This window comes from Pseudomonas sp. Cab53 (genome assembly GCF_018325965.1).
Lineage (GTDB): Bacteria > Pseudomonadota > Gammaproteobacteria > Pseudomonadales > Pseudomonadaceae > Aquipseudomonas > Aquipseudomonas chlororaphis_E.
The window spans coordinates 3,012,152-3,242,837 of the sequence record NZ_AP021902.1 but is presented as its reverse complement, the minus strand read 5'-3'; the positions used below and the strand labels follow the sequence as shown (position 1 = coordinate 3,242,837).

At 61.6% G+C, this 230,686-nt stretch carries 187 protein-coding genes and 4 pseudogenes (2 of these 191 cut by a window edge); 91 read left to right on the top strand and 100 right to left on the bottom strand.

Going from position 1 to position 230,686, the window contains the following annotated elements; all coding sequences use genetic code 11:
- Nucleotides 1–200, top strand: the end of a protein-coding gene (gene zapE / locus KI241_RS14100; RefSeq protein WP_212802610.1) for a cell division protein ZapE. It extends 919 nt beyond the left edge of the window; the window shows 200 of its 1,119 coding nt (coding positions 920–1,119); its start codon lies beyond the left edge, outside the window; it ends in the stop codon at nt 198–200.
- 93 nt (nt 201–293) lie between these two features.
- Here the strand turns inward: zapE and KI241_RS14095 are convergent, their stop codons facing one another.
- Complete coding sequence (locus KI241_RS14095; protein WP_042730459.1) at nt 294–2,033, bottom strand: phosphoethanolamine transferase CptA; 1,740 nt, start codon at nt 2,031–2,033, stop codon at nt 294–296.
- Between the two features lie 416 nt (nt 2,034–2,449).
- A complete protein-coding gene (locus KI241_RS14090) occupies nt 2,450–2,623 on the bottom strand; it encodes a DUF6026 family protein (protein WP_172679699.1) in 174 nt (57 codons plus the stop codon).
- Nucleotides 2,624–2,898: 275 nt separating this feature from the next.
- Here KI241_RS14090 and gnd point away from each other — a divergent pair, with 275 nt between their 5' ends.
- The 3 genes from gnd to KI241_RS14075 are packed head-to-tail and all read left to right on the top strand — an operon-like array spanning nt 2,899 to nt 6,214.
- Entirely contained in the window at nt 2,899–3,879 is a 981-nt protein-coding gene (gnd, locus tag KI241_RS14085; RefSeq protein WP_212802609.1) for a phosphogluconate dehydrogenase (NAD(+)-dependent, decarboxylating), read from the top strand.
- On the top strand, nt 3,876–5,396 hold the full coding sequence (gene zwf, locus KI241_RS14080; protein ID WP_042730461.1) for a glucose-6-phosphate dehydrogenase: 1,521 nt from the start codon (nt 3,876–3,878) through the stop codon (nt 5,394–5,396). The genes gnd and zwf overlap by 4 nt, the downstream gene beginning before the upstream one ends.
- On the top strand, nt 5,393–6,214 hold the full coding sequence (locus KI241_RS14075; RefSeq protein ID WP_123579098.1) for a Cof-type HAD-IIB family hydrolase: 822 nt from the start codon (nt 5,393–5,395) through the stop codon (nt 6,212–6,214). Before zwf ends, KI241_RS14075 begins: the two co-directional genes overlap by 4 nt.
- 111 nt (nt 6,215–6,325) lie before the next feature.
- On the opposite strand, the gene nhaB is transcribed toward KI241_RS14075, so the two are convergent.
- From nhaB to KI241_RS14060, 3 genes are all read right to left on the bottom strand, one after another.
- A complete protein-coding gene (gene nhaB / locus KI241_RS14070; protein ID WP_212802608.1) occupies nt 6,326–7,828 on the bottom strand; it encodes a sodium/proton antiporter NhaB in 1,503 nt (500 codons plus the stop codon).
- Between the two features lie 92 nt (nt 7,829–7,920).
- On the bottom strand, nt 7,921–9,210 hold the full coding sequence (locus tag KI241_RS14065; protein ID WP_212802607.1) for a delta-60 repeat domain-containing protein: 1,290 nt from the start codon (nt 9,208–9,210) through the stop codon (nt 7,921–7,923).
- 183 nt (nt 9,211–9,393) lie between these two features.
- Nucleotides 9,394–9,660, bottom strand: coding sequence for a hypothetical protein (locus KI241_RS14060; RefSeq protein WP_003181216.1), 267 nt, complete (start codon nt 9,658–9,660; stop codon nt 9,394–9,396).
- A gap of 342 nt (nt 9,661–10,002) precedes the next feature.
- Here KI241_RS14060 and KI241_RS14055 point away from each other — a divergent pair, with 342 nt between their 5' ends.
- Nucleotides 10,003–11,328, top strand: a complete 1,326-nt coding sequence (locus KI241_RS14055; RefSeq protein WP_042730465.1) for a sigma-54 dependent transcriptional regulator — start codon at nt 10,003–10,005, stop codon at nt 11,326–11,328.
- Between the two features lie 67 nt (nt 11,329–11,395).
- On the opposite strand, the gene KI241_RS14050 is transcribed toward KI241_RS14055, so the two are convergent.
- The 9 genes from KI241_RS14050 to KI241_RS14010 form a co-directional block, all read right to left on the bottom strand.
- A complete protein-coding gene (locus KI241_RS14050) occupies nt 11,396–12,679 on the bottom strand; it encodes a transporter (protein ID WP_042730466.1) in 1,284 nt (427 codons plus the stop codon).
- 45 nt (nt 12,680–12,724) lie between these two features.
- Complete coding sequence (locus KI241_RS14045) at nt 12,725–13,471, bottom strand: hypothetical protein (protein ID WP_212802606.1); 747 nt, start codon at nt 13,469–13,471, stop codon at nt 12,725–12,727.
- A 57-nt stretch (nt 13,472–13,528) separates the two neighbouring features.
- Nucleotides 13,529–14,209 carry a C39 family peptidase gene (locus KI241_RS14040; protein ID WP_042730468.1) on the bottom strand — a complete coding sequence of 227 codons (681 nt, stop codon included), beginning with the start codon at nt 14,207–14,209 and terminating at the stop codon, nt 13,529–13,531.
- A gap of 172 nt (nt 14,210–14,381) precedes the next feature.
- Nucleotides 14,382–15,380 carry a hypothetical protein gene (locus tag KI241_RS14035; protein ID WP_047738745.1) on the bottom strand — a complete coding sequence of 333 codons (999 nt, stop codon included), beginning with the start codon at nt 15,378–15,380 and terminating at the stop codon, nt 14,382–14,384.
- Nucleotides 15,381–15,442: 62 nt separating this feature from the next.
- Nucleotides 15,443–16,021: a hypothetical protein gene (locus tag KI241_RS14030; RefSeq protein WP_047738743.1), complete on the bottom strand. Its 579-nt coding sequence runs from the start codon at nt 16,019–16,021 to the stop codon at nt 15,443–15,445.
- A gap of 1 nt (nt 16,022) precedes the next feature.
- The gene (locus tag KI241_RS14025) at nt 16,023–16,469 is read right to left on the bottom strand and encodes a hypothetical protein (RefSeq protein WP_047738741.1); all 447 of its coding nucleotides are present in this window, start codon (nt 16,467–16,469) and stop codon (nt 16,023–16,025) included.
- Nucleotides 16,470–16,764: 295 nt separating this feature from the next.
- Complete coding sequence (locus KI241_RS14020) at nt 16,765–17,304, bottom strand: AAA family ATPase (RefSeq protein WP_042732648.1); 540 nt, start codon at nt 17,302–17,304, stop codon at nt 16,765–16,767.
- Nucleotides 17,301–17,864 (bottom strand): nicotinamide riboside transporter PnuC, encoded by a 564-nt coding sequence (gene pnuC, locus KI241_RS14015; RefSeq protein ID WP_042732649.1) that lies wholly within the window; start codon nt 17,862–17,864, stop codon nt 17,301–17,303. Before pnuC ends, KI241_RS14020 begins: the two co-directional genes overlap by 4 nt.
- A gap of 187 nt (nt 17,865–18,051) precedes the next feature.
- Nucleotides 18,052–19,686 (bottom strand): methyl-accepting chemotaxis protein, encoded by a 1,635-nt coding sequence (locus tag KI241_RS14010; protein WP_047738740.1) that lies wholly within the window; start codon nt 19,684–19,686, stop codon nt 18,052–18,054.
- A 274-nt stretch (nt 19,687–19,960) separates the two neighbouring features.
- On the opposite strand from KI241_RS14010, the gene KI241_RS14005 reads away from it, so the two are divergent.
- Both KI241_RS14005 and KI241_RS14000 read left to right on the top strand, forming a co-directional pair.
- Nucleotides 19,961–20,791, top strand: a complete 831-nt coding sequence (locus KI241_RS14005) for an undecaprenyl-diphosphate phosphatase (RefSeq protein WP_042732651.1) — start codon at nt 19,961–19,963, stop codon at nt 20,789–20,791.
- The gene (locus tag KI241_RS14000; RefSeq protein ID WP_212802605.1) at nt 20,788–21,204 is read left to right on the top strand and encodes a DUF1294 domain-containing protein; all 417 of its coding nucleotides are present in this window, start codon (nt 20,788–20,790) and stop codon (nt 21,202–21,204) included. Before KI241_RS14005 ends, KI241_RS14000 begins: the two co-directional genes overlap by 4 nt.
- Before the next feature lie 3 nt (nt 21,205–21,207).
- On the opposite strand, the gene KI241_RS13995 is transcribed toward KI241_RS14000, so the two are convergent.
- Complete coding sequence (locus KI241_RS13995; protein ID WP_053145102.1) at nt 21,208–21,561, bottom strand: MmcQ/YjbR family DNA-binding protein; 354 nt, start codon at nt 21,559–21,561, stop codon at nt 21,208–21,210.
- Nucleotides 21,558–22,466, bottom strand: a complete 909-nt coding sequence (locus KI241_RS13990) for a LysR substrate-binding domain-containing protein (protein ID WP_053145100.1) — start codon at nt 22,464–22,466, stop codon at nt 21,558–21,560. The genes KI241_RS13995 and KI241_RS13990 overlap by 4 nt, the downstream gene beginning before the upstream one ends.
- 131 nt (nt 22,467–22,597) lie before the next feature.
- Between KI241_RS13990 and KI241_RS13985 the strand changes: the two genes are divergently transcribed.
- Entirely contained in the window at nt 22,598–23,206 is a 609-nt protein-coding gene (locus tag KI241_RS13985) for an FMN-dependent NADH-azoreductase (protein ID WP_053145097.1), read from the top strand.
- Between the two features lie 178 nt (nt 23,207–23,384).
- Entirely contained in the window at nt 23,385–24,422 is a 1,038-nt protein-coding gene (locus KI241_RS13980; RefSeq protein ID WP_042731137.1) for a dienelactone hydrolase, read from the top strand.
- Here KI241_RS13980 and KI241_RS13975 read toward each other — a convergent pair.
- On the bottom strand, nt 24,416–25,609 hold the full coding sequence (locus KI241_RS13975; protein ID WP_042731138.1) for an MFS transporter: 1,194 nt from the start codon (nt 25,607–25,609) through the stop codon (nt 24,416–24,418). The genes KI241_RS13980 and KI241_RS13975 overlap by 7 nt on opposite strands.
- 275 nt (nt 25,610–25,884) lie before the next feature.
- Nucleotides 25,885–27,471 (bottom strand): ABC-F family ATPase, encoded by a 1,587-nt coding sequence (locus KI241_RS13970; protein ID WP_080922119.1) that lies wholly within the window; start codon nt 27,469–27,471, stop codon nt 25,885–25,887.
- 400 nt (nt 27,472–27,871) lie between these two features.
- Here KI241_RS13970 and lpxO point away from each other — a divergent pair, with 400 nt between their 5' ends.
- Nucleotides 27,872–28,771 (top strand): lipid A hydroxylase LpxO, encoded by a 900-nt coding sequence (gene lpxO, locus KI241_RS13965; RefSeq protein WP_042731140.1) that lies wholly within the window; start codon nt 27,872–27,874, stop codon nt 28,769–28,771.
- Between the two features lie 21 nt (nt 28,772–28,792).
- Here lpxO and ligD (KI241_RS13960) read toward each other — a convergent pair whose 3' ends face one another.
- Nucleotides 28,793–30,754 carry a DNA ligase D gene (ligD, locus tag KI241_RS13960; RefSeq protein WP_212802604.1) on the bottom strand — a complete coding sequence of 654 codons (1,962 nt, stop codon included), beginning with the start codon at nt 30,752–30,754 and terminating at the stop codon, nt 28,793–28,795.
- A 41-nt stretch (nt 30,755–30,795) separates the two neighbouring features.
- Nucleotides 30,796–31,686: pseudogene (locus tag KI241_RS13955) on the bottom strand (Ku protein); the annotation flags it as partial.
- Between the two features lie 213 nt (nt 31,687–31,899).
- Between KI241_RS13955 and KI241_RS13950 the strand changes: the two are divergent.
- The 4 genes from KI241_RS13950 (at nt 31,900) to KI241_RS13935 (ending at nt 35,385) form a co-directional block, all read left to right on the top strand.
- Nucleotides 31,900–32,244 carry a hypothetical protein gene (locus KI241_RS13950; protein ID WP_042731142.1) on the top strand — a complete coding sequence of 115 codons (345 nt, stop codon included), beginning with the start codon at nt 31,900–31,902 and terminating at the stop codon, nt 32,242–32,244.
- Nucleotides 32,245–32,289: 45 nt separating this feature from the next.
- Complete coding sequence (locus KI241_RS13945; protein ID WP_042731143.1) at nt 32,290–33,438, top strand: PQQ-dependent sugar dehydrogenase; 1,149 nt, start codon at nt 32,290–32,292, stop codon at nt 33,436–33,438.
- A 265-nt stretch (nt 33,439–33,703) separates the two neighbouring features.
- Nucleotides 33,704–34,711: a threonine ammonia-lyase, biosynthetic gene (gene ilvA, locus KI241_RS13940; protein ID WP_042732139.1), complete on the top strand. Its 1,008-nt coding sequence runs from the start codon at nt 33,704–33,706 to the stop codon at nt 34,709–34,711.
- A gap of 395 nt (nt 34,712–35,106) precedes the next feature.
- Complete coding sequence (locus KI241_RS13935) at nt 35,107–35,385, top strand: DUF1652 domain-containing protein (RefSeq protein WP_042732138.1); 279 nt, start codon at nt 35,107–35,109, stop codon at nt 35,383–35,385.
- 83 nt (nt 35,386–35,468) lie between these two features.
- Here KI241_RS13935 and KI241_RS13930 read toward each other — a convergent pair whose 3' ends face one another.
- From KI241_RS13930 to KI241_RS13880, 11 genes are all read right to left on the bottom strand, one after another.
- Nucleotides 35,469–35,729: a DUF2790 domain-containing protein gene (locus KI241_RS13930; protein WP_042732137.1), complete on the bottom strand. Its 261-nt coding sequence runs from the start codon at nt 35,727–35,729 to the stop codon at nt 35,469–35,471.
- Nucleotides 35,730–35,922: 193 nt separating this feature from the next.
- Nucleotides 35,923–36,861, bottom strand: coding sequence for a carbohydrate kinase (locus tag KI241_RS13925; RefSeq protein WP_123579090.1), 939 nt, complete (start codon nt 36,859–36,861; stop codon nt 35,923–35,925).
- 12 nt (nt 36,862–36,873) lie between these two features.
- Complete coding sequence (xylB, locus tag KI241_RS13920) at nt 36,874–38,361, bottom strand: xylulokinase (protein WP_123579089.1); 1,488 nt, start codon at nt 38,359–38,361, stop codon at nt 36,874–36,876.
- Nucleotides 38,362–38,476: 115 nt separating this feature from the next.
- On the bottom strand, nt 38,477–39,958 hold the full coding sequence (locus KI241_RS13915) for a mannitol dehydrogenase family protein (protein WP_212802603.1): 1,482 nt from the start codon (nt 39,956–39,958) through the stop codon (nt 38,477–38,479).
- A 15-nt stretch (nt 39,959–39,973) separates the two neighbouring features.
- Complete coding sequence (ugpC, locus tag KI241_RS13910; protein WP_047738724.1) at nt 39,974–41,077, bottom strand: sn-glycerol-3-phosphate ABC transporter ATP-binding protein UgpC; 1,104 nt, start codon at nt 41,075–41,077, stop codon at nt 39,974–39,976.
- A gap of 39 nt (nt 41,078–41,116) precedes the next feature.
- The gene (locus KI241_RS13905; protein WP_042732678.1) at nt 41,117–41,947 is read right to left on the bottom strand and encodes a carbohydrate ABC transporter permease; all 831 of its coding nucleotides are present in this window, start codon (nt 41,945–41,947) and stop codon (nt 41,117–41,119) included.
- A 10-nt stretch (nt 41,948–41,957) separates the two neighbouring features.
- Nucleotides 41,958–42,890, bottom strand: a complete 933-nt coding sequence (locus tag KI241_RS13900) for a sugar ABC transporter permease (RefSeq protein WP_042732677.1) — start codon at nt 42,888–42,890, stop codon at nt 41,958–41,960.
- Nucleotides 42,891–43,070: 180 nt separating this feature from the next.
- Nucleotides 43,071–44,381, bottom strand: coding sequence for a sugar ABC transporter substrate-binding protein (locus KI241_RS13895; RefSeq protein WP_042732676.1), 1,311 nt, complete (start codon nt 44,379–44,381; stop codon nt 43,071–43,073).
- Between the two features lie 334 nt (nt 44,382–44,715).
- Nucleotides 44,716–45,621: an AraC family transcriptional regulator gene (locus KI241_RS13890; protein WP_047738721.1), complete on the bottom strand. Its 906-nt coding sequence runs from the start codon at nt 45,619–45,621 to the stop codon at nt 44,716–44,718.
- An 82-nt stretch (nt 45,622–45,703) separates the two neighbouring features.
- The gene (locus KI241_RS13885) at nt 45,704–46,996 is read right to left on the bottom strand and encodes a glycosyltransferase (RefSeq protein ID WP_053145062.1); all 1,293 of its coding nucleotides are present in this window, start codon (nt 46,994–46,996) and stop codon (nt 45,704–45,706) included.
- A 77-nt stretch (nt 46,997–47,073) separates the two neighbouring features.
- The gene (locus tag KI241_RS13880; RefSeq protein WP_042730901.1) at nt 47,074–47,445 is read right to left on the bottom strand and encodes a response regulator; all 372 of its coding nucleotides are present in this window, start codon (nt 47,443–47,445) and stop codon (nt 47,074–47,076) included.
- A 259-nt stretch (nt 47,446–47,704) separates the two neighbouring features.
- On the opposite strand from KI241_RS13880, the gene KI241_RS13875 reads away from it, so the two are divergent.
- Genes KI241_RS13875 through KI241_RS13855 form a run of 5 tightly spaced genes read left to right on the top strand, consistent with a single transcriptional unit; the run spans nt 47,705 to nt 54,221 of the window.
- Nucleotides 47,705–51,181 (top strand): response regulator, encoded by a 3,477-nt coding sequence (locus tag KI241_RS13875; protein ID WP_212802602.1) that lies wholly within the window; start codon nt 47,705–47,707, stop codon nt 51,179–51,181.
- Nucleotides 51,181–51,996, top strand: a complete 816-nt coding sequence (locus tag KI241_RS13870) for a protein-glutamate O-methyltransferase CheR (protein ID WP_042730899.1) — start codon at nt 51,181–51,183, stop codon at nt 51,994–51,996. Before KI241_RS13875 ends, KI241_RS13870 begins: the two co-directional genes overlap by 1 nt.
- Complete coding sequence (locus KI241_RS13865; protein ID WP_042730898.1) at nt 51,993–52,580, top strand: chemotaxis protein CheB; 588 nt, start codon at nt 51,993–51,995, stop codon at nt 52,578–52,580. The genes KI241_RS13870 and KI241_RS13865 overlap by 4 nt, the downstream gene beginning before the upstream one ends.
- Nucleotides 52,581–52,585: 5 nt before the next feature.
- Nucleotides 52,586–53,851 carry a hybrid sensor histidine kinase/response regulator gene (locus tag KI241_RS13860; RefSeq protein ID WP_047738714.1) on the top strand — a complete coding sequence of 422 codons (1,266 nt, stop codon included), beginning with the start codon at nt 52,586–52,588 and terminating at the stop codon, nt 53,849–53,851.
- Nucleotides 53,844–54,221, top strand: coding sequence for a response regulator (locus KI241_RS13855; RefSeq protein WP_042730896.1), 378 nt, complete (start codon nt 53,844–53,846; stop codon nt 54,219–54,221). The genes KI241_RS13860 and KI241_RS13855 overlap by 8 nt, the downstream gene beginning before the upstream one ends.
- A 125-nt stretch (nt 54,222–54,346) precedes the next feature.
- Here the strand turns inward: KI241_RS13855 and KI241_RS13850 are convergent, their stop codons facing one another.
- From KI241_RS13850 to KI241_RS13820, 7 genes are all read right to left on the bottom strand, one after another.
- Nucleotides 54,347–56,017 carry an ATP-binding protein gene (locus tag KI241_RS13850; RefSeq protein ID WP_212802601.1) on the bottom strand — a complete coding sequence of 557 codons (1,671 nt, stop codon included), beginning with the start codon at nt 56,015–56,017 and terminating at the stop codon, nt 54,347–54,349.
- The gene (locus tag KI241_RS13845; protein WP_042730894.1) at nt 56,014–57,516 is read right to left on the bottom strand and encodes an ATPase domain-containing protein; all 1,503 of its coding nucleotides are present in this window, start codon (nt 57,514–57,516) and stop codon (nt 56,014–56,016) included. The genes KI241_RS13850 and KI241_RS13845 overlap by 4 nt, the downstream gene beginning before the upstream one ends.
- Before the next feature lie 165 nt (nt 57,517–57,681).
- Entirely contained in the window at nt 57,682–58,737 is a 1,056-nt protein-coding gene (locus KI241_RS13840; protein WP_042730893.1) for a tetratricopeptide repeat protein, read from the bottom strand.
- Nucleotides 58,738–58,949: 212 nt separating this feature from the next.
- A complete protein-coding gene (locus KI241_RS13835) occupies nt 58,950–60,371 on the bottom strand; it encodes a TolC family protein (protein WP_042730130.1) in 1,422 nt (473 codons plus the stop codon).
- Entirely contained in the window at nt 60,368–63,547 is a 3,180-nt protein-coding gene (locus KI241_RS13830; protein WP_047738711.1) for an efflux RND transporter permease subunit, read from the bottom strand. The genes KI241_RS13835 and KI241_RS13830 overlap by 4 nt, the downstream gene beginning before the upstream one ends.
- 14 nt (nt 63,548–63,561) lie before the next feature.
- On the bottom strand, nt 63,562–64,815 hold the full coding sequence (gene mexE, locus KI241_RS13825) for a multidrug efflux RND transporter periplasmic adaptor subunit MexE (protein WP_042730128.1): 1,254 nt from the start codon (nt 64,813–64,815) through the stop codon (nt 63,562–63,564).
- A 198-nt stretch (nt 64,816–65,013) separates the two neighbouring features.
- Nucleotides 65,014–65,778, bottom strand: coding sequence for a transporter substrate-binding domain-containing protein (locus KI241_RS13820; RefSeq protein WP_042730127.1), 765 nt, complete (start codon nt 65,776–65,778; stop codon nt 65,014–65,016).
- 2,152 nt (nt 65,779–67,930) lie between these two features.
- Here KI241_RS13820 and KI241_RS13815 point away from each other — a divergent pair.
- The 8 genes from KI241_RS13815 (at nt 67,931) to KI241_RS13780 (ending at nt 85,863) form a co-directional block, all read left to right on the top strand.
- Nucleotides 67,931–69,340 (top strand): TolC family outer membrane protein, encoded by a 1,410-nt coding sequence (locus KI241_RS13815; RefSeq protein WP_042730126.1) that lies wholly within the window; start codon nt 67,931–67,933, stop codon nt 69,338–69,340.
- A gap of 105 nt (nt 69,341–69,445) precedes the next feature.
- Nucleotides 69,446–71,608, top strand: a complete 2,163-nt coding sequence (locus tag KI241_RS13810) for a type I secretion system permease/ATPase (protein WP_042730125.1) — start codon at nt 69,446–69,448, stop codon at nt 71,606–71,608.
- Complete coding sequence (locus KI241_RS13805; RefSeq protein WP_042730124.1) at nt 71,601–73,022, top strand: HlyD family type I secretion periplasmic adaptor subunit; 1,422 nt, start codon at nt 71,601–71,603, stop codon at nt 73,020–73,022. The genes KI241_RS13810 and KI241_RS13805 overlap by 8 nt, the downstream gene beginning before the upstream one ends.
- A 377-nt stretch (nt 73,023–73,399) precedes the next feature.
- Complete coding sequence (locus KI241_RS13800) at nt 73,400–73,672, top strand: hypothetical protein (RefSeq protein WP_212802600.1); 273 nt, start codon at nt 73,400–73,402, stop codon at nt 73,670–73,672.
- An 8-nt stretch (nt 73,673–73,680) separates the two neighbouring features.
- On the top strand, nt 73,681–81,798 hold the full coding sequence (locus tag KI241_RS13795) for a calcium-binding protein (protein ID WP_212802599.1): 8,118 nt from the start codon (nt 73,681–73,683) through the stop codon (nt 81,796–81,798).
- 1,118 nt (nt 81,799–82,916) lie between these two features.
- Nucleotides 82,917–83,537: a TetR/AcrR family transcriptional regulator gene (locus KI241_RS13790; RefSeq protein WP_042730455.1), complete on the top strand. Its 621-nt coding sequence runs from the start codon at nt 82,917–82,919 to the stop codon at nt 83,535–83,537.
- A 223-nt stretch (nt 83,538–83,760) separates the two neighbouring features.
- Nucleotides 83,761–84,540, top strand: coding sequence for a thioesterase family protein (locus tag KI241_RS13785; RefSeq protein WP_042730454.1), 780 nt, complete (start codon nt 83,761–83,763; stop codon nt 84,538–84,540).
- 51 nt (nt 84,541–84,591) lie between these two features.
- A complete protein-coding gene (locus KI241_RS13780) occupies nt 84,592–85,863 on the top strand; it encodes an outer membrane protein transport protein (protein WP_047738706.1) in 1,272 nt (423 codons plus the stop codon).
- 52 nt (nt 85,864–85,915) lie between these two features.
- Here the strand turns inward: KI241_RS13780 and KI241_RS13775 are convergent, their stop codons facing one another.
- Nucleotides 85,916–86,701, bottom strand: coding sequence for an SDR family oxidoreductase (locus KI241_RS13775; protein ID WP_123579083.1), 786 nt, complete (start codon nt 86,699–86,701; stop codon nt 85,916–85,918).
- 47 nt (nt 86,702–86,748) lie between these two features.
- Nucleotides 86,749–88,209, bottom strand: a complete 1,461-nt coding sequence (locus KI241_RS13770) for an efflux transporter outer membrane subunit (RefSeq protein WP_212802598.1) — start codon at nt 88,207–88,209, stop codon at nt 86,749–86,751.
- Between the two features lie 220 nt (nt 88,210–88,429).
- On the opposite strand from KI241_RS13770, the gene KI241_RS13765 reads away from it, so the two are divergent.
- The 3 genes from KI241_RS13765 (at nt 88,430) to fabF (ending at nt 93,949) form a co-directional block, all read left to right on the top strand.
- Nucleotides 88,430–89,539 (top strand): efflux RND transporter periplasmic adaptor subunit, encoded by a 1,110-nt coding sequence (locus KI241_RS13765; protein WP_047738700.1) that lies wholly within the window; start codon nt 88,430–88,432, stop codon nt 89,537–89,539.
- Nucleotides 89,536–92,595, top strand: a complete 3,060-nt coding sequence (locus KI241_RS13760; RefSeq protein WP_047738699.1) for an efflux RND transporter permease subunit — start codon at nt 89,536–89,538, stop codon at nt 92,593–92,595. Before KI241_RS13765 ends, KI241_RS13760 begins: the two co-directional genes overlap by 4 nt.
- Nucleotides 92,596–92,662: 67 nt before the next feature.
- Nucleotides 92,663–93,949, top strand: a complete 1,287-nt coding sequence (gene fabF / locus KI241_RS13755) for a beta-ketoacyl-ACP synthase II (protein WP_042730448.1) — start codon at nt 92,663–92,665, stop codon at nt 93,947–93,949.
- A 331-nt stretch (nt 93,950–94,280) separates the two neighbouring features.
- Here the strand turns inward: fabF and KI241_RS13750 are convergent, their stop codons facing one another.
- A complete protein-coding gene (locus tag KI241_RS13750; RefSeq protein ID WP_148049554.1) occupies nt 94,281–94,565 on the bottom strand; it encodes a hypothetical protein in 285 nt (94 codons plus the stop codon).
- 290 nt (nt 94,566–94,855) lie between these two features.
- Here KI241_RS13750 and KI241_RS13745 point away from each other — a divergent pair, with 290 nt between their 5' ends.
- Complete coding sequence (locus KI241_RS13745) at nt 94,856–95,266, top strand: NUDIX domain-containing protein (protein ID WP_123579082.1); 411 nt, start codon at nt 94,856–94,858, stop codon at nt 95,264–95,266.
- Between the two features lie 314 nt (nt 95,267–95,580).
- Here the strand turns inward: KI241_RS13745 and KI241_RS27820 are convergent.
- Nucleotides 95,581–95,803: pseudogene (locus KI241_RS27820) on the bottom strand (hypothetical protein).
- 230 nt (nt 95,804–96,033) lie between these two features.
- Between KI241_RS27820 and KI241_RS13740 the strand changes: the two are divergent.
- A complete protein-coding gene (locus KI241_RS13740; protein ID WP_212802597.1) occupies nt 96,034–96,420 on the top strand; it encodes a hypothetical protein in 387 nt (128 codons plus the stop codon).
- 681 nt (nt 96,421–97,101) lie between these two features.
- Here KI241_RS13740 and KI241_RS13735 read toward each other — a convergent pair.
- Both KI241_RS13735 and KI241_RS13730 read right to left on the bottom strand, forming a co-directional pair.
- Entirely contained in the window at nt 97,102–97,803 is a 702-nt protein-coding gene (locus KI241_RS13735) for an SDR family oxidoreductase (protein ID WP_042730447.1), read from the bottom strand.
- Between the two features lie 39 nt (nt 97,804–97,842).
- The gene (locus KI241_RS13730) at nt 97,843–99,066 is read right to left on the bottom strand and encodes a multidrug effflux MFS transporter (protein WP_212802596.1); all 1,224 of its coding nucleotides are present in this window, start codon (nt 99,064–99,066) and stop codon (nt 97,843–97,845) included.
- 152 nt (nt 99,067–99,218) lie between these two features.
- Between KI241_RS13730 and KI241_RS13725 the strand changes: the two genes are divergently transcribed.
- Nucleotides 99,219–100,304, top strand: coding sequence for a MarR family transcriptional regulator (locus KI241_RS13725; protein ID WP_080964348.1), 1,086 nt, complete (start codon nt 99,219–99,221; stop codon nt 100,302–100,304).
- 48 nt (nt 100,305–100,352) lie between these two features.
- On the opposite strand, the pseudogene KI241_RS13720 reads toward KI241_RS13725, so the two are convergent.
- The 13 genes and pseudogenes from KI241_RS13720 to KI241_RS13660 all read right to left on the bottom strand — a co-directional run bounded on the left by KI241_RS13720 (nt 100,353) and on the right by KI241_RS13660 (nt 113,905).
- Nucleotides 100,353–102,208: pseudogene (locus KI241_RS13720) on the bottom strand (ABC transporter ATP-binding protein).
- A 178-nt stretch (nt 102,209–102,386) separates the two neighbouring features.
- Entirely contained in the window at nt 102,387–103,757 is a 1,371-nt protein-coding gene (locus KI241_RS13715; protein ID WP_047738695.1) for an ATP-binding protein, read from the bottom strand.
- Entirely contained in the window at nt 103,754–104,416 is a 663-nt protein-coding gene (locus tag KI241_RS13710) for a response regulator (RefSeq protein WP_042732275.1), read from the bottom strand. Before KI241_RS13710 ends, KI241_RS13715 begins: the two co-directional genes overlap by 4 nt.
- Before the next feature lie 11 nt (nt 104,417–104,427).
- Nucleotides 104,428–105,072, bottom strand: coding sequence for a tetratricopeptide repeat protein (locus tag KI241_RS13705; protein WP_053144681.1), 645 nt, complete (start codon nt 105,070–105,072; stop codon nt 104,428–104,430).
- Complete coding sequence (locus tag KI241_RS13700; RefSeq protein WP_212802595.1) at nt 105,069–105,878, bottom strand: SDR family oxidoreductase; 810 nt, start codon at nt 105,876–105,878, stop codon at nt 105,069–105,071. Before KI241_RS13700 ends, KI241_RS13705 begins: the two co-directional genes overlap by 4 nt.
- Nucleotides 105,865–106,539: an iron-containing redox enzyme family protein gene (locus KI241_RS13695; protein WP_212802594.1), complete on the bottom strand. Its 675-nt coding sequence runs from the start codon at nt 106,537–106,539 to the stop codon at nt 105,865–105,867. Before KI241_RS13695 ends, KI241_RS13700 begins: the two co-directional genes overlap by 14 nt.
- On the bottom strand, nt 106,536–108,017 hold the full coding sequence (locus tag KI241_RS13690) for an AMP-binding protein (protein ID WP_123579081.1): 1,482 nt from the start codon (nt 108,015–108,017) through the stop codon (nt 106,536–106,538). The genes KI241_RS13695 and KI241_RS13690 overlap by 4 nt, the downstream gene beginning before the upstream one ends.
- Nucleotides 108,007–108,684 (bottom strand): thermostable hemolysin, encoded by a 678-nt coding sequence (locus tag KI241_RS13685; protein WP_042730652.1) that lies wholly within the window; start codon nt 108,682–108,684, stop codon nt 108,007–108,009. The genes KI241_RS13690 and KI241_RS13685 overlap by 11 nt, the downstream gene beginning before the upstream one ends.
- 169 nt (nt 108,685–108,853) lie before the next feature.
- The gene (locus KI241_RS13680; protein ID WP_042730651.1) at nt 108,854–109,213 is read right to left on the bottom strand and encodes a cupin domain-containing protein; all 360 of its coding nucleotides are present in this window, start codon (nt 109,211–109,213) and stop codon (nt 108,854–108,856) included.
- Nucleotides 109,210–109,803, bottom strand: coding sequence for a GNAT family N-acetyltransferase (locus KI241_RS13675; protein ID WP_199925069.1), 594 nt, complete (start codon nt 109,801–109,803; stop codon nt 109,210–109,212). Before KI241_RS13675 ends, KI241_RS13680 begins: the two co-directional genes overlap by 4 nt.
- A 407-nt stretch (nt 109,804–110,210) precedes the next feature.
- Nucleotides 110,211–111,626 carry an amino acid permease gene (locus KI241_RS13670; RefSeq protein ID WP_047738685.1) on the bottom strand — a complete coding sequence of 472 codons (1,416 nt, stop codon included), beginning with the start codon at nt 111,624–111,626 and terminating at the stop codon, nt 110,211–110,213.
- Between the two features lie 142 nt (nt 111,627–111,768).
- Nucleotides 111,769–112,821 carry an ornithine cyclodeaminase gene (locus KI241_RS13665; RefSeq protein ID WP_212803877.1) on the bottom strand — a complete coding sequence of 351 codons (1,053 nt, stop codon included), beginning with the start codon at nt 112,819–112,821 and terminating at the stop codon, nt 111,769–111,771.
- 49 nt (nt 112,822–112,870) lie between these two features.
- On the bottom strand, nt 112,871–113,905 hold the full coding sequence (locus KI241_RS13660; protein WP_042730647.1) for a histone deacetylase family protein: 1,035 nt from the start codon (nt 113,903–113,905) through the stop codon (nt 112,871–112,873).
- A gap of 119 nt (nt 113,906–114,024) precedes the next feature.
- Between KI241_RS13660 and KI241_RS13655 the strand changes: the two genes are divergently transcribed.
- Nucleotides 114,025–114,525 carry an Lrp/AsnC family transcriptional regulator gene (locus KI241_RS13655; protein WP_024778535.1) on the top strand — a complete coding sequence of 167 codons (501 nt, stop codon included), beginning with the start codon at nt 114,025–114,027 and terminating at the stop codon, nt 114,523–114,525.
- A 400-nt stretch (nt 114,526–114,925) separates the two neighbouring features.
- Nucleotides 114,926–115,474 carry a hypothetical protein gene (locus KI241_RS13650; RefSeq protein WP_212803851.1) on the top strand — a complete coding sequence of 183 codons (549 nt, stop codon included), beginning with the start codon at nt 114,926–114,928 and terminating at the stop codon, nt 115,472–115,474.
- Nucleotides 115,475–115,686: 212 nt separating this feature from the next.
- Here the strand turns inward: KI241_RS13650 and KI241_RS13645 are convergent, their stop codons facing one another.
- Nucleotides 115,687–116,601 carry a LysR family transcriptional regulator gene (locus KI241_RS13645; RefSeq protein ID WP_042730644.1) on the bottom strand — a complete coding sequence of 305 codons (915 nt, stop codon included), beginning with the start codon at nt 116,599–116,601 and terminating at the stop codon, nt 115,687–115,689.
- Nucleotides 116,602–116,858: 257 nt separating this feature from the next.
- Between KI241_RS13645 and KI241_RS13640 the strand changes: the two genes are divergently transcribed.
- From KI241_RS13640 to KI241_RS13620, 5 genes are all read left to right on the top strand, one after another.
- Nucleotides 116,859–117,884, top strand: coding sequence for a zinc-dependent alcohol dehydrogenase family protein (locus KI241_RS13640; protein WP_042730643.1), 1,026 nt, complete (start codon nt 116,859–116,861; stop codon nt 117,882–117,884).
- Nucleotides 117,885–118,549: 665 nt separating this feature from the next.
- Nucleotides 118,550–120,040 carry a hypothetical protein gene (locus tag KI241_RS13635; RefSeq protein WP_053144667.1) on the top strand — a complete coding sequence of 497 codons (1,491 nt, stop codon included), beginning with the start codon at nt 118,550–118,552 and terminating at the stop codon, nt 120,038–120,040.
- Nucleotides 120,041–120,136: 96 nt separating this feature from the next.
- The gene (locus KI241_RS13630; RefSeq protein ID WP_042730641.1) at nt 120,137–121,534 is read left to right on the top strand and encodes a PLP-dependent aminotransferase family protein; all 1,398 of its coding nucleotides are present in this window, start codon (nt 120,137–120,139) and stop codon (nt 121,532–121,534) included.
- Nucleotides 121,535–121,625: 91 nt separating this feature from the next.
- Complete coding sequence (gene pgm / locus KI241_RS13625) at nt 121,626–123,272, top strand: phosphoglucomutase (alpha-D-glucose-1,6-bisphosphate-dependent) (protein ID WP_042732663.1); 1,647 nt, start codon at nt 121,626–121,628, stop codon at nt 123,270–123,272.
- 278 nt (nt 123,273–123,550) lie between these two features.
- Nucleotides 123,551–126,007, top strand: a complete 2,457-nt coding sequence (locus KI241_RS13620) for a UvrD-helicase domain-containing protein (protein WP_212803850.1) — start codon at nt 123,551–123,553, stop codon at nt 126,005–126,007.
- A gap of 204 nt (nt 126,008–126,211) precedes the next feature.
- Here the strand turns inward: KI241_RS13620 and KI241_RS13615 are convergent, their stop codons facing one another.
- Nucleotides 126,212–126,490 (bottom strand): DUF1652 domain-containing protein, encoded by a 279-nt coding sequence (locus tag KI241_RS13615; protein ID WP_003201764.1) that lies wholly within the window; start codon nt 126,488–126,490, stop codon nt 126,212–126,214.
- A gap of 193 nt (nt 126,491–126,683) precedes the next feature.
- Nucleotides 126,684–128,126 carry an MFS transporter gene (locus KI241_RS13610; protein ID WP_212803849.1) on the bottom strand — a complete coding sequence of 481 codons (1,443 nt, stop codon included), beginning with the start codon at nt 128,124–128,126 and terminating at the stop codon, nt 126,684–126,686.
- A 132-nt stretch (nt 128,127–128,258) separates the two neighbouring features.
- Between KI241_RS13610 and KI241_RS13605 the strand changes: the two genes are divergently transcribed.
- The 8 genes from KI241_RS13605 to KI241_RS13570 all read left to right on the top strand — a co-directional run bounded on the left by KI241_RS13605 (nt 128,259) and on the right by KI241_RS13570 (nt 141,262).
- Nucleotides 128,259–129,164, top strand: coding sequence for a LysR family transcriptional regulator (locus KI241_RS13605; RefSeq protein ID WP_212803848.1), 906 nt, complete (start codon nt 128,259–128,261; stop codon nt 129,162–129,164).
- Between the two features lie 332 nt (nt 129,165–129,496).
- A complete protein-coding gene (locus KI241_RS13600) occupies nt 129,497–130,954 on the top strand; it encodes a serralysin family metalloprotease (protein ID WP_212803847.1) in 1,458 nt (485 codons plus the stop codon).
- 76 nt (nt 130,955–131,030) lie between these two features.
- Nucleotides 131,031–131,453, top strand: a complete 423-nt coding sequence (locus tag KI241_RS13595) for an AprI/Inh family metalloprotease inhibitor (protein ID WP_212803846.1) — start codon at nt 131,031–131,033, stop codon at nt 131,451–131,453.
- A gap of 75 nt (nt 131,454–131,528) precedes the next feature.
- Nucleotides 131,529–133,304: a type I secretion system permease/ATPase gene (locus KI241_RS13590; protein ID WP_053144654.1), complete on the top strand. Its 1,776-nt coding sequence runs from the start codon at nt 131,529–131,531 to the stop codon at nt 133,302–133,304.
- Nucleotides 133,301–134,635, top strand: a complete 1,335-nt coding sequence (locus tag KI241_RS13585) for an HlyD family type I secretion periplasmic adaptor subunit (protein WP_042728841.1) — start codon at nt 133,301–133,303, stop codon at nt 134,633–134,635. The genes KI241_RS13590 and KI241_RS13585 overlap by 4 nt, the downstream gene beginning before the upstream one ends.
- Nucleotides 134,636–134,648: 13 nt before the next feature.
- The gene (locus KI241_RS13580) at nt 134,649–135,986 is read left to right on the top strand and encodes a TolC family outer membrane protein (RefSeq protein WP_042728840.1); all 1,338 of its coding nucleotides are present in this window, start codon (nt 134,649–134,651) and stop codon (nt 135,984–135,986) included.
- Nucleotides 135,987–136,225: 239 nt separating this feature from the next.
- Complete coding sequence (locus tag KI241_RS13575; protein WP_244868293.1) at nt 136,226–139,246, top strand: autotransporter serine protease; 3,021 nt, start codon at nt 136,226–136,228, stop codon at nt 139,244–139,246.
- A 162-nt stretch (nt 139,247–139,408) separates the two neighbouring features.
- The gene (locus tag KI241_RS13570; RefSeq protein WP_212803844.1) at nt 139,409–141,262 is read left to right on the top strand and encodes a polyurethanase; all 1,854 of its coding nucleotides are present in this window, start codon (nt 139,409–139,411) and stop codon (nt 141,260–141,262) included.
- 85 nt (nt 141,263–141,347) lie between these two features.
- Here KI241_RS13570 and KI241_RS13565 read toward each other — a convergent pair whose 3' ends face one another.
- The gene (locus KI241_RS13565; protein WP_042728837.1) at nt 141,348–141,572 is read right to left on the bottom strand and encodes a YgdI/YgdR family lipoprotein; all 225 of its coding nucleotides are present in this window, start codon (nt 141,570–141,572) and stop codon (nt 141,348–141,350) included.
- A 222-nt stretch (nt 141,573–141,794) separates the two neighbouring features.
- Here KI241_RS13565 and KI241_RS13560 point away from each other — a divergent pair, with 222 nt between their 5' ends.
- The 4 genes from KI241_RS13560 (at nt 141,795) to KI241_RS13545 (ending at nt 148,452) form a co-directional block, all read left to right on the top strand.
- The gene (locus KI241_RS13560; protein WP_212803843.1) at nt 141,795–143,459 is read left to right on the top strand and encodes a VRR-NUC domain-containing protein; all 1,665 of its coding nucleotides are present in this window, start codon (nt 141,795–141,797) and stop codon (nt 143,457–143,459) included.
- Nucleotides 143,456–145,762 carry an ATP-dependent DNA helicase gene (locus KI241_RS13555; RefSeq protein WP_212803842.1) on the top strand — a complete coding sequence of 769 codons (2,307 nt, stop codon included), beginning with the start codon at nt 143,456–143,458 and terminating at the stop codon, nt 145,760–145,762. The genes KI241_RS13560 and KI241_RS13555 overlap by 4 nt, the downstream gene beginning before the upstream one ends.
- A gap of 102 nt (nt 145,763–145,864) precedes the next feature.
- Complete coding sequence (locus KI241_RS13550; RefSeq protein ID WP_047738658.1) at nt 145,865–147,796, top strand: PAS domain-containing sensor histidine kinase; 1,932 nt, start codon at nt 145,865–145,867, stop codon at nt 147,794–147,796.
- A gap of 119 nt (nt 147,797–147,915) precedes the next feature.
- A complete protein-coding gene (locus KI241_RS13545) occupies nt 147,916–148,452 on the top strand; it encodes a hypothetical protein (protein WP_042728833.1) in 537 nt (178 codons plus the stop codon).
- Nucleotides 148,453–148,455: 3 nt separating this feature from the next.
- On the opposite strand, the gene KI241_RS13540 is transcribed toward KI241_RS13545, so the two are convergent.
- Nucleotides 148,456–149,790 carry a cation:proton antiporter gene (locus tag KI241_RS13540; RefSeq protein ID WP_042728832.1) on the bottom strand — a complete coding sequence of 445 codons (1,335 nt, stop codon included), beginning with the start codon at nt 149,788–149,790 and terminating at the stop codon, nt 148,456–148,458.
- Nucleotides 149,791–150,138: 348 nt separating this feature from the next.
- Here KI241_RS13540 and KI241_RS13535 point away from each other — a divergent pair, with 348 nt between their 5' ends.
- Genes KI241_RS13535 through ligD (KI241_RS13520) form a run of 4 tightly spaced genes read left to right on the top strand, consistent with a single transcriptional unit; the run spans nt 150,139 to nt 156,304 of the window.
- A complete protein-coding gene (locus KI241_RS13535) occupies nt 150,139–151,524 on the top strand; it encodes an iron-containing redox enzyme family protein (protein WP_212803841.1) in 1,386 nt (461 codons plus the stop codon).
- Between the two features lie 10 nt (nt 151,525–151,534).
- Nucleotides 151,535–152,536 (top strand): class I SAM-dependent methyltransferase, encoded by a 1,002-nt coding sequence (locus tag KI241_RS13530; RefSeq protein ID WP_212803840.1) that lies wholly within the window; start codon nt 151,535–151,537, stop codon nt 152,534–152,536.
- Nucleotides 152,508–153,671 carry a carboxylate-amine ligase gene (locus KI241_RS13525; protein ID WP_212803839.1) on the top strand — a complete coding sequence of 388 codons (1,164 nt, stop codon included), beginning with the start codon at nt 152,508–152,510 and terminating at the stop codon, nt 153,669–153,671. Before KI241_RS13530 ends, KI241_RS13525 begins: the two co-directional genes overlap by 29 nt.
- Nucleotides 153,668–156,304 (top strand): DNA ligase D, encoded by a 2,637-nt coding sequence (ligD, locus tag KI241_RS13520; RefSeq protein WP_212803838.1) that lies wholly within the window; start codon nt 153,668–153,670, stop codon nt 156,302–156,304. Before KI241_RS13525 ends, ligD (KI241_RS13520) begins: the two co-directional genes overlap by 4 nt.
- A gap of 173 nt (nt 156,305–156,477) precedes the next feature.
- Here the strand turns inward: ligD (KI241_RS13520) and KI241_RS13515 are convergent, their stop codons facing one another.
- Complete coding sequence (locus tag KI241_RS13515) at nt 156,478–157,089, bottom strand: Yip1 family protein (RefSeq protein ID WP_212803837.1); 612 nt, start codon at nt 157,087–157,089, stop codon at nt 156,478–156,480.
- Between the two features lie 166 nt (nt 157,090–157,255).
- On the opposite strand from KI241_RS13515, the gene KI241_RS13510 reads away from it, so the two are divergent.
- The 3 genes from KI241_RS13510 to KI241_RS13500 are packed head-to-tail and all read left to right on the top strand — an operon-like array spanning nt 157,256 to nt 158,741.
- Entirely contained in the window at nt 157,256–157,756 is a 501-nt protein-coding gene (locus KI241_RS13510) for a CinA family protein (RefSeq protein ID WP_212803836.1), read from the top strand.
- A 9-nt stretch (nt 157,757–157,765) separates the two neighbouring features.
- The gene (locus KI241_RS13505) at nt 157,766–158,284 is read left to right on the top strand and encodes a hypothetical protein (protein WP_212803835.1); all 519 of its coding nucleotides are present in this window, start codon (nt 157,766–157,768) and stop codon (nt 158,282–158,284) included.
- Nucleotides 158,285–158,291: 7 nt separating this feature from the next.
- Nucleotides 158,292–158,741 (top strand): YetF domain-containing protein, encoded by a 450-nt coding sequence (locus tag KI241_RS13500; RefSeq protein ID WP_042732055.1) that lies wholly within the window; start codon nt 158,292–158,294, stop codon nt 158,739–158,741.
- Nucleotides 158,742–158,806: 65 nt separating this feature from the next.
- On the opposite strand, the gene KI241_RS13495 is transcribed toward KI241_RS13500, so the two are convergent.
- On the bottom strand, nt 158,807–159,664 hold the full coding sequence (locus KI241_RS13495; protein ID WP_212803834.1) for an SDR family oxidoreductase: 858 nt from the start codon (nt 159,662–159,664) through the stop codon (nt 158,807–158,809).
- Nucleotides 159,665–159,788: 124 nt separating this feature from the next.
- Here KI241_RS13495 and KI241_RS13490 point away from each other — a divergent pair, with 124 nt between their 5' ends.
- Complete coding sequence (locus tag KI241_RS13490; protein ID WP_047739559.1) at nt 159,789–160,193, top strand: VOC family protein; 405 nt, start codon at nt 159,789–159,791, stop codon at nt 160,191–160,193.
- A 186-nt stretch (nt 160,194–160,379) separates the two neighbouring features.
- On the opposite strand, the gene KI241_RS13485 is transcribed toward KI241_RS13490, so the two are convergent.
- The 6 genes from KI241_RS13485 to KI241_RS13460 all read right to left on the bottom strand — a co-directional run bounded on the left by KI241_RS13485 (nt 160,380) and on the right by KI241_RS13460 (nt 166,330).
- Complete coding sequence (locus KI241_RS13485) at nt 160,380–161,537, bottom strand: PatB family C-S lyase (protein WP_042732053.1); 1,158 nt, start codon at nt 161,535–161,537, stop codon at nt 160,380–160,382.
- 94 nt (nt 161,538–161,631) lie between these two features.
- Entirely contained in the window at nt 161,632–162,069 is a 438-nt protein-coding gene (locus KI241_RS13480) for a hypothetical protein (RefSeq protein ID WP_212803833.1), read from the bottom strand.
- Nucleotides 162,070–162,090: 21 nt separating this feature from the next.
- Entirely contained in the window at nt 162,091–162,816 is a 726-nt protein-coding gene (locus tag KI241_RS13475; protein WP_042732051.1) for a nitroreductase family protein, read from the bottom strand.
- Nucleotides 162,813–163,736: an alpha/beta fold hydrolase gene (locus KI241_RS13470; protein ID WP_080964346.1), complete on the bottom strand. Its 924-nt coding sequence runs from the start codon at nt 163,734–163,736 to the stop codon at nt 162,813–162,815. The genes KI241_RS13475 and KI241_RS13470 overlap by 4 nt, the downstream gene beginning before the upstream one ends.
- Entirely contained in the window at nt 163,733–165,421 is a 1,689-nt protein-coding gene (locus KI241_RS13465) for an AMP-binding protein (RefSeq protein ID WP_212803832.1), read from the bottom strand. The genes KI241_RS13470 and KI241_RS13465 overlap by 4 nt, the downstream gene beginning before the upstream one ends.
- Nucleotides 165,422–165,532: 111 nt before the next feature.
- A complete protein-coding gene (locus tag KI241_RS13460) occupies nt 165,533–166,330 on the bottom strand; it encodes a crotonase/enoyl-CoA hydratase family protein (protein WP_123579067.1) in 798 nt (265 codons plus the stop codon).
- Between the two features lie 139 nt (nt 166,331–166,469).
- On the opposite strand from KI241_RS13460, the gene KI241_RS13455 reads away from it, so the two are divergent.
- Nucleotides 166,470–167,045 (top strand): TetR/AcrR family transcriptional regulator, encoded by a 576-nt coding sequence (locus tag KI241_RS13455; RefSeq protein WP_212803831.1) that lies wholly within the window; start codon nt 166,470–166,472, stop codon nt 167,043–167,045.
- On the opposite strand, the gene KI241_RS13450 is transcribed toward KI241_RS13455, so the two are convergent.
- Nucleotides 167,042–167,656: a TetR/AcrR family transcriptional regulator gene (locus KI241_RS13450; protein WP_244868278.1), complete on the bottom strand. Its 615-nt coding sequence runs from the start codon at nt 167,654–167,656 to the stop codon at nt 167,042–167,044. The two genes, KI241_RS13455 and KI241_RS13450, sit on opposite strands and share 4 nt — an antisense overlap.
- 99 nt (nt 167,657–167,755) lie before the next feature.
- On the opposite strand from KI241_RS13450, the gene KI241_RS13445 reads away from it, so the two are divergent.
- The gene (locus tag KI241_RS13445; protein ID WP_042729159.1) at nt 167,756–168,151 is read left to right on the top strand and encodes a cupin domain-containing protein; all 396 of its coding nucleotides are present in this window, start codon (nt 167,756–167,758) and stop codon (nt 168,149–168,151) included.
- Nucleotides 168,152–168,223: 72 nt separating this feature from the next.
- On the opposite strand, the gene KI241_RS13440 is transcribed toward KI241_RS13445, so the two are convergent.
- Nucleotides 168,224–168,643: a YeeE/YedE family protein gene (locus tag KI241_RS13440; RefSeq protein WP_042729158.1), complete on the bottom strand. Its 420-nt coding sequence runs from the start codon at nt 168,641–168,643 to the stop codon at nt 168,224–168,226.
- Nucleotide 168,644: 1 nt separating this feature from the next.
- Nucleotides 168,645–169,079: a YeeE/YedE family protein gene (locus KI241_RS13435; RefSeq protein ID WP_047738635.1), complete on the bottom strand. Its 435-nt coding sequence runs from the start codon at nt 169,077–169,079 to the stop codon at nt 168,645–168,647.
- A gap of 173 nt (nt 169,080–169,252) precedes the next feature.
- On the opposite strand from KI241_RS13435, the gene KI241_RS13430 reads away from it, so the two are divergent.
- The gene (locus tag KI241_RS13430) at nt 169,253–170,659 is read left to right on the top strand and encodes a hypothetical protein (protein WP_212803830.1); all 1,407 of its coding nucleotides are present in this window, start codon (nt 169,253–169,255) and stop codon (nt 170,657–170,659) included.
- A gap of 164 nt (nt 170,660–170,823) precedes the next feature.
- Entirely contained in the window at nt 170,824–171,342 is a 519-nt protein-coding gene (locus KI241_RS13425) for a hypothetical protein (RefSeq protein WP_042729155.1), read from the top strand.
- Between the two features lie 12 nt (nt 171,343–171,354).
- Here the strand turns inward: KI241_RS13425 and KI241_RS13420 are convergent, their stop codons facing one another.
- Nucleotides 171,355–172,224 (bottom strand): AraC family transcriptional regulator, encoded by an 870-nt coding sequence (locus KI241_RS13420; RefSeq protein WP_042729154.1) that lies wholly within the window; start codon nt 172,222–172,224, stop codon nt 171,355–171,357.
- A gap of 196 nt (nt 172,225–172,420) precedes the next feature.
- On the opposite strand from KI241_RS13420, the gene KI241_RS13415 reads away from it, so the two are divergent.
- The 3 genes from KI241_RS13415 (at nt 172,421) to KI241_RS13405 (ending at nt 174,817) form a co-directional block, all read left to right on the top strand.
- Nucleotides 172,421–173,869 carry an MBL fold metallo-hydrolase gene (locus KI241_RS13415; protein WP_080922042.1) on the top strand — a complete coding sequence of 483 codons (1,449 nt, stop codon included), beginning with the start codon at nt 172,421–172,423 and terminating at the stop codon, nt 173,867–173,869.
- Nucleotides 173,870–173,987: 118 nt separating this feature from the next.
- A complete protein-coding gene (locus tag KI241_RS13410; RefSeq protein WP_123579063.1) occupies nt 173,988–174,683 on the top strand; it encodes a tRNA (adenine(22)-N(1))-methyltransferase TrmK in 696 nt (231 codons plus the stop codon).
- Nucleotides 174,680–174,817 carry a hypothetical protein gene (locus KI241_RS13405; RefSeq protein WP_160310728.1) on the top strand — a complete coding sequence of 46 codons (138 nt, stop codon included), beginning with the start codon at nt 174,680–174,682 and terminating at the stop codon, nt 174,815–174,817. Before KI241_RS13410 ends, KI241_RS13405 begins: the two co-directional genes overlap by 4 nt.
- Nucleotides 174,818–174,879: 62 nt before the next feature.
- Here the strand turns inward: KI241_RS13405 and KI241_RS13400 are convergent, their stop codons facing one another.
- Nucleotides 174,880–175,773, bottom strand: coding sequence for a LysR family transcriptional regulator (locus tag KI241_RS13400; RefSeq protein WP_212803829.1), 894 nt, complete (start codon nt 175,771–175,773; stop codon nt 174,880–174,882).
- Between the two features lie 126 nt (nt 175,774–175,899).
- On the opposite strand from KI241_RS13400, the gene KI241_RS13395 reads away from it, so the two are divergent.
- The 8 genes from KI241_RS13395 (at nt 175,900) to KI241_RS13360 (ending at nt 183,349) form a co-directional block, all read left to right on the top strand.
- Complete coding sequence (locus tag KI241_RS13395) at nt 175,900–177,048, top strand: muconate cycloisomerase family protein (protein ID WP_161796104.1); 1,149 nt, start codon at nt 175,900–175,902, stop codon at nt 177,046–177,048.
- Between the two features lie 10 nt (nt 177,049–177,058).
- The gene (catC, locus tag KI241_RS13390) at nt 177,059–177,349 is read left to right on the top strand and encodes a muconolactone Delta-isomerase (RefSeq protein WP_042729150.1); all 291 of its coding nucleotides are present in this window, start codon (nt 177,059–177,061) and stop codon (nt 177,347–177,349) included.
- A 54-nt stretch (nt 177,350–177,403) separates the two neighbouring features.
- The gene (catA, locus tag KI241_RS13385; RefSeq protein ID WP_042729149.1) at nt 177,404–178,333 is read left to right on the top strand and encodes a catechol 1,2-dioxygenase; all 930 of its coding nucleotides are present in this window, start codon (nt 177,404–177,406) and stop codon (nt 178,331–178,333) included.
- A 106-nt stretch (nt 178,334–178,439) separates the two neighbouring features.
- A complete protein-coding gene (locus KI241_RS13380) occupies nt 178,440–179,399 on the top strand; it encodes an AraC family transcriptional regulator (protein WP_042729148.1) in 960 nt (319 codons plus the stop codon).
- A gap of 295 nt (nt 179,400–179,694) precedes the next feature.
- Entirely contained in the window at nt 179,695–181,059 is a 1,365-nt protein-coding gene (gene benA, locus KI241_RS13375) for a benzoate 1,2-dioxygenase large subunit (RefSeq protein ID WP_042729165.1), read from the top strand.
- The gene (gene benB / locus KI241_RS13370) at nt 181,056–181,544 is read left to right on the top strand and encodes a benzoate 1,2-dioxygenase small subunit (RefSeq protein ID WP_042729147.1); all 489 of its coding nucleotides are present in this window, start codon (nt 181,056–181,058) and stop codon (nt 181,542–181,544) included. Before benA ends, benB begins: the two co-directional genes overlap by 4 nt.
- Nucleotides 181,545–181,554: 10 nt before the next feature.
- The gene (benC, locus tag KI241_RS13365; protein WP_042729146.1) at nt 181,555–182,568 is read left to right on the top strand and encodes a benzoate 1,2-dioxygenase electron transfer component BenC; all 1,014 of its coding nucleotides are present in this window, start codon (nt 181,555–181,557) and stop codon (nt 182,566–182,568) included.
- Between the two features lie 7 nt (nt 182,569–182,575).
- Nucleotides 182,576–183,349, top strand: coding sequence for a 1,6-dihydroxycyclohexa-2,4-diene-1-carboxylate dehydrogenase (locus KI241_RS13360; RefSeq protein WP_212803828.1), 774 nt, complete (start codon nt 182,576–182,578; stop codon nt 183,347–183,349).
- A gap of 8 nt (nt 183,350–183,357) precedes the next feature.
- On the opposite strand, the gene KI241_RS13355 is transcribed toward KI241_RS13360, so the two are convergent.
- Nucleotides 183,358–184,227 (bottom strand): LysR substrate-binding domain-containing protein, encoded by an 870-nt coding sequence (locus KI241_RS13355; RefSeq protein WP_042729144.1) that lies wholly within the window; start codon nt 184,225–184,227, stop codon nt 183,358–183,360.
- 129 nt (nt 184,228–184,356) lie between these two features.
- On the opposite strand from KI241_RS13355, the gene KI241_RS13350 reads away from it, so the two are divergent.
- Both KI241_RS13350 and KI241_RS13345 read left to right on the top strand, forming a co-directional pair.
- Complete coding sequence (locus tag KI241_RS13350) at nt 184,357–184,971, top strand: urea carboxylase-associated family protein (RefSeq protein ID WP_042729143.1); 615 nt, start codon at nt 184,357–184,359, stop codon at nt 184,969–184,971.
- Between the two features lie 87 nt (nt 184,972–185,058).
- Complete coding sequence (locus tag KI241_RS13345; RefSeq protein WP_042729142.1) at nt 185,059–185,997, top strand: LysR substrate-binding domain-containing protein; 939 nt, start codon at nt 185,059–185,061, stop codon at nt 185,995–185,997.
- Here the strand turns inward: KI241_RS13345 and KI241_RS13340 are convergent.
- Together KI241_RS13340 and KI241_RS13335 are read right to left on the bottom strand one after the other, a co-directional pair.
- Nucleotides 185,987–187,342, bottom strand: a complete 1,356-nt coding sequence (locus tag KI241_RS13340; RefSeq protein ID WP_042729141.1) for an amidase — start codon at nt 187,340–187,342, stop codon at nt 185,987–185,989. The two genes, KI241_RS13345 and KI241_RS13340, sit on opposite strands and share 11 nt — an antisense overlap.
- 32 nt (nt 187,343–187,374) lie before the next feature.
- Nucleotides 187,375–188,043 (bottom strand): NAD(P)H-dependent oxidoreductase, encoded by a 669-nt coding sequence (locus KI241_RS13335; RefSeq protein WP_042729140.1) that lies wholly within the window; start codon nt 188,041–188,043, stop codon nt 187,375–187,377.
- Nucleotides 188,044–188,373: 330 nt separating this feature from the next.
- Between KI241_RS13335 and KI241_RS13330 the strand changes: the two genes are divergently transcribed.
- The 3 genes from KI241_RS13330 (at nt 188,374) to KI241_RS13320 (ending at nt 191,237) form a co-directional block, all read left to right on the top strand.
- Nucleotides 188,374–189,795 carry a cytosine permease gene (locus KI241_RS13330; RefSeq protein ID WP_042729139.1) on the top strand — a complete coding sequence of 474 codons (1,422 nt, stop codon included), beginning with the start codon at nt 188,374–188,376 and terminating at the stop codon, nt 189,793–189,795.
- 47 nt (nt 189,796–189,842) lie between these two features.
- Nucleotides 189,843–190,394 carry a VOC family protein gene (locus tag KI241_RS13325; protein WP_042729138.1) on the top strand — a complete coding sequence of 184 codons (552 nt, stop codon included), beginning with the start codon at nt 189,843–189,845 and terminating at the stop codon, nt 190,392–190,394.
- Between the two features lie 69 nt (nt 190,395–190,463).
- Complete coding sequence (locus tag KI241_RS13320; protein WP_212803827.1) at nt 190,464–191,237, top strand: creatininase; 774 nt, start codon at nt 190,464–190,466, stop codon at nt 191,235–191,237.
- Between the two features lie 73 nt (nt 191,238–191,310).
- Here KI241_RS13320 and KI241_RS13315 read toward each other — a convergent pair whose 3' ends face one another.
- From KI241_RS13315 to KI241_RS13275, 9 genes are all read right to left on the bottom strand, one after another.
- Entirely contained in the window at nt 191,311–192,264 is a 954-nt protein-coding gene (locus KI241_RS13315) for a sensor domain-containing diguanylate cyclase (protein WP_047738615.1), read from the bottom strand.
- Nucleotides 192,265–192,267: 3 nt separating this feature from the next.
- A complete protein-coding gene (locus KI241_RS13310) occupies nt 192,268–193,311 on the bottom strand; it encodes a response regulator (RefSeq protein ID WP_212803876.1) in 1,044 nt (347 codons plus the stop codon).
- 281 nt (nt 193,312–193,592) lie between these two features.
- Entirely contained in the window at nt 193,593–195,899 is a 2,307-nt protein-coding gene (locus tag KI241_RS13305; protein ID WP_042732493.1) for an Orn/Lys/Arg decarboxylase N-terminal domain-containing protein, read from the bottom strand.
- Nucleotides 195,896–197,305 (bottom strand): putrescine-ornithine antiporter, encoded by a 1,410-nt coding sequence (gene potE / locus KI241_RS13300; protein ID WP_212803826.1) that lies wholly within the window; start codon nt 197,303–197,305, stop codon nt 195,896–195,898. Before potE ends, KI241_RS13305 begins: the two co-directional genes overlap by 4 nt.
- Before the next feature lie 598 nt (nt 197,306–197,903).
- A complete protein-coding gene (locus tag KI241_RS13295; protein ID WP_047738608.1) occupies nt 197,904–199,109 on the bottom strand; it encodes a monovalent cation:proton antiporter-2 (CPA2) family protein in 1,206 nt (401 codons plus the stop codon).
- A 63-nt stretch (nt 199,110–199,172) separates the two neighbouring features.
- Nucleotides 199,173–200,195, bottom strand: a complete 1,023-nt coding sequence (locus KI241_RS13290) for a DUF2955 domain-containing protein (protein ID WP_042731703.1) — start codon at nt 200,193–200,195, stop codon at nt 199,173–199,175.
- On the bottom strand, nt 200,185–201,306 hold the full coding sequence (locus KI241_RS13285; RefSeq protein ID WP_123579057.1) for an HlyD family secretion protein: 1,122 nt from the start codon (nt 201,304–201,306) through the stop codon (nt 200,185–200,187). Before KI241_RS13285 ends, KI241_RS13290 begins: the two co-directional genes overlap by 11 nt.
- Nucleotides 201,299–202,840 carry a TolC family protein gene (locus tag KI241_RS13280; protein WP_212803825.1) on the bottom strand — a complete coding sequence of 514 codons (1,542 nt, stop codon included), beginning with the start codon at nt 202,838–202,840 and terminating at the stop codon, nt 201,299–201,301. Before KI241_RS13280 ends, KI241_RS13285 begins: the two co-directional genes overlap by 8 nt.
- 7 nt (nt 202,841–202,847) lie before the next feature.
- Entirely contained in the window at nt 202,848–203,960 is a 1,113-nt protein-coding gene (locus KI241_RS13275) for an AI-2E family transporter (protein ID WP_047738606.1), read from the bottom strand.
- Nucleotides 203,961–204,265: 305 nt separating this feature from the next.
- Between KI241_RS13275 and KI241_RS13270 the strand changes: the two genes are divergently transcribed.
- From KI241_RS13270 to KI241_RS13250, 5 genes are all read left to right on the top strand, one after another.
- On the top strand, nt 204,266–204,934 hold the full coding sequence (locus KI241_RS13270; protein WP_042731706.1) for a GntR family transcriptional regulator: 669 nt from the start codon (nt 204,266–204,268) through the stop codon (nt 204,932–204,934).
- Nucleotides 204,935–205,008: 74 nt separating this feature from the next.
- On the top strand, nt 205,009–205,815 hold the full coding sequence (locus tag KI241_RS13265; RefSeq protein ID WP_042731707.1) for an ABC transporter substrate-binding protein: 807 nt from the start codon (nt 205,009–205,011) through the stop codon (nt 205,813–205,815).
- 12 nt (nt 205,816–205,827) lie between these two features.
- Nucleotides 205,828–206,604, top strand: a complete 777-nt coding sequence (locus tag KI241_RS13260; RefSeq protein ID WP_047738600.1) for an amino acid ABC transporter permease — start codon at nt 205,828–205,830, stop codon at nt 206,602–206,604.
- Between the two features lie 2 nt (nt 206,605–206,606).
- The gene (locus KI241_RS13255; RefSeq protein WP_042731709.1) at nt 206,607–207,386 is read left to right on the top strand and encodes an amino acid ABC transporter ATP-binding protein; all 780 of its coding nucleotides are present in this window, start codon (nt 206,607–206,609) and stop codon (nt 207,384–207,386) included.
- Between the two features lie 28 nt (nt 207,387–207,414).
- Nucleotides 207,415–209,025, top strand: a complete 1,611-nt coding sequence (locus KI241_RS13250; RefSeq protein WP_212803824.1) for a gamma-glutamyltransferase family protein — start codon at nt 207,415–207,417, stop codon at nt 209,023–209,025.
- Between the two features lie 11 nt (nt 209,026–209,036).
- Here the strand turns inward: KI241_RS13250 and KI241_RS13245 are convergent.
- Nucleotides 209,037–210,802, bottom strand: a pseudogene (locus KI241_RS13245) (S8/S53 family peptidase).
- A 591-nt stretch (nt 210,803–211,393) separates the two neighbouring features.
- On the opposite strand from KI241_RS13245, the gene KI241_RS13240 reads away from it, so the two are divergent.
- Both KI241_RS13240 and KI241_RS13235 read left to right on the top strand, forming a co-directional pair.
- A complete protein-coding gene (locus tag KI241_RS13240) occupies nt 211,394–212,614 on the top strand; it encodes an MFS transporter (protein ID WP_212803823.1) in 1,221 nt (406 codons plus the stop codon).
- An 82-nt stretch (nt 212,615–212,696) separates the two neighbouring features.
- Complete coding sequence (locus KI241_RS13235) at nt 212,697–213,599, top strand: LysR family transcriptional regulator (protein ID WP_212803822.1); 903 nt, start codon at nt 212,697–212,699, stop codon at nt 213,597–213,599.
- Nucleotides 213,600–213,628: 29 nt separating this feature from the next.
- On the opposite strand, the gene KI241_RS13230 is transcribed toward KI241_RS13235, so the two are convergent.
- The 7 genes from KI241_RS13230 to tssI all read right to left on the bottom strand — a co-directional run bounded on the left by KI241_RS13230 (nt 213,629) and on the right by tssI (nt 221,579).
- Nucleotides 213,629–214,867, bottom strand: a complete 1,239-nt coding sequence (locus tag KI241_RS13230; protein ID WP_212803821.1) for a TIGR02270 family protein — start codon at nt 214,865–214,867, stop codon at nt 213,629–213,631.
- Between the two features lie 63 nt (nt 214,868–214,930).
- Nucleotides 214,931–215,797, bottom strand: coding sequence for a hypothetical protein (locus tag KI241_RS13225; RefSeq protein WP_212803820.1), 867 nt, complete (start codon nt 215,795–215,797; stop codon nt 214,931–214,933).
- Nucleotides 215,797–216,711 carry a DUF4150 domain-containing protein gene (locus tag KI241_RS28005; protein WP_042728586.1) on the bottom strand — a complete coding sequence of 305 codons (915 nt, stop codon included), beginning with the start codon at nt 216,709–216,711 and terminating at the stop codon, nt 215,797–215,799. The genes KI241_RS13225 and KI241_RS28005 overlap by 1 nt, the downstream gene beginning before the upstream one ends.
- Complete coding sequence (locus KI241_RS13215) at nt 216,708–217,760, bottom strand: 3-oxoacyl-ACP synthase (RefSeq protein WP_042728587.1); 1,053 nt, start codon at nt 217,758–217,760, stop codon at nt 216,708–216,710. Before KI241_RS13215 ends, KI241_RS28005 begins: the two co-directional genes overlap by 4 nt.
- The gene (locus tag KI241_RS13210) at nt 217,757–218,899 is read right to left on the bottom strand and encodes a DUF2169 domain-containing protein (protein WP_042728588.1); all 1,143 of its coding nucleotides are present in this window, start codon (nt 218,897–218,899) and stop codon (nt 217,757–217,759) included. The genes KI241_RS13215 and KI241_RS13210 overlap by 4 nt, the downstream gene beginning before the upstream one ends.
- 12 nt (nt 218,900–218,911) lie before the next feature.
- Nucleotides 218,912–219,361, bottom strand: a complete 450-nt coding sequence (locus KI241_RS13205) for a DUF6484 domain-containing protein (RefSeq protein ID WP_042728589.1) — start codon at nt 219,359–219,361, stop codon at nt 218,912–218,914.
- A 16-nt stretch (nt 219,362–219,377) separates the two neighbouring features.
- Entirely contained in the window at nt 219,378–221,579 is a 2,202-nt protein-coding gene (gene tssI / locus KI241_RS13200; RefSeq protein ID WP_042728590.1) for a type VI secretion system tip protein TssI/VgrG, read from the bottom strand.
- A gap of 178 nt (nt 221,580–221,757) precedes the next feature.
- Here tssI and KI241_RS13195 point away from each other — a divergent pair, with 178 nt between their 5' ends.
- A complete protein-coding gene (locus tag KI241_RS13195) occupies nt 221,758–222,831 on the top strand; it encodes a LirA/MavJ family T4SS effector (RefSeq protein WP_047738578.1) in 1,074 nt (357 codons plus the stop codon).
- A 32-nt stretch (nt 222,832–222,863) separates the two neighbouring features.
- Here the strand turns inward: KI241_RS13195 and KI241_RS13190 are convergent, their stop codons facing one another.
- From KI241_RS13190 to KI241_RS13175, 4 genes are all read right to left on the bottom strand, one after another.
- Nucleotides 222,864–223,670, bottom strand: coding sequence for a hypothetical protein (locus KI241_RS13190; RefSeq protein WP_042728592.1), 807 nt, complete (start codon nt 223,668–223,670; stop codon nt 222,864–222,866).
- Entirely contained in the window at nt 223,663–225,870 is a 2,208-nt protein-coding gene (locus tag KI241_RS13185) for an AAA family ATPase (protein WP_212803819.1), read from the bottom strand. The genes KI241_RS13190 and KI241_RS13185 overlap by 8 nt, the downstream gene beginning before the upstream one ends.
- A gap of 144 nt (nt 225,871–226,014) precedes the next feature.
- On the bottom strand, nt 226,015–226,689 hold the full coding sequence (locus KI241_RS13180; protein ID WP_212803818.1) for a TetR/AcrR family transcriptional regulator: 675 nt from the start codon (nt 226,687–226,689) through the stop codon (nt 226,015–226,017).
- A gap of 17 nt (nt 226,690–226,706) precedes the next feature.
- Nucleotides 226,707–228,233, bottom strand: coding sequence for an FAD-dependent oxidoreductase (locus tag KI241_RS13175; RefSeq protein WP_212803817.1), 1,527 nt, complete (start codon nt 228,231–228,233; stop codon nt 226,707–226,709).
- A gap of 230 nt (nt 228,234–228,463) precedes the next feature.
- On the opposite strand from KI241_RS13175, the gene KI241_RS13170 reads away from it, so the two are divergent.
- On the top strand, nt 228,464–228,982 hold the full coding sequence (locus KI241_RS13170) for a hypothetical protein (protein WP_047738574.1): 519 nt from the start codon (nt 228,464–228,466) through the stop codon (nt 228,980–228,982).
- Nucleotides 228,983–229,011: 29 nt separating this feature from the next.
- On the opposite strand, the gene KI241_RS13165 is transcribed toward KI241_RS13170, so the two are convergent.
- Nucleotides 229,012–229,806, bottom strand: coding sequence for a helix-turn-helix transcriptional regulator (locus KI241_RS13165; RefSeq protein WP_042728597.1), 795 nt, complete (start codon nt 229,804–229,806; stop codon nt 229,012–229,014).
- A 127-nt stretch (nt 229,807–229,933) separates the two neighbouring features.
- Here KI241_RS13165 and KI241_RS13160 point away from each other — a divergent pair, with 127 nt between their 5' ends.
- Together KI241_RS13160 and KI241_RS13155 are read left to right on the top strand one after the other, a co-directional pair.
- Entirely contained in the window at nt 229,934–230,122 is a 189-nt protein-coding gene (locus KI241_RS13160) for a DUF1656 domain-containing protein (RefSeq protein WP_047739556.1), read from the top strand.
- 10 nt (nt 230,123–230,132) lie between these two features.
- On the top strand, nt 230,133–230,686 hold the 5' portion of the coding sequence (locus KI241_RS13155; protein WP_212803816.1) for an HlyD family secretion protein. The gene runs 355 nt beyond the window's last position; 554 of the gene's 909 nt are visible here — the first part of the coding sequence; it begins with the start codon at nt 230,133–230,135; its stop codon lies beyond the right edge, outside the window.

Genomic DNA, 230,686 nt, shown 5'->3' with positions numbered 1-230,686 from the left:
AATTGTCAGTCCATGACGATGGCGTGCGGCGTTTCATTGCCCTGGTCGACGAGTGCTACGACCGCAAGGTGCCGCTGTACCTGTGCGCCGAGGTGCCGATGGAAGACTTGTACACCGAAGGTTATCTGCAATTCCCGTTTCGCCGCACGCTCAGTCGGCTCCAGGAAATGCAGATGCAACGTTTTGGTCAACCCGCCTGACCGGGCCCTCGCCGTCGGCCCCACGCCGTCGGTACTACCGATGTGAAATGGAAATGGTCATGGCAGAAGCCAGGGGCATTCTGCCGTTTTCGATCATTTCTGGACGATTTCAGCCACAGGCGCCTTGGGTTTGATCAGGCTGAAATCGATCAGGCCCTTGTGCTGGCTTTCATACGGGTTGCCGATCATCAGTGGTCGCGCTTTGAACTGGTCGCTGACCAGGCTCTTGCTGTGATCCAGCTCGTCGAAGCTCAGGCCCGCCAGGTCTGCCCAGGTGTGGATCAGGTGCGAGCTGCTGTAGGGCCGCGACAGGTCGCCGGCAAAGCTCCAGTCATGGCTTTCGCGCCACTTGGGCGAGGCCCAGGCCATGAACGGGATGGTGTACATCGGCGCGGTCGGCTTGGCTTCGTTGCGGCCCAGGGTGTCATGGCCCTGGGAGTCGAAGACGTCTTCACCGTGGTCCGAGAGGTACAGCAGGAAGCCGTTGGGATCGCTCTTGGCGTAGTCCTTGATGAGGCTGGAAACCACGAAGTCGTTGTACAGCACCGCGTTGTCGTAGCTGTTGTAGGTGGGCAGTTGGTCGTCACGCACACCTGCCGGCACGCCCTGGCGGTCGGTGAACTTATCGAACGTCGGCGGATAGCGGTACTGGTAGCTCATGTGGGTGCCTAGCAGATGCACCACGATCAACTTGCGCGGGGCACTGTCGGCCAGGGCCTTGTTGAAGGGCTCGATCACGTCGCCGTCGTACTGGGCGGCGTTCTGGTTGCGGTTGTTGTTGAGGTACACCTGCTCATCGGCCTGCTGTGAGAAGGTCGTGAGCATGGTGTTGCGCTTGGTCATGGTCTGCTGGTTGGTGATCCAGAAGGTCTTGTAGCCGGCCTGCTTCATCATGCTCACCAGCGAAGGCGTGCTCAGGTACAGCTCCGGGTTTTCCTCGTCGGCGAAGGTCAGCACCTGCTGCAGCGCTTCGATGGTGTAGGGGCGCGGGGTGATCACGTTGTCGAACACCGCGAGCTGGTCCTTGAGCTTGTCCAGTTCCGGCGTGGTTTCGCGCGGGTAGCCATAGAGGCTCATGCGTTGACGGTTGGTCGACTCACCGATCACCAGCACCAGGGTCGCCGGCTGGTCGGCCATGGCGTCCTTGAGGTGATTCAGCGGCGCGATCTTGCTGGCGCTGTGCAACATGCCTTGCATGTTTTCCAGTTGTTCGCCGTAGCGTCGGTAGGCCACGACCATCTGCCAAGGCACGGCGGGCTCGATGCGGTCTTCGAATTTTTCCAGGCCACCGGCGAAGCTGCCGGTGCGCTGGGTCTGCTTGATCAATGGATAGCCGACCACGGCGACCACGATGGCCGCCGCCGCGACAATGGCCTGCCCACGCGGCAGGTAGACCGGGCGCAGGCGGGTCCAGAGCAGATAGCCCACGACGGTGTGGGCGAGGAACGCCGGCACCATCCACCAGGCAAAATACTGCGTCATGTATTCGCCGGCTTCCGCCACGTTCGACTCGAACATGATGAAGATGACGCTCTGGGAAAATTCCTGCTGGTAAATGAAGAAATACCCCAGGCTCGCCATGGAACAGGCCCACAGCACGATCCCGATCAGGGCCGCGAGCAGGCGGGTGCGGGCGGGGAAGAGCAGCATGGGCGCCAGCCACAGGGCACTCATCACGAATGCCTGGCGAAACCCGGTGAAGCCGGACGTGTCGCTGAGCAGAATGAGCAGTTGGGTTATGCCCGAAAAATACCAGAAGAACAGAAACAGCCAGCCAAGCCCGGCCCAGTCAAAACCTTTCGCAGTCGTTGTGCTGCGTTTGAACAAACTCATCAAGCGCTCCAGCCTGTTATCGACGCGCCTGGCGGTACCGGATTGGTGACCGCAGGCACACGCCGAGCAACCCTAAAGGTCGGCAGTATCGCGAGCCGCTTGTGAAAACTTCGTGAGTTTTTTGGTTACAAAATGCTGACTTAGGTGCGCAAGGAGGGCGCCTTCCCGTGAAGACGGGCCTGCTCGCGAAGGTGTTGGTTCAGCCGCCACTGAGTTTCACGCGAACGCGGTTTCCGCAGGCTGGCTCGCTCCCGCGGTGGCGGATATCGGAGGGAAGGGGACGAGGATCAGGCTTGTGGGAGCAGGCTCCCACAAGGTGGCTTCACAAAGCCCTGCCACACGAGGGAGGGCTGTTTTTCATGGGAAGGACACCGGGTTGCCCAATGTCCCTTCCTGATGCCGTGCCTCTGGGACGCTTACCGCGCCACAGCCTGGTTCTGGTGGGACAGCTGTGCGTGCTGCAACTGCATGCGCAACTGCGTCACTTCATCTAGCAGCAGATCACGCTCTTCCTTGAGAAGGCGCAATTCATCGCGACGAATGGTCACATAAAGGGTTTGGGGAGGACGTGCGGTAACGACTGGGCCCATTGCTCACCTCGCAAATGGCGTACATCAACTATAGAGATGTCGCCAGCATTTTGGTCGACACCTCTACTATCGGCGCCGATTCTGATTTCTTTTGCTTGTGATTGGAACTTTTTTATTTTTCATGGTCGCTGTGTCTTTGGCCGGGATTGGAGCGTTATCCCTTGTGATCGCTCAAATTACCCGGAAACTATGCAGCAATGCTCTGGACTAACCCCCAACTGTCTTTTGAGCTAAACCTTTGACTTACCTTTATTTGTAGTAGGGAGCATCAGCACATGCAACTCGGGATTATTGGACTGGGCCGCATGGGCGGCAATATTGCGCGGCGCCTGATGCTCAATGGGCACACCACCGTGGTCTACGACCGCAACGCTGCGTTCGTCGAAAATCTCAGCCAGGAAGGCGCCACTGGCGTCGCGGACCTGCCAGCGCTGGTGGCCGCCCTTGAGGCGCCAAGGGCGGTCTGGGTCATGCTGCCGGCCGGTGCGCCGACCGAAGACACCATTACCGTGCTCAGCGGCCTGCTGGAGCCGGGCGACGTGATCATCGACGGCGGTAACACGTACTACAAGGACGACATCCGCCGGGCCCACGCCCTGCTGGAGAAGGGCCTGAACTACATCGACGTCGGCACCTCCGGCGGCGTGTGGGGCCTGGAGCGCGGCTACTGCATGATGATCGGCGGTGACGCCGAAGTGGTGAAGCGCCTGGACCCGCTGTTCGACAGCCTGGCGCCGGGCATGGGCGATATCCCACGGACTCGCGACCGCAAGTCCGACGACGACCGTGCCGAACGCGGCTACATCCACGCGGGCCCCGCGGGCGCCGGGCATTTCGTCAAGATGATCCACAACGGCATCGAGTACGGCATGATGCAGGCCTTTGCCGAAGGGTTTGACATCCTCAAGACCAAATCCAGCGAAAGCCTGCCTCCAGAGCAGCGTTTCGACTTGAACGTCTCCGATATCGCCGAGGTCTGGCGTCGCGGCAGCGTGGTGTCGTCCTGGTTGCTGGACCTGACCGCCGACGCCCTGGCCAGCGATCCGAAACTCGATGGCTTCTCCGGCGAGGTCGCCGACAGCGGCGAAGGGCGCTGGACCATCGAGGCCGCCATCGAGCAGGCGGTGCCGGTGCCGGTGCTCTCCAGCTCGTTGTTCGCCCGTTTCCGCTCGCGCCAGCAGAGCACCTATGGCGACAAGATGCTCTCGGCCATGCGCTTCGGCTTTGGCGGCCACGTGGAGACACCGAAAAAATGACCGCGATCGGCAGCAAATCCAAGGCAGAACCTGCACCGCCGACCACGTTGTTCCTGTTCGGCGCCCATGGCGATCTGGTCAAGCGCCTGCTGATGCCGGCGCTGTACCACTTGAGTCGTGACGGCCTGCTGGGAGATGGGCTGCGGATCGTTGGAGTTGACCATAACGCCATCAGCGATGCGGACTTCGCCAGCAAGCTGGAGGCGTTCATTCGCAGCGAAGCGGCGAGCAAAGGCGGCGACGCCGAACACGCGCTCGACCCGCAGCGCTGGGCCAGCCTGGCGCAAGGCATCAGCTACGTGCAGGGTGACTTTCTCGATGACAGCACCTATGACGCGCTGGCGGCGAAAATCGCCGCCAGCGGCACCGGCAACGCGGTCTTCTACCTGGCGACCGCGCCGCGCTTCTTCAGCGAGGTGGTCAGCCGCCTCGGTGCGGCCGGGCTGCTTCAGGAGCAGCCGGATGCGTTCCGGCGCGTGGTGATCGAAAAGCCGTTCGGCTCCGACCTGCGCACCGCTGAATCGCTGAATGCCTGCCTGCTCAAGGTCATGAGCGAAAAACAGATCTACCGGATCGACCATTACCTGGGCAAGGAAACGGTGCAGAACATTCTGGTCAGCCGTTTCTCCAACAGCCTGTTCGAGGCGTTCTGGAACAACCACTACATCGACCACGTCCAGATCACCGCGGCCGAAACCGTCGGCGTGGAAACCCGTGGCAGTTTCTATGAACGCACCGGCGCCCTGCGGGACATGGTGCCCAACCACCTGTTCCAACTGCTGGCGATGGTGGCCATGGAGCCGCCGGCGGCCTTCGGCGCGGATGCGGTGCGGGGCGAGAAGGCCAAGGTCGTGGGTGCGATCCGGCCGTGGTCGGTGGAGCAGGCCCGCGCCAACTCGGTGCGCGGCCAGTACACCGCCGGTGAACTGGGCGGTAAGGCGGTCAACGGCTATCGCGAAGAAGCCAACGTGGCGGCCGACAGCACCACCGAAACCTACGTCGCCCTCAAGGTGATGATCGATAACTGGCGTTGGGTGGGCGTGCCGTTCTACCTGCGCACCGGCAAGCGCATGAGCGTGCGTGACACGGAAATCGTCATTTGCTTCAAGCCGGCGCCTTATGCGCAGTTTCGCGACACCGACGTCGACGAATTGCAACCTACGTACCTGAGAATCCAGATTCAGCCCAACGAAGGCATGTGGTTCGACCTGTTGGCCAAGCGGCCCGGCCCGGCCCTCGACATGGCAAACATAGAATTGGGCTTTGCCTACAAGGACTTCTTCGAAATGCAGCCGTCCACGGGTTACGAAACCCTGATCTACGATTGCCTGACGGGCGATCAAACGCTGTTCCAGCGTGCCGACAATATTGAAAATGGTTGGCGCGCGGTGCAGCCGTTCCTCGACGCCTGGCAGCAGGACGCGACGTTCCAGCCGTACAAGGCCGGGGAAGACGGGCCGGCCGCGGCCGATGACCTGCTGACACGCGATGGTCGCGTCTGGCACGGCCTCGGATGAGCGAGCCGTTGAAACGCCCCATCCGCTTCCTGCTCAGTGACATGGACGGCACTCTGTTGCTGCCCGACCACAGCCTCAACCAACGTACCATCGAAGCCGTGCGTTCTTTGCGCGAGGCCGGCGTGTTGTTCAGCCTCGCCACCGGTCGGCCGCCCCGGGCGATGCTGCAATACATCGAGGCCCTGGGTGTCGACCTGCCCACCGCGGCGTTCAATGGCGGCACGCTGGTGCATCCGGACGGCAGTTTCCTCGCGGTGCACTACCTGCCGCCCGAGGTAGCGCGGACCACCCTGGCGTTGTACGCCGATCAGCCTGGCATTGAGGCCTGGGTATTTGCCGACGGCGATTGGCTGGTGCGCGATGCCCACGGGCCGATGGTCCCGGTGGAAACCCGCGGCCTGGGCTATCCGCCGGTGCAGGTCGAGAGCTTCGAGCCTTACCTGGAACGCATCGACAAGATCGTCGCCACCAGCGCCAACACTGATTTGCTGGTGGAGCTGGAGGCGCGCCTGCACCCGCTGCTCAACGGCCAGGCCCAGGTGTCGCGTTCGCAGCCGATCTACCTGGACGTCACGGCGCTCAAGGCCAACAAGGGTGAAGCGTTGGCGACACTGGCCGATTTCCTCGGCGTGCCGCTGGAGCAGACCGCCGCCATGGGCGATGGAGGCAACGACCCGGCGATGTTCCATCGTGCAGGCTTGTCGATTGCCATGGGGCAAGCGGAAGAAGCGATCCGGCGCCAGGCCGATGTCGTCACCGCCGCCAACACCGAAGACGGTGCGGCCTTGGCAATCGAACGCTACATCCTGCCCCGATAACCCCAAGCACACTTGTGCGAGCTTGCTCGCGAAAAGGGTGGGGCAGTCGATGAAGGTGTCGACTGGCCCACCGCCTTCGCGGGCAAGCCCGCTCCCACAGTCTTTCTTCAGTTACAGCCAGTAGGTCACTGCATACCAACCCAGCCCGCCCATTACCACGGTATAGGGCAGTGCCATCCAGACCATGCGGCCATAGGACAGGCGAATCAGCGGGGCAATCGCCGAGGTCAGCAGGAACAGGAACGCGGCCTGGCCGTTGGGGGTGGCGACGCTGGGCAGGTTGGTGCCAGTGTTGATGGCCACCGCCAGGGTTTCGAACTGTTCGCGGCTCATGTGGCCAGATATGAAGGCCTGCTTCACTTCGGTGATGTAGATGGTTGCGACGAACACGTTGTCGCTGATGGCCGATAGCAGGCCGTTGGCGATGAACAGCATGCCCGGTTGCTGGTCGGCGGGCAGGGCCAGCACCCATTGGATCAAGGGCGTGAACAGTTGCTGGTCATGAATGACCGCCACCACCGCAAAAAACACCACCAGCAGTGCAGTGAACGGCATGGCGTCCTTGAATGCATTGCCAAGACGGTGCTCGTCGGTGATGCCGGTGAACGCAGTGATCAGCACGATCACCATCAGGCCGATCAGGCCGACTTCAGCGATGTGCAGCGCCAGTCCTACGATCAGGATCAGCGCGGCGATGCCCTGGACGATCAGCGCCGCCCTTTGGCGTGAGGTGCGCTCGCGGTTGTCCTGCTCGGCGTAGTCGGCCAGCACCGCCCGCACGTTATCCGGCAGCAATGTGCCGTAGCCGAACCGGCGCAGCTTTTCCAGCGCCACGCAGGTCACCAGCCCGGCAACCAGCACCGGCAGCGAGACCGGCGCGACCTTCACGAAAAACTCGACAAAATGCCAACCCATCTCATGGCCGATCAACAGGTTCTGCGGCTCGCCCACCAGGGTGCAGACGCCGCCCAGCGCGGTGCCGACGGCGCCATGCATCAGCAGGCTGCGCAAGAAGGCCCGGAACTGCTCGAGGTCTTCGTGGTGCAAGGTAGGCAGGGCGTGGTCTTCATCGACGCTGCTGTCCTGGCGCGGATCGTTGCCCGAGGCCACGCGGTGATACACCGAATAAAAGCCCACCGCGGCGCTGATGATCACAGCGGTGACGGTCAGGGCATCGAGAAAGGCCGACAGGAACGCCGAGAGAAAGCAGAACATCAGCGCCAGCAGCGCCTTGGAACGCACGCCCAGGAGCAGGCGTGAGAACAGGAACAGCAGCAGGTCTTTCATGAAATAGATGCCGGCCACCATGAACATCAGCAGCAGGATGACCGGAAAGTTGTGCAGCAGTTCGTCGTACAGCGCCTTGGGCGTGGTCATGCCCAGCAGCAGGGCCTCGACCAGCAGCAGGCCACCGGGCATCAGCGGGTAGCACTTGAGGGCCATGGCGAGGGTGAAGATGAATTCCACCACCAACATCCAGCCGGCAACGACCGGGCCCAGCGTCCACAGCACCACGGCGTTGAGAATCAGGAAGGTGATGATGCACGCCTTGTACCAGCGTGGGGAATGCCCCAGAAAATTGTGCGCGAAAGCCTGAGCCATTGGACCGGACATCGGCTGCTCCTTTTAATTAGAAGCGCGCAACTTGCCGTAACACATGCGCAATATCAAGCGCAGAAGCAAATGTCCTTCAAATGCGACGGGGCTCAGGCCCAATACCGGGCCACCACCGCACGGTAGCTGCCGTTGAGTGAATAGCCGCCCACCAGGATTTTTCCGTCGGGTTGCACCGCCAACCCGGTCGCGGTGTCCAGGCTGTAGCCCAAGCGCGTGCGAACCCAGCCGTTGCCTTCGCCGAAATCCGGGTCGAGGCTGGCGTCCGGCAAATGCCGGGCCAGTACGAAGTCGGCTTCGATACCGCCGAGGGTGGCGCCGGCGGTCAACAGTTTTCCATCCGCCTGGACCTGGGCAGCCGTCCATTGGCTGGCGCCGCGACCGATTTCCAACAGTCGGCATTGGCCCTGGTTGCTGTGGTGATCCGGTACGCCATCGCGGCACACTTTCAGGGACAGGCTGTGCATCGGGTCGCGACTGCTGCCAAACGCCTGCAGGTCGCCGTTTGCATGTTCGACGATCTGGCTGACCATCACGCTGTGGTCCTGGGCCAGGATGGACAGGAAGCCTGCGTCGCCAAAGCCGCTGTCGAGGTTGCCGTGGGTGTCGTAGCGCGCGATCAGGCCATGCTGGGGCAGGTCGATGGCCCCGCCGACGAGGATGTGGCCATCGGCCTGGAGCGTCAGGCAGCCCAACCAGGTGTTTTTCAGCAGGCGGCGGACCATCACAAAGCCGCGTCCGTTGAAGGTATTGTCCAGTTCGCCATCCGGTAGGAGTCGGATCAGCACGCCGACATGGTCGGACAGTTGGAAGTGATGATTGGCCAGCAGGAGTATCCGGCCATCGGCCTGCACTTGCATGTCACAGGCTTCAAGGCCGGGCACCCCCGGCGGTAGCCAAGGGTCGCGCAGGCCTTGGGAAAGGTTGCCGCACAGCCGGACGATCCGTCGGCCGGCGTTGCCGAATCCAGGCACGGCGCGGCCTTGCCGATCGAACAACGCCAGGGCGGGGAGGGTGTGGTCGTTACTTTCGTAGTGCAGGCCGCAGAGCAGGATCTGTCCGTCGGGCAACTCGATCACTTTGCCTGCGGTGGCGTCGAAGCCGTTCTCGAACGAGCCGATCACGCTGCCGCCCGTCCCGAAGCCCGGATCGGTGGAGCCGTCCTGGTTGAGGCGGGCGAGCCCGAACCGGGTGCCCTGGGCGGTCTCGACCCGGGCGGCTACCAAGGCCCGACCGGCGCGGTCCAGGGTCAGCCCGGTGAGCAGGCTCGACGTACTGCCCTCGAAATGAACCCAGGCTTTGCCGTTGTCGGCAAAGCCTGGGTCAAGTTGCCCTGCGTGAGCCGCAGCCTTGGAAAACGCCAATGCGGATTGATCGGGCATGCATGCCTCTCCTTGTGCGTCGAACGCCCCGAAAGGGCGACGACGGCATGAAGGCAACATTCAAACCCTGAATGTGAAAGTGCACAACTGTCAGGTCCAGCAGATGCAGGGGCGTTTCGTGCCATAACGATGGCTTTCTGATCCAGTGCCAAGCCTGCCACCATAAATAGCGCTGGCTGCGAGTTATTCCGGCATGGACCAGGACTGCAACTTATAGCCTTCCTGGCTCAATTCGGCGCGGGCTTGTTTCAACAAGTTGGCCAGTTGGGCCGGGTCGGTATAGGCACTGCTTGGAATCTGGGTGCGACCGATGTGGGTATTGGTGCGGTCGATGACGGTCAGGCTGAGTTCGCCGTTACCGTCTTGTGGGGCCCAGGCCACGCACTGGAAGGGACGGAATGCGCGGTCGGCAATCAAAAGAGCTTCGTTGATACGGAGCGGGGCGTTCATGGCGTCTTCTCTTAAAAGGTGCCCAATCAAATGATGTGCCGGCGGTTGGGCGTACCGTGCGGCTGGATACTTGTACTGATGTTCCGAACCCGGGGGCGGGTCACACAATTGTTGAATAAATTTCGATTTTCTTTCAGACCCGGCGTTATGGCTTTTGTTTGAAAGCGTGGTGAAAGAATTAATGACGGATTCGTTAATTAGAATCGCGCTTATAACCAGTTTTGTGCGGTTTCGATAATCAATTGATACAAGGGTGTGTCAACTTCTTGCTACTGTTACATGCAGGTTTGCCAAACGACTGTTTCTAATCACATTTCCTTATTTTGGCGCCAAGGATCAGTCATGCTCGAAGCCAGTACGTCGCGTCGTCTGCTCGTGGTTGATCCCTGCGACGATTGTCATCGTCTATTGCCCGGCCTTCGGTCCATCGGCTGGGACGTGGACAGCTGTGCCCTCGAACACGCCGGCGATCGCACCTGTGATGTCGGCCTGTTGCGATTGCAGCCGTTTCACTTGGAGCGCCCGGAAGCGGTCAAGGAATTGATCAGCCGCAGCGGGGCCGAATGGATCGCCGTGCTCAACCAGGAAGTGTTGCGCCTGCAGAACGTCGGTGACTTTGTCTGCGAATGGTTTTTTGACTTCCACACCTTGCCCTTCGACGTCTCCCGCGTGCAGGTCACCCTGGGGCGGGCGTTCGGCATGGCGCGGTTGCGTGGGCAAGGTTCGATACACATCGACCAGCCTGAACATGAATTGCTGGGTGATAGCAAACCGATCCGGGAACTGCGCAAGTTGTTGGGCAAGCTGGCGCCCACCGAGTCTCCAGTGCTGATTCGCGGCGAGAGCGGCACCGGCAAGGAGTTGGTCGCGCGCACCCTGCATTTCCAATCCCACCGACGCAACAAGCCCTTCATTGCGATCAACTGCGGGGCCATTGCGGAACACCTGATCCAGTCCGAGTTGTTCGGCCATGAGAAGGGCGCTTTCACCGGTGCGCACCAGCGCAAGATTGGGCGAATCGAGGCGGCCCATGGCGGCACCTTGTTTCTCGATGAAATTGGCGACCTGCCGCTGGAGTTGCAGGCCAACTTGCTGCGCTTCTTGCAGGAGCGGCACATCGAGCGGGTCGGTGGCAGCCAGCCCATCGCGGTGGACGTGCGGATCCTGGCGGCCACCCATGTGGACCTTGAAGCGGCCATCGGGCTCAAGCGGTTTCGCGAGGACTTGTACTATCGCTTGAACGTGTTGCAGGTGGTCATGGCACCGCTACGCGAGCGCCATGGCGACCTGGCGATGCTGGCCAGTCATTTTTCCCATTTCTATAGCCAGGAAACCGGGCGCCGGCCCCGCAGCTTCAGCGAGGATGCGTTGGTGGCGATGGGCATGCATGACTGGCCCGGCAACGTGCGGGAGTTGGCCAACCGGGTCCGGCGCGGGCTGGTGCTGGCCGAAGGGCGACAGATCGAGGCCCATGACCTCGGCCTGGCCAGCCCCCAGGGGGTGGTCGCCCCCATGGGCACCCTCGAAGACTACAAGACCCGTGCCGAGCGCCAGGCATTGAGTGACGTGCTCAATCGCCACAGCGACAACCTCAGCGTCGCGGCCAGGGTACTGGGCGTGTCCCGGCCAACGTTCTATCGGTTGCTGCACAAGCATCAGATCCGCTGAACCCTCCCGGAACCTATAGGCGATAGGCAGTGGGAGCGCGCCTGCTCGCTTCCACTGGGGACACTACCTAGAAGTAATACGGAAATTTCAGGCTGAAGGTGAAGTCCGGCGCGTCGTCGGTGAGCCCGATGGACAGGTTCGGCACGATGGTCAGGTTGTCGGTGGCGGCGACGGTCATGCCGATGTTGAAGTAGCCGGCGTTGGCGTCACTGGAGACCACCGATTGCCAGTCCCCGCCGTCCTCCTTGAGCTTGCTTTTCTTCTGGATCAGGTCCGAGACCGAGAACGACATGCTCATCTTCTCGTTCAGGGCAAAGGCGATGCCGGCGCCGATCTGGAAGCTGTCGCCGATGCGCACCTTGCCCGGGGTCTTCTGGTTGACGGTGGAGCTGATGTCGTCGAACGATTCTTCAAGGTTGTGCGTATAGGACAGGCTGCCGAACAGCACCGCCGGGTCGTAGGTCTTGACCAGCGAGAGGCCCGGGGTGATCGACCAGACGCCGTTGCCGGTGGGCAGGTCTTCAGGCACGAACAGGTTGGTGTTGGCCTGGGACTGGCGCAGCTTGATGCCGAACGGATCCTTGCCGGTGGGCGCCTTGACCCGCAGGGTGACCACGGCGTCGGGGCTGTTGACCGACTCGTCCATGAACTTGTAGGCGATGCCGAAGTTGACGTCACCGATAGTGGGGTCGCGGGTCACGGTTTCTTCGCTGGTCACACCGGCCGCGCCTTGATTGGCCCCACCCGACTGGTAGGTGGACTCGCGGTAGATCACCGGTACATTGAGGTCGAACTGCCAGCGATTGTCGAAGTTGTAGCGCCCGGTGAGGTCCAGCGTCCAGGTGTCGGCCTTGATCCGGTCGAGGTTGATGTTGCCCAGGAATATCGAATCCAGTGCCAGGAAACCATTGAGAATCAGTTGCCGGGTGTCGTAGCGCGAGTAAGTCACGCCGGTCTCGAAACTGAACTTGCCGCCGCCGAAGAAGCCGCTGGCCTCGTCATAGAGGTTGGAGACGCTTTGCGCCGGTTGCGAGTCATCGGCCAGGGATTGACCGTAGCCACTGCCGCCGGCGGTCGTCGCACCGTTGCCGGCCACGCTCTGATTGCCCTTCATGTCGGCCGGCGACTTGGCCAGGCGCTTGGGTTGTGGGGCGGCGGGCTGGTCCTCCACCTGGCGCACCCGCTGTTCGAGCACCGCCAGGGCCTTTTGCTGGACCTCGTACCGTTGCTTGAGCTCGAGAAGTTCCTGTTTCAGGGCCTCGATGTCCGCATCCGGCGCCGCGTGTAGCAAGGTTGCCGGGAACAACGTGCTCAAACACATCACAGCGCGCAACGATACGGATCGATACATGAAAATGTCGTCCCTATTTGCCCAGTGGTTGAAAGGCAGCGTAGTTCAATAACCGAGGTTACGCAGGCCACGCAATTGGGTCAGGTTGCAGTCCAGCGCTCCGGCGCTGGGGCCGTTGTTGTTCAGCACCACGTTGAGCTGGGTCATGTTGCTGACCAGGTTGCTGTTGCCCAGCAGGCGGGTGTTCTGCAACAGCCCGCCCTGGGCGACTTGTTGCAGGCTGCTGCCCTGGTTGTGACTGGCCTGGATCGCCATCTGCACGCCACTGCTGGTGGCCGTGACCGCGACGCTGCCGGCGGCGTTGCTGCCGCTGATGGTCTGGCCGCGCGTCAGCAACTGGCCCTGGGCGGGTGCCAGGGCAGGTGCCTGGCTGCTCTCCTTCACATTGATGTCGACGTTGTTGTACGCGGTGTTGCCGTCGCCGGCAGCGCGTACGCTCTGGGTCACGCCCTGGCCCGTGCCAAGGCCTGCGCCACCGGTGATGTTGCCGCCGCCCTGGTCCGGGACGCTGCCGTTGCCGGTCTGCTTGATGGTGGAGACGTAGAATTCGGGCTTGATGGTGGCGGCCTGGATCTGCATCGAACTGCTGGCGCCGATCAGGTCGCCACTGGCGTTGCGCCAGGTGCTGCTCATGACGATGCCAAAGCTGATGATCCGGCCGGGCATGACATACCGGCCGCGCAGTTCGGCAAGCTCCTGATCCTTGACTTCGATGGGTTTGAATCCGGCATAGGCATGGGCCGGGACTGACGCGGCCAGGCAGGCCAGCGTCAGCCAATGTGACGTTTTCATGTACTGCTCCCGGAGCGTCCTGCTCCTTATTGTCGTTATGTTGGCGTTGGTCGGCGATTAAAAGAAGTCGCTCTGTATGAAGCCGAAATCCATCAGTTCTGCATCCCTGACCGGGTTGAACCCGTCCAGCTTGTTACGTGCCGTCAGCGGTTGCGGAGGGCTGCGCAACGCATTGGTCTTGTCGTAGCCTGGCCCGACGATGGCAAAGACGATGCCGTTCCAGCCCTTGACGAAATCTTCCTGGGCGTAGCGTTTATGGCCCAGCACCGGGTCGGCGATATAGACCCATTGCTTGTCGGCGCGCTGCAATACCACGAAGTGCTTGTAGCCGCGTATTTCCATCAGCACCACCACCGGAATGGTCACCGCTTCGAGTTTTTCGGGCGGTATCCGGTAGCCTCGGGCGCGCATCCCGATGGTTTCCACGTAGCGTTTCATGTCGAGCATGGAAAACCCCTGGGTGCGGACCAGGTTCTGGTCGGCATTGACCAGCATGCCCTTGATGACGTGTTCTTCATCGACATCCAGCCAATAGGCCTGGCGCAGTACCGTGGCCAGCGCGGCGGCACCGCAGCTGAAATCGGTTTTCTGCTCGACGATGTCGCTGAATTTGCGCTCGCGCACGCTTTGCACCGGCTTGAAGACCAACATGCCGCCAGGCAGGGCGGCCACCGGCATCTGCGCGGCCTCAGCCACGCAAGCCATGCAAAGCAGCAGGGAAAGGGCCATTGCACGCATGATCGATACGCCTGGGGAGTCGTGGAAAAAAAGCCCCGTTCGTGGACAACGCTATTGGCTCAAGGTCTTTGTGAACCCTGTGGCCAGGGAGCAAGCTCCCTCGCCACGGGCCCATTTCAAATCCCGTGAATGGCTAGCACGACCGGTTCCGGGGGCTTCATTTCATGCGCATCTACATGCAAGCCTTGCAGCCGGCGGCAATGGACAGCGAGTTGCTCTGCTGGTTACCCACGCCGGCCGACACGTTGGCGCCACCGTTACCGGAGAAGCCGTTCATGGAGTTGCTCATGGTGGCGTTGTTGATCACAGGGTTTTTCCAGCCATCGCGGGTCAACACCTGCTGGGTGTTGCTGCCGGCCAGGTCGAAGGTGCCCACGGCGCTGAACTTGAACTTGTCGTCGTCGTGGCCGCCGCCATAACCGCCGCCCTTGTTGTCCCAGCCGCCATGATTGTCGTCTTCGGCGGTGCCGCTGCCTTTTGCCTTGAACGTACCGGAGGCGCTGTAGGTGCTGGTGAGGGTGTCGGTCTTGTAGGTCCGCACGCCTTTGTTGTCCACTTCCAGGCCGGTGGAGGTCTGGTCGGCCGACGCCGAGGCTTGGGCGACGCGACCGCCGGAAACGGCGATGGCCAGGTTGTTTTTCTGTTGGTTGAAGTTGCCGGCGGTTACGTTGATGCCGATGTTGCCGGAGCCGTTGTTGCCCGCGTTGGTGAGCGAGGCATTGTTTTGGGTGGAGTTGTTCTTGACGTAGTTGTTGTTATTGACCTGGGTAGCACTGGACATGGCGACGGCCGAGCCAAAGATGAAGCTTTCGTCAGCGGTGGCCAGGGCGGCGGCATTGTCCTGCTGGTTACCGTCGCCACCTGCGACGTTGGCGCCCATGTTGCCGTTGCTGCCATTGAGCGAGTCCTTGGCGTCAGCGGTGTTGCGGGTGGCCTGGTTGGTCACCACGTTGCCGTCGCTGTTCTGCTCGTCCAGCACCGTAGCCCCAGCGCCGGCACTGATGGAGAGCATTTGATCCAGCGTCGGACCTTGTTGGCCATGGTTGCCATGGCCGTGCCCATTGCCATGTCCATTGCCGTGATTGTTATCGTTACCGCCAGCCTGCGCGGCCATGGCCATGACAGCGGCGAGAGCGAAAACCAATGGTTTGAGTGCCATTGTAGGTTTCATAGTGTTTCTCCTTGCGTGTCGTTGGTTAAGTGTCGGTACTTTCTTATGCACACTGCGCCGGGTCAGTCAGCGACCCGGATGCTCAGGGTGTTGGCCATGTGGTTCCCCACCCCGGCACTCTGGTTCACCTGAATCACCCCTCGGCTGCCGGTGAAGGCCTGGTCGCTGGTTACGACCTGGCGACTGCCGGTTGGGGCGCCAGTTGCTCCTGAGTTCGGTAGCAACGCCACGTTCTGTTGGGAAAGGGCGCTGTCATCAATGCTCTGCGGGTGGGCACTGATGCCCACTCGCATGACATTGGCCATCTGGTTGTTGGCCCCGGCGGACTGGTTGACGCCCAGCACGCCGTCGCCATGGGTGAATGCGTTGCCGCCGATACGGGCGGTGGCGTTCATGTTCGGGTTGGCCGGCGTGTCGAGACGCTGGCGTACGGTGGTGGTGGCCTGGGCGTCGGTGCCAATGGCAATGGCCCGGGTATTGGTCTGCTGGGTCTGGTCGCCGGCCGCCTGGTTGATGTTGAGGTTGCCGGTGTAGCGACTGCCGGAGTCCTGCAGATTGGCGCTGTTGACCACCGCCACGCCTGGGTCGGCAAGGGCGATGGAGGAGCCGAGCAAGGCCAGCAGGCAAAGGACGGGCTTCATCTCATTGGCCTCCCGCCAGCCGACCCAATGGGGCCAGGCCGGAGCTGAGCGAGCGGTTGATGGTGCCGGAGATCGCGCCGCCGCTGCCGCCGCCGTGACCGGCACTCATGCCGGGCATGCCGTTGGGGTTGGTCACCACGTTCAGGCCCTGCATGCCGGTGTTCGGGGTGACGGTGCCGCGGATCGACGAGCCGCTGGCGACGCTGGCGAACTCGCCATCGCTCAGCTCGGTGCTGGTGGTCACCTGATGGATTCGTTCGGATGGGTTGGCATTGACGGTGGTCGGGTAGGGGTCTTTGCCGCCATTGCGACCGATGGGAATGGGTTGCACGTCACGGCTGAGCACAATGACGCCGTTGCCTTCGGCCTGCACCGGCGGGCTGAGGGTTGCGCTGGTGGCGCAGCCGATCAACAGCAGACAGGTCAAACTTCTTTCGAAAGTCCCCACGACGGCGATTCCTTCTTCGGTGGGCTGGCCCTGGTCCAGCGTTGCGAAGTGGTGCAGAGCAGGTGTTGTGCCGTGTTTTGAAACGGCTTTGGATTCAATGGGTTGTCGTCAGCGAAGCGGCACGGCGGAGGGCAGCTGTTTCAGCGCTGAGACAATGCCCGTGTCCATCAGGCTGCGTCCCGCTGTCCCAGGGCTCTGGATCCAGCCTTTCAGCGGGGTGTTTCAGCGGCTTTACAACCCTGATGACCGTTGGATGAAGCGGCTTTGCAGGCGGGGTTGGCGTGGGGGAGGTGTTTCAGGGATGCAACACATCCGGGTGGAGCAACTGGGTTACGACGGCGAAAACCCGTTCCTGGCGTTGCGCCCAGTTGCCTTCGATCAACTGGTAGGGCTGCCCATGGCGAACCAGCCAATGCTCGATCGCCTCGAAAAAGGCCATGCGTTCGGCGAGTTCCGGCTGGCAGCGCAAGCCGTCGCCGGTCCATTCGACCTGCTCGGGGCTCAGCAGCAGGTGCAGGTCGTAATGGCGGCTCAGCAACGCCGGTTCGAGCCAGGTCGGGCAATCTCCGAACAGGGTCTGGCTCCAGAGGATGTTGCTCAGCAGGTGCGTGTCGAGGATCAGCAGCGCCGGCTGGCGGGCTCGGGCGGCGTCCTCCCAGGCCAGTTGCCCGGTGGCGATCTCGGGGATGTCGGCCAGGCAGGTGTCGCGTGGGTTCTGCTCCATGAAATGGCGGACATACTCGTCCACCCGCAGGCCGCCGAAGTGCGTCTGCAACTGCTCGGCCAGCCAGCTCTTGCCGCTGGATTCCGGGCCCGTCAGCACGACCACTTTCATGCGCGCAGCGCCGGGTCGGCACGCCATTCCCGCCAGCCTTGCACGGCCAGGAGGGTGAACAGCGCGTACAAGGCGGCGGTCAGGTACAGGCCCTTGTAGATGAACAGGGCGACGAAAATGCAGTCCAGGGCGATCCACAGCGGCCAGCATTGCACGCGTTTCTGCGCCATCCACCACTGGGCCACCAGGCTGAAACCGGTCAATGCGGCGTCGAGCCAGGGCTGCGCGGCGTCGGTCCAGTGGGCCATGGCCGCGCCCAATACCAGGCTTCCCGCCGCACCGATGCCCAGGCCTAGCCACACCGACGGCGCTTGCAGGCGCGTGACCTGACGGCCTTCATGGGCCTGCCCGGCGCGGGTCCATTGCCACCAGCCGTAGAGCTGCAGCACGGCGTAGATCACCTGCAGCAACATGTCGGAATACAACTTCACGTCGTAGAAAATCCAGCTGTACAGCAACACCATGACCAGGCCGATCGGCCAGCACCAGGGGTTCTGCTTGACGGTCAACCAGACAGCGATCACACCGAGGGCCGCGGCAAACAGTTCGAGCCCGGACATGGTGGTTCCTTGGGGAAGTGGAAGAGGGCGGCGATTGTAAACGGTATGGCGGGGGCAGCTCCAACTTCAATGCTGGAGCGTTCGCGAGCAAGCCCGCTCCCACAGGTTGATCCTTGGCGGACACAGGATTTGTGCTCACCGTAGATCCCTTGTGGGAGCGAGCTTGCTCGCGAAGACGGTCTACCGGTTAAACGCGGAACTGCGTGAGCAATCCGTTCAATTGCTCACTCAACGCCTTGAGCCGGGTGCTCGCCAGGCTCGACTGTTCGGCGGCCACGGCGGTGCTGTGGGACAGGCCGGCAGCCTGGGTGACGTTCTGGTTGATGTCTTCCACCACATGGGCCTGTTGCAAGGTCGCGCTGGCGATGGAGGCGTTCAGGCTGTTGAGGTTGCGCAGGGCCTGGCCGATCGCGTTGAGGCTGGCGCCCGCCAGGCCGGCCTGTTCGATGGTCAGTTGCGAGGCCCGGCTGCTGTCGCTGATGACCTTGACCGCGGCTTCGGAATGGTTCTGCAAGCGCTCGATCATCGCCTGGATCTCGGCCGTGGATTTCTGCGTGCGTTGCGCCAGCAGCCGCACTTCATCGGCCACCACCGCAAAACCGCGGCCCTGTTCGCCGGCGCGGGCGGCCTCGATCGCGGCGTTGAGGGCCAGCAGGTTGGTTTGCTCGGCAATCGAACGGATCACCTCCAGGACGCTGCCAATCTGGGTGCTTTCGCTGGCCAGGGTGCGGATCACCTCCACCGCCTGGTCGATGGTCTGGGACAGTCGATCGATCTGCTGCAAGCTGCCGTCGATGTTCACCTGGCCCTGCTGCGCCTGGGATTCGGCGTCGCGCATTTCGCTGGCGGCATGTTCGGCGTTCTTCGCCACGTCCTGCACGCCATAGGTGACCTGGTTGATCGCCGTGGCCACCAGTTCCATTTGCTGCGACTGCTGCTGGCTGCGTTCCTGGGCCTGTGCGGCGTCGCTGCCCAACTCGTTGGAGGATTGCCCCAGGGCACTGGCCGAGGCCTGCAACTGGCTCACCACCTGGCGCAGCTTGGCGGTAAAGGCGTTGAAGTGCCGGGCCAGTTGCGTGACTTCGTCCTGGCCGTGGGTGTCGAGGGTGCGGGTCAGGTCGCTTTCGCCGCTGGCGATGTTCGCCATGGCGTTCACCGTCTCCTGCAAGGGCCGCACGATGCTGCGCACGATCAGCGTCAACAGCACGGCCATGATCAGGGTGATCCCCAGGCCGACCAGCGACGCCTTGATCAACTGGGCGCGGAATTCCGCGGCCACGTCGTCCACGTATACCCCCGAGCCGATCACCCAGCCCCAAGGCTCGAACAGTTTGACGTAGGAAGTCTTGCCCACCGGGGCATCGGCGCCCGGCTTCGGCCAGAGGTAATCCACCATGCCCGCGCCCTTGGACTTGGCGATGGCGACCATTTCGTTGAACAGGGCAAAACCGTTCGGGTCGCGGATCGCCGAGAGGTTCTGGCCTTCGAGTTTCGGGTTGGTCGGGTGCATGACCATGACCGGCGTCAGGTCATTGATCCAGAAATAATCGGTGTCGTTGTAGCGCAGGCCGCGCACGGCGCTGAGCGCCTGTTTCTGTGCCGCTTCGCGGGTCAGCGTGCCGGCGGTTTCCAGGCCATGGTAATAGCTCAGCACGCCACTGGCGGTCTGCACCACGTGCTGGGTCTTCTGTACCTTGGCCTGGTACAGATCGTAATGGATCTGTTTGAGCATCAAGGCGCCCAACGTGAACAGCATCACGATGGCCACGACCAGGATGAGCCATAAGCGTCGGCTGATCGACACATTGCGCAAGCTATTCATACGCTGTCACTCCAGTTTTCTTATTCTTGTCAGCAACGACCGGCGGGGCTCGAGCATCCGTCGGTATCGCCTGACTTTTCTAACCCCATAACGCGGCAGCGTTATTCGGGCTTGTCTGATAGGATTTCGGCCCCGCGGCGCAAAACCTGAGCCTGAGTTGATGTTTCATTGGTTTTTTTTGAGCGGTCGCAGTTATCGTGCACCCGCTGCGGGCACCTGCCTGACACTTTAATTTTGATGAGACCCTGGCAGACAGGGCTTTTTTGGGGGATGAATGGATTTGTGGACCGCCTTTTCGGCACTGATTCTTGGCGTGGTAGAAGGCTTGACGGAGTTCCTGCCGATTTCCAGCACCGGGCACCAGATCGTGGTCGCCGACTTGCTGGACTTTGGTGGCGAGCGCTCCATGGCGTTCAACATCATCATCCAGCTCGGCGCGATCCTGGCGGTGGTCTGGGAATTCCGGCAAAAAATCTTTGACGTCGTGCTGGGCTTGCCGACCCAGCCGAGTGCGCGTCGGTTTACCGCCAACCTGCTGATCGCCTTCTTGCCGGCGGTGGTGCTGGGCGTGTTGCTGGCCGACTGGATTCACCATTACCTGTTCAACCCGATCACGGTCGCCGCGGCGTTGGTGGTGGGCGGCCTGGTGATGCTCTGGGCCGAGAAGCGTCAGCATCGGGTGCACGCCGAAACGGTAGACGACATCACCTGGAAGGACGCCTTGAAGGTTGGCCTGGCCCAGTGCATCGCGATGATTCCCGGCACCTCCCGTTCCGGCGCCACCATCATTGGCGGGTTGCTGTTCGGCCTCTCGCGCAAGACCGCGACCGAGTTCTCGTTCTTCCTGGCAATGCCCACCATGGTCGGCGCCGCCGTCTATTCGGGCTACAAGTACCGTGAATTGTTCGTCCCGGCGGATTTCCCGGTGTTTGCCATCGGCTTCGTCACCGCGTTCATCTTCGCCATGATCGCCGTCAAGGCCTTGCTGCGTTTCATCGCCAGCCACAGCTACGCGGTGTTCGCCTGGTACCGGATTGCCTTCGGCCTGTTGATCCTGGCCACCTGGCAGTTCGGTTGGGTGGACTGGTCTGCCGCCCAGCCATGAACGATTCAGGCACCCGCAAGCGCACCACCAATGGCGCGGTCCAGCACTGGCGGCTCAAACTGGTGGTGTTCGCGTTGCTGTGTGCCTTGCCGCTGTTCGGCTCGCTAACGCTGGCGCTGCGGGCGGAGTCGTGGGTGCCCCTGGTGGCCTATGGCGTCGTCAGCGCAGTGGCGTTCGTGCTGTATTGGCGCGACAAGCGCAAGGCTCGCGCCGATGCCTGGCGTACCCCGGAAAACGTGCTGCACGCCGTGGAACTGGCGGGCGGTTGGCCCGGTGCCCTGTTGGCCCAGCAGGTGTTCCGCCACAAGACCCGTAAGGTCTCGTTCCAGTTGGTGTTCTGGTGCATCGTGCTGTTGCACCAGGTGTTCTGGGTCGACCAGTTGTTCCTGGGCGGCCTGTTGCGGCGGTTCTGAGCGTCAGTCCATCAGCAGGCCAACCTGGACGCGCTTGGGCAATTTACTCACCACCAGTTGATGGGAGCGCCGGATCAGACTGCGCAGTTCGTCGTCGCCCAGTGGGTAGGGCACCTCCATGATGATCCACTGGGCCCGCGCCAGGTACGGAGCGGGGTGGATGCCCGGCCGATCGCAATGGCCGAGGAACAAATCCTTGTCGACCTTGAACGCCAGAGAATCGCTGCGCAGGCCTTGCAGGGCGAACATTTTGTTGCCGGCGATGGAAAACACCCGCACGCCGCCCCATTTGTAATCTTCTCGCGCACCGGGCAAGCCCAGGCAGAACGCCGCGACATCCTCTTCGCTCAAACTCATATCATTCGTTCCCCACAAAGCTCGAAGGCTTCCACCAGATGATCGATCCACGCGCGCACTGCCGGTAGCATGCCGCGCCGATGAGGGTAGACCGCCTGGAGCCAGCCGTCCGGCGACGACCAGCCAGGCAACAGTTCGACCAGTCTGCCGTCCAGCAACTCCTGCTCGCAATACATGCTGGGCAATAAAGTGAAGCCCAGGCCGGCGAGGGTGCAGGCGCGCCGCACGATGAAATCGTCGATGCCCAGGCGCGCCTCCAGGGTCAGCTCGGCGCTTTGGCCATCGGCCTTGAGCAGGCGCATGTGCACCAGGCGATCGGCTTCCAGTGCCCCAAGCACCGGCAGCTGCTTGAGGTCCTCCGGGGTGTTGACCCGGCGTCCTTCGATCAGCGCAGGGCTGGCGACCATCAGCAGCCGCGCCTGGCGCAGTCGGCGGGTCATCAGCAGCGGGTCTTCGTCGCCGATGTCGCGCACCCGCAGCGCCACATCGATGCCCTCGCTGACCAGGTCGACCCGGCGGTTGACCAGGATCATTTCCAACTGGACCTGGGGGAATTTCGCCAGGAAGGCGCTGATCACCCCCGGCAGGATCTGGTGGGCCAGGCCGACCGGGCTCGACACCCGCAAGCGTCCACGGGGTTCGCTCGACATGCTCGCCACCGCCTCGTCGGCCATTTCAGCTTCCAGCAACATGGCCTGGCAATGGCGCAGGTAGCGTTCGCCGACCGCCGTCAGCTTTAGCTGTCGGGTGGTGCGCTGCAGCAGGCGGGCGTCGAGGCGTTCTTCCAGCTCGGCAATGCGCCGCGACAGGCGTGACTTGGGGATACCCAGGGTGCGGCCGGCGGCAGCAAAGCCGCCAGCTTCGACAACTTTGGCGAAATAGTACAAATCATTGAGGTCTTGCATGTTCGGCGCTCTATTGTCCTGCCAGTAGGACGAACTATCGCATCAATGCAGTCTTATCGACTATTGGTTTCGTCGATAGGATTGTCCTCAATTGATCGCCTGGTTGCGATCCTCACTTGGAGAGCATTCACATGAAACTGCTGCACATCGATTCGAGCATCCTGGGCGACAACTCCGCTTCCCGCCAATTGAGCCGCGAAGTGGTGCAGGCCTGGCAGGCCGCCGAGCCCGGCATTGTGGTGACCTATCGTGACCTGGCCGCCGACGCCATCAGCCATTTCTCGGCCCAGACTTTGGTTGCCGCCGGCACCAGCGCTGAACTGCGCGACGCCGCCTTGCAGCACGAAGCCGAGCTCAGTGCCACCACGCTGGCCGAATTCCAGGCCGCTGACGCGGTCGTCATCGCGGCACCGATGTACAACTTCACCATTCCGACCCAGCTCAAGGCCTGGATCGACCGCATTGCCGTGGCCGGCCAGACCTTCAGCTACAGCGAAGCCGGTCCTGTGGGCCTGTGCGGTGGCAAGAAGCTGGTGATCGTGTCCACCGCAGGCGGCTTGCACGCCGGTCAACCCAGCGGCCTGGCCCATGAGGACTACCTCAAGCACATGTTCGGCTTCCTGGGCATCACCGACATCGAAGTGATCCGTGCCGAAGGCCTGGCCTACGGTGAGGAGATGCACGCCAAGGCCATGACTGCCGCCAAGGCCCAGATCGGCGAGCAGTTCGCCGCTGCGTAAAGCTTGGGTAAAAAAGCCAAGCGTTTCGGGCAACTTCGGTAAAACTCTGTACTCTGATCGTCATGGACGGCCAGGGTGCAGAGTTTTCCTGCATCTGGCGAAGGCTTTTGGCGCAGGTTATGCACGCCAAGCTGCGAGCCACCGGGTATCTGGCCGGGTGGTGAAAGTGGAAGATGCGATGATACGTCTTGGTGCGCAATTACTGTTTTGCCTGCTCGGCAGCCTGGGTTCAGTGCAGGCCGCCCCGGCGCCGCATCCGCATTGGAGCGCCGGATTCCATGAGCTGAGCTTTCTCGATCCGCTGGACCGCCAGCCGATGCACGCCATTGCCTTCTACCCGTCTACCGCCAGGGACCAGTCCAGCCAACTGGGTGGCTACCAGATCGATGCCGCCCCGGAAGCCCAGATCGCCATTGGCCGTTTCCCTCTGCTGATGCTGTCCCACGGCAATACCGGTACGCCGTTGGCCCTGCACGACCTGGCCACCTCATTGGCGCGCAAGGGCTTCGTGGTGGTGGCGGTGATTCATCCCGGGGATAACGCCCAGGACCATAGCCGGCTCGGCACCTTGAGCAACCTGTACGGGCGGCCGATCCAGATTTCCGCCGCCATTACCGCGACGCTGAACGATTCGATGCTCTCGCCGTTCGTCAATGCCGGGCAAGTGGGGGTCATCGGTTATTCGGCCGGGGGCGAGACCGCGTTGATCCTGTCCGGTGCCACGCCCGACCTTAATCGCCTGCGCCGCTATTGCCAGGAGCGGCCTGACGACCGTGACGCCTGCAACACCCAGGGCGAGTTGATCGCCGACCGGGATGACCTGCAACCCGAGGCCGACCCCAGGGTTCGGGCGCTGTTGCTCATGGCGCCGTTGAGCCTGAAGTTTGGCCGGCACACCCTGGCGGACGTCCATGTGCCGGTGCTGCTCTACAGCGGTGACGGCGACAAGCTCGTGGCCTTCGACAAGAATGCCGCCGCGCTGGCGCGCAAGCTGCCTATCGCACCGGACTTCAAGACACTGGCGGGCGCTGGGCATTTCGTCTTTTTGGCGCCGTGCACCGAAGAGCAGATTGCCGCAATGCCGGCCCTGTGCACCGATGCCGATGGCGTTGACCGTAAAGACATCCACCGGACGATGATTTCCGAGGCCGGGCGCTTTTTCAGCGACGCCTTGGGCAAGCCGAGCCGAGCGGGCTTGAATACTGCCGATCAATAGCCTTTCTGTTCGGCCCGCCGACGTAGGAGCAGAGTCAGGCCGAGGCCGGTGATGGACAGCAGCGCCGCGCAGAAAAAGATCGACGAATAGCCCAGGTTCAGCGCCACCGCCCCCATCAGCGGGCCGGCAATCGCCAGCGCCAGGTCAAAGAACACCGCGTAAGCGCTCAACCCTGCGCCGCGACTGGTGTTGGGCACTTGTTTGATCGCTTCCACGCCCAGCGCCGGGTACACCAACGACAGCCCGAACCCCGCCAGCCCGGCACCTACCAAGGCGAATGCGGTGGACGGCGCCAGCCAAAGCAGCGCCAGCCCCACGGTTTCGATGCTCATGCAGGCGATGGCCGAGCTGAAGCCGCCGAAGCGGGCAATGCTGGAAATGAACAGCAACCGCGCCAGGATGAAGCAGATGCCGAAGACCGTCAGGCACCAGGCAGCGCCGGTCCAGCCGCGGCTGACATAGAACAGCGTGATGAACGTGGTGAGGGTGCCATAGCCGATCGAGGCCAGGCTCAGGCTCGCGCCGTATGGCGCAATGCGCCCGAACACCGCCCAGAAGGGCAGGCGTTCGCCGCGGATGACCGGCACAGAAGGTTTGTGGCGAATCATCAGCAGCGCCAAGCCGGCCAGCAACGACAACGCGAGCCCCAGGCTGGTGAACCCCAGCGCATCGACCATCACCACCCCCAGCGGAGCACCGATGGCGATGGCCCCGTACGAGGCGATGCCGTTCCAGGAAATCGAGCGGGCGGTATGCTCCACGCCCACCTGGCCCATGCACCAACTGATAGTGCCCACGCCAATCAGGCCCTGGGCGATGCCGAGCAGCAAGCGGGCAACAATCAGGATCACCAGGCTCACCAGCGGCAGGCTTTGCAGCAGCGTCGAGAGCAAGGTCAGCACGCCACTGAGCACAATCCCCGACAAGCCGTAGACGATCGCACGCTTGGTGCCGACGCTGTCCGACACCCGCCCGGCCATGGGCCGGCTGAGCAGGGTGGCCAGGTACTGGGAGCCGATGGTCAACCCCGCCACCACCGCGCTGAAGCCCAGCTGTTCGTGCACATACCCCGGCAACACGGCAATCGGCAGGCCGATGCAGAGGAAGGCAATGAAGGTATAGAAAACGATCGAGACGATCTGCAGGGTGATCGACAGGGAACTGGGCGAAGAAGAGGGTGTGGACATGGGGCTCGTTCGCGGGCGGCGGTAAGAGTGCTTCATCATGGCTCGGGGAACGGATAAAAGAAAGCAGGCTAACTAAATGTGCACATTGAAGGTCACCACAGATCCCTTGTGGGAGCGGGCTTGCTCGCGAAGACGGTGTGTCATTGATAAGAGTGTTGGCAGGCAGGCCGCTTTCGCGAGCAAGCCCGCTCCCACAGGGGATGTGCGGCTGAAATGAAAAAGCCCTGTCACATCGGACAGGGCTTTTCACGTGTAGCTTGCAGTTCGAGGCTGACTTAGAACATCACACCCTGGCTGCGCAGGTAGTCGTCGTAGGTGCCGCTGAAGTCGACCACGCCGTCCGCGCTCAGCTCGATGATGCGGGTGGCCAGGGACGAGACGAACTCACGGTCGTGGCTGACGAAGATCAGCGTGCCCGGGTAGTTCTCCAGCGCCAGGTTCAACGCCTCGATGGATTCCATGTCCAGGTGGTTGGTCGGTTCGTCCATCACCAGCACGTTGGGCTTTTGCAGGATCAGCTTGCCGAACAGCATGCGACCCTGTTCACCACCGGAGATGACCTTGACCGACTTGAGGATCTCGTCGTTGGAAAACAGCATGCGACCCAGGGTGCCACGGATCATCTGCTCGCCCTGGGTCCATTGGCCCATCCAGTCGAACAGGCTGACATCGTCGGCGAAGTCATGGGCATGGTCCTGGGCGTAGTAGCCCAGTTCCGCGCTTTCAGTCCACTTCACCGAGCCGGCATCCGGCGCCAGCTCGCCCATCAGGGTGCGCAGCAGGGTGGTCTTGCCGATGCCGTTGGGGCCGATGATCGCCACGCGCTCGCCGGCTTCGACGGTGAAGCTGAAGTTCTTGAACAGGGTCTTGCCGTCGAAACCCTTGGACATGCGCTCGATGGTCACCGCCTGGCGGTGCAGTTTCTTGGTCTGTTCGAAGCGGATGAACGGGCTCACGCGGCTCGATGGCTTGACCTCGGCGAGCTGGATCTTGTCGATCTGCTTGGCGCGGGAGGTGGCCTGCTTGGCTTTCGAGGCGTTGGCCGAGAAGCGGCTGACGAAGGTCTGCAGCTCGGCGATCTGGGCTTTCTTCTTGGCGTTGTCCGACAGCAGCTGCTCGCGGGACTGGGTGGCCGCGATCATGTACTCGTCGTAGTTGCCCGGGAACAGGCGCAGCTCGCCGTAGTCCAGGTCGGCCATGTGGGTGCAGACGCTGTTGAGGAAGTGCCGGTCGTGGGAAATGATGATCATGGTGCTGTTACGCGCCGTGAGAATGTTTTCCAGCCAGCGAATGGTGTTGATGTCCAGGTGGTTGGTCGGTTCGTCGAGCAACAGCACTTCCGGATCGGAGAACAGCGCCTGGGCGAGCAGCACGCGCAGCTTCCAGCCCGGCGCGACTTCGGTCATCGGGCCGAAGTGTTGCTCCAATGGAATGCCCAGGCCCAGCAGCAGTTCGCCGGCACGGGATTCGGCGGTGTAGCCGTCCATTTCGGCGAACTCGGTTTCCAGCTCGGCCACGGCCATGCCGTCTTCTTCGGTCATTTCCGGCAGGGAATAGATGCGATCGCGCTCGGCCTTGACCTTCCACAGCTCTTCGTGACCCATGATCACGGTATCGATCACGGTGAATTGTTCGTAGGCGAACTGGTCCTGGCGCAGTTTACCCAGGCGCACGTTCGGCTCGAGCATGACCTGGCCGCCGGACGGCTCGAGGTCGCCACCGAGGATTTTCATGAAAGTCGACTTGCCGCAACCGTTGGCACCGATCAGGCCGTAGCGGTTGCCCGCGCCGAATTTGACAGAGACGTTTTCGAACAGCGGCTTGGCGCCGAACTGCATCGTGATGTTAGCTGTAGAGATCAAAGGTTTATCCTGCGGAACATTCAGAGTAGCTAAGGGTGCGGCAGTACCTGTTCAGTACCTGTTTGCGCCGATCGGGAGCGCACTAAAGGCGTCGCGGCGAGCGCAAGGGTCCATCCGGCATAAGAGGACAGCAGCATACGGAGCGCCTGGCCCGGTCGACGTGCGCCGAAGCCGGGGTCGCGGTATCGGCCAAAAAAGGGGGCGCTGAAGTTTGGCGGCGATTGTACTGGTCTGGCCGCATTAACGATAGGGTATTGCTCGGGCAAGACAGTTTTTCACAAATGAGGATAACTTTCAGTTACAAACTCTGGCTAGAATGCCATCTCACTCATGCCACCTCCCGTGTCGTCTGATCGAGCGGGATAAGCAGCCTGTTCACTTCAGTATTGCGACGGACTTCGTGAAACTCATTCTCGCTGCGATCTACATCCTGTCCATCGGCTACGTACACCTGCGGGGGCGCGTGCGGCACAAGTTCGGGCGGCAACTGAGCGACCATTCGTCTTTCCTCGCGCCTATCAATTGCCTGCTTTATCTGTGCTCGAAGCTGCCCAACCGGCCGTACCTGAGCCCCGCCGACTTTCCAGACCTGAGCCCGTTGCAGACCCATTGGCAAGAGATCCGCGCCGAAGGCCTGAGCCTGCTGCAGGCCGGGGAGATCAAACGTTCCAATCAGTACGATGACGTAGGCTTCAACTCGTTCTTCAAGACCGGTTGGAAGCGCTTCTACCTCAAGTGGTACGGCGACAGCCACCCGTCGGCCATGAAGCTGTGCCCGCGCACCACCGAACTGGTGCAAGGCATCGGCTCGATCAAGGCGGCGATGTTCGCCGAGCTGCCGCCGGGCTCCAAGCTGGTTCGCCACCGCGACCCGTATGCCGGCTCCTATCGGTATCACCTGGGCCTGGAAACGCCGAACGATGCCGGTTGCTACATCAATGTCGATGGCGAGCCCTACCATTGGCGCGATGGCGAGGCGGTGGTGTTCGACGAGACGTTCATCCATTACGCCGAAAACACCACGCCCCATAACCGCATCATCCTGTTCTGCGACGTGGAACGGCCGATGAGGTTTCGCTGGGCCACGGCGTTCAACCGCTGGTTCAGCCGCACCGTGATGGCCGCCGCCGGTGCCCCCAACGACGCCGGTGACAAGACCGGCGGCTTGAACCGGGCGTTTTCCAGGCTGTACAAGATCCGACTGCAAGGCAAGGCGCTGAAGAAGCGCAACCGCAAGCTGTATTACTTGCAGAAATGGGCCTTCTTCGGCGCTCTGCTGGCGATTTTCGTCTGGATCTGAAGGCGCGCCTGGCCTAGGTGATCATTGCACGGGCTTCTTCGCGCCCAATTGCTCCCACATCCTGGCGCCGATCCGTTGGCGATGGGCATAGCCTTCCCACGGATCGGCCCCCAGGCCCCGGGCCCGTTCCAGTGCGGTGTTGATGTCCCATTGCTGGGCGTTGCGCAGGCCATCCAGCTCGGCGCGGGCAATCGGCACCGAGACCGGCAACCCCGGCCGCGCCCGAACCGAGTAGGCGCTCACCGTGCTGGCGCCGCGGGCGTTGCGTAGGTAATCGACGAATATCTTGCCGACCCGATTCTTCGGGCCCAGGGTGGCGGTGATCTTTTGCGGCACCTCCCGCGCCAGGAACTGGGAGATTGCCTTGGCGAATGCCTTGGTGGTGTCCCACCCTTCGCTGCGCGCCAACGGCACGATGACGTGCATGCCCTTGCCGCCACTGGTCTTGAGGAACGCCTGCAAGCCCAGCTCATCGAGCACCGACAAGGTCAGGCGGGTGGTTTCCAGCATGGCGCTCCAGGGCAACGACGGATCGGGGTCCAGGTCCAGGACAAACAGGTCAGGCGTTTCGATCCGCTCGTGGGTGGCGGTCCAGGTATGCAATTCCACGGTGCCCATCTGTGCGGCGCTGACCAGCGACTGGACGCTGTCGATTTCCATCAGGGCCGCGTGGCCCGGGTCCAGCGCCTGGTCCAGTTGCCTGATGTGGGGGATCTCCAGGCGATCGGCATGCTTCTGGAAGAACTGTTCCTCGCCGATCCCGTCGGGCGCGCGCAGCAACGCGACGGGCCGTTGTTTCAAGTGCGGCAGGATCCACGGGGCGATGTCGGCGTAGTACTGAGCCAGCTCGGCTTTCTGCACGCCGCTGAGGCTGTCGATGACCCGGTCAGGGTGGGTGATGCTCACACCCGCCACCTCCACCGTACGCTGCTTGCGGCCGCGTTGCGGGGGTGAGGCTTGGTGCTTGAGCGGCAACGGGTGCTCGCGGACGATCTTGCCCGCCGGCATGTCGGCCAGCAGTTCGACGAAGGCCGGGCGGTGCACCAGGCCATTGGCGGTCCACTCGGTGAATTCGACTTCACCCACCGAATCGGGTTCGACCCACTGCACACCACGCGCCTGCACGGGGCTGACCGGTTTGGCCAAGGGCGAAGTGTCGCGTTCCCGCGCGGACAAGGCCGCTTGCAGTTGCTCCCTCTGCGCCCGGGTAAACCCCGTGGCAACTCGCCCGGCATACACCAGTCCGGCACCGTTGTTGACCGCAAGCAGCAGCGCGCCGAAGCCGTCGGGCCGGTCTTGGGGGCGGGTGAAGCCGACAATCACGAAGGCTTGGCGCAATCGGCATTTGAGGTTGACCCAATCGCTGCTGCGCCGCGACACATAGGGGCTGCCCAGGCGTTTGCCGACCACTCGGTCCAGTGACAGGGCGCTCGCGCTTTCGAGTATTTCGTCCTCGCTGGCGGAAAAAGCCTCGGAAAACCGCAAGCGCTTGCCGGCGTGGCCCCTCAGGACCTGCTTCAGCGCGGCGCGGCGCTCTTCCACCGGCGTTTGCCGCAGATCCTCGCCATTGAGGAAGGGCGCGTCGAACAGCACGTACACCAGGTCCACGGTGCGGCCAATATCGAGGGCGTTGCGCAGGGCGGCGAGGTCCGATTGACCGTCGTCGTCCAGCAGGATCAGGTCACCGTCCAGCCAGCTGTCCCCCAGGTTCAATTCGGCCAGGGCGTCGACGTGCAACTTGAGCCGCGCGGTCCAGTCCTCATGATTGCCGCTGAGCAGGCGAATGTTGCCGTTCTCGATGCGGGTCATCAGCCGGTAGCCATCGAATTTGACTTCATAGCGCCATTCGCCCGAGGGCGGCTGTTCCACGGGTGTTGCCAATTGTGGTAACAGCCGTTCGGGCAGCGGGTGGCGGTTGGGGCGGGTGGTTTTGTCCCGATGGGTAGCGGACACACGGGCAGATTCGCGCTTGGCCTTGGCCATGACAGGTTCCCTTGTATAGCTGGCAGCCGGGGCTTAGCCCCGGAGGCCTTGGTGGCTTTTTTTGCGGGGGCGGACTTGCTGGTTTTCGCTGTTTTTGCAGAGGGTTTTGCCGCGGTTTTTGTCGGTTTGTCCGGCGCCTTGCCTTTGCTGCCCAGGCTGCGCTTGAGCAGTTCGGTAAGGTCGATGACGTCGGCGCTCTTGCGTTGTTCTTCGCCCGGGTCGGTCTCTACCGCTTCGAGCCGGCCCTCGTTGGCTTTCTTCTCGACCAGTTCCATGATCCTGTCCTGGAAGCTGTCGCGGTACTCTTCCGGCGTCCAGTCGGCTCTCATGTCTTCCACCAGGCGCCTGGCCATGTCCAGTTCACCCTTGACCAGCTGGGGCTTGGTGACCTCATCACCCAGTTCGAGAATGTCCAGCTCGCGCACCTCCGCCGGCCAACGCAGCATCACCAGCACCAGCGCCGACTCCAGCGGCATCAGCGCGGCCAAGTGCTGGCGTGTGTGCAGCACGACATGGGCCAGGGCCACTTTGTGGGTCTTGACCAGGGTTTCGCGCAGCAGCGCATAGACTTTGCCGCCGCGCTTGTCGGGTGCCAGGAAATACGGGGTGTCGATGTTTTGCAGCGGGATCTTCTCGCTGTCGACAAAGGAAAAAATGTCGATGGTCTGGGTGGATTTGGGGTGCGCCGAGCGGATTTCCTCTTCGTCGAGCAGGACATACTGGCCTTTCTGGTATTGGACGCCTTTGACGATGTTCTCCTTGGTCACTTCCTTGCCCGTGACCTTGTTGACCCGTTTGTAGCCCACCGGGTCCATGCTGCGCTTGTCCAGCCAATCGAAATCGACGCCTTGGGACGAGGTCGCCGACACCAGCGCGACAGGAATGTGGACCAGTCCGAAACTGATTGCGCCTTTCCAGATTGCCCTGGCCATGGTGGTGATGTCCTTGTCGATGGATGTCTCTCTGGTGACCGTCGGGCCTTTGGAAAAGTTTCCACCGTGCGCTGGCTGGCAAGCGTCGTCAGTGCGACGCAGGGGCCGTCTTAGAGATGCCTGGTTACATCTTCGCGGGGATATTTCGCTTAACAACGGCGAACCTGCGGCGTAGCGTGCTTTCGATATGGCTGAATCCAGGAGGTGTCCGAAATGAACCGGCTGATGCTCGCCCTCATGGCGCTACTCATGGCCCCGCTGGCCCAGGCCGCCGCGCCATCGCCCAGCCCGGCGTTCGTCGTCGCCCAGAACCTGCCGGGCAACAGCAACCCCTATAACAGCCCGACACGGCGGGCCAATCCCAATAGCATGCAGGGCACCCGGTCGAATGTGCCGACGATCCAGAACAACCCGACGGTGCCGGTGCCTCGGCCACCCACCCTGGACAATGGCGGGATCGGCAACGGCTACCCACGCTCCGGCCCGCCAACGGGCTCGCCACGGCCCACCATCGAATCCCCGACACCCCCCAGAGGAACCCAGGACAGCCATCGCTAGGCGTGGAGCCTGGCTGACTTATTTCCATTACAGAAGGACGTGTGCATGTTGCCTAAAACACTCCTGGCGATCTTTTGCGCCAGCGCGGTTCTCACCCTGGTCACGCCGGTTTCAGCCGCGCAGACCCAACAGTTCAAGAGCGAGGAAGGCACCCTGGAGGTGACCACGTTGACCAAGGGGCTGCAACATCCCTGGTCTGTGGCGTTCCTGCCCGGCCAGCAGGGCATGCTGGTCACCGAGCGCACGGGCAATCTGCGCGTGGTAAGCCCTGATGGCCAGCTCTCTGCGCCATTGAGCGGCGTGCCCGAGGTGTGGGCCGAGGGGCAGGGCGGCTTGCTCGACGTCGTACTGTCACCGGACTTCCTGCAGGATCGCACCGTCTACCTGTCTTATGCCGAAGCGGGAGCCGATGGCAAGGCGGGCACTGCCGTGGGCCGGGGACAACTGTCCGAAGACCGCAAGCGCCTGGAAAATTTCAATGTGATCTTCCGCCAGCAACCCAAGCTGTCGACGGGCAATCACTTCGGCTCACGGCTGGTGTTCGACCGGGACGGCTACCTGTTCATTACCTTGGGGGAGAACAATGACCGGCCTACCGCCCAGGACCTGGACAAGCTGCAGGGCAAGGTCGTACGTATCTACCCGGACGGCAAGGTCCCGGACGACAACCCTTTTGTCGGGCAGAAAAACGTCCGTCCCGAGATCTGGTCCTATGGCATGCGCAATCCCCAGGGCGCAGCCCTGAACCCCTGGAATGGCACCTTGTGGGAGAACGAACATGGGCCCAAGGGCGGCGATGAGCTGAACGTCATCGAGCGAGGCCAGAATTATGGCTGGCCGCTGGCGACCCACGGCATCAACTATTCGGGTGCCCCGATTCCCGAAGCCCAGGGCAAGACCGTCGAAGGCACCCTTGGCCCGCTGCATGTCTGGCAAGTGTCGCCAGGGCTCAGCGGCATGGCGTTCTACGACAATGACCGCTTCAAGGCCTGGCAGCGCAACGTGTTCATCGGGGCGTTGGCGTCCAAGGAGCTGATCCGCCTGGAATTCGAAGGCGACAAGGTGGTTCATGAGGAACGCCTGCTGGGTGAACTCGGCGAGCGCGTGCGCGACGTGCGCCAGGGGCCGGATGGCTACCTGTATGTGCTGACGGATGAGGCCAGCGGGGCGTTGTATAAGGTCGGGCTGAAATAGATAAGGTCGCGCCCACGAGGCTGTTGGGAGTCGGGTTGCCGTGGCCAGGCTCCCACAAGCAGACCTCATGGGCGCAAATTGCAATTGACTTGCCTCCAACGCCCGGCTAGTTTCCAGGCATGACTTTCACCGTACTGCGCAGCCAGCCAAGCATTATTACCGCCATTCCTTATTTGGCGGGTTAGCTGTCGGCTGCACCCAACCCGCCCTGGAGGCGGGTTTTTTCTTTCTGTCTCCCGGGTTCTGTCCAAACCAGGAGACCGCCATGACCGCTACCCCCGCCGAGCAAACCCTGCTGGAACACTACGTCAAGAAGATCCTCGCCGCGCCGGTGTACGAGCTGGCGGTGCGCACGCCGCTGCAAGCGGCCCCGGCATTGTCTGAAACCTTGGGCAACCGGATCCTGCTCAAGCGCGAGGATTTGCAACCGACGTTTTCTTTCAAGATCCGCGGTGCCTACAACAAACTCGTGCAACTGACCCCGGAGCAGCGCGCCCGGGGTGTCATCACCGCCTCGGCGGGCAACCATGCCCAGGGCGTGGCACTGGCGGCCCGGGAGCTGGGGATTTCGGCCAGCATCGTGATGCCCCTCACGACCCCGGAGCTGAAAGTGCTGGGCGTGCGCAACCGCGGCGCCGAGGCGTTGTTGCACGGCGAGAGCTTTCCATTCGCCCTGGCCTATGCGCTGGAACTGGCCCGGCAGACGGGGCGCGAGTTCGTGTCGCCGTTCGATGACCCGCAAGTGATTGCCGGGCAGGGCACCGTCGCCATGGAAATCCTGCGCCAGCACCCTGGCCAACTGGATGCGGTCTTTGTTCCGGTGGGCGGTGGCGGATTGATCGCCGGGATCGCTGCCTACATCAAGTACCTGCGGCCAGACGTGCGGATCATCGGGGTCGAGTCTGAGCATTCTGCGTGCCTTGCCGCCGCGTTGAGCGCAGCAGAGCGAGTCATCCTGGCCGAAGTGGGCACTTTCGCCGACGGCGTCGCCGTGGCGCAGATAGGCGTCCACAGCTTCGAGGTTTGCCGGTTCTGCGTCGATGAAGTGATCACCGTGAGTAACGACCAACTGTGCGCGGCGATCAAGGACATCTATGACGACACCCGTTCTATCACCGAGCCCTCGGGTGCGCTGGCGGTGGCGGGCATCAAGCAGTACGCCGCCCGCACCGGTCTGCGAGGCCAGACCTGGGTGGCGATCAACTCGGGGGCCAACATCAATTTCGACAGCTTGCGCCATGTGGCGGAGCGCGCGGCGGTAGACGCCGTTTGAATTTTTACGCCACGTCACACTTTTTTTGAACGAGGCGACGGACGCCCACTTGCGCGAGCCGAATTGGGGCTACTCTGGCTTCGACAGGATGAATGCAATTGCAGTTTGCATGAAGAAAGCGCCGTTTCCTTGCATTCTGCACGGGCGGTGCGCCAGGCAACGTCGCTAAGTCATTGATTGATATCAATCTCTGTTTTCGGCATTGCAGGCATATTTTTTGCGAGAGTGTTCAGGAGCGAGAGTGTTCAGGAGTCCGCTGGTTGGACTCATTGAATCACAACGCCAAAAGACGAACGAACGGCTCGGCATTCGTAGTCCCAGTCCGCAGGGAAGAAACGGACGAAAATACCGCCGTCGTATACATAAGTTGGCCGCCTCAACAGGAGAGAGTCGCCATGTTTTTATCTGCCCTCGAAATGCGAAACATCATTGAAAGCAGCTTGTTGCCCAAGCGCTCCCAATGCAGCTTGTCACCCGATCTGACAATGACGGTCAAGATTTATGACGATCATGAGACCGATCGCGTGGCGTTGATCAAATCCGATATCGATGCCAAGAAGCTCACCGGTTGCCGGGCGATCAACGACCTGATTGCCGAGTTGCGTACCGAACTCGATCACGGCCACCACATGGGCAGCCATGTTCATCAGCAACACCGAATGACCGGGCGCTAACGGCGGCCTTTTCCCGGTAAGCCTGACGCCTGGGTCCGGTCAACGTCCGAACCCGGCGTCCAGTTTTTTCAGGGCGTTGGCGTTCAGTCCGCGCTCGTGCAAGCCTGCGACAGCTTGTTGTACGAGATATCTCGGGTTTGCCCCGCTTTGTCGATGTACACCATCTGGGCAGTGACCACTTCGCAATAAGGTGTGGACGGTTCCGTCAACGACAGCACCTTCTTGATTTCCAACGGCATGCCATAGCGATAGGGCGTGGGCTGTAGGTCGTCGGCCTGGGCCAGACCGGCGAAGCCGGCCAGGCTGAGCAACGACACAGCGGCGATTAACGCACGAATATTCATGATCAGAACTCCGCAGCAGAGAGGACGACCGGGTGCCTGGGCACCGAGGTCTGCCGCGCAGGGCCTTGGGGTGAGGAGGGCGCGGTCCGGGTCAGTGTCGGATCGCGGGATTAAAAGGCGGTTAAGCGCTGCGCTTGGCTGCGGTGCACCCAGGCAACTGCCAGGCCCGAACGGGTGGCAGCCGCTGGGGGGATCAGTTCAACTGGTGCCGGTAGGGCAGGTCCGGCCCGGTCTTGCCGCAGGTCAGGGCGGCGGCACGCATGGCGAACTCGAGCATGGCGCCAATCTGTTCGCGGCTCAGGCTGTGCAGCCCTTCGATCGAATCCAGTCGCTGTTCCGTCAGCCAGGCAATCAACGCCGCCTGGAACGTGTCGCCGGCCCCGACGGTGTCTGCCATCTTCACCGGGCAGGCGGGCATCGACCAAGAGCCGTACTGACGGCTGAACACCGTGGCGCCCTGGCCGCCACGGGTCAGGAAGACCAACTGGCAACGGTGTTGCAGCCACCCTTCGATGACCGCCTGGGGATCGAGTTCGGGGTAGAGCAGGCTCAAGTCTTCGTCGCTGACCTTGATGAGGTCGGCGTACTCCACCAGCATCGCCATCCGTGAGCGCCACAGTTCGATGTCCGGTTGCGGGTTGAGTCGTACGTTGGGGTCCAGGGTGATCAGGCGCCGGCCGCTTTCGCGCAGCACCAGGGCCAGGAGCGTATCGCCCACCGGCTGGACCACCAGGGAAAACGAGCCCACGTGCAAACCACGTACTTCGGGGCCCAGCGCCGGCAGGTGCTCCAGGTGCAACTGGCGGTCGGCACAGCCTTCCCCTCGAAAGCTGTAATGGGGGGAGCCATTGGCGCCCACGGCGACCATCGCCAGGGTCGTCGGCGCATCGACCTCCCGCAGGTAATGGGTGCAGACGCCTTCATCCACCAGGACCTGGTGCAAGCGTCGACCGAGGTAGTCGGTGGACAGGCCGGTGAACAGCGCGGCCTCGATCCCCAGGCGGCGCAGCCCCACGGCCACGTTGAACGGCGAGCCACCGGCCAGGGCCTTGAAGTTCACCTGCGAGGCAGGGGTCTGCGCCTCGGTCCCGCTGAAAAAATCAAACAGTGCTTCACCACACACCAGATACATAGTTGCCCGCTCTCAAAGGGTTGCGACGTGTTGTCGGTATCGTTCATAAGCTTGTTGCGACGCCGCGACATGCGCGGCGACAGGCTGGGTTTCGCTGGCCGGGTCGAGCTTGACGCAACGCTCGCACAGCTCGGCCAGGCCATGTTGCGCACCTGACTGGCACCAGGCAGCCTGGATGGCCGCACCGAGGGCGGCCGCTTCGCTCTGTTCGGTGCAGATGACCGTGGTGTCCATGATATCGGCGACGATCTGCCGCCACACCGGGCTTTTCGAGCCGCCGCCGATCAGCCGGATGCTCTGGGCCTGGAGCCCGTTGGCCCGCAGCAGGTCCAGGCCATAGCGCAAGCCGAAGGTGGTGCCTTCGACCACGGCGCGGCACAGGTTGGCCCGGGTCAGGTTGGTGGTGGTCAGGCCCAGCAGGCTGCCAGTGGCGTGGGGCAGGGCCGGGACCCGCTCGCCGTTGAGGAACGGCAGCATGCACACGCCCTCGGCGCCGATCGGGGCTTCGGTCACCAGGGTGTTGAAGGCGTCGATGTCCAGCGCCAAAAGCTCACGGACGGCCCCGGTGGCGTTGGTCAGGTTCATGGTGCAGATCAGCGGCAGCCAGCCACCGCTGGAGGAACAGAATGTCGCCACCGACGGTTGCGGGCTGACCACCGGCTCAGCGGCATAGGCGTATACCGTGCCGGAGGAACCGAGGCTCATGGTGATCACGCCGGGCTGGATATTGCCGGTGCCGATGGCGCCCATCATGTTGTCGCCGCCACCGCTGGCCACCACGGCGTCAGGGTTGATGCCCAGGTGCGCGGCGATGGCCGGCAGGATGCGCCCGACCGGTTGGTGCGCCTCGATCAGTTCTGGTAGCGCCGATTGCAGGCGTCCGCTGGGGTCGATGTGGCTCAGCAATGATTCATCCCATTGACGGGTGCGGACATTGAAATAGCCGGTGCCCGAGGCGTCGCCATATTCGGTGCAGTGGCGGCCGGTGAGCCAGTGGTTGAGAAAGTCGTGGGGCAACAGGATGCGGGCGATACGGTTGAACACCTGCGGATGCTGCTCCCGGGTCCACAGCAGTTTCGACACGGTGTAGCCGGGGGCGATGACCACGCCGAGGCGCGCCAGGGAGCCGCTTTCGCCGCCCAGGTGGGCCAGCAACCGGTCGTTTTCCGGCGTGGTTTCGGTGTCGCACCAGAGCTTGGCCGGGCGCAGCACCTGGTCTTGCTCGTCGAGTAGCACCAGCCCGTGTTGCTGACCAGACACACCGATGCCGAGAATGGCCTGACCATCCACACCGGCGTTGGCCAGCGCTTGCCGGGTCGCTTGGGTGAAGGCTTCGAGCCATTCCCCGGTGTCTTGTTCACGGCAGCCGTTGGGGCCGCTGATCATGGAGTGGGCCGCCGCACCGAGGCCCAGGACCTGGCCACTGGTGGCGTCCAGAACCAGCGCCTTGGTGCCTTGGGTGCCGCAGTCGATGCCCAGGAACAGTTGTTGGTTTGCCATAGAAATCCTTGATATCAATGAACCGTCAGCACAGAACTGTTTGGACCGGGACATGGTGGAACCTGTGGCGGGGGAATTTATCCTCTCGCCACAAAAAGCCGCCGGATCCGCAGGCTTATTCCGTGTCAGCCAATACTCGCTCAAGTGTTCGCTTTACCCCGTGTTCGCGCAAGCTGTTGCAGCACCATTCGAAGGCTGCCACGAACTCCGGCGAGCGGGGGATGGCCGTGCCAAAGATCTCTTCCACCTCCAGCAATCGCTGGGTCACCAGCGCATCGTCGGCCACCAGCGCCTGGCAGAACGCTGCCCGTGGGTCTGGAATCGTATAGGCCAGGCCATTTTCGTCCACGCCCTTGAGGTACACGGCCCACGCTGCCACCACCAGGGCCGCACGACGTGTCTCGCGCCCGTCGGCGATCAGGCGATTGATCGTCGGTACGGTGAACTTGGGAAACTTCGACGAGCCGTCCGAGCACACCCGCTCCAGCTGGTCGGCAATCGCCTGGTTGGAAAAGCGCTCCACCAGGGTGTCCTTGTAGTCGGCCAGGTCGATGCCCGGCACCGGCGCCAGTTGCGGCGTGACGTCCAGGTCCATGTAGGCGCGCATGTAGCGCACGAACAGCGGGTCGTTCATGGTCTCGTGGACAAAGCGATAGCCCTTGAGAAAGCCCAGGTAGGTCAACGCCAGGTGGCTGCCGTTGAGCAGCTTGATCTTCATTTCTTCATAGGGGGTGACGTCGTCGGTGAACTGCACGCCGACCTTTTCCCAGGCCGGACGACCGTTGACGAACTTGTCTTCCAATACCCATTGCACGAACGGCTCGCAGACCACCGGCCAGGCGTCGTCGATGCCGTGTTCGTCGTGCAGTTGCAGGCGGTGGGCGACGCTGGTCATGGGTGTGATGCGGTCGACCATGGCGTTGGGGAAGCTGACGTTCCGGTCGATCCACTGGCCCAGCTCGGCGTCCCGCAGCGCGGCGAAGGCCAGCAGCGCCTTGCGGGTCACGGCGCCGTTGTGGGGCAGGTTATCGCAGGACATCAGGGTAAACGCCGGGGTGCCGGCGGCGCGACGCTTGGCGAGCGCGGCGCAGAGGAAACCAAACACGGTCTTCGGCGCGTCGGGATGGGCCAGGTCGTGCTGGATCTGTGGCAGGTGGGCCATGAACTCGCCATTGCTGTCGTCGATGCAGTAGCCGCCTTCGGTGATGGTCAGCGAGACGATGCGGATCTGCGGGTCGGCGAGCTTGTCGATCAACGCCTGGGCGCCGTCCTCGGCCAGCAGCATGGCGTTGATGGCGCCGATCACCCGGACTTCGGTGTCGTCGGTGTCACCCAGCTCGTACAGGGTGAACAGGTAGTCCTGGCCGGCCAGGTCGTCCCGGGCGCGGCGATCCTCGGCCCGCAGGCCGACGCCACAGATGGCCCAGTCCAGGTCGGTGCCAGTGTTCATCAGGGCGTCGGTGTAGTACGCCTGGTGGGCCCGGTGAAAGCCGCCGACGCCGATGTGGGCGATGCCTTGGCGGACGTCGCTCAAAGAGTAGGCGGGCAGGGCGACCGCCGGGTTGAGGTTGTGCAGGTTCTGTCGGTTGAGTTTCATCGCGGTTCTCGACAATCAGGCGGCGGCGCGCAGCGCACGGGGGACCGCTACGCCATCGGCATCGAATAGGTGGCAGTGTTCAGCGTCCAGGTGCAGGTTCAGTTGCTCGCCAAAGCGGCTGGCCAGGTCGCCACGCACTCGCATGGTCAGGGCCTCGCCCGAGGCCGTGACGACGTGGCAGAACGTGTCGCTGCCCAGTCGCTCGCTGACGTCGGCGGTGACCGCCAGCGTGCAATCGCCCGCTTGGGCCAGGTTCAGATGTTCCGGGCGAATCCCCAGGGTGACCTCTGCGCCGACGCTCAGGCGGGCGCCGCTCAAGGGCAGGTGGATCCGGGTGCCGGCGTCCAGCAGCACTTCACAGCCTAGGCTGTCGAGCCCACTGACCTTGCCCTTGAGAAAACCCATCTTGGGCGTGCCGAGGAACCCGGCGACAAACAGGTTGGCCGGCTGGTGATACAGCTCCAGGGGCGAGCCGACCTGTTCGATGCGCCCGCCGTTAAGTACCACCACCTTGTCGGCCAGGGTCATGGCCTCGACCTGGTCGTGGGTCACGTAGATCATGGTCGCTTGCAGTTCCTTGTGCAGCCGCGCCAGCTCCAGGCGCATCTGCACCCGCAGTGCGGCGTCGAGGTTGGACAAGGGCTCGTCGAAGAGGAAAATCTTCGGGTTGCGCACGATGGCCCGGCCGATGGCCACGCGCTGGCGCTGGCCGCCGGACAGCTGCTTGGGCTTGCGTTCGAGCATTGGCCCCAGTTCGAGGATGCGCGCGGCTTCGTTGACCTTTTTCTCGACCTCGGCCTTGGGCACGCCGGCCAGGTCCAGGGCGAAGGACATGTTCTTGCGTACGCTCATGTGCGGGTACAGGGCATAGGTCTGGAAGACCATCGCCAGGTCGCGCTTGGCCGGGCTGACTTCGGTGATGTCCCGCCCGTCCAGTTCGATGGTGCCGTCGCTGACTTCCTCCAGTCCGGCAATCAGCCGCAGCAGCGTGGACTTGCCGCAGCCCGAGGGGCCGACGAACACCACGAACTCGCGGTCGTTCACTTCAAGGTCGATGCCCTTGATGATGGAAAAGCCTTCGAAGCCTTTTTGCAGATTCTTGATTTTCAGGTTGGCCATGAGGATGGGCCTCCACTTCTTATAAGGGTGTAGGGCGCGTTATTTCACGGCGCCGAAAGACAAACCGCGCACCAGCTGTTTCTGGCTGATCCAGCCGAAAATCAGGATCGGCGCGCAGGCGAGGGTCGAGACGGCGGACAATTTGGCCCAGAACAGCCCTTCGGGACTGGAGTACGAGGCGATCAGCGCCGTCAGCGGCGCGGCTTTGGACGATGTCAGGTTCAGTGACCAGAACGCCTCGTTCCAGCACAGGATCAGCGAGAGCAGCACGGTGGACGCCAGGCCACCCTTGGCGATCGGCAACAGCACGCGCACCATCTCCTGCCACAGCGTGGCCCCGTCCAGGCGGGCGGCTTCGAGGATGTCGCGGGGAATGTCCTTGAAGTAGGTGTAGATCATCCAGACCACGATCGGCAGGTTGATCAGCGTGTAGATGGCGATCAGCGCGATCCGCGTGTCCAGCAGGCCAAAGCTCTTGGCCAGCAGGTAGATGGGCATCAGCACGCCCACCGGAGGCAGCATCTTGGTGGATAGCATCCACAGCAACGTGCCTTTGGTGCGTTGGGTTTCGTAGAACGCCATGGAGTAGGCCGCCGGCACCGCGATCAGCAGGCACAGAGCGGTGGCGCTGAAGGAAATGACCACCGAGTTCCAGGCGAAGCTGATGTAGTTGCTGCGCTCGTTGATGTGCAGGTAGTTCTCCAGCGTCGGCGTAAAGATGAACTGCGGCGGCGTGGCGAACGCATCGATTTCGGTCTTGAAGCTTGTCAGCACCATCCAGAAGATCGGAAAGAAGATCACGATGGCGATGGCCCACGCCAGCGTACCCAGCAGCAGGCTTTGCAGGCGGCGCGATTGTTGAAGTGTCATGGTGGCGGCCTCAATGCTTGTCGGTGAGGTTTTTGCCAATCATCCGCACCAGGATGATGGCGGCGATGTTGGCGATGACCACGGCAATCAGGCCACCGGCCGACGCCATGCCGACGTCGAACTGCACCAGCGCCTGGTTGTAGATCAGGTAGGCGAGGTTGGTGGAGGCGTAGCCCGGGCCACCGTTGGTGGTGGTAAAGATCTCGGCGAACACCGACAGCAGGAAAATCGTCTCGATCATCAGCACCACGGCGATCGGCCGGGCCAGGTGCGGCAGGGTCAGGTGCCAGAAAATCGCGATCGGGCCGGCACCGTCCAGCCGTGCAGCTTCTTTCTGTTCCTGGTCGAGGGACTGCATGGCGGTCATCAGGATCAGGATCGCGAAGGGCAGCCATTGCCAGCTCACAATGATGATGATCGACAACAACGGGTAGTGGGCGAGCCAGTCCACCGGTTGTGCGCCGAACAGTTTCCACACGGCGGCGAGAATTCCCGAAACCGGGTGGAAAATCAGGTTCTTCCAGATCAGCGCGCCGACGGTGGGCATGATGAAGAATGGTGAGATCAGCAGCACGCGCACGATGCCGCGACCGAAAAACTCGCTGGCCTCCAGCAACGCGCTGATCAATACCCCGAGCACGATACTGATCAGCAGCACGCTGCCCACCAGCAACAGGGTATTGGTGGCGCCGGGCATGAACCCCGAGTCGGTCAGGAAGTAAGTGAAGTTCTCCAGCCCGACGAACTCGTTCTCGCCGGGATAGAGCAGGTTGTAGCGGATCATCGAGAAGTAGACGGTCATGCCCAGCGGCACGATCATCCACAGCAGCAACAGGGCCACCGATGGGCTGACCAGGAACCAGCCAGGGTTCGCCAGGCGGATCTTGCGCGCCGGCGGGGCAACCCCGATGGGCGCCTTGGTGGTTGTCGTCGAAGTATTCATGGCATTGGACCGATGTGTGCAGGCGAATGAATATCCCTGAATGTGGGGGCCGTCCCGTGTGGGAGCGAGCTTGCTCGCGATAGCGTCCTGACAGTCGATATCAAGGTGGCTGTCACACCGCCATCGCGAGCAAGCTCGCTCCCACACGGGAACTCCTACAAAACAATGAAAGCAGCGTGGTTACTTGGGATAACCGGCGCGTTTCATCTCGCGTTCGGTGGTCGATTGCGCGGCGGTCAGCGCCTGGTCCACGCTCTGCTGGCCGGTCAGCGCGCCAGAGAAGAATTTGCCCACCTGGGTGCCGATCGCCTGGAACTCAGGAATGGTCACCAACTGGATGCCGATGTAAGGCACCGGTTTGAGAGTTGGCGCTTTCGGGTCGGCGACTTTCAGCGATTCCAGCGTTACCTTGGCAAACGGCGCCGCCTTCATGTACTCGTCGCTGTAGGTCGAAGTACGAGTGCCTGGCGGAACGTTGGCGATGCCGTCGGTCTTGGCGACGAGTTGGCTGTATTGCTTGGAAGTTGCCCAGGTGGTGAAGACCTTGGCCGCGTCCTTGGCCTTGGAACTGGTGGGGATCGCCAGCGACCAGGAGTACATCCACGAGGTGCCCTTGTCGGTTTTTTCGTGGGGAGCGAAGGTGAAGCCGACGTGATCGGCGACCTTGCTCTGGGTCTTGTCGGTCACGAACGAGCCGGCGACGCTGGCGTCGACCCAGATCGCGCACTTGCCGCTGTTGAACAGCGCCAGGTTTTCGTTGAAACCGTTGCTGGACGCGCCCGGCGGGCCGGATTTCTTCATGTTGCTGACGTAGAAGTTCAGCGCATCCTTCCATTCGGGGCCATTGAATTCAGGTTGCCACTTTTCGTCGAACCAGCGCGCGCCGAAACCATTGGCCAGGGTGGTGATCAGGGCCATGTTCTCGCCCCAACCGGCTTTGCCCCGTAGGCACAGGCCGTACTGTTCCTTGGATTTGTCAGTGAGCTTTTCGGCGAATTCACCGATCTGGGTCCAGGTCGGGTGTTCGGGCATGGTCAGCCCGGCGTCCTTGAACAGGTCGGTGCGGTAATAGGTGATCGAGCTCTCGGCATAGAACGGCAGGGCGTACAGCGAGCCTTTGACGGACAAACCGTCACGCACGGAAGGGAAGACGTCGTCCAGATCGTAGGATGCCGGCAGGTCCTTCATCGGCTCCAGCCAGCCCTTGGCGCCCCAGAGTGCGGCTTCGTACATGCCGATGGTCAGCACGTCGAACTGGCCGCCCTGGGTGGCGATGTCGGTGGTCAGGCGCTGGCGCAGGACGTTTTCTTCGAGCACCACCCAATTCAACTGGATATCCGGGTGCTCGGCCTCGAAGGTCTTCGAGAGCTTCTGCATGCGGATCATGTCGCTGTTGTTGACGGTGGCAATGGTGAGGGTCTGTGCGCCGAAACTGACGCTGCTGAGGGTCATGCAGGTGGAGACAAGCAGAGCTTTTACCGAAGGTTTCATCGCGCACTCCTTTTCCGCGCCAGGGGCTGCAGAAGGACAGTTATTGTTTTTGTGTCTTCCGGATGAAGGGAAGAATGTGCGCTGATTACAGCCCGCCCTGCACGGCGTGACAAATCATCCGTCGCACTTGTGCTGATACTTTTTTGCACTGTAAAGAAAAAGCCAAGTGAGAAGGTTTACCTGTGGCGAGGGGATTTATCCCCGTTGGGTCGCGCAGCGGCCCCAGGGTGTTTGCCGTTGCGGCGTATCAGTTGGAATGAGAGAGGGCCGCTTCGCAGCCCAGCGGGGATAAATCCCCTCGCCACAGAAGGAAGGGGGCGATGCAAAAAAAGTCTCAGCCCAGGTTCTGCTCGGTCAAACGTTGCACCGCCAGGCGCCGGTAATGGGACGGGGTCATGCCCTTGAGCTGCTGGAAGCGCCGGTTGAAGTTGGAAATGTTGTTGAAGCCCGATTCAAAGCATACGTCTGTGACCGGTTTGTCGCCGTCGGCCAGTAGTTCACAGGATTTACTGATGCGCAGGCGATTGACGAATTCGATGAAACACCGGCCCGTAGCCTGCTTGAACACGCGACTGAAGTAAGTCGGCTTCATGCCCAGGTGCTCGGCGACTTCTTCCAGGGACAGTTCCCGGGCGTAGTGGGCAAAGATGTAGTCGACCGCGCGGTTGGTGCGGTCGATGCTGTGCTCGTCTGCCGGTTGCGAGGCGGTGGAGCCGGAAAGCAACTGGTAGTCGTCGGTGCCTGCCAGCAGCTCCATCAGGATGAAGAAATGCCCCAGGCGGCTCATGCCCTGGGCGTCGGCGATGCGCTGCATCAGGATCATGGCCTGGCGAATGGTGCGCTTGCAGCGGAACTCGATGCCGTACTGGGCTCGCTCCAACAGCGGCGCGACGGTCTTGAGCTCGGCAAAGACCTGGTGGCCGCTTTCGAACAGCTCGTCGGTGAAATTCACCAGCATGTCGCGCTTGGGCACCACTTCGTCCTCGGCCACCTGGCTGATCCAGTTGTGGGGCAGGTTAGGGCCGGTGAGAAACAGCGACTGCGGGTAGAAGTTGCCGATGTAGTCGCCGATGAACACCTTGCCGGAACTGGCGACGATCAGGTGCAGCTCGTATTCCTTGTGGAAATGCCAGCGCACCAGCGGGCACGGGAAACCGTGCTGGCGGTAGATGATGGACAGCCCGTTATGGTCATCCATCAACTCATAGGAAGGGTCGGTGACTCTCGCTGTTCGGGTCATGGGCCTGGCGCTTTTGTTGTTATCGCCGCTGGATAATGCCCCCTTCGTACGGCGGGTGCCAGCCCGGAGCCGATGTTGCGCCTCAGCCGTTGCGATTTTTTTCCTCGATCCACTGGGCCATGTACTGAGTGCTCTTGTGCTGGTGATGGCGCAGCATGCTGCCGGTAAAATTGTCGCGGCGTCGTTGCGCCAACTGCGCTCGGCAGGCCTCGATGCTTTCGATCAGCGCCGGGCCGTGCACCTGTTTGCGGTAGCGGTCCTGCAACAGGGCGAAGCCGGCGTCCCGGGCCTGGGTCCAGCGTGCCTGGTCGCGGTACAACTGCACCGCCGCATTGGCGATGGCCTCGGCGCTGTGGGCGATCACGCCGGGCCAGGGGTTCTCGCCCTGCATGGCCTCGGCGCCGATGGGGGTGGTGACATTCGGCGTGCCGCAGAGCATGGCGTCGATCAATTTGCCCTTGATGCCCGCGCCGAAGCGCAGGGGGGCCAGGCAGATGCGGGCGGCAGACATGACCTGCAAGGCATCTTCGGCCCAGTTCATGATGTGAAAGCCTTGCGCCGGGTTGTGCAGCGCGGCGGCCTTGGGCGGGGTGTAGGCACCGTACAAGTGCAGTTGCGCCGTCGGCAGTTGTTGGCGGATCAACGGCCAGATGGCGTTTTTCATCCACAGCACCGCATCCCAGTTCGGCGCATGGCGGAAGTTGCCGATGCTGAGAAAGTGCGCCCGGTCTTCGAACGGCACGGGCACCTCACTGGACAGGTCGAGCATCAGCGGGCACCAATGCAGCAGGCTGCGAGGCAGCTTGAAGTGTTCCACCAACAGTTCGATTTCGACCTCGGACACCATCAGGTTGAGGTCACAGCGGTACAGGGCGGCGATTTCTCGCTTGGCCAGGTCGGTGTCGGCCATCCGTTCGAACTCCTCACGCAGGGCCGGGGCGAACAGATCGCTGAAGTCCTGGGCGGTGTCGTCGACTTTCAGGCGATCCTTGAGGCGTTGATGACGGGCGTGGCGCAGGCTTTGCAGATCGGACGTCTCCAGCACGCGTACGGCGGTGGGGCAGTGCTTCTCCACCCGCCAGCCGAACTGCTCTTCCATCAGGAACTGGTCGAACAGGACGATATCGGGCGCCAGTTCGCGGATGAAGGTATCGAAACTGCTGCTATTGAGTTCGATCGGCTCCTCGCGGATGCCCAGGGCGGCGAGGTCGGCGCGGTGTTCGCCAAAACCGGCGGGGCTGCTGAAGGTGATGTCCCAGCCCTGGCCGAGGAAGGTTTCCAGGATCTGCATGACGTGCCCGCTGGCAGCCGATGAGCGTGGCTCTGGCCAGACATAGCCGATAACCAGGACTTTGGTGGCGGTGGGGTGACGCATGGGCGGGCGCTTCCTTGGATCGAATCAGGCGCCGTCGGCGCGCGGGGCGCCGATAGTGACCAAGATTACGCCCGGGCTCAAGAAAGAATGCCTTGGACCTTGTCGCGCAACTGATCGATGGAAAACGGCTTGCCGATCACCGCCATGCCCTCGGGTACGTCGATGCTCTCGGCATAGCCGCTGGCAAACAGGATCGCCAGCCCGGGGCGCACCAGCCTGGCCTGCTTGGCCAGTTCCCGGCCGTCCATCACCGGCAGGCCCACGTCGGTCATCATCAGCGCGATGGGCTGCTGCTCGTTGCGCAAAAATTCCAGCGCCTGGTCACAGCCATCTGCCTCCAGCACCCGGTACTCCAGCTCTTCCAGCACATCGACGATCAGCATCCGTACAATGTCATCGTCCTCGACGACCAGAATGGTGGGTGGGGTGGCGGGAACAGGGGTGGACATATCGGCATTCTCGAAAAAAGGGACGGGTGGGGCATCAATATGATTCGCCTCATGCATCAGTAAGTGGCGAGGTGGCACAAGTTCCCGGAGTTGTACAAGAAAGGATCTATAGTACAAGAGCTGACAAGGATAGTCGCTTCTTCGCTGCAAGGCAGACTGCCTGTGGGAATTGCGCCTTTGACTTGTCGGAAAATGTGGAATCAGCCGGTATTTTTCGGGCAAACTCCACGCTTTTCAACTGTCCACCAAGGCCTATTCCATGACCCTTCCGTCTTCGGTCGACGAGCAGAGTTTTCGTAAACTCCTGAGCCGCAACATCAGCCTGCCACTGGGCATCGGCGCCCTCAGCGCGGTGTTTTTCGTCGTGCTGATCACCTACCTGCTGTCGGTGATCCAGTGGGTCGGCCACACTGACCGGGTGATCAACAATGCCAACGAAGCCATCAAACTGAGCGTGGACCTGGAAACCGGCATGCGCGGTTACCTGTTGAGCGGCGACGAGCATTTCCTCGACCCCTATGAAGTGGCCAAGCCACAGATTTCAGCGGCACTCGATACATTGCTGGAATTGACAGCCGACAACCCGATCCAGACTGACCGCCTGCACCGGGTCCAGGCACTCCAGACGGAATGGGCCGGCTACGCCCAGAGCATGATCGACCTGCAACGCAGCAGCGGCGATTACCGCGGCGCAGTCAAGGCCGGGCGCGGCAAGCGCTTGACGGACGAAATCCGCAAGACCTTCGAGGACATCGTCGAGACCGAACAGCAGTTGCGCGCCGAACGCAACGAGCGGGTACGGGCCACCACCGTCTGGAGCATCGCCCTGTACCTGGTGTTCGTCGCGCTGGTCAGCGGCCTGCTGGCGTACATCGGCCGTCGGGACCTGCTGGGGCTGTCCAACAGCTACAGTGCCAGCCTGAAAGTCCAGCAACAAAGCGCCGCGCACCTGGAAAAACTCGCCTGGCTGCGCAACGGCCAGACTCAGTTGGCCGAGCAGGTCCTGGGACAACTGACGCTCAACCTGCTGGGGCGCAACATCCTGCAGTTCTTTGCCCAGTACCTGGACACGGCCGTGGCGGCGATCTACGTGCGCGAAGAAAGCGGCCTCCTGAGGCGCGTCTCGACCTATGGCATGTCCCAGGATGAAGAACAGCAGCGCCAGGTCATCGAGGCCGGTGAAGGCATCGCCGGCCAGGCGGTGCAGCAAGGACGCCTGATCCGCCTGGATGAAGTGCCCGATGACTACCTGAAGGTCAGCTCCGGCTTGGGCCAGGGGTTGCCCAACAGTGTGCTGGTGGTCCCGACCAGCGACGATGGACGGATCAACGGCGTCATCGAGCTGGGCTTCCTGCGCCCGCTCGGCGAACGCGACATCGAGTTGCTGGAGCGAGTGGCCGGCAATGTCGGCACGTCCATCGAGGCCGCGCGTTATCGCCAGCGCTTGCAGGAAGTGCTGGCCGAAACCCAACAGTTGAACGAAGAGTTGCAAGTCCAGCAGGAAGAACTCAAGACCGCCAACGAAGAACTGGAGGAGCAGTCGCGCATCCTCAAGGAATCCCAGGCGCATCTGGAGGCCCAGCAACAGGAGCTGGAGCAGACCAACGAGCAGTTGGCCGAGCAACGCGACGCCATGGACCAGAAGAACAACGAGCTGAACCAGGCCCAGGTCCAGTTGCAGGAGCGCGCCGAAGAGTTGCAGCGTTCGAGCAAGTACAAGTCCGAGTTCCTTGCCAACATGTCCCACGAGCTGCGTACGCCGCTCAACAGCTCGCTGATTCTGTCCAAGCTGCTGGCGGAAAACCCGCAGCACAACCTCACCGAGGAACAGGTCAAGTTCGCCGAGTCGATCTATTCCGCCGGCAATGATCTGCTGAACCTGATCAACGACATTCTCGACATCTCCAAGGTCGAGGCCGGCAAGCTCGAAGTGCGTCCGGAAAACACCAGCGTGCCGCGCCTGGTCGAAGGGCTGCGGGAAATGTTCAAGCCCCTGGCGGCGGACAAGGGCCTGGCGTTCGAGGTGCAGTTGCTGCCGGACGCACCGCCGATGCTGTACACCGACCGCCAGCGCCTGGAGCAAGTGATCAAGAACCTGTTGTCCAACGCGGTGAAATTCACCGAGCACGGCGAAGTCTCGCTCACTGTGGCCGGTCAACCGGGCTCCGGCATTGCCTTCATCGTGCGCGATTCCGGCATCGGCATTGCGGCTGACCAGCAGCAGATCATCTTCGAGGCCTTCCGCCAGGCGGACGGCACCACCAATCGGCGCTATGGCGGCACCGGCCTGGGCTTGTCGATTTCCCGGGACCTGGCGGCCATGCTGGGCGGTTCGATTTCGGTTTCCAGCGAGCCGGGGCAGGGCAGCGTGTTTACCCTGGTACTGCCGGAGCGCTATGTCGAGGCTGGCGAGCAACCGGTCGCGCCGCGCACATTCACCCCGACGACCACGGCACCCGTGGTGCCCAAGCCGGCGCCGGCTGCGCTGATTGCCGACGTGGAGACGCCCATTGCCCAGTTCGCCGATGATCGGGACAATGCGCCGTTCGACAGCCGTTGCATCCTGGTGATCGAGGACGAGCCCAAGTTCGCCCGGATCCTGTTCGACCTCGCCCACGAACTCGGTTATCAGTGCCTGGTGGCCCACGGTGCCGACGAAGGGTTCGACCTGGCGTCACGGCTGAGCCCCGACGCGATCCTGCTGGACATGCGTCTGCCGGATCATTCCGGGTTGACGGTGTTGCAGCGCCTCAAGGAACAGGCCGGCACCCGGCACATCCCGGTGCACGTGATTTCCGTCGAGGACCGCGTCGAGGCCGCGATGCACATGGGCGCCATCGGCTATGCGGTCAAGCCGACCACGCGCGAAGAGCTCAAGGACGTGTTCGCCCGCCTGGAAGCCAAGCTCACGCAGAAGGTCAAGCGGGTCTTGCTGGTGGAAGACGACGACCTGCAACGCGACAGCATTACCCGCCTGATCGGCGACGATGACATTGAGATCACCGCCGTTGGCCTGGCCCAGCAAGCCCTGGACCTGCTGCGCGACAACGTCTATGACTGCATGATCATCGACCTCAAGTTGCCGGACATGCTCGGCAACGACCTGCTCAAGCGCATGTCCACCGAGGACATCTGTTCATTCCCGCCAGTGATCGTCTACACCGGTCGCAACCTGACCCGCGACGAAGAGGCCGAGCTGCGCAAGTATTCGCGCTCGATCATCATCAAGGGCGCCCGTTCGCCGGAGCGGCTGCTGGATGAGGTCACACTTTTTCTGCACAAAGTCGAATCCCGGTTGTCCCATGAACGGCAGCGGATGCTCCAGACCGCCCGCAGCCGTGACAAGGTATTCGAGGGCCGCAAGGTGCTGCTGGTGGACGACGATGTGCGCAACATTTTCGCCCTGACCAGCGCCCTGGAGGCCAAGGGAGCGATCGTGGTCATCGGCCGCAACGGTCTTGAGGCGATCGAGCGACTGAACGAAGTCGACGACATCGACCTGGTGTTGATGGACGTGATGATGCCGGAAATGGACGGATTCGAAGCCACCGCGCTGATCCGCAAGGACCCCCGCTGGCGCAAGTTGCCGATCATTGCCGTGACGGCCAAGGCCATGAAGGATGATCAGGAGCGCTGCCTGGCGGCGGGCTCCAACGATTACCTGGCCAAACCGATCGATCTGGATCGTCTGTTCTCGCTGATTCGCGTGTGGTTGCCGAATATGGAAAGAATTTAGTGGAACGAGACTCAGACATTGAATTGCGCTTGTTGATCGACGCGATCTACTTCAAGTACAGCTACGATTTCCGCGATTATTCCGGCGCTTCCATCAAGCGCCGGGTCCTCCACGCGCTGACCCAATTCGAATGCAAGACCATCTCGGCGTTGCAGGAGCGCGTGCTGCACGACCCGGGGGCGTTCATGCAGTTGCTGCAGCTGCTGACGATCCCTGTCAGCGAGATGTTTCGCGACCCGACGCATTTCCTGGCGATCCGCGAGGAAGTCGTGCCCCTGCTTCGGACGTACCCCTCGATCAAGATCTGGATCGCCGGGTGCAGCACGGGGGAGGAGGTCTATTCCATGGCGATCCTGCTGCGCGAGGAAGGCCTGCTGGATCGCACGCTCATCTACGCCACCGACATCAACCCGCGTTCGCTGGAAAAGGCCAAGCAGGGCATCTTTTCATTGGAAAACGTGCGCAGCTATACCCAGAATTACCAGCGGGCCGGGGGACGCTGCTCGTTTGCCGATTACTACACCGCGGCCTACGATTACGCGATGTTCGACAAGACCCTGTGCCAGAACGTGACCTTTGCCGATCACAGCCTGGCGACCGACAGTGTTTTTTCAGAAACTCAATTAATTTCTTGTCGTAACGTATTGATATATTTCAATAAAAAATTGCAAGATCGCGCATTTGGACTGTTTCACGAATCCCTGTGCCACCGTGGTTTCCTGGTCTTGGGCAGTAAGGAAACGCTGGATTTCTCGACCTACGGCAACGCATTCGAGCCGTTGGTCAAACCGGAACGGATCTATCGCAAGTTATGAACGAGACGATGGACAGACCCAAGTTTCCCATCGAGGCGATTGTCGTTGGCGCCTCCGCCGGTGGTGTCGAAGCGTTGCTCAAGGTGTTCGGACACCTGCGCAAGGGCTTCGGCTTGCCGATCCTGGTGGTGCTGCATTTGCCCGATGAGCGCGACAGCCAGTTGGCCCAGGTATTCGGCCACCGTCTCGCGGTTCCGGTCGAGGAGGCCCGGGACAAGCAGGACATCGTGCCCGGCACCCTCTATGTCGCCACGCCCGGTTATCACTTGTCGGTCGAGGCCGACCGCAGCCTGTCGTTGAGCCTCGAAGCGCCGGTGCACCATTCCCGACCGTCCATTGACGTGTTGTTCGAGTCGGCCGCCGATGTCTACGGCCGGCATCTGCTGGCGGTGGTCCTGACCGGTGCCAACAGCGACGGCGCCAAGGGCCTGGCGAAGGTTCGCGAGCTGGGAGGCTACACGGTGGTGCAGGATCCCCGCGAAGCCCAGGTCGCGACCATGCCCGAAGCGGCGCTGGCCCTGCACGAGCCCGATCATATTCTTACTTTGCAAGCCATCGGCCAGTTGCTGGCCGGGCTGGAATGAACCACATGCCAAGAGATATTCAAGCCAAACTGCTGATCGTCGACGATCTGCCGGAGAATCTGTTGGCCCTGGAAGCGTTGATCAAGGGCGACGACCGCGAGGTCTTCAAGGCTCTCTCGGCGGACGGCGCGCTGTCCCTGCTGCTGCAGCATGACTTTGCCCTGGCCATCATCGACGTACAAATGCCGGACATGAACGGTTTCGAACTGGCCGAGCTGATGCGCGGCACGGAAAAGACCCGCAGCATCCCGATCATCTTCGTCAGCGCCGCCGGTCGTGAACGCAACTATGCGTTCACCGGCTACGAGAACGGTGCCGTCGACTTCCTGCACAAGCCGCTGGACACCCATGCCGTCAAAAGCAAGGTCAGTGTGTTCGTCGAGCTCTACCGCCAGCGCAAGGCCATGAAGGAGCAGGTGATCGCCCTTGAGCAGAGCCGCCGGGAGCAGGAGGCGTTGCTGCAGCAGCTGCAGGTCACCCGCGGCGAGCTGGAGCAGGCGGTGCGCATGCGTGACGATTTCATGTCCATCGTTGCCCACGAGGTTCGCACGCCCCTCAATGGGCTGATCCTGGAGACCCAACTGCGCAAGATGCACCTGGCCCGGGACAATGCCGCAGCCTTCACCCTGGACAAGGTGCGCGCCATGGTCGAGCGCGACGAGCGCCAGATCAAGAGCCTGATCCGGTTGATCGAAGACATGCTGGACGTGTCACGGATTCGCACCGGCAAGTTGTCGATCCGACCTTCGCGCATGAACCTCACGGCGCTGGTGGAAAACCTGGTGCGCAACTTCCAGCCGCAGATCGCGATTGCCGAGTGCTCGCTGATTTGCACGGCTGACCCGGCGGTGGAAGGGTTCTGGGATGAGTTCCGGATCGAGCAGGTGGTGTCGAACCTGCTGACCAATGCGCTGCGCTACGGCGGCAAGGGCCCGATCGAAGTGCGGGTCTACCAGACCCCCGAGCACGCGTGTGTCGAGGTCCAGGACCATGGCATTGGCATCAGCGAGGAAAACCAGCGGCGCATCTTCCAGCAATTCGAGCGGGTCTCTTCGAAGGCGGTCACCGCCGGCCTGGGACTGGGGCTGTTCATTTCCGAGCAGATTGTGACGGCCCATGGGGGTACCATTACGGTCAATAGTCGCCTCAATGAAGGGGCGTTGTTTCGTGTTTCCCTGCCTCTTCAGAAAGTTGTCGGACAAACGCAACCTCTGAGTGACCCCAGGGTCGTATCAGCAGCTATTGATCGAACAAAGGCTTCTCATGAGTGAAGATGCGCAAGATGTTGTACTGATCGTCGAAGACGACCCGTCGATCCTGATGGTGCTGTCGGCTTACCTGTCGGGCGAGGGATACCGCGTGCTGGAGGCCGAGGACGGTGCGCGGGCGTTCGAGATCCTGGCGAGCAAGCCGCACCTGGACATGATGATCACCGATTTCCGCCTGCCGGGCGGGATCTCCGGGGTGCAGATTGCCGAGCCGGCCGTCAAGCTGCGCCCGGAACTGAAGGTCATTTTCATCAGCGGCTACGCCCAGGAAGTACGCGACACCGACAGCCCCATCACCCGCAAGGCACCGATCCTGGAAAAACCCTTCGACCTGGACGTGTTGCAAGACATGATGCAGTCGATGCTGTCCTGAGAAACCGGGGACAGGGCGGTTGACCGTAAGCCCATCCGCGAAGGATGGGCTGCCTTTGCGGTCTCGCAAGCGCAGCCCAGCGGGAGCAAGCTCCCTCGCCACGAGTCGCCACGAAGCCGTTGGGCTCAGCCTCCGATCATTTCCTGCACCTTTGCCGTCAACAGGTCGAACGTGAACGGCTTGGTGATCATCTGCATGCCGGGATCGAGGAAGCCGCCCCGTACCGCTGCGTGTTCGGCGTAGCCGGTGATGAACAGCACGCGCAGGTCGGGGCGGATCTGCCGGCCGATTTCCGCAAGTTGCCGGCCGTTCATGCCGGGCAGGCCGACGTCGCTGATCAGCAGGTCGATGCGCTGGCCTGACTGCAGGATCGGCACCGCCTCATTGGCGTCTGCCGCTTCGACGAAGGCATAGCCCAGTTCGCTGAGCACGGTACTGACCAGCACCCGCACCGCGGAATCGTCCTCGACGATCAGTACGGTTTCGCCATCCTGTGCGTACGGCGGATGCTGGGCGGCGACCTGGGGTTCGTGGATTTCTTCGCCGACAAAACGCGGCAGGTACAGGGTCACGGTGGTGCCTTCGCCCACCGTGCTGTCGATGGCCACGTGACCGCGCGACTGCTTGCTGAAGCCATAGATCATCGACAGCCCGAGCCCGGTGCCCTGGCCGATCGGCTTGGTGGTGAAGAACGGATCGAACGCGCGGTTCATCACTGCTTCAGGCATGCCGCAGCCGGTGTCCTGCACACTCAGCACCACGTAGTCGCCAGGTTTGAGGTTGCTGTAGGCGTCGGTAAAGGTCGTGTCCAGGTGCTGATTGGAGGTCCGCACCACCAGGTTGCCGCCATCCGGCATTGCGTCCCGGGCGTTGAGCACGAGGTTGAGCAGGGCGCTTTCCAGTTGGTTGGGGTCCGCCTCGGCGACCCAGAGCTGGTCGTCCAGTTGCATGTCCAGGCGAATGCTCTCGTTGAGGCTACGTTGCAGCAGCTCCCCCATGGACAGCACCAGGGTGTTCATCTGCACGGCCTTGGAGTCCAGCGACTGGCGGCGTGAGAAGGCCAGCAGTCGGTGGGTCAGGCCGGCGGCGCGGTTGGCCGATGTCACCCCCAGGTCGATCAGGCTGTCCAGGTCTTCGGTGCGCCCCCGGGCCAGGCGTCGGCGCAACAGTTCCAGGCTGCCGATGATACCGGTCAGCATGTTGTTGAAGTCGTGGGCGATGCCCCCCGTCAACTGGCCGACGGCCTCCATTTTCTGGGATTGGCGCAAGGCCTCTTCATTGTGGCGAAGCTGCGCGGTACGTTCTTCCACCTGTTGTTCGAGGGTTTCGAGGGTGGTCTGGAGCCGCTGTTCGCTGTTGCTCAGGTCGATCAGGCGGTCCCGGGCGTCATATTGCCTTCGGCGGCCACGCAGGGTCGTGGTCACCAGGCTGACCAGGGTCACCGGATGGAACGGCCGTTCGAGGAAGGTCACGTTGCCCAGTTGCGCGCCAATGCGCGCCGCCGGGTTCTGTTCGGGGCCTCCGTGATGGGTCAGCAGGACGATGGGCAGGTCGGACCAGGCCGGTTGCTGCTCGATGTGCAGGAACAATGCCTCCAGGTCAGGCCCCATCAGGGCTTCCGAGGAAATCACCAGCAGCCCGGCGCCATGCGCCAGTTCTTCGCACAGGTGGCCCAGGTGCCGACAGATGAGGCCGCCAAAACCGGCTTCATTGAGAATCATCAGGGCGATCTGGCTGTCCCGTCCCAGCGGAGCGAGAATCAACGCCCGCTCCGACACGGGCTCGACTGACGTCACTGTGATTCATCCTTGAGCAACGGATTATCCGCTCCCATGTAGGTCGGTACCCCACGCAATACGCCCTGGAACGCTTCCAGCGGCTCGCCGATGGTCATGCCCCTGCTGCTGATGCGGTATTCGCGGATGGTCGACTCATGGGTGCCAGTGCGCTTCTTGATGATGGAAATGGCCCGGCGGACCTTGCCCAGGGCTTCGAAATAACGCAACAGAATCACCGTGTCGGCCAGGTAAGTGATGTCCACCGGGGCCTGCATGTCACCGACCAGGCCATGTTGGGCCACGGTCATGAACGTAGCGGCGCCCTTGCGGTTGAGGTAGAGCAACAGCTCGTGCATGTGCAGCACCAGGGCGTTCTCTTCCGGCATCGCGGCCTGGTAGCCGTTGATGCTGTCGATGACCACGGTCTTGATGTCGCCGGCATCGACGCAACGTCGTACCCGGTGGGAGAACTCGCCGGGAGACAGTTCGGCGGCGTCGACCTGCTCGATCAGCAGGTTGCCAGTGTCCTGAAGGGCCTGCAGATCAATGCCAAGGTTTCTCATGCGCTCGAACAACAGGCCGAGTTCTTCGTCGAAAATGAACAGCGCAGCCTTTTCCCCTCGTTGTACGGCCGCGGCGGCGAAGATCAGCGCGATCAACGACTTGCCCGTACCGGCAGGGCCCAGTATCAGCGTACTCGAACCGGTTTCGATGCCACCGCCCAGTAGTGCGTCCATTTCGTCGATGCCGCTGGACAACTGCAGGCGCTGGTAGGCACCCCGGTGCTCGGCGGCCACCAGGCGCGGGAACACATGCACGCCATCGCCCATGATGGTGAAGTCATGGAACCCGCCGCGGTATTTCTGCCCACGATACTTCACGATCCGGATGCGCCGACGTTCGGCGCCGTAGGTGGGCGTCAACTCTTCCAGGCGAATCACCCCATGGGCAACGCTGTGCACGGTCTTGTCCAGCGATTCGGTGGTGAGGTCGTCGAGCAACAGCACGGTGGCGTCGTAGCGCACGAAATAATGCTTGATGGCCAGGATCTGGCGGCGATAACGCAGCGAGCTCTGCGCCAGCAGGCGGATCTCCGACAGGCTGTCGAGCACCACGCGGCTGGGTTTGACCCGCTCGACCACTTCGAAGATTTGCCGGGTCGCTTCCCCCAGTTCGAGGTCAGAGGAATACAGCAGGCTTTGCTGGTGCTCGGCGTTAAGCAGGCTTTCAGGGGGCGTCAGCTCGAAGATGTGCACGTTTTCATCGATCGTCCACCCGTGGGACGCCGCGCCTTGGCGCAATTCACGCTCGGTTTCTGACAGCGTGATGTACAGCGAGCGCTCGCCGGCTTGGGCGCCAGCCAGCAAAAATTGCAACGCGACCGTGGTCTTGCCGGTTCCCGGTTCCCCCTCCAGCAGGAACACGTGACTGCGGGACAAGCCACCGGAAAGGATGTCGTCCAGCCCTTCGATACCGGTGGCGGCTTTGGCACTGATCAACTCGTTGGATGTAGACAAAAAATGCCCTCTCATGACTAGGGATGTGGCAGCAGGCCTCGCGGGGCCTGAAAATGAGCTGCCTGAATACTTGACCTTGGGGGGTGATGGCGGTTCCGCTTCCTTTGACAAAACGAGCGTTGCTGCACAACTTCGCAGGTAACGTCCGCACCGCCGTTGCGATGGCTAGAGCCCTTGCTGCAAGGCCGGGTCGTCCGGGTTGAGCTGTTCGAGTTTGGCCAGCAGGATCTGCACGTTCTGCAGTTGTCCGCTCTCTTTCCAGTAATTGATCAGCAATACCCGCGCCTTGCGATTGGCCGGGTGGCGCTGGACGATCTCCTGGAGCTGTTTCTGCGCGGCCTCCAGTTCCTGCTCGGCATGCAACGTGGTCGCCAGGTCATAACGGTAAGTGCTGTTGTCAGGCTCAAGCTCCACGGCTTTCGAGAGGCCGAGCACCGCGTATTCGCTTTGGCCGTGATGCAACAGCCACAGGCCCAAGGCATGTTGCAGATAAGCCGAGTCCGGCTGGGTTTGCAACTGGCGAGCCAGCAGTTGTCGCGCCGCTTCGCCCTGGCCTTGCTTGTCCAGCACTTCGATCTGCATGACCAGCGCCGGCAAATTGTCCGGTTGCAGCTTTAACGCCTGTTCCAGCGCTTGCTGGGCCTTTTTCAACTCGGCGTTGTGCAGGTGCAGGCGGGCGAGCTGGTAGTGGGATTCGGCGCTTGGCGGGCCGTCTTCGAGCACCTGTTCCCAGGTGTCGATCGCCAGTTGCATGGCGCCGAAGTACAAGCCCAGCTCGTCGGGCGACAAGCCCAGGAGGGCGTTCACGGCGGCAAAGCGCACTTGCTGGTCATTGTCATCGAGCAGGGGGCCCAGCAGCAGGCTGCGTTGGCCGGTCGGCACCAGGCCGACGATGCTGCCGATGGCGGCGCGGCGCACTGGCGGCGATTCGCTGTGCAGGTCTGCATCGGCGAGCTTCAGGGCTTGGGGGCTGGGGTAGTTCGGCAGCTCGGCGTGCAGCCAGACCCGACGCTTGGGCGAAAGGTCCGGGCGGCCCAGTTGCTGGTAAAGCATCCGCGCCGCCCCCGGTTGCCCGTTGCGCGCCTGTTCCAGGGCTTCGCTGTAACCGCGCTTGACGGCTTCGGGAATCTGGGGGGTGGTGCTACGGAGCCAGATCGCGACCAGACCGATCACGAGCAGGGCGGACAGGCTCAGAAGCCAATAGCGGCGAGACGGGGACATGCAGGTAATCCATAACCGTGAAACATGAAATGTCGCAAGCTTCGGTCAGGCCGGGCTTTGAGTCAAACCTTGTAATGGTTTCTGTAGGGAAGCCTGCTTGCGAAGGCGGCCTCTCCAATCCCCGAGCAAAAAAAGCCCCGCGTCCGAATGAGAGGCGGGGCAAAGCAATTGGTTGGTTGCGGCCAACCAAAGGAGCTCGGTTACAAAGGGGCTCAGTTGCTGGCGACGGTCTCCGGTTGCCAGCCACCACCGAGGGCCTTGTAGATCGCGACGATGCCGCGGTACAGGTCGACTTCGGCCTGGGCCTGGGTGTCTTCGGCGGCCAGGCGTTCGCGCTGGGCGTCGAGCAGCACGAGGAAGTCCACGGTGCCTTCGCGGTAGCGGATTTCGGCCAGGTCGGCGGCGGCACGGCTCGATTCACTCTGGCGGATCAGCGAGATCAGCCGTTGCTGGCGCTTGCCGTAGTCGCTGAAGGCGTTTTCCGATTCTTCCAGGGCCAGCAGCACTTGCTGCTCGTAGGTCGCCAGGGCGCCGTCAGCTTCGGCGTTGGCACCGCGCAGGCGTGCCCGTACGCTGCCCAGGTCGAAGGCTGCCCAGGTAATGCTCGGGCCCAGTGCCCAAGCGTTGGCGGCCGAGGAGCCGATCTGCGAGCCGCGCCCGGCGGTAAAGCCGAGGAAGCCGCTCAGGCTGACCCGTGGGAACAAGTCGGCCTTGGCCACCCCGATGCGCGCCGTGGCAGCGGCCAACTGGCGTTCGGCACTGAGAATGTCCGGACGTCGTTGCAGCAGCTCACCCGGATCGCCGATCGGCAAGGCCTTGGCAATCGCCGGCAACTGCTTGGGACTCAGGTCCACGCTCAGCCTGTCCGGGCGCTCGCCCAGCAACGTGGCGATGCGGTTGCGCTGGCGCACCTGTTCGGCCTGCAGTTGCGGCACGCTGGCTTCCACCGAGGCCAGGCGCGCATCGGCGCGCACCACATCCAGTTGGTCGCCAACGCCGGCATCGCGCAGGCTTTCAGTGATCTTGCGCGAGTCCTGCTGGTTCTTCAGGTTCGCCAGGGCGATTTTTTCCCGCAGTTGCGCACCCCGCAGTTGACCGTAGGCGTCCACCAGCTCGGCGATCATCGTCACCTGCAATTGGTAGAGGTCAGCCTCGGCCGCCTGCTGGTCGGCGTCGGTGGCTTCCAGGTTACGCTGGATGCGCCCGAACAGGTCCAGTTCCCAGGCCATGTCCAGGCCCAGGTCGTAGCGCTCGGTGTTGACCCGGTCGGTGGTCTGTCCGGGAATCTGGCCCTTGCCCAGGTCGCTGCTGGCGCGACTGGTGATGGTCGGCATGGCGTCATTGCTGGCGTCGTCGCGGATCGCCCGCGCGGCCCGCAGACGGGCGAAGGCCACGCGCAACTCGCGGTTGCCTTCCAGCGAACGAGTGACCAGCGCATTGAGCGTCGGGTCTTCGAACTGCTGCCACCAGACGCCTTCGAAACGGGCGCGGTCGAAGTTTTTCTGGCCGGCGGCACCGTCGGTGGCGGTGGTGATGTTTGCCGCCTCCGTGTGCGGGGCCTGGTAGTCCGGGCCCACGGCACAGGCACTGAGTGCCAGGACCAGCAAGCTCGGCACGAATGCTTTCAAACTCATTGTTGCGCCTCCAGTTTCAAGGCCCGGGCGGCCTTGCGGGCCTCGCTGCGCTCGACGAAGTTACGGATCAGTACATAGAACACTGGGGTCAGCAGCAGGCCGAAGAAGGTCACGCCGAGCATCCCCGAGAACACCGCGACACCCATGGCATGGCGCATTTCCGCACCGGCGCCGCTGGAGAACACCAGGGGCACCACGCCCATGACGAAGGCGAAGGAGGTCATCAGGATCGGCCGCAGACGCAGGCGGCACGCTTCCAGGACCGCTGCCAGCGGGTTCATGCCTTCGAGCTGTTTATCCTTGGCGAACTCGACGATCAGGATCGCGTTCTTGCAGGCAAGCCCCACCAGTACGATCAAGCCGATCTGGGTAAAGATGTTGTTGTCGCCGCCGGAGACGATCACCCCGGTGATGGCCGACAGCAGGGTCATCGGTACGATCAGGATCACCGCCAGCGGCAGGCTCCAGCTTTCGTACTGCGCCGCGAGCACCAGGAACGCCAGCAGTACGCAGAGCGGGAACACGAACAGCGCGGTGTTGCCCGAGAGGATCTGCTGGTACGTCAGGTCGGTCCACTCGTAGGTCATGCCGTTGGGCAGTTCGTCCTTGAGCAGCTTCTCGATGGCTTTCTCGGCCTGGCCGGAGCTGTAGCCCGGGGCGGCGGCACCGTTGATTTCAGCGGTGATGAAGCCGTTGTAGTGCATCACGCGGTCAGGGCCCGAGGTGTCGCTGACCTTGATGAAGGTCGCCAGCGGGATCATCTCGCCACGGTTGTTGCGCACCTTGAGCTGGCCGATCTGGTCGGCTTCGAGGCGGAACTGCTGCTCGGCCTGGACGTTGACCTGGTAGGTGCGGCCGAAGCGGTTGAAGTCGTTGGCATACAGCGAACCCAGGTAAATCTGCAGGGTGTCGAAGATGTCGCTGACGGCCACGCCGTGGGTCTTGGCCTTTTCACGGTCGATGGCGGCATCGACTTGGGGCACGTTCACCGTGTAGCTGGTGAACAGGCCGGCCAGTTCCGGCACGCTGCGGCTCTTGGTGATGATGTTCATGGTCTCTTTGTATAGCTCGTCGTAGCCCAGGTTGCCCCGGTCTTCGATTTGCAGGCGGAAACCACCGATCGTCCCCAGGCCTTGTACCGGTGGCGGCGGGAAGATCGCCATGTAGGCTTCCTGGATCCCGGCGAACTGGCCGTTCAAGGCCCCGGCGATGGCACCGGCCGATTGGCTCGGGTCCTTGCGCTCGTCGAAGGGCTTGAGGGTCACGAACACGATGCCGGCGTTCGGACTGTTGGTGAAGCCGTTGATCGACAGGCCAGGGAAGGCCACCGCGCTTTCCACGCCCGGTTGCTTGAGGGCCAGGTCGGACATGCGCTTGATCACGTCTTCGGTACGGTCCAGGCTCGCGGCGTCAGGCAATTGGGCAAAGGCCACCAGGTATTGCTTGTCCTGGCCGGGCACGAAGCCGGTCGGCGTGTTGGAGAAGCCGAAGAAGGTCAGCACCATCAGGCCGGCGTAGAGCAGAAGGGCGATGCCACTGCTGCGGATCACACGGGCGACGGTGCCCACGTAACCGTGGCTGGCACGCTCGAAGAAGCGGTTGAACGGTCGGAACAGCCAGCCACCGAAAAGCTTGTCCAGGAACCGCGAGAAACGGTCCTTGGGCGCGTCGTGGCCTTTGAGCAACACAGCGGCCAGGGCAGGGGACAGGGTCAGGGAGTTGATCGCCGAGATCACCGTGGAAATCGCGATGGTCAACGCAAACTGCTTATAGAACTGCCCGGTCAAGCCACTGATGAATGCCGCCGGTACGAATACCGCGCACAGCACCAGGGCAGTGGCGATGATTGGCCCGGTCACTTCGCCCATCGCCTTTTTGGTCGCTTCTACAGGGGCCAGGCCCAACTCGATGTTCCGCTCGACGTTCTCCACCACCACGATGGCGTCGTCCACCACGATACCGATGGCCAATACCAGACCGAACAGCGAGAGGGCGTTCAGCGAGAAGCCGAATAGATGCATCACGGCGAACGTACCGATCAGCGAGACCGGCACCGCCACCAACGGAATGATCGAGGCGCGCCAGGTTTGCAGGAACAGGATCACCACCAGCACTACAAGGATCAGTGCTTCGAACAGGGTGTGGACCACCGCTTCGATGGAGCCGCGAACGAAGATCGTCGGGTCATAGACGATGCTGTAGTCCATGCCGGCCGGGAAGCCCTTCTTCAGTTCGTCCATCTTGGCGCGAACGTCGTTGGAGATCTGGATGGCGTTGGAACCGGGACGTTGGAAGATCGGGATCGCCACCGCCGGCTGGTTGTCCAGCAGCGAACGCAGGGCGTATTGGCTGGAGCCCAACTCGACCCGGGCGATGTCCTTCAGGCGCGTGATCTCGCCGTTGGCGCCGGAACGAATGATGATGTTCTCGAACTCTTCCTCACTTACCAGGCGACCCTGGGTGTTGATCGAGAGCTGGAAGGCCTGGGCATTCGGCGCCGGTGGCGCACCCAGGGCACCGGCGGCCACTTGGCGGTTCTGTTCACGGATCGCGGTGACCACATCGGTGGCGGTCAGGTTGCGCGAGGCGGTCTTGTTCGGGTCCAGCCAGACTCGCAGGGAGTAGTCGCCCATGCCGAACAACTGCACATCACCCACGCCACCCAGGCGCGCCAGCTCGTCCTTGATGTTGAGCAGGGCGTAGTTGGACAGGTAGAGCATGTCGTAGCGTTTGTCCGGCGAGGTCAAGTGCACGACCATGGTCAAGTCGGGCGAGGCCTTGTCCACCGTGATGCCGATCCGGGTCACTTCTTCCGGCAGCTTGGGCTCGGTCCGGGTGACGCGGTTCTGCACCTGCACCTGGGCGTTGTCCAGGTCGGTGCCCAGGGCGAAGGTGATGGTCAGGGTGATCTTGCCGTCAGCGGTCGATTGCGAGGACATGTACAGCATGTTCTCGACACCGGTGATGGCTTGTTCCAGGGGCGCGGCCACGGTTTCGCCGATGACCTTGGGGTTGGCGCCGGGGAAGTTGGCGCGGACCACGACGGTCGGCGGCACCACTTCGGGGTATTCGCTGATCGGCAATTGGAACAGCGAGATGGCGCCGGCGATCAGGATCAGCAGCGAGAGCACCGCTGCGAAGATCGGCCGCGAAATGAAGAACTGGGAAAATTTCATCTGGATTCAGTCCCTTAACCGCGTGGGGTCGTCGCGGCCAGTTTGCCCGCCGCTCCGGACGCTGCCTTGGAAGGCGCGACTTGAGGCAGGTTGCTGGCTTCGAGCGCTTTACGTTGTTGTGCCAGGGCCGCGAGGGTGTCGTCGCTGGCCATCGGTACTGTTTCAGGCGTAACCGGTGAACCCGGACGTGCCCGTTGCAGCCCCTTGACGATGATGGTGTCGTTCTTGCTCAGGCCGTTGCGCACGATGCGCAGGCCTTCGATCTTCGGCCCCAGCTCGACGGCGCGGTAGGCCGGCTTGTTGTCGGCGTCCATCACCAGCACGAATTTCTTGCCCAGGTCGGTGCCGACGGCTTCGTCGTTGATCAGCACGGCGGAGTAGGTGCCGCTGCCCACCAGTTTCAGGCGGGCATACAGCCCTGGGGTGTACTCGCCGTCCTTGTTGTCGAACACGGCGCGACCGCGGATGGTGCCGGTCTGCGGGTTGACCTGGTTGTCGACGAAGTTCATCTGGCCCAGGTGCGGGTTGCCGTCCTCGTTGGACAGGCCCATGTAGACCGGCGTAGCCTGGCCGCGCTGGCCCTGGCGGGCGAGCTGGGTGTACTTGAGGAAGACCCGCTCGTCCGCGTCGAAGTAAGCGTAGACCTTGTCGGTGGACACCACGCTGGTGAGCGGCGTGACGTCGGCGGTCACCAGGTTGCCGGCGGTGATCTGCGCGCGGCTGACGCGTCCGCTGATGGGCGAGGTGACGCGGGTGAAGCTCAAGTTCAGCTTGGCCAGGTCCAGTTGTGCCTGGATGGCCGCGACGACGGCACGGGCTTCCTGGGCGGCGGTGGTGCGCGAGTCTGCCAGTTCGGCGGAGATGGCGTTGCTCTGGCGCAGGCGGTCGCCGCGCTGGGCTTCGTTCTCGCTGCGGGTCGCCGTGGCGCGGGCCTGGGCCAGTTGGGCTTCGAGCCGACGGACCTCAGCCTGGAACGGGCGTGGGTCGATCTGGAACAGCAGGTCGCCTTTCTTGACCAGCGCACCTTCGGTGAAGGCTACGTCGTCGATCTGCCCCGAGACCCGTGGACGGATCTCGACGGTTTCCGGTGCTTCGAGGCGCCCGGTGAATTCATCCCATTCGTTGACGGGTTGTTCCAGGACCTTGGCGACGCTGACTTTGGCCGGTGGCATGGAGGCCGCCGTGTCCGGGGTCTTGCCGCAGGCGCTCATCACCAGCACCGCCAGCAGGGCGAGGGGAAAACGCAGTTTTGAAAGTGAATGTTCCATGGATAGCATCCGCCAATGTATTGAGAATGGGCGGATGATGCGTGGCGTGCGTCAAGGGAACGAATCGAATGAAATAAAGGTAACTATCATTCGGAATGATATAAGCCATCGATAACGCCTCTAGTCCGGGGCTTTCGTTAGGCTGCTATCAATAAAACTAATGATGGCTGGCTGACGAGGGGCGACCTCGCCAGCTGTCTACCTCGGCAGGTAGACGTCATGGATTCGCTTGATCGCGCCCTCCGCGCGAAGGGCGTCCACGGCTTTGCGCAGGTCGTCGACCATCTTCGGGGAACATTGCTTCGAGCAGGCCAGGTAGAGATCGGCATTGCTGCCCACCGGGCTCATGAGCAATTTGCGCTTGGACACCTTGGGCCAGATGTAGCGGCTCTCGGGCACGCCGTTGAACCAGGCATCGATGCGCCCCATCAGCAGCAGTTGAGCCGGGTTCTCGCCAATGGCCAAGGGGTAGATCTGGTCATCGCGAAAGCCTTCGGTGCGCAGGATCTCTTCTTGCGCGCTGCCCAGGCCGACGCCGATCTTGTGGAAAGTGTCCCGCGCCTGGGCGAAGCTGTCGACCCGCTGTTCCAGGCTGAAGAATGCCCGCTCCATGGGCATGATCGACGCGATCCAGGTGAAGCGGTTCTCGCGGCCCGGTATGCGCGACAGCGGGGTGATCAGGTGATCGTGTTCCTCGCTCACGTGTTTCTGCGCCCTGGCCCAGGGCAGCACGTGGATTTTCACCGGATAGCCGGCCTTGGCCATGGCCGCCACGGCGACATCGCCGACGATTCCGTAGCCCCTGGGATCGTCGACGAACGTCAGCGGCGGTGCATCGAGGATGTGCAGTTCAATGACGGGAGGCTCAGCGCTCGCCGCGCGGGCAGCCAGCAGCGCCAGCAATAGGCAAACTCGGTACAGCGCTTTGCTGGGGGCATTCAAAACGCGTTGGGTCGGACTCATGGACGATACTTCAGGCATTGAAAGTGGTGCGCCAATCCAGGCGTGCGGGGCGCCGGTTACAACGTCTACAGGCCGGCTTCTTTATAGGAGGCAGCGATTCGGATACGCCACGATCGTTCCATCCGGTCACGTCCGTAGTGCCACCTTGGCCTGATTGCGTGTTTCTGAAGGTATAGATCATTTACTTGGCGCAAGCCTCGGATTTGGATGAGCAGCGGCTCGATGGATAGCCGGTACAAGATCACGTCGTAACAGCCCGCCGTCGATGAGTCTCGAACTCGCTCTCACAAGAGTTTTGGCAGATTGCATCGATTCAGGCTTCGTCTGGGGCCCACGTCGGTGTGCCTGCTCGTGGTGATGGACTTATTATCAGCTTCTCCTGACATGTCTGCTGCCGCCTGATACGTCAGCGCATCCCTCGCTTAGGTTCGGTCTGTAGGTCTTTTTAACCGTCTTTTGTGGGGCGATTCCCTTTATGCGAATCGAGGCGCGCTCACCCTATCCCATCCTGCATTTTGTCCCCTACATTGGGTCCGGTTATTCGCAGTTGCAGTAGGCAGAGCATTGTTAATGACCAGCGGTAAGAACGACCAGCGTAGACATTCGCTTTCACGCTCCCGACGGGCCAGTGGGCAACGTTTGAGGGCCACGCTAGGAGAGCACTACATCTCTTTCGCTAGTTCTTCGGAGCTGCTTAGCATCAGCCCGCAGTGTCTGACGAATTGGCTCGCTAAATGCGTATAGAGCAGTTGGCGCGTTTGCTCAGCGTGAGTGAAGAGTGGCTGGCAACGGGGGAGGGAAGGCGAGCCTTGTCACTCGATGATCATCTCTTCCTGAGCGACAGAGCTTCCCGAGACAGACAGGAGATACTCGGCTGCTCTTTGGCAGAGCCTTGGGTGCGATGAGCGGATTACCAACCTCAGTGGCATGAGTGAGACGGGATCAATGTCCAAGCGCTGTCCCGATGAACCGCGAAGCGACAAAGTCAGTTCTGTCCATTGATGATCATCTGGGCCAGCGCAATCACCGTCTGTATCGACATCACATCCTCGCCCCCATAGATGTTCAGCGATGCTATAGAAAGTCGGTAGGGAACCCTGCGGCGTGATTGAATGGAGTAATGAGTCTTCATGATTCGTTGTTTCGCCTATCACGACGGAAGGGGCTCGATATTTGATGTATAGCGAACAGAGTCAACACCATGGCCATGTCGCCAAGTATAACGGGTGTTCGTGGTCAGCTTCGGAGCTTTCGAATAGCTTGGAGCGCAGGCGCTGGAGTTATTTTTTTGCGTTTGTATCTACTGAACGAACGTCGCGAGCTGCTTGCGCTGGCTGTCGATATCGGTCGTACATGCGGGCGGTGCCCGGAATCGTTCACCCATCATCTTTCTTACGGCTTGCTGAGTAGTCATTAGGAGGAGCAGGCCAATAGCCCATTCCTCAGCATTCCGCCTGACTATCTAGGACATGCGAGTGATGGTAGTTCTGGCCACTCCTTGCGTGCCCATTTAACACTGTTCGGAATTTCATCGTTTAGACCCAAACCCTGCCGTTGGTCGAAAATCGATTAGCCTTACATGCCGTCTCATGGGAATAGAAGCAGGAAGCGAACTCAGCTTATCCTTACTAAAGATCATTACAATCAATGACTTATAAAAAAGATGTGAGTGCAACTGGCTGACCTGACCTGAAAGTCGATTTGCATTGGAAGCTCACAATTAGGAAGCACATGGATTGGGTGATGGCTTTTTGATATCTTTCAAGAAAAGCTGCCATACCAACCATAAACACATATTCGTAAATTCGGATAAGCGCTGTGCCGTGTTTGGTTATAAGGCGTGGTGCTATATATAGTTTTCGAGAATCCAATCAATCTGACGAATGGGCGTTGCGTTTTGGCGGGAGTTTGGTATGGCAGGTCGAAGGTATTTAGAATTATTTGTTATTTGGTATATAGCGAAAGTCGAGTGTGTGTGATTTTTATAGCATTTATAAGCGTTTAATGCTGCCGAAAAAAATTAGACTCTTTGGTATTGGGCACATCCTGGAACGAAAAATCTTTTCTACAGGTAGGAAGGAGTAAAGTTTTTAGGCGTTGAGCCGAGCTAATGGAATGGATTTTTAAGTGATCGCTTCCTGGATAAGCAGTAATGAATCTCATTGACTCGGTTTGCCGATGTGTACTTATTGCGGGCTGCGCATCGAGCCCTTTAGCTTTTTCTTTTGATCGTTCGTCTTCAGATCACGCCGATCTTATTGGTGTGTACCAGTCTGCATTTAAAAACGATGCACAACTGGCTGCGGCTCGCCACGCCTATCTGGCTCAGCGCGAAGCGGTACCCCAAGCTCGCTCCGGTCTGCTGCCCAATTTGACGGCTGGTGCAACCTCAGAAACAGTTCGTTTGGAGCGCGACGAACCCTCGCTCAGTCGAGAGCGCAGCGGGACCACGTTTCGAGCCAATCTCAGTCAGCCCCTTTTTCGCGTCGACCGATGGTTTCAATTGAAGGCGGCAGAGTCGAGTGTCGCTCAAGCGGAGTTGGAGCTTTCGGTTAAGGTGCAATCGTTGGCGTTGACTGCCGCTGAGGCATACTTTGAGACGTTGCGTCAGCTTGATGCTCTGGCAGCGGTCCAGGCTGAAGAAGCCGCTTTGCTCCATCAGCGCGATCAGGCGCAAGGCAGGTTGGAAGACGGAGCATCGAGCATCACTGACGTGTACGACGCTCAAGCGGCCTATGACAACGTGCAAGCGAATCGGCAAGTGGTGCAGCGAAAGGTTGACGATGCGTATGAAGCATTGGGTCGTTTGACCAACCGATCCTACAGCACCATTTCTGGAATCGGACATCAGCTCCCCGTCGAATCCCCGATCCCTAACGAGGCACAGTCCTGGGTCGACACAGCGGTTCGTCAGAACCTGCAGTTCCAAGCCAGTGAGCAAGCCGAGCAAGCTGCTGCCCAAACCCTCAAGCAGCATAAGGCTGGCCATTTACCCACGATCGATGCGGTAGCCTCTTACCGTAAGGGTGACAACGATAGTTTCGGTTACAGCAACCCTACCGACTTTGGCCGCAACGGCTATCGTGACGATGTTTCGCAGAGCAGCATCGGCATTGAGCTGAATATTCCAATCTATTCAGGCGGAATGACCCGCTCCAAAGTTAAAGAGTCAGCCGAGCGGCTTTTGGAAAGTCAGGACCAAAAGGAAGATCGACGTCGTGAGATTGTGCTGAACACTCGAAATGCGTTCAGAAGTGTCAATACTGATATCGCGCAAATTGCTTCCCGCCGCCAAGGCATTGTCTCTGCCAGAAAATCCGTCGAGGCCAATCAGGTCGGAGTTGATATCGGCTCGCGAAATATCGCGGATGTACTGACTGCGCAAAGGCAACTGTATGCAGTGGTTCGCGACTATAACAACGCACGCTATGACTACATTATCGACAACCTGAAGCTGAAGCAGGCCGCAGGGACTTTAAGTGTTGATGACCTCAAATCCTTATCTGTCTATTTGAAGCAGGATTACGTGCCGGAGCGAGATTTCCTTCCTCCGGGAGTTTGAATGGATTTTGTTTGATGCTTCCCCAGGCATCAAAGTTTTCTTAATCGTGATTTTTATCGTGCCAGAGGCTCGGGCTGTCGCCTGCGCAAGGAATCTGTAACCGCAATGATCGAAAGCGAAGCGGGCGAATCGACGCCTGAAAATGCGCCCCTATTTGACACCGGATTAGCTTCTCTTGTGATGCTCGCTCGGTTTCATCAAGTTGCGGCTTCCGCTGAGCAACTCGCTCATGAGTTCGGCAGTGTCGACCGCCCCTTTTGTCAGGCGGACATGCTGTTAGCGGCACGTAAGCTTGGTCTCAAAGCTAAGGCCGCGAGCACGACCATCGACCGACTTCATCGCACACCGTTGCCAGCCATCGCTACGGATGTGAATGGCGCATTCTTCATCATCGCGCGCCTGGACCAAGGCAAGGTGCTGATCCACAACCCAGCCGTGCAGCGGCCCGAAGTGATTACTTTTGAGGCGCTTGAGTCTCGCTGGACGGGCCAGGTGCTACTGATTCGCTCGGAGGCAAATACGTCTGGTGAATCATCTCGATTCGACTTCACCTGGTTTATTCCCGCCATCGTCAAATACAGAAAGCTGCTGGGCGAAATCATGCTGGTTTCGTTCGTGTTGCAGATATTCTCGCTGGTGACCCCGCTCTTCTTTCAAGTGGTGATGGACAAGGTGTTGGTGCACCACGGTCTGACTACCCTTGACGTCATTGCGGTGGGGTTGGCCGTGGTGATGCTGTTCGAATCGGGTCTGACGGGACTGCGCAGCTATGTATTTGCCCATACGGCCAGTCGCATTGATGTGGAGTTGGGCTCCAAGCTGTTCCGGCACTTGATCACGTTGCCGCTGGCCTATTTCCAGGCCCGGCGTGTTGGTGACTCCGTAGCGCGGGTCAGGGAGTTGGAAAACATCCGCAGCTTCCTCACCGGTAACGCGATCACCTTGGTCCTCGACGTACTGTTCTCGGTCGTGTTCCTGGCGGTGATGTTCTACTACAGCGGTTGGTTGACCCTCATCGTCCTGGCGTCGTTGCCGCTTTATATTCTGGTGTCGGTGCTGATTACACCCGTACTGCGCTCACGGTTGAACGACAGCTTCGCCAGAGGCGCTGAGAACCAGGCGTTTCTGGTCGAGACCGTTAATGGTATCGACACCCTCAAATCGATGGCCGTCGAGCCCCAGGCCATCCGTAAATGGGACAACCAACTGGCCGGTTACGTGGCGGCCGGTTTCAAAACCCAGACGCTGTCTACCATCGCTAACGAAAGCGTGTCACTGATTGGCAAATTGGTCACGGTGGCGACCCTATGGGTGGGGGCTCGTTTGGTCATCGATGGGCAGTTGTCTGTAGGTCAACTGATTGCCTTTAACATGCTGGCCGGTCGTGTAGCGCAACCGATCATGCGCCTTGCGCAGCTATGGACCAACTTCCAACAGACCGGCGTCTCCGTGCAGCGCCTGGGTGACATCCTCAATACGCGCACCGAGATGGCTCAGGCGACGCGCAGTTCGCTGCCGCCGATTCGCGGACATGTCGAGTTCGATCAGGTGCACTTCCGCTATCGCCCTGATGGGGCGGAGATCCTGCGGGGGGTAAGCCTTCGCATTGAAGCGGGACAGGTAATCGGCGTTGTCGGACGCTCAGGCTCTGGCAAGAGCACTTTGACCCGCTTGCTTCAGAGGTTGCACGTCCCGGAGCGAGGGCGGGTATTGGTGGACGGAATGGATCTTGCGCTGGCAGACGTCTCTTCGTTGCGCCGACAGATTGGTGTAGTGCTGCAGGACAACATGCTGTTCGCTCGCAGCATCCGTGAAAACATCGCGCTTGCCGATCCCGGCGTACCGCTGGAGAAGGTTATTCAGGTAGCCAAGCTCGCAGGCGCCCACGAGTTCATTCTGGAGCTTCCAGAAGGCTATGACACCGTAGTGGGTGAGCATGGTGCCTCGCTGTCCGGTGGTCAGCGGCAGCGGGTCGCTATTGCTCGCGCACTGATGGGTAACCCCAGGATCCTGATCTTTGATGAAGCTACCAGCGCACTCGACTATGAGTCGGAGCGCGTTGTGCAGCAGAACATGAAGGACATCTGCAAGGGGCGCACGGTCATCATCATTGCCCACCGGCTCTCAGCCGTGCGCGATGCCAATCGTATTGTGGTGGTAGACCGCGGCCAGATTGTGGAGCAGGGCAGTCATGCCGAACTCTTGAACCATCAGGCTGGGCATTACTCACGTTTGTATCGTTTGCAGCAAGGAGCCAGCAATGTCTAACGCTGAAACGACAGGCTTACTGCGACGGTACCGGCACGTCTTGCGCGAATCCTGGAGAGCCCGCCGAAGCATGGATGCGCCGAAGCGCCTGGCGCATGAAATACAGTTTTTGCCAGCTTCTCTTGAACTACAGGAGCGTCCGACACATCCGGCACCTCGGGTGTTCATGTGGGCGATCATGAGTTTCGCGGCATTAGCCTTGGCCTGGGCGTGTATTGGCAAGATCGATGTCGTGGCGACCGCCACCGGCAAGATCATCCCCAGTGGCAAGAGCAAGGTTATTCAATCCAGTGAAACGGCAGTGGTCAAAGCCATTCATGTCCACGATGGTCAGACTGTAAAAGCCGGTGAGTTGTTGTTGGAGCTGGACTCTACTGCCGCAGAGGCTGACGTGGGCCGCGTGCAAAGCGACCTGTTAGCCGCTCGAATCGACAGCGCTCGGGCAAGTGCCATGCTTGATGCCATTGATCAACAGCGAGCGCCCAAAACTCTGAATGGCGCGATTCCGGGCGCCGATCCCGAGCATGTGTTGGCTGCGGAGCGTTGGCTGCAAGGCCAGTACCAAGAGTACCGCAGCGGCTTGGAGACCGCTGAGGCCGAGATCGCTCAGCGCCAAGCCGACATACAGTCGGCCCGGGGCCAGGTCGCCAGTTTGCAGAAGACCCTACCTATCGTCGCGAAGCTCGCGGATGACTACCGGCATCTTTTGGAGAAGCAGTACATCGCTCGCCATGCCTACCTGGAAAAAGAACAGGCTCGGTTGGACATTGAACGGCAGTTGAGCGTGCAACAAGCCAGTTTGTTGCAGTCCTCAGCGGCGCGGCAGGAGGCTGAACGCAGAAGAGCTGGCGTGGTGGCCCAAACCCGACGGTCTATGCTGGATTTGTTACAGCAGGCAGATCAGAAGGTGGCGTCCTTGAAGCAGGATTTTGCCAAAGCTGAATATCAGGATGGGTTGACGACACTGGAGGCACCAGTGGATGGGACGGTGCAGCAGGTGAATGTACATACGGTGGGAGGGGTGGTGACGCCGGCACTGCCGCTGTTGACGATCGTACCCACCGGGCAGCCGGTTGAGGTTGAAGCTGTGTTTGAAAATAAAGATGTTGGGTTTGTGCATCCGGGGCAGGCCGTCACTGTAAAAGTCGAAACATTTACATTTACCAAATACGGAGCGGTTGGCGGTGAAGTTATAAGTATTTCTGATGACGCCGTTGAGGACGAGAAACGTGGTTTGATTTACAGCGGTAAGATACGGCTTGAGTCGGATCATTTAACGGTGAAAGGACAAAATATAAGGTTGTTGCCTGGCATGGCGGTCACCGCGGAAGTCAAAACGGATCAGCGTAGGATAATCGAGTACTTTCTAAGTCCGTTGCAAATTGCAGTTAATGAAAGTTTGCGAGAGCGATAGTGGGAGGAGCATGGTTGCTAAAAACTATGTGTTTATTCCGCAAATTAGGTTGGGGGGTGGTCGTCACGTCGTTCCAGGTGGGGTTGTTCTTATGAGTTCTAGTGATGTATGGATTAGGGGTGGGCAAAGATGCAAATAAGAAAATATTACAAGCTGGTTGTCCTGTCGATTGTTTCAATTCTATTTCTTTTTGCCACGGTAAATATACGGGCGGAAGGGCAGCGCGTTGAACTCAGACTTGAGGGCTCTAGCAGTGTTTCGGAGAAGCTAGTCGATGTGCCGCGAGACAGTCGTTATTCAATTCGCGTGGATTATTATTATGATGCGCACAATCTGGCTAGTCGGGCAGATTTGTGGAGGGCGGTGGGGGCTTGCATATGGAGGCGCCTGGTAAGGCCGTTGAGTCGGGAGCTCCTTTTGATGTGCAAGTTCAGCTTATAGAGGAATCATCTGGTCGCCAAGTATATAAAGCAACCAAAAAAAATCCAAAGTTATCCTCTTGGGGTGAGGGTGTTTTGCATGCTGAAGTTGCTGATTTATTTCTTAAGTCGGGACGTTATCGTTTGATTGTTCGGCGCGATGGCTCCGCGGAAAGCATAAGGCCAAATAGCGCCACAGTTACTTTTATCAAAGCGTTTTACGGTAAATAGAGGAATTTATGCCTAAGTTAATGGTCAACGTCGCTAGTCGTGGCACCCCTTTATCGGATGGAGGTGCGTCTCAAACTGGGCATCTATGGTTTGAGTTGGTTTCAGATGATGGAAGCGCTCTAAGCTTCGGTTTTGCTCCCATCGAAGACGGAAGTCCCTACGGGCCTGGCGAAGTTAAGCGTCATGACGATGAACATTACTTAGGAACTGAATATAGTCAACAGATAAATATAACTGACTATCAATATCAAACCCTGCTCGATTTTGCGCAGAGTCCAGAGGCATATAATTTCAGTCTACAGTATTCAGGGATCAATAATAGTTGCATTGATTTTGTGTGGAAAGCACTAAGTCTTGTGGATCTTAACTCTGAAGGGTACGAGGGTGCAATCTGGCCGACAAGTAATATTGAGGCATTAAGGGCGCATCTTATTATGCCGTGGACTCAAGAACTTAATAATAAGTTGATCTTGGATATGAAACGGGCATTCGGTACTGCAGAGATAACGAGAAGTCCGATCATTTTGGATCTAGATGGAGATGGTGTCGAAACACTTGGCCTATCTGCTGGCATCCATTTTGATCACGATGGTAATCAGTTTTCCGAAGCGTCAGGCTGGGTGGCTCCAGATGACGGGTTATTGGTTCTCGACAGAAACGGAAACGGTACGATTGATGCCGGCAGCGAGTTGTTTGGTAATAACTCGATGGGAGCAAAAGGAAATAAGGCTGCAAATGGTTTTCTATCATTAAGCGCGCTTGATGAAAATGGAGATGGCGTATTTGATGTGCGCGATTCCGCTTTTTCGCAAGTGCGGGTCTGGGTAGATGATAATTCTGATGGTGTCAGCCAGTCTGGTGAGCTTTATTCTCTTGAAAGTGTGGGAGTCGCCGCTATCAATACCGGGTACGAAGAACCTGGCGCTGTTGATGCTAATGGTGATGTTTCAGCGTCGGTTATAGATGCTAGTGGCAATCAACATCGTCAGGTGGGAACTTTTTTGCGCACGGACGGAAGTATTGGTATTGCGGAAGACGTCTGGTTCATAGCGGACGGTGCGGACACGATTGACCTAGCTGAAACGACTATACCTAGCGCTATCAGTATACTCCCTAATTTGGATGGATTTGGGAATGTACATAATTTGCATACCGCAATGGCGCTTGATGCTTCGGGGGAGTTGAAGTCGCTTCTTGAGCAGTTTGTCAATGCCAATGATTCAACTACGCGCCAAAACTTGGTCATTGACATCCTATATCATTGGGCCGGGGTCGAAGATATCGATCCTGAAAGCCGTGCAGCAACTCAGATCTATGGAAACGTAATCGGGGATGCGAGGAAACTTGCGGTATTAGAAGCGTTTCTGGGTGAGAATTACTTGGGGACTTGGTGTTGGGGAACTCGTGATCCCAATCCCCATGGCCCGGCGGCAGCAATCTTGCTCCAGTCTTTTGATAATCTTATGGCGGCCGTTTACGGCAAGCTAATGCTGCAAACTCATTTCTCATCAATGTTTGATGGTGTGGAAATTGAATTGACCGAAACTGGCAGCGTTTGGAATGTGTCCTCTATAATTTCTAAGCTGAAGGTGCAGTTCGACAATGATCATGAAGCTGGAGCTGTGTCTATAACTGAGTTTGGAAGGAGTCTTTCTGAGCTTGGAGATTTCGGGCGTGGTTTGATCGAACGGCTCCAGCTTGCCCCTGCGACCGAAGACGGACTTTTCGATAGCTTGTTAAAGAATATCGGAAAAGATAGTTCTTTTGGTGGGTTTGGGAACGATGTCCTCAATGGTACGGGCCTGGATGACTCTTTGTATGGATTCAGTGGCAATGATCGTATATACGGAGGTCTAGGCGATGATCTGTTGTCGGGCGGTGTGGGGGAAGATTATCTTGCCGGTGGAGATGGTGCTGATGTCTACGAATTCGGTAGGGGCGATGGAAAGGATACCATTTTTAATGCCGATCAAGACGTAAGTGGTTCTAAAATTGACAAGCTGCTATTTGGTCCAAGCATAACCGCAGCGGATATTATAGTTCGACGCAACTACTATGATCTGATTTTGGAAATAAAGGGTACGTCGGATTCAGTTACGATACAGAGTTATTTTGACGAGGATACTGTTGCTAATCATGGTTACGCGGTCGATCACGTCGTATTTGATGACGGCAGCTTTTGGACAATTGACCAAATAAAGATGGTCGTACAACGTCCAACCGACGGGAATGATGTCATTTGGGGTGATGCCTCTATCAATACCCTCAAGGGGGGCTTGGGCGATGATAGGTTATATGGTCTTGCTAATGATGACCTTCTTGATGGGGATGAGGGGAAAGATTTAGTCAACGGTGGTGATGGAAATGATGTGCTTGCAGGTGGCGAGGGTGATGATAGCCTCTACGGAAGCACTGGCAATGACGTCTTGATAGGCGGATTTGGGAACGATTTCCTAGAGGGTGGCGAAGGTTCAGATACTTATCAATTCGGCAAGGGTTGGGGGCAGGATACAATTAATAATCCTCAATTAGGCGTCGCCGAATTCGATGCCATTACATTTGCCGATGGTATTACTTCTGAGGATGTTATACTCAGCCAATCTGGCACAGACTTAGTCATTTCCTTGAGGGGCACAACAGATCGTCTGACGATAAAATATTATTTTGAACCGTCGGGTGGTCTCTCTTACCGAGTTCAGCAAGTTAACTTCGCTGATGGAACTGTGTGGACGTCAGATTTCATTAGCACCATGGCCCAGAATGGATTTGAGGGGGACGACCTTCTGCCAGGAACCGATGCTGCTGACTCGTTGGTAGGGGGATTGGGTAATGACACTTTGCACGGCCAAGGTAGTAACGATAGCTTGAGAGGGGACGACGGCAGCGACACTCTCTATGGTGGCGGCGGTGACGACATCATCCATGGTGGTAGTGGAAACGATATTCTTGATGGTGGAACTGGTAAGAATCAGCTTTTTGGTGAGGCGGGCGAAGATGTAATCCAGGTCGCCTACAACTCAACGGACAATACTTTAGCCGGAGGAACCGGTAACGATACGTTGACCGGCAGCTACTTTTCAGACACTTATTTGTTTAATTTAGGTGACGGTCAGGACACAATCTCGGAATATGATCCCGGTTATAGCGCTACGGATGTTCTTCGTTTCGGCGAAGACATACTCGCCAGCGATATCTTGATGCGTAGGACTGGTTCCGATTTGGTGTTCATGCATCGTAATGGTATCGATCAGGTAACCCTAAAAGCAGTGTTCGATCGAAATACTTCTGATAGTAGCGCTCTTGCTTCGGCCCTTATTGAGCGTATTGAGTTTGCAGATGGCACAACCTGGACATGGTCGGATATGGTTGCAGCGGGTCTGAGCCAGACGGGGACCGCGGGGGCGGACAACTTGGTTGGTTTCAATGGCAACGACATCATCCATGGAGGAAGTGGAAACGATACCTTGGATGGTGGAGCCGGTACCAACCAACTGTTCGGGGATGCCGGCGATGATGTAATCCAAGTCGCCTATAACTCGAGGGATAACACATTGGTCGGTGGGACCGGTAACGACACATTGACCGGTGGCTACTTTTCGGACACTTACGTATTCAACCTGGGTGATGGCCAGGACACTATCACGGAGTACGACGCCGGCCACTCGGCGATGGACACCCTGCGTTTTGGCAGCGGTATTCTCGCCAGCGACATTGTGATGCGTCGGACTGGTTCTGACTTAATGTTCCTGCACCGTAATGGCTCGGACCAAGTGACGGTTAAGGGGGTGTTTGACCGCAATGGTAGCGATGCGAGCGCTATCACCTCGACCCTCATTGAGCGTGTTGAGTTCGCCGACGGCACGTTCTGGACATGGTCGGACATGGTTGCGGCGGGTCTGAACCAGACGGGCACGGCGGGCGCCGATGCCTTGGTCGGTTTCAATGGCAACGACAACATTCACGCTGGCGCTGGAAACGATACCTTGGATGCCGGGACCGGTACCAACCAGCTGTTTGGAGATGCCGGAGATGATGTAATCCAGGTCGCCTATAACTCAAGGGACAACATATTGGCCGGTGGGACCGGTAACGATACGTTGACCGGAGGTTACTTCTCAGACACCTATCTGTTCAACTTGGGAGATGGGCAGGACACGATCTCGGAATACGACGCTGGTTTTAGTGGCATCGATACCTTGCGGTTCGGGGCGGGGATTCTGGCTAGCGACATTCAAGCCTACAAGTCAGGCGCTGACGTCGTTTTCATGCACAACAATGGCACTGACCAAGTCAGAATCAAAGGCTGGTTTGACGGGACGACGTCTAGTGCTTCTGTAGTGACGCAGAGCGTTCTTGAGCGTATCGAGTTCGCCGACGGCACAGTGTGGTCATTTTCAGATATTTCCTCCATCAGCTTGGGCCAAGTTGGCACGGAGCTGGGGGATGTGTTGGCTGGCGGTTCGGGGAACGACAACATTCGGGGTGGGGACGGGGATGACATTATCGACGGCGGAGCGGGAGTCAATCGGCTGTACGGCGATGCAGGGGACGACAGTATTCAAGTCGCTTCTAGCTCTAGAGATAACATTTTGGCTGGCGGTACTGGAAAGGACACGCTGAAAGGTGGCTACTTTTCGGACACTTACGTGTTCAATCTGGGTGATGGTCAGGACACGATCACCGAGTACGACGCCGGCAACTCGGCGACTGACACCCTGCGTTTTGGCAGCGGTATTCTCGCCAGTGACATTGTGATGCGTCGTGTTGGCTCTGACTTGGTACTCCTGCACCGTAACGGCTCGGACCAAGTGACGGTCAAAGAAGTCTTTGACCGCGATACTTCCGCTGCCAGTGCCGTAACCTCGACTCTCATCGAGCGTATTGAGTTTGCAGATGGCACAACTTGGACATGGTCGGATATGGTTGCAGCGGGTCTGAGCCAGACGGGGACCGCGGGGGCGGACAACTTGGTTGGTTTCAATGGCAACGACATCATCCATGGAGGAAGTGGAAACGATACCTTGGATGGCGGAGCCGGTACCAACCAACTGTTCGGGGATGCCGGCGATGATGTAATCCAAGTCGCCTATAACTCGAGGGATAACACCTTGGCCGGTGGGACCGGTAACGACACATTGACCGGTGGCTACTTTTCGGACACTTACGTATTCAACCTGGGTGATGGCCAGGACACTATCACGGAGTACGACGCCGGCCACTCGGCGATGGACACCCTGCGTTTTGGCAGCGGTATTCTCGCCAGCGACATTGTGATGCGTCGGACTGGTTCTGACTTAATGTTCCTGCACCGTAATGGCTCGGACCAAGTGACGGTTAAGGGGGTGTTTGACCGCAATGGTAGCGATGCGAGCGCTATCACCTCGACCCTCATTGAGCGTGTTGAGTTCGCCGACGGCACGTTCTGGACATGGTCGGACATGGTTGCGGCGGGTCTGAACCAGACGGGCACGGCGGGCGCCGATGCCTTGGTCGGTTTCAATGGCAACGACAACATTCACGCTGGCGCTGGAAACGATACCTTGGATGCCGGGACCGGTACCAACCAGCTGTTTGGAGATGCCGGAGATGATGTAATCCAGGTCGCCTATAACTCAAGGGACAACATATTGGCCGGTGGGACCGGTAACGATACGTTGACCGGAGGTTACTTCTCAGACACCTATCTGTTCAACTTGGGAGATGGGCAGGACACGATCTCGGAATACGACGCTGGTTTTAGTGGCATCGATACCTTGCGGTTCGGGGCGGGGATTCTGGCTAGCGACATTCAAGCCTACAAGTCAGGCGCTGACGTCGTTTTCATGCACAACAATGGCACCGACCAAGTCAGAATCAAAGGCTGGTTTGATGGAACGAGCTCCAGTGCGGCTGCCGTGACTCAGAGTGTACTCGAACGTGTAGAGTTCGCTGATGGAACCTCATGGTCTCTGGCTGATATCGCAACTAAGGGCTTTCGCCAAGTCGGTACAGCCGGGAACGATAGCCTATCGGGGTCGAGCGGTAACGACAGCATCAATGGTGGAGACGGTGATGACCTACTGGATGGCGGATCCGGTACGAATCAGCTATTCGGTGATGCAGGCAATGATGTTATTCAAGTCGCTTACAATTCAAGGAACAACACACTGGCCGGCGGCTCGGGTAACGATGTCTTGACTGGTGGTTATTTCTCGGACACATACGTGTTCAACCTAGGTGATGGTCAGGACACTATCAGCGAGTATGACGGCGGTAACGTAGCGACGGATACTCTACGTTTTGGCAGCGATATTGTCGCCAGCGACATTGTGATACGTCGGACTGGTGCTGACTTAATGTTTCTGCACCGTAACGGCTCGGACCAGCTAATGGTTAAGGGGGTGTTCGACCGCAATGGTAGCGATGCGAGCGCCGTCACCTCGACCCTCATTGAGCGCGTTGAATTCGCAGACGGCACATTCTGGACATGGTCGGATATGGTTGCAGCGGGTCTGAGCCAGACGGGGAACGCGGGGGCGGACAACCTGGTTGGTTTTAATGGCAACGACATCATCCATGGAGGAAGTGGAAACGATACCTTGGATGGCGGAGCCGGTACCAACCAACTGTTCGGGGATGCCGGCGATGATGTAATCCAAGTCGCCTATAACTCGAGGGATAACACCTTGGCCGGTGGGACCGGTAACGATACGTTGTCCGGTGGTTATTTCTCAGACACCTATCTGTTCAACTTGGGTGATGGCCAGGACACGATCTCCGAATACGATCCGGGTTACGGCGGCCTCGACACCTTGCGGTTTGGTTCCGGAGTCCAAGCCAGCGATATCCTCATGCGCAGAACCGGTTTCGACTTGACCTTTCTTCATCGAAACGGGACTGATCAGATAACAGTCAAAGGCTTGTTCGATGGCGTGACCTCGAATACAAGCTCTGTAAGTCAAAGCGTCATCGAACGTGTCGAGTTTGCCGATGGCACGTATTGGACTTGGTCCGACATGGTTGCAACAGGATTGAATCAAACGGGCACGGACAATGCCGACACCATGCTCGGTTGGAATGGTAACGATATTATCCACGGCGGAAGTGGAGACGACACACTAGACGCGGCAGGCGGAACTAACCAACTGTTCGGTGATGCTGGCAACGATTTGATCCAGGTTGCTACGAACTCAAGGGACAACCTCCTGGTTGGCGGCACTGGTAACGATACTCTGACGGGCGGCTACTTCTCAGACACTTATGTGTTCAACCTGGGAGACGGTCAGGACACGATCTCCGAGTACGACCCTGGTTATGGTGGCATCGATACCTTGAGGTTTGGGACAGGGATCCTGGCTAGCGACATCCAAGCTTACAAGTCAGGGGCGGACGTCGTGTTCATGCACAGCAACGGTATAGACCAGGTCAAAGTTAAAGGCTGGTTTGACGGGGCGACGTCGAGTGCTTCTGGGGTGACACAGAGCGTGCTTGAGCGTGTCGAGTTCGCCGACGGTACGTCATGGGCTCTGGCGGATATCGCAGCTAAGGGCCTGCGGCAGGTAGGCACAGCAGGAGCCGATAGCCTGTCGGGCTCCAACGGCAATGACAATATCTATGGCGGTGCTGGTAACGACGTGCTTGACGGCGGAGCCGGTACTAACCGGTTATTCGGTGAGGCTGGGAACGACGTGATTCAGGTGTCTAGCAACTCAAGAGACAATACGTTGTCGGGAGGGGCAGGGGACGACACATTGACCGGCGGATACTTCGCGGATACCTATCTGTTTAACCGCGGCGATGGCCAGGACACTGTCAATGAGTATGATCCAGGCTATGGAATGAGCGATACCTTAGCGCTTGGGACGGATCTTAGCCCTCAAGACCTTTGGTTCCGCAGGAGTGGGTCTGATTTGGAAATAAGCGTCGTTGGCGGAGACGAGAAGCTGACAGTCAGTAACTGGTATCAAGGGGGTGTTTATCACATTGAGGCCATGAAATTGTCTGACGGAAAGACGTTGCTTGATAGTCAAGTTCAGAGTCTGGTCGACACGATGGCTTCGTTTGGTGTGGCTCCAGGTGCTGAAACGACCATTACCACGGATCAGCGAGCTCAGCTTGACTCGGTACTGGCAGCAAACTGGAAGTAAGTTGCCGTAAACGTTCCTTTCACATTGAGCGGTATCTAAATAAGCTGCCCCCGCGCAGGCACGTTGGCGGGGGCAGTTTTTTTGTCCATCGCAAACGTAGCGAGCAGGGTTTCTTCGCTTATGCCAGGACGATGACCGTGGAAAGCGACTAGGGCGTCGATCACTGACGTCAGCGACTCGAAGGATGAGTATCGATTCCCTGATGGCGTCTGCCCCAATATCAGCGTCAACATACCTGCGATGATGTTGAGGTGGGCCGTTTGGGTTCGGCCTCTTAACGTTTCCTCCCGGAAGCTGGGATTCAGGGCACGTTGGGGCGATACGGAAAATCGTAGAGAACCATGAGCTATTCCATAGAGTGCAATGTCCTTATATGGAACTGCACTGTCATAGGCTAGTGAAACAATAAATGCGTTACAGCCGCTACCCCTTTACTCGACCGCTTTCCAGCATGAATTGGGCGACTGATTGAGATCGATAAAATGGCGACATCTGTTTGATCAGTCCGATCGGTAAGCCAGCCCATACGCCTTTCATATGGATATGAGGCGCTCTACCGTGAAATCTGCTGCGCAGCAGCTGACCTCAAAAAAAGTGAGAAACAAAATTTCAAATTGATGCCGTGGCTTAATCGGAAAGCTTCAGATTTTTGTAGTAAAAATCGTAGAGGAGGCCTAAAGCAGGGCGGGCTGGAGGAGCCGCGAAGGCTAGGTGTTACAGGCTCTTTCCCTGAGAGGAAGTCGTCATTGACTTCAAGTATTTGGTATTCCTTACCATATATTGCCGTAGCGCGCGAAGTGGTGTCCCAGCGGCGTCTAATGTGTTGCGTGTGTAATATTTAGTCAATTGTCTGGAAAGAATCAATTGCGAGCTACGCTTTAAATTGATGCGGCTTATTGCGAATTAATTTTTATTTGCGCCAATCTCGATCCGATCGACGGCCGCAGACTTAGTTGGGTCGCTAGGTGGCCGGGCAGACTTAACAGCAGGGTGTGCGGTCGAGCGCAGGGCAACCACTCACCGCATCCCTTATGCAACTGACGAATGGTTACCTTGTGACGGTATTCGTAAGTGGTCACAAGTTGTCATCGCTCGCTGGGATGCGTAAGCTGCTTTCTATGAACCAGTCTCCAGCACCTTCGCCCAGCACTCGCGGCCCTGCCGATCATGACATTCGCGACCAGATTGTCGCGGCGGCCAACGAGCATTTCAGTCAATACGGTTACGCCAAGACCACTGTGTCCGACTTGGCCAAGGCCATCGGCTTTTCCAAGGCGTACATCTATAAGTTCTTCGATTCCAAGCAGGCGATTGGCGAGGCCATTTGCTCCAGTTGTCTTGCGAAGATCGTCGAGGCCGTGGAGGAGGCCATCAACGAGCAAGGGCTCTCTTCGACAGAGCGCTTTCGCCGTCTGGTCAAGACCTTGATCACCACCGGAATCGACCTGTTCTTCAATGATCGCAAGCTCTACGACATTGCCGCATTCTCCGCGTCGGAGCGCTGGCCCAGCTCCCAGGTGTATGACGCACGGATCAAGCAATTCGTGGTGCAGGTGGTGCGCGAAGGGCGTGAAAGCGGTGAGTTCGAGCGCAAGACTCCCCTGGACGAAACCGTTGAAGCGATCCACCTGACCCTCCGACCTTTCGTCAATCCTCTGTTGCTGCAGTACAGCCTCGACCACGTCGAGGTTGCGCCGACGCTGACCGCGAACCTCATCCTGCGCAGCCTGATGCCCTGAACGGAGGGCTGCCGCGCGCAGCCGTCCCAAACCACACCACGTTCCTCGCTTTCGGTAGGTGCCTGACCGAGAAGTCGCTTTTTGTCTGCATGGTGACTATTGACACAATTAGTCACTTGAATAAGTATGGCTTCAACGATCCAGAGATCCCCTCGATACAGCTTCGGCATGTGTTTGCGACGCTCGTGCGGGTTCTCGTTCAGCTCCGTAGGAGAACGTCGATATGACCCGCTTCGCTGAGGTTTTGGCGCAATTTGATCCGGGCGTGCCATTTGTGGCTCCGGCCAATTGGCAGCAAGGTCGAACGATCTTCGGTGGCTTGTCGGCGGCATTGTCGTTGGAGACGGTTTTGCGCGAGCGGCCTGAAGGCTTCCCGCCGTTCAAGTCTGCGCAGGTGTCATTCATTGGGCCCGTCACGCAACCCCAGACATTCCACACAAGCGTGTTGCGCGAAGGGCGATCCGTGACTTCAGTGTCGGTCGACTGCACGTCCGGTGATGAGCTGGCGTTGCGCACGACCTTGCTGTTTGCGCAGCCACGGGCCAGCCGGATTACCCATGAGGCGTGGGGTTGCCCGCCGGTGGAAGGCCCGTCGCGATACCCCACGCTGGAGCTGGACCGCGCCATTGCGCCGGCCTGCGCCTTCAACTTCGAGATGCGTCCCGCAGGCGGCTCGTTGCCGGTGTCCGGTGCGCAAAATCCCGAGCTATTGATGTGGGTCCGTCACCTGGATGCCCAAGGGGTGGACCCGGCGGTGGCCCTGATCGCCCTCGCGGACAGTCTGCCGCCAGCCGCCATGACCTGCTTCACGGAGCCGGCCGCCATCAGCTCGGCGTCCTGGACAATCGATCTGCCGCAGCCCGCCGTGGCCGGCGAATGGTTTCTTATCGGTTCCTTCAGTCGCCAGGCCTTCGAAGGCTATTCGTTACAGGACATGGAGGTCTGGGACGAGAGCGGGCGGCGAGTGCTTTGGGCACGTCAGACCGTGGCCATTTTCACCTGATAGAAAAGCAAACCGTTACACCCCTCAGCCAGTGTTCCTAGAGTTCTAATAATGAAAAAAATCTTGCTCAAGGCCCCCTTGGGGCTCGCCGTCACCCTTGCCACTTCCCAGGTGTTTGCAAGCGGCTTCGCCCTTAACGAACAGAGCATCAGCGGGATGGGGACGGGATTCGCCGGGCGTTCTTCTTCAGCGGAAGATGCCAGCACGGTCTTCGGTAACCCGGCGGGCATGTCGCGCTTGAAGCACGAGCAGGTCAGCCTCGGCGCAGCGACGCTGTTTGCCAAGAGCGATATCAGCCAGACCCGCAGCACATTCGGCGGCCAGCAAGACGGTGACATGGTGCCAACCACCACGGTGCCGATGGGTTACTACGTCAAGCCGCTGGACGAGCACTGGGCCGTCGGCGTGGGTTTCTACGTGCCGTTTGGCTTGATCACCGATTACGGCAGCGACTTTGCCGGGCGTTACTACGCCAACAAAAGCGAAGTGACGACGCTGACCTTCCAGCCCACTGTCAGCTATGCCTTCAACGACAAGGTGTCGATCGGGTTCGGGCCGACCATCAACCGGATCAGCGGTGAGATCTCCGGAATGGTCCCCAATCCTCTGAGCCCCGGCAGCAACGATGGGAAGCTGAAAAGCAACGGCGACGACACCGCACTCGGCTTCAATGCCGGTCTCCTGGTGCAGGCCACCGACCGGACCCGCCTGGGGCTGACGTATCACTCCAAGGTCAGTTATCACCTGGACGCGAAGTCCAAGCTCACCGGCGGGATTTTCAGCGTCGTCGGGGTCAGCGGGCGTAGTTATGACGCGTCACTGGATGTGGACCTCCCGGAGTCAGTCGATCTCTCGCTCACTCATCAGCTCAATGACGACTGGACCCTTTATCTGGGCAGTACCTGGACACGCTGGAGTCGCTTCAAGGAACTGACCATCGAGAACTCAGGCTTGCCTGCGCTGTTGAGCGGCGCGCTGGGCACTGTCAGCGAAGAACAGAACTGGCATGACACCTGGGCCCATGCAATCGGCGCGGCATACCGGTTGAACGACCAGTGGGTGCTGCGCGCCGGCATGTCGGTGGATCAGTCGCCGGCCAACAACACCAACCGCGGGCCGCGGATTCCAACCGGTGATCGCACCGTGCTCAGCTTCGGTGCCGGCTGGACGCCGGTGCAGGATGTGACAATCGACCTGGCGTATTCCTATCTCCAGGAAGAGAGCGTGCGGGTCAACGAAACCTCTGCGACCCGTGGCGCGTACAGTGCCAAATACCGCAACAGCGCCAGCGGTTTCGGTACTTCGATCAGCTATCGCTTCTGACGCGACATGCCGTGTGCCGGGCGCCTATGCGGCGCCCGGCACACGGCGACCTTCATACACCCATGACATTGGCCATCAGGCGCTGGTGGAGCCAGCGCGGCGTGGCCCAGGTCAACACCGTGAGCGCCTTGTTGCCGAAACCGGGTACGACACTCATGCGCCCGGCTTGCAGCGCGCGGATGCCGGCGCGAACCACCGGTTGAGGTTGCATCATCACCTTCCTCAGCACCGGCGTGAGTTTCTGGCTGGCGCTTTGGGCAAACCCGGTATCGGACATGCCCGGGCACAGTGCGGTCACGACCACACCATCGGCCTTGAGCTCCTGGTGCAGCGCCTCGGAGAAGCGGAGTACGTAGGCCTTTGCCGCTGAATAGACCGCAAAGTTTTTCACCCCCTGGTAGGACAGCAGGCTGGCGATATGCAGAATGTGCCCGCGACGCCGGGCGCGCATGTCCGCGGCAAAGAGCCGAGTCAGCAGGGTCAGGCTGGCGATGTCGAGGTTGATCATCGCCTGGGACTGGTCGACGGAGTGGTCCAGAAAGGGGCCCTGCAATCCATGGCCGGCGTTGTTGATGAGTACATCGACCACAATACCCTGTTGACCCAGCCGCTTGTGCAGCTCGATGATCGCCGGGACCGAAGACAGGTCGACCTGCTCGACGAGGATCTCGATGCCGAAGCGCTCGCGCAACTGGGCCGACAGCGCTTCAAGCTTGTCCAGCCTGCGGGCTACCAGAACCAGGGATTTTCCCTGGGCTGCGTATTGCCGGGCGAACTCCTCGCCGAAGCCGCTGGAAGCACCCGTGATGAGCACCCAGGAATTGTCGTTGCTTTTCATGTGGCTGGACTCCGGTGGTAAAGAAAGATTGAAAACAACATGTCAGATCATCGACTCGCCACGGGCTGCGGCTGAGGCGCTTGCCAGCCGCCACCGAGGGCCTTGAACGCCGCGACTGCCGCGCGCGCCGCCTCGGTTCGTGCCTGTGCCCGTGCATCGGATGCCTGGAGCAGCGTCTGGTCGGCGTTGAGGACGTCGATCAGGCTGGCCGCACCTTTCTGATAGGCAATAAAGGACGACTGGCGAGCCTCGCTCAGTGACGCTTCGCCTGAAATGAGGGTGGTCGCCTGGGACTCTCGGTTCACCAGGGCGGAGAGCGCGTTCTCGACATCCTCCGTGGCCCGAAGCGCGGATTGGCGGTAGGCCGCCAGTTCTTCAGCTTCCTGCCCCTTGGCCTGGTCGATCTGCGCGTTGATCCGGCCAAAGTCGAACAGCCGCCAGCGCAGACCCAGTGCGCCAGAAGCCTGGCTGGCGCCGCCGGAGAACAGGTGCCCGGCCGACACGCTGGTGGCACTGCCGAGCAACGCACTGAGGGAAAATTTCGGGTAGTACTCGGCGATGGCTTCCCCGATGCGGGCATTGGAAGCGGCGAGCCGGCGCTCGGCGACGATGAGGTCCGGCCGCCGGCGCAGCAGATCAGCCGGCGTCCCCATTTCGTTGATTTGAGGGGGCAGGGGAATGCTGCCTGTTTCGGCCAGTTGCTGGCGATGGGTGCCTGGCGGTGTGCCGAGCATGACATCCAGTGCATTCAGCGTGGCATCCAGGCCAGTCTGCAGCACAGGCACCGTGGCCTGCACTTGAGCGAGCGCGCCCTCGGTCTGGCGGATCTGATAGTGGGCGGCGAGGCCTTTGCTGTAGAGCAGTTGGACTTTCTCGAGCAAGTCCTGCTGGGTCTTGACCTGGCGGTTCGCGATGTCGAGTCGCGCTTGCAGGCCGCGCAGGGTGATGTAGATGTCAGCGGTCTGCGCGGCGACGGCAAGTCTTGTGGCGGCGACACCGGCCTCGGAGGCCTGGTAGTCGGCCAATGCGGCTTCGCGTCCGCGTCGCAGGCCACCAAAGAGATCCAGCTCCCAGCTCGCGCTCAGGTCCAGCTCATAGGCATTGCCGTACCGGTCAAAGCCAGGCGTCGAATCGAGCACCCGGCCCAACGGGGTCTCGACCGATTGATAGGCGCGTGCGGCCTGGCCGCTGATGTTTCCCGAGGGCAGCAGGGCGGCATTGGCGGCGCCAAGGCCGGCACGCGCCTGGGCAACGCGCGCCGATGCCTGGGCAAGGTCAAGGTTCTGCTCCAGCGCTTTGGCGATGAAATCACTCAGTACCGGGTCGCCAAATCCCTCCCACCAGGTGGTGAGGCTGGTGGGCGCTGCACCGCGCCTTTGTTCGACAGAGGACTGGCCCAGGAAGCGATCCGAGAGCGCAGTGTCCGGACGCTGGTAATCCGGACCGACCGCGCAGCCGGCCATCAGGCTGGCGCCTACCAACAGAGCAAGGGGGCGGAAGGGAGGCATTGAAGTATCCTTAGGATCAATATTTGTGACCATATTATAGAGTGGTCACAGGCTGTCAATGGATGAGCAACGCGCTCGAACGGATCCAAGACTCCCTGTTTACTTAGGATTACCTAGATGTGAGGTGAATTGAAAATAAAACCTGAAATGGTGACCATTGACAGAATTGGTCACGAGAGCAAGAATGAGCTCCCCGTCCTCTGCTCAATAAAGGGAACCTATGCTCCGGCTCCGACCTGTCACCCTGGCCGCTTGCGTATTGCCTCTCGTCCTCACGGCGTGTGGCGATTCATCCACTGCCACCGATCCCCGCACGCTTGCTCCTCTGGTGAGGGTGGTGCAAGTGCAGGGGGCCTCTACCAGTGCGCGTTCTTTCACCGGCGTCGTGGCCGCCCGGGTTCAGAGTGACCTGGGCTTTCGTGTTTCCGGTAAGGTGCTGGAGCGATTGGTGGATGCGGGCCAGACCGTTAAAAAGGGTCAACCTTTGATGCGCCTGGACCCGATCGACTTGGGCTTGCAGGCGCGGGCCCAGCAAGAAGCGGTCACGGCCGCACGCGCTCGGGCCAAGCAAACCGCGGATGATGAAGCGCGGTATCGTGAGTTGGTGGCCGCCGGCGCGATTTCGGCGTCGGGCTACGACCAGATCAAAGCCGCCGCCGACACCGCCAAGGCCCAGCTCAGCGCTGCCGAGGCGCAGGCCGACGTGGCCCGCAATGCTTCCGGCTACGCGGTGCTCGTCGCCGACGCCGACGGTGTGGTGATGGAAACGCTGGCCGAGCCGGGGCAGGTCGTCAGCCCTGGGCAACCGGTGGTCCGGCTGGCGCGAGCCGGGCAACGCGAAGCCGTCGTGCAGTTGCCGGAAACCCTGCGGCCCGCCGTCGGCTCGAGTGCGCAAGCGACGCTTTATGGCCGCTCCAGCGCAGCTGTCACCGCGAAACTCAGGTTGCTGTCCGATTCGGCAGACCGAGTGACCCGCACCTTCGAAGCGCGCTATGTGCTCGAAGGCGCACTGGCCAACGCACCGCTGGGTTCGACGGTGACGCTGCGCATCGCCGAAGGCGCGGCCCAGGGGCCGGTGATGCAAGTGCCGATCGCGGCGTTGTACGACCCGGGCAATGGCGTAGGCGTGTGGGCCATCGACGGTGAGTCGGCCAAAGTCACCTGGCGAGCGGTGCAGGTCCTGGGCTTGAGCGATGACGCGGCACGCGTCACCGGCCGTCTCAACGTCGGCGAACAGATCATCGGCCTGGGCGCCCATCTGTTGCGTGAGGGTGAGTCCGTCAGGCTGCTGCCACAAAACGATGTGAAGGTCGCCGGGAGCCACCAATGAGCCTCAACCTTTCGGCTCTCGCGGTGCGCGAGCGCTCCATCACGGTCTTTCTGATTTTTCTGATTGCTGTCGCCGGAACCCTGGCCTTCTTCACGCTGGGCCGCGCGGAGGATCCGCCCTTTACCGTCAAGCAACTGACCGTGATCACGGCCTGGCCGGGCGCGACGGCGCAGGAGATGCAGGACCAGGTGGCCGAGCCCCTGGAAAAACGCCTGCAGGAATTGAAATGGTACGACCGCTCGGAAACGTACACCCGTCCCGGCCTGGCGTTCACCATGGTGTCGCTGCTGGACCGCACGCCGCCTTCACAGGTGCAGGAGGAGTTTTATCAGGCGCGCAAGAAACTCGACGACGAAGCCACCAGGTTGCCGGCGGGGGTGATCGGGCCGTTGGTCAACGACGAGTATTCGGACGTGACGTTTGCGTTGTTCGCCCTCAAGGCCAAGGGCGAGCCGCAGCGCCTGCTGGCGCGTGATGCCGAGGTTCTGCGCCAGCGTCTGTTGCACGTGGCAGGGGTGAAGAAGGTCAACATTATCGGCGAGCAGGCCGAGCGTATTTTCGTTTCCTTTTCTCACGATCGGCTGGCGACCCTGGGGGTGTCTCCCCAGGATATCTTCGCCGCCCTGAACAGCCAGAACGTGCTGACCCCCGCCGGTTCCATCGAAACCCATGGGCCACAGGTCTTTTTGCGGGTGGATGGCGCCTTCGACAAGTTGGAAAAAATCCGCGACACGCCGTTGGCTATCCAAGGCCGGACCTTGAAACTCTCGGACGTGGCGACGGTGGAACGCGGTTATGAAGATCCGGCGACCTTCCTGGTGCGCAACAATGGCGAAGAAGCGCTGTTGCTGGGCGTGATCATGCGCGAAGGCTGGAACGGCCTGGACCTGGGCAAGGCGCTCGACGCCGAGACCAGCAAGATCAATGAAGGTATGCCGCTGGGCATGACGCTGACCAAGGTCACCGACCAGGCGGTCAACATCAGCTCGGCGGTCGACGAGTTCATGGTCAAGTTCTTCGTCGCCTTGCTGGTGGTGATGGTCGTGTGCTTTATCAGCATGGGTTGGCACGTCGGGATCGTGGTCGCGGCGGCTGTGCCCCTGACCCTGGCCATCGTGTTTGTGGTGATGGCGGCCACCGGCAAGAACTTCGACCGGATCACCCTGGGCTCGCTGATCCTGGCCCTAGGGTTGCTGGTGGACGACGCCATCATCGCCATCGAAATGATGGTGGTGAAAATGGAGGAGGGCTACGACCGGATCAAGGCCTCCGCGTATGCCTGGAGCCACACGGCCGCGCCAATGCTCTCCGGTACGCTGGTGACGGCGATCGGCTTCATGCCCAACGGCTTTGCCCAGTCCACTGCCGGCGAATACACCAGCAACATGTTCTGGATCGTCGGCATCGCGCTGATCGCCTCCTGGGTCGTCGCGGTGGCGTTCACTCCTTACCTGGGGGTGAAAATGTTGCCGGACATCAAAAAGGTCGAAGGCGGGCACGCAGCCATCTACGACACGCCACGCTACAACCGCTTCCGTCGCATCCTGGCGCGGGTGATCGCGCGTAAATGGCTGGTGGCCGGCACGGTCATCACCCTGTTTGCCGTGTCCATCCTGGGCATGGGCCAGGTGAAGAAACAGTTCTTCCCGACCTCGGACCGCCCCGAGGTGATGATCGAAGTGCAGATGCCCTATGGCACTTCCATCGAGCAGACCAGCGCCACCACCGCCAAGGTCGAGGCGTGGCTGCAGAAGCAGGCGGAAGCCAAGATCATCACCGCCTACGTCGGGCAGGGGGCGCCGCGTTTCTTCCTGGCGATCGCGCCGGAGCTGCCGGATCCATCGTTCGCCAAGATCGTGGTGCTGACAGACGATCAGCAAGCCCGGGAAACCCTCAAGTTCCGGCTGCGCGAAGCGGTGGCCGAAGGGCTCGCTCCAGAGGCGCGGGTCAGGGCCACGCAGATCGTCTTCGGTCCGTACTCACCGTTCCCGGTGGCGTACCGGGTGATGGGGCCTGACCCGTCGAAACTGCGGGAGATCGCCAGTCGCGTCCAGGACGTCATGCAAACCAGCCCGCTGATGAGGACCGTCAACACCGACTGGGGACCGCTGACGCCGACGCTGCACTTCAACCTGGACCAGGACCGTTTGCAGGCGGTCGGGCTGACCTCCAGCGCCGTTGCCCAGCAACTGCAATTCCTGCTGGCGGGCGTGCCGATCACGGCGGTGCGCGAGGACATCCGCTCGGTGCAGGTGGTCGGTCGGGCCGCGGGGGACATCCGCCTCGATCCGGCCAGGATCGAAGGCTTTACCCTGGTAGGGGCCACGGGCCAACGCATTCCCCTGTCCCAGGTCGGCGAGGTCGATGTACGCATGGAAGACCCGATCCTGCGACGGCGTGACCGCACGCCCACCATCACCGTGCGCGGCGACATCGCCGAAGGCTTGCAGCCGCCGGACGTGTCGAGCGCGATCATCAAGCAATTGCAGCCGATCATCGACACGCTGCCCCAGGGTTACCGGATCGAGCAGGCCGGGGCCATCGAGGAATCGGGCAAGGCCGGCAAGGCGATCGTGCCGCTGGTGCCGATCATGATTGCCCTGACGCTGCTGATCATCATCATCCAGGTGCGTTCGATCTCGGCGATGATCATGGTGTTTTTCACAGCGCCCCTGGGGTTGATTGGCGTGGTGCCGACCTTGCTGATTTTCCATCAGCCGTTCGGCATCAACGCGCTGGTCGGGCTGATCGCGCTGTCGGGCATCCTGATGCGCAACACGCTGATCCTGATCGGGCAGATCCACCACAACGCGCAGGAAGGGCTGGATCCGTTCAACGCCGTCATCGAGGCCACGGTCCAGCGTGCACGCCCGGTGTTGTTGACGGCCCTGGCGGCGATCCTGGCGTTCATTCCGCTGACGCACTCGGTCTTCTGGGGCACGTTGGCCTACACGCTGATCGGCGGTACGTTCGTCGGCACCATCATGACGCTGGTGTTCCTGCCGGCGATGTATTCCATCTGGTTCAAGATCCGTCCCGGTCATCCGGCGCAATGAAGCAGGCTGCGGCCAGTGTGCGTCAGGCTGGTGAAGGGCGGGTCGATTGAAAAACGAAGAGGTGCTTATGTTGAGTCCCACAGGTCAGAAGCGAATCGTCGTCACCGGTGTCGGCCTCGTCAGCCCATTGGGTTGTGGGGTGGAGGAGGCCTGGCGACGGTTGTTGGCCGGCCAGTCCGGCATCCGTCGGCTGGCTGACGCCATCACCGAAGGCACGGGAGTTGCCGTGGGCGGCCAAGTGCCGTCGCTGGAAGATGATGCCGTCGCCGGCTATGCCCCGGAACGAGTGATTTCGGCCAAGGATCGCAAGAAGATGGACCGCTTCATCGAGTTCGCCCTGGTGGCCGCCGATGAAGCGCTGGCGCAAGCGGGCTGGCACCCGACTAGCAGTGAGCAGCAGGAGCGCACCGCGACGATCATCGCGTCGGGTGTGGGTGGCTTCGGCGCCATTGCCGACGCCGTCCGCACCACGGATGCCCGCGGGCCGCGTCGCTTGTCACCGTTCACCGCGCCGGCGTTCCTGGCCAACATGGCCGCCGGGCACGTGTCCATCCGGCACGGTTTCAAAGGCCCGCTCGGCGCACCTGTCACGGCGTGTGCGGCCGGCGTGCAGGCAATCGGCGACGCGGCGCGGCTGATCCGCAGCGGTGAGGCGGACGTCGCCCTGTGCGGCGGCACCGAGGCGGCGATCGATCGTGTGACCCTGGGGTGCTTTGCGGCGGCCCGGGCGCTGTCCACCGGCTTCGCCGAGCATCCGCAGCAAGCGTCGCGGCCCTTTGATCGGGATCGGGATGGGTTCGTCATGGCCGAAGGGGCCGGGGTGCTGGTGATCGAATCCCTGGAGCATGCCCTGGCCCGTGGGGCCACGCCGTTGGCGGAACTGGTCGGCTATGGCACCAGCGCCGATGCCTACCACCTGACGGCCGGCCCGGAAGACGGCAACGGCGCCCGGCGCGCCATGGAACAGGCGCTGCGTCAGGCGGCTGTCAGCCCTGCGGACGTGCAGCACATCAACGCCCACGCCACGTCCACTCAAGTCGGCGACAGCGGCGAACTCGCGGCGATTAGCGCGGTGTTCGGGCGCGATCGCGGCGTGGCGATCACCTCCACCAAATCCGCGACCGGGCATTTGCTGGGCGCGGCCGGGGGGATCGAAGCGGTTTTCACGGTGCTGGCCCTGCGCGACCAGATCGTGCCGCCCACGCTGAACCTGCATCACCCCGACGAAGCGGCCGAGGGGCTGGACCTGGTCGGCCTGAGCGCGCGAAAAATGCCGATCACTCATGCGCTGTCCAACGGCTTCGGCTTTGGCGGCGTCAACGCCAGCTTGTTGCTGCGGCGCTGGGATGCTTGATGTTCCAGTGAGCTGTTAGCGTGGGAACGTTTGCCGGGGGGAAAGTGGACTTTCCCCCCCCGGCAGCCCGCATTCGCGCCCTTAAGCAATCGGCCTAAGGTAGACGCCGTTGCTCAGGTTCTGCTTGAGTTGGTTGCTCGTCTCATCGGCCAATACCTCTGGCTGATCATTGATGACGCCCTCCAGCACGCGCTGGACGACATCGTGGGCCGAGGCCTCGTGTCATGTCCGTGTCCACGAAGGCGACATGCACGCCGACCACCAGCGGTAAAGGGACGGATTTATTTACCGAGGCAGCGGACAATATGAATCTGTCCCTCTGTTTTGCTTCTTAGGTTTTGGAGCCGTGAAGAAGAAAAACACGGCTACCCAACGGTATATCTGTCTTCTGAATGTCACCCGCTATGCTAAACGGGTCGTGAAGACGTTGCTTGCCCCCACGAACCCACATCAGATTTTGTAGGGTGGTTTCGATTCTGGCCCCCATTGGTGTTTCAATAACAAGTGCCACGCTTGAACGTACCGGGTGCGGAAAGTCATGAGGGATGCCAGGGCAAATCACGCAACCGATACCATTGACTTCGAAGATTTCTTCAACTTCGCAGATCAAATGCATGTAATGAAGACCTACGTGAGGGGACTCCATATCCTAACCTATCGTTCGCCTGGCCGATTCAGGGGTTTTGAGGTCGTCAGCTTTCGGCCAGAAGCGAACAGTGAAGTCCCTAACCTAATGCACCTGCCATCTTGACTCGCGGATAAACAGGAATAGCCACGTTATGAAAATTGTTGGTAAGCGGACGGTAAACACACCTTGCGAATCTTTCGTCCTCTCCGGTTTCGATGACAGCTTGCTTCGCTTATGCTTCCCGGCTCACGCGTAAGGATTGGGGTAGGTGTGACGGCATGGAAGCAGATAAATCTTGTCCTGTAGTTCTGCGAGTCCGCGAAACGCTTGAAATCTTAGCGTTCGAGCATCCATTAGCAGGCTTTCAGCTGGTCAAAGGCAGTGTCGAGCCAGGTGAGTCAGCCGACCTGGCTGCGGTTCGAGAGCTGAAAGAAGAAGCAGGGATTCATTCGACAGTTGGGCGACATTTGGGGGAGCGGCGCTCCATCGTAACTGGACAAACATGGGCATTTCATGAATGTCATGTTGCCCAAGACCTTCCAGATACTTGGGTGCATTTTGCAGAAGATGATGGAGGCCATGAATTCAGATTCTTTTGGCATCCTCTCGTGAGCGAGCCCTCTGAGAGTTGGCATCAGGTTTTCAGGGATGCTTTGAGCTTTCTTCGGAAAAGGCTCACTGAAGCCTAAGTGCGCTTACAGCTTTTCCTGGGGTGGTCAGGCCGGCATCCACTACTGTGGTTCCAGCTCTGACCATAAAGGACTGCGTCTGATACCGGCCATCAACGTTCCGTAGTCTTCAAACTTGCTGACGTTTACTTCAACCTGACTCTTCCACGTCGCCTCACATTCTTCGCACACCCAAAGTGAGATTTTTCTAGAGCGGATAAGCATTGCTCGTATGTATCCTTGGTGGCATCTTTGGCGTTCGACCAGCATGTTAATAATCTCTAGTAGAACTCGGTGCAATCCAATCCCACCGGTTGTTCTTGGCCGGTCGTCGGCTACTGCCTGATGTTGAACATTCGGGAGATCAAGGCTGTAGCTTTTTGACCGCCAGCGTCATATAGACCAGTCAGCAATCTCTGATCCGTGAGCTTATGAAGGTTGAAAAAAATTGTAGAAGGCTTGACCGAGCCTCTGTTGTTGGAAGGCGTCTTGATTCCATTGGATCAGAAACTCATCGTAAGCAGCTTTTTCGATTTCCAATGCTGCATGGCTTTCCATATGCACCTCCCGTGGCTATAAGCGATTTCAGAGCGTACCCAGCCGGTTTGGTTGGTGCAAGGAATGACGGCTGCTAACCCGAAACGGACATTGCCTGGATTTGAAGTTGACCGTCAATGAAACCGTATTGCAGCATGGCATTGAACATGTGGCCGCTGTGCGGCCACTCTGTTGGATAGAGAGCTTATGAGTGTTGCAAGCATACCTTCGTACCTAACCGGAAGAAGCTCATGATCAGGATGTTACCGAAGAATGAACTCGAGAAACTTTCGATGAAAGCTGGCGCAGAGGGTTTAACCCTGAGTGATATTGCCGCCACTTTTGAGGAATTTGATGTCACACCGCAAGATGTGCTGAACGAGCTGTCCGTTGCGGTTGCAGAAGGTTATCTACAGGGATCTTTGATCTACGATTTTTGCGATGACGTCATGAACGGGATCGTGAATGCCGTGGTTGAGGTGGGTATGACCAACGAAATGCCTCAGCCTGCTTTCTCGCTTTATCAAGCGTTCGATCAAGGCGAGTGGATCCGTAGTAGCGACCCGCCTGAGACTGACCCCAGTGAAAAAAACACGAAGCCGTTGGTCCGAGAAATATTACGTGCCCTTAGAGGCTAGCTCTCACAAATTGAGAGTTTTCGCTCTTTGGCTGGAAGCAGGTGCGGATCGGGCGGCCGTTTTCAGCCTGCCTTGACTGATAGCGCTCGCCAGGCAGTCATTCGAACAACTCTCTCTCTGATCTGTAAGAGGTATCGACCGAGGTTATGACACTTGTGAAAGGGAATTTTATAAAGTTGACTCACGTCGATTCTACAAAGGCTTTGTACGTCGATTGGATAAATGTTCGTGATGCAGTGCCAGGAGATATTGCAGTCGTCAAAGAAACATTTAACACGGACTCCGGAATCATCGTCCGCCTATCATGCGAGCCTCGATCGGGCTTTCAAGAGTGGTGCGCCACCTTTCATGAAGCAGATCTGACCTACGAGTTATTGCTCATAAAATCAGGCCCAGATGATTAAGTTTAAAAGGCCGCTTGGGTTGCAGGCGGTCGTTCATAAACGTTTGTCTCTGACCGGTTTCTGCCGTCATGGCTGATAAATGCGCTGGCCAATCCGCCGTGTTTGGTCGATTGTTGGACCAGTTCTCATACGAGGTATTCGCGCTTTGCAGGTAGTCAGATGGTGATTCGCGATTTGTTCCATCCCCGGGGAGGCTTTCGATTTCCTCAAAAAGCCAGACTGATAGAGTGTTTACCAGGGGGAGGTGGGCTCCCCCCGGCAGCCCGCATTCGCGCCCTTAAGCAATCGGCCTAAGGTAGACGCCGTTGCTCAGGTTCTGCTTGAGTTGGTTGCTCGTCTCATCGGCCAATACCTCTGGCTGATCATTGATGACGCCCTCCAGCACACGCTGGACGACGTCGTGGGGCGAGGCCTTTGGCACGCCTTCGAGGCCTCGTGTCATGTCGGTGTCGACGAACGCGACATGCACGCCGACCACCAGGGTGCCCTGGCTCGCCAGTTGCAAACGCAAGCCGTTGGTCAATGACCACACGGCGGCCTTGCTCGCCGAATACGTGACCGTGTTGGGCAGGTTGACCCAGCTCAGGGCCGAATGCATGTTGACGATCGCACCGCCACCGTTCGCGGCCAGGATCGGTGCGAAGGCCAGGCTGGTGGCCAGCGGCGCGACGGCGTTGGTCTCGAACTCCTGGCGAAGGTTCTCCAGGCTGATGTTAGCTTTCGATTGGTTGCCGTGGATGCCAGCGTTGTTGATCAGCAGCGTCAGGTCTTGCACGCTCTCGACCGCCGCGGCGATGTCTTCAGGGCGCGTGACGTCGAGTTTCAGTGGCACCACGTTCGGTTGGGCTTCGACGGTGGCGGGGTCGCGGACCGCGGCATACACCTTGGTGGCGCCTGCTGCGAGAAGGGCCTGCACGAACGCCTTGCCCAAGCCACGATTGGCGCCGGTGACCAGGGCCACACTGCCTTTGATTTGCATGTTGAATCTCCAGGTGTTGACGAAAGAGAAAGCGAGGCATCAGCCCCGCAGGGGTTGTTTGACGAGGCTGCCTCGCAGGACGAACAGGACCAGGGCAATCAGGCACGCCGTGACCTGAATGCCTCCCAGTGCCGTGACCGGCGCAAAAGGCAGGACCGAGGCCAGCCAGGTGGTCAGTGCGGCGGCGGCCATGGAGACAAAGCCCAGCAGTGCCGACGCCATTCCGGCCTCCTTGCCGAAAGGCCCCATGGCGATGGCCGTGCCCAGCGGATTGGCCAGCCCCATGCCCCAAAGAAAGGTGATCATGGACAGGGCGTAGCCACCCAGGCTTGGATTGGCCGGGCCCACCAGCAGCAAGGCCCCGCCAGCCATGGCGCAGATGATTCCCAGCAATGCGATGATCGCCGCGCCATGGCGGTGAGCCAGGCGCGGCGCTGCCATGCCCGCCGCGAACACCACGAACACCGTGGAGGCGAAGTACAGGCCGGTCTGCAGCGACGTCAGGCCCAGGCCTTTCATCAGGATGGCCGGGGCCGCGGCGAACGAGGCGAACAGGCCGCTCATCAAAAGGCTCATGGAAACGGCCGGCAGGATGAAGCGCTTGTCCAGGGCCAGGCGCCGATAGGCGAGCAGCACGCTCCTGGCCGAATGCGGTGCCCGGCGGTCAGCGGGGTGGGTTTCGCCAAGGCCGCGGACATAGAAGAGGGCGAGGGCGATGCCTGCCAGCCCCACCAGGATGAAAATGGCGCGCCAGCCGAGGGTGTCGGTCAGCACACTGCCCGCCAGCGGCGAAAACCCCGGTGCGGCAGCCGTGGCGACCATGGTCAACGACAGCGCGCGGGCGAGGGTCTCGCCCTCGAACAGGTCGCGTGCAATCGCCCTGGACAGGACCGAGGTGGCGCACACGCCCAGCGCCTGGACCACGCGCCCGGCGATCATGACCTCCAGGGTCGGCGCGAAACCTGCGATGACGGTGCCGACGACAAAGACGCACAGCCCGCCCAACACCAGCTTCTGGCGCCCGTAACGGTCGGCGAGCGGGCCGACGATCAACTGGCCGAGCGCGAACGTGATGAAGAAGCTGGAGAGGGTCAGCCCCAGCTCGCGGGTGGTCACCCCGAGTTCGTCGCCGATGGCTGGAAATGCCGGCAGAATGATGTTGGTGGAGAGCATGCCGATGGCGGCCAGGCCTGCCAGCAGCGCCACGGTCCGCCCGGTCAGGGGTTGAAGTGCCTGGGTGGAGTCGCTTACGGAAGTCGTCATCCCTTTAAGCCTGTTGATCGAAGCGGTTGTGGTGAGCGACCAGGAGACAAAAATCAGCCAACAAGGTCGTTGTTATGTATGATGATCATCATATTTAGCGGCAAGCATGATGATCATCATGTAATCCGTCAAGCACAAAAACGGAGGTTTCCATGAGGTATTCCTCGGACCAGACAGCAGAGCGCTACGAGAGCATTGTTGAAGAAGCGTCTCGGCTGTTTCGTGCCAAGGGTGTTGCCGGGGCGAGCATTGCCGAGGTGATGAAGGCGTCAGGGCTGACCCATGGTGCGTTTTATGCGCACTTCGACTCGAAGGAAGTGTTGGCGTGCGCCAGCCTCGAACGGGCGATGGATCAGTTGGCGCAAAAGCTGCGCGAGACCTTGTCGAACAGTGACGTGCCCAAGCAAGCGTTCCTGGCCATGTACCTTGCCGAGTCGCACCGGGACCACCCGGAAACCGGCTGCGCCATGCCCGCGCTGGCGATTGACGTGGCGCGTGAGCCCGGCATGCGCCGCTCCTTTACTCAGCGGGTGGCGCGCATGGTCGAGACGTTGAAGTCCGGCCTGCCATGGCGGCCTGGTCGCTCGAGGGAAGACCAGGCCACCAGCTTTGTCGCCTCGATAGTGGGGGCGATGGTGCTGGCCCGAGCGGTCGACGATCAGGCATTTTCCGCACGCATCCTGCGGGCGACCCATGAAGAACTGCTCGCCGCTGATCGGCAGGCGCAGGAGCCCACAACATCGGCGCCAGTCGAGGAAAGCAGTGATGCTTACAAGCAACCTGTCGCAACAATATCTAGCAAGCTAGATAATGTTGAGCGACAGGCGTCAGCAACCGGACTCGACGCCCATCTGTCGTTCGCCTTGTACAGCGCTTCGAATCGGATGATGCGCCTTCACAAGCCCTTGCTGGATCCCTTGGGCCTGACGTTCCCGCAGTACCTGGCGATGCTGGAGCTGTTCAATGACGCCCCCAGGACCGTGGGCGACCTCGGCGCCAGGCTCGGCATGGACACCGGAACCATCACCCCCTTGCTCAAGCGCTTGGAGACGTCGGGCAGGGTGACACGCACGCGGGACAAGGACGATGAGCGTCGAGTGCTGATTGCGCTGACCGATGCCGGCGAGGCCTTGCGCGAAGAGCTCCTGGCGGTCGGCCAGGCGATCGAGGCGGCTTGCCCGCTCAACCGGGAGGCGCGGCAGGCGCTGGCGGCGTTTGCGCGAGGGGCGGGCGAATAGCATCCCTGGCTATAGGGCCGGGCGCCGTGAAGGGCGCCCGGCCCGTGATTACATCGCCTCGGCCTCGGTCAGCCCCTGGTCTTCACCGAGGAACCCGCCACTCTGGTGCTGCCACAGCCGGGCGTAGGTGCCGTTCCTGGCGAGCAGTTCGGCATGGGTGCCTTGCTCGATGATGCGTCCGTCATCCATGACGATGAGGCGGTCCATGGCCGCGATTGTCGAGAGGCGGTGAGCGATGGCGATGACGGTCTTGCCTTCCATCATTTCATCGAGACTTTCCTGGATGGCGACTTCGACTTCCGAGTCGAGGGCGCTGGTGGCTTCGTCCAGCAACAGGATCGGCGCGTTCTTGAGCATCACCCGGGCGATGGCAATGCGTTGGCGCTGGCCACCGGAAAGCTTGATGCCACGTTCGCCCACCAAGGTGTCGTAGCCGGTGTGGCCCTGGCGGTCGCTCAGTTGTTGGATGAACCCGTCGGCCTGGGCGTTCACCGCGGCCTGGTGGATCTGTTCGTCGGTCGCGTCCGGGCGGCCATAGGCGATGTTGTCACGGATGGAGCGGTGCAGCAGGGACGTGTCCTGGGTGACCATGCCGATGGCGCTGCGCAGGCTGTCCTGGGTCACCTTGGCGATGTTTTGCCCGTCGATGCGAATCTCGCCGCTGTCCACGTCGTAGAAGCGCAGCAGCAGGTTGATCAGCGTCGACTTGCCGGCACCGGAGCGGCCCACCAGACCGATCTTCTCGCCCGGGCGGATACTCAGACTCAAGCCATCGAGCACCTGACGCTCGCCGCTGTAGTTGAAGCTCACGTTGTCGAACGTGACCGCGCCGCCAGCAGGGACCAGCACGCTGGCGTCAGGCGCGTCCTGGACCTTGGGCCCCGGGTGAGGGTTTCCATGCCGTCCTGCACGGTGCCGATGCTTTCGAACAGAGAGGTCATCTGCCACATGATCCAATGCGACATGCCATTGATCCGCAGTGCCATGGCCGTGATCGCCGCCACCGCGCCGGTGCCGACTTCACCTTGGTGCCACAGCCACAAGGCATAGCCGCCCGCGCCGATGATCAGCGCCACCACCAGGGCCTGGTTGACGATCTCGAACTGGCTGACCAGGCGCATCTGGCGAAAGCCCGTCTGCTTGAAATCTTCCATCGCCGCCCGCGCGAAGTGCGCCTCACGCTTGGAGTGGGAGAACAGCTTCACGGTGGTGATGTTGGTGTAGGCGTCCGAGATGCGCCCGGTCATCGACGAACGTGCGTGAGCCTGTTCCTGGCCGACCTGTCCCAGGCGCGGCACGAAATACAGCATGGCGAGCCCGAACAGCACGATCCAGGCAATGAACGGCAGCATCAGTTTCAGGGCGAAACCGCCGGCCAGGGCAATGATCGCAATGAAGTACACGCCAATCCCGGGGGCGATCTCGATGACGGTGAACAACACTTCGCGCACCGCCAGCGCTGTCTGCATCACCTTGGTCGTGACCCGGCCGGAGAACTCATCGGAAAAGAACGAAAGGCTTTGCCGCAGCATCAGCCGGTGAAAGTCCCAGCGCAACCGCAGCGGCAGATTGATCGCCAGCACCTGGTGCTGGACCATGGTCCGCAACGCCACCAGCCCGATGCTGGTGACCAGTACGATGCCGATCCCCCATAGCACACGGCTCTCCTGGCCCTGTGCATCGCCGCCGGCCTGCCAGGTCGAAAGCAGGTCCACGACCTGCCCGAGAAACGAGAACAGCCAGGCTTCGTAAATCGACACGCCGGCGCTCAACAGCGCGAACACAAGGATGTAACCGCGGGCACCCCGCGTGCAGGCCCACAGGAAACGGGTCAGGCCGACCGGGGGCGGGGGCGCTTCATCAGGTGGGAAAGGGTCGAGTCTTCGTTCGAACACACGAAGCATTGTGGCCTCCGAAAGGATCAAGTCGGGGGTGATTGTCCCATGTTACGTCTGCCTTGAGGGGCGTACGGCCCGATGTTCTGTGAGCCGGGCAGGCCGCGCCCATGTCCAGCCGCTTGAACGCCCCCTGCAAGTCATCTCTGACAACAGCATCGCGAGGAAGTCAGGCGCGCTTGCACGATTATTCTCTGACAGGGATCGACAACGTAGCCCGAAGGCCGCCCTCTGGCCGGTTGAGCAGTTCGATCCGTCCGCCCAAACGCGTTGCGATGGTGGCGACGATGGTCAGGCCAAGGCCCGCGCCTTGTGGACTGCCGCGGCTGTAGAACCGCTCGAACAATCGTGCTCGATCCGCCTCGTCGATGCCCGGTCCCTGGTCGTCGACGTTCAGTTGGTAGAAGTTGTCGACCCGGGTCAGTTGTACGGTGATCACGCCGTGTTCCGGGGAGAAATTGGCGGCGTTGGTGATCAGGTTGTTGAGGGCGATGTCGACAGTGGCCGCGTCGGCCAGGACATGGAACGGTTGGTCGCTGACGTCGAAGGCCAGTTCCAGGTGCTTGCTCAACAGCCACGGGGTGAGCTGCACCAGGCTGTTGCGCACGGTCTCGCTGAGGTCGATGTGCTCCAGCACGGGTGCGCCGGCCTTGGGTTCGAGGCGGGCCATGGTCAACAACTGGCTGACCAGGCGACTGGTGCGATCGACCCCGGCGATGAGGAACGCCAGGGACTCCCGTCGCTCCTGTTCGGTGCCGGCCTCCTGCAGGTTTTGCGCGTGCACCCGGAGCACCGCCAGCGGGGTGCGCATCTCGTGGGCGGCGTCGGCGATAAAGCGCCGCTCGCGCCCGAGCACTTCCTGTATCTGCGCGAGCATGCGGTTGAGCGCCGCCTGCATGGGTTCGAGCTCGCTGGGCAGCGGCGTCAGTTGCAGGGGTTCGAGGGAGCCGCTGTGGCGTGCGCGCAGGGTCGCCGCCATGTTCGCCAGCGGCTTGAGGCCCCAGCCGATGGCGAGCCAGACCATCGCTGCGAGCAGCAGGCTACCGATCGCGTTCGGCCACAGCGTGTGACGCACGATCCGGTCGACCAGATCCGCGCGCACGTCACCCCGTTCGCCGACCCAGATGCGCAGGCCGTTCTGTGGGTCTTCGAGGATGAAGGCGCGCCAGTGACGGCTGTTCAGGTCCACCACGTCGCTGAACCCAGGCTGGGTCGGCGGCGAGCGGAAGGAGGGCGCGCTAGCGGTGTGCACCAGGACGTCGCCTGCACGGTTCCATACCTGGAAGGCGATCTTGCGCTCGTAGGGATGGCCGTCGCCGCGCAACGGCGCGTCGGCCAATGCGTCGTTGAACGCCCGGTACAGGTCGGCATGCTGCTGCGCCGCCAACGGCATGCGCATCACCCCTTGCAGCAGCCGCGCGTTTTGCGCCAACTGCGCGTCATAGACTTCCGCGATTTCGTGGTTGCTGTCGTGCAGGTTGAACGCGCTGAGTACCGCGAGCCCTGCGAGCAGCAGGCCGATGATCAAGGTGAGGGTGCGGCGGCGGATCGACGTCATCGGCGTTCTTCCACCAGGTAGCCCACGCCACGGATGGTGCGGATCAGATCGGCCGAGAATTTCTTGCGCAGGTGATGGATGTGCACCTCCAGCGTGTTGCTTTCGGCTTCTTCACTCCAGCCGTAGAGCAGTTGCATCAGTTGGTCGCGGGTGATGACCCGGCCCGGCGGTGACAGCAATTCGTGCAGGAGCTGGTATTCCTTGGGCGTCAGGGCGACGGGCTGGCCGTGGTAGCTGGCTTGCTGCGTACTGGGGTTGAGGCTGATGCCGGCGTGCTCGATCAACGCCTGGGCCCGCCCGGCACTGCGTCGCAACAAGGCCCGCAAGCGGGCCTTGAGTTCGTTGAGGTCGAAAGGTTTGACCAGGTAATCGTCCGCGCCGGCATCCAGCCCGGCGATGCGATCCTCGGTGGCGTCGCGAGCGGTGAGGATCAACACCGGCAGGTTCGAGCCGGTATTGCGCAAGCGGCGCAACACGTCGAGGCCGTCCATGCGCGGCAACCCGAGGTCGAGCACGGCCAGGTCGAAGGTTTCGCTGAGCAATGAGTGCAGGGCGCTACCGCCATCCTTGAGCCAGTCCACGGTGTAGCCCTCGCGCCCCAGTGCCTGCTGAATGCCCTCGCCGAGGGCCACGTCATCCTCTATCAGTAATAAACGCACCTGGACTCCCATCAGTCGAGTTTTTTGTCCACGTCCACCATCAGCGCGGCAATCTCTTTGCGCCGCCCGGCATCGGCGCTTTCCCGGCCCGGACGGGGCGCGGCTTGCAGGGCTTTTTGCAGCGCCGCCCTGGCTTCAGCGTAGTGCTTTTGACGGTAAAGGTGATCGCCCCAGAAGTACAGGCTGTCGATTCCATCGGGGTTCAGTTGCAGCGATTGCTTGAGCAGTTGCTCGGCCTTGTCGCTGTCGCCAAAGCCGATCGGCCAGCCTGGGACCCGGTCATACAGCGCGGCGAGGCTGGTGTAGGCTGAGCCTTGCAGGGCCTTGGGGTCCAGGCTCAGGGATTTTTCCAGGTCGGCTCTGGCGTCCTTGGCCTTGCCCAACGCTCCGAGGCCGCCCTCGGCGCCGGCCCAACTGCTGGTGACGATGCCTTTCCAGATCCAGGCCTCAGCGACCGCCGGACGTTCGGCAGTGAAGCGTGTGGCTTGCGCCGCCAACTGCTCGAATGCGGCGGCGCGCTGTTTTTCCGGCATTTCGTATTGGATGTGCGCCCAGCTCTGCTGGATGCCATCGAGGCGTTGCTGATCGGCGGTGTCCATTGCCCAGGCACCTTGGCTGAGGGCGCCTAGCAACAGGCATGCGAGGATGTTTTTCATGGTTTTGGTGGCTCGTTCTCGGGTTTTTCACTGAGGCGGCGGATCAGCGGCAGTTGCTTGCGCAGGCCGCGGTCCACCAGGTTTGGCAGCAGGCTGTTGAGGCGCACGAAGAAGCGCTCCGGCCAGCCCAGGTACACATCGCGGCGCTCCCCGGCGATGGCATGGGCCACCGCCGACGCCACGGCTTGTGGGTCGTCGACGCTGGCCTTGAGCGCATCGTTCAAGGCTTGCGCGGCGGCGCTGTTCATCGAGGTGCGGGTGGCGCGGGGCGCGACGTACAGGACACTGACCCGGGTATCCGCCAGTTCCCGGCGCAAGGCTTCGGAAAAACCGCGCAGGGCAAACTTGGTCGCGCAGTAGCTGGCATAACCGGGGTAGCCGATCGAGCCGTAAGTGGAGCCGACATTGACCACCATTGCGCTGTCCGCCTGCTTGAGCATGGGCAGCAGCCGTTTGGTCAGACAGATCGGCGCACCGACGTTCACCGCCAGCATCCCCTGGATGTCACTGTCGTCGAGCTGTTCGAGCATGGCGAAGTGGTTGACCCCGGCCGCATTGATCAGCAGGTTGATGCCGCCCACGCTCTCGGCGGCAGCCAGCACCTTGCCCTGGTCGGCCGCCAGCGTCAGGTCGGCGGCCACCCAACTGAGGTTCTGCGGATAGCGCTTGAGCAAGGCCTGCAGCGCGTCTTGGTGCCGCGCCACCGCCAGTACCCGCGCACCGGCTGCGCACAAGGTCTCGGTGATCGCCAGGCCGATGCCGCCGCTGGCGCCGGTCAGCACGACTCGCGCCTCATGCAGCTGCATGGTGTGCCTGCGCTTCACGGGGCAGGCCCCGGAACATGTCGGTGTAGAGTCGATAGACAACCTTCGAGGCATGAATCACCGCGGCCTGATCTTCCGGGTCTTCAAGCTTGTTCATCAGTCGGCGGTAGGTCTGCATGTGCTCGATGTCGAGCGAGCCGTGGGAGCTGAGGTAGCTGAAAGCGGTTTCCGGCAAGGCCAGGCGTTCGCGGATGCTGCCGGCGGCGTGGGTGGCCAGGGCGATGCTGGTGCCTTCGAGCACATTGACCATGCCGAACAACCCTACCGGGTTGCCTCGGGCGATGGTGTCATAGGGGAAGCTGGTCATCAGTTCGATCGACAGCGAAGGCTGGCCGTCTCGCACGGCGTCACGGTCCCCGCCACATGCGGCGATATCGTTGAGCACCCACTGTTCGTGGCCATATTCATCCTCGATGTACTCGCACACCGCCTTGCGCAGCCATTCCAGGCGTGTCGGCAGGCGCGCGCCACACGCCATCATCAGCGGCACCGTGTGGCGCACGTGGTAGTAGGCCTGGGCCAGGAACGCGCGATAACTGTCCAGGCTGACCCGGCCTTGCAACGCATCGACGATGATCGGCAGGTTGAACAACTCGTGGCGTTCCTGTTGCGTGGCTTCTTGCAGGGTGTCGAAAAAACTCATGATGCAGGTTCCTCGGAAAGGGCGGATTCGGTCAGTTGGTTACGATACAAAGCGACGATGGCGTCACGACGGGGACGCCCATTGGCGGTGAGCAAACCGTTGGCGGCGCTGAAGGGCTGGGGCAGGCGGGTCCAGCGGTGCACCTGGGCGTAGCCGGGAAGTGCCTGGTTGGCTTCGGCGACGGCGGCGGCCAGTTGCTCGTCGCTGCAATCAGGGCGATGGGGCCAGAGCAAGGCATGGTTGAGTGGCTGGGCCTCGCCGTACACGAAGGCTTGGGCGATGTGGTGGCGCTGGGTCAGTTCGGACTCGATCCACTCTGGATTGACGTTGCGCCCGAAACTGGTGACGAACTGATGCTTCTTGCGACCCTTGAGGTAAAGAAACCCTTCGGCGTCGAATTCACCCAGGTCGCCGCTCGGCCACCATTGTTCGGTGTGCAGCGGTTCGCCCAGGTAACCCAACAGGGTCGAGCCCTTGATCAGCACTTCACCGTCCTCGGCCAGGCGTACTTCAACATGGGGCAGGGGTTTGCCAACGCTGCCAGGCCGGTGAGCGCCGGGGCGGTTGAGGCACACGACCGAAGCGCATTCGGACAAGCCGTAGCCTTCGTAGACCGGCAGGCCGAGCCGTTGCGCGCGGTGCAGCAGGTCTCGCGCCACCCGAGCACCGCCCACCGCGATAAAGCGCAGGTGACGCGGGTCGAACGCCTGTTGTTCGGCGGCGCTGACCAGCATCAACAGCAACTGGGGCACCAGGATCAGGCTCTGCGCCTTGCGGTCGGCGAGGTTGCTCAGCAGGCGCGGCACGTCCACGCCGCTGGCGCCCTGGATGCCCAGGGTTTTCTGGCTTGGCAGGCTCAACGTGGCTCCGGCGTAGAGGGCGGCGTAGCAGCCGAGATTCTCCAGCAGGATCGCCAGCGGCAGCAGTGCCACATGGTGCTGCGGCGCGCTGGGCAGGCTGGCCTGCTCCAGTTCCCTGGCCACTCGTAGCAGGCTGTCGGCGCTCAGGCAGACGCCTTTGGGCGTGCCGGTGGTGCCGGATGTAAAGGTCAACTTGGCGGTGCCGGCCGGCAGGCGCTGCCCACCCTCGAAGGTGCGACACCAGAATTCACCGCGCCGGGTGTAGCCAGCGGCGATTAATTCGTCCGCAAGCTCCGGCTCGGCAACGACCCGTGTCGCCTGGCTCTGCATCAAGCAATGGGCCCGCTGGGCCGGGCTGAAAAACGGCGGTAGCGTCACGCAGGCCACGCCTTCCCACAGCGCAGCCAGGTCCCACAGCATCGCCTCGATGCCATTGTCCAGCGCCAGGGCGATGACGTGCGCCTGTTCTTCGCGCAAGCGCTCCTGGCGATACAGCACCTGGGCGTACAGGGTCACGTAGTCGATCTTCTGGGTGTCGCCCCACAGCGCTACGGTGCCGTCGTTTCGTCCGGCATGGCTGCGCAAGGTTTCCTGGAAACGCTGCAGTTCAAGCGACATGGCAGGCACCTTCAATCGACGTGGGCAAACCGAGGCGAGTGAACAAGCCGATGTTGCGTAAATGAATGAACCCGGCGCGGATGTTCCCCACGTGCACCCAGGGCTTGCTTTCGTAATAGCTGCCCCAGTGATGGCGCTCCTCGCCCAGGCGTTCGGGGTCGGCGGCGCACAGCGTCACCGGCTTGAGGCCCAGGCGGTGGAAGCTGTTGACCAGGCCGATGTTGCCGGTGAAAGTCACCCACTCCAGCCCACCCATGGCCAGCAGGTAGGTAATGGCGATGATGCACAGACGGGCGCTGCCGGTGTCACTGGCCGCGAGATTGCCGACCTCGACGATCGCGCGACGGTCCACCGTACGGTCGGCGGCTGCGCTGACCAGCAGCTCGATCGGCGCTTGCAGGTAACGTTCGAGAAACAGCGGCTCAAGGTGCGCGCGGCGCAGGCCGGCCACCGCGCAGAGCTCGCCAGTGCCGTTGTGCACGCCCAACAACTGGGGCATGAACTGACGGATGTCGGCACCGTGGGCCTTGCGGAAACGCTGTTGGATAAACGCTTCGAATACGGCTCGCTGAGCGTCACCGTGCTCTGCACCGGACAGGCTCATCAGGGGTGTTTCAGCCTGGCCAAAGTGCAGGGGCAGGGGGATGTTCCAATCGGACTCGGGCATGGGCAGAACGCCTCCCTCAATGGATTTGAGCGAAGTATCCGTGCCGTTTCTTAACGAAGTCTGAAGGTGAAGAAGGGTTAATGACGGGTGGGGTCGTGGACGCCCAGGAAGAAGGGATGTGCTGGCCAGTCGTATCGGTGGTTTTCGATACGACCGTGAACACAGGGCTCTATTGCGCGGGCAAGAGGATCACGAAGTTCTTTTTCATGTCTTCCAGCACGGTCCATGTCCCCTTGGCGCCCGGTTCGATAATGAACGTGTCGCCAGCGGCCAGTGTGAGCGGGGCGCAACCTTCAAGCTCGATGACGCAGCGTCCACTCAGGACATGGCAGAACTCCCAAACCTTGTAGTCGATGCGCCACGCTCCGGTACTGGCTTCCCATTCTCCGGAAATGCGACCTTGCTGTTCATCGTGATAGTACTTGGACGTCAGCGTGTGAGGGGTGCCTTCCAGGACTTCTTCAAAAAAGGGAAGGTCGCGCACCGGTTGGATATCCAGTTCGCGGAATACGGTCAGTTTCTTGTTCATGGTTTTTTCTCGAGCACGTTTTGGGTAGGGCGATACATCAAGTAGGCTTCACCGGTTACGCCCAGCATCGGGTGCGGAACGATCTGGCAGGTTTTAACAATTTGAAAACCATGCCGTTCGTAGAATCGGCGGGCACCGTGGTTTTCTGCATAATCGATCAGGCATAGCCCCTCCAACCCAGAGTCTTCGGCGCGCTGCTGGGCGTGGCGAAGAAACTTGACGCCCAGCCCCTGGTTGCGCCAGGCCTCGTCCAGAGCCAGGCTGGATATGTACAAGGTATCGGGTATTTCCATGTCGGAATAAGGCGCGAGGACCGGGTCGGTCTCGACAGGCCCGTCAGGGGCCGCGCGCAAGGCATAGCTATGCATCATGCCGATGACACGCCCTTCGAAAGTGGCCATCAGGCAGTTCTTGTAGGAAAAGTCGCCGTGTTCCCTGGAATAGCGAGACGCACCGACACTCAGCAACGCTTCTCCCGGTGCGGCAAGCTTGCTCCATATGTAATCGGCCATGCCCTCCGATGTCAGTTGAAAGAAGCGCGCAATATCGTGCGCGTCCGAGGCTTGAGCGGGTCTGAAGTCGATAGGCATGTAGGGTGCTTCCATGGGATCGGGTGGTTAGTTTTTAAGGATTACGCCTTTAACAGGGGTGGCAGGGTAGGCGGTTTGAGCGGTTCCCATCATGCTCTGGGCGAACACCATCAGCACGGCGTGCGACGCCGCCCCATGCTCAAATACACGTGGCCGTAAAATGGATGCTTCAATCGCCAATCTTGGAGGGGGATTTGCCGACCTTGCTCGATGCCCTGACTTCCAAGCATAGATCAGGGACTTCGCCGTCAGCGTGTTTGCTGGGTTCGGTTGGTGACGCTCGATTACAGGCTGTTGGGGGCGCCGAAGAACATTTTGACTAGGCTCTAGGACGACTTCTCAGCGATTCAAATAGAGGGCTGTCTCTTTGTTACAGCCCTCCAGCGCAGAGGGTTCGTTAGAGCAGCTCAACCGAATTGGTTTGCCGATTCAACTGCGGTTTCAGGCTTCCACCTACGTGTTAACTGATAAGCAATTGCCAGCCATATGAACCACCCCGGCATGACCAACAGGGCAACGCGGGTGTCAGGTCTTAATGCCAGCAGGCAGAGAACGAAGCCCAGAAAAGCCATTGAGAACCATGCCATTGGAACGCCGCCGGGCATCTTGTAAGCAGATTTGGCATGAAGCTCGGGACGCTTTTTGCGGTAGGCAATGTAAGACGCGAGAATGGTTGACCAAGTGAAGATCACCAGGATCGCAGACACGGTGGAAACGATGGTGAATGCCGTCATGACTTCCGGAACGATGAACAGCACGAGCACACCCAGCAGCATCAATAGTGTTGTGAAGGCCAGGCTCAGCAGAGGCACGCTGTTGCCTGATAGACGCCGAAAAATACCCGGAGCGTTGTCTTGATTCGCCAACCCGAACAGCATGCGGCTCGATGAAAATACACCGCTGTTGGCCGATGAGGCCGCCGAGGTCAGGACCACGAAGTTGACGATACCGGCCGCTGCGGGAAACCCGGCGACGAGGAACAGTTCGACAAAAGGGCTTTTGACGGGGGAAACCTGTTGCCACGATGTCACGGCAATAATGCAGCTCAGCGCGAGGACGTAGAACAGGATGATCCGCAGCGGAATAGAGTTGATGGCTTTGGGCAGGGTCTTCTCCGGCGAGCGGGTTTCAGCGGCGGCGGTGCCGATCAGCTCGGTGCCGGCGAAGGAGAAGATCGCCATTTGAAATCCGGCGAAGAAGCCAAGCAATCCGTTAGGGAAAGCCGCCTGTTTGTCCACCAGGTGACTCAGGGATGCGGTGACACCACTGGGGGAGACGAAGGAGCTGGCAATCAGCACGGTGCTGACGCCGATCAGGGTCACGACGGCAATGATCTTGATGATCGCGAACCAGAACTCCACCTCACCGAACAGTCTGACCGTGAGCACATTCAACGCGAACAGTGTCGCCAGCATGCCGACGGCGGGTATCCACGCCGGCATATCCGGAAACCAGTACTGGAAGAATCCGCCGACCACGACGGCGTCGCCGATCACCGCTACGCTCCAGCTCAGCCAGTACGACCAGCCGAGAAAGAACGCTGCGCGCGGGCCGAGGTAGGCGCCGGCGAAGTCAGCAAAGGTTTTGAAGTTGAGGTTGGACAGGAGCATTTCGCCCATGGCGCGCATGACGAAAAACACGAACAGACCGATGATCATGTAGATGAGGATGATCGACGTCCCGGAGAGGGCGATAATTTTCCCAGAGCCCATGAACAGGCCGGTCCCGATGGCACCGCCCATGGCCATTAACTGGATGTGACGATTGCTGAGCGTGCGCTGCAACGCGGGCTGTTCAAGCAGCCCGGAAGGGTTCGATTTCATTGCAAAACCTCTTGATTTTATGTTTTTGAGTTTTGGCAGAAAGTAGGTGTCGAGCGTTTTTGTTAGAGAGCAGCGGCTAATCAAGACGATGCTTGGAGGGTGAGTGGCCCCTCGCCAAGTGGCGAAGGGCGGTCATCACCGATCAACTGACGGTGCGTAGACGCGAGGCTTTGGCCGGTGGTGGATCCAGCAGTTGGAATAGATTTTTGCTGTTGGCCGGCGTCGGGACCAGGTGGACACGCTGGCCGATTTGCTGTGCCTGAGCCAGGTCGTTGAGATAGCGCAGTGACGAAAAGTCTTCCAAGGCAAAGCCCACCGAATCAAACACCGTCACTTGCATATCGTTTTCGCGTCCGGCCACTTCGCCCTGCACAATCTGGAAAAACTCTATCACCGGGGAGTCGGCTTCCAGTTGCTGGATGTCGCCCTCAATGCGAGTTTGCGGTTCGAACTCGACGATGACCCGGGCGTTGCGCAGGATGTCGGCGTGCAGTTCGGTTTTACCAGGGCAGTCACCACCGACCGCATTGATGTGCATGCCGGGCTCGATCATCTCGGGCGTCAGAATGGTTGCGTAGGCTTTGTCGGCGGTGACTGTGGTGACGATGTCCGCGCCCTTGACCGCGTCCTTCACCGAGCTGGCCAGAATCACTTCGATGTCCGGGAACGCCGCGAGGTTGTGCTTCAGTTTGAGGGACGCTTCTTGATCGATATCGAAAATACGGATTTCGTTGACGCCCAACATTTCATGAAAGGCCAGCGCCTGAAATTCACTTTGGGCACCGTTGCCGATCAGGGCCATCGAGGTCGCACCGGGGCGAGCCAGCGATTGCGCGACCAACGCGGAGGTGGCTGCTGTGCGCACGGCGGTGGTCAGGGTGAGTTCGCTGAGCAGGGTAGGATAGCCACTCTGCACATCCGCCAAAAGTCCGAAGGCCATGACCGTCAGTAAATTCTGCTGGCCGTTGTTGGGGTGGCCGTTGACGTATTTGAACGAGTACTGCTGGCCATCGTCGGTCGGCATCAACTCGATCACGCCGTCTGTTGAGTGGTTGGCCGTGCGCGGTGATTTATCAAACTGCGCCCAGCGTGCGTAGTCGGCTTCGATGTAGCCCGCCATTTCGCGGATGGCGCGGCGGATACCGACTTGGGTGAACAAGCGTGCAGCATCATCGACATCTATAAAAAGCGTCATGTTCTTATTCTCCGATCCAGGCATTGAAAGGTTGTAGAGCGTGGGGGGCTCAGCTGCGTTTGCTCTCGAAACCGTGCAGTACGTTGACGGCATTGATGCCGATCTCATCGACCATGTAGCCGCCCTCCATCACGAACAGGGTCGGGCAGCCGACGCTCGCGATCAGTTCACCGATGCCAATGAAGTCTTCACTTTCCAGTAGGAAGTGACTGATGGGATCGTCCTTGAACGTGTCGACTCCCAAGGAAATCACCAGCACTTGCGGCGAGAACTGCTGGAGTTTTTTGCAGGCATGGAGCAGGGCGTTGCGATAGCTCTCCCAGGTGGTGTTTTTCGGCAGGGGATAGTTGACGTTGTAACCCTCGCCGGCACCTGCGCCGACTTCGTGGCCGTAACCCGAGAAATACGGGTAGGACACCGCCGGTTCGCCGTGCAGCGACACGAACATGACGTCGCTGCGCTGATAAAAAATGTTCTGCGTGCCGTTGCCGTGATGGAAGTCGACGTCCAGCACCGCGACACGTTTGGCGCCTTGGGTGATGGCCTGCTGCGCGGCAATGGCGGCGTTGTTGAGGTAGCAATAACCGCCCATGTATTCGCGTGCGGCGTGATGACCAGGTGGACGGCATAGGGCGAAGGTACTGTCGTGGCCTTCATCGAGCAGGGCCAGGCCGGTGAGGGCGATATCGGCGCTGGTTTTCACGGCTTGCCAGGTCGTTGCGGTAATGGGTGAGCCAGCGTCCATGGCATAAAAGCCAAGCTTGCCATCGATGAACGTTGGCACCTCTTCGCCGGCCAGATCGCGCACCGGCCATACCAGCGGCAAGGCATCGTGAGTGCGACCGGTTGCGCACCATTCGCTCCAGGCATTTTCCAGAAAACTGACGTAGCGCTCGCTGTGCGCGTTGACGTAGCACGAGCGATCAAAAGCGCGCGGTTCGATGATCTGACCAAGTCCAACCTGTTTGACGCGGTTGTGCACCGTGTCGGCCCGACTCGGCTGTTCGAAAGACGGTTTGAGCGCGCCGTCTTTCAATTCGGTGCCGTGGTGCAACCGGTGGGAATCACTGAAAACTGTAAACATTCTGCGCATCCGTTAATGTGAGCCAGTGCAAATATTCTGTTCCGGCATGGCTGCGCTTTCTTTGCTTTCTTTCCACGATTCGGCGGATTATTCGGAAGTTTTTACTCAGGAGTGGTTTCATGCAGAAAAAAATATCCAAACGCATCAGTCTCGATGAAACCGATCTGGCTATTCTTGAGTTGTTGCAGGAGGACGCGAACATTTCCAATGCCGAACTCAGTGAACGGCTGTCGTTGAGCCTTACTCCGTGCTGGCGGCGGCGCAAGCGAATGGAAGAGGCGGGTGTCATCAAGGGCTATCAAGCCAACCTTGATCGGCGAATGCTCGGGCTGGATATCATGGCATTCGTGCACATTCGCTTTTCCACCCATGCCGATCACGCTCCGGACGCCTTCGAGGCAGTGATTGCGCAATTGCCAGAGGTATTGGCTTGCCACAAGATCACCGGAGATGCCGACTATGTACTTCAAGTGTTGGCCGAGGATCTTGATAGCTATAGCGACTTTATCGAGCAAGTGCTGAGGCGCCAGGTCGGCATCGCGTCTATTCAGTCGAGTCTGGCTTTGCGCGAAATCAAAGCGGGTAGCCGTATGGCCATACCCAAATTGAGCAAGGATTGAAGATCGGACGTTCTGGGCTGAACAAGGCTCTAAAACCTTCCCGCCACGTCCGTCGTCATAAGTATCTGCTGAAAGCGCTTCCATATGCGCCAGTTAGCTGAGACGAAGCGCAAGCTGAGCGTTAGATAAAAGCTCCACATTACGTGATCCCTGGCTTAATACACCTGCTCCCGCGAATGGCAGCTTTCGGCCCAGGCTGCGTGAAAACGCACTCAATACGTCGAGGGTTGAGAACTACGGGCGCTCCTCGCGAAGGGTATCAACCCCATGTTGGCCGCAAATATAAGCGACACGCTGCGGCTGTGAACAACATCACTGGACAAGTGAGCACGCAAGTAAGCTAGGCTGTTCGCGCGACAGGTCATCGGCATTCGACGGCCTGAAAAATAAGGCGCTATCAATGTCGAAGCATTTGCTGTTGGGCTGGACCCTTTCCTTGTGCGTGCTTACTGCCTTGAGCGGCTCGGCCACCATGGCAGTTGCTGCCTCGTCTAACGCTACGGCGGTATCGGACACGCAATCGGTGTCCCTGGCAGGCGGCAAGCTGAACTTCGTGCTGGAAGGCGTCGAGGCCCGTATCTTGAACAGCGAGAACGGCGGCACGATGTACTTCGATCCGAAAAGCGAGCGGGCCATCATTGTTACCGAAGGTCCGGCGCCGACTGCGGGTACCACCCCGGACGCTGCGTTTCGCATTGCCGTGGATACCTTGAAGGATAAGCAGCAGGCCGCCTCACCCAACTTTCGCATGACGAGCGAGAAGACCATCCAGGTGAACGGCTTGAGGATGTACCGCCTGGACGGCACCGACGATTTCAACGGCCTGAAACTGCTGATGGCCTCGCTGATGACGATGAGCGATCAGAAGATCACCATCATCGAAGTGATGTCCAGCGAAAACGACCCGACCGGCCATACCGCTGCGTTGAAGAACATTCTGGGCAAGTAAACCGCAGGTTTCCGGATAGTAGGCTGTCGGCTCCCGACGGTCTGTCTATCACCAGGAACCCACATGATCTCGTGCGCAAAGCTTGCCCAAATCGGTGTCGCGCTCCCCGAACCGCTCGCGCCGCGCGGCTACCCTGTACCCGACGTGGTGCACCGCGGGGTGGTCTACGTCAGTGGCCAGCTATGTTTTTATGGAATTCACTGGAACTCCATTTACAAGCTATCGGGGTCGCCGAAGAACATCTGAATCCGCGACCGCAACCAACGCTCCCCTGGGTCGTTGTCCTGGGAGCCGCGCCAGGCCATGTGCAGTTCGAAGCTGCGCACCGGTATCGGTGGGTCTTCGGCGCGCACGCCGCCGGCGGCGGTGAGGGCGTCGGCGGTGTAGTCGGGCACGGTGGCGATGATGTCGGTGCCTGCCAGCAAGGTGCTCAAGCCGTTGAACTGCGGTACGGCCAGTACCACGTGGCGCTTGCGCTCGAGTTTTTCCAGTTCTTCGTCGATAAAGCCGCTGAGGTCGCCGGCGAAGGACACCAGCGCATGGGGGCGGGCGCAGAACTCGTCCAGGGTCAGGCGTCCCGGCGCGGTGTCGGCCCGCAGGACCTTGGGCATGCTGCGCCGCAAGACCTTGCGCTTGGCGTTGGCCGGCAGGTCGTCGGTGTAGCTGACACCGATGGAGATTTCCCCAGAGGCCAGCAGTCCGGGCATCAGGATGTAGTTGACGCGGCGTACCACCAGCACGATGCCGGGGGCTTCGGCCCGCAGGCGCTTGAGCAGCATCGGCAGCAGGGCGAATTCGGCGTCGTCCGACAGGCCGATCCGAAACACCGAGGTGCTGGTGGCCGGGTCGAATTCCGCGGCGCGGCTGACCGCCGTGGAAATCGAATCCAGGGCTGGGGAGAGCAGAGCGAATATCTCCACCGCCCGGGCCGAAGGCTCCATGCTGCGGCCGGTGCGCACGAACAGGGGGTCATCGAACAGGCTGCGCAGGCGTGACAGCGCGGCGCTGATGGCCGGCTGGCCGAGGAACAATTTCTCGGCCGCACGGGTCACACTGCGCTCATGCATCAGTGTTTCGAACACGATCAACAGGTTCAAGTCGACACGCCGCAGGTCATTACGATTCATCTGGGGTCCTGGCTGATTCGGTAAGCTTGACGTGGGCGGCCATATGGCAACAATGGCCGGCATGAATCTTACGGGGAAAGGCTGGTACTCTGCACTGGCTAATTCGGGTTTCCCAGGGATAAAGCCGACAGGAACGGTTCATTTTCTTGCTGCGGAATCAATGACAGGCATGTCGACTATTAATAGCCACTGATGGTCTTGGGTACAAAGCCCGGATAGAGTTCATGGCATTAGAGGTTACTTTGACGAGGTTTGCGATGTCCCGCACGATCCGTTTTCACAAGTTTGGTGGTGCCGAGGTGCTCAAATGCGAAGAGCATGCGGCGGCTCTTCCTGCGCCAGGAGAAGTGCAGGTCCGTGTCGAAGCGATCGGCATCAGTTGGTACGACACCTTGTGGCGCCAGAACCTGGCTTCGTCCCAGGCCCGCCTGCCTTCCGGGTTGGGCCATGAGATGGCCGGTGTGGTCACGGCCGTGGGCGAGGGTGTCGACGACCTGGTCGTGGGTGACAAGGTCGCCAGCTTCCCGGCCGAGAGCCCTAACGATTATCCGGTGTACGGTGAAGTCATCGTGCTGCCGCGCACCGCGCTGACCCGTTACCCTGATGTGCTCAGCCCGATCGAGGCGGCCGTGCACTACACGCCGTTGCTGATCGCCTATTTCGCTTACGTCGACCTGGCGCGGGTCAAGCCGGGGCAGTTCGCCCTGGTCACCGATGCCAGCCACTGCGCCGGCCCGTCCTTCGTGCAACTGGGCAAGGCCCTGGGCGTGCGGGTGATCGCGGCGACCAAGACGGCCGACGAGCGTGAATACCTGTTGTCCCTGGGGGCCGAGAAGGTCATCGTCACCGAGGAGCAGGACTTGCTGATGCAAATCAACAAGCTGACCGACAACCGTGGCGTCGACGTGGTCTTCGACGGCCTCGGCGGGCCGCAGATGTCGCTGCTCGGCGATGTGCTGGCACCGCGTGGCAGCCTGGTGCTGTATGGCCTGCAGGGCGGCAACCAGACGCCGTTCCCGGCGTGTGCGGCGTTCCAGAAGAACATCCAGTTCTTCGTGCATTGCATCGGCAACTTTACCGGCAAGCCGGAACTGGGCATCGTCCAGGACCAAGTGGCTTTGCAACGGGCCCTGCGCGACATCAACCAACTGACAGCAGACCGCGTGGTGGTGCCCCTCAAGACCCGGATCTTCCCATTCACCGAGTTTGTCGAAGCTCATCGCTACATGGACGAATGTCCTTGCCGCGAACGTGTTGCCCTCCAAGTCGTCGATCCTGCCTGATCGACGCCTCGCGCAAGAGTCAGTGTCCCGGCTCTTGCGCTGCCTACGGCCTGAGCGCCTGCCTTTCCTTCCTGTGCTGCCGGTCTCGTTGCCGGGTACCTGCCTGCCCAAGTGCCCTGGCTGGGGCCGTCTCTTTCTGATCTGTTTGCCCGCCCGCATCTGAACTGGTTTTTGTCCTTAATCTGTATCTTCCAATCATTGTTTAAGTCCTGATAATTGAACGCTTGTTTTCGTCTCAAGGAAGAAGTCGTGGCGTGGTATAACTTTTCCGAAGGGGGTTGCCCTTCAAATTATAATCAAGGTGCATTGAGCCTTACTTGGTGTAAGCCTATCTACCGATCGTCAATCGCGCCGGTTGTAGTGGGGCGTCGATTCAAGTTCGGCAAGTTCCTTATTTCATGTGCTCATTGTCTGTGGGACGTTGTCGGAAATCTCCTAGGACGTGCTAGGGGATCAACCAGGCCCAGTGCCCATGCGGCTTTCAGGGGTGGGTTGAAGGCGGCGAGCGAATCCGCAAACGTATGTATCAAATAATGACAGCAAGCAAGGCTTGAATGTACTGCTAATACTCTTTGCAGCACTAGAACAATCTATCCAGATCAATACGTCGCTCGGCCCGTGGGTGCGAAGGCGACGCCGACCGTTGAATTTCCAGGTAAATGGCTATGAGTGCAATCCATGAGCAAGCAATGACTCACGTGTATCAACAAGTATTGCAGCGACTGTTGGGTTTTTATTCCCGGGCAGAACGAACCGCATTGCAGTTGTTGATCCAGCGTTTAATTGTCGCCGCCGGAGGCATCGATCGGATGGGTGATTATCGCGTGTTGACAGTGCAGAACGGCAGCCGGGATGGCTTCTATGTGCTGACGGCACTGCGAGCCGCACAGTTGAGCATCGCAGGCCGGCATCCAGCGACCTTCGCCTTGCGCGTGGCCACGCCTCGCCTGAGCCAGACCACCCAGGCCACCCTGGAAAACATCCATCGCTGCTACAGCGCGCTGTTCGTCTATGACGACCCTCGGGTCGAGCTGCTGATGGCCGATAATCGCGAGGTGGTGCCGTTCAATCACACGCAGCCGCTGTCGGTGGCGGGACACGAAGCCAATCGCATGGACATGCTGGTGCTGGGGCACCTGCGTTCGGTGGACAGCCCCCTGGAGGTCGGGGACGAGGGTTACCTGGCCATGGCGGAGTTCTATCGGCACATGGCGCGCTGGGAAGCGGGGGTGGACTCACTGGTCAGCAGTGATACGCCGCGCCAGCAGAAAAACTTCATGTCGGGGCTTCGGCGCGCGGCCGGCAAGATCGGCCTGGTGGCCGACAGCGGCAACGGTTTCGACAGCCTCTTTGCCCAGTTGGATACCCTTGGCAGCGAGCTCTATGGGCAGGTCTACGGTCCCGAGCACTTGGTCCCGTGGCAGCCGGAAGGTCACTTCGAGGCCTGTCGGCGGGTGGGGCACATCGGTATCGATGACTTGACCGTCGATCGTCTGGAAGGCACCAATTGGCCTTTGTTCAATGAATTCCTGCGGGTGCAGACCGAGAACCTCATTCCGTCGACGTCCGAGAACGAATACCTCAGCCCGCTGCTGTCGGCGCACTTGCATGGCTTGCAGGCCTGCTACCTGCATGGGCGCAGCTATGAAGCCGGGTATGGGGACTACGCGCAGCGCGCGGTGATGATCATGCACCGCAAGCAACTGCCGGAATACGCCTGCGAGCAGGCGCAGGCGATGTTCGGTTCGCCCCTGCAAATCCCGCAGCGCCGTGTCCAGGCCGCCCAGGAGGCGCAGAAAATCATGGGGCTCAGCGAAACGCAGTTGGTGTGCATGCTGTTTGCGCCGTTCGTGGAAGAGGGGGCGGGCCTGGAGCATTTCCTGCGCTGCTGCCACCCGGGCATGCTGGTGGCGATGCCGGACCTGCACAAGGCGATGCAGGGCGCGGCCATTGCCGACCAGGTGGCACATTGGATGGTCGATGTCAGCGGTTTGCCCATGGACGTGCTCGGTACGTTGTATCGGTCGAGCGTCACGCGCTCGGAACGGCTGGAAAACCAGCCCGAACATGACCTGCAACAGGCCTTGGACGGTGCCGACGCGGCACAAGCCGAGCAGGGCGATGATGACCTGTGCGAACGCTCGGCCCGGCATTGAGGAGCGAGGCTTGATGGTTTCCTGCACCCTGCTTCCCGTCATGCCGCCGGGCGCTGCGGCACGGCCGGGCAGGGCTCGCCGCCTGGGCCTGATGCCATGAAGGGCTGCCGGGAGACAGACTTCGCCTACCAGGCGGTTTATCGGTACCTGACCACGCTGATCAACGAGATGGGGGTCGATGCCCGGGTGCGCCTGCCGTCATTGCGGCAATTGTCCGAGCGCCTGAACGTGTCGATTTCCACCATCCAGTACGCGTATTCATTGCTGGAGAAGGAGGGCCGGGTCTACTCGATCGCCAAATCCGGCTATTACGCGTTGCCGGTGCCTTGCGTAGCAAGCCTCGAGGGCGGTGACGACCTGCTGGAGCGCCTATACGTCAATGTGCGACGGCCGGGCATGCGGGTGCTCAGTGCCGATGAGCCGGCGTCCATGCAACCGCTGGACAGTCCGCTGTTGCTGCTCGAACGCGAGTTGCTGCGCCAGTACCCGCGTTCCCCGCAAATGCCCTCGCAGCCCTGGGGTGAGCTGGAGTTACGCACGGCGCTGGCGGCCCGCTACACCTCTTCGCCGGCCCGATGCTGGAATGCCGACGACGTCTATCTGGGCGCTGACCTGCGGGGCGTCCTGGAGATCCTGATCGCTGCGCTGGCGCTCCGGGACGCCACTGTATTGATCGAATCACCCTGCGACTGGACGGTCCTGCGCCTGCTGCAGGCGGCCGGGGTCAACGTCATCGAACTGCCGCTTCAGGCCACCGGGGGGTTCGATCTTGAACAGCTCGAACACTTGCTGGTGAACGAAACGGTGTGCCTGGTGATGCTGTCTTCGATCCTGAACATGCCCAGGGGGACCCTCGTGCCTGACGAGAACCGCCGTGCCGTCGCCCGGCTGCTGGAGCGGCACGGGACCTGGGTGCTGGAGAACGACAGCTATACCGACCTGGCGTTCGAAGCCGGCACCGTGCCGTTTCGCGACTTGCTCGACCCCGATCGGCTGATCGTCTATTCCACTTTCGAGAAAACCATCGGCCCGGAAGCACCGTATGGCTACGTGCTGTCGCGCCAGCTGACCCTGCATCTGCAGCGCCATTTCCTGTTACGGGCTTTTCGCCTGTCACCCATTCGCCAGAAAGCCATCGCCCGTTTGTACAGTAATGGCAGGGTCGACCAGCACTTGCTGGTGTTGCGGCGCCTGTTGCGCGACAGCGCCGTGTCGGCAAACCAGCTGTTGCGCGAGCGGCTTGGGGACAGCCTGCATTGGCCTGAGCCCCAGGGCGGGGCGACGATCTGGTTGCAGTCGACACGGCAGGTCGACCTGCGGCGGGTGTTCCAGCGGCTGCTGGCCCAGCGCATCGTCATCGCGCCTGGCGAACTGTTCAGCCTCCAGGGGCTGTATGGACAACATCTGCGCCTGACGCATGCCCTCAATGGCACGCAGGACCTGGACGCGGCACTCTGCGCACTGGCCGATGCCCTGCGGCTCGAACCCGCGTAATGGCGGGTGATGGATCGAACCCATCGCGCCATGGTCGAACTGTCAGTAAACTGCATCCCATTTCCCGAGCCACTCTATCCAGAGGTTTTGCATGACAGTCAGTCCATTTGCGGGCAAGCCGGCACCGGCAGGGTTGTTGATCGATATCCCGCGACTGGTGACGGCCTATTACACCGGCCGCCCCGACGCATCGGTTGCCACCCAGCGCGTGGCGTTCGGCACCTCCGGCCACCGTGGCAGTTCCTTCGACCTGGGGTTCAACGAGTGGCACGTGCTGGCCATCAGTCAGGCGATCTGCCTGTACCGCGAAGCCCAGGGCATCACTGGGCCGCTGTTCATTGGCATCGATACCCACGCGCTGTCGACACCGGCAGGCGCAAGCGCGCTGGAAGTGTTCGCCGCCAACGGCGTGACCGTGATGATCGCCGAGGGCGACGAATACACCCCGACACCGGCGGTTTCCCACGCCATTCTTTGCTACAACCGTGGCCGCACCACGGGGCTGGCGGACGGTATTGTCATCACGCCGTCCCACAACCCGCCTCAAAGCGGTGGCTATAAATACAACCCCACCAACGGCGGCCCGGCCGACACCCACATCACCAAATGGATCGAGGCCAAGGCCAACGAGCTGCTGGCCAATGAGTTGGCCGGGGTCAAGCGCATCAGCTATGAACAAGCCCTGAAGGCGGACACGACCCACCGTCACGACTACGTCAACAGTTACGTGGCTGACCTGGTCAACGTCATCGATTTCGATGCCATCCGCGCGGAGGGTCTGCGCCTGGGCGTCGACCCGCTGGGTGGTGCCGGGGTGCGCTACTGGCCGGCGATTGCCGAACACTATCGCCTGGACCTGGACGTGGTGAACACCCAGGTCGACTCGACTTTCCGCTTCATGACCGTCGACTGGGACGGGCAAATCCGCATGGATCCATCCTCCAGCCACGCCATGCAAGGGTTGATCGGCTTGAAGGAACGTTTCGACGTGGCCTTCGCCTGCGACCCGGACCATGACCGCCATGGCATCGTCACTCCATCCGGTGGCCTGCTGGCTCCCAACAACTACCTGGCGGTGTCCATCGACTACCTGTTCCTGAACCGGCCGCAATGGCGCGCCGATGCGGCCGTGGGCAAGACCGTGGTCAGCAGCGGCCTGATCGATCGCGTGGCCAAGCGCCTGGGGCGGCGCCTCTATGAAGTGCCGGTGGGTTTCAAGTGGTTTGCCGATGGCCTGTTTGACGGCTCCCTGGGCTTCGGCGGTGAAGAAAGCGCCGGCGCATCGTTCCTGCGCAAGGACGGTGGCGTCTGGAGTACCGACAAGGACGGCCTGATCCCGGCGCTGCTGGCGGCCGAAATGACCGCTCGCACCGGTCGTGACCCCAGCCAGGCTTACCGCGCCCTGACCGAAGAGTTGGGCGAACCGTTCTCGGTGCGCGTCGACGCCAAGGCCAGCCCGCAGCAGAAGGCATTGTTGAGCAAATTGTCGCCGGAGCAGGTGGCGTCCACCGAACTGGCCGGCGAGAAGATCCAGAACATCCTCAGCCACGCGCCGGGCAACGACCAGGCCATCGGTGGGTTGAAGGTCATGACCGAAAACGGCTGGTTTGCGGCTCGTCCGTCGGGCACCGAGGATATCTACAAGATCTACGCCGAGAGCTTCATTGGTGAAGATCACCTCAAACAACTGGTGGCCGAAGCGCAAACCCTGGTGGACGGGGCGATCTCCGGGCAGTGAGTGGGGCGTTCATGCCTGTGGAAGATGACTTCCCCAGGCATGACGCCAATCCGCCTCCTGTGGGAGTGAGCTTGCTCGCGAAGGCGGTAGTACATTCAACAGAGATGTCGACTGAAGCACCGCCTTCGCAAGCAGGCTCGTCCCTACACAAGCCTTTAAAGCTCCAGATACCTTTCACTTCATCGCCTAACCCCATGACAAATAAGATTTCTGGTGGAACCTGACGGCAAATGCAGACACCATGTCTGCCATGTTTCAGAACACCGGAGTTCCTACGCGTGTCTCAACACACTCCCGATCTTCCTCCCGATCTCTTGCCTCTTGCGCAGATGCCGTGGCTTAAACGCCTGGCGGCGCGGTTTTTTGGTCATGGCCTGACACGGCTTCGAGCCCAGCACCGCAGTTCCTGGCTGCACGGCCAGGCCGACGGGTTTCGCAGCGGCCATACCGCCGGTTTTGACTATGGCTATAAAGAAGGGCTGGAAGATGGACGCCAGGTCCTGTTGATCCGTGATTCCCGCAGCACGGAGCACCCGGCCCCGCAGGTCGATGACTCGCTGTTCGATGACTGGCGCCTGCCGTTGAACGCCGAATTGAAGAAGCGTATCAAGGCCGATGTCGCCCGGTTGCTGCCGGCCCATGGGCAACCCAGCGCCGCGCAATGGAAAATGATTTTCAGTGACACCCCCTCGACCTCGGTGGTCGCCGGGGCGGGCGCGGGCAAATCCACGACGCTGGTGCTGCGCATCCTGTTGCTGGTGCATTACCTGGGTTTCGAATTGGACTCGATGACCGTGGTGACGTTTACCCGGGAGTCGCGCAAGGACTTCATCCAGAAGCTGATCGACGTATTTGGCCTCTGGGGGCGTGCGATCAGCCTCAAGCAGGCGCGTGACCTCGTGCGCACCTTCCACTCGCGGATCTTGCCGATGGTCCGCAGCCTGCCCGGGTTCGAGCGCCTTCAAGCGTTCGAGGCCCTCAGTCACCGCGAGGTGAATGACGACGATGGGCAGGGCAACCCCTTTGATTTGCGCATCAATGATGTCCAGCGCCAGCATCTCAATGCCTGCTACCACCGGCTTTACCACCGGGACGAGCGATTTCGCGAGCTGATCAAGCCGCTGTCCCGGCATGCGCTGCAACTCAAGGAACTGGAGCGCGATCACCCGGACGTGCAAAAACGTGTTGCCGTGACCGAGTTGGCGGCCCAGCGCGATGAGGCGTTGTGTGACGCGATCGAAGACTTGTGGGTGCGCGCCGGCGCCTGGCCTATCAAAGGCATCGAGTCGAAGCGGCAAGCCTTTGAAATCAATGGCTCGACCTTTCGCTGCCACGGCTACATCCCGTCCCTGGATGCTTGGGTCGTGCTGGGTTTCGATCCGCGGGAAGATGCTCGCCTGAGTCGTCCGGGGGCTAAGCTGAGTGTGCGCGCCGAGTGGGCCGTAAAGCGCACCTTATTTCAAGCTTTCTGTCGTAAGCCTTTGATTTGGATTGAAAGCTATGACTCATCCAAGCGTGTTCTGGCTTCGCTGGCGGGGGATGCCAGCGCCGGTCCCGGCTTCGATTACAAGGTCAAGGGCGAACTGGCCTCGGCGCCGTTGCTGGACTGTTTTGTCGCCGCCGCAGGTTTTATCGAGAACCTTGGCCTGGATGTGCCGGATGCCGTGGGGCGGATGTCGTTTGCCCAGGACGACCCTGACCGTTACTTCTTCGAGGCATTGAGTCGCTACTGGCGGGCTTTCGAGGATCACCTGCTGGACCAGTCGCCACCGATCATGACCTACAACCGGATGTTCGCGTTGTTCAGCGAGCAGACGCCGGAAAACTTCAAGCTATTGAGCGACAGCATGCTCAGGCCCCTGTCGCACTTGATGATCGACGAGTTCCAGGACGTTTCGCCGCAAATCGTCTCCTGGTTGCGCGCCAGCCTTCGCGAAGTGCGCAGCCGAGGCCCGGCGATGCACGTGGGGCGCGGCGCCCAGCGTTCTTCGTTGCTGTGCGTCGGTGATGATTGGCAATCGATTTATGGCTGGCGCGGCAGTTCGCCAAGCTATTTCATGGCGTTCAACAAGCAGTTCCCGTCGCCGGCGACCACGCGGGTGATGCTGACCGATAACTACCGCAGTCATCAGCACATCATCGATGCCGCCGAGCACATCGTGCGAGCGGCCGCCGCGATCCCCGGGAAAAAGGCCAAGGCGAGCGGCCAGTCTCGATCGTTGAGCCCGGTCAACGTGTTGGATCGGGATGACGAAGGCCTGGCTCGGCGGCTTGAAGAACACTATCAAAAGGGCGATTCAATCTTGATGTTGTATCGAAAAAGCAGCGATAAATCATTGATTGAAAAGTATATTTCGCCAATTGTTAATGTGGATTCTAGCTTGCCGTACGAAACACGACGGCTCAGGCAAATGACCTATCACAGCGCTAAGGGGTTACAGGCTGATGCGGTGTTCCTGCTAGGCGATTGCCAGCACCTGACCCGGTCGCCCTACAAGAACCAGGTCTACCGAATGGCCGGGCTGGGCCAGGACGGCGATACCGAGCCCTACGACACTGCGCAAAAGGACGAAATCCTGCGCCTGGCGTATGTGGGCATCACCCGTGCGGTGCAGCACTGCTACTGGTATGTCGATGCCCCGGATGGCCAGGCGGCGAACGCCCCCAAGGCTTCGGATCGTATCGGCACGGGCAAACCGTTCTTTGCGGACCATCGGCGGGCCCGCAATGGTTGAGGCAGGCCAAGTGGGCGTTGAGGAGCAACTGCAATCGGCTCGGCCCCTGTGGGAGCGGGCTTGCTCGCGAAGCGGTAGATCAGAAAGTAAGGGGGCGGCGAAGCTGACCCCTTCGAGAGCAAGCTCGCTCCCACAGGGGGGTTAGAGGAACGCGATGGCTGTGACGCGACCCGCTCCAACTGGTGGAGCGGGTGAGTTGATCGGTCAGGAAGCAAACCTGCGCAAGCCAACCGGTGGCACGAAGGCTTCCAGCTCGGCTTCCACTGCTTCAATGATGCGCTCCACATCCGGGGCGTTCATCACGGTTGCGCAGGGGATGCCGGCGATGGCGATCATGGTCTCGCCACTGGCACGGTCAAACAATCGGGCGACCATGCTGCCGGGTGCGTCCATGCTGGCTTCAAAGCCCATTGGATGAAAGTGCCAGCGCATCAGCTGGCAGGCGTTGGGGAAGGTAACCTTGCTGAAAGATCCTTTATTCATGTGTTGCCCACCTTCTTCAATCGAGCGCTTCCTTTTGCTCATGTCAGGAAGGAAGAGCCATCTTGGCCCTACCAGTGAGAACTAAAAATAGCACCTGAAAATGAATGTCATGTGGCTTTTTTCAGTCCGTTTAGCGATTGGTTCAATTCTTTTGATCTGCATCAAGGCCTAAACGGTAGATTCTGTTTTGCCATCATGCTTCGGGCAGGCCATCCTGAACCTCGCGCAAGGGCTCTGGCGCGCGGTATTTGAAGGCGATGAGCAGGGCCAGGACGACCAGGGCCAGGGCGACGGCGAAGGTGGTGTGCAGGCCGCTTGCGATTGCCTCGGGGCTGGCATTGCCGATATAAGGCGTCGCCGACGCATGGGCGAATACCGCTCCCAGCACCGATGCCCCCGTGAAAAAGCCCAGGTTACGCGACAGGTTGAGCAGGCCGGCAATCACGCCTCGCCGGTGGGCGGCCACATTGGCCATCACGGCGGTGGTGTTGGCCGTCTGGAAGAAAGCGTAGCCGAGGGTCGTCACCACGATGGCGCCAAGGTAGCCGCCGATGCCGAGCGCCGGTGAAACCAGCGACAGCATCAGACTGCCAAGGACCATGGTGGCCAGTCCCGCCAGGCGCATGGGGCGCACACCAATGCGGTCGGTCAGGCGCCCGGCCGGGACGCCGGCCAGCGCGGCCACGCAGGGACCCACCGCCAGCACCAGGCCGACGAGTGCCGCCGGCAAGCCAAGGGCGATCGACAAGTAGAAGGGGCCGACCAGCAACGTCGCCATCATCACCGTGGCGACTACGGCACTCGTTGCCAACCCGGACACCAACAGGCGGTCCCGGAATGCGGTCAACGGGATCAGCGGCGAGACGGCCCGGGATTGGACCCACACAAACAGCCCGACGCCCAGGGCCGCAATCAGCAACAACACCACGTTCCGCCCGCCAAAGTCGCCACGCCCGGAGGTCATGGCCAGGGCGTAGGCGCCGAGGGTGGCTGCCAGCACCAACGTGCCGTAGACATCGAAGCGCGCGCCAGTCGCCTGGGGTGGTCGCACCGGCAGCGAGCGCCAGGCCAGTACCAGGGTAAGCACGCCGAGGGGCACATTGATCAGAAATAGGGCCTGCCAGCCAAAGCCGCTGATCAGTGCTCCCCCCAGGCTCGGCCCGAGGGCGGTGCCCACCGCCGACAACGTCGCCAGCAATCCCATGGCGCTGCCGGTCTTGCCCTGGCTGACGGTGTCACTGGCCAGGGCCAGGGTCAGCGTCATCATGATGGCGGCACCCAGGCCTTGCAGGGCTCGACCGGTGAGCAGCCAGCCTAGCGAAGGCGCCGCGCCGCAGCCTGCCGAGGCGGCCGTGAACAGCGCGATGCCGATCAATAACAGTCTGCGCCGACCCATCAGGTCCCCCAGGCGCCCGACGCTGACAATCAGCGTGGTTATCACCAGCAGGTACGCCAGCACCACCCACTGGACTTGCTGGAAGGATGCCTCGAATGCCTGGGCCAGGGTCGGCAAGCCCACCGTGGCGACACTCGCGCCCAGGGACGCCAGCAGCGTCGAAAGCGCCAAGCTGGCCAAGGCCCCGCGCGAGGCAGAGGGAAGGGGGTGGGTGGTTGTCGGCGGAACATGGGTTTTCATTGGGTCACCTGTGTCTGCGGCCTTGAACGTGGCGCTGTCAGAACGTTACGCCTGGGCATAACATGGCGGAAGACGCAGCGTTTGCACGTTATAGCTGCACCCAACGCCATCTATTTACGCTAGGGCCCTGCCATGTCCGTTCCCGACCTCAATTTGCTCGTCACCCTGGATGTGCTGCTGTCCGAAGGTAGCGTGGCCCGTGCGGCGCGAAGACTGCGGTTGAGCCCGTCGGCGATGAGTCGGGCGCTGGCCCGGTTGCGCGAAACCACGGGGGATCCGCTTCTGGTCAGGGCCGGGCGAGGGCTGGTGCCAACGCCCCGTGCCCTGGCGCTGCGCGAACAGGTCAGCCATCTGGTTCAAGAGGCCCAGGCGGCGCTGCGGCCGGTCGCGACGCCGGACCTGGGCCAGTTGAACAGAACCTTCACCTTGCGCACCCGCGAGGGCTTCGTCGAGAACTTCGCCATCGACCTGATTGCCCGCATCAACGAGCAGGCGCCCGGCGTACGCCTGCGTTTCGTGGAGAAGGCCAACCGCGACAGCACGGCGTTGCGCGAGGGTACCGTGGACCTGGAAACCGCGGTCGTCGACAAGGACACCAGCCCGGAGCTGCGGACCCAGGCGCTGTTCGGTGATCGCTTGATCGGGGTGGTGCGCGCCGGACACCCGCTGAGCCAGGCCGCCATCACCGCCGAGGGCTATGCGGCGTGTCGGCATATCGGGGTTTCGATGCGTTTTCTCGATCAAGGGCCCATCGACCGGATCCTGGAACCATTGGGCCTGTCGCGGGACATTGTCACCACCGTGCCAGGCTTTTCGTCGGCGTTGGGGCTGGCCCGCTCCAGCGACCTGGTTGCCAGCGTGCCGGCGCGCTACACCGCTAGCCTGCGCATGGGCATGCACAGCTTCGCGCTGCCGTTTCCGGTGCCGGAGTTCACCATTGCCATGCTGTGGCACCCGCGCATGGATGCCGACCCGGTGCATCGCTGGCTTCGGGGCTGCCTGCGGGAAGTGTGCGCGCGCAAATCCATGGCGATTTAGTAGATATTGATTAATAGCACTTCGCTGGCACTTAGTTGGCGTAAGTGCTGCTTTCGGGAAAATGGTTAGTTGTCGCTATTTAATATTTAAATAGAGTTTTGTCCGACAATCGGCATTCGAATTTTTAACTAGTGAGTACGTAACGGGCGAAACCTGTTGTTTGTGGGCATGAAGGCTAGGAACAGAAATTGACCTCGAAAAAACTGCTAGACGTTTGATTTCCAATTGTGTCAGGTTTCTTACGTCCCTCATTGGGCGAGTGATAGGACGATCTCGCCAGAGATCGCCTGTCGTCTGAAAAATGTTCCATTTGCAAACAAGGAAGTGCGTTTATGTCGAAAGTCAAAAACAGCGCTATTGATTCCGCCGAACAACTGCTCTGGGCCCCGCAATCATTGGCGGCCGCCAGCAGTGCGTTCAATCAGATCAATAGTTTCAGCCACCAATACGATCGTGGCGGCAACCTGACCGTCAACGGCAAACCGTCCTATTCCGTCGACCAGGCGGCCACGCAGCTGCTGCGTGACGGCGCGGCGTACCAGGACCGCGATGGCAGCGGCAAGATCGAGCTGACCTACACGTTCCTGACGTCCGCTTCTTCGAGCACCATGAACAAGCATGGCATCAGCGGCTTCAGCCAGTTCAGCGCCCAGCAGAAAGCCCAGGCAGCCCTGGCGATGCAGTCCTGGGCAGACGTGGCCAACGTCACGTTTACCGAGAAGGCCAGCGGCGGCGACGGTCACATGACCTTCGGCAACTACAGCAGCGGCCAGGATGGCGCGGCGGCATTCGCCTACCTGCCGGGCACCGGTGCCGGCTACGACGGCACCTCGTGGTACCTGATCAACAGCGGCTACACCCAGAACAAGAACCCTGACCTGAACAACTACGGTCGCCAGACCCTGACCCACGAGATCGGTCACACCCTGGGCCTGGCGCACCCCGGTGACTACAACGCCGGCGAAGGCGCACCGACCTACGATGACGCCACCTATGGCCAGGACACCCGTGGCTACAGCGTCATGAGTTACTGGAGTGAGAGCAACACCAACCAGAACTTCAGCAAGGGCGGCGTCGAAGCCTATTCCTCCGGCCCGCTGATGGATGACATTGCGGCCATCCAAAAACTCTACGGCGCCAACACCAACATCCGCACGGGCGATACCACCTACGGTTTCAACTCCAACGCCGGCCGGGATTTCCTCAGCGCCACGTCCTCCTCGGACAAAGTCGTGTTCTCGGTCTGGGACGCGGGCGGTCGCGACACCCTGGACTTCTCCGGCTTCACCCAGAACCAGAAGATCAACCTCAACGATGCCTCGTTCTCTGACGTGGGTGGCCTGGTGGGCAACGTGTCCATCGCCAAGGGCGCGATCGTCGAGAACGCCATCGGCGGTTCGGGCAGCGATCTGCTGATCGGCAACGCGGTCGCCAACGAACTCAAGGGCGGTGCTGGCAACGACATCCTCTGGGGGGCGGGTGGAGCCGACAAGCTGTGGGGCGGCTCGGGGTCGGACACTTTCGTGTTCGCGGCCAGCAGCGACTCGCGGCCCGGTGCGGCGGACCAGATCCTCGACTTTGTCAGCGGCCTGGACAAGATCGACCTGACCGGCATCACCAAGGGCGCGGGCCTGCACTTCGTGAACGCGTTCACCGGTGCCGCGGGCGACGCCGTGCTGTCGACATCGGGTGGCAACAGCCTGCTGTCGGTGGACTTCTCCGGGCATGGCGTGGCGGACTTCCTGGTCAACACCGTCGGCCAGGCGGCGGTCACGGATATCGTAGCGTGATGTCAGCTTGAGTAACGTGGCGAGGGGTAACGCCCCTCGCCACACAATCCAGACCTTTTGAACGCGAGAACACACCATGCCTTGCAGGCTTTCGGCAACCGCCTGGACACTCGCTACGCTGATGCTGTTTTTCGGAGACGCCACCATGGCCCGCAGCCTGTTGTTGATAGAACCCTCGCAGTTGGCCGGTCAATGGCTGGCCGTGCTGTCGGGCCCACAGGATGACGCCCAGAGCCAGGCATTGCAGGACAAACCCTCCAACACCTGCCTGGTGGAACTCAAGGTGGACCAGACCCTGGGCGGGCAAACCGAATGCCTGGGGCATTGGTTGGGAGAGGAACCGGTGCAGTGGTTTACCGAACCCGACGGTCTTTCGTTGATCGGCCAGCACAACACCCGGGTTCATCTGGGGCTGCGCCAGCAAGACCGTTATCAAGTGACGTTGAAGTCCGGTTTGGTAGTTAGGCTTGAACGTAATAAGTCGCAAGTCACGCACTAACCACAGTGGCGCTAAGAATCAGTAAGTTGATTAACGGCCAGGCGGCCTGATACAGCCAACACGCAAGGAAGATGCATGAATAAGGCAAGGAGTGCCGGGGCGGTGCCGCTGTTTAAAGCCCTGGGCGAATATAAAAGTATTTTGATCAGCGTCGGATGTTTTACCGCATTGATCAATGTGCTGATGCTTGCGCCGTCGATCTACATGCTCCAGGTCTATGACCGTGGGCTGTCCTCGCAAAACGAAACGACCTTGTTGATGTTGTCGCTGATGGTTGTCGGCTTCTTTGTGTTCATCGGGTTGCTGGAGATGGTGCGCAGTTTCGTCGTCATCCGCATCGGCAGCCAGTTGGAGCGACGTTTCAACCTCCAGGTATACAAAGCTGCGTTCGAGCGCAACCTGCGCCAGGGCGAGGGCAACGCCGGGCAGTCCTTGGGCGACCTGACCCAACTGCGCCAATTCGTCACCGGGCCGGCGCTGTTCGCGTTCTTCGATGCGCCGTGGTTTCCCGTCTACCTGCTGGTGATCTACCTGTTCAATGTCTGGCTCGGGGTGTTCGCCAGTGTCGGCACAGCGTTGTTGATCGGCCTGGCCTGCCTGAACGAGGTCATGACCCGCAAGCCGCTGGGGCAGGCCAGTGTCTATTCGCAGCAGTCCAGCCAATTGGCGACCAGCCATTTGCACAACGCCGAGACCATCCAGGCCATGGGCATGCTCGACGCGCTGCGCAGCCGCTGGTTCGCCGTGCATTCGCGGTTCCTCGGCCTGCAGAACCGGGCCAGCGACACCGGCGCGGTGATCAGTTCCGTGAGCAAGACCTTGCGCCTGTGCCTGCAATCCCTGGTCTTGGGTTTAGGCGCGCTGCTGGTGATCAAGGGCCAGATGACCGCCGGGATGATGATCGCCGGCTCGATCCTGATGGGGCGGGTGCTGAGCCCCATCGACCAGTTGATCGCCGTGTGGAAGCAGTGGAGCGGCGCCAAGTTGGCCTATCGCCGCCTCGATGCGCTGTTGCAGGCGTTTGCTCCCCGGGACGAAGGCATGGCGCTGCCGGCGCCCAAGGGCCAGGTCAGCTTTGAACAGGTCAGTGCCGGCCCGCCGGGGCAACGCAACGCGACGCTGCAACAGGTCAGTTTCAGCCTGGCGGCGGGGGAAGTGCTCGGCGTATTAGGCGCATCGGGGTCCGGCAAGTCGACCCTGGCCCGGGTGCTGGTGGGCGTCTGGCCAACCCTGGGTGGCACCGTGCGCCTCGATGGGGCCGACATCCATCGTTGGAACCGCGACCAACTGGGTCCCTACATCGGCTATCTGCCCCAGGACATCGAGCTGTTCAGCGGCAGCATTGCCGAGAACATCGCTCGCTTTCGCGAGGCCGACCCGCAGAAGGTCGTTGCCGCGGCGCAACAGGCCGGCGTTCATGAACTGATCCTGCGCATGCCCCAGGGCTACGACACGGTGCTGGGGGAAGACGGCAGCGGTCTTTCGGGCGGGCAGAAGCAACGGGTGGCGCTGGCCCGGGCGATGTATGACCGGCCGAGCCTGGTGGTGCTCGATGAGCCCAATTCCAACCTGGACACGGTGGGCGAAGCGGCATTGGCCAGTGCCATCGCGCAGATGAAAGCCCAGGGCACCAGCGTGGTGCTGGTGACGCATCGTTCCTCGGCATTGGCCCAGGCCGACAAGCTGCTGGTGCTCAACGAAGGCCGCTTGCAGGCCTTCGGCCCCAGCCAGGACGTGCTGCGGGCGTTGTCCGGCCAGGCGGAGTCGGCCCGGGACAAACCCCAGGCCGCCCCCACCGGCCTGAGCATGAGCCGCCACTACCCGACAGCCAACAAGCCGAGCGGCGCATGAGCCAGGATCGCGACATGAACCTCGAACACACCCGGATCTTCGAAAGCCCCGAGCGCGATGCGCGGTTTTTCACCCGCATCGGCTGGGCACTGGCGCTCATTGGCGCCGGCAGTTTCTTCACTTGGGCCAGCCTGGCGCCGTTGGACCAGGGCATCCCGGTCCAGGGCACCGTGGTGGTGTCTGGCAAGCGCAAGGCGGTGCAGTCGATGAGCAGCGGCGTGGTCAGCCGGATCCTGGTGCGCGAAGGCGAGGCGGTGAGGCAGGGCCAACCGCTGTTTCGCCTGGACCAGACCCAGGCCGACGCCGACGTCCAATCGCTGCAAGCCCAGTACCGCATGGCCTGGGCCAGCCTGGCACGCTGGCAGAGCGAGCGCGATAACCTGGCCCGTGTGAGCTTCCCGGCCGAGTTGAGCCACGACCCGGACCCGCGCCTGGCCCTGGTGCTCGAAGGCCAGCGGCAACTGTTCAGCAGCCGCCGCGAAGCCTTCGCCCGCGAGCAGGCGGCATTGCGCGCCAGTATCGACGGCGCCACCGCGCAACTGGCGGGCATGCGCCGCGCCCGCAGTGACCTGACGGCCCAGGCCGAATCACTGCGATTGCAATTGGGCAACCTGCAACCCTTGGCGGACAACGGCTACATCCCGCGTAACCGACTGCTGGACTATCAGCGGCAGTTGTCGCAGGTGCAGCAGGAACTGGCGCAGAACAGCGGCGAAAGCGGCCGGGTGGAGCAGGGGATTGTCGAGTCGCGGCTCAAACTGCAGCAGCACGGCGAGGAATACCAGAAAGAAGTCCGCAGTCAACTGGCCGACGCCCAGCTCAAGAGCGAAACCTTGCAGCAGCAGTTGAAGTCCGCCGGGTTCGAGCTGCAACACAGTGAGATCCTCGCCACCGCCGACGGCATCGCCGTCAACCTCGGTGTGCACACCGAAGGCGCGGTGGTGCGCCAAGGCGACACCTTGCTGGAGATCGTGCCCCAAGGCACGCGCCTGGAGGTGGAAGGGCACTTGCCGGTGAACCTGGTCGACAAGGTCGGTACGCACTTGCCGGTGGACATCCTGTTCACCGCCTTCAACCAGAACCGCACGCCGAGGGTGCCGGGGGAAGTCAGCCTGGTGTCCGCCGACCAGATGATCGATGAGAAGACTGGTGCGCCTTACTACGTCCTGCGCAGCAGCGTCAGCGACCGTGCGCTGGAGAAGCTCAATGGCCTGGTGATCAAGCCCGGCATGCCGGCGGAGATGTTCGTGCGCACCGGCGAGCGCTCGCTCCTGAATTACCTGTTCAAACCGCTGCTCGACCGAGCCGGCTCTGCGTTGACCGAAGAATAAGGTGTGCTGTGGTATGAAGCGTTTTTTCCGGTTGGCCCTGTTGGCCATTTGCGCGTGTGACCACGCCTGGGCCATGGGCCCGTTTGAACTCTATGAGCAGGCCCTGCGCAACGACCCGGTCTACCTGGGGGCGATCAAGGAACGCGATGCGGGCCTGGAGAACCGCGCCATTGGTCGCGCCGGGCTGCTGCCGCACCTGGGCTACAGCTACAACAAGGGCCGCAACCAATCGAAAGTCACCTACCTCAATGACCGTGGCGCCAGCCAGCATGATGATCGCAACTACAGCAGCTATGGCTCCAGCCTGACCCTGCAACAACCCTTGCTGGACTACGAGGCTTACGCGGCTTACCGCAAGGGCGTCGCCCAGGCGCTGTTCGCCGACGAGAACTTTCGCGGCAAGAGCCAGGAATTGTTGGTGCGGGTGCTCAGTTATTACACCCAGGCGTTGTTCGCCCAGGACCAGATCGACATTGCCCTGGCGAAGAAAAAGGCCTTCGAGCAGCAGTTCCACCAGAACGAGGAGCTGTTTCGCCAGGGCGAAGGCACGCGTACGGACATCCTTGAAGCCGAATCACGCTACGAACTGGCCACGGCGGAAGAGATCGAGGCTCGCAACGAGCAGGATGCGTCCCTGCGCGAACTGGGGGCGTTGATCGGCGTGCCGGCCCTGGACATCGGCGATCTGGCACCGCTGAACGACACGTTCCAGACCTTCAGCCTGCAACCGGCCAACTTCGACAGCTGGCATGAGCTGGCGGTGAGCAACAACCCGAACCTGGCCTCCCAGCGCCAGGCCGTGGATGTCGCGCGTTTCGAGGTCGAGCGCAACCGCGCCGGGCATCTACCGAAAGTCAGTGCCTACGCGACCATGCGCCAGAACGAGTCGGAAAGCGGCAACACCTACAACCAGCGCTACGACACCAACACCATTGGCGTCGAGATCAGCGTGCCGCTGTACGCCGGCGGCGGGGTCTCGGCGTCCACCCGCCAGGCCAGCCGCAACATGGAGCAGGCCGAATACGAGCTGGACGCCAAGACCCGCGAGACGCTGATCGAATTGCGCCGCCAGTTCAGCGCCTGCGTCTCGGGGGTGAACAAATTGCGCGCCTACCAGAAAGCCCTGGGTTCGGCCGAAGCGCTGGTGGTCTCGACCCGGCAAAGCATCCTCGGCGGCGAGCGGGTCAACCTCGACGCGCTCAATGCCGAGCAACAGCTCTACACCACTCGCCGCGACCTGGCCCAGGCCCGCTACGACTACCTCATGGCCTGGACCAAATTGCATTACTACGCCGGCACGCTGGGGGCGCAGGACCTGGCGAAGGTGGATGAGGCGTTCGTCAGCCATTGACTAGGGATGGCTGTCCGGCCTTGGTGGCGAGGGAGCTTGCTCCCGCTTGAGTGCGAAGCGCTCACAAGCAGGGGCTGTTGCACAGCCCAGCGGGAGCAAGCTCCCTCGCCACGGGGACCGGCATAGGTCAGCACAGGATTTTTGCAGCCACTAAGGAAGGTTCGTTGATGAAGACTGATAACAAAAAACAACCCGCAAGAACCCGTCGCGTGTTTGTGCCCAAGGCCCTCAACCACGCCATGCTCTGTGCACTGGCGAGCCTGGGCACGGCGCAGGCGGCGCCGTATGTCGAGGCGGGCAAGGCAGGCGATCCGGACAGTTGGCGCAGCAGCGAATTCAACGCCGAATGGGGCCTGGGCGCGATCAACGCCCAGCAGGCCTATGCCGCCGGCTACACCGGCAAGGGCGTGAAACTGGGGATCTTCGACCAGCCGGTGTATGCCGCCCACCCGGAGTTCTCCGGCAGCGATAAAGTCGTGACCCTGGTCACCAGCGGCATCCGCGAGTACACCGACCCGTACATTCCGGTGAAGGCCGGTGATCCGTTTCGCTACGACGGTTCGCCCACGGTCGGTTCCGACGGCAAGCTGGGCTCCCACGGCACCCACGTCGGCGGGATCGCCGCCGGCAGCCGCGACGGTGGGCCAATGCACGGCGTGGCGTTCAACGCACAGATCATCAGCGCCGACAACGGCGACCCCGGCCCCGAGGACGGCATCATCCTGGGCAACGACGGCGCGGTGTACAAGGCCGGTTGGGACGCGCTGATCGCCAGCGGCGCACGGATCATCAACAACAGCTGGGGCATCGGCATCACCGACCGCTTCGACCAGGGTGGGCGCGACCCGGCGTTCCCGCACTTCACCGTGCAGGACGCGCAGTTGCAATTCGACCAGATCCGCCCGCTGCTGGGGACCAAGCCGGGCGGCGCCTACGAGGGCGCCATCGCGGCGGCCCGCAGCGGCATCGTGACGATTTTCGCCGCCGGCAACGACTACAACCTCAACAACCCCGACGCCATCGCCGGCCTGGCGTATTTCGTGCCGGACATCGCCCCCAACTGGCTGACCGTCGCGGCGTTGCAGATCAACCCGGATACCACCAGCCCCGATCCCTACACCATCAGTACCTTTTCGTCGCGCTGCGGCTACACCGCCAGTTTCTGCGTCTCGGCGCCGGGCACGCGGGTCTACAGTGCGGTGATCGGCGGCACCAGCGCCGATGACCTGACCGTGGGCTACGGCAACAAGAGCGGCACCTCCATGGCCGCCCCCCATGTGGCCGGCAGCGTCGCCGTGTTGATGGAGCGCTTCCCGTACATGACCGGTGCCCAGGTTGCCAGCGTGCTGCGCACCACGGCCACCGACATGGGCGCGCCGGGCGTCGATGCGCTGTACGGCTGGGGCATGATCAACCTGGGCAAGGCCATCGACGGTCCGTCGATGTTGGTGACCGAGGCCGACATTCCCGAAGCGTTCCGGATCGACGGGGCCTACGGCGATGGCCAGTTCGTGGTCGACCTGCCGGGCATTGGCGCGACCATCGACGCCGGCAAGCCCACCGAGCGCGTGTGCAGCGGGATCCAGTGTGGCCTGGATGTCTGGCGCAACGACATCGCCGGCCACGGCGGACTGACCAAGGAAGGTCTCGGCACTCTGGTGCTGACCGGCGACAACCGCTACAGCGGGCCGACCCTGGTCAATGAAGGCCGACTGGCCGTCAACGGTTCACTGGCCTCGACGGTGACCGTCAATGACGGCGGCGTCCTCGGCGGCAACGGGCGCGTTGCCGGCCTGACCGCCAATCGCGGCGGCAGCGTGGCACCGGGCAACTCCATCGGCACACTGCAGGTGGCTGGAGACGTGACCTTCGAGCCGGGTTCGACCTACGCAGTGGAGGTTTCGCCGACCTCCAGCGATTTGATCGTGGCGGGCGGCAAGGCTTCCATCGACGGCGCTACGGTGTCGCTGTCATTGGAAAACAGCCCGACGCTGCTCACGGCCCGTGAGGTGAAGAGCCTGCTGGGCACGCAGTTCAACATCCTGCAGGCCGCCGGCGGTATCGACGGGCGTTTTGGCCAGGTCTTGCCCAATTACGCGTTTCTCGGCGGCGACCTGGCCTACAGCGCCAGTGGCATTCAACTGGCGGTCGAGCGCAACGCCGTGTCGTTCGCCAGCCTTGGCCTGACGCCCAACCAGCGCTCCGTAGCGACCGCCGCGGAGCAACTGGGCGCCGGCAACGGCCTTTACGAAGCCTTGTTGTTATCGCCCAGTGCCGCCGCGGCGCAGCAAGCCTTCCAGCAACTCTCTGGCGAAATCCACCCGGCTGTCGGCACGTTGCTGATCAACGACAGCCGCCACTTGCGTGAAGCCGTCGGTGATCGCTTGCGCCAGGACGCCTTGTATGACGCGAATACCCCGAGCACTGCCGACAGCAACGTCTGGGTCAAGGTGCTCGGGGCCTGGGGCAAGAGCGATGGCGGCAATGACAATGCCAGCGCCAACAGCTCCATTGGCGGGCTGCTGGTGGGGGCCGATGGGTTGATCGGCGAGCAGACTCGCCTGGGTGTCGTCACCGGCTACAGCGACAGTTCATTGAGCATGGGCGATGGCACGCACTCGTCGGCCAAGGCCGACAGCTATCACCTGGGCGCCTACCTGGGGCATGAAATCGACGCCGTGCGCCTTACCGTCGGCGGTGCCTACAGCTGGCATCGCATCGACGTCAAACGGGACGTGCAATGGGGTGATGTCAGCGGCCGGGAGAAAACCAAGCGCGACGCCCAGACCGCCCAGTTCTTCACCGAAGCCGCCTACCGCCTCGACGTGCAGCCGCTGGCCCTGGAGCCGTTTGCCAACCTGGCCTATGTGCATCTGGACAGCGACAGCTTCCATGAAAAAGGCGACAACGCCGCGCTGCGAGGTAACGACGACCGTCGCGATGCGCTGCTTTCGACCCTGGGTGTGCGAGCCAGCCGCAGCCTGGCGCTCTCGGAGAAACAGCAGCTGGAGCTCTCCGGCTCCCTCGGCTGGCAGCACAACTTGAGCAATACCCGTTCGGAACAGGACCTGGCCTTCGCCGGCAGCAGCAACACCTTTGCGGTGCAGAGCGTGTCCATGGACCGCAACGCCGCCGTGATCGGTGCCCGTGCCGGGCTGGCGGTGGCCAAGGATGTGCGGGTCAACCTGGACTACAACGGCCTGCTCGGATCCCGGGACAAAAGCCATGGCATGGGGCTGACGCTGGATTGGCAGTTCTGATCAGGTAAGGCAGTCCCTGTGGCGAGGGGATTTATCCCCGCTGGCTGCGCAGCAGCCCCAACCACAGGCGACTGCTTCGCAGTCGAACGGGGATAAATCCCCTCGCCACAACGATTTCCTACGTTTTTCCGCATTCCAACAACAAAAAAGAGGCAGCAGGACATGGGTATCTATGACTACAAGACCTTCGGCACCGAGGCGTCCAAAGCCCTGGTCGGCGATGCGATGGCGATCATGTTGTACTCCTACCACAACCTCGACAACGGGTTCGCCGCCGGTTACCAGCAATACGGCTTCGGCACCGGCCTGCCGGCGACCCTGGTGACCGCGCTGCTCGGCGGCACCGACTCGCAAGGGGTGATTCCCGGCGTGCCGTGGAACCCCGATTCGGAAAAACTGGCCCTGGACGCATTGCACAAGGCCGGCTGGACGCCCATCAGCGCGTCGCAACTGGGCTACACCGGCAAGGTCGACGGGTGCGGTACGTTCTTCGGCGAAAAGGCCGGCTACACCACCGCCCAGGTAGAAATCCTGGGTAAGTACGACGCCGCCGGGCAGTTGACCGAGATCGGCGTGTCGTTTCGCGGGACCAGCGGCCCACGGGAGAACCTGATCGGCGACTCCATTGGCGACGTGATCAATGACGTGATGGCCGCGCTGGGGCCCAAGGACTATGCCAAGCACTACGCCGGCGAAGCCTTCGGCACGCTACTCGGCGACGTCGCCCGGTTTGCCCAGGCTCATGGCCTTGGCGGCGAAAACATCCTGGTCAGCGGGCATAGCCTCGGCGGGTTGGCGGTCAACAGCCTGGCCGACCTGAGCACCAGCCAGTGGTCCGGGTTCTACAACAACGCCAACTACATCGCCTACGCGTCGCCGACCCAGAGTAGCACCGACAAGGTGCTGAACATCGGTTACGAAAACGACCCGGTGTTCCGGGCGCTGGACGGCTCGACGTTCAACCTGGCGTCGGTGGGCGTGCACGACGTGCAGCAGGCCTCGGCGACCAACAACATCGTCAGCTTCAATGATCACTACGCCTCGACCGCGTGGAACGTGCTGCCGTTTTCCATCCTCAACATCCCCACCTGGATCTCCCACCTGCCCACCGGTTACGCCGATGGCATGGGCCGGATCATCAGCTCGGCGTTCTACGACCTTACGCAAAAAGACTCGACCATCGTCGTCGCCAACCTGTCGGACCCGGCCCGCAGCAACACCTGGGTGCAAGACCTCAACCGCAACGCCGAGGCCCACACTGGCAGCACGTTCATCCTCGGCACCGACAAGGACGACCTGATCCAGGGCGGCCAGGGCAACGACTACCTGGAAGGCCGTGCCGGCAATGACACCTTCCGCGACGGCGGAGGCTACAACGTGATACTGGGCGGGCAGGGCCACAACAGCCTGCATCTGCAGCAGTCGGTGCACGACTTCACCTTTGCCAGCGATGGTGCCGGAACGTTGTACGTGCGCGATGCCCACGGCGGGATCAGCATCACCCGCGACATCGGCACGCTGGTGAGCCAGGAACCTGGATCGTTGTGGGGCATGCTCAAGGACGAGGTCAGCCACAGCGTCACCGCCAATGGCCTGTTGGCCGGCGGCAACCTGACGGCGTACGCGTCAGCGGTCAAGGGCACTGCGGGCGATGACAGTCTCGTGGCCCACGCGACGGGCGACTGGCTGTTCGGTCACGCCGGCAACGACCGGCTGCTGGGCGGCGCGGGCGACGACACATTCGTGGGGGGCACCGGGAACGACGTCATGCAATCGGGCGGTGGACGTGACACGTTCATTTTCAACGGTGCATTCGGCCAGGATCGCATCAGCGGTTTCGACGCGGGCGACAAGCTGGTGTTCATCGGTGTGCAGGGGGCCGGGGAAGGGGATGACTATCGACAGCACCTGTCCCAGGTCGGCAGCGACACGCTGCTGCAAGTGGGGGACAGCTCGGTGACCCTGGTGGGTGTCGGGGTTGGGCAGGTGGGCGGTGAGGGTATCGTGTTCGCCTGATGACCCGGCATGGACGGTGACTGAGTAACCTGCGACGAGGCGCTTGCTCACACTCAAGCGCGAGCAAGCGCCTTCGCCACGGTGATCAATCTTCCTTGCGGATCGTTGCCACGTCGTCGGCGCGCACGCGGATCTTCTTGCCGGCGATGTCTTCGAACTCGTAGAACCCATCGGAGGTACGGGTATTGGGGGTGTCCTTGGTCAGGTACTGGGTACCGTTCTGCAAGGTCACCACGGTGGGCGACGCGCAACCGGCCAATGTCAGGAAGGCCACGGCGGCCAGGGGCAGGCTCAGAAACCTGATGTTCATATCCAAACCTCTCGATCAAAAGAACCACGGCCCAGCTGATTCGACTGCGCCATCACATAGCTAACCGCCATTGGTCCCGCTCTCTGTAGGAAAGTTCATCACTTAACGAAGGATTTCATCTCTAAATATAGGGGACCGTTCATCTTTTGCAGTTGCCTGGGGTGTTCGTAGCTGCTATCTGTATGCATAACCAGTATTCCAGCATCCGTGGCGCTTCTTCCCGTGACAGCCAGTTCCCTCGACGATCCCTTTTATTACCTGAACAACTTTCAGCAAGTGCTGGGCTGGCTGACGCAGCGGTATGCCGACGTGCTCAGCTTCGAAGAGCAGCGCTTCGTCGACGATTTTGCCTCGACGCCCCGGGCGTCCCAGGGTTTGTTGGTGCGGATGGTCATGCGCAAGGGGCTGCGGTTTCGCCACAGCAAGCTCAACTACCCGGAAATCGGTGAGATTGGCCTGGCGGTGCAACCGTTGCTGGCCTTGGGTTGGGTCGAGGACCAGGCCGAGTTGGAGGTTGCCGAGTTGTTCGACGTGCTGCTGAAGGCAGAGATCCTGCAGTGCCTCGGGCACCTGATCGAACAACCCAAGGCGAAGAAGGCTGAATGGCTCCTGGCCGTCGCCGAGCGAGCCGACCCGCCGCAGGCGTTCCACGCCTGGTGTCCGCAGCTTGACGACCGACTCTACAGCCTGACGATCATGCCGCTCTGTGACCGCTTGCGGCTGATGTTCTTCGGCAATCTCTACCAGGACTGGTCGGAATTCGTCCTGGCGGACCTGGGCATCTTCACCTACGAAAGCGTCGAATTCAGCGCCGAGTCCCGCGGCCTGCGCAACCGCCAGGACGTCGACGCCTGTGTGTTCCTCCATGAGTGTCAGCAACGCTTCGAAGCCGGCGAGCCGCTGGAAGCGATCGTCGCCCAGGTCAATGCCCTGACCTTGGACAATCCGTGGCTGGAGCGCCGGCGCGGCAAGTTGCTGTACCAGTTCGGCGAGCAGGGCGAACGCATGGGCGATTTTGCCTTGGCCTTGTGTATCTACCGTGAATGCACCTACCCCGGCGCACGGTTGCGGATGATCCGCGTGCTGGAGCGCATCGGCGAATATGCCCTGGCCCTGGAACTGGGCGAGGCGGCGGCACAGGCACCGCAAAGCGCCGCCGAAACCCAGGCCCTGCTCAGGATCGTGCCGCGGCTGCGCCGCAAGCTTGGCGGGCCGCCGGTGCCGCGTGCCCTGGCCCGTGAAGTGCAGCGGCTGGAGTTGCAACTGCCCAGGGTCGACCAGACCCTGTCGGTGGAGTATCACGTCCAGGCTCACCTGCACGATGACGCCGCCCCGGTGCATTACGTCGAGAACAGCCTGATCAACTCGCTGTTCGGCCTGCTGTGCTGGCCGGCGATTTTCGCGCCGCTGCCGGGGGCATTTTTCCACCCGTTCCAGCGTGGGCCGGTGGACCTGCTCAATGAAGACTTCCATGCCCGTCGGGCCGAGCTGTTCGCGGCGTGTTTTGCCGAGCTGGACGATGGCCGCTATCGGCACACCATCCTGGGTCGTTTTGCCGAGAAGTGGGGCGTACAGTCGCCGTTCGTGTTCTGGGGTGCGTTGTCCGAGACATTGCTGGAACAGGCCCTCGACTGCTTGCCGGCCGAACACCTCAAGCACTGGTTCAGCCGATTGCTGTTGGACATCAAGGCCAACCGCGCCGGCATGCCGGACCTTATCCAGTTCTGGCCGCAGCACAAGACCTACCGCATGATCGAGGTCAAAGGGCCGGGGGATCGGCTGCAAGACAATCAATTGCGCTGGCTGGAGTTCTGCCATGAGCACCGCATGCCCGTCGCAGTGTGCTACGTGCAGTGGCTGCCAGAAGGTGCGGAGCAGGGCGCATGAACCCCGCGCCAAGCTACAGCATTGCGGTGCGGGCCTTGTGTGAGTTCACCGCCAAGGTGGGTGATCTCGACCTGCGCTTCACGCCGTCGCCCACGGCCCTGGAAGGCATCGCCGGCCATCGCACCGTGGCGTCGCGGCGCAGCGAGGTCTATCAGGCCGAGGTTAGCCTGGAAGGGCGCTACCAGACGCTGAACGTCAAAGGCCGCGCCGATGGCTACGATCCGGCGCGCAACTGCCTTGAAGAAGTGAAGACCTATCGCGGCGACCTGGCCAGGCAACCGGCCAACCACCGGCAGTTGCACTGGGCCCAGGCGAAGATCTACGGCTGGTTGATGTGCCAGAGGTTGCAGCTTTCGCGCATCGACGTGGCACTGGTGTACTTCGACGTCGTCAGCGAAAAGGAAACCTGCCTCACGCAGGGGTTCGAGGCCGGCGAGCTTCTGGCGTTCTTCGAAGCGCAATGTGCGCTGTTCCTGGCCTGGGCCGAGCAGGAAATGGCCCATCGGCACGCCCGCAACCTGGGGGCGCAGTCCCTGGCCTTTCCCCATGCCGACTTTCGGCCCGGGCAACGGCACCTGGCCGAGTCGGTGTTCAAGGCCGTGAGCACCGGGCGTTGCCTGATGGCCCAGGCGCCCACCGGCATCGGCAAGACCGTCGGCACGCTGTTCCCGATGCTCAAGGCCCTGGCGCCGCAGCAGTTGGACAAGGTGTTCTTCCTCACGGCGAAAACCCCAGGGCGCAAGCTGGCGCTGGACGCCGCCCAGGTCATCACCCGAAGCGCCCCGTCAATGCCGCTGCGGGTGCTGGAGATGGTTGCCCGGGACAAGGCCTGCGAGCATCCGGACAAAGCCTGCCATGGTGAATCCTGCCCGTTGGCCCAGGGCTTCTACGACCGTCTGCCGGCGGCGCGGGTGGCCGCGAGCCAGGTGAGCCTGCTTGATCAGGCGGCGTTGCGCGAAGTCGCGCTGGCCCACGGGATCTGCCCGTACTACCTGAGCCAGGAAATGGCCCGCTGGGCCGACGTGGTGGTGGCCGACTACAACTACTATTTCGACTTCAGTGCCTTGCTTTTCGGCCTGGCCCAGGCCAATGGCTGGACGGTCGCGACCTTGGTGGACGAAGCCCATAACCTGGTCGAGCGCGGCCGGCAGATGTACAGCGCGACCCTGGATCAGGTGACCTTGGCCACGGTGCGTAAAACCGCGCCCGAGGCCCTGAAGAAGCCGCTGGAACGGGTCAATCGCCAGTGGAACGCCTTGCATGCACCACAAGTGGCGGCGTACCAGGCGTATGAACGACTGCCGGACAAACTCCTGCAAGCCCTGGCCACCTGCACCACGGCCATTGGCGATTACCTCAACGAGCACCCCCAAGGGCTGGACGGTGACTTGCAGGCGTTCTATTTCGATGCCCTGCAGTTTGGCCGGGTGGCCGAGTCGTTCGACGAGCAGTTTCTGTTCGACATCCATAAGCGCGAGTTCGGCCGCCAGCGCAGCGGCTCGACCCTGTGCCTGCGCAACGTGGTGCCGGCCGGGTTCCTGCGGCCAAGGCTCACCGCGGCCCGCAGCAGCGTGCTGTTTTCCGCGACCTTGAGTCCGCGGCACTATTACGCCGACCTGTTGGGCACACCGGCCGAGACGGTGTGGATCGACGTTGAATCACCGTTCCAGGCCGATCAGTTGGACGTTCAGGTCGTCAGCCGGATTTCCACGCGCTTCGCCCACCGCCAGGCGTCTCTGGAGCCGATTGTCGCGTTGATGGCTCGCCAGTTCAGCGCGCGTCCGGGCAATTACCTGGCGTTTTTCAGCAGTTTCGATTACCTCCAGCAAGTCGCCGGGCTGTTTGCCGAGCGGCACCCGGAGATCGTCACGTGGGCACAATCGCGCGGCATGGGTGAAGCCCCGCGGCAGGCCTTCCTCGACCGGTTCATGGAGCACAGCCAGGGCATCGGTTTCGCGGTGCTTGGCGGGGCGTTCGGCGAGGGCATCGACTTGCCCGGCTCGCGCCTGATCGGTGCATTCATCGCCACCCTGGGGCTGGCGCAGCTCAACCCGGTCAATGAGCAGATCAAGCAGCGCATGGCGGCGATCTTCGGCGATGGCTATGACTACACTTACCTGTACCCTGGCCTGCAAAAAGTCGTGCAGGCCGCCGGGCGCGTCATTCGCACCCAGCAGGACCGTGGCGTGGTGATGCTCATCGACGACCGGTTCGGCGAGGCGCGCGTGCAGCAGTTGCTGCCACGTTGGTGGTCGGTGAACCCGGAGCAATCCGGCACCCGGCGGATAGGTGCAGGAAACTGAAGCCTGCCGGCCAGCGGGAATCCTGTGTGGGAGGCAATAGTTTTTCATGGCGCGCGACTTGCCCCATACTTCGAAAAAATCCACACGGATGCCTCGGCCCACATGCTTGAGAATACCCCCCAGTCGCCGCGCATAAACCAGGAGCAGCGCTTTCGCCTGCTCATCGACGCTGTGGTCGACTACGCGATCTACATGACCGACCCCTCGGGCATCATCACCAGCTGGAACTCCGGTGCCCGGCGTTTCAAGGGGTATGAGGAAGCGGAGATCCTGGGTGAGCATTTTTCGCGTTTCTACACGGATCAGGATCGCGCCGCCGGCCTGCCGCAGCGGGCGCTGGAGACGGCCGTGCGCGAGGGGCGTTTCGAGGGTGAGGGCTGGCGAGTGCGTAAGGACGGCACGCTGTTCTGGTCCCATGTGGTCATCGACCCGATCATCGACAGCCAGAGCGGTGAACTGCTCGGGTTCGCCAAGATCACCCGCGACCTCACCGATCGCAAGATGGCCGAGGAAACCCTCAAGCAGAGCGAGCAGCAGTTCCGCCTGCTGGTGCAAAGCGTCACCGACTACGCCATCTACATGCTCGGTCCTGATGGCCAGGTCACCAACTGGAACCAGGGCGCGCAACGCATCAAGGGCTATCTGCCGGCCGAAGCCATCGGCCAGCATTTTTCGATGTTCTATACCCCCGAGGACCGCGCCGCCGGTGAACCGCAGCGGGCGCTGAGCATCGCCGCCAGCGAGGGGCGTTTCGAAAAGAAGGGCTGGCGCGTGCGCAAGGACGGTACGCGTTTCCTTGCCCACGTGGTCATCGATGCGATCCGCAGCGACACCGGGACCCTGCTGGGGTTTGCCAAGATCACCCGCGACATCACCGATGCCACCCAGGCGCAGCAGGCCCTCGAACAGGCCCGCGAGGCGCTGTTCCAGTCGCAGAAACTGCAAGCCATCGGCCAGCTTACCGGCGGCATCGCCCACGACTTCAACAACCTGCTGACGGTCATCCTCGGCAACCTGGAAATCGTGCGCAAGCGCATGCCGGACGATCCGAAACTGGCTCAATTGCTCGACAACGCGACCCAGGGCGCGTTGCGCGGCGTATCGCTGACCCAGCGGATGCTGGCGTTCGCCCGGCGGCAGAAGCTGAGTGCCGAGTCGGTCGAGTTGCCGGTGCTGGTGCAGGGCATCAGCGGCTTGCTGCAAAGCTCCATGGGCCCTTCGATCCACATCCAGACTCGCTTCACCGAGGCGCTGTCGCCGGTGCTGGCCGATGTCAACCAGTTGGAGTTGGCGATCCTCAATCTGGCGACCAATGCCCGGGACGCGATGCCCCATGGCGGTAGCATCCTGATCGCCGCCGACGAGCGCCTGGCCACCGAGGCCGGGGCGCAGGCGTCGTTGAAGCCGGGGCGCTACGTCTGCCTGTCGATTACCGATGAAGGCGAGGGCATGGATGAGGCCACGCTGGCCTCGGCCGTGGAGCCATTCTTCACCACCAAAGGGGTCGGCAAGGGCACGGGCCTGGGATTGTCCATGGTGCACGGCCTGGCCGAGCAGTTGGGTGGCCGCCTGATCCTCGAAAGCCAGAAGGGCGTGGGCACCAGCGCGCAGTTGTGGTTGCCACTGGCCGATAGCGCAGCGTCGGAGAAGGCCGTGGTCGAGGCGCAGGCAGCGCCTACCCCTCCTGAGTTGCTGGTGCTGGTGGTCGATGACGACAGCCTGGTGCTGACCAGTACCCGCCTGTTGATCGAAGACCTCGGGCACCGGGTCTTGTGCGCGCATTCAGGGTCGCAGGCGCTGGAACTGCATGAGCGCAACCCGGACATCGACCTGGTGATCACCGACATGGCCATGCCGCAGATGGACGGCGCCCAACTGGCGAAGTTACTGCGCGACCGGCAGCCGGACCTGCCCATCATCCTCGCCACCGGCTACGCCGAACGCCTGGAAGGCTTCGCCAGCCAATTGCCGCGCCTGACCAAGCCGTTCAAGCAGATCGACCTGGTGCAGGTCATCGGGCAGGCAATGAATTAGGCGGAGGCTTGGCCAGGCCCTTTTGGCAAGCGTGCACTGCCTCTGGTCCATTGCCTTGAACTTGCCCGGCGGCGCGGGTTTCCAACGAACCTCATTTGCCACCAGCGACCCTTCACGCAATGCCCAGAATATTGACCGGCCAGACGCCGGAAGAAGAATTGAGCGAACACAATGCCAAGCTGTTCGGCTCGCCCAAGGAACGACTGGATTTCTATCGGCGTGAAATCCAGTACGAAACCAGCATCCTCGCCAATCGGACCGATGCCTACCTGGCCGCCCAATCCTTCCTGGTGATTGCCTTTGCCTCGTGCATGGCCAACCTGAACCCGGAGTGGGGCAAGTTGTTCACCCTGATCGTGCCGCCGTTCCTGGCGCTGCTGGGGTTCCTGAGTTCACTCAATGCCTGGCCGGGGATTCGAGCGGCCTACGAGATCATCGACCACTGGCACTTCAAGCAGAGCGAACTGCTGCGCGCCGAGCCGGTCATGGGTTTGGTCTACGACGAGTCGCCGTTGTTCAGCGAGCGGGAATCGACCCACAAGGGGTATCGCAAGTCGCTGCTGTTTTCTGTGCGCACACCGTGGATCTTCGCCACGTTCTGGGTGCTGCTGGGGGTGTATGCGGTGCTGATCCAGGTGACGGATCCGATCGGCTGAGGGTCAGCCGGTTTTCTGCCGTTCGTACCACGCCAGGGTGGGCTGGGTACTGACCCCATGAACCAGGATGCTCAAGGCCACCACCGACAACGTGAGGTTGATGCACAGCTGCGCCGCTTGTGGCGCCAGGTCATGGTTCAAGGCGAAGAACAGGTAGAACAGGCTACCGATGCCGCGAATGCCGAACCAGCCGATCAACAGCCGTTGCGGTGCGTCCAGCAAGCGGCCCCAAGGCATGAGTAACACGCTCAACGGGCGAATGACGGCGAAGAGCAGGGCGCCGATGGCCAGGGCGCGCCAGTCCCAATGGGTGGCGAGTACCACCCCGAGCAGCGTCACCAGGAACACCTCCATCGCCCGCTCCACCAGGCTGCCGAAAGCCAGCATGTCACTCATCATCACCCCGGCAGCCACCTGGCCGTCGCCCAGGGACTGGGTATCGCCGAGCACCGCCTCGCGCGGATCGACGGCCTCATGGCCTACCACCGGTTGCACCAGGTGCTCCGCTGGTGGCGCATCTTCTTCATCGGTGGATTGCACCTCGGCCTGGCGCAGCCCGAGGCCGGCGGCAAACACCGAGAGAAAGCCATAGGCATGCACGGACTCGGCGGCGACATAGGCCAGGGCAATCAGCGCCAAGGCCAGGTAATCGTTGGGTGACAGCGTGCTGTCGGCGTTCTTGATGCGCATCGACAGGGTCAGCTTACCGATCCCGCGTCCCATCCAATAGCCGATCAGCAGGCCCGCCGGCACCGCCCACAGGACATTGCGCAAGGCCCACTCGCCGACAAAGCCACCGTCTTCACGCAGCATCAACAGCCCAAGGATCACGAATGGGAAGGCCGAGCCGTCGTTCAGGCCGGCTTCACCGGAGAGGCCGAAACGCACCCGGTCGTCATCCCGCGCATCGTTGACCTGCACCAGGGCCGCCAGCACCGGGTCAGTGGGCGCCAACATCGCGCCGATCAACATCGACACACCCCAGCTAAGGCCGAACAGGTAGTGCAGGGTCAGGCACAGGCCCGCAATGGAAAGGATCATCACCGGGCCCGCCAACCCATAGGCAACGCGCCAGGTCCGGTTCTTGAAGGGCAGGCGCAGCTTGAGGCCGCTGACGAACAGCGAGAACACCACCGCGATCTCCGTGAGATGCTCCATCCAGACGGACGAGTCGGTGATGTCCAGCTTCAGCAAACCCAACCCCGCCGGCCCGATGGCAACGCCCAGCACCAGGCACATGGCTGACGTGGTGACCGGCATCCAGCGCAGGTAGGACGACGTGAGGGCCAACGTCAACAACACGGCACCGAGCACCGCTACCCACACTGTGAAGATCATGGTTGCTCCTTGGGTGTCGGACAGGTCAGCCGCGATGTTCATTCAAGCTGGCAGAAATTGTGGCGAGGGGATTTATCCCCGTCGGGTTGCGAAGCGACCCTAAGATCTTGCAGCTCTGTATGCCCGGATGCCTTGGGGCCGCTTTGCAGCCCAGCGGGGATAAATCCCCTCGCCACAGGTTCCGTTATTCTTTCGAGGCCTGGAGCGAAGCGAGGGTTCCCACTAAAACGGCACCGCCCCGTTTATCCGGCGGCCTGTTCATCGGAGGGAATTTTTCGTCGCACGCGGGGCTCTGCACCTTAAGAGACGTGCTGAATCAGCGTCCTGCCGTGAACCAATGAGGCCCTTATGACTGCGCTGACACCCCTCCAATCCCGGCCAGCCACCCTCCATCCCGTCAGGGATGCCGGGCAGGTGCGCCAATGCTATGAACGGCTGCTCCAGGGCCCCGACGATGCGGACAAACACGCCGTCGCACAGGCCTTCATCCAGTCGTGCCTCGAACAGGCCCGGGCCTTGCCCCAGGAAACCCCCGACGAGCCGCAGGCCCTGCAAGCCTGGGTCGAAGCCCACAGCGCCGGTGTAGCCCGGCAATACGCCGATTACCTGGAACGGCGCAAAAGCGGCGGCCCGCGGGAGTACTTCAGCGGCAAGGCCCACGCGCTGTATTTCCTGCAAGCCGTGGCGCCGACCAAATTGGTGGACGGTGCCTGGCTGTACGGCGTATTGAAACATTGGCAAGACCACCGGTTCGACGGCCTGCTGTGCACGTACCTGGAGGAGCTGGGCGACGGCCATCCGGCGCAGAACCATGTGGTGATCTACCGCAAGCTGCTCGCCGAACACGGTTTGGTCGATACCCCGGACATCGGCGATGAGCGCTACCTGCAAGGGGCTGTGCAACTGGCGCTGGGCTACGCCGGCGATGAGTACCTGCCGGAAGTGATTGGCTACAACCTGGGCTACGAGCAGTTGCCCCTGCACCTGTTGATCAGCGCCTACGAGCTGAGCGAACTGGACATCGACCCGTACTATTTCACCCTCCACGTGACCATCGACAACGCCAGCACCGGCCATGCCCAGAAGGCCGTGCAGGCATTGATGCAATTGATGCCGATGGCGGCGGATCGCGAGGCGTTCTGGCAGCGGGTGACCCTGGGGTATCGGCTCAATGACCTGGGCCAAGGCAGCCGGGCGATCATCGAATCGTTCGACCTCGACCGTGAAGTGCTGGACATGCTCGAACGCAAGCGCCCGTTCGGCCAGCACATGCATTCCGATTACTGCAAGTTCGAAGGCAAGACCGTCAACCAGTGGCTGGCGGCCCCCGGCCAATTGGAAGGCTTCCTTGAGGCGATGCAGAACAAGGGCTGGATCAAGCGCCACCAGGATCCGCAGGGCAGCCGCTTCTGGATGCTGATCGAAGGCGCAGGGGCGGCGATGTTCGGTGTGTTCAGCCCCTATGAGAAGCAATTGCTGCACGACTGGATCGCCGGTGACTGGTTGCACAAGAGCGAGCGCAACCGTCCGCGCCGCAGCTTCGGCACCACCAGCGAACCGCAGACGCCAGTCGACGACCCCGATGTGCAAAGCCTGCAACAGACGCTGCGCAGCCAGTCCCCCGATGAGCAGATGCAGACCTTGATGCCCTGGCTCTCGGCACGCTGTCACAGCCATCCGGCCGGGCTGCTGGCCACGCGTCGTTTCATCGAACTCAAGTCCGCCATTCGCTAGGGAGCCCTGCATGAATCAGGAAGATCGCCTGTCCACCTCCGACCTGGCGCTGTTGCAACTGGGGCGGCGCCTGCAAGCCGACGGTTACCGCTTCATCACCCCGACGCCGTTGACCCATGAACGGGTCAACCAACGGCCCGGCAACGAGTACTCCAAGACCCTGCGGGATGTGTTCGGCTGGTCGCGGCCGTTTGCTCCCGGGCTGATTTCGGCCGATGAGCAGCGCCAATTGCAAGAAGCCGAGGTGCTGGAGGAGCGCGATGGTTTGCTGCGCAGCCGAGTGCGCTGGTCGAGCCTGGACGGCTTGTTGTTCGTCCATTCGCAATTTCCCACCCAGGCCAGTGACGCGGTGTTCTTCGGCCCGGACAGCTACCGGTTCGCCCAACTGATCCATGCCCACCTGCAACAGAGTTTCACGGCGGTGCATCGTGCCGTGGACATCGGCTGTGGCGCCGGTGTCGGCGCCATCGTGATCGCCCGGGCCCGGCGCGAGGCCCAGGTGCTGGCGCTGGACATCAACCCCCTGGCCTTGCGCCTGACAGCGGTGAATGCCGCCCTGGGCGAGGTGGCCAATGTCGAGATTGCCCGCAGCGACGTCCTCCAGGATGTGGAGGGCGATTTTGACCTGATCGTCGCCAATCCACCGTACATGGCTGACCCGTCGGAACGTGCCTATCGTCATGGCGGCGGTGTGCTGGGCGCCGGGCTGTCGCTGCGCATCGTCGAGCAGGCCTTGCCCCGGCTGACCCCCGGCGGCTCGCTGGTGCTCTACACCGGCGTGGCGATGGTCGATGGCCGTGACCCGTTCCTGGAAGCGCTGGAGCCTTGGCGCGACTCGGCGGAATTTGGCTGGACCTACAAGGAACTGGACCCGGACGTCTTCGGCGAGGAACTGCTGACGCCGGGTTACCGGGAGGTGGAAAGGATCGCCGTGGTGGCGTTGGTCGTGACCCGCATTGGCGCGGGTATCGGAGGGATTATCGATGAACAGGCGTCTGAAGTTCGGCATTGAAGAGGAATACTTCGTCACCGACCTGCAAACCCGGTGCATGCCCACCCAGCCGCCTGCCGAGGCAGTGGCGGCATGCCGGGCCGAGCTGGGCGAGCATTTCGCCCATGAGATGTTCCTCAGTCAGGTCGAGATGGCGTCGCCCATCTTCCTCAGCCTGGACGCGGCCGCCGACTACCTGACCCAGGTGCGCAGCGGCCTGACCCAGCGCCTGGCGCCGTTCGGCCTGGGCCTGCTCAGCGCCGGCTCCCATCCGATGGTCACTCAGGGCTTGCAGCCCACGGATGAACTGCATTTCCAGCAACTGTTCGATGATTACCAACGGGTGGCACGGCGCAGCGTGCTGTCGGGCCTGCATGTGCATGTCGAGGTGCCGGTGGACCGTGACCGGGTGCGGGTGATGAACGAGATCCTGCCGTGGTTGCCGATGTTTCTCGCGTTGAGCGCTTCCTCACCGTTCTGGAACGGCGCCTACACAGGCTTCAGCAGTTACCGCCAGGTGGCCTGCGATGAATGGCCACGCATGGGCGTGCCGGAATATTTCCAGGACGAATTGGCGTTTGCCGGGTACGTCAACCTGCTCATGCGCACCGGTTCGATTCATCAGCCCAGCGATTGCTGGTGGATCCTGCGACCGTCATCGCGCTACCCCACGCTGGAGTTGCGCATCTGCGATGCCTGCCCGCGGGTCGAGGACGTGTTGTGCCTGGTCTCGTTGTTCCGGGTGATGGCGGCCCACGCCATCGACCAGCCCCAGCCGGGCGCCGGGTACAGCCTGACCTCACACTGGACCCTCAAGGAAAACCGCTGGAGGGCCAAGCGTCACGGCATCCTCGCCGAGTTCATTGCCGAAGGGCAGGAGCAGCCCATGCTCATTGGCGAATGGCTGACCGTGGCCGAGCAGACCTTCGGTGAAACCGCCGCCGAGCTGGGCTGCCAGGAGGTATTCAAGCAGGCACGGCGCATCGTCCAGGAAGGCACCAGCGCCGACCGTCAGATCGTGCTCTACGAACAAGGCCTGTTGCTGGGCGACTCCGTGGAGCAGGCCTTGAGCCGGGTGGTCGATCAATTGGTGTCGGAGAGCGCCGGGCTGCCGGTGGCCGACCCGACGCTGCAACACGTCGCAGGTGGACCATGAGCGCCAAGACCCTTGACGACTACAACCGCATGCGAGATTTCGGCGCCACCTCGGAACCGGCGGCGAAGCGGCGTCCGCGCAAGTCAGCGAAAACCACCCACGCCTTGCAGTTCTGCATTCAGAAGCACGACGCCTCGCGACTGCATTACGACTTCCGCCTGGAACTGGATGGCGCGCTCAAGAGCTGGGCCGTGCCCAAGGGGCCGTCGCTGGACCCCAAGTCCAAGCGCCTGGCGGTTCACGTCGAAGACCACCCGCTGGACTACGCGACTTTCGAAGGCAACATTCCCGAAGGACATTACGGCGCGGGGGATGTCATCGTCTGGGACCGGGGCGTATGGATTCCCCAGGGCGATCCCCATGAAGCGTATGAGAAGGGCCGGCTCAAGTTCGAACTGCAAGGCGAAAAGCTCGCCGGCCTGTGGAACCTGGTGCGCACCCACATGCCCGGCAAGCAGGAGCAGTGGTTCCTGATCAAGCACCAGGACGACGCCGCGCGCCCCGAAACTGAATACGACGTGGTCCAGGCCGAACCGGACAGCGTGCTCAGCGAGCGCACCCTGGTGCCCAGGCGGCGGGGCAAGGCCGCCGCGGCGAAAACGATCAAGCAACCGGAGAAAGCCCAGGCAAAACCGCTGAAAAAGCGCGGCAAGACCACCCTTGACGGTGCAGTGGCCGGCCCCCTCCCCGAAACCCTCAAGCCGGAACTGGCGACGCTGGTCGAAAGCGCCCCCGACGGCGAGTGGCTCTATGAAATCAAGTTCGACGGTTATCGGATCATGGCGCGGATCGACCACGGTGGAGTGCGCCTGATCACTCGCAACGGCCATGACTGGACCCACAAATTGCCCACACAGGCCGAGGCCCTGGCGGCGCTGGGGCTGGAGTCGGCCTGGCTCGACGGCGAGATGGTGGTCGCCAATGAGCACGGTGTGCCGGATTTCCAGGCCCTGCAGAATGCCTTCGACGCGGGCAGCAGCGGCCAGATCGCCTACTACCTGTTCGACCTGCCTTATCTCAACGGCATGGATTTGCGCAACGTCCCGGTGCAAGACCGCCGCACGGCGCTGCAAGCCGTGCTACAGGCCAATGACAGCCCCTTGCTGCGTTTTTCCGATGCGTTTGAGCAAACCCCTGAAGCGCTGCTCAACAGCGCCTGCCAGATGCAGATGGAAGGGCTGATCGGCAAGCGCATCGGCAGCGTCTATACCTCCCGCCGCAGCAGTGACTGGATCAAGCTCAAATGCAAGAATCGCCAGGAGTTCGTGGTGATCGGATTCAGCGAGCCGAAGGGCGCCCGCAGTGCCTTCGGCGCTTTGCTGTTGGGGCTGCACGACGCCGACAGCGGCCAGTTGCGCTACGCCGGCAAGGTTGGCACCGGGTTCAACGAAGCGACCCTCAAGAGCATCCACCAGCAACTGCTGCCCCTGGAGCGTAAGAAGCCTGCTGTCATCAACCCGCCGACCGGTTACGAAGCCAAGGGCGTGCATTGGTTGGAGCCGACCTTGCTGGCCGAAGTCGCCTTCGCCGAGATGACGAAGGAAGGCTCGGTGCGCCACGCCGTGTTCCATGGCTTGCGCGACGATAAACCGGCCAAGGCCATCACCCAGGAGCTAGCCAAACCTGTGGACAAGACCGCCGCCCAAAAAACCACCGCCAAGCGCCCATCCCAGAGCGACGCGAAGCCCGCCACCAAATCCAAGGCAAAAGCCAAGGACAAGGCCGGCGACACGTCGGCCTTGGACGGCAAGGTACGGATCACCCACCCCGATCGCGTCATCGATGCGACCACCGGCACCACCAAGCGGCAGTTGGCCGAGTATTACGCCAGTGTCGCCGAGTTCATCCTGCCGGAACTGGCCGAGCGCCCGGTCGCACTGGTGCGTGCACCGGACGGCATTGCCGGCGAGCTGTTCTTCCAGAAAAACGCCGAGCGCCTGGCGATTCCCGGCATCACCACCCTGGACAAGGACGTCACCGGGCAGCCGGTGATGATCATCAACAATGCGCAAGCGCTGATTGGCGCGGTGCAGATGAGCACCGTGGAACTGCACACCTGGAACGCGACGACGGTGGACCTGGACAAGCCCGACCGCTTTGTCCTCGACCTCGACCCGGACCCGGCGCTGCCATGGAAGCGCATGGTGGAAGCGACGCAACTGACCCTGTCGGTGCTCGATGAGCTGGGTCTCAAGGCGTTTCTCAAGACCAGTGGTGGCAAGGGCATTCACATTGTCGTCCCGCTGACTCGAAAAGCCGGATGGGACGAGGTCAAGGATTTCAGCCACGCCATTGTCAGCCACATCGCCAAGCTGCTGCCAGACAGGTTCTCGGCCGTCTCGGGTCCGAAGAACCGGGTCGGGCGGATCTTCATCGATTACCTGCGCAACGGCCTCGGCGCCACGACGATCTGCGCCTACGCCGTGCGTACCCGCGAAGGGCTGCCGGTGTCGGTGCCGATCTACCGCGACGAGGTGGCGCAACTCAAAGGGGCGAACCTGTGGAACGTGCACAATGTCCATGAGCGGCTGGCGGAGGTCGGGCATGAGCCCTGGGCCGACCTGAAGAAAACCCGCCAGAGCATCACGGCGGACATGCGCCGACGGATAGGCATGAAGAAAACGGCCAAGTAGAGGCCAGGCTTCCTGCGGGGAGGGCTTATGTGGCGAGGGAGCTTGCTCCCGCTGGGGGACCACAGCGGCCCCTCTGATAGTTTTATGCCCTCATGGGGCCGCTGCGCAGCCCAGCGGGAGCAAGCTCCCTCGCCACACTCGCCACACTCGCCACATAAGCAGCCCCTCTGTGATCAACCCACCGGCACCCGCAGGTACTCCGGCTGCAACACGTTGAACCAGAGCAGGATCATTTCCACCAGGATGGTCACCAGCACCAGCAAGCCGACGCCCCACACACAGGCCGAGTAGAGCAGCCCTTGTTCCTTCCTGAGGTTCATGAACCGCGGCAGGCCGACGAAGAGCAGGAACGTCGAGTAGGCCGACGCGGCCAGCAACACGGCCACCGCCAGCCAACGGCTCGGATAGAGCCCGGAAATGCCGGCCAGGAAATACGGCGTGGCGGTGTAGGCGGCAAAACCGATGCACTGGTTGAGGGACGGGCGCGCGTCAAAGGTACGGGACATCCAGCGAATGAACACCCCCATCAGCGCCACGCCGGCGACGATGGTCAGGTACAGCAATACGCACAGTTGCAGGGCGCTAGCCTGGGTCAGCCGTACGGTTTCGTTTTCCGCCAGGCCCCAGCCGGTCCAGGTGATACCGATGAACAGGCAGGCGGCCGGAATCAAGGCCAGCAACAGCAAGTGCGCCAGGTAATGACGCGGGTGAGCTTGCTCTTCTTGGCGAATGTCCTTCCAGGCAAACTCAGGGTGGGTGAACAGTTTGACGAAAAGTGCAGACATGACGACCTCCTGATCGTGACAGCCTCAGCGTGAGGCCCTGAAATTTTGAGGTGCACCGCGCGCCCGAGGTTTCATTTATTTGGCCCGCGCAGGCGACCTCCGATCAGACGGAATGAATTGGTGGCCATGGGGTCAACCCATCAGCACCCTTGGAGGATCGTGTGCCATGACAGTTGCCCGGAGGATGGTTGATTACTTGCGTGAGCACGACTTGCGCCTGACCACGGCCGAGTCCTGCACCGCCGGCCTGATCGTCACGATACTGGCCGAAATACCGGGCAGTGGGTCGCTGATCGAGAGCGGCTATGTGGTGTATTCCCCCGAGGCGAAGCAGCGACTGCTGGGCGTCAGCCCGCGGACCATCGACACCTTCAATCTCACCAGTTGTGAAGTGGCCGAGGAAATGGCCCTCGGCGCGCTGCACGATGCCGACGCCAACGTGGCCGTGGCCACCACCGGCATCCTTGGGCCGGACGACATGGACGGCATTCCGGCCGGCACCGTCTGTTTCGCCTGGGCCTTCGAAGTGCACGGCAGGCGAGCATTGTTCAGCCGCCGGGAACGCTTCTTCGGCAGTCGCAACCAGGTGCAGTTGTGCGCCGCCGAGCATGCGCTGCTGCAACTGCGGCATTTCCATCAACGCGCCCTGGCGGGTGAATCGAGATAGGTGGACGCCATGCCCCGGCACAGCGAGCCAGAGGATTTTCACAGCCGCACGTTTCCGGTGCGCGAAGACATGGCCTATCAACTCAAAGTCTGGCGGTTCGAGCGGGTCGGTTGGTATGGACTGGTGCTGCTGGTGATCCTGACGTTGCTCGGCCTGTTTTCCCGTGGGCCGTTGAGCTCTCGCGAGGTGCGAAGCGACGATGGCGGGCTCACCGTCGAGTATGAAAGGTTCCACCGTAACCGTTCCACCAACCCGCTGACTGCTCACCTCAAGGGCGCGCCCAACGCAGTGCTCGAAGTGGAGTTGGGTGGCGATTGGCTAGAAGGCTTTGACGTCGAGGCCTTGCAGCCCCAACCCTTGCGTTCGGCGGCCGCGGGTAAAGGTATGAAGTTCTGGGTGCAGGCCGACGCCCAGGGCCAGGCTACCCTTTATCTGTCCGTCCTCAGCGATGGCCTGGGAACCTACCACAGCCGCATCGCCATCCCCGGTGGCCGCTCAGTCAGTTTCGAACAGTTCGTTTTCCCTTAGGTGACCTATGGATTCCGTGTTGCGCGCCGCCGCGATCTATGTGGCATTGCTGGTCCTGTTCAAGATTGCCGGCCGCCGCTCGCTGGCGGAAATCACCACCTTCGATTTCGTGCTGCTGATGATCATTGGCGAGGCGACGCAGCAAGCGCTGTTGGGCGACGATTTCTCGCTGACCAACTCGCTGATGGTGATCGTCACGTTGATTGCCATCGATGTCGGCTTGTCGCTGCTCAAGCTGCGCTCCAGGTGGGTATCGCAATTGATCGACGGCGGGCCGACCATAATTGTCGAGGACGGTCGGATACTGCATGGTCGCCTGCGCCATGCACGGTTGGTGGAGGAAGACATCATGGAGGCGGCGCGCGCGAGCCAGGGCATCGAGACCCTGGAGCAGATCAAGTTTGCGATTATCGAGCGCAACGGGAAGATCTCGGTGATTGCCAGGGAGTCAGCCTGAGCGCGACCCCTAGCCTGACGAGCGAGCTGTGTGGCGAGGGAGTCCCCCTCGCCACGGGTTACCGATCAGAGAATCGGCTTGCCGCCCGTAATGCCATAGCGCGAACCGGAAATGTAGCTGGACTCATCCGAGGCCAGCAGTACATAGATCGGCGCCACTTCCACCGGTTGCCCCGGCCGGCCCAGCGGGGTCTGGGAGCCGAAGTTCTGCACCTCTTCCTCGGGCATGGTCGCCACGATCAGCGGGGTCCAGATCGGCCCCGGCGCCACGCTGTTCACCCGTATGCCCTTGGGCCCCAGCATCTGGGCCAGGCCACCGGTGAAGTTGGCGATGGCGCCCTTGGTGGTGGCGTAGGCCAGCAGTGTCGGCTTGGGCATGTCGGAGTTGACTGAGCTGGTGTTGATGATCGACGCCCCGGCCTTCAGGTGGGGCAGGGCCGCCTGGCAGATCCTGAACATCGAAGTGATGTTGATATCGAAGGTGCGCATCCATTCCTCGTCGGGGATGTCCTCAAGGTTTTCGTGGGTCATCTGGAACGCCGCGTTGTTGACCAGGACGTCGATGCGGCCGAACCGCGCGACGGTCTCGTCGACCACGCGGCGGCATTGAGCCTTGTCTGCCAGGTCGCCCGGCAGCAGCAGGCATTGGCGGCCTGCCTGTTCGACCCAGCGCGCCGTTTCCTGGGCGTCCTCGTGTTCATCCAGGTAGGAAATCGCCACGTCGGCGCCTTCCCGGGCAAACGCAATCGCCACGGCGCGACCGATGCCGCTGTCGGCCCCGGTAATCAGGGCTATCTTGTTCGCCAGGCGTCCGGAGCCGCGGTAGCTCTGCTCGCCACAGTCGGGGTAAGGGTCCATTTTTCGTTGGGAGCCGGGCACAGGCTGGCTTTGTTTCGGAAAAGGTGGGGTAGGGTAGTCGACCATGATCGTTCTCCATGCGGGATGTGGTTGCAATGGAGGGTGGACGTTGGGCCTCGGGCAGAGTTCGGTTGGATTGTCAGACGGGTCGATGAGCTGCACGGTGGATGAAATCGAAGAGGAGGTAGGCATGTTCAGTCATGTGATGATCGGCGCACGCGACTTGGCGAAAATGGTCGCCTTTTACGATGCGGTGCTCGGTACCCTGGGCCTGGTGCGCATGCCCAGTGAAAACGACACGGGCCCGCCCGGCGAGGGCTGGCAGCAACCTGGCAGGCCATGGCCGCTGGTGTTCGTGCAGGAGCCGTTCAACGGGCTGCCCGCCACCTGGGGCAATGGCATGCAGGTCAGTTTCGCCGCCGACTCACCGCAAACCGTGCGCGCCGCGTGGGAACAGGCGCTCGCCATGGGCGGCTGCGACGAAGGCGCGCCAGGCCTGCGCGCGCATTATTCGCCCGGATACTTTGGGGCGTATTGTCGGGATCCGGAAGGCAACAAGCTGTGCTTCGTGCATGCGCCGGACCTACGGGTGTGAGCGCAATTTTCAGCCCCTTGGATGGCGAGGGAGCAGCCCCTCGCCACCGCCTTCAGCCCCTAGGCTATGTACGAAATAGCTTGAAACTTGGCTATGCGGCGTTAAAAACCGGCTCGGAATGCTCATTGACAACCAGTCAACTGCGCTTCCAAGCCGGTTTTTGCCTTGCCTAACCTGCGTTTCAAACTATTTCGTACACACCCTGGCCTTGAGGCTGCGTTCCATCCGCGCAATGCCTTCCTCCAGCAGCGTCCGCGGGCAGCCGAAGTTCAGGCGCACGAACTGGCCGGCGTCATCGCCGAAATCCAGGCCGGCGCTCAGGCCGACCTTGGCGTTCTGGAGGAAGAACCCCTGCGGATCCTCCAGCCCCAGCGCCGAGCAATCCAGCCAGGCCAGGTAGGTGCCCTGAGGGACCGTCATGGTGATACCGGGCAGGCGCGTCTTGACCGCTTCCACCAGGTAGTCGCGGTTGGCTTGCAAGTAGGTCTTCAAAGCTTCGAGCCACGGGCCTGCTTCGCTGTAGGCCGCGCAGGTCGCTTCCAGCCCCAGGGCATTGACGCTGTCGACCATGCCGGCGCGGGCAGCGTTGACCCGCTCGCGCAACCTGGCGTCCTGGATGATGGCGAACGAGGTCTTCAACCCGGCGATGTTATAGGCCTTGCTGGCGGACATCAGGGTGATGGTGCGTGCGGCAATTTCCGGGCTGAGGGAGGCGGTCGGAATGTGCACGCGCCCGTCGAAGCACAGGTCGGCATGGATCTCGTCGGAGATGATCCAGGCACCCTGTGCCAGGCAGATATCAGCCACTGCCTGCAACTCTTCGCGCCCGAACACCTTGCCCAGCGGGTTGTGGGGGTTACTCAACAACAACGCACCGCCCCCTTGCAGGGCGTCACGCAGCGGGCCGAGGGGCGTATGGAACTCGCCATTGAGCGCATTGAAACCCAGTTCGACCTTGTTCAGTTGCCAATGCCCCGGGGCGTTGCGCAGCGGCGGGTAGTTGGGCACCTGCACCACGACATTCTGGTCGGGCGCGACCAGGGCGTGCAGGGCCATGTTGAAGCCCGGCTCGACCCCCGGCAAAAACACGATCTGCTGCGGCTCGACCCGCCAGGCGTACTTGTTCCACAGGTCGGCCACGACCGCTGCGCGAAGGTTGTCCTGGGCCACGCTGTAGCCCAGCATCGGGTGTTCGAGGCGCTTGTGCAGCGCCTCGATGACCACGGGCGGGGCAGGGAAGTCCATGTCCGCCACCCACATCGGCAGCACGTCGGCCGGGTAGCGACTCCATTTGGTGCTGCCGGTGCCGTGGCGCTCGAACACCGTGTCGAAATCGAAAGTCATGGTCGTTCCATCAGTCCGGGAATTGGGATGGGGGCCATGATAAAGCAAAGATTCGTTGAAAAAAGGGGCCTTTGTGGGTGAGGGCGGCAGGGTTTCAGCGTTGCACCATCAGGTAGAACCCGCAAATCAGTGCCACGCCGCCCGCCGGGATGGCCAGCATGGAAATCAGGTCGATCAACCTGGACTGCCGGATGACGGCGGCGAGGTCATCCCTTTGCGCCGCGGCATGGCGCCTCAAAACCGGTATGACGCAAAGCACGTTACCCAGCACGGCGACAGTACCGGCGACGACTTTCAAGGCGTAGAGGCCGTCGAGGCGGGACGGCTCGATCAGCAGCAAGCCACTGATCAGGACCACGCCGAACGCCGGTGTCTCGAAGAGGAGATCTATCCGGCGATGCAGCGCGGCCACGGTGAAGCCCTGGCTTCGGCTTTGCGCCCGACCTCGTTCGATCAGGTACTCGACCGCGACGACGCCTAGCCAGAAGGCCACGGCGAACAGGTGCAATTGCAGCAGGAGGTCGACTCTCATGATGAACACCTCGGCAGGCTCTTAATGCCAGGAAACGCTTTGTTCGAGCGGGAAGCGCAAGCGCGGGTTGTAGACCGCGCGTTCTCCCGGCATCCCGACGGCCAGCAGCATGATCGCGTTGGCATCGCGAGGGATGGGCAATACGCGCTTGAGGCGTTTCTCGTCGAAACCCTCCATCGGGCAGGTGCTGTAGCCGTGGCTCTGGAAGGCGAGCATCAGGTTCTGGGCCGCCAGTGCCGTCGATTTCACGGCCCACAGACGCATCTGCTCCTGGCTGTTGGGCGTGCGCATGACCGCCCGTCCCAGGCCCGCCAGCCTGACCCATTGGCGCTTGAAAAAACCACGCCACCCCATCCACCCCTGGTTGTATTGGAAGGGGGCGGTATTTGTATAGAACCGCTCGATGGCTTCAGGCACCGAGGGGGCGGGCCAGAACCTGAGTACATCACGGCACGCCTGGTCCCAGGTGCCGGTGCGCGCCAATACGGTGATGATCAGGGGCGCCTTGGCTGCGCTCTGGCCGAGGCACACCCGGTGCAGGCGCTGGAGGACCGCAGGGTCGCGTACGACCTGGAAGCTCCACGGCTGCAGGTTGCAGGAACTGGGCGCCAGCATCGCGAGTTCCAGGCACTGGCGAATGACGTCATCCGGCACCACCTCGGCCGTGAAGCGACGAACCGCGCGCCGGCTGTTCACCAATTCACGAAAACCTTCGGCATGGCCTGTTCGGGGCGCCGGAGCGTTCATCGGTAATCCCCCGTGCCGTTGCGATGCCGTGGCGCCGCCGATTCAAGTGAAGCGCTGAACCAATCGAGCATCTCATCCCAGGCCCGAGTGGCCGACGCGCGGAAGTAGCCCATGTGCCCGATGGCCTGCTGGGGTGAGTCGGGCGCAAGGTCGCGGGTCAGCACCGGCGCATTTCGATACCCCTTGATGAAGGCATCCCGTGACACGGGTGGCGCCCAGGGATCGTCGATCGCGTTGGCGAACACCACCGGCAGGCGTACCTCGGCGTACAGATCGGCGACGTGCGCCATGGCCGGGTCGTCGAAAAAATAATGGGGATGGGCGCACCAGCGTTTCCAATCCTTGTAGACGCCCAGCGGTAAGTCATCGCCCATGCCTAGGATGCTCCACGCCATGTAGCCCTTGCAGGCGACAATCAACGGCAGCACCCATGTCCACAGCAGGCGAACCTTGAGGGCCTCTAGCCGGGGCATCCATCCGGCCCAGCCGGCGCCGGTCCCAAAGCAATAGGCCGCGGTGATCCGATCGTGGTTGGGTAGCAGGCCCAGTGCGTGCCCGCCAAAGGAGTGGCCCACCCAAAATAGCGGGGTGTGACCGTCGTCCATGAACTCGACGGCTACGGCCAGGTCTTGGTACCCCCAGTCCAGATAAGACATCTCGAAGCCTTTGAGCGTCTTTGGGCGAGACTCACCGACGCCCCGGTAATCGATGGTCAACACGTTGAAGCCACGCGCGCTGGCGTGTTGGGCAAAGCGCCGATAGAAGCGTTGTTGCACGCCCGTCGCGCCCGCCATGATCAGGTTACCCTTCGGCGTGCCCTGGGCGCAGTAGCGGGTGGCGGCGAGACGAAAACCATCGCTTGTTGTCAGGTTCACCTGATCGATGACTGAGAAGGCCTTGGACGTTACAGGTTTGCTCATGAGGGGTGTTCCGTTCGTGCGGCGGCGATCAGCTCTTTGCGAAGAATCTTGCCGACGTTGCTCTTGGGTAATTCATCCCGGAAGACGATGCGACGGGGGCGTTTGTAGCTGGCCAGGTGCTCCTGGCAGTGGGCAAGTACGTGGGCTTCATCCAGGGTCGAATGCCGTCGTACGACGTAGGCGATCGGGACTTCGCCGGTCTTGTCATCGGCGGCCGGCACGACCGCCGACTCAATCACGCCGGGGTGAGCGTTGAGCACCCGTTCGATTTCCGAGGGGAACACTTTGAATCCCGAGCAGATGATCATCTCTTTCTTGCGGTCGATCAGGCGTAGGTAGCCATCGGGGTCGAACACTCCAATGTCTCCGGTACGGAAGAAACCGTCGTGGGTGAAGGCCGAAGCGTTCTCCTCGGGGCGCCGCCAGTACCCGGTCATGACGGCTCGGCTGCGGACGCAGATTTCTCCTTCGCCGAAAGCGACCGCCTGGTCGGCGTCATCGCGCAGGGAAATTTCAATCCCGGCAACCGGCAGTCCCACGGAGCCTGGATGTGATGTGCCGGCGGGGTTGCAGGCGATCAGGCCGGTCTCGGTCATGCCGTAGGCCTCGGTGATCGGGCAACCCGTCACCTGTCGCCAACGTTTGGCCGTGGTTTCGCTCACCGGCATGCCCGCCCCAAGGCAGAGTTTCAACGTGCTGAAATCAAGCGTCCGAAAGGCCGCGCTGTCCCCCAGCGAGTTGTACAGCGTGTTGACGCCGGGGAAGCTGCTGATCCGGTGCCGGGCCCACTCCTTGACAAGCGCCTTCGTGTCGCGCGGGTTCATTACCAGGACCGCTTTGCCCCCCTTGGCCAATGTGAACAGCAGGTTACCCAGGCCGAGGATGTGGTAGAGCGGCACCGCGAGCATCAGGGTGTAGTCGCTTCCAGCGGTGTGCTCCAGGTGCGTTCGCAGGGCGGCGTACTGTTGGGCAACGTTGAAGAGCAGGGCATCGTGGGTGATAGGCACGCCCTTGGGGTGGCCAGTGGTGCCGCCGCTGTAGATCATGAACGCCGCCTGGTCGGCTGCAGTGGGGCGCCGCTGGCCGAGGCTGGCCGGCCTCGTCGCGACCACTTTTCGCCAGGGAACTGCGCCGTCGACCTTGTCGGACTGAACCGCAAGACGTCGCCGGGCCACCCAATTGACCAGCGGACGCCGCCAGCCCAATTGGTCGCCGGGGGCAATGTGCACCGCGATGCCCGTACCGGCCTCGGCCATGGCGTGCCTCACGCTCGCGGCCATGGGGCCGAAGAAAAACACCGCCTTGATCTCCGCATCCTTGAACACGTGCGCCAGTTCCTGCGCGGTATACAAAGGGTTCACGCAAACGGGTATGAGCCCTGCGCGAATCGCGCCGAGGCAGGCGATCGGATGGGCCAGCATGTTCGGCAGCGCGACAGCCACCCGGGCACCGGGCTGCAATCGCTGATTGATGAGCCAGGTCGCGACCGATGCGCTCAGCGCTTGCAGGCGTGCATAGCTGATGTCCTGCCCCCATGCAGACAACGCCGTTGACTGCGGGTTGAGGGATGCGCGCTGATGCAGCAGCTCGTCGACAGTGGTCGCTTCGAGGTCGAGGTTCACGCTTGCATTGCCTGTTACGTTGACCAGCTTCAGCCTTGCGCAGTCGTTGTTCGAGCCGTTCATGCTTGCTCCATCCCGCAGGGACCGTTTGAAGTTATCCGGGCGCCCCGATCAGTGGCTCGGCCAGTGCTGCCGAACCCGTTGCGATCGGGACGTCCGGGCGGCGTCGGAGGGTCAGCGACCTTTGAACACCGGCTCACGTTTTTGCATCATCGCCATCACGCCTTCGCGCACGTCTTCGCTCTTGATCAGCGAGAACAGCAGGGCATTGAGGTTCGAGAGCGCGGCGTCGTCGCCTTCATCCCGAGCCTGGAAAGCCGATTGCAAGGTGGCCTTGATGGCCAAGGGGGCAGCCTTGGCGATGCGCTCGGCGTATTCGAGGGCTCGGGTCAACTCCTGGCCGGGCTCGACCACTTCGGTCAGCAGGCGCATGGCCAATGCCTGGTCGGCGTCGAAGGCTTCACCGGTCAGCATGTAGCGCATGGCGTTGGTCCAGCCGGCGGCCTGGGTGAAGCGAACGGTCGAGCCGCCAGAGGGTGGAATGCCCCGCAGCACTTCCAGGTGGGCGAAGCGTGTGTTGCTGGCGGCGATGGCAATGTCGGCGTTGAGCACCAGTTCGATGCCGGCGGTCCAGCAGGTGCCTTGGACGGCGACGACCACGGGCTTGGTCCGACGCGGTTTCGACACGCCCCAGGGGTCAATGCCTTCGTCCGGGTACTGGAAACCACCCGAGGCCAGCTTCGGCGCCAGTTCCATCAGGTCGAGGCCGGCGGTGAAGTGTTCGCCGTGGGCGAACAGCACCGCACAACGCGATTGCTCGTCGCGCTCGAACTCACCGAAGGCCAGGGCCAGGTCGGTGAGCATGGCACTGTCGAAGGCGTTGCGTTTGCCCGCCCGATCAAGGCCGATCAGGAAAAGATGGCCACGTTGCTCGCGGGTGACGCGACCCGCACCGCTGTTTGTTTCGCTCATGTAGGGCTCCTGGACACTGTTCAGTTACTTAACGTACGTTTGGTTTGCAGAAACTAAACAAACATTCGGTAACCGTCAAATTGAGACGCCCAGGCTTATGTCATAGAATCAATCCCACTGATCGAGAGCAGGACTGACCGTGCGACCGTTGAAAATTCCCCGTGATGAGCTGCTCCAGCGCTGCGCAAACACGTTCAAGCGCCTTGGTTACCATGGCACGACCATGGACGCGCTGTCGTCGGCGTGCGGGTTGACCAAGGCTTCGTTCTATCACCATTACTCCAACAAGGAGTCGTTGCTGCGCGATGTGCTGGAGTGGACCCATGCCGGCCTCAAGCAAACCTTGTTCGCCATTGCCTACGATGAAAGCCGTTCGCCCCAGGAGCGGTTCGCGGCGATGGGGCGCAAGGCCAGGAAGTTGTTCCAGCAGGATTCGATCGGCTGCCTGATGGGGGTGGTTGCCATCGACGCCACGTACGGCAAGACCGAACTGATGGAACCGATCCGCGCCTTCCTGGACGACTGGACCGCCGCGTTTTCCAGGCTCTTCATCGGGCGCTACGACCAGGAGCAGGCCACCGCGCTCGCCCGGCAACTGGTGGCTGATTTCGAGGGTGCGATCCTGTTGACGCGCATCTACGGCGACGCGGGCTACCTGGACGGCGTAATCGCGCGCGGCGTGCATCAGTTGGAAGCGGCCGAGATCGCCGGTTAGACCGCCAGCGCCTGCTCCAGGGTTTGCTTGAGTTCCTGCCAGATGACGTCCAGCGGTGCCGTGCTGCGGGCGGCCCGGCATAGCGCGACCGAGCCTTCGATGGCGGCGATCGTCAACAGCGCCAGGCTGTGGGCCCGCGTGGGCGCTACACCTGCGTCCGTCAAGGCCCGGACGATGATCGCCTGCCATTGAGTGAATATCCCGTGGGCTTGATCCAGCAACTGCCGCTGGACTTGCCTTTCCAGCTCACTCTCGGACTCGCCGCGCTGGTCGGACACGTAATGTTCGACCGCCACGGCCAACACCGCGCAGCCGGCTTGGAACGCTGTGTCTTCGAGGGCCTGGCGCCACCTGTCGACAAACCGCTCCAGGCCTTCGACCGGGCCTTTGCTGCTCAGCAGTAGGGCCAGCGGCTCGCTCACTTCCCGTCCCGCATGGTCCACGGCCGCTTCGAGCAGTTGACGTTTGCCGCCGGGGAAATGGTGGGCGATGGAACCGCGTGGCGTGTTCGAGTGACGCACGATTTCCCGCATGCTGGTGGCGGTCATGCCTTTTCGCCGCAGCAAGTCCGCCGCGCCGGCGATCATCCGGTCCCGAGTCGAAATTTTCATAAAGTTATGCCAATCGTCATATTTGGGTGTAGGCTCAGCTCCGACTATGCCATTTGTCATAAGTCGCATCCATACATTCCTGCACGAGGTATTGAAGACATGACTGCGCGTCCCCGACTGCCCAACCCCATCGACTCCGTAGCGCTTGCTTCATTGAACACGCCAGATGGCTGGCTGGCCTATCCGTTGGGTGACGATGTCATCGAGGGCCAACCGGACACCCGCATGAAACTGCTGCGAACCGTCGGCGTGAAAACCCCGCACAAGTCCGTCGCGTTCTTTACCTCGCAACCGGCGAAGTTTCACTGGCGTTTTGACAACGATGAAGCCTTCGTGCTGATTGAAGGGCGTATCGCGATCACGATGGACACCGGTGAACGCTTTGAAATGGGGGCGGGCGACGGCGTGTCGATTCCGGCCGGGCACACGGGAATCTGCGAGGTGTTCGAGTTCAGCCGCAAATTCACCGTGGTCACCAGCGGCACCGCCGACTGACGGTGCAAAGCAGTTGCACGGCTGCCCGGTGGCGAAGGGACTGGCTTGCGCCGCCGGGCATTGGACTGTTCATCAACGCAGGTTTCGGCGCTCCAGGGCGCTGAACAACAGCATGCCCACCAGCATCGCCACGCTGAACAGGATGACTTGCCAATGCCCTGTCAGCAGCAGTGCAACCGCGGGGCCGGGGCAAATGCCGGCGATGCCCCAGCCGATGCCAAACACCAGGCTGCCACCGATCAGGCGCCGGTCCAGTTCGCGCTTGGCCGGCCATTGCATCGGGTTGCCCAGTAATGAGCGTGAACGGCGGCGGGCCCAGGTCAGCGGGCCAATCGCCGCGCCTATCGCACCGGCCATCACCAGGCCCAGGGAAGGGTCCCAGGCGCCGCCCAAGTCCAGGAACGCCAGTACTTTTGCCGGGTTGGTCATGCCCGATAGCAGCAGCCCGAAGCCAAACAGTACACCCGCGATAAAAGCCGTCAACTTGACCATGTCAGGCCCCCAGCACATGGCGCAGGATGAACACGGTGGCGAAACCGCTGAACATGAAGCAGGCCGTGGCCACCATCGAACGCGGTGAAAGGCGGGAAAGGCCACACACGCCATGGCCGCTCGTACAGCCCGAGCCGTAGCGGGTGCCGAGGCCCACCAACAGGCCGGCGACCGCAAGGCCAAGCCAGCCGCCCTGGAATTCGATTCGCGGCGCCACGGCAAACACACCCCATAACAGCGGCGCGACCAGCAAGCCCAGCAGAAACAACGCCTTCTCATCGACGCCTTCGCTGCCACGTTGCAAAAGGCTGCCGATCAGCCCGCTGATGCCGGCGATGCGACCGTTGGCGATGACAAACAGGGCGGCGGCGAGGCCGATCAATACGCCGCCGGCGAGGGAGGACCACGGAGTGAAGTTGAGCCAGTCGATTGTCATGATGGGGTCACTGTTGCAGGGTTGCCGCCGCGCCGAGCCTGGCACGGCGAAAATCCAAGTGTCGTCCTGTGATGCAGTTCTTACAACTGCATTGAAAGGTCGGCCTGCTGTCGCGATGGGGGCGAGCTTGTCGTTACACTGCGCCTCCCCGATTTTCAGCAAGGAAGCGATGGATGCGTTCGCTTGTCAGTGGTGTGCTTCTTTCCGCGGCCCTGGTGGCGCCGGTGATGGCTGAACCGCGCTCTTTTTCGGTCAATGACCGCGACGGCCAATACCGGGTCGACGTCCTGTTCCCGAACCCGCCCGAAGACCCCGAGCAACTGGCGCAAGCGTTCATCACCGTGCGCGACAACAACACGCAGGCAGTCTTGCAGCAGTTGCAGACGCCGGCCGGCAATGTGCCGGTCGATCGCGACGGCAAGGTGAACCCCTGGCTGCTAGGCCCCTTCAGCCTGTTGTATTTCGCCGACTTCAACTTCGACGGTCGCCAGGACCTGGCGATTCGCAACGGCACGGACCCTGAGTCGCGCTACAAGCCGATGTTCGACGTCTACCTGCAAGACCCGAACAAACCCCAATGGGTACTCAACGCCGCCCTGACGGACCTGGCGAAGCAAGCCAGCAGCGGGATGTTCTCGGTGATTGCCCTGGACCATATCCTGTTCACCCAGACCGACCGCGGCTGCTGCTCGACCCGTACCACCCAGTGGCAAATGCAGGGTGACGCGTTGGTCCGGCTTCGCTCTTCCAGCGAGGATGAGGTCGAGCCGAGCGAGCTTGGCGACAGCTCCAGCATGCCCAGCGGCTATAAACGCCAGACCTACGGTGAGTTGAAGGACGGCCAGTGGCACCAGCAGACCAGCCTGAGCGGGCCGGACTACGAGGACCCGATCATGCTCAAGGGCACCGTCGGCGGCAAAGTCCCGGTGGACCTCTGGTACCAGCAACAGGGCGCGCTGATGATCGGTGAAGTGCGCTATACCAAGGGCGGCAACGGTAAACCGATCAAGCTGGCCGGCTTTATGAACAACGACGGCGATGACAGCTACGCGGTCCTCCAGGAATTTGCCGACGATGGCCGCCAGACAGGTATCTGGCGGATCACTCAGGGACAGGCCGAGCCCTACGACTTCACCGGCACCTGGATCAGTGGCGTCAAGGGCAATGACCGGCAAATGGCGGTCATGCTGCACGGTGATGCGGGCGAACCGGATGTCGAAGCGAGCGGTAAAGTCGGTTCCGCCCAGCGCAGCGGTCATTACCAGATGCGTAAGGACGCCCAGGGGCACGACGCCGACCTGGACTTGAAGATCCTGCCCGAGCGGGATGCCGAGGGCAGGGAAGTCGCAGAGTTCACCGTGACCGTGAGGGACGCCGCGACGGCCCGGGAAGTCTTGCGGGAGCACCAAGTGGTGCCAATGGACGCCGACAACCTGATCATCGTGCGCGGGCCACAGGCGTTGGGCGACGGCGGACCTTATCACATACAGCTGTTACCCCACTTCGCGGTCATCAGCCACAACGAAGTGTTCGAGTCCCCGGAGGATCTGCCGGGGATGTACCTGAGGCGTCAGCCTTGATTTCAGGGCGGCTGAGCCATTGGCTTGGCGGGCAGGCTTGCTCCCTTAGGTTATCGGGGTGGAGCTTGCCTGCCCGAAATTCGATAGCAAATTCCCATCCACGCGCTAACATCCGCGATCATCTCCAACACCTTGGATCGCTCATCATGAAAGGATCTCTCACCATGACATTGCGTCTGCTTGCCGCCAGCCTGTTCCTGTTTTCTTCCCTGACCCACGCCGCCGAGCCGGCCAGTGTGCCCAAAGCCCTGCAAGAGCAGGTCGGACACCTGGTGGCACTGCTCCAGGACAGCTACGCCACCGGCTACCCCGAGGCGACCACGGCCCAGACCTTGAACACCGGCGAGGAAAGCCAGGTGACGCTCGCCGTGTTCACCATCGAAGGCTTCGGCGGCGGCAACAACTACAGCCAATACCTGGCCGCCTTCACGCCTGAAGAAAACGAAGAAGGCATGCTGCATTACAGCCTGCTGGACGTCATCCGCATTGGCGGTGACAGCTGGCGTTCGATCGACAAGCTCAATGCCAAGCTGGTCAGCGACCCGGCGGGCGAGCAAACCCTGATCGACATCCCCGTGATGGAAAACACCGACGACGACGCGCCGAACTTCCCCAGCAAGACCGGCGTCATCCACCTGTCCCTGGAAGGCTCGAACGCCCAGCGACTGGTCGAGGTCAAGTAACGCGTCGCGCCGCTACTGCAGCGGTACATACACATCCGTCTGCCATTGGCTCTTCGGCGTTTCGGGATAGACACTCAGGTATTCGAAGAACAGCGGCTCATTGCGCAGTTCTTCGCCACTGTTGGGAAGCCAGTCGCGATAGATCGGATAGATCGTTTCGCCGATGTGATCCGGCGACCCCGAATGGCGCACCACCACGTAGCGTCCCCCGGCAATGACGTGTTCGCGAATGCCGAATTCATTGGGCACCACGGCCTCGTGAATTTCACCGCAAATGGCGAAGCGGAACGCGTGCGCCGGGGTCGTGTCGGGGTTGCTGTAGGGAATGCCGAACGTCCGACTGGACGCCACCGGCGATTGCCCGCTCTGCCTGCGCCACTCGACGAATGTGCGCACACTCTCGTCGACGCGTTCGGAAGGGCCGCAGTGTTCAAGCGCGGCGACTCTGACTTCGGCACGTTGCACGATTTTGACTTGCATGATGATGGTCCTGGAAAAGTGAGGGATGGCGAATACCGCATTCCAGACCTGCCAGTTTGGCGCCTTGCGGAAAACGCTCGGCGACCGGCCGAATGCTCGTCTGAACGCTCTGCTGAAGGCTTCGGGACTTTCGAAGCCAGCACTGAGGGCGGCATCCAGCACCGAACAGTCTGCCTGGGCGGTGAGCCGGTGTGCCGCCTGTCGCAGCCTCATCAGTTGCACATAGCGTGAAACGGACACCCCGACGAACGCCGTGAACTGTCGATGGAAATGAAACGCCGAAAAGTTCGCCACCTGGCTCAGCGCATTCACCGATAAGTCTGCTTCGAGATTGGCCTCGATGTAGGCGAGTACCGCGTTGAAGCGTTTCAGGTACGCGTGGTGGTTCGGCATGTCAGGCACTGGAATAACCTTCCTGGAAGTACGGTCGGCAATAGCATCAACGATAGCCGGTAGAGATACCTAGCCGTGCTTGCTCAAGGCGTCGATTCCCGCTCAGCCCACCATCGCGCGTGGCGAAGGGCATTAACCGGCGGAAACTATCTCGCTCGGCGCGTTGCCGAAAAGACGTCAAGCCAGCGTCCGCCAAGGAAACCTGATGAACAACCCGAAAGTCATTCACCACGGTGCGCACGAAGGTGTGACCGGCTCGTGTCATCAGGTCTGGATGGACGAGACCTACAGTCTGCTGATCGACTGCGGCCAGTTCCAGGGAGAGGACGAGGGGCAGGGCGGGAACGATGCGCTGGGCCTGGATTTTTCCATCGAAGGCATCAAGGCCCTGATCGTCACGCACGTGCACATCGACCATGTCGGGCGGATTCCCAACCTGCTGGCGGCGGGCTTCGAGGGTCCGATCCTGTGCAGCGAGCCCTCGGCGCGGCTGTTGCCGATCGTGCTTGAGGATGCGTTTCGCCTGTCGATCAGTCGCGATCAGGAGCAACTGGAGCGCTACCTCAAGGTCGTCGAGCAACGGATCATTGCCTTGCCCTATGGCAACTGGTTCACCCTGCACGAAACCGATCAGACCCGTTGCAAGGTGCGCCTGCAACCGGCCGGGCATGTACTGGGTTCGGCGTATGTCGAATTGCAACTGGACGAGGAACCGGCGGGCAGGCGCGTGGTGTTCAGCGGTGACCTGGGAGCGCCACATTCGCCGATCCTGCCTGACCTGGTGCCACCTGAGCGCGCCGACCTGCTGATCATGGAAAGCACCTACGGTGACCGCCGCCACGAAGACCGGGCCCATCGCCGCGAGCGCCTGTTGGCCGCCATCGAGCGGGCGTTGGCGGACCAGGGCACGGTGCTGATCCCCTCATTCAGCATCGGCCGGACCCAGGACCTGCTGTATGAACTGGAAGAGATCCTTCACGAAAAAGGCCTGTCCAGCCCGGCCTGTGAGCCCCAGGCCAACGCCAGGAACGGCGCTGCAGATATCGACTGGCCGCAGATTCCGATCATTCTCGACTCACCGCTCGCCAGCCAATTCACCCGCACCTACAAGGAGCTGCAGGGCTTCTGGGATGACGACGCCCGGCAACGCCTGGAACAAGGCCGCAAGCCGCTGTCCTTCAAGCAACTGATCACGGTCGACAGCCATGATGAACACCGACGCATCGTCGAGCACCTTACCGACACCGCTCGTCCCGCGATCGTCATCGCCGGCAATGGCATGTGTTCCGGCGGGCGAATCGTCAACTACCTCAAAGCCATGTTGGGCGATCCGAGGCATAACGTGGTGTTCGTCGGCTATCAGGGCAAGGGCACGCCTGGGCGGGACATTTTGACCCACGGGCCGGAGGGCGGATTCGTGATGCTGGAGGGCGCTCGCGTCGACATCCGTGCCGGTGTCGACAGCGTCAGCGGCTACTCGGCCCATGCGGACCAGGCTGACCTGGTGGGCTTTGTCACCGGAATGAAGGCCTGGCCCGGGGAAATCCGCCTGATCCACGGCGAGGACCAGGCCAAGCAGCGCCTGGCCGAGGTGCTGCGGGCGAGATACCGGGAGGCGGGCCAGGAGGGCCAGATCTCCATTCCCCCGTCGTGATCGGCCGGCGCTGGAGGGAGACTTGTCGCATAAATTTGAATTACACGACGTGGCTCGCCAGAATCGCGCCCCGATCCGGGCAAAAGGTGCCGGACGTTGAGGGTCAAAGGGGCGGCAGTTGAACGAACAGACATTGTCCATGCGTCTGGAACGCGTGGCGGCGCACGTGCCGTTGGGCGCGCGATTGGCCGACATCGGTTCGGATCACGCTTATCTGCCGGTGGCGTTGGTTCGCCGTGGCGCTATTACAGCCGCAGTGGCCGGTGAGGTGGCATTGACGCCGTTCGCGGCCGCCGAGCGAACCGTGCGTGAAAGCGAGTTGGAGCGCCAGGTCACGGTGCGCCTGGCCAACGGGCTGGAAGCGATCGAGCCAAGTGATGGGATCACGGCGATCAGCCTTTGCGGCATGGGCGGGGAGACAATCCGCGACATCCTCGACAGCGCAAAAGCGCGCCTGAGCGGACAAGAACGCCTGATCCTGCAACCCAACGGCGGTGAGCAGCCGTTGCGCCAGTGGTTGATGGAGAACGACTATCGGATTCTCTGCGAAGAGGTGCTGCGGGAGAACCGCTTTGACTATGAAATCATCGTTGCCGAGCGCACGGGCCCGGTGCTGTATACCGCCCAGGAGCTGTACTTCGGCCCCTTGCAGTTGCAGTCACGCAGCCCGGCCTTCCTGGCCAAGTGGCAGCGCCTGCTGCGCCAGAAGCACAAGACACTGGCCAGCTTCGCCCAGGCGCGGCAGGCCGTGCCCGAGGCGAAGGTGCAGGCCGTTGCCCGCGAGGTGAAGTGGATTACCGCGCTGCTGGCATGACCATCAAGCCGTCCTTGTCATCAGAAGATGAACTTGAACAGCGCAATGACCACGATCAGGCCGATCAGGAAAATGATGCCAACGGTGCCGCCAAGGAATTTCAACATAAGAACACTCTCATCAGATGGGCTTAATTTTCTAGACCGCCCGTGATGCCGCTCGTTTCGTTAATTTTCCTGCCGGCAGCAAGAAGGCGTCATTGCCGTCCGAGTTCTTCCCTCAGCGCGTCGATCAGGGCCAAGCAATGGATCATCGCTGGCGACGCGTCGTTGGCCCGTCGGCTCTGGATGATCGGCGAGGTCGCGTCGTCCTCCAGCAGCGTGCAGAAACCGATGTCGTCGCGGTGCAACACCTGCACCGAGGCCGGCACGAGGGTGATGCCCATGCCGGCGCCCACCAGGCCGATGGCGGTCTGCAGTTCGTTGGTCCACTGGGCAACATTGATGCTCAGGCCTCGCGCCTTGAAGAGGCCCATGACATGGTCGGCATAGCTCGGGCGTGGGTTGCCGGGGTAGAGCACGAAAGGTTCGGTGACCAGTTGATCCAGCGTCACCGGCTGACCGATCAGCGGATGCCCGGCGGGCAGGGCGACCACCAGGCGATCCTCCGTCAGCACTCGCTGGACAATCGCCGGGTCGTCGATGTGGATGCGCCCGAAGCCAATGTCGATACGCCCGGCCTTGAGCGCCTCGACCTGTTGCAGCGTGGTCATTTCCGAGAGCCCGAGTTCCAGCGCCATCGCCTCGTGGCTACGCAGGCGGCGAATCAGTTCCGGCAGCACGCCGTACAAGGTTGACGGCGCGAAACCGATCCCCAACCAACGCTTTGCGCCCTCGCCGATGCGCCGGGTATTGCCGCAGACCTTTTCCAACTGTTCCAGCAGGGTGGTGGTCTGCTCGAAGAAAAAACGTCCGGCGTCGGTGAGTTTCAGTGGACGCCCACGCTCCAGCAGCATGACCCCCAATTCGTCTTCCAACTGCTGGATCTGCCGGCTCAGGGGTGGCTGGGCGATGTGCAGGCGCTCAGCGGCGCGGGTGAAATTGAGGGTTTGCCCCAGGACCTGAAAATACCGCAGGTGGCGCAGTTCCATGGGGCCTCCCATGAGTGAATGGTTAATACCTTCAAGGTATCGATCCAGACCAATTCTATATTGGCTTCCCGAAAAAAGCCGTACCAGAATCGGTTCCAGAATTTTAAGAACCTGATGGGTATCGAGATGCTGGAAACCGCCATTGAGTCGATCGAGACGATCATCGTCGATCTGCCAACCATCCGCCCGCACAAGCTGGCCATGCACACCCTGCAGCACCAGACCCTGGTGATCATCCGCGTGCGCTGCGCCGATGGCATCGAGGGCATTGGTGAATCCACCACCATCGGTGGCCTGGCGTATGGCAACGAAAGCCCCGAAAGCATCAAGACCAACCTCGACCGGCACTTCGCACCGCTGCTGCTCGGCCAGGACAGCCGTAACGTCAACGCCGCGATGCTGCGCCTGGAGCGTTGTATCCGTGGCAACACCTTTGCCAAGTCCGGCGTCGAAACCGCTTTGCTCGATGCTCAGGGCAAACGCCTCGGCCTGCCGGTCAGTGAACTGCTGGGCGGACGGGTCCGTGATTCACTGCCGGTGGCCTGGACCCTCGCCAGTGGTGATACCGACAGGGACATCGCCGAAGCGGAAAAAATGCTCGATCTGCGCCGCCACCGGATCTTCAAGCTGAAAATCGGCGCCGGTGAAGTCAACCGTGACCTGGCGCACGCCATTGCGATCAAGAAAGCGTTGGGCGAACGTGCCAGCGTACGGGTCGACGTCAATCAGGCGTGGGACGAAGCGGTGGCGCTGCGGGCTTGCCGGGTTTTGGGCAGCAACGGCATCGACTTGATCGAACAACCGATTTCGCGCAACAACCGCGCCGGCATGGCACGCCTGAACGCCATCAGCCCGGCACCGATCATGGCCGACGAATCCATCGAAAGCGTAGAGGATGCATTCAATCTCGCCCGCGAAGGCGCGGCTTCGGTGTTCGCCCTGAAAATCGCCAAGAACGGCGGCCCGCGCGCTGTATTGCGCACCGCGGCCATTGCCGAAGCGGCCGGTATCGCGCTGTACGGCGGGACAATGCTGGAAGGCGGCCTGGGCACCCTGGCGTCGGCCCACGCGTTCGTGACCCTGGACCGACTCGCCTGGGACACCGAATTGTTCGGCCCGCTGTTGCTGACCGAAGACATTCTCAATGCCCCCCTGGTCTACCGCGATTTCGAACTGCACGTGCCGAAGGCCCCCGGCTTGGGGGTGAGCCTGGATGAAGAGCGCCTGGCGTTCTTGCGCCGTGACAAGACCGCCACCCACGTCCAAAGCGCCTGAGGAGAGCCCCATGCTGTTCCACGTAAAGATGACCGTGAACCTGCCGGTCGACATGAACCCCGAACGGGCCGCGCGGCTCAAGGCCGACGAGAAAGCCCTGGCCCAGCGCCTGCAAGCGCAGGGCACGTGGCGTCATTTGTGGCGCATCGCCGGGCTCTACGCCAACTACAGCGTGTTCGACGTCGACAGCGTTCAGCGACTGCATGACCTGCTGATGCAACTGCCGCTGTACCCGTACATGGCGATCGAAGTCACTGCGATGTGCCGCCACCCGTCCTCGATTCACGAGGATGATCGCTGAGCCCGTTGGGGCCGCCTCGCTACACTCATAATTACAAGATGAGGAACTACCGAAATGAACATCAAGATTTCCCACACGGCCGGCGTCCAGCAGTTTCTCGAGCAAGCCAGCGGCCTGTTCAACGACGAAGGGAACCCGCGCACCAAGGCTCTGGTTTACCGGATCCTGCGTGATTCGGTGAACATCATCGAAGACCTTGGCGTGACCCCGGAGGAATTCTGGAAGGCCGTCAATTACCTCAACGTCCTTGGCGCGCGCCAGGAAGCCGGGCTGCTGGTGGCCGGCCTGGGCCTTGAGCATTACCTCGACCTGCTGATGGATGCCGAAGACGAGCAGGCCGGCAAGTCCGGCGGGACGCCACGTACCATCGAAGGCCCGTTGTATGTGGCCGGCGCGCCGTTGTGCCAAGGCGAGGCGCGCCTGGATGACGGCGCCGACCCGGGCGTGACCCTGTTCATGCAGGGCCGAGTCCTGAACACCGCTGGCGAGCCTTTGGCCGGCGCTGTCGTGGACGTCTGGCACGCCAACACTGGCGGCACCTACTCGTACTTCGACACCACGCAATCGGCGTTCAACCTGCGCCGGCGCATCGTCACCGACGCCGAGGGCCGCTATCGCTTTCGCAGCATCGTGCCGTCGGGTTATGGCTGCCCGCCGGACGGTCCGACCCAGCAATTGCTCGATCAATTGGGTCGCCATGGCCAGCGTCCGGCGCACATCCACTTCTTTATCTCGGCACCGGACCATCGGCACCTCACCACCCAGATCAACCTGGATGGCGACCAGTACCTGCATGACGATTTCGCTTACGCGACCCGCGACGAACTGATCGCCAGGATCACCTTCAGCGACGATCCGGCGCGCGCCAGCGCCCGGGGTGTCAGTGGCCGGTTTGCCGAGATCGATTTTGACTTTACCTTGCAGCCGTCCGCCCAGCCCGAAGAGCAGCAGCGCCACGAGCGTGTTCGCGCACTCGAAGCCTGAACCCTACGACGGTGACCTGCGGCACGGGACTTTTCCCGTGCCGTCGGCGTTTGGGCCGCAGCGCCGCTTAGGGCCTGGGCCCCATAACAAGAACGGGAGTGACCCGATGATGCACGCGCAACTCTTGAGTCAGCGCAGTACCGTGTTCGATCACGCCGACCCTCATGCAGTCTCTGGCTACATCAACCAGCATGTCGGTACCCATCGCATCGGCATGCCCCGTTCCGGGCGGCCGCTGGCCAGCCTCAACCACCGCAAGTTCGCCAGCCTCGACCTGTGTCGCATCAGCTACGGCGGCAGCGTGCGCGTCACGTCCGGGGCGCTGGAGAACGTCTATCACCTGCAAGTGTTGTTGCACGGCCATTGCCTGTGGCGCGGTCGTGGGCTGGAACACGCCTTCACGCCGGGCGAACTGTTGCTGATCAACCCCGACGAACCGGTGGACCTGACCTATTCGGCCGACTGCGAGAAATTCATCATCAAGCTGCCGGTCCAGCTGCTTGAGTCGCTTTGTGACGAGCAACGCTGGCGGTATCCGGGGCAGGGCGTGCGGTTCCTGGAGAACCGTTATCGGCTCGATGAACTGGAAGGGTTTGTCGGCCTGCTGGCCATGATCTGCCAGGAAGCCGAAGCCAGCGAGCCGGTGCCCAGGGTGCAGGAACACTACGCACAGATCATCGCCAGCAAGATGCTTGGCCTGATGAAAACCAATGTCAGCCGTACCTGCCTCGGCTCGCAGGCGGCCACGTTCGAGGGGCTCGCCGATTACATCGCCCGTCACCTCAAACAGGACATCGACAGCGAGGCGCTGGCCCGCCAGGCGCGGATGAGCCTGCGGTCGCTGTACGGGTTGTTCGAGCGCCATGCCGGCACCACACCGAAGAACTACATCCGGCAGCAACGCCTGGAGCGTATCAAGGCTTGCCTGAGCGACCCTGCGTGCAACGTTCGCAACGTCACCGAAGTGGCCCTGGACTATGGCTTCCTGCACCTTGGGCGCTTCTCCGACAGCTACCGCAAGCAATTCGGCGAACTGCCTTCCGAGACCTTGAAACGCCGCCACTGATGCGCTGGGCTTGCCCGCGAATGCGGTGGGTCAGTCGACCTCTTCATCAACTGACCCACCGCCTTCGCGAGCAAGCTCGCTCCCACAAGGGCGTCTGGGGCGGACACACATCTTGAGCCACCCAATAACGCTGTGGGAGCGGGCTTGCCCGCGAAGACGGCAACGCATCCAACTCAATTCGCCAGTCGATTCTCCCTGCGCAAAACGGATAAAGGTCTGCAACCTTCGGATAGTGCACCCCATCCCCCCGTCCTAGCATGGCCCTGCCTGAACAAAAACAATGGAGGCGGCGGCCATGTCCCTGCGACCCGAATACCTTCACTCCCTGCTTGAAGACGACAAGGAACACGGCATCTATCGCTGCAAGCGCGAGATGTTCACTGACCCACGGCTGTTCGACCTGGAGATGAAGCACATCTTCGAGGGCAACTGGCTGTACCTGGCGCACGAAAGCCAGATTCCCGAGAAAAACGACTTTTACACCACCACCATGGGGCGCCAGGCGATCTTCATCGCGCGCAACAAGGACGGTGAGCTCAACGCCTTCCTCAATGCCTGCAGCCACCGTGGCGCGATGCTCTGCCGACACAAATCCGGCAACAAGAGCTCCTACACCTGTCCCTTCCACGGCTGGACGTTCAACAACTCCGGCAAGTTGCTCAAGGTCAAGGACCCTGCGGCGGCGGGCTATCCGTCGAGTTTCAACTGCGAAGGCTCCCACGACCTGACCCGGGTCGCGCGTTTCGAGTCGTATCGTGGCTTCCTGTTCGGCAGCCTCAACCCCGATGTCGTGCCGTTGGTCGAGCACCTGGGCGAGTCGGCCAAGATCATCGACATGATCGTCGACCAGTCCGCCGACGGCCTGGAAGTGCTGCGGGGCTCGTCGAGCTACATCTACGAAGGCAACTGGAAACTCACGGCGGAAAACGGCGCGGACGGCTACCACGTCAGTTCCGTGCACTGGAACTACGCGGCCACCCAGAACCAGCGCAAGCAGCGCGAGGCCGGCGATTGCAACCCGACCATGAGCGCCGGCAGTTGGGCCCGGCAAGGCGGCGGTTTCTATTCCTTCGACCGCGGCCACATGCTGCTCTGGACCCGATGGGCGAACCCCGAGGACCGGCCGCTGTACGAGCGCCGCGATGAGCTCGCCCAGGGCTTCGGCAAGGCCCGCGCCGACTGGATGATCGAGCACTCGCGCAACCTGTGCCTGTACCCCAACGTCTACCTGATGGACCAGTTCAGCTCGCAGATCCGCATCGCCCGGCCGATCTCGGTCAACCGCACGGAAATCACCATTTACTGCATCGCGCCCAAGGGCGAGAGCGACCAGGCCCGTTCGAGCCGGATCCGGCAATACGAGGATTTCTTCAACGTCAGTGGCATGGCCACGCCCGATGACCTGGAAGAGTTCCGTTCTTGCCAGACCGGCTACCAGGGCAGTGCGACCGCCTGGAACGACATGTCTCGGGGCGCCGAGCACTGGGTCGAGGGCGCCGATGAGGCCGCGAGGGAGATCGACCTGCAGCCGTTGCTCAGCGGTGTGCGCACCGAGGACGAAGGCTTGTTCGTGTTGCAGCACAAGTATTGGCAGCAAACCCTGCTCAAGGCCCTGGCGGCCGAGCAGTCGGAACGGATCGCCGTGGAGGCCGTGCAATGACCATTACCCATGACGCCGTGCGCGACTTTCTCTACCGCGAAGCCCGCTATCTCGACGACCGCCAATGGGACGCCTGGCTGGAGCTGTACGCCCCGGATGCGACGTTCTGGATGCCCGCCTGGGACGACAACGACGAGTTGACCGAAGACCCGCAGCGGGAAATCTCCCTGATCTGGTACGGCAACCGCACCGGCCTGGAAGACCGGGTCTTTCGGATCAAGACCGAGCGTTCCAGCGCCACCGTGCCAGACACCCGCACCTCCCACAACCTCAGCAACATCGAGCTGCTCGAACAACGCGACGGCCTGTGCCAGGTGCGCTTCAACTGGCACACCCTGAGCTTTCGCTACAAGACCGTCGACAGCTACTTCGGCAGCAGCTTCTACACCCTGGATATGCGCGGTGAAAACCCGCTGATCAAGGCCAAGAAAGTGGTCCTGAAGAACGATTACGTTCGCCAGGTCATCGATGTCTATCACCTGTGAGACTGCCGTCATGACTCATTCCATTGCATTGAACTTCGAAGACGGCGTCACCCGGTTCATCGCGGCCGAGGCTGGCGAGACTGTGGCTGATGCCGCCTATCGCCAGGGCATCAACATTCCCCTGGACTGCCGCGACGGCGCGTGCGGCACCTGCAAGTGCTTTGCCGAGGCCGGGCGCTATGACTTGGGCGAGGAGTACATCGACGATGCGCTCACCGCCGACGAAGCGCAGCAGGGCTTTGTGTTGACCTGCCAGATGCGCGCCCAGAGCGATTGCGTGGTGAAGGTGCCCGTATCCTCGGACGTCTGCCGCACGCAACAGGCCCGTTTCGAGGCGACCATCAGTGCGGTGCGCCAGTTGTCGCAGAGCACCATCGCCTTGTCGATCAGAGGCGAGGCCTTGAGCTCGCTGGCGTTTCTGCCGGGCCAGTACGTGAACCTCGGTGTGCCCGGCAGCGACCAGACCCGCGCCTACTCGTTCAGCACGCTGCCGCGCGACGGCGAAGTCAGCTTCCTGATTCGCAACGTGCCGGGCGGCCTGATGAGCAGCTTCCTCACCGGCCAGGCCAAGGCCGGTGACACGCTGCGGCTGGCCGGGCCGCTGGGCAGTTTCTACCTGCGTGACATACGGCGGCCGCTGTTGCTGCTGGCCGGTGGCACTGGCCTGGCCCCGTTTACCGCGATGCTGGAAAAAATCGCCGAACAGGGCAGTGGGCACCCGGTCCACCTGATCTATGGCGTGAGCAACGATGTCGATCTGGTGGAGCTGGAGCGGCTGCAAGCCTTCGCCGCCCGAATCCCCCGTTTCAGCTTCGCTGCCTGCGTGGCCAACCCGGCCAGCCAGCATCCGCTCAAGGGTTATGTGACCGAGCACATCGAGCCTGGGCATCTGAACGAGGGTGACGTCGACGTTTACCTGTGCGGTCCGCCGCCCATGGTCGAGGCGGTCAGCCAGTTCATGGGCGAGCAGGGCATTGCCCCGGCGAACTTCTACTACGAAAAATTCGCCGCCAGCGCGGCTTGAGGTGTCCATGAGCCGATTCAACGAAAAAGTCGCGTTGATCACCGGCGCCGCCCAGGGCATCGGGCTGCGGGTGGCGCAACGCATGGCGGCCGAAGGTGCGCGGTTGATCCTGGTGGACCGTTCTGAGCGAGTGCTGGCGTTGCAGGAGGAACTGGCATCGGCCCACCCGGTGCTTGCCTTGACGGCGGACCTGGAACAGTACGACGAGTGCCGCCGCGTGATGACCCTCGCCGTGGTGCATTTCGGCCGCCTGGACGTGCTGGTCAACAACGTCGGCGGCACGATCTGGGCCAAGCCTTTCGAACATTACGAAGCCCCGCAGATCGAGGCCGAAGTGCGCCGCTCGCTGTTCCCGACACTGTGGTGCTGCCACGCGGCGTTGCCATTGATGCTTGAGCAGGGCAGCGGCGCGATCGTCAACGTGTCCTCCATCGCCACGCGCAGCATCAATCGGGTGCCCTACGGCGCCGCGAAGGGTGGGGTCAACGCATTGACCGCGTGCCTGGCTTTCGAAACCGCCGGTCGCGGGGTGCGGGTCAACGCGACGGCACCCGGCGGCACCGAGGCACCGCCCCGGTTGATCCCGCGAAACAGTGCCGAGCAAAGCCCGCAGGAAAAAACCTGGTACCAGCAAATCGTCGACCAGACCCTGGACAGCAGCCTGATGAAACGCTACGGCACCTTGGACGAACAAGCCGCCGCGATCCTGTTCCTGGCGTCCGACGACGCGTCATACATCACCGGTGTGACCTTGCCGGTGGGTGGGGGCGACCTGGGCTGAGCCTGTGCTCACAACTGCTGCTTGAGGAACGTTGCAAACGCGCGCGCCAGTTGCGACGGTTCTTCCTGGGTGGGCAGCAGAAGGGCAATTTCATACTGGATCGGGGGCGAAAACGGCTTGAGCAGCAGGTGTTCGGTGAAGGGCCGACTGACCACCGGGTCGACGAGGCCCACCCCCAGGCCGCAGCGCACCAGTTCGCAAGCGCTGGAAAAGAACTCTGTTTCCGCCACCACGTTCCAGGCGGCGCCATAGGCTGAGAAGGCCGTGGCCAGTTGCTGATAGATGGGGTCGCCCTTGAACAGCGAAACGAACGGCACGCCGTCCAGGTCCGCCGGGGTGATCACGTCCCTATCGGCCAAGGGATGGCCCGGCGGCAGCATGCATTGGCACTCATAGCGGATGACGTCCATGTGGGCGGCGGGGTAGTCGAGGGGCAACTCGGCGACGGCCAGGTCGAATTGCTGGGTGGTCATCAGCTCACGGACCGATTGTGAGTTGCGGGTAATGAGCTTGAGTTCGAGCCCTGGCCGTTCCCTGGCGAACTCGGCCATCAACCGAGGCAACAGCGCGATCGACAGGCTGGCGTAGGCCGCAATGGCCAGATGTCCGCGCTTGCCGGTGCGAATTTCCCTGGCGATGCGCTGTGTTTTCTCCACGGCCTCCAGCGCCCGTTGCGCTTCGACGAAAAACAGCCGCGCCTCGGGCGTCGGTTGCAGGCGCCCGCCCTTGCGCACGAAAAGGGTCAGGCCGGTGTCGTGCTCCAGGTTGGCAATGGTGCTGCTGATGGCGGGCTGGGAAATGTTCAGCAACTCTGCCGCCCGGGTCATGGTGCCGTGGATCATCAACGTCCTGAAGCATTCGAGCTGACGGATTCGCATGGTTTTTCCTATAAATCCAACTTATACCGAGGCCACTTTATATTATTGGTTTGTACACGGGTCGTATGTTTTGCTTTGGGCAGGGGTCCAGTACACGGGCCAATCCATCTGTCCAGAAGGGGCAAACACATGAACGCAGTGACTTCGATCCATCCCGGTGAACACCTCCGCCTCCCGGCCCGGCACGGCGTGGCGATCCGCCTGAGCAAGGGGCAGACCCTGAAGGTGGTCAACACCCACGGCAAGCAAGTCGTGGACACCTGGGCGTTCAACCCGGATGACCTGACAGAGTCGATGTCGATGGAGCACAGCCGTCCTTTCTGGCTGAAGCTCAACCCGTGCAAGGGAGACGGCTTGTTGACCAACCAGCGCCGCATCATCCTGACGCTCATCGAAGACACCTCGCCTGGTGTCCATGACTCCCTGGTGGCCGCCTGCGATCCGACCCGCTACGTGCAACTGGGGGTGGTCGGCCATCATGCCAGTTGCAACGAGAACCTGTTCCTGGCCTTGCAGACCCTGGGCCTGACGGCGCCAGATACTCCGAGCCCGTTGAATCTGTTCATGAACGTGCCGGTTCATCGGGACGGGCGCATCGAGTTCGCGGCGCCGGTCAGCGAACCAGGGCACTACGTCTGCCTGCAAGCGGCGATGGACGCCGTGGTCGTGCTCTCGGCCTGCCCCCAGGACATCACGGCCGTCAATGGCATGCAGCCCCAGGATATTCACTACTGCGTGATCTGAGCGTCCGGTAAAGCCTGCTGGCGGCCGCGACCGGTCAGCAGGATACTGGGTCCGTGGTAAGCCACACTGATAAGAGGCCGCACAACCATGCGCAAAATACCTCCCCTGAACTCCGTTCGGGCGTTTGAAGCCGTCGCACGGCACCAGAGCTTTTCAGCGGCGGCGAACGAGCTTTCCGTCACGGTCGCTGCGGTCAGCCATCAGGTCCGACAATTGGAAGACGGCTTGGGGCAAAAACTCCTGGAGCGGGGCCGGACGGTCACGCTCACCGCGGCCGGCCAGGCGATCTATCCGTTGTTGCGCGACGGCTTCGACCAGATCGCCCAGGCGTTCGCCCTGATCGACGCACCAAAGGCCGCGGATGCCATCCAGGTGTCCACCACGCGGGCGTTCGCCGAACGGTGGCTGATGCCGCGGCTGGCGGCCTTCAACGCCATTTACCCGGACATTGTGGTCTCGATTCATGCCTCGGAGAAAGTCGTGGACCTGCGCACCGAAACTGTCGACCTGGCGATTCGTTATGGCCCGCTCACCGCCAATGCCCGCGCGCCGGTGCTGTTCGAGGACCGTTACATGGCGGTGGCGGACGCCCGCATCTGTCCCGACGGACGGGCGCCCACCATCGATGATTTTCACCAGCGCGCATTGCTGGCATTCAAGTGGAAGAACCAGGCCCTCGAAGCGCCTTCCTGGTCAGCCTGGCTCGCCAGGGTCGCGCATGATCCGTCGCGGGAATTGCGCATTTCCTGGTACAGCGAGGAAACCCTGGCGCTGCACGCGGTGGAGCGCGGGCTCGGGCCGTTGTTGTGCAGCACGGTGCTGATGGACGAAGCGTTGCGTTCTGGCCGGATGCGCCGGGTCGAAGGCCCGACCTTGCCAGGTTTCACGTACCACCTGATAGAGAACAACCCGGGTGCCTCGCGCCGTAGCCTGGGCGTGTTTCGCGACTGGTTGCTCGGCGAAGCCAGGTCATTCCGGGAAAACACCCTGGATGACCTGGCCGGCCAGCCGTTGCCTACCCCCTGACTTTCGCCGCGTGAAGGGTGCTTTCCATCGCCAGGCACGCGCCGAGCAGTGCGTCATCGTGGCCTTGCGGGGCCGAGAACAATACCGAGGTCGGTAGCCCGGCGGGGTCCGTGCCAGACGGCACGGCCACCCCCGGCATATCCAGCAGGCTGCCGATCATGGTCAGCGACAGGGTTTGCAGATTGACTGCGGCGAACAGCGCGTCGTCCTGTTCCAGGGGCGCCATCGCCGGCGCGACATGCTTGACCGTCGGCATGACCAGCAGAGCACCGTCGAGCTCACGTTCGATGGCCGCCATCAACTCGTCGCGGGCCTGGCGAATCCTGGCTTCGACCCCAGGGCCGATGGCCTTGGCCGAACGCAGGCGCGCCCGGACCCGTCGGTCCATACGCGCGCCGTCCGGCCCCTCGACGATCGCCTCCAACAGCCGCCAGGCTTCTATCGCCCCCAGCCAGCCATCCCGGGCGATCAGCGCCCGGGTGTTGGCCACGGCGCGCACAGCACGGTGTTCAACCTGTACGCCAGCGCCACGAAGACATTCCATCATGGCCAACAGGTTGTGGCGGACGGCTGGCTGCAACGCGTCATCGGCCAGCACCGCATCGTCGACCACCAGGCGCAGGCGGGAAAGCGCGCCGGGGTCGATGGCCGGGCAGGCAGCACCGCGCATGGCCGCATCCAGGGCGACGCAATCGGCGACGGTCCGGGCGAACGGCCCCAGGCTGTCCAGGGTGACGGCGAGCGGGTGGACGCCGTGCATACTGTAGCGACCGGTGCTGGCCTTGTACCCGACCACGCCATTGAACGCCGCCGGGACGCGAATCGATCCGGCGGTGTCGGTGCCTAGGGCACAGCTGACGATGCCTCGTTGCACCGCGATGGCTGAGCCGGACGACGAACCACCGGGTACGCGGCGTTCGCCCACGGCCATGTCGCCCTTCGGCGTACCGAAATGTGGATTCAGGCCAAGGCCCGAGTAGGCGAACTCCGAGAGATTGGTTTTGCCCAGGGCGATCATCCCCCGCGCGTTGAGCGCAGCGATGACCTGGGCGTCGGCGTCCGCCATCGGCGCGTCCAGGCGAGTGATGGAGCCCGCGGTGGTCCGGGTGCCGGCGACGTCCAGCAGGTCCTTGACCGCATAGGGTATGCCGTCGAACGGGCTCAACGGGGTTCCGTCCCGCCAGCGCTGGGTCGAGGCCCGCGCCGCCTCGATGGCCCGTTGTTCAAACAGCTCAATGAACACATGAGCGCCATGGCGGGCGGCGACCAAGGCCGCCGCGACCAGTTCGTCAGGGGTCGTCAGGCCTTGCTTCAGTCGCTCGGCGGTGTGCAACAGGGTGGTCATGTCGTCTCCCTTCGTCGGGTTAAGCCGGCTGCTCAAGCCGGCGCACGCAGGTTGTGTCGTTCTCCGATCAGTTGCCCGACCAGTACCGGCACCGCATCGAAGGCGTCGGCGATGGAGGCTTCGTGGCGAGCGTCGCCGAACTCCTGGTAATCGATGGCGATGACGTGGGTTTCGTTCACGCCCAGGTAATGCGCGCAGGTCTGGATATGGGTTTCGAGGTGGTTCATGGTTTCGCGTACACCACCGGGGCCAAAGCCGAATTCCCCTCGGGAAGACAGGATGATCAGTTTCTTGCCGCTCATGATCGGTTCCAGCGGGTAGTCGCCCCGGCCCAGGTCGAAGGTGAAGGTCTTGCCGATGCGGATCACCTTGTCGAACCAGGATTTCAGCGCGGCGGGCATCCCATAGTTGTACATCGGCGTACCGATGACGATGACGTCGGCACGGTCGATTTCATCGATCAACTCATCCGAAAGGCGGATTTGCTCGCGCTTTTCAGCGGTCATCTGTGCCTCGGGCGTGAATACCGCCGCAATCCAGGCCTCGGTCACGAACGGAGGCGGGTTGTGCCCGACGTCACGGGTAATGACCCGCGCCAGTTTGTCGCGTTCAAGCCAGGTGTCGACGAACGCCTTGGACAGTTTACGGCTCAAGGAGCGATCGGAGCGTGCACTGGCATCAATATGAAGTAACGTGGTCATGAATAACTCCCTCAAATGCCGAGGCGAAATGTCTCGGCAGCAGATCCAGTGGGCCACGACGGTCGTCGGCTCGGCTATTGATATTTATTGTGCGTTTGGCCAATAAAACTCAACCCGTTAATTTTATTTAACCTGGTCATCTTCTTTTGAGCGGTTGTGGCGCGTTGAAGTGCCAATTGCACTTCTGGTTGTCGCGCGCAATTGAATAAAACTAAAGCCGCGAATATTTCTAAACGGCCTTTTAGGTTTAATCAATTACTTAAATCTTCGCACCTCGATTTAATGATTCGCAGCGATTCACGTGGTCGCCGATCAGCGAGGAAAATAATAATGTCAACGCGTCGAAACTCCGAAGTCAGTCAAGTCAATCACGATGTGCTGGGCATTGAACCCATGCCCGACAGCCATCGTACGTCCACACCCCTGGACCAGTTCTGGATCTGGGCCGGCGCCAACGTGGCACCGATCAACTGGGTGCTCGGTGCCATCGGCATCCAGTTGGGGCTTAGCCTTATGGAAACGCTCCTGGTGATTGTCATCGGCAACCTGCTGGGTGCGGCCCTGTTCGGCGGCATCTGCATCATGGGCCACCGGACCGGGGTGCCGCAGATGGTGCTGTCGCGGCTCGCCTTCGGTCGGCGCGGCGCCTACCTGCCCACCCTCATGCAAGTGCTGATGCCCATGGGGTGGGTGGCGACCAACACCTGGATCGTCCTCGACCTGTCGGTGGCGGCCTTGGAGAAAGTCGGTGTCAGTGGCGGCATGGAACTCAAGTACCTGATCGCCGTGGCGGTCATGGTCCTGCAGGTGGTCATCGCGGCCTGGGGGTTCAACGCGATCAAGTGCTTCGAGCGCTACACCATGCCGGTGATTCTGGTGATCATGATGGTGATGACCGTGCTGGCGTTCACGCACGTGGACATCCAGTGGCAAACGTCCACCATCCAGGGCATCGGCAAGCTCTCGGCCATGAGCAGCCTGATGACGGCCATCGGGATCGGCTGGGGCATCTCATGGCTGGTCTACGCCTCGGACTACACCCGGTTCACCCAGACCAAACTGTCCGACGGCCAGGTATTTCGCTCGACGTTCCTGGGCATGTTCCTGCCCACCGTCTGGCTCGCCTTCCTCGGCGCCGCGATTGCTTCGGCGGGTGGCGGTTCGGACCCGGCGCAACTGATCATCGCAGTGTTCGGCACGATGGCGCTGCCGGTGCTGCTGGTGCTGTTGCACGGCCCGGTGGCCACCAACATCGTGGTCATCTACTCGGCGGCATTGGCGACCCTGTCGCTGGACCTGCGCATTGCGCGCTGGGCGGTGTCGCTGGTCTCGGGGGTGGTGGCACTGTTCATTCTTTATCTGTTCCTGCAATCGGGTGAGTTCGTCCATGCCTTTGAAAACCTGATGGTGTTCTTTGTGGTGTGGATCAGCCCTTGGGCGGGTATCACCCTGGTGGACTTTTTCCTGATCCGCCGCGGCCGGGTGGATCTCGATTCGTTGTACTGCCACCACTCGCAAAGTGCCTGCACCGACGTGAACTGGAAAGGCGTATTGGCCCTTGCCGTGGGTGTACTGGCGGCCTGGTTATTTCAAGTTGGCACCGTCGCGTCATTACAAGGGCCGATTGCAATGGCCTTGGGCGGAATCGATTTGTCTTGGTTGGCAGGATTAAGCGTGGGCGGCGGCAGTTATTACTTACTGCATCTTTCCCGGCGAGTGGCAACGGTTCACACCCCGGCAGTCGCTGAATAAGAAGTTGTCTGTAAAACACCTATTAACGATGAAAGAGGTCAATGCATATGTCTCATCTTGAACAAACTAACGTGCTGTCGGCATTGAGTGCCGGGGCCGAGGTCGACGCCTTCCTGGGCAACGTCGTGGAAATCGCGATCGTGACCCGGGACCACCAGCGCACCATGGATGGCTTGCTCAAGCTGGGGATTGGCCCATGGCGGGTGTACACCTTCAGCCCGGACAACACCGAGAACCAGACCTACCACGGAGAGCCGGCCGAATTCGTCCTGAAGGTCTGTTTCGCCCAGTCTGGGAACATGGTCTGGGAACTGATGGAGCCGGTGTCCGGCCCGACGATCTTCGCCGACTTCCTGGAGAAGCACGGCGAAGGCATCCAGCACGTGGCCTATGACTGCAACAACATTCCCTTCGAAGAACGCATCGCCGAGTTGCAACGCCGTGGCTTCAAGTGCGTGCAGTCGGGCTCCTGGATGGGGGTGAACCATTTTGCGTTCTTCGGCACCGAGGCCGACACCACCACCGTGTTTGAGACCTATGCGTTCCCTGGGGACTGGGATTATCCGGAACCCGAATCCTGGTACCCGGCGCGCCCGTAGGCACGACGCGGCTCCCGGCGCCCCTGGCGTCGGGACTTTTGCCTCACAACCGACGATGGGAAGACAGCCATGAACAACGTCCGGATGGACAACCTCAGTTGGGTCGAATACGAGCGCCGCGTGCAATCCGGTGCCGTGGTGTTTCTGCCGATCGGTGCGACCGAACAGCATGGACCGCACTTGCCCCTGGGCACCGACGCCTTGCTGGCCAGCGCCATCAGCGAAGACGTCGCCCGGGAAATCCACGGCATCGTCGCGCCGGCGCTGGCCTATGGGTACAAATCCCAGCCCAAGTGCGGAGGAGGGCAGCACTTTTGCGGCACCACCAGCGTGGACGGCGCGACGCTGATCGCGATGGTCCGCGATGCCGTGCGCGAGTTTCATCGCCATGGGGTCAAGCGCCTGGTCCTGGTGATTGGGCATTACGAGAACCAATGGTTCGTGACCGAGGGCATCGACCTGGCCCTGCGCGACATCGGCCCGGACGCTGGCCTGCAGGTCATGCGCCTGGAACATTGGGAGTTCGTGCCGCCCCAGACGATCGAGCGGATTTTCCCCGACGGTTTCCCCGGTATCGCCCTGGAACATGCGGCGGTCATCGAAACCTCGATGATGCTGCACTATCACCCGCAATTGGTGGCGCTTGACCGGATTCCCGCCCATGGCCCGGCCGAATTCCCGGTCTACGACCTGTACCCCACGCGCACCGAATGGGTGCCCGCCAGTGGCGTGCTCTCATCGGCGTTGGGTGCGAGTGCGCAAAAGGGCCAATGGCTGGTGGGCGATGTCATCGGCGGGATCGTGCAAGCGGTGCGGTTCGAGTTCGCCCTGGGTGAAGTCTGAAACCTGATAAGGCCACAAAGGCCCAGTTCAGTTGAGGTATCTCGCAATTAACTGAGCTGGGCTGACGTGCTATTTACCCATACACCGTCACCCGATTACGCCCAGATTCCTTGGAGGTGTACAGGGCGTGGTCCGACCAGGCGATCAGGTCCGCATGGCTGTTGGCGGGCTGGCTCAGGTCGGCGACGCCCAGGCTGATGGTGAAGCGGATGCGCTGGTCGCCATGCATCACTTCCAGGCCTTCGATGGCCTTGCGCAGGCGTTCGGCAAATACTTGGGCGCCTTCCTTGTCGGTGTCGGAGAGCACTACGCCGAACTCTTCGCCGCCGTAGCGCCCGGCGGCATCGGAGTCGCGCACATGCTCGCGCAGGACCCGCGCCACCTGCTCGATCACCTTGTCGCCGGCCTGGTGCCCGTAGGTGTCGTTGACCCGCTTGAAGTGATCGATGTCGAACATCACCAGGCTCAGCTCATTGCCATAGCGCAGGTGCCGGGCGTAGGCGGCTTTGAGGTTTTCTTCCCAGTGACCGCGGTTGTACAGGCCGGTCAGCCGGTCGATGCTCGACAACTGTTGCAACTGCGCATTGGCGGCCTGCAACTGATGACGGTTGGTGGCGACGTCGGTGACGTCGTAGATCACCAGGCAGATATGGTTGATCTTGCTGTCGGGGGAGTGCAGCGGCAGCAGCGTGGTGTTCTGGTACATGAACTCTTCTTCGCCGGTGATCGGCTGGTAGTTCATGAACCGCACCAGGTACGGGCGCTGCTCCCAGATGGTGAACGCCGGCGTGCCCAGGGTGGCGACGCTTTCCACCTTGCGGCTGAACCATTGGCGGTCGATTTCCGGAAACAGGCTGAAGAAGTGCTGGTTCTGGGCATCCTTGGGCTGTATGCCGGAGCGGTTCTCCATGAAGGTGTTCCAGACTTGCACGCGGTAGTCGCGGTCGAGCACTACCACCCCGACGTCGATGCTCTGAACCACGGCCAGCAACCAGTGGAATTCGTTCAGGTCGATAGAATCGTTCATGGCTCAGTTCATCAAGTAGGCGAGTTTGTGGGTCAGGCGGGGAATGGAGTCCTCGGTGAACAGCAACAACAGGTCGAAACTGATGTCCTGGCCCTCCAGGCTATAGCTGATTTCCACGGCCAGGGTCTTTTTCCAGCGCTTGCGGTTGACCCGGATCAGCTCGTCGATGGCCGCGTGCTGGCCCAGAATCTGCGGATGGCCCTGGGAAAACCCCACGTCGACCTGCTCGGCGATGCTGCTCAGGCAGGCGCCGATCAGCACGCTGGAGAGGTCCAGCAACATTTCGAGGTCGGAATAATCGGCGCTTTCACGCTGCATCAGGAGGGCGATGTCGGTGATTTCCGAATCGTGGAACATCAGCAGCGCTTCGCCGGCAATGCCCCCGCCGATGAAACCCTGGCAGATCGCGGTCAGTTGCTGGGAATTGCTGGCATCGGCCAGGGCCATGTGCAGTTCGCCGACTTCGAGGATGTTCACGTTCGGCACGGGCAACTGCACGAACACCCCAAGCACCTTGGCGATCAAGGCAGCGGCGCGGCCGATGGCGACGTTGACGGTCTCGCGGAAAGCGTCGTGGAAACTGATCGCGGTGTTTTGTACCGCGCGTGGTTGTGGGGTTTGTCCGGGGTGTGCCAGCAACCCCAGCTTGCCGAGGGTCTGGCGCAACTCGGCTTCGTCGAACGGTTTTTTCAGGAAGGCCAGCGCGCCCAGTTCGTGCACACGGCGCACCGCTTCTTCCTGAACGTCGCCGGAGATCACAATGACCTGGGCCGTCAGTCCTTCGGCGCGCAAGGCGCTCAAGACCTGGTAACCGTCCATTTCCGGCATGGTCAGGTCCAGCAGCACCACCTGTCCCAGGCCCTGGCGTATGGCATCCATGGCCTGGCGGCCATTGGTGGCTTCGGTGATCGAAACCGGCCAGTCCGCCGGCAGCGCCCGTAATACCTGTTTACGGGCCATGTTGGAGTCATCGCATACCACTAGGGGAATCACTGACACAGAAGACGCTCGCCGAGGGTTGGATATCAGGGAAAATCCGATGGGCATCATGCCACAGGCTTATTTGTTCCGACCGCGCCGATGTTCACGAATTCAGCAAAATTCAAATGCCAGGCGCGAACACCGCGAACACAGGGCTCGCGTGGTGAGAGAGTCCGCTCCCGCCGCAGGCGCTCGGGTCGGGCAAAAAGGGGCCGCTTCGCGCCCCAGCGGGAGCAAGCTCCCTCGCCACAGAGACCGCAGAAGCCACTGAAGCCACTGAAGCCACAGAGACCGCAGAGACCGCAGAGACCGCAGAGACCGCAGAGATTAGACTGCCCAGGCCTTGGTCAATCCGCAACCCCGCCAGCGGCCTTCAGTACCAACAGGTGATAGACGCCGTCCTCGACCTCGATTCCATGGGTGTCATGGGTGAAGCCTGGGAAGGATCTGTCGAAGGCTTCCAGCGCCCTCAGGTAAGCCAGCAGCGGGCCATCCGCGGGGCCGGCATTTTCGCCAGGCATGAGTAGGGGAATCCCTGGTGGGTAGGGCACGATGCCGGTGGCCGCGATGCGTCCGGCGGCGTTGTCCAGCGTGACCTTCTCGATGTGGTTGCGCACCAGTTTTTCGTAGGCTTCCACCGGGCTGTACACCGCTTGCGGCAGCATGCCGAACGCCTGGGCCATGGACGCGGTGGTCTTGTGCTGTTTCATGGCGGCGAAGATGTCATCGGCCAGGTCCTTGAGGCCCATGCCGGCGTAGCGCTGCTGATTGGCGGTCAGCAGGTCCGGCAGGCACAGCTCCAGTTCGAGGTTTTCGTCATAGTCACGCTTGAAGTCGAGCAGGGCGTTGACCAGCGTGCCCCATTTGCCTTTGGTGATGCCGATGGAGAACAGGAACAGGATCGTGAAGTCGGTGGTTTTCTCCACCACGATGCCCTGGTGCTCCAGGTAAGCGGTGACAACACAGGCAGGGATGCCGAAGTCCTGCAGGTGGCCATCGTCACCCATGCCCGGGCTCAGCACCGAGACCTTGATCGGGTCGAGCATGCAGTAGCCGTCTTCGATGTCACCGAAGCCGTGCCATGTTTCGTTCGGATGCAGCACCCAACAGTTCGGCTCCGTGCGCAGCATCACCGGGTCGGCGGCGTGGAAGGGCATCGGGGCGCCGTCAACCTGCACCGACGGCGGCTGCCAGCAGGTGAAGAACCACTCGTCCTTGCCTTGCATCTCGTTGTGCATGCGCGAGAGGACCTGGCGGAAGGCGACGGCTTCCTCGATGGATTCACTGGTCAGGATCTGCCCGTTCGGCGCCTCCATCATGGCCGAGCTGACATCGCAGGACGCCATGATCGCGTAGTTGGGCGAGGTGGAGGCGTGCATCATGAACGACTCGTTGAAGCGCCCATGCTCGATCGGGTTGCGGCCATTACGCACATGAATCATCGAAGCCTGGGACAGCGCGGCCAGCAACTTGTGGGTCGATTGGGTGGCGAACACGGTGGGCTTGGAATCATCGTGATCGTCAGGGCTGCCGTGCATGGCGAAGCGCTCGCGATACAGCGGGTTGAACCGTGCATAGCCGTACCAGGCTTCGTCGAAGTGCAGGCGATCGACGCTTTGCCCCAACAGTTCCTCGACGCGGGTGACGTTGTAGGTCAGGCCGTCGTAGGTGGAGTTGGTGATGATCGCGTGCACCGGTGTCGGATCGATGCCGGCCTTGACCATCGGGTTGTTCGCGATGGCCGCCTTCACCCCTTCGGCGCTCAGCGTCTGCGGCAGGATCGGTCCGATGATGCCGTAGCGGTTGCGGGTCGGCACCAGGTAGGTGGGCAGGGCACCGGAGAGGGTCATCGCATGCTCGGCGGATTTGTGACAGTTGCGATCGCACAGGGCAATCTGGTTGCGCGTGACGCTGGCCATCAGGATCACGCGGTTGGACATCGACGAACCGTTGGTGACGTAGTAGGTGCGATGGGCTCCGAATACCTTGGCCGCGTAGCGTTCACCCTGGCCAATGGGCCCGCTGTGGTCCAACAGCGAGCCCAGCTCGCCGACGGAAATGGACAGGTCCGAGCGCAAGAGGTTTTCCCCGAAAAACTCGTAGAACGCCCGACCAGCAGTGCTTTTCAGGAAGGCCGTACCGCCGGCATGGCCAGGCGTGTGCCAGGAGTATTCATAAGAGCGGGCAAACTTGACCAGCGCACCGAACATCGGCGGCAAGGCCGCCTTGCGATAGCGCTCGATGGCCGCCAGGATCCGGCCGCTGAGGAACCGACTGGTGTCCTCCGGCAACCAGATGAAGTCGTCGGCGTGTTGCATCACCACCAGCGGGATGCTGGAGGCGGTGCTGCGATCACTGATCAGGAACACCGGCACCCGGGTGTTGCGCTCGCGCAGGTTGGCCAGCAGCTTGATGCATTCTTCGTGGCCTTCGCTGGCGTCCATTTCCCAACTGAGCAGGACGCATTGGATGGCCGGGTCGGAATTGAGGATCGACGTTGCGTCGCCGAGGGATTCGGACACCAGCACGCTGATGGCGCGTTGCTCGACGTCGCTGATCAGTTGATTCAGGGCGCGGCCAAACACCGTGCGCTTGTCGGGCGGGCTGCTGACCAGCAGGGTGAGCATCCCGAGCGTCTGGGTATTTTCCGTCATGATTGAGCCTCCAGGCTGCCTTTGTTCAAGTGGTTCACCGGTACGGGGTCACCCGTCAGGTGCTGCGCGCTGACGGTTTGCGTCGGTACGCTGTTGTTCAGTGCTTCAAGGCGAATCAGCCGGTTGTTGACGAAGCCGAACAAGGTGTAGCCGAAGATCGTCGCCACGCCGCCGAGCATCAGCGCCTGCTCGCCGGAGCTGTACAGCGCCAGGTAGCTGTAGGCGGCCGCCACCCAGGCGATGATGTTGGTGACCAGGGCCTTGCTGGCGGGCACGTTGGAGACTTTCTGCAGGGTCATCAGGGCGGCCATCGAGAGAATGTAGGGCACCAGGTTGGTGACAACCGCCAGGTTGACGAGGGTATCGAATTGCTTGCTCAGGTCCGGGCTGATGGTGAGCAGGCCCAATGCCGTCTGTGCCGCCAGCAATACCAGCATGCCGATGATTGGCGTGCCAGCCTTGTTGGCCTTGGCGAAGATCGCCAGGAAGTAGCCGGTGTCCGCCGAACTCTTGTAGACCTGGGCAATGGTGAACTGCCAACCGAGCAGCGAGCCGATGCACGCCAGCACCATCAGCCCCATCACCAGGTCGCCCACCGCCGGGCTGAACATCTTGGCGAATGCCAACCCGAACGGCGCCGTGGAGGCTGCCAGCTCGGCGTTGTCGACGATGCCAGCGATGACGTTCGTTGACACGATGTAGAGCAGGGCCGCACCGAGGGTTCCGCCCAGTACGGCGATCGGTACATTCTTCTCGGGATTTTCCACCGCATCGGTGTTGGCGCAAGCGGACTCCAGCCCCAGGAACGCCCACAAGGTGATTGCCACCGAAGCACCGGCCGCTTCATACCAGCTCTTGTCGTGGGGGTTCCAACCCGCCGCGTAGACACTGCTGTCGAACCAGAACCAACCCAGGGTCGACACCAGCACCACTGGCGCAATGACACCCCACACAGTGACCGCACCGATCCGGCCGGTGATCCGCGCACCGCCGAAGTTGGCGAAGGTGGTGATCCATAACAAAGCGATGGTTGCCAGCCCCACTTGCAATGAATCGAGCTTGAGCTGGAACAGTTCCTGGATGTAGCCGACGGCGGTGATGCTGATCGCTACGTTGGCAATCAACAGCGACAGGCCGTAGGTGTAGTTGGTGATGTAGTTGCCGGCCTTGCCAAAGGTGTATTCGGCATAGCCACCCATGCCGCCGGTCTTGCGACTGAGCATTCCGCAGCGGGCGAACGCATAGGCCAGTGCCAGGGAGCCGGTGGCAGTGACCAGCCATGACAGGATGGAAATAGCGCCCACCTCGGCCAGTTTGCTCGGCAATAAAACGATGCCTGAGCCCAGCATGTTGACGGCAGTCAACATGGTCAACTGCACTACCGTCATTTTCTTCGCGGCGGTCATTCCGTGCCTCACTTCATGCGGGGGAAGGAAAACTAGCTATAGCTAAGTATTGGAAAGCTGCAAGAAAGTTCACGCTAATGCGCCGTTGATTTTTTATAGTTCGACAGGCTTATATTTCCCCTGGTGGGCGCTCGCTCCACCTTTAACGGCGGCCGATGATCTTCGGCGATTGGCGTTATAACGCGGTTCGTAATCGCGTCTATACCAAATCAATATGAAGCCCATGGCCGTTGCAAGCCTGAACAGACAGCCCGCTCAGCGAGCAAGAAGTGGCGCCTTGATCTGAAAGTTCAAGTATTGGCGGCGAATCCCACAGCGCATTCGACCTTCCAAACTCCATTGAACGTGTGACAGAGGCTGTAGTTTCTGATGTTGGCGATTAACCTCTATGCTCGTGCCAATAACAAAGTGACGAATCCCTTCAGCCAGCCACTTATCCCGGTAGCTATCTTGAAACCCCGTTAAGTTCGGCGCTTACTCACCCCAATTGTTTACGCTCGCTTCCCAGCAGTCATACGGATCAAAACACGTCATGAATTGCAGATGTGCACGCCATTGTCCACCTCGGGCCATGGGTTTGCAGTGCACAGACGACACCTCATTGCTGGTCTTGGTCCTGGGAGGGAAGGCTATCAGTTGCGCGCGCCGGCAGCCGGCGTGCCAGGCCCAGCATCAACAGCGGTACCAGAGCCATCGATAGCGCGATGGCCAACACCAGCAGATCGTGCAGGCGCTGATCGACCAGGTGCTGCTCAAGTGCCAGCTTGAACACCACGAAGGCGAACTCGCCACCTGAGGCCAGGACCACCCCAAGCCCTATCGCCCCGGCCCGATCGAGGCCACCGGCCCAGCGCCCAAGGCCCATCAGGATCGGTAGCTTCAGGCCAACCAGCAGTAGCGTCAGCCCGAGCACCACCCAAGGTTCGGCACTCAACAAGCGCAAGTCCATGGACATGCCCACGCCGACGAAAAACAAACCGAGCAACAAACCTTTGAACGGCTCGATCTGGGTCTCCATTTCGTGCCGGTACTCGGATTCGGCCATCAACATGCCGGCCAGGAAGGCCCCCAATGCCATCGATACCCCGACGTGCTCCATGATCCAGGCGGTGCCCAGCACCAGCAGCAACGCGGTGGCAGTGGAGACTTCCCGCAGTCTCGAACCCACTGCCCAGGCAAAAGCCGGTCGCAGCAGCAAGCGCCCGCCAACGATGATCACGCCGATCCCAACGATCACCGCCAGCACTGGCCTGAGCCCGGTTTCGGCGGCTGCGCCGCTGTCCAGGGTACCGAGCAAAGGCACCAAGGCAATCAGTGGGATGGCGGCAATGTCCTGGAACAACAGGATGGCTACCGCCAGGCGGCCATGGGGGCTCCCCAGTTCCTTGCGTTCGGCCAGCATCTGCAGGCCAAAGGCGGTGGAGGACAGTGCCAGGCCCAACCCGATCACCACCGACACCTGATGGCCCTGCCCAAGCAGCAGCGCCGCCCCGCCGATGGCCACGCCGCTGAGCAATACCTGCAGCAACCCGACGCCGAACAGCGCTCGGCGCATCATCCAGAGGCGTCGCGGCGACAACTCCAGGCCGATGATGAACAGCAGCATGACCACGCCGATTTCCGAGAGCCGGCTGACGTTCTGGGCATTGTTCACCAGGCCCAGTACCGAAGGTCCGATGAGTACTCCGGCCAATAGATAGCCAGGCACAGCGCCGAGCCGCAGACGCTGGGCAAGTGGCACCAGCAGGACCACCGCCAGCAGGAACATCACCGTGGCTTTGAGCAGGCTTCCGTCATGAGGCATTGGATGTTCTCCTATCAGCGGCGCCGTTCCTGTGGAGCAAACCTGCTCGCGTTGCTACGCGTTTTACCCCGGGGCAGGCAGGTTTGATCGATGACGGTCAAGCCAGTGAACGATCAGCCACGCGTACAGCGTGACGGCAATGAATAGGCTCATGCGTACGGCGAACGCGGTGTAGACATCCTTGCCCGCTGCGCTGTCCTGGACTGACTGGCCGAGCAGAATGATCATCGTCATCAGTGTGTTGAGCCAGAAACCGGGGCTTAGCCGCGTGTGGTCCAGGCCATACAACTTACGGCCCAGCAACAAGGCAACCAGCAGTGTCCACAGGAAAAACATCCAGAGGTGCACGAACAGGCTCAGGACGCACCAGAACGCGACCGCCAGCCATCCGCCCAGCAACGTCGAGCCTAGCAGCTCGCGTCCGGCCTGGCTGGCGGCAGTGCTGGAGCTTTGCTGGCCCAGGCCGACGGCCTTGAGGATGATGGGCAGGTACTTGGTGGGTTCGATCAAGGCGAGCAGGAACGTGGGGAGCACGATCAAGGTGGCCCGCAGCGCCAGTCGGCCCGTGTCGCTGGGGGATGGGCTTGTCGGCATGGGCGGCGTCGGCGCCTGGCTGGGCTCGGGAAACAGACAATGACTGAAGAACAGCGCGACGACCGCCAGGAGCAATCCCTGGACCAGCGCCGCTATGACCATGACCGAAGCGCCGAAGTCAGCGGTACCGGCAGCCGGGATCATGGTCAGGCCGATGACCAGGAACGTCATCACCAGGACATTGCCACCCGACAAGCCGTAGCGGAATGCCACGAACAGACCGAGCCCCACCAGCAGGACGCCGCACAACGGGTAATAGCGCAGGACAGGGATCAGTAACAGTCCGCAACCTGTGGTCAGTATTGCCGCCAGCATCAGCTTCAGGCAGTCCTCGGCGGACAATGGCCGGTGAGTCATTGCCAGGATCATGGCAAGAACAGGGGCAAGGAATGGAATCGGCAGGTCCAGGCCGAAACCGATCGCCAGACTCGACGCCGTGCCGCTCGCCAGTCGCAACGCTCGTTGGGCACGCACGCTTCGCTCAATAGGCATAGGACAGCCAACTCATCAACCACAGAAACACACGGCCCAGCGGGTTCAACAGGTTGTTCTCCGAGGGAAACGCCATTATCTCGGCTTGCCCACCGGCCCGCACCGCGCCCAGGGTGCGCAGGCGCTCCCGGGCGTCGGCAGAAAATTCGATCGTCACCGGGAAGCGTTGCGCGGGACGCAGCCAGTCACGGCTGTTGCGCACCGTGGGCAGGGTGCCGGGCGCGGTGCCCTGGCTCACTTCAACGCCGTAGCCGATACTGCGCACGCGCCCTTGCAATACCTCGCCGGGCAACGCATCGAGCACAATGGCGACCGGTGTACCGACGGTTATCAACCCAAGGTTGTTCTCGGTCATGTCCGCGCTGATCCAGACATCGTGGATGGCGATCAGGGTCATCACCGGCGTGCCCGCCGCCGCAAAGTGGCCGACATCTGTGCGCAGGTCGGTGACCAGGCCGGCTGAGCGCGCGCGTACCTGGCTGTTGGCCAAGTCCAGTTCAGCCTTCTGCACGGCACTGGTGGCACTGCGTAGCAAAGCGTTGGCTTCGTCGCTGCCGCCTTCCTGCTCGCGCGCCCGTTGCACCTCGGCGCGCGCGGCGGCGACCTGGCTGGTTGCCTGCTCGCGAGTCGCGCGGGAGATCTCAAGCACGCGCACGGAAATGGTTCCCGGATCGGCCCGGTACAACCCCTCCAGGCGCTGATTGTCCTGGCGTGCCTTGAGCTCGTTGGCTTGTGCTGCACGCAACGAAGCCTGCGCCGAAGCGATGCCGGCGGTGTTGGCGCCGATCTGGCGACGGGTGGCTTCCAATTCGGCGCGGGCCCGGTCGACAGCAATCCGGTACGGCAATGGGTCCACCTCGAAGAGCAGCTCACCGGCGTCGATGTCCTGGTTGTTGCGCACGTTGACCCGGGTTACCCGACCGGCGACCTCGGACGCCACCGGAATGACGAAGGCCCCGACACGCGCCTGCTGCGTATAGGGTGTAAAGCGGTCTGACAATAAATACCAGACCAGGCTCAGCACGATCAGCAGCAGTACCCACTTGATGCCTCTGTTCACCGGGTCGGCCTCGGGCACTGGAGCCGGAGCGGGGGACGGCGCTTCAGTCATGGTCGGTCACCTTGAGCGCTGCCGCGGCGGATGGCGGCGCGGCGGTCGGAGGGGTGAGCAGGTTGCCCCAGTCAGAGCGTTGCTCCATAGATTGCCGGGTCTGCGGGTCCACGAGAGGCTGGTCACTCTGCCAGCCTCCGCCCAGCGCCTTGTACAGTGCGACCAGGTTGTTTACGGCGTCGCTGCGGCTGATCAGGTAGTTGTCCTGCTGTTGCAACAGCGCGCTCTGGGCGTCCAGGACCCGCTGGAAATCCGAGTAGCCCTCGCGATACCAGGTGTTGGCCAACACCAGCGAACGTTGGGCCGCCTGCGCGGCTTGGCGCAGAATGCGCTCGCGTTCGAGCGCCTTGATCAGTCCAGTGGCGGCGTCGTCGGCTTCGCGCGCCGCCTGACGGACCTGTTCGCGATAGGCCTCGATCAGTTGTTGCAGGCGGGCGTCCTGGACGCGCACGTTATTGCGGATCCGGCCATGGTCGAACAGGTTCCAGCGCAAGCTGGGGCCGCCCACCAGGTCCAGGTTGTTGGAGGTGCCACTCAGCGAGTCGGTGGACCAGACGATGCTGCCCAGCAGCGTCAGCGATGGATAAAGCTCGGACTCGGCCACGCCAATCAAGGCCGATTGTGCGGCGACATTGAGCTCAGCGGCTCGCACATCCGGGCGTCGCAGCAACAGCTCGGCCGGCACGTCCTGCAACACGGCCCGGTCCACCAGTGGGATCAAGCCAGTGCTTTCATCCCGCAGCGACAGGGCCCCTGGCGGTTGACCGATCAGCCCTGCCAATGCGTTGCGCGTGCGAGCGGCCTGGTCTTCCAGGCTCGGAATGCTGCTGGAGGTGCCCAGGTACTGAGTCTTGGCCTGTTGCACGTCGAGTTCGGCGATCTGGCCGCTGGCGTAGAGCTTTTCCGTGATCTCAAGGTTGCGCAGTTGTTGAGCCGCGTTTTCCCGGGCCACCCGCAGTCTAGCTTCAGTAGTGCGCAAGGCGAAGTAAGTCATGGCGACCTGGGCGCGCAGCAGCACCAATGCGTCTTCATAGTTGGCCTGGGCCGCAAAGTAAGCGGCGTCCGCGGACTCGATGGCGCGGGCAAAACGGCCCCAGAAATCCAGCTCCCAGCCGATGTCGTAACCGGCGCTGTACTGCCAGAATCGACTGTCCCGAGGGTTACTGCCCCCGGACTGATACCGCTTGGCGTACAGCGTGTCGGCGCTGGCTTGTTGCAGTTGCGGATAGCGTTGGCTTTGCGCGATGCCCAACTGTGCTCGCGCTTCCATCACCCTTAGACCGGCAATCTTCAGGCTTGAGTTATGGGCGTCGGATTCAGCGATCAGGCGTTCGAGCGTCGGGTCGCTGAACACCTGCCACCACTGGCGCAGGTCCGGGCTGTGCTGGCGATGGCTGGCGTGCTCGATGGCTGGGCTGTTCCAGGTCTTTGTCCAGGGTTCGCCGGGCGATTGGAAGTCCGGGCCCAGGCGGGTGCAGGCGACGAGGAACAAGACAGCCAGCCAAAGCGCGACGCCATGCAGAGAGGCGCGCATGGCCGGGCTACTGCGCGCCGGGCGGAAGCTCATCCTCGACGGCGACTTCCGGCGGCCGGGCGGCAACCCATTGCCAGAACAACTGATAGCCGACGGCAAGCACCACCGGGCCGACGAACAGGCCGATTACGCCACCGGTGACCATGCCGCCCAGGGCGCCGATCAGGATCACCGGCATCGGCACGTTGACCCCACGGCCGAGCAACAGCGGCTTGAGCACGTTGTCCACCAGACCGGCGACAAACACATACACGGCGAAGACGATGGTCGTGGTGCTCGCGCCCTCGGTGGAAAACACGAAGATGATGACTGGGAGGGTAATCAGCGTCGCCGGCAATTGCATAATGCCGATCAGCAGGACGGCGAGCGCCAGTAGACCAGCGCCGGGCACTCCCATGAACACGAAGCCCAGGCCTACCAGCAGCATCTGGATAAAGGCGATGCCAATCACCCCCAGCGCTACCGCGCGAATGGTCGAGGTGCACAGTTGGGTGATCCTGTGGGCTTTGGTCGCGCCGCAGATACGCGAGACAATCTGGATGGCGCTGGCGTGCCCACGTTCACCATAGGCCATGAAGCAACCCGCAACAATCAGCGAACCGACGAAGATGAGGAAGCCCAAGCCAAAACCGGCGACTTTACTCAACAGGGAAAGACTGAAGTGCTTGATCTGGGGAATGTAGCTCTGCACCAGAGCCGGGAGGTCGGTGGCGGCGCGCATCCACAGCTGTTGCAGTGGCTTGCCCACCAGCGGCCAGTTAGCGACGGTATCGGGCGGTAGCGGAACCTGGAGATTGTCGCCCTTGATGTCGGTCATCACGCCCTGGATCGAGGTCACCAGCGAGTTGCCCAGCAACAGGGTCGGAATCGCCAGGATACCCAATGTGATCAATACCAGCAGCGTCGCGGTGTACCCGTCGCTCAAACCCAGCCTGTCTTTCAGCTTTATTTGCACGGGATAGAGGGTGATCGCCAGGATCACCGCCCACAGCATCAAATCGAGAAAGGGGCTGAAGATCCGGTAACAGAAGAACACCATGACGGCAAGCAGGCCGGCGCGAATCAAAACATCGAGCATGCTGCGGGACCACGGGGTTTGGGAAACTGGCACAGAGGGCATCTGAGTATCCTCAGGGGGTGAGCAGCTCGAATTCACCCAGTGTAGTGGAGAATGGACAGTGCGCCGTCGTGCTGCCGACGCCAGATACGACGCCGGTGTTACCGGGCTACCGTCTTGCACATTCAAGGGGCGCCGGTGAGCCGTTCGGTAGCACACTTACTGACCACCATCACCGTACGAAATGGCTCCTACCGAAGATATTTTTCAATAAATCAGTTACTTGTCCGGTCATGCTCGAAGCTGGCATGCATCCTGCTCTTTTGAATCTATGGATAATTGGATACAAAAATGCAGAAGGTGCTGCCATGCAATTCGCTCCTACGTTTGCTGAACGCCCTCCGATGACGGCCGAGGAAGAGGCCTACAACTTCCTGCTGGAGGCTATTTGTGGCGGACGATTTCACAAGGGCGACCGGCTGATCGCCGAGGACATCGCCAGTGAGATCGGCATGAGCCGGATGCCGGTGCGCGAGGCGTTTCGCCGCCTGGACGCCCAGGGTCTGGTGACGTTGCGGCCCAATCGCGGGGCGGTGGTCAGTGGCCTGGACATCGATGAATTGCAGGAAGTCTTCGAAATGCGCAGCGCCCTCGAAGGCCTGGCGATGCGCGTCGCGGTGGGGCGCATCGGCGCCCGGCAACTGGCGGCGCTTGAACGCCTGCTGGATGAGATGGACGACTACCGCGACGAAAGCGCCGAGTGGGTCAGCCGGCATCGGGCCTTTCATGAATACTTGTGCAGCCTCAGCGGTCGCCCGCGATTGCTCAAGCAGATCAGCGCCCTCTACGCGCTGGTGGAAGCGCCTATGCGCCTGTGGTTGCAGCATGTCGACAAGCCGTTGAGCGCACGCCAGGAGCATGCGGTGATCCTCGAGGCGATCCGGGCCGGCGATGCCGAGAAGGCCGAGGCGGTCATACGCTCCCATATCGAAGGCACCGTCCCTGAACTGATCCGTTTCCTGCAATCGAAAAAATAGCCAGAGCAGGCACGAGCCTGCCGTGTTTTGACGCTGAGTACTGCCCGTTACCCACCGAACTGGAGTGTCTGGTCATGCATAAGCCTCGCTTGTTGATCGCTGCAATAACCTTGGGATTGTGTACTCAGTGGGCGCAGGCCGCCCCCGTCGTACCGGAGCGTTTGCTCAAGGTCGACACACTGGTCTACTGCTCCGGCATGGACTCGCCGCCGCTGGTGGCCTTCGATGAGGCGCAGAAGCCCAAGGGGCTGACGGTCGACCTGGGCCTGGAGATCGCCAAGCGCCTGGGGGACAAGAAGGTGCAATGGCGGGTCATTCCGTTCTCCGGTCTGGTCCCGGCGCTGTTGGCCAAGCAGTGCGACATGATCGTCGACCAACTGTTCGACAAGCCCGAGCGCCGGGAAGTCATCGACATCGTCAACTACATGTATTCCAGCCAGGCGGTGGTGGTGCCCAAGGGCAATCCGAAGGGCATCAAGACACTGGCAGACTTGTCCACCCGCAAGGTCGCGGTGCTCAACGGTTCCACCATCAAGACCCTGCTCGACGCCGAGAATGACACGCTGGCCAAGGCCGGCAAGCCGCCGATGAAACTGGTGGTCTACAACACCGACACCGATGCGTTCCAGGCACTGCGCATCAGCCAGGTCGATGCCTACGGCACCACCGTGGAAACCGCCGGCTACTACGCCGCCATGGCCCCCGATCTGTTCGAGGAAGGCGTACCGGCCTTCAGCCGAATCCTCACCGGCATCGGCATTCGCAAGGACGATCCGCAACTCAGCGCTGCGGTGCAGCAAATCATCAACGACATGCGCAGCGACGGCAGCTACCGCCAATTGCTCAGCAACTGGCACGTCGCCAGCGACACGCTCGATTGAGGGAAGGCGTCGATGAATTTCAATTGGGATGTGTTTTGGCAGTACCTGCTGCAGCCCAGTGGGGTCTACCTCACCGGCCTGTGGCTGACCTGCGTGATCAGCGTGCTGGCGATGCTGCTGGGCTGTGTGCTCGGGTTGGCCGCAGCCTTGCTACGGTTGTCGAAGAACCCATTGCTGCACATGCCCGTGCGCTTCTACGTGTGGTTGATGCGCGGCACGCCATTGCTGGTGCAGATTGTCTTCCTCTACACCGCGCTGGCGGCCGGAGGGGTGTTCCGCTTCGAGGACATTGAGCTATTCGGCCTGGTGATCCCCGGCAATATCCAGGCGGCGATCATTGCCCTGGGTCTCAACGAAGGCGCCTACATGGCCGAGATCATCCGGGCCGGCATCGGCGCGGTCGACAAGGGCCAGTATGAAGCCGGGCGCTCCCTGGGCATGACCTTCGCCAAGCTGATGCGCCGGATCATCCTGCCCCAGGCCTTTCGGTTCATCGTGCCGCCGCTGGGCAACGAGTTCAACGTCATGCTCAAGAACACCACGCTGGTCAGTGTGATCGGTGTGCAGGAGCTGCTGCTCAGCACGCAAATGGTTACGTCCGCGACGTTCCGGGTGTTCGAGTTGTACCTGGTGGTGGCGATCTATTTCCTGTTGCTGACCACCCTCTGGGGCTTTTTCCAGCGCTGGCTGGAAGCCCGTTTCGGGCAATCGGACCGACCATCGTCGCCGCCGCCGGCCGCTACCCGGATGTTCGGGCGCAGCAGCCTTAAACTGTTGAGGGAGCGTTGACCATGGCGCACAAGAGCGAAGAACTGATCATCGAGGCGCTGGACGTGCACAAGTCCTTTGGCGACTTGCAGATCCTCAAGGGCATTTCCCTACAGGTGCGCCGTGGCGAGGTGGTGGTGCTGATCGGCGCGTCCGGCTCCGGCAAGACCACGTTCATCCGCTGCATCAACTTGCTGGAGGACATCCAGGCCGGGCGCATTCGTGTCAACGGCCGGGCCATGGGTTACCGCGAGCGCGCCGATGGCAGCCTGGTGCGTGATTCGGAGCGCAACATCGCCCGCCAGCGCCGGGACATCGGCATGGTGTTCCAACGCTTCAACCTGTTCCCCCACATGACGGCCCTGGAAAACATCATCGAAGCGCCGATCCAGGTGCTTGGGACGCCGCGCGGCGCTGCTCTGGAGCAGGCCCGCAGTCTGCTGGAACGGGTTGGCCTGGCGGACAAGGCCGACCATTACCCCTCGATGCTTTCCGGCGGCCAGCAGCAGCGCGTGGCGATTGCCCGCGCCTTGGCGATGAAGCCCCAGGCGATGCTGTTCGACGAACCCACCAGCGCCCTCGATCCGGAAACCGTCGGGGAGGTCTTGCAGGTGATGAAGGAATTGGCGGAGGACGGCATGACCATGGTGGTGGTCACCCACGAAATGGGCTTCGCCCGCGAAGTGGCGGACCGCGTGGTGGTGCTGGACCAGGGCGAGCTCATCGAGCAAGGTCCGCCGGAGCAGATCTTCAGTCATCCCAGCCATCCGCGTACCCGGGCTTTTCTCAGTCGCGTGCTTTGATTCATTTCGTCGGTGAAGAGACTTTGTCATGTTGAAATTTTCGGCTCACGAGTACCCGTATCCCTCGCAACGCCAGAGTGTCTTTGCCCGTCGCGGCATGGTGGCGGCTTCCCAGCCCCTGGCCGCACAAGCGGGTATCGAGATCATGCAAAAAGGCGGCAATGCCATCGATGCCGCCATCGCCACGGCGGCGGCGCTGACGGTGGTCGAACCCACCGGCTGCGGAATCGGCGGCGACGCCTTCGCCCTGGTCTGGAGCCAGGGCCAACTGCACGGCCTCAATGGCAACGGCCACGCGCCGGCGGCCCTGAGCATCGAAGCGGTCAAGGCCGCCGGCCATGGGCAGATGCCGCTCTATGGCTGGACGCCCGTGACCGTGCCGGGATGCCCATCGGCCTGGGCCGAGCTGTCGCAGCGTTTCGGCAAATTGCCTTTTGCCGAGTTGCTACAACCGGCGATCAGCTTGGCGCGAGGCGGCTTTGCGCTGTCGCCGGTGGTTGCCCATCAATGGCAGGCGGCTCTGGACGAGTTCACGCCCCATCGCGACCCGGTGCTGCAGGCATGGTTCGAAACGTTCCTGATCGACGGCCGCGCGCCGCGGGCCGGGGAGGTGTTCTGCAACCCGGCCCAGGCCCGGACCCTTGAAGAACTCGCCGCCACCCGCTGCGAAAGCCTCTATCGCGGTGCCCTGGCCGAGCGCCTGGATGCCCATTCCCGTGCCAGCGGTGGCTACTTGCGCAGCGCGGACCTCAAGGACTATCGCGCCCAGTGGGTCGAGCCGATCCACGTCAATTATCGAGGCGTCGATGTCTGGGAAATCCCACCGAGCGGGCAGGGCCTGGTGGCCTTGATGGCGCTGAAGTTGCTCGAAGGGTTCCGTTTCGATCACCGTGACAGCCAACAGACCTGGCACCGCCAGCTCGAAGCGATGAAGTTGGCCTACAGCGATGGTTTGCACTACATCACTGACCCTGCGCACATGCGCGTGGCCGTGGCAGACTTGCTCAGCGATGACTACAGCGCCCGACGCCGCGCGCAGATCGGCGAACAGGCGCAGCCACCCGCGCCGGGCGATCCCCACGCCAGCGGCACGGTGTACCTGGCAACCGCCGATGCCGAAGGCAACATGGTCTCGTTCATCCAGAGCAACTACCACGGCTTCGGCTCCGGGGTGGTGCTGCCCGACAGTGGCATTGCCCTGCAGAATCGCGGGCAGGAATTCAGCCTCGATCCGGCGCATGCCAACTGCCTGGCCCCAGGCAAGAAAACCTTCCATACCATCATCCCCGGCTTCCTCACCCACAATGGCCAGGCCCTTGGCCCCTTTGGCGTCATGGGCGGCTACATGCAACCCCAGGGGCATGTGCAGATGGTCATGAACCTGGTGGATTTCGGCTTGAACCCGCAGGCGGCCCTGGACGCGCCACGCTGGCAATGGCTGGGCGGGATGAACGTGGGCATCGAGCACGGCGCGTCAGCGGATCTGGTCAACGCCCTGGCCCGGCGGGGTCATCAGGTGCAGGTCAGCAGCGACCTGACCCACTATGGGCGCGGCCAGATCATCCTTCGCGACCCGGTCAGTGGCGTGTTGTGTGGCGGGACCGAGCCTCGGGCGGATTCGCATATTGCGGTCTGGTGATGACGGCCGCTTCAGCGCACCCGCTCGCGGCTTTGCACCGCCAGGTCCAGCGCCTTCTGCATGTCTAGCCGCGCTGAACGGCCGACGTCCCGGTCGTTGAGCTGGTAGCGGCGCTCCGATGGCAGGATGGGGGCGGTGAGGTCTTCCGCGTCCATCCTTTCGAAGTCGTGATTGTCACCGATGGTCATGGCGCTGCGGCGCAGCAGCATGCGCAATTGCTCGGGCTGCAACTGCGGATTGATGGACAGCATCGCCGCCAGCAGGCCGGCGACCATCGGCGTGGCGTAGGAGGTGCCGCAATGCACGGCGCCTTCCTCGCCAGCGCGGGCGGTCGAGGCGTGGGCGCAGGCGGCCGCGGTGATGTCGACGCGCATGTCGATGTTCGAAGAGCTGCGCTTGACCGCGTAGCCGGGGTCGTCCACGGCCACGTCCTCGCGCTCGCTGCGTTGATGCCCGCCGACCACCAGCAGTTGTTCGGTGATGAAGGAGGAGGGCAGGCGATATTCATCGGTGCCCGAGAACGACGAGCCGTTGCCGGCGGAGTTCACCACCACCACGTCGGGGTGTTCCTTGCGCAGCCACAGGAAGAACTCTTCCAACAGTTCCTCGTAGCCGCCCATGGCAATGCCCGAGCGCAGCAGGGAATCCACGTCATCGCCCTTGACGTCCTTGGCGCCGACGCGGTGGATGCCCCAGCTCCAGTTGAGCACGCGCACGCCGTCTTCCACCAGGTTGACCGAGGCGGCGATGTTGGCGGTGATCCCGGCATCGGAGTTGCGCTCGACGATGACCTCGAAGCCCCCACTGGCCTTGTCCAGGCCGCGCAGGAAACCGCTGTTGCCGCCGTCGTTCCAGCGCGCCGCGAGGATGCCGGCGACGGTGGTGCCATGGTTGTCCGGCTTGTCTGCGTCACGCGCGTAGACGCAGGTGCGCGGCAGCGTGCACGGCCCGACGTAGTCGGCGAAATCGGCGGTGTCGAAGTCGACGTCGCGCTCGATCAGGCCAATGCGCACCGGTTGCACCGGGATGGGAGCCTGGCGCCCGGGATGCGTCGCAGGTAGTAGTTCACCGCGTCGAGGAAGCGATTGGCGGCCCATTCATCGGAGTCCGGCGAGGGCTTGTCGGGTTCCTCGGGGCGAGCCGGTGCCTGCTCGGCCTCTTCGGCGGCGGACTCCTCGACGACCACCGCATCGACACTGGTCTCGCCGCCCAGGCGCAGCACCAGGGCATCACGCTGGACCAGGTCCTTGGCCGGCAGGCGAAGCTGGTACAGGTTCAGTGGGGCGATGCGCCCGACCACCGTCGCCCCGTACTTGCGGGCCAGGCGCTCGGCTTCCTGGCGGCCATCGTGATCTTCTTCGATCAGCACGCTGACCAGGTCGACGTAGGTGGTCAAGCCATCCATATTCTTCGCCACTTCACCCGGTCCGGCGGCCAGCACATGGCTGTCGCGCAGGCTCAGCCAGGCGGCGTTGCTGCGGCGCGAACCGTCTTCCAGCCACAGCGGGCCGCTCTGGTATCCGCGGCTGGCCAAGCTTAGCCGCAGGGCGTTGCCCTCACGCCGGACCACGTCCGTAGGGAGTGCCTTTGCCCCCAGATGCAGTGTCGGAACGGCTTCGCCCAGCCCTCGCACGGTCAGGCACCAATCCTGGCGCTGATCGTCCAGCAGGTCGCCGCAGCGCTTGAGGCCCTCCAGGCGCAGCGGCTCCTGTGCCGCGCTCGCGCAGTGGCTCGCTAGGACAAACAAGGCCGCGAGGGCGGCGGAACGCAGGGGCATGGGGTGATTTTCCTTGGGAAGGGGCCTGATTGCTCCGACTGCCGGATTCACCGTAACGTTCCTTGGCGCCGTCAGCGGCAGAACTTCTCGATTGCCCACGCAACATCCCTGTGGCACCGCTCGCTGAGCGCACCGGGGTGTTGATCGAACATATGCGGCACGCCGGGGTACACATTGAGTTGGCAACAGGGGCGTAGGGTGAGCCGTCGGCACTGTGGTCCATGATGAGCACTCTGTTGATTTCCAGGTCCAGGGTTTCTCAGCGTCAGGCGCTTCCTGGAGTGGATGGAGAGTGAGCAGGGGCATGGCTTTGTGTTCTGAGCGGGGGTGAGGATTCACTCGCTGTCGGATGTGTGCGTGGCCTCGATGGCGCCTTCGCGAGCAAGCTCGCGCCCACAGGACACCACTCCTCTTTGTGGGAGCGAGCTTGCTCGCGAAAGCGGCCCCTGATCCAACCCCTTTGCACCTGCCCGCCACCACAAGCCCGTCGTTGCGCGCGGCGCATCACTGTGTTGCCCGAAGCACGGATTCTCCTGATGCACGCCGATCTTTAGCCTGGATGACACTTCCTTATCTTGACGAGGTGTCATCATGCTCACGGGCAATCCAGCGGCTACGGCCTTTGCCAAAACGAGTGCTTCACTGTCCGGCCTGATGGTCGCGTTCCTGGCATTCTGCTGCGGCGCGGTCGTGGCCAATCTTTACTATGCGCAGCCGATCGTCGAGCTGATCGCGCCGCAGATCGGCTTGTCCAGTGCCAAGGCAAGCCTGATCGTGTCGCTCACGCAGTTCGGCTACGCCCTGGGGCTGTTGTTCCTGGTGCCGCTGGCCGACCTTCTGGAAAACCGGCGTCTGGTGGTGGGGCTTACACTGGCGGCGGGTGTCAGCCTGTTGTTGGCCGGTTTGTCCCAGACGCCCTCGATGTTCCTGGTTTTTTCGCTGTTGATCGGCCTGACCTCGGTGGCCGTGCAGATTCTCGTGCCATTGGCGGCGCATCTGGCGCCGGAGGCCAGCCGTGGTCGCGTGGTGGGCAACATCATGAGCGGCCTGCTGCTGGGGATCCTCCTGTCGCGGCCGCTGTCGAGCCTGCTGGTCGAAGCGTTCGGCTGGCGCGGGGTATTTTTCAGCGCGGCGGCCTTGATGGCGCTTATCGCATCGGTCACGGCCGTGGCTTTGCCACGCCGGGAACCCACCCATCGGGCCAGTTATGCGGCGTTGATCGGTTCGGTACTGGCTTTGGCGCGGCGGCATGCGGTCTTGCGTGAGCGCTCGCTGTACCAAGGGTTGTTGTTCGCCAGCTTCAGCCTGTTCTGGACCATCGCCCCCATCGAATTGATGCGCAACCACGGCTTCGACCAGACCCAGGTCGCGCTGTTTGCCTTGGTGGGCGCAGTGGGCGCGATCGCAGCGCCCATCGCCGGGCGCCTGGCCGATGCCGGCCACGGTCGCAAGGGCACGCGGGTGGCGCTGTTACTGGCACCGATTTCCTTGCTGATCGCGGCATTGCCCGGCCACGGCTATATTGGCTTGGTGGCGTGCGCCGTGCTGCTGGATTTCGCCGTGCAACTGAGCATGGTACTGGGGCAACGCGAGGTATACGCCCTCGACCCCCACAGTCGGGCGCGGCTCAATGCGGTGTACATGACCAGCATCTTCGTGGGGGGCGCCTTGGGCTCGCTGGTCGCCAGTCCACTCTACGAGCAATTTGGCTGGACCGTCTCGGCCCTCGCGGTGGCCGTGATTCCAGCTCTGGCGCTGGTGCTGTTCTTGGCGCGCGGGGTCCACGCGGCGCCAGTGGCCCACGGCCAATAGTGTGGTGACGCACCGTGCGGCAAGACGGCGGGCCAACGGTGATGCACAATCGGCACCGTTCGTTCTTGATCGGAAGCCATTCATGGACAAGTTGCTGGCCCTGAAGATGTTTGTCGAGACCGTGCGCTGCGGCGGTTACTCCTCGGCGGCGCGCAAACTCGGCATCGCCACTTCGTCGGTCACCCGCCAGGTCGCGGGGTTGGAACAGGCGCTGGGGGCCAGCCTGCTCAACCGGACGACCCGCCACATCAGCGTCACCGTCGCCGGGCAGGCCTATTTCGAAAAGGCCGTGGCGATTCTGGAAGCCTTGGATGAAGCCGATACCTTGGTCGCCGACCGGGGCGATGAGGCCAAGGGCACGTTGCGAGTCAGCGTGCCGGTGGAATTCGGTCGTCGCATCATCGCACCGCACTTGAGCCGTTTGCTGGAGCGCCATCCAGGCCTGGAGATCAGCCTGTCGTTGAACGACCAGGTGGGCGATCTGTTGAGCGAGCAGATCGACGTGTCGGTGCGCTTGGGGTCGACGGTTGTCAGCGAAGAGATCGTCAGCAAACGGCTCGGCGGCTTCCAACGCTGGGTGCTGGCAAGCCCCAGTTACCTGCACCGCCATGGCGTACCCGCTCATCCACGCGACTTGCTTGAACATCAATGCCTGCGCTTCGATTATGGCGGCACCCACCCGCAATGGACGTTCCGGGCCAGCGGTGAAACCCTCTCGCTGAATGTGCGGGGACGCTTGCACAGCAACAACGCCGATATCCTGCGCGAGGCCGCTATTGCCGGCGGCGGCGTGACGCTGCTGGCCGACTGGCTGGTGCGCGAGGATGTCGCCCAAGGCCGATTGATCCGGCTGCTGGAGCAATACGAGGTCAATCCGGGCAGTGCCAGCACCTGCATCAACGCGTTGTACCTGCCCAATCATCGTGGTTCGAGCCGCATCAACGTGTTCATCGGGTTTCTCCAGGAGATTCTGGCCGCGGCGTGAAAGCGGCCCGCGCAGCCATGCCTTGGGCGTTAGCGCAATAACTGCCGTTGTCGTCGCGCCGGTGCACTGGTGGGGAACAGCACCTCGGTCGGTCGATAGCGGGCGATGCCATAGGCCGCCGCCAGGCGCTGGCGTTGCTGGCCGTGGACAAGGGCTTTGCGGTAACTGTTTTCGCTCTGGGGCAAGCCCAGCGTGTAGCCGATGCCCGGTTGGAACTCGCTTTCATGGGCCTGCCACCAGGCGGCGACTGACTGCGGATCGGGCCACGGCAAGTCTTCGTCGGGGTCCATGGCGACCTGTGGGTCTGTCGGGTCGTCGTTGGGGCCTGCATCGAAATCCGGCGGGTCCCGCCGCTCCAGATCGAGCAGCCCCAGATCAGCGCCGGTGATCAGGCTGAAAGCCTCGCCAGCCAGGCGGGCGCAGGGCGGCTCGCTCATTTGCTGGATCAGCCACGGCACGCTGACCGGGTCACCCAGCAAGCCCAGGGCCTGGAGGCCGATGCGCTGTTGTGCAGGGTTCTGCAGCACCTGGCGGATCCAGGCAATGCTGAGGTCGCGCGGCTGCCAGACCAACAACACACACAGCGCGCGGTACTGGTACTCCCCCGGTTGCTCGGCGAACGGGCGCAGGCTTTCCAAGGCTTGTTCATCGCCCATCTGCGCGCAGGCCCACTGGCTCCAGAAACGCACGCCTGCATCCGGATGCCGGCGATGGGCCTGAAGCATTGGCAGCAGGTCACGCCGACGCAACTCGCCGGCCGTTCGAGCGGCGCGCGCCAGGACACTGGGTTCAGCCTGGGCAAGCTCGCTTGGCAGGGCCTGGCCAGGGTCGCGACGATGCATTCCGCAGGCAGCCAGGCCGAGGCGTCGGAACAACGGTTCGGAGGAGGCGAGCATGCGGTCGATCCAGGGCGAGACACACGCCCAGTCCAGCCAGCCCAACGCCATCAGGTAGCCACGCTCCGTTTGCGCGGCGCCTCGCACGTGCTCGCTGAGTCGTGACAACACCTTCGCATTGGCCGACTGGAAGGCCAGCACCACACAGGCAAACAGTTCACCGACCGAGTGTGGACCCAGCTGCGCCAGCAACACCTCCAGGCCTTCCGGACCGGCGATGCGCAGCCCATCGAGATGGGCGTCGATCCGTTCGTCCAGGTTGCCGAGGTCATCGAGATCGTAGTGGGGCGCACGCACGGCGTAGTCGTGCAGGAGAATGAGAAAGCAGGCCTCTTCGGCGTGTTGTTCGATCATTGTTGAGATGGAGGCCATGACGTCTCTGTCTTGCGCGTGTCTGCTTCCAGCGTAGACGTCAGCCAGCCGCTTGGGAGCCTGCTAGGGCAGCGGGTGGCCAAAGAAATAGCGCTTACCCACCTCAAAGGGCTGGGGCGATGCCAGGTAGCGATCCAGGATGGCCGCGGCATTGAGCGGCTGAAAGTCGCCGTTCCTGGCGTAGAAGCTGGAGCAGTCGACACCGCTGTACACTTCGAACTTGCGTCTCCAGACGAGGAAGTTGCTCCAGTCGATCCACGTCTCGGTGTCACCAGGCATCAGCGCCTTTCGCATCAGCCAGGCTTGTTTGTTCAGGTCGATGGGCTCGCCGCCGGAAATCGAACACCGGTCGCTGCCATAAGCGTTCTGCAGTTCGCGCAGGCGTGCGTCGACCGCATCTTTGTATTGGCTGTCGCTCAAGCCGCTGTCAAAGAATTCGGGTTCGTTCTCGACAGGGTCCAGCAGGTTGGTCAGGTTGGCCTCCACGGCCGCCCGGTCGGCCCGCCGCGTCAGCGTTCGCCACGCCTCGACCATGAACGGGATCAGCCACAGCACTCCCGACCACTGGGCCGCCAGGCACGCCTCGATGCGAAGGTACGGCGGGGCTTCGAGCATGAGTTCGGCGAGGAACTCCAGGTCGCTGTCCAGGCCGGCATCGGCGGTCAGGCCAAGGCAGGCCGAGACCAGTGTTGGCGCGCAATCCTTGTCCAGGATCCATTGGCGCAGGTGTGACACATGGCTGTAATCGCCACGCTTGGCACTCTCCAGGATCGAAGCCAGCGCCAGCCACGGGTCATCGCTGCGCCATCCCTCAGGTGACAATACTTGCGCCGGGACGGGGCCGGCGTAGTGGTATCCGCGCCCCTTCCAATAGAAGCAGTCCTGAAGGAAGTCCGGTCTCTGGGTGTACGTGTAGATGCTGGTATTCATCATGCGGGCCTTGGGAAACTGTTGATGCGCGCCTCTTGGAGCGTACTCAACTCGCCTTCGAGTTTCTCGCACTTCTTGCCCGTGGGCGCAAGATTTCCTTGCCCCGCCGGACACCCCCCGGCGGCCTTGGGAACCCTGTGCGCCACGGGTTCTCCCTGGCCCACGCCTTTCCACTCCATGTAGGCTGGCCGATTTATCGTCCAGTCCGTCTCGATGTTACTTTTCTCCCGCTTGCTGGTGACGTAGTACTTGTTGCATCCACTGGGTTTTTTTCCGGCAGGAGGCAGCAGGTGCCGGCACTGGGGATTGGCCCGGACCTTGGCGAGGAGGGCGGCGTTCCCGGGGTTCTGGGCCGTGCCATAGAATTGTTCCTCCGACATGAATTCACCGTTCGCCTGGGCCTTGGAATGCGCCGTGCCGCCGCAGCATTCACATTTGTGTTTGCCCGCCACCTTGGCGTCTTGCTGGACCGGGGCGTACTTGGCGGTATTGACCATCGGCACTGCCGCATTGGCCGCCGGGCTGGCGTGGTTCGAGGTGGTGAGGTCGGTGTGCCGGTCGACGTTCTGGCCTTCGAACAGCACGTCCATCGACCATGAAATAAAGTAGGTCTTGCCGGTGATGACGTGGGTGATGACACCGGCGCCCTGGCTTCTTGTCGCCGGTTCGTCACCCAGCGGTGAAGTTTTGTAGAACGAAAGGTTTTTCAGCATCACCTCCTTGTTCTTGATCTTGACCGTGCGGCTGCCTTTCTTCATGTCCTTGGAAAATGAAGTGTCCGGGTAGGGGACCGGAATGGGGCCTGCCGGCGGCGGCGGAGGGGTCAGGCAGACATCCGGAAATGCCGCGATGACTTTGCCACCGCCTGCCTTGCAGGCAATCTCATCGCCGTTTGCGTAGACCTCGCAGCTCATGGGGCACCCCCGGATTGACGCGGGTCACGCACCACTGCAACGGCCCGTGCGCCTTGCAAGGCGCTGGTCAAGCAGATCGCGGTGCTGCCTGGTGCATAGCCCTTGCGCAACGCCTGGTCGGCGAGGATCAACTGGGCGATGCCGGCCACCGCTCCGGTGTCGCCCATGGCCTGCGCCCAGTGCCAGAGAGGCTGGTCCTCTTTTCTCACCGTGCGCCACAGCCGGGCTTCCATCAGGGGGATTTCCTTGAACCCGTATTGCTCCCCCGTGGCATCGGACAGGCGCAGGTCAATCTGGTGCAGCCCCAGGTTCGACTGTGCCAGCGCAGCCCGCGCGGCCTCGGCCAGGCCCTCTGCCCGAAAGGGCTTGCACGACAGCAAAGGTGCCTGTTCCTGGCCAAATCCCAGGCCACAGATTTGCAGGCAGGTGTCCGCTTGCCGGCGGGCCTGGACCAGCACGGCCGCGGCGGCTTCGCCTGGAAACAGGCCGTCCACGTGAGTGCTGGTCTTCAACCGGCGATGTTGGTCCAGCCACTGTAGTGTCGATGCGTTGAGCAGCGAGTCGACTCCGCCCACCACGCAAGCGGGGACGCCCGCTTCGAAGATCAAGCGACTGGCTTCATGCAGGGCGCGCAGGCCGGCCACATGGCCGCACGGGATGACTTTCGACAGGCCGGGGTGGAACTGTATGCCCAGCCGCGTGGCGAGATCCTGAAGAATGGTCTGGGCCAATGCCCTGATATCGACACCCGGACGTTCGGGTTCAGCCAGGCACAGGAGCAAGGGCACCTCCTTGAAGTCCTGTGTTGGCGCGTTCTGTATCAGTTCGGCGAGCGCCTGCATAAAGAGTTTGGACAGGCGCGGCGAGGCCGGCAAATCCAGGTCCAGGGTGGGCACCGCCGCGCCGATGATGGGTTCGCCGTCGTTGTCCAGGAACGGCAGTTCCGAAAGCGCTGAAAGGCCTGCGCGCCTGGCGGCACAGGCACTGGCAACGCACAGGCCCACCGGGCTGACCATGCCCGTGCCGGTGATGAACAGGGGCGGCGTCATAGGGTGTGTTCCGAAGGCGGATAGGCTTCTTTCGTCCACGCAATGAGCTGATCCAGTGACTCGAAGTGTTGCTTGCCCCGCATGCGTTCTTCGTAGGCCTTGGCCTGTTCGAACTGACGGGCTGTCTGCCCGACGATGACGCGGGCGACCTCCCTGATGTTGCGCCCAAGCGGCGATGACGCTCGCCACGTCAGGGTGAATCGCCTGGCGTCAGGTTCGAGAATGACTGTGTCGACGACGGCTGCGCTTTCCCGGGTGCTGCCATCGTGCAGGATGATCAGCATCGGCAGTTTCAAATGGGCCGGAAGCCTGAATGCCGAGCGGCCCTTGTCGTCAAGGTTGAGCAGCGCCACCTGCTCACCCCCTTGCGGGTAGTCCATTTGCTGGTCCTGCGGCGCACTCTGGAAGTAGCGCACGTCAAAATCCTCCGGCAGAAACGGAAACTGCTGATCGAGCCATTTCTGATCGTACGTGCCGGCCCATTGGACCCGCTGCCGCCAGGCCCGTCCCACGGGACCCAACGCCATCGGTTTGTAATGACCGTCGGGCGCAGTCACGGGCTGGTCCAGCTCTTCGGTAGTGGGCAGCGGCAGGCCATTGAGCTGCGTGGGATCGGCGCCGGGGTGGTAGCCGACCCCCACCGGGTTCCACGGGTACCACGAGTGCTTCGTCGGGTCTACCGCCGTCCGGTCCACGCCGCCAAAGGCCTGGGCATAGGTGATCGGCATCCTGGTGAATGGAAGCGGCCTGCCGACCGCGTAGGAGAAGGCGCCCGCTTCATAAATGCGTGGCCCGACCACTTTGAAGGCCTTGACCAGCGAGCCGATCTTCATGGCAACGTTCACATCGGTGGCCGGCACGCCATCAGGGGCGTGGCAATGCCCATTGAGCAAGACATCGCAGCGTGGCTTGTAAAGGGCAAAGTCATTTTCGTAAGACGCCGCTGATTCCCCGGGGTCGCCGGGGAACACATCGGCCGTGACCAGCGGCACCTGGTCGTCCAGCAGCCGGGGCTCGTGCACGGGATGCACGGGGATGCCATAGGTGCCTTTCGCGACCATGACCAGCCACTCGCGGCCGGTCTTGTCGGTTGCGCTCGTGTAGCCGCTGGCCAGGCGGGTCTTGTTTATCCATTCCATGGCATGACGGTCTCAGTTGATCTGGACGGAACCGCCCTTGATACGGTTCACACCGGTGGAGCGGCTGGACAGGTAGGCTCCTCGGATCAGCACCTTGCCTTCGCGGGTGAGGGTGATGCTGGCCTTGCCACAGCGCAGGACGATTTCCCGTTCGGCGATGAACTCCATGCGCTCGCCGTCCAGTTGGGCCACCGCCGGCACGCTGGTTGGCGACGAACGCTGGATGCGACCGATCACCAGTGGCCGCGCCGGGTCGCCGGCCTCGAACATCAGCGCGAGCTGCACGCCAATGTCTTCGCGACGCAGCGGTGTGGTGCTGCGCGCGGCGAGGCCTGCGTCATTGGGGCAACCGGGAAAGCCCACCACCGGGGCGTCGGCGCTGGGCACGTCCAGCAGCACACCGATGACGACACCGTCCAGGCGCGTGTCCTTGCAGGCGGGAAGAGGCTGTGAAACGGTCATGGCGCACGCTCCAGGGTTAGTTCTGCAGGACTTTCTGGCCTTTGACGACCACATTCCTGTCGGCCTTGATCTTGATGGCACCGGAACCGTCGACAGTAATGTTCTTGCCGCTGATCATGATGGTGCCGTCCTTCTTCAGAGTGATGCTGGCCGCCCCGGTGGTCAGGGTGATCGAGTCACCGGCGGTGAGCGAAAAGTGCTTGCCGACGTCCAGGCTGTCGTTCTGCTTGATGTTGGTGGTACGGCTCTGGTCGACATCGCGGGATTCGTTCTGGCCGACGTGGGTGCTGTGGTTGCCGGTGATGTCGGTGCTCTGGTTGCCGCTTATCTCGATGCCTTCATTGCCCTTGACCGTTTCGTTGCGGTTGCCCGCAATCCCGATCGTTTCATTGCCGCCGACATCCTCGGTGCGATTGCCCACAATCGTGATGGCCTCGTTGGCGCCGACTTTTTCCGTGCGGTCCGCTCCGATGGTGATGTGCTCGTTGCTGCCGACCTTCTCGGTACGATTGACCCCGATGGTGATTTTTTCATGGTTGCCGACCTCCTCGGTGCGGTTCACACCGATGGTGATGGTCTCGTTGTTGTCCACCGTTTCCGTGCGGTCGTGCTTGACGTGCACGGTCTCGTCGTTGTCGATGGTCTTGCGGCGGTCATGACCGACCCAGTGGGTTTCGTCGTTCTCGACCTCGATGTCCTGGTTCTTCTCGGCGTGGATGAACAACTGCTCCGAGCCTTTCTTGTCCTCCATGCGGATTTCATTGAAGTTGGCCGGCGAGCCGCCCTTGCTGGAACGGCTTTTCACACCGCTCTGGGTGGCATTGGCGGGGAGGGCATAGGGCACGGTCTGTTCGGCGTTGTAGACACGGCCGGTGATAATCGGCCGGTCGGGGTCACCTTCCAGGAAACTGACGATCACTTCCTGGCCGATCCGCGGCAGGTGCATGGCGCCCCAGTTCTTGCCGGCCCAGGCCTGGGATACGCGAATCCAGCAGGAGCTGTTCTCGTTGGACTGGTCGTGACGGTCCCAATGGAAGTGCACCTTGACCCGGCCGTATTGGTCGGTCCAGATCTCCTCGCCGCTGGGGCCTACCACCACGGCAGTCTGCGGCCCGCGAACAATAGGCATGGGGGTCAGCGGGAGCGGACGGAAGGCCTGGTGGGCGTCCATGCAATCCAGCTCGCTGACGAACTGTTCGGCCAGGTCCGATTGTCCGCTCTCGTAGGGATCCTGGCGGATCTGGTAGCGTGCGACCACCACCAGGTACTCGCGATTCTGGTCCGCCCGGTCGTACCCCGTCAGCTTGAACAAATGGCCGGCGCCCAACCCACGGGCGAGACCGCGCAACTGCACCCGCTCGAACTGGCTGTGAATGGCTTCGATACGCGTACGGGCGTAGTGCTCACCGTCGTTGCTTTGCAGGTATTCACCGGGGTAGTCGTAGAGCGGATAGTCGCCGTTGCTGTGGCTGCGGCCGACACTTGAGCGTACCTCGAGGCTGGCGCGGGGACGCTGGAAGTCGTAGTCGTTCAACGCCAGCGAACCGGGCTGCACTTCCCGCGCCAGTTGCCAGTCGTAGAAGTGATCGCGCTCGCGCATTTGCCGGTCGGGTGGATAGAAGGGCACCGAGGCGTAATCCGGCACCGTGGAATGGGCGCCGTAGGCATCGGCCAGCACCAGCACATGGCGCGCCTGTTCGTGCCGGAAGTAATAGTAGATGCCTTCCTGCTCCATCAGTCGACTGACGAAGTCGAAGCTGGTTTCGCGGTACTGCACGCAGTATTCCCACTCGCGGTAGCTGGCGCTCAGGCTGTCTTCGAAATCGGAAAACCCAAGGTCGCGAAACACCTGCTTGATGATGTCCGGGACGGTCTTGTTCTGGAAAATCCGGCAGTCGGACGTACGTGTGAGCAACCAGAACCAGGGCCGCAGGCTGACACGGTAACCGGCGAACTGGCCGTGGCCGGTCAACTGGCGGCAGCCGCAGACGACGCCATGGAAGTGCCGCTTGCCTCCGTCGTGCAGCTCCAGCGCCAGGCCCATCGGCTTGCCCAGCAACTGATCGAACGTGATCGCGCGGTTTTCGGACGTCAGGTCCAGCTCATAGTGAAAACACCGCCCCAGCTCTTCACTGCCTTCCATACCCTGCAACACCAGGACATTGCCGCCGAGTGGACTGTCGACTTGCACCAGGCGGTTGTTTTGCGTGATCTCCATATCGCCTCGTCATTGACCCGAGACAGCGCTGAACTGTGTTTCAAGATAGGTGACACGACAGGGTTGGTTAGGCTCGTTAGCTATAGGGGTTATTTCAAATGCACCAGCCGAGGGGGACGACGTGATTTGCGTATACCGTGCACCTTTGTGGCCGCGGGCTAAGCTCAAGAGGCCACTCATGGAGGATGACGCGATGCCCGCTCAGAGCGAAGCCAGTGTAGCGGTGGATTTCACCCAACACTTTTCTCAGGCGTTTCAAAACAGCGACTATTACCAGGACTTCTGCGATGTAGGAGCGCTTCTGTCAGCGGAAGAAAATTGTCGGGGCCCGCTGGCGTATCTGGAACAACAGTTATTTATCCTGTTCTCAGAGCGCGTAATGGCTGCCCAGGGGGCGTTACGCGCCAAGAACATCGACATTACGCCGGACACCTTGCTGGACCTGTTCAATCATTTGAGCGGCATGAGGAAACAATGGAACAGGGGGACACCCGCTGAGTTTAATGAACTGGCCGAGATCGCGAAGAAAACCACCAGCAAGCTGCTGACCACCGTGTTATCGCGCTGGGAAGCCGATAACGGCTTCGCTGTCGACAAGGAATTCTTTTCCAGCAAGCATTTACCGGCGGACTTGCTGGTGGGTAACGTGCTGTCGCTGTTCAACGATCAACTGGCATCGGGACGCCCCTTCAAGGACCTCGGCGCCGGCCCACAGCACGGCGAACATACCCACAGAATCCAGTGGTACCTGATCGGCATCGGGCTGAAACTCGGCCCCAAGGCTGGCGCCATGTTCAGGAATGTCAAACGCTGGATCAGCCGCCAGCCCATCACGTCCATCGACCAATCCAATACTGTCAGGCGATACCTCTGGGAGTATTTGTTCGACAGAGAGGGAGACCCGTCGAATGCCGCATCGGTTGCGTTCAGATGCACGGACAAGCTCGACTTCCGTGCGCCCAGCAACTTGAACAGGTTTCTAATGGACGATGCGCAGCGCGGGACGTATCCGCTCTTGAATTGGTGTTTGAACTACCGATTTGACAAACGTACCCACCAACGTGCGGGGATCGAGTATGTGTCTTCCAAGGTTTCCGATCGGAATGTCAAAAAAGTTGCGAACGCCTACGAGCGCCAGTTCGTCGAGCCTGGTGACAACCGGCTGCTCAGGGCTTTCAACAGTGGTTTGTTCATTCGCAGGGGGCATCTTATCAATGGGGTTAAATGGCAGAACTGGCCGGATGATCTTTAAGTCGGGCTGCGGTCATGCAGAGCCGTTTCAGGCTAACTGGCGGCACCGCCATTTTTGATCAACAGGGATGTGGACTTTGCAAGTGCCTGACGGAACGTCTCCAGCTCAGACGCCAGGTTACCTTCATTTGATGCCACATGAGCATTGATCACCTCCAGCGCATCCTTGAGCTCCGGCTTGCTGTTAAGCACGATCTCACGTGCAGACAGGTCTTTGAGCAGATTCAGACAAAGATGCCGGCCCTGTTCGCTTACACCACGATAGATAGAAATGATGTGGTCGTTGGTCTGTACGCGGATGAAGCGTACATGTTCGGCAAAGCGATGAAACCTTGGATGATACATTTCAGTGAACGTAGCGGGGGCCGGATACGCTTGCAAACCATGTTTGTCGGTGCCAGCCCAGACATTGTCGAGCTTTATCTGGTTGCAGTCGAAACAGGCAATCGCCAAGTTCCAGAAGTGGAAGGTGTACTGGACGAATGTCGCCCGCGGAAGAATGTGCTCAATGGGTTTGGCATAGGCAATATTAACGAGCGGACGCTGGCAGTAACAGCAAAGCCCGTTCTGTTCCTGTTCCAGAAATGATCGCAAGGCCTTGCGGATCAACGGGCCGGTTATCCCGGATTTAAAACCGTTCCTGTGCTTCGTCAGTTTGCTCCATAGATCGGTTTTCGAGGCGCGCAACCCTGTTTGGCGCCGTTTGAATTCGGCAACGGCGAGGGCATCCTGCTTCGACAGATGTTCGAGCGTCTTCTTGCGATGAATCTCACGTTCGTGGCATGCACCCTCATAGCGTGCACGTACCGCGTCCATCTCCGCCTGGGTAAGATCAACCATGGTAAGGCTCACTTTCTTCACGCAGCATTTCGATCGCTGCCAGGGTCTTTTCGATCAAATCGAGATCGCTGGCCTGGCGCTCATCCTGTTCGCCCCGGCCGCTGGTCTCAATGGTCGTCTTGAATGTTTTGAGCTTCTCGATTGCCGCTTCAGGCTTGAGGGCCGCATCGGGTGTGTTCATATCCGAGATAAGGGCGGCCACCAGTTTCGCGCATTGCTCATGCACTTCACGATTGTGCGGGGTATAGGTTTTGAAGCCCTCCATGAGCAGCGTTTCCACGGAGTGTCGCTCTTCGGCCGCTATCTCATCCAGGATACCGATCCTGGACAGGTAGCAAATATCGCCATCTGCTGCGTTGGCAATGAGGATGGGAGCATGAGTGGCTATCACGAAGGATGCGTTCAAGCGATCGCTCAGCAGATTGAGGATGCGCGGAAGCCGCTGTTGCCAACTGACGTGCAAGCTAATTTCAGGCTCGTCGATCAAAAAGGTGGTCTGGCCGGAGTCCGAGGCGAGGATCTTGATCAACAGGCCGATGATGCTTTGCTCCCCGGAGCTGAGGTTGTTGAAGGGGATCGTACGGTGCCTTTCGCGGATGAAGTTGACCTCATACTCGCCGATCGAACTTCTATCACGGTTGAGGTAGCGCATATCCTCGACGTCTGAAAGATCGAGTGTTTCTCGACGCTGGTCGCCGAAGCGGTCGTGGCTGAGTTCGGACTTCAGGATCAAATATATCGGCGAGCGAAAACCGATCAGACCCAAGCATTCCCTGAGTAACTCGACTTTGCCGGGATCGGATGAAAAAGCACCGATCTCTTTGATTATCTGGGTGTTGCGTGCACTTTTGTAATCGAACAGATGCTTGATAGCAGTATCGTCGGCGGGGAAGCGGTCCGCATGAGACAAGGGGAGGCCGACACTGCGATTTTCAGCTTCTGCCAGTTGGTAGGCGATGTCGCTGAGTAGGAAACTCTTACCCTCGCCGTTGTTGCCGATAATGTAGACACAACAGGGCTTGCCACGGCGTAACAGAACATCCGCAATGAACTTGCTGTTATCGGAGCGGGTTCGTTGGGAAGATCCGCCGGAGGCAGTCTTGAGTAGAAGTCTCTTGGTCAGGACGGCTTTCAGGACAGTGCCGGGCCGTTTCTGCGTCGTATTGCAGAGCCGCGAGATCGGTCTGAAGCCTGCGCTGAAATAGTTGTTGAGAAAACGCCTTACCTCACTGGAAAGGTACTCGTCGTGCCGGTGGGCAGCGCGGCCTTGCCAAAGGTTGTAGATACAGCCGGCAAGTAGCATTCGCTCGATGCCATCGAGCGGCGGCAGCGACTTGTTTGACAAGGAAACGTCGACGTAAAGCGTTTCCCGCTGGGTCAAATCGGTGTTGATAATGATTGCCGTGCAGTAATCCGAAGCGTTGGGCAAGCTGCTGAAGCCGATGACGGCTTCCACCCGGCCGCGGTTTTCGATCAGCGCATACAATCGAGACCACGTATCGGAAGTATTTGCGTGGGCCCAGTTATAGATCAGCACCAGCCTTCCCTGGACCTGATTATCCAGCATGTTTTTAAGCCCATAGAGCATTTGGGTCGAGTCAGGGTAGGGCGCATCCACAAGGAAGGTCGCTGGCGACGAGTGGCGATAGTTCTTGGCGGTCACGAAGTTAGCCCGGATATCCATTGCAGCCAGTCGGAAGCTGATGAGGTCTCGTAGGTGTGGGGCAATATCATCGGACATCGGAAAAGAATCCCTGGGGTGAGCACCCAGCAACCCCAGGGAAAGTTCGGCTGTGTTCGGGTTTACTTCAAACAGGGACGTCGGCAAGGTCGATTGAATGGTGCCAACCAGTGCGGAGACGAGCTTCGGATGGCGATAATCGATCCCTAATGGCAAAGAAATAGCTTTCGCGGCCAGATGCGTCAGCAGAAAGTCCGCGTCCTCGCCAGGTTCAATGATGTTTTCTGCTTCAAGCAACAGATGGTTGAAGTCACTGAGTTTGATCGAAGCCAGTTCCGGGTTTTCCATCATTTTTTGGGCGCTCGCGTACAGCGTGCCGGAAGGCTTGCCTACCTTGGAGATGATCACCAGCATCAACAGGAAACGGGTGTATTCGGGGACGTTGATGACCCCCTTTATGCGGGCCTCAAGCGTTTCGATAATCCGGTTGGCACTGATTTCGCGATCATCATGGTACATGTCAGTCGTGGTCCTGATCTGTCAAAGGGCTTTCCGTGGCGATGACTGGCAACTGGCCATCTAGGGCTATTGGAATGCTTCGGCGGCTTAAATTCAACCAGGGCGGGAAAATGAGCGCCTTTGTCCGGGTTGCGAGAAATTCGTTTAGCGCTTACCTCTGGGTGATCCACCTTCACTGGCTGGGTCGACACACGGCATCATCCCCCTAATCACCGTCTCGGCATGCTGCCGGGCAAGCGCTTGAAGGTCGGGCGCGTAGGGACTGAACAGGCCGAATATCTCTTTGAACAAGGCCCCCGCGATCATCGGGCCTAGCACGGAAAACGCATAAAGAGTCGGGTCGCCAGGACGAACTTCACCGCGTTGTTGCGCCTCGCCAATGATCCCCGTCATCAGTTTCAGCAGGTGGGCCACGACGTTGTCGTGCCAGATCGTCGCCAGGTCAGGGAACGTTCTGCTTTCAGCGATCACCAGCCGGGCCAGGGCAGGAACGCGGCTGTCACCCAGGCGTCCGGCCGCACCGCTGAGTATCAGGGGCACCAGGTCGCGCAGTGGTCCTCGATAGCCTGTCGACACCTGCTCGATGTCTTGCAGGTTGATCGAAACGGCGTGCTGCACAACGGCACGAAACAGGTCTTGCTTGGTGTCGAAGTAGCGATAGAGCGTGCCTTTGACCACGCCGGCGCGCTTCGCCACGTCGCCCAGCTTGGCCGCGGCGAAACCACATTCGGCAAACACATCCAGCGCCGCGTCGATGATCTCGGCGGGGCGTGCGTCCTTGCGCCGGTTCCATTTGGGTTTGGTATCCGTAACGTCCATCGCCTGGCCTGAGTGCTTCAAACCGGCAGTATAAAGCCGCGCTCACTGAAATAGCGGTTTAACGCGGCGATGTCCGCATTGGGGTCAGCCAGTGCCACGTAGGTGTCCGGACGCAACAGATACACGGCGTCTCGCGCCATCCCGGCCTTTTGGTGCTCAGGCTGCCAGGCGAAGACGTGCAGCGCCATGCCGCAGGCCTGGCACCATTGCACCAGGTCGGGCCTGGCCTCACCGTAGACATGCACCTGCCAGCCAATGGCACGCAGGGACTCGTAATTGTCCGCACCGGGCGTGGGCACCCACGGCAGCCGATCACCGCCCTGGACGTCACCTGCCTGCCCCTGGCTCAACGGACTCTCGTGGTAGTTGAGGGTGGTTTGCGAAATGACACGAAACAGGTACTCACGCACGTTTTCGCGCTTGTACGCGACACTCGCGAACACGGGGACTATGCGGGTGCGCACGAAGTCGGCGAACCCGCCTTGGGCGGTTGCGAACGTGAACACTTTGTCGGTGGTCTCGACGAGCTTGTGGGCAAAGGCCTGGCGCTCGGTCTGATAACTGTCGAGCAAGGTCTCGCCAGCCTTGCCGTTCAACACCGCGGCCAGTTTCCACGCCAGATTGATCGCATCGAGAATCCCCGTGTTCATGCCTTGGCCACCTGCTGGGCTGTGGACGTGGGCGGCGTCGCCCAGCAGAAACGCTCTGCCATGGCGGAACCGATCCGTGACGCGATGGTGGACGCGATAGGTGGAAAACCAATTCACGGCGCTGATCTGGATGTTCAGGCCATCGATCGCGTCGTGGCTGACATCTGCAAATGTCAGTGTTTGCGGAGGCTCGGCACGTTCGTCCCGGGCGGTGCCAATCAGGCGATAACGATCCGCTTCACCGTAAGACAGGACCAGCACGAACTCGGACTGGTTGAAAGCCACATGGGCTTCCCCGGCAGGCTCAACGCCGCTGGCGGTGACATCGGCGACGTAAAAAAGCTGCTTGTAGGTGCCGCCATCGAAACCGCTGCCGGTCGCATGACGAACGAGGGAACGGGCGCCGTCGCAGCCGGCCAGGTAAGACGCCGTGAACGTTTCCTCGTGCCCGTCGGCATGTCGCAGGAGGGCCGTGACCTGGCCTGGCTCTTCCTCGAAAGACAACAGTTCGGTCTGGCGTTCGACGTCGATACCAACGCCCTGGAGCTGTTCGATCAGCAGGCGCTCGTGACGATCCTGCGGGTAAATCAGGACAAACGGGTAGGGCGAGATCCGTGCGCCCGCATCGATCAGTGGCAAGCGTGCTTTGCGATCACCACGGGCCCACATGTTCATGGCGGGTGTCTTGTAACCGGCATCCACCACTGCATCGGCCATGTCGAGCTGGCGATAAAACTCCAGGGTACGTGCCTGCACCGCCATGGCGCGAGACGTTTCACCCGGGGCGCTGCTCTTGTCCACTATCCGGACGGCAACGCCTTGCCGATGGAGCCAGAGCGCAAGCGTCAATCCAGTGGGGCCGGCTCCCACAATGAGCACATCTGTCTGTGGCATGAACTGGCCTCACGACTATTAATGACCTTTGAGTCATTAGTAGTCTTGAAGGCTGGTGCTGTCAATGATGGGGCTTGGGCGTTGGGCCGGATAGGGTCATGGAGGAAGGCGAACCCAGGCGTATTCCCTGGGAACTGGTTAGAACAACCTTGAATCCATTACCATCAGGCCGCTTTTCGGCAATCCCAAGTCGCTGAAATGGCTGGGGCAATGGAATCAGGGAGAGATGGATGTACGTCAATCAAAAATCCGGCAGGTTTATCTTGCTGGCCTGCGTGTTGGTGGTGAGCGGTTGCACTTCGTTTTTGCAGGGCAAGCAATATATCGTTCCCGGGGCCGATGACCCCGCCGCAACCGTTCGCCTTAAAACAGGCGGTGGTGCGAGGCTCGATGCCATGACGTTTAGCGACAACGGTTGCTATGCCGGTTACACGACCCTGCCTTCAAACGGCGACCACATCGAATCCCGAGTGGCTGCGAACAAGGAGCTGATCCTGACCTACTGGAAAATCACAGGAAGCAGCGCTTGTAAGATCCCGTTCTCCTTCACGCCACAGGATGGAGCCACCTACACCCTGGTCCAGGGCTCCTGGAGCGAACCTAAGGCAGGCATTCTTCCTATCTTCAACCGCGACGAGCATTTCTGCGGGGTAGGCGTCATCAAAAAAGTCGGCGATCAAGAGAGCGTAGAACCCATTCAACAACTGAAGATCAAGACCGGGTTCGCCTGCCTCAAGTTCGTCAAGTAAGCATGTCACCTCGTAGTCTGTGCCTTCGACTAGCGCGTCACGGTATTGCGGATATACCGCGCCGGCGACGAGCCCAGCGTCTTGCGAAACATGCTGATGAACGAACTCACTGACTCGTAGCCGAGCGCCTCGGCGGTGCGTTGTACCGACTCGCCCTCGGCCAGGTTCTGCAGGGCCACGATGATTTGCCATTGCTTGCGCCATTGGCCGAATGTCAGCCCGGTTTCGCGCTTGATCAGGCGCGCCAGGGACCGTTCGCTCATGGCGACCTGATGGGCCCACTGGGCCATGGTGCAGCGATTCGACGGGTCTTGCGCCAGGCTACGGGCGATGAAACGCAGTTGCGTCGAGGCGGGAAGCGGCAGGTACAGCTGTTCGGTGGGCGCCAGTTCCAATTGTTCGAGGAGGACGCTGGCCAACCGCGCCTGGGTACTGGCCGGCGGATAGTCCTGGGGCTGGGCGCTCAGGTGCAGGATCAACTCCAGGATCAGCGGGGAAAGCACCAGCGTGCAGCATTTTTGCGGTAGCGCGGCGGCACCGGGTTCCACGAACAGGTAGCCGATCTTGCCGTTGGCGGTCACCCGGTTGCTGTGGGCGATACCACCCGCAATCCACACGCCGAACCCCGACGGCACCATCCAGACCCCATCCTCCACGGTACACACGATGCCCCCGCGATAAGCCACCACCAACTGGCCTTTGCGGTGCGTATGCACGGGGAATTCGGTGTCGTGTCGCTGGCTCCCCAGCATCAGCGCGACGGCGGGCTGTTCGAAGCTGTCCAGTTCAAATTGTTCCATCGCCGAGAGATGCGTCTGGTCCATGCCGTCTCACTCAAGTTGTCTGAATTTGATTATAGGTTGGCAGCATACTCAATATCGGCACGTCCCTGCAGTGCTTAGCATCGTCACCAAGGCCATCAAGGTGATTGCCGACTGCGAGACGCAACCGATGCTGAGTGAAATCACAATTGCCCACCTCTACCTGCCTCCCTTCTTGCTGTACGTGGGGGTTGCAGCCCTGGTGTACGGGGCGCTGGAACGAATCATGCGGCGCTGGCTGGACTGGACCTGGCACCCGGAGATGGCGCGCTTTTTCGTGTCGCTGATCGTCCTCTCGCTGCTGGTCTTGAAGGGGTGAGGGCGGCGCAATGATCATCAAACAAGTGCTCAAGGTGCTCGTCACCCTTGGACTCGGGCTGATTGCCCTGCTGTTTTGCTCGCAGTTGTGGCGTGCCTATGAGTTGGCGCCCTGGACGCGGGACGGGCGGGTCAGCGCACACGTCATCCGTATCGCCCCTGAGGTGTCCGGCCAGGTGGAGCGGCTGCGGGTGGGCGACAACCAATGGGTGGCCAAGGGTGATCTGCTGTATCAGATCGACCGCAGCGCCTATTTGCTCGCCGAGCAACAGCGCACGGCCGAGTTGGGCGAGGCGCGCAGTGTCTTCGAACAGCGCAGCACGCAGTTCAAGCGTCGTCATCAGTTGGGCGATGCCATCGCGCAGGAGGAGATCGACAACGCCGCCCGTGACCTGGCAGTGGCCAAGTCGCGCCTGGACGCGGCCCAAAGCCAGTTGGCCCAGGCGCGCCTTGACCTGGACCGCACGACCATTCGCTCGCCGGTGGACGGCTACGTGACCCAACTGCGGCTCCAGCCCGGTGACTACGCGTCGGCGGGCCAGACCAACATCTTTGTGGTCGATAG

Bases quoted from the DNA above. Each gene is read 5' to 3' on its own strand.
- gnd (WP_212802609.1), top strand. From the start codon at position 2,899: ATGCAACTCGGGATTATTGGACTGGGCCGCATGGGCGGCAATATTGCG.
- KI241_RS13280 (WP_212803825.1), bottom strand. From the start codon at position 202,840: ATGCGCGCCTCTCTGCATGGCGTCGCGCTTTGGCTGGCTGTCTTGTTC.
- KI241_RS13250 (WP_212803824.1), top strand. From the start codon at position 207,415: ATGTTGAAATTTTCGGCTCACGAGTACCCGTATCCCTCGCAACGCCAG.
- KI241_RS14045 (WP_212802606.1), bottom strand. From the start codon at position 13,471: ATGAAAACGTCACATTGGCTGACGCTGGCCTGCCTGGCCGCGTCAGTC.
- KI241_RS13355 (WP_042729144.1), bottom strand. From the start codon at position 184,227: ATGCGAATCCGTCAGCTCGAATGCTTCAGGACGTTGATGATCCACGGC.
- KI241_RS13945 (WP_042731143.1), top strand. From the start codon at position 32,290: ATGTTGCCTAAAACACTCCTGGCGATCTTTTGCGCCAGCGCGGTTCTC.
- KI241_RS14005 (WP_042732651.1), top strand. From the start codon at position 19,961: ATGGATTTGTGGACCGCCTTTTCGGCACTGATTCTTGGCGTGGTAGAA.
- KI241_RS13440 (WP_042729158.1), bottom strand. From the start codon at position 168,643: ATGGTCAAGTTGACGGCTTTTATCGCGGGTGTACTGTTTGGCTTCGGG.
- ilvA (WP_042732139.1), top strand. From the start codon at position 33,704: ATGACCGCTACCCCCGCCGAGCAAACCCTGCTGGAACACTACGTCAAG.
- KI241_RS13760 (WP_047738699.1), top strand. From the start codon at position 89,536: ATGAGCCTCAACCTTTCGGCTCTCGCGGTGCGCGAGCGCTCCATCACG.
- KI241_RS13510 (WP_212803836.1), top strand. From the start codon at position 157,256: ATGACAGTTGCCCGGAGGATGGTTGATTACTTGCGTGAGCACGACTTG.
- KI241_RS13635 (WP_053144667.1), top strand. From the start codon at position 118,550: ATGAGTGCAATCCATGAGCAAGCAATGACTCACGTGTATCAACAAGTA.
- KI241_RS13735 (WP_042730447.1), bottom strand. From the start codon at position 97,803: ATGCAAATCAAAGGCAGTGTGGCCCTGGTCACCGGCGCCAATCGTGGC.
- fabF (WP_042730448.1), top strand. From the start codon at position 92,663: ATGTTGAGTCCCACAGGTCAGAAGCGAATCGTCGTCACCGGTGTCGGC.
- KI241_RS13765 (WP_047738700.1), top strand. From the start codon at position 88,430: ATGCTCCGGCTCCGACCTGTCACCCTGGCCGCTTGCGTATTGCCTCTC.
- KI241_RS13655 (WP_024778535.1), top strand. From the start codon at position 114,025: ATGCAGAAAAAAATATCCAAACGCATCAGTCTCGATGAAACCGATCTG.
- KI241_RS13550 (WP_047738658.1), top strand. From the start codon at position 145,865: ATGCTTGAGAATACCCCCCAGTCGCCGCGCATAAACCAGGAGCAGCGC.
- KI241_RS13865 (WP_042730898.1), top strand. From the start codon at position 51,993: ATGAACGAGACGATGGACAGACCCAAGTTTCCCATCGAGGCGATTGTC.
- KI241_RS13535 (WP_212803841.1), top strand. From the start codon at position 150,139: ATGACTGCGCTGACACCCCTCCAATCCCGGCCAGCCACCCTCCATCCC.
- KI241_RS13570 (WP_212803844.1), top strand. From the start codon at position 139,409: ATGGGTATCTATGACTACAAGACCTTCGGCACCGAGGCGTCCAAAGCC.
- KI241_RS13315 (WP_047738615.1), bottom strand. From the start codon at position 192,264: ATGAACGATTCTATCGACCTGAACGAATTCCACTGGTTGCTGGCCGTG.
- KI241_RS13275 (WP_047738606.1), bottom strand. From the start codon at position 203,960: ATGCCCTCTGTGCCAGTTTCCCAAACCCCGTGGTCCCGCAGCATGCTC.
- KI241_RS13540 (WP_042728832.1), bottom strand. From the start codon at position 149,790: ATGATCTTCACAGTGTGGGTAGCGGTGCTCGGTGCCGTGTTGTTGACG.
- KI241_RS13480 (WP_212803833.1), bottom strand. From the start codon at position 162,069: ATGAGAGTCGACCTCCTGCTGCAATTGCACCTGTTCGCCGTGGCCTTC.
- KI241_RS13325 (WP_042729138.1), top strand. From the start codon at position 189,843: ATGTCTCATCTTGAACAAACTAACGTGCTGTCGGCATTGAGTGCCGGG.
- KI241_RS13405 (WP_160310728.1), top strand. From the start codon at position 174,680: ATGACCATCAAGCCGTCCTTGTCATCAGAAGATGAACTTGAACAGCGC.
- potE (WP_212803826.1), bottom strand. From the start codon at position 197,305: ATGACCGCCGCGAAGAAAATGACGGTAGTGCAGTTGACCATGTTGACT.
- KI241_RS13565 (WP_042728837.1), bottom strand. From the start codon at position 141,572: ATGAACATCAGGTTTCTGAGCCTGCCCCTGGCCGCCGTGGCCTTCCTG.
- KI241_RS13330 (WP_042729139.1), top strand. From the start codon at position 188,374: ATGTCAACGCGTCGAAACTCCGAAGTCAGTCAAGTCAATCACGATGTG.
- KI241_RS13805 (WP_042730124.1), top strand. From the start codon at position 71,601: ATGTCTAACGCTGAAACGACAGGCTTACTGCGACGGTACCGGCACGTC.
- KI241_RS13350 (WP_042729143.1), top strand. From the start codon at position 184,357: ATGAACGCAGTGACTTCGATCCATCCCGGTGAACACCTCCGCCTCCCG.
- KI241_RS13430 (WP_212803830.1), top strand. From the start codon at position 169,253: ATGCGTTCGCTTGTCAGTGGTGTGCTTCTTTCCGCGGCCCTGGTGGCG.
- KI241_RS13650 (WP_212803851.1), top strand. From the start codon at position 114,926: ATGTCGAAGCATTTGCTGTTGGGCTGGACCCTTTCCTTGTGCGTGCTT.
- KI241_RS13700 (WP_212802595.1), bottom strand. From the start codon at position 105,878: ATGCAGCTGCATGAGGCGCGAGTCGTGCTGACCGGCGCCAGCGGCGGC.
- KI241_RS14035 (WP_047738745.1), bottom strand. From the start codon at position 15,380: ATGAAACCTACAATGGCACTCAAACCATTGGTTTTCGCTCTCGCCGCT.
- KI241_RS13615 (WP_003201764.1), bottom strand. From the start codon at position 126,490: ATGAATAAAGGATCTTTCAGCAAGGTTACCTTCCCCAACGCCTGCCAG.
- KI241_RS14000 (WP_212802605.1), top strand. From the start codon at position 20,788: ATGAACGATTCAGGCACCCGCAAGCGCACCACCAATGGCGCGGTCCAG.
- KI241_RS13225 (WP_212803820.1), bottom strand. From the start codon at position 215,797: ATGAATACCAGCATCTACACGTACACCCAGAGACCGGACTTCCTTCAG.
- KI241_RS13500 (WP_042732055.1), top strand. From the start codon at position 158,292: ATGGATTCCGTGTTGCGCGCCGCCGCGATCTATGTGGCATTGCTGGTC.
- KI241_RS13905 (WP_042732678.1), bottom strand. From the start codon at position 41,947: ATGACACTTCAACAATCGCGCCGCCTGCAAAGCCTGCTGCTGGGTACG.
- KI241_RS13795 (WP_212802599.1), top strand. From the start codon at position 73,681: ATGCCTAAGTTAATGGTCAACGTCGCTAGTCGTGGCACCCCTTTATCG.
- KI241_RS13675 (WP_199925069.1), bottom strand. From the start codon at position 109,803: ATGCCTATCGACTTCAGACCCGCTCAAGCCTCGGACGCGCACGATATT.
- ugpC (WP_047738724.1), bottom strand. From the start codon at position 41,077: ATGGCCAACCTGAAAATCAAGAATCTGCAAAAAGGCTTCGAAGGCTTT.
- KI241_RS13855 (WP_042730896.1), top strand. From the start codon at position 53,844: ATGAGTGAAGATGCGCAAGATGTTGTACTGATCGTCGAAGACGACCCG.
- ligD (WP_212802604.1), bottom strand. From the start codon at position 30,754: ATGGCCAAGGCCAAGCGCGAATCTGCCCGTGTGTCCGCTACCCATCGG.
- KI241_RS13490 (WP_047739559.1), top strand. From the start codon at position 159,789: ATGTTCAGTCATGTGATGATCGGCGCACGCGACTTGGCGAAAATGGTC.
- KI241_RS13340 (WP_042729141.1), bottom strand. From the start codon at position 187,342: ATGACCACCCTGTTGCACACCGCCGAGCGACTGAAGCAAGGCCTGACG.
- KI241_RS13285 (WP_123579057.1), bottom strand. From the start codon at position 201,306: ATGACTGAAGCGCCGTCCCCCGCTCCGGCTCCAGTGCCCGAGGCCGAC.
- KI241_RS13690 (WP_123579081.1), bottom strand. From the start codon at position 108,017: ATGTCGCTTGAACTGCAGCGTTTCCAGGAAACCTTGCGCAGCCATGCC.
- KI241_RS13980 (WP_042731137.1), top strand. From the start codon at position 23,385: ATGATACGTCTTGGTGCGCAATTACTGTTTTGCCTGCTCGGCAGCCTG.
- KI241_RS13725 (WP_080964348.1), top strand. From the start codon at position 99,219: ATGAGGTATTCCTCGGACCAGACAGCAGAGCGCTACGAGAGCATTGTT.
- KI241_RS13750 (WP_148049554.1), bottom strand. From the start codon at position 94,565: ATGCATTTGATCTGCGAAGTTGAAGAAATCTTCGAAGTCAATGGTATC.
- KI241_RS13415 (WP_080922042.1), top strand. From the start codon at position 172,421: ATGAACAACCCGAAAGTCATTCACCACGGTGCGCACGAAGGTGTGACC.
- KI241_RS13260 (WP_047738600.1), top strand. From the start codon at position 205,828: ATGAATTTCAATTGGGATGTGTTTTGGCAGTACCTGCTGCAGCCCAGT.
- KI241_RS13470 (WP_080964346.1), bottom strand. From the start codon at position 163,736: ATGAGCAAACCTGTAACGTCCAAGGCCTTCTCAGTCATCGATCAGGTG.
- KI241_RS13665 (WP_212803877.1), bottom strand. From the start codon at position 112,821: ATGACGCTTTTTATAGATGTCGATGATGCTGCACGCTTGTTCACCCAA.
- KI241_RS13345 (WP_042729142.1), top strand. From the start codon at position 185,059: ATGCGCAAAATACCTCCCCTGAACTCCGTTCGGGCGTTTGAAGCCGTC.
- KI241_RS13895 (WP_042732676.1), bottom strand. From the start codon at position 44,381: ATGAAACCTTCGGTAAAAGCTCTGCTTGTCTCCACCTGCATGACCCTC.
- KI241_RS13305 (WP_042732493.1), bottom strand. From the start codon at position 195,899: ATGACGGAAAATACCCAGACGCTCGGGATGCTCACCCTGCTGGTCAGC.
- KI241_RS13525 (WP_212803839.1), top strand. From the start codon at position 152,508: ATGAACAGGCGTCTGAAGTTCGGCATTGAAGAGGAATACTTCGTCACC.
- KI241_RS13160 (WP_047739556.1), top strand. From the start codon at position 229,934: ATGCTGAGTGAAATCACAATTGCCCACCTCTACCTGCCTCCCTTCTTG.
- KI241_RS13485 (WP_042732053.1), bottom strand. From the start codon at position 161,537: ATGACTTTCGATTTCGACACGGTGTTCGAGCGCCACGGCACCGGCAGC.
- KI241_RS13180 (WP_212803818.1), bottom strand. From the start codon at position 226,689: ATGGACGTTACGGATACCAAACCCAAATGGAACCGGCGCAAGGACGCA.
- KI241_RS13730 (WP_212802596.1), bottom strand. From the start codon at position 99,066: ATGACGACTTCCGTAAGCGACTCCACCCAGGCACTTCAACCCCTGACC.
- KI241_RS13450 (WP_244868278.1), bottom strand. From the start codon at position 167,656: ATGAAAATTTCGACTCGGGACCGGATGATCGCCGGCGCGGCGGACTTG.
- KI241_RS13815 (WP_042730126.1), top strand. From the start codon at position 67,931: ATGAATCTCATTGACTCGGTTTGCCGATGTGTACTTATTGCGGGCTGC.
- KI241_RS13595 (WP_212803846.1), top strand. From the start codon at position 131,031: ATGCCTTGCAGGCTTTCGGCAACCGCCTGGACACTCGCTACGCTGATG.
- KI241_RS13165 (WP_042728597.1), bottom strand. From the start codon at position 229,806: ATGGACCAGACGCATCTCTCGGCGATGGAACAATTTGAACTGGACAGC.
- KI241_RS13185 (WP_212803819.1), bottom strand. From the start codon at position 225,870: ATGTACCATGATGATCGCGAAATCAGTGCCAACCGGATTATCGAAACG.
- nhaB (WP_212802608.1), bottom strand. From the start codon at position 7,828: ATGTCCGGTCCAATGGCTCAGGCTTTCGCGCACAATTTTCTGGGGCAT.
- KI241_RS13610 (WP_212803849.1), bottom strand. From the start codon at position 128,126: ATGAAAACCCATGTTCCGCCGACAACCACCCACCCCCTTCCCTCTGCC.
- KI241_RS13770 (WP_212802598.1), bottom strand. From the start codon at position 88,209: ATGCCTCCCTTCCGCCCCCTTGCTCTGTTGGTAGGCGCCAGCCTGATG.
- KI241_RS13465 (WP_212803832.1), bottom strand. From the start codon at position 165,421: ATGAACGGCTCGAACAACGACTGCGCAAGGCTGAAGCTGGTCAACGTA.
- KI241_RS14095 (WP_042730459.1), bottom strand. From the start codon at position 2,033: ATGAGTTTGTTCAAACGCAGCACAACGACTGCGAAAGGTTTTGACTGG.
- KI241_RS13785 (WP_042730454.1), top strand. From the start codon at position 83,761: ATGACCCGCTTCGCTGAGGTTTTGGCGCAATTTGATCCGGGCGTGCCA.
- xylB (WP_123579089.1), bottom strand. From the start codon at position 38,361: ATGGCAAACCAACAACTGTTCCTGGGCATCGACTGCGGCACCCAAGGC.
- KI241_RS13400 (WP_212803829.1), bottom strand. From the start codon at position 175,773: ATGGAACTGCGCCACCTGCGGTATTTTCAGGTCCTGGGGCAAACCCTC.
- KI241_RS13190 (WP_042728592.1), bottom strand. From the start codon at position 223,670: ATGGTTGATCTTACCCAGGCGGAGATGGACGCGGTACGTGCACGCTAT.
- KI241_RS13990 (WP_053145100.1), bottom strand. From the start codon at position 22,466: ATGCAAGACCTCAATGATTTGTACTATTTCGCCAAAGTTGTCGAAGCT.
- KI241_RS13310 (WP_212803876.1), bottom strand. From the start codon at position 193,311: ATGCCCATCGGATTTTCCCTGATATCCAACCCTCGGCGAGCGTCTTCT.
- KI241_RS14010 (WP_047738740.1), bottom strand. From the start codon at position 19,686: ATGAATAGCTTGCGCAATGTGTCGATCAGCCGACGCTTATGGCTCATC.
- KI241_RS13995 (WP_053145102.1), bottom strand. From the start codon at position 21,561: ATGAGTTTGAGCGAAGAGGATGTCGCGGCGTTCTGCCTGGGCTTGCCC.
- KI241_RS13715 (WP_047738695.1), bottom strand. From the start codon at position 103,757: ATGACGTCGATCCGCCGCCGCACCCTCACCTTGATCATCGGCCTGCTG.
- KI241_RS13880 (WP_042730901.1), bottom strand. From the start codon at position 47,445: ATGTCCACCCCTGTTCCCGCCACCCCACCCACCATTCTGGTCGTCGAG.
- KI241_RS14060 (WP_003181216.1), bottom strand. From the start codon at position 9,660: ATGAACGCCCCGCTCCGTATCAACGAAGCTCTTTTGATTGCCGACCGC.
- KI241_RS13835 (WP_042730130.1), bottom strand. From the start codon at position 60,371: ATGAGTTTGAAAGCATTCGTGCCGAGCTTGCTGGTCCTGGCACTCAGT.
- KI241_RS13830 (WP_047738711.1), bottom strand. From the start codon at position 63,547: ATGAAATTTTCCCAGTTCTTCATTTCGCGGCCGATCTTCGCAGCGGTG.
- KI241_RS13545 (WP_042728833.1), top strand. From the start codon at position 147,916: ATGCCCAGAATATTGACCGGCCAGACGCCGGAAGAAGAATTGAGCGAA.
- KI241_RS13890 (WP_047738721.1), bottom strand. From the start codon at position 45,621: ATGACCCGAACAGCGAGAGTCACCGACCCTTCCTATGAGTTGATGGAT.
- KI241_RS13235 (WP_212803822.1), top strand. From the start codon at position 212,697: ATGGACAAGTTGCTGGCCCTGAAGATGTTTGTCGAGACCGTGCGCTGC.
- KI241_RS13320 (WP_212803827.1), top strand. From the start codon at position 190,464: ATGAACAACGTCCGGATGGACAACCTCAGTTGGGTCGAATACGAGCGC.
- KI241_RS13875 (WP_212802602.1), top strand. From the start codon at position 47,705: ATGACCCTTCCGTCTTCGGTCGACGAGCAGAGTTTTCGTAAACTCCTG.
- KI241_RS14065 (WP_212802607.1), bottom strand. From the start codon at position 9,210: ATGCCCGATCAATCCGCATTGGCGTTTTCCAAGGCTGCGGCTCACGCA.
- KI241_RS13295 (WP_047738608.1), bottom strand. From the start codon at position 199,109: ATGCCTCATGACGGAAGCCTGCTCAAAGCCACGGTGATGTTCCTGCTG.
- KI241_RS13685 (WP_042730652.1), bottom strand. From the start codon at position 108,684: ATGCCCGAGTCCGATTGGAACATCCCCCTGCCCCTGCACTTTGGCCAG.
- KI241_RS13680 (WP_042730651.1), bottom strand. From the start codon at position 109,213: ATGAACAAGAAACTGACCGTATTCCGCGAACTGGATATCCAACCGGTG.
- KI241_RS14020 (WP_042732648.1), bottom strand. From the start codon at position 17,304: ATGAAAGTGGTCGTGCTGACGGGCCCGGAATCCAGCGGCAAGAGCTGG.
- pgm (WP_042732663.1), top strand. From the start codon at position 121,626: ATGACAGTCAGTCCATTTGCGGGCAAGCCGGCACCGGCAGGGTTGTTG.
- benB (WP_042729147.1), top strand. From the start codon at position 181,056: ATGACCATTACCCATGACGCCGTGCGCGACTTTCTCTACCGCGAAGCC.
- KI241_RS13705 (WP_053144681.1), bottom strand. From the start codon at position 105,072: ATGAAAAACATCCTCGCATGCCTGTTGCTAGGCGCCCTCAGCCAAGGT.
- KI241_RS13605 (WP_212803848.1), top strand. From the start codon at position 128,259: ATGTCCGTTCCCGACCTCAATTTGCTCGTCACCCTGGATGTGCTGCTG.
- KI241_RS13530 (WP_212803840.1), top strand. From the start codon at position 151,535: ATGAATCAGGAAGATCGCCTGTCCACCTCCGACCTGGCGCTGTTGCAA.
- KI241_RS13935 (WP_042732138.1), top strand. From the start codon at position 35,107: ATGTTTTTATCTGCCCTCGAAATGCGAAACATCATTGAAAGCAGCTTG.
- ligD (WP_212803838.1), top strand. From the start codon at position 153,668: ATGAGCGCCAAGACCCTTGACGACTACAACCGCATGCGAGATTTCGGC.
- KI241_RS14050 (WP_042730466.1), bottom strand. From the start codon at position 12,679: ATGTATCGATCCGTATCGTTGCGCGCTGTGATGTGTTTGAGCACGTTG.
- KI241_RS13600 (WP_212803847.1), top strand. From the start codon at position 129,497: ATGTCGAAAGTCAAAAACAGCGCTATTGATTCCGCCGAACAACTGCTC.
- KI241_RS13575 (WP_244868293.1), top strand. From the start codon at position 136,226: ATGCTCTGTGCACTGGCGAGCCTGGGCACGGCGCAGGCGGCGCCGTAT.
- KI241_RS13495 (WP_212803834.1), bottom strand. From the start codon at position 159,664: ATGGTCGACTACCCTACCCCACCTTTTCCGAAACAAAGCCAGCCTGTG.
- KI241_RS13395 (WP_161796104.1), top strand. From the start codon at position 175,900: ATGCTGGAAACCGCCATTGAGTCGATCGAGACGATCATCGTCGATCTG.
- mexE (WP_042730128.1), bottom strand. From the start codon at position 64,815: ATGGAACATTCACTTTCAAAACTGCGTTTTCCCCTCGCCCTGCTGGCG.
- KI241_RS13900 (WP_042732677.1), bottom strand. From the start codon at position 42,890: ATGAATACTTCGACGACAACCACCAAGGCGCCCATCGGGGTTGCCCCG.
- KI241_RS13255 (WP_042731709.1), top strand. From the start codon at position 206,607: ATGGCGCACAAGAGCGAAGAACTGATCATCGAGGCGCTGGACGTGCAC.
- KI241_RS13445 (WP_042729159.1), top strand. From the start codon at position 167,756: ATGACTGCGCGTCCCCGACTGCCCAACCCCATCGACTCCGTAGCGCTT.
- KI241_RS13380 (WP_042729148.1), top strand. From the start codon at position 178,440: ATGATGCACGCGCAACTCTTGAGTCAGCGCAGTACCGTGTTCGATCAC.
- KI241_RS13195 (WP_047738578.1), top strand. From the start codon at position 221,758: ATGGAGGATGACGCGATGCCCGCTCAGAGCGAAGCCAGTGTAGCGGTG.
- KI241_RS13270 (WP_042731706.1), top strand. From the start codon at position 204,266: ATGCAATTCGCTCCTACGTTTGCTGAACGCCCTCCGATGACGGCCGAG.
- KI241_RS13265 (WP_042731707.1), top strand. From the start codon at position 205,009: ATGCATAAGCCTCGCTTGTTGATCGCTGCAATAACCTTGGGATTGTGT.
- KI241_RS13695 (WP_212802594.1), bottom strand. From the start codon at position 106,539: ATGAGTTTTTTCGACACCCTGCAAGAAGCCACGCAACAGGAACGCCAC.
- KI241_RS13885 (WP_053145062.1), bottom strand. From the start codon at position 46,996: ATGCGTCACCCCACCGCCACCAAAGTCCTGGTTATCGGCTATGTCTGG.
- KI241_RS13915 (WP_212802603.1), bottom strand. From the start codon at position 39,958: ATGAAACTCAACCGACAGAACCTGCACAACCTCAACCCGGCGGTCGCC.
- KI241_RS13810 (WP_042730125.1), top strand. From the start codon at position 69,446: ATGATCGAAAGCGAAGCGGGCGAATCGACGCCTGAAAATGCGCCCCTA.
- KI241_RS14090 (WP_172679699.1), bottom strand. From the start codon at position 2,623: ATGGGCCCAGTCGTTACCGCACGTCCTCCCCAAACCCTTTATGTGACC.
- KI241_RS13290 (WP_042731703.1), bottom strand. From the start codon at position 200,195: ATGCCTATTGAGCGAAGCGTGCGTGCCCAACGAGCGTTGCGACTGGCG.
- pnuC (WP_042732649.1), bottom strand. From the start codon at position 17,864: ATGTCCGGGCTCGAACTGTTTGCCGCGGCCCTCGGTGTGATCGCTGTC.
- KI241_RS13515 (WP_212803837.1), bottom strand. From the start codon at position 157,089: ATGTCTGCACTTTTCGTCAAACTGTTCACCCACCCTGAGTTTGCCTGG.
- KI241_RS13740 (WP_212802597.1), top strand. From the start codon at position 96,034: ATGATCAGGATGTTACCGAAGAATGAACTCGAGAAACTTTCGATGAAA.
- KI241_RS13505 (WP_212803835.1), top strand. From the start codon at position 157,766: ATGCCCCGGCACAGCGAGCCAGAGGATTTTCACAGCCGCACGTTTCCG.
- KI241_RS13860 (WP_047738714.1), top strand. From the start codon at position 52,586: ATGCCAAGAGATATTCAAGCCAAACTGCTGATCGTCGACGATCTGCCG.
- KI241_RS13360 (WP_212803828.1), top strand. From the start codon at position 182,576: ATGAGCCGATTCAACGAAAAAGTCGCGTTGATCACCGGCGCCGCCCAG.
- KI241_RS13640 (WP_042730643.1), top strand. From the start codon at position 116,859: ATGTCCCGCACGATCCGTTTTCACAAGTTTGGTGGTGCCGAGGTGCTC.
- benC (WP_042729146.1), top strand. From the start codon at position 181,555: ATGACTCATTCCATTGCATTGAACTTCGAAGACGGCGTCACCCGGTTC.
- KI241_RS13555 (WP_212803842.1), top strand. From the start codon at position 143,456: ATGAACCCCGCGCCAAGCTACAGCATTGCGGTGCGGGCCTTGTGTGAG.
- KI241_RS14055 (WP_042730465.1), top strand. From the start codon at position 10,003: ATGCTCGAAGCCAGTACGTCGCGTCGTCTGCTCGTGGTTGATCCCTGC.
- KI241_RS13460 (WP_123579067.1), bottom strand. From the start codon at position 166,330: ATGAGCGAAACAAACAGCGGTGCGGGTCGCGTCACCCGCGAGCAACGT.
- KI241_RS13435 (WP_047738635.1), bottom strand. From the start codon at position 169,079: ATGACAATCGACTGGCTCAACTTCACTCCGTGGTCCTCCCTCGCCGGC.
- KI241_RS13775 (WP_123579083.1), bottom strand. From the start codon at position 86,701: ATGAAAAGCAACGACAATTCCTGGGTGCTCATCACGGGTGCTTCCAGC.
- KI241_RS13660 (WP_042730647.1), bottom strand. From the start codon at position 113,905: ATGTTTACAGTTTTCAGTGATTCCCACCGGTTGCACCACGGCACCGAA.
- KI241_RS13790 (WP_042730455.1), top strand. From the start codon at position 82,917: ATGAACCAGTCTCCAGCACCTTCGCCCAGCACTCGCGGCCCTGCCGAT.
- benA (WP_042729165.1), top strand. From the start codon at position 179,695: ATGTCCCTGCGACCCGAATACCTTCACTCCCTGCTTGAAGACGACAAG.
- KI241_RS13240 (WP_212803823.1), top strand. From the start codon at position 211,394: ATGCTCACGGGCAATCCAGCGGCTACGGCCTTTGCCAAAACGAGTGCT.
- KI241_RS13820 (WP_042730127.1), bottom strand. From the start codon at position 65,778: ATGAGTCCGACCCAACGCGTTTTGAATGCCCCCAGCAAAGCGCTGTAC.
- KI241_RS13800 (WP_212802600.1), top strand. From the start codon at position 73,400: ATGGAGGCGCCTGGTAAGGCCGTTGAGTCGGGAGCTCCTTTTGATGTG.
- KI241_RS13840 (WP_042730893.1), bottom strand. From the start codon at position 58,737: ATGTCCCCGTCTCGCCGCTATTGGCTTCTGAGCCTGTCCGCCCTGCTC.
- tssI (WP_042728590.1), bottom strand. From the start codon at position 221,579: ATGGAGATCACGCAAAACAACCGCCTGGTGCAAGTCGACAGTCCACTC.
- KI241_RS13175 (WP_212803817.1), bottom strand. From the start codon at position 228,233: ATGCCACAGACAGATGTGCTCATTGTGGGAGCCGGCCCCACTGGATTG.
- KI241_RS13580 (WP_042728840.1), top strand. From the start codon at position 134,649: ATGAAGCGTTTTTTCCGGTTGGCCCTGTTGGCCATTTGCGCGTGTGAC.
- KI241_RS13930 (WP_042732137.1), bottom strand. From the start codon at position 35,729: ATGAATATTCGTGCGTTAATCGCCGCTGTGTCGTTGCTCAGCCTGGCC.
- KI241_RS14040 (WP_042730468.1), bottom strand. From the start codon at position 14,209: ATGCGTGCAATGGCCCTTTCCCTGCTGCTTTGCATGGCTTGCGTGGCT.
- KI241_RS13170 (WP_047738574.1), top strand. From the start codon at position 228,464: ATGTACGTCAATCAAAAATCCGGCAGGTTTATCTTGCTGGCCTGCGTG.
- catC (WP_042729150.1), top strand. From the start codon at position 177,059: ATGCTGTTCCACGTAAAGATGACCGTGAACCTGCCGGTCGACATGAAC.
- KI241_RS13975 (WP_042731138.1), bottom strand. From the start codon at position 25,609: ATGTCCACACCCTCTTCTTCGCCCAGTTCCCTGTCGATCACCCTGCAG.
- KI241_RS13950 (WP_042731142.1), top strand. From the start codon at position 31,900: ATGAACCGGCTGATGCTCGCCCTCATGGCGCTACTCATGGCCCCGCTG.
- KI241_RS13645 (WP_042730644.1), bottom strand. From the start codon at position 116,601: ATGAATCGTAATGACCTGCGGCGTGTCGACTTGAACCTGTTGATCGTG.
- KI241_RS13585 (WP_042728841.1), top strand. From the start codon at position 133,301: ATGAGCCAGGATCGCGACATGAACCTCGAACACACCCGGATCTTCGAA.
- catA (WP_042729149.1), top strand. From the start codon at position 177,404: ATGAACATCAAGATTTCCCACACGGCCGGCGTCCAGCAGTTTCTCGAG.
- KI241_RS13215 (WP_042728587.1), bottom strand. From the start codon at position 217,760: ATGACGCCGCCCCTGTTCATCACCGGCACGGGCATGGTCAGCCCGGTG.
- KI241_RS13670 (WP_047738685.1), bottom strand. From the start codon at position 111,626: ATGAAATCGAACCCTTCCGGGCTGCTTGAACAGCCCGCGTTGCAGCGC.
- KI241_RS14075 (WP_123579098.1), top strand. From the start codon at position 5,393: ATGAGCGAGCCGTTGAAACGCCCCATCCGCTTCCTGCTCAGTGACATG.
- zwf (WP_042730461.1), top strand. From the start codon at position 3,876: ATGACCGCGATCGGCAGCAAATCCAAGGCAGAACCTGCACCGCCGACC.
- KI241_RS13230 (WP_212803821.1), bottom strand. From the start codon at position 214,867: ATGGCCTCCATCTCAACAATGATCGAACAACACGCCGAAGAGGCCTGC.
- KI241_RS13745 (WP_123579082.1), top strand. From the start codon at position 94,856: ATGGAAGCAGATAAATCTTGTCCTGTAGTTCTGCGAGTCCGCGAAACG.
- KI241_RS28005 (WP_042728586.1), bottom strand. From the start codon at position 216,711: ATGAGCTGCGAGGTCTACGCAAACGGCGATGAGATTGCCTGCAAGGCA.
- KI241_RS13925 (WP_123579090.1), bottom strand. From the start codon at position 36,861: ATGTATCTGGTGTGTGGTGAAGCACTGTTTGATTTTTTCAGCGGGACC.
- KI241_RS13985 (WP_053145097.1), top strand. From the start codon at position 22,598: ATGAAACTGCTGCACATCGATTCGAGCATCCTGGGCGACAACTCCGCT.
- KI241_RS13630 (WP_042730641.1), top strand. From the start codon at position 120,137: ATGAAGGGCTGCCGGGAGACAGACTTCGCCTACCAGGCGGTTTATCGG.
- KI241_RS13780 (WP_047738706.1), top strand. From the start codon at position 84,592: ATGAAAAAAATCTTGCTCAAGGCCCCCTTGGGGCTCGCCGTCACCCTT.
- KI241_RS13425 (WP_042729155.1), top strand. From the start codon at position 170,824: ATGACATTGCGTCTGCTTGCCGCCAGCCTGTTCCTGTTTTCTTCCCTG.
- KI241_RS13210 (WP_042728588.1), bottom strand. From the start codon at position 218,899: ATGGAATGGATAAACAAGACCCGCCTGGCCAGCGGCTACACGAGCGCA.
- KI241_RS14030 (WP_047738743.1), bottom strand. From the start codon at position 16,021: ATGAAGCCCGTCCTTTGCCTGCTGGCCTTGCTCGGCTCCTCCATCGCC.
- KI241_RS13590 (WP_053144654.1), top strand. From the start codon at position 131,529: ATGAATAAGGCAAGGAGTGCCGGGGCGGTGCCGCTGTTTAAAGCCCTG.
- KI241_RS13205 (WP_042728589.1), bottom strand. From the start codon at position 219,361: ATGACCGTTTCACAGCCTCTTCCCGCCTGCAAGGACACGCGCCTGGAC.
- KI241_RS13335 (WP_042729140.1), bottom strand. From the start codon at position 188,043: ATGACCACGTTACTTCATATTGATGCCAGTGCACGCTCCGATCGCTCC.
- KI241_RS13475 (WP_042732051.1), bottom strand. From the start codon at position 162,816: ATGAACGCTCCGGCGCCCCGAACAGGCCATGCCGAAGGTTTTCGTGAA.